We start from the raw sequence: 230,686 nt of genomic DNA on the forward strand, positions 1-230,686 counted from the left end.
TGCCTGTGGGTTCCGATGGAACTCACTGATTCGCAAACGGTATGAATCTGCAATTGCCATTGCCAAAAGGCAAAGAAAAGAAAGAAGCAAAGGCAAAAGTACGTCCGAGGAAAGCAATGACCAGATGGTAGATCAGGCTGCAAAGCAGGAAGATTATAGGGTTGCGAAAGAAAAGGTTTTGTCGTTGGATGATGTTATTGTCTTCCTGAAAAATTTCAAATCTTCCGAAGAAAGGCGTTCCGATCAAGAAATGATTAAACTCCGGAACCAGGTGGAAGAGCTAAAGTCCCAAAATGCCCAATACCAGACCCACCTTCAAAAACTGAATCATGAATACAAACTGGTATGTGAGGACTATAAGGCGCTCATTGAAATTATGGACCGGGCCAGAAAAATTGTCGGGACAGAGGAAGAATCCGGTTCTCTCATGTTTCAGATGGAAGGACTTCAGAAACTGGAAAAATAAAAAAGATGGCGAACCCGCCATCTTTTTGCTGTCATGAGATCGGTTTTAACGTGTTTGTTCTGTAACACCCTTTGGAAAATAGACATATGGATTTTCCCCACGGTCTCGTTCTTCATTATACGTTACCGCTTCGAAGCCCATCTTCTCCCAAAAACCGCTTGATTGCTGTCTGCCATTCGTTTTGACAGGAAGGTTTAATGACTGCGCAAATTGAACGAGCGCTCTTCCATAGCCTTTGCCGTGGAATTGAGGCAGTACTTCAAGCTTCCACAACTCGAAATAATCCTGCGGAGGGCTAAAATAACGGTCGTAAGCAGCCTCAATTCGATATAAACTCATTCGGGCAACCAATTTGTCGCCAAAATAAATTCCGTAAAATGGAGACTCACTGTCATTTTCAATAATGTTGTCCTGAAGGTCTTCGAGCATCGACAATTCCTGTATGCCATATTCCTTGAACTGCTTGAACTCTTCAAGTGTTTTATAGTTGACTACCAAGCGTTTTACGGCGTACTTTTCTTTGGTGTTCATTTTCAGTTCCCCCTCTAATGACTCTGTTGAAGATCTCACTTTTAGTATATACTAATTATGCTAAAAATTCTTTAAAAAAGAAATATTCGTTTTGTTGGCGTTTCCGCAAAAGGAATTTTGGTTGGTTTTGTCGAAATAGCTTATTTAGGCAGCGAAGGGAGGATATATAGTGAAAAAAATACTAATTGCAAACAGGGGAGAAATAACGGCCAGGATTGTACGCACCTGTCAAGAGATGGGGATAGAATCCATAGTGGTATATTCGGATGCTGACAAAGATTTGCCTTATGTACAGCAGGCCACACGCTCCTATCATCTTGGGGAGCCTCCGGTTGTAAAATCCTATTTGAATCAGGACAAAATCATTGAAATTGCCCAAAAGGAAAATGTGGACGCTATCCATCCGGGCTACGGCTTCCTCTCTGAAAATGGAACATTTGTTAAACAAATAGAAGAGCTCGGAATCACGTTTATCGGTCCGTCATGGCAAGTAGTAGAAGCTATGGGAGATAAGGTAGAGGCAAGACGAACGATGGAAAAAGCGGGGGTTCCGGTAGTGCCGGGAACGATCGATCCAATTAATGATGCAGAAGAAGCACTGACCATTGCCAGTCAAATAGGCTACCCAGTGATGCTGAAGGCAAGCGCAGGTGGCGGCGGAATCGGAATGGTAAAGTGTGACAATGAAGAAACATTAAAAAAACAATTTGTATCCAGCCAGCAAAGGGCCAAGATGTATTTTGGCAATGACCGCATGTTTATTGAAAAATACATCAGTCCGGCACGGCATATTGAAGTTCAGGTGTTTGGTGATCAACAGGGCAATGTCATCCATTTGTTCGAGAGAGATTGTTCCATTCAAAGGCGTCATCAAAAAGTTATTGAAGAATCGCCATCCCCGTATTTAACAGAGGAATTGCGCGTGAAGATGGGAAGAGCCGCAGTAAGGGCAGCCCAGTCGGTATCTTACACCAATGCCGGGACTGTCGAATTCATTGTCGACGAGAACGCAAATTTCTTTTTTCTGGAGATGAATACCCGGCTGCAGGTGGAGCATCCGGTTACCGAAATGACAACAGGCCTTGACCTGGTGAGGTGGCAGATCGAAGTCGCTGAAGGAAAACCACTGGCACTCCTGCAGAATGAAGTGCAGCAGCAAGGCCACAGTATCGAATTCCGTCTGTATGCTGAAGATCCGGCAAAGTTCCTGCCATCACCAGGAAAGATTAAGGATCTGCGCCTTCCGGAAGGAGAAGGAATCCGGATCGACGCTGGATATGAAAAAGGAAATACGGTTTCACCTTTCTACGATCCAATGATTGCGAAAATTATTGTAAGCGATTCCAACAGGGCCGATTGTCTCAAAAAAGCCTCTGAATTCTTTGATTCATTTTATTTGGAAGGAATCAAAACCAACGCCCCGCTGTTCAAAAAAATACTGGAAGATACCGATTTTCAACAAGGAAACTATACAACGGGTTTTTTAATGGAAAAGCCCAAGCTGATTGAACAAAACCAATAAGAGTGGAGTGTTTGAACATGAAACAGGTAACAGCATCTATGGCAGGAACAGTATGGAATATCGCGGTTTCAGAGGGGGATCAAGTCACTGCCGGGCAAAGTGTGGTTGTTCTTGAATCCATGAAAATGGAAATTCCTATTGAAGCGGAAGCAGCAGGTACGGTAGAAGAAATAAAAGTAGCCGTTGGGGATTTCGTAAATGAAGGAGATGTGCTGGTCACTCTGGCCTGATGGGTTGGATATGAACTGAACGAGCGCTCACTCTTTAATGCAAACGGAGGGATACCATGGATTCTACAAAAACAGATGTGTCGTACGAAACACTAGTCAGCAAGATTAAGGAAGGCGGGGCACAAAAGTATCACGCCAAAAATGATTCTCAAAATAAACTATTTGCCAGAGAGCGCCTTTCGCTATTATTTGATGAAGGGGAATTTTATGAGGAAGATGGATTGTTCGCCAATAATCAGGCTGGCGATCTTCCGGCAGACGGAGTCATTACGGTAACAGGAAAAATAAACGGTCAGACCGTTTGTGCCATGGCTAACGATTCGACTGTCAAAGCGGGGTCATGGGGAGCGCGGACAGTTGAAAAAATTATCCGCATTCAGGAAACGGCACAGCGCCTGAAGGTTCCAATGCTCTATTTGGTCGACTCGGCCGGTGCACGGATTACAGACCAAATTGATATGTTTCCCAACCGCCGGGGGGCAGGAAGAATATTTTACAACCAGGTGAAAATGTCCGGCATGGTTCCGCAGGTCTGCCTGTTATTTGGACCTTCAGCAGCAGGAGGGGCTTATATCCCTGCGTTTTGTGACGTGGTCATCATGGTGGATCAAAATGCTTCCATGTATCTTGGATCACCGAGAATGGCGGAAAAAGTCATTGGTGAAAAAGTGACGCTGGAAGAAATGGGCGGAGCAAGAATGCATTGTACAGTAAGCGGGTGCGGAGATATTCTCGCAGCGGATGAAAAGGAAGCCATCGCTCATGCAAGAACCTATTTATCGTATTTTCCAGCCAATTATAAGCACAAGCCGGAAATTACGGAGGAAAAACCACCTGCGCCCGGAAGGGAAATTGGCGAGATCGTACCCAAAAACCAGAACGTTCCTTTTGATATGTACGAGTTTATCAACAGGGTAGCGGATGAAGGCAGCTTTTTTGAAATCAAGAAACTTTTTGCGGCCGAACTTGTCACCGGCTTTGCAAGGATCAAAGGTCGGCCGGTAGGATTGATCGCCAACCAGCCGAAAGTAAAAGGCGGCGTGCTGTTTGTTGACTCTGCTGATAAAGCAGCTAAATTTATCACGCTATGCGACGCGTTTAACATTCCGGTCCTCTTTCTCGCGGATGTACCAGGCTTCATGATTGGTACAAAAGTGGAGCGTGCAGGAATTATCCGCCACGGAGCGAAGCTTATTGCCGCGATGAGTGATGTGACTGTGCCTAAAATTTCCGTTATTGTGCGGAAGGCCTATGGAGCAGGCCTTTATGCGATGGCCGGCCCGGCGTTTGAACCGGACTGCTGTATTGCCCTGCCTACTGCACAGATTGCTGTAATGGGACCGGAGGCAGCTGTTAATGCCGTATACTCCAACAAGATCAATGAAATTGAAGATCCAAAAGAACGCGTGATGTATGTTCAGCAAAAGCAGCAGGAGTACAAAGAACATATTGACGTTTATAAGCTCGCATCCGAGCTGATCATCGATGATATTGTTGAGCCGTCTCATTTAAGAGAAACGCTTTATCAACGACTTGTTTTCTTTGGTTCAAAAGAAATGGTATTCAGCGAAAGAAAGCATCCTGTTTACCCTGTATAACATAAAGGTTGCCCCGCTGCTGGTAAGCAGCGGGGCTTTTTATCGTTGATGGCGGGAATATCCCTTTGAAAGATTTAGCACACTAACTGAAATCTTTCTTTGTGATAAGATGAAGAATAATACAAAAAGACAGGGGACGAACAAAATGAAGGTTGCGGTCATAGGAGGGGGAGCTATTGGACTTCTTTTTGCGTCCTTTTTCAGTCAAGAGGGATTGGACGTAACAGTATGTACAAGAACAAAAGATCAAGCAGATCTTCTAAATAAAGACGGGATTAGCGTAAAAACGGGAACAGAGGAAGAGGAGAATTACAAAATTTGTGCAGTTGTTCTGCCCGAGTACGATGAACTCCCGGATTATGCGGTTGTTTGTGTGAAGCAGAATGGATTGGAAACTGTTATTTGTGATTTGCGCCAAAGGCAGGTATTTCAGAGAAGCACCCTGGTTTTTATCCAGAACGGAATGAGTCATCTTGAAAAGCTGCAAACCTTGCCACAGGATAACATCATCGCAGCTGTAGTGGAGCACGGGGTGAGCAAAATGAGTGAAAGCAAGGTAAACCATACCGGATGGGGGAAAGTGAGGGCATCTTCCTTCAGAGGAAGCATCGAGTTGCTGTTTTGGGAAAGAATGAAAAAGTATGGCTTCGAAGTGGCACTGGCAGAGCAATTGTCTGGAATCATGCAGGAAAAGCTGGTCGTAAACAGTGTGATTAACCCGATCACTGCCTTGTTCGGCGTAAAGAATGGCGAAGTGTTGACCAACCCTCATTTAACAATACTGGCAGAAAGGCTTTTTGATGAAGCCTACATCTGTCTAGGAAGAACCGATCGGCAGTCTCTCTGGTCGTATGTTCTGAAAATCTGCACAAAAACAGGAGAAAACCGGTCATCCATGCTCAGGGACATAGATAATGGACGTGAGACAGAGATAGACGCAATCAGCGGTTACCTGATGTCGCAGGGCAAAAAGCAAGGTTTTGATCTCCCGTATACGTCATTTGTTTATTACGGGATAAAAGCACTTGAGCAGAAGAACAAAGAGTAATCGGGTGATTGCTGCCCCTTCTTTTGCATACAGTGACAGTAAGAAAATAACGTGTGCTGAAAACGCGAGCATTTCATTTTGGTGGAGATACTGTAGTTTGCTATACTCTATAAGCAGTTGCATACATAGAGAAAGGACGTACTTTTATGAGGATCGATGAATTCCCTCTGCAAGATAAAAATCAAATAGCATCAACTTATTCAGCTGCTGCCCCTACAGTTGAGCACCTCTATGACTATCCTCGGTTTTCCCAGGATATCATGGAACAAAGAATGCGGGATCTCAGCAGCCGTGAGTTTGAGCGTGAAAAATTGGCGAATTATCTTTCTGATTATAATTTTCAATTTTCCTGCTCAAAACAAACTCTGCGCAATATTGATAAACTGAAAGATCCTAAAACAGTAGCGGTTATCGGCGGGCAGCAGGCCGGCTTATTGACCGGGCCTCTTCTTACTGTTCATAAGTGCATCAGTATCATCCAGTTTGCCAGATTGCAGGAACGTCAGCTCGGAGTTCCTGTTGTCCCTGTGTTCTGGATTGCGGGGGAAGATCATGATTATGATGAAATTAACCATGTGAATGTCCTGAAAAATGGGCATCCGGAAAAAATTTCATTGCCTCCTCTAAATTCGTTGAAAACGTCTGCCACATTAATGGAATGGGACAGCGGGAAAGCGGCCGAGTGGGCAGAAACGGTGTTTAGGGAATTCGGAGAGACGGCTGAAACCAAAACGCTTCTTTCAAAGGTAAAAGAAACCTTTGCCTCTTCAAAAACTGTCGTTCATTCCTTTGCTCAATTAATTTCAGAACTGTTTGGGGAGTTCGGCTTGATTGTGGTGGATTCCGGTGAACCTCATTTCAAGCGGCTTCAAACTGGCATGCTGGAAAAAATGGTGTCCCGGAACAAGGACCTTGATCAGGCATTTGTAAAAGGGATGGAAAAACTCGCAGAACAAGGGCTGCCAGCACCGGTGGAGCTTCAGGAAAATAATGCCCATCTGTTTATTTATCATAATCAGGAGAGGCAGCTGTTGTTCCGGAACGAAAACGGAGATTTTCACACGAAAAGCAATGAAGTTTCGTATAGTGCCCAGGAGCTTTTGTCCTGTACGAAAGATAAGCCAGAACTGTTCAGCAACAATGTGGTTACACGTCCCGTCATGCAGGAAAGCTTGTTTCCAACCTTGGCTTTCATAGCCGGTTCTGGTGAAATTGCCTATTGGTCGGCGCTGAAAGAAGTATTTCATCTTTTTGGCTTTAAAATGCCTCCGCTCGTTCCAAGGCTGTCCATTACACTTATAACCGAGAAAAACGAGAAACAGATGCAAGAAACGGGTTTAACGCCAAGAAAAGTTCTTCAGCAAGGAACAGATTCCAGTAAACAGGAGTGGTACGAAACCCACAAGCCGTATGAAACGGAAAAGATGTATGCGGAGACGATTGCCGAAATGGAAAGGGCGCATGAACGCATGAGATCATTGGCAACTGAGATCAGCCCTTCCCTTCAAAAGGTGTCGGAAGTCAATTTGAACCGCATTAAAAAAGAAATCGCGTATTTACACACCAAGATGGACCATGCGGTTCGAAAGCAATTTGTGGAGCCTCTCTCGGTTTTTGATCAGCTTCAAAATGACCTTGCTCCATCCGGTGTGCTTCAGGAAAGAGTTTGGAATGCCTTCCTTTATATCAACCAGTATGGGAGCGGCTGGATCGGACGGCTCGCAAACGAAAACCTGGCGTTTAACGGCATGCATAAGCTGGTGTACCTGCCATAGTTTGGCAGTTCAAAATGAAACATAATTATCCTGTAAAAAAATCCTGCTGCGACAGCAGGATTCTTTTTTTTGTCGGCGAATAATTTGGTAGTGGTGGAAAGTGGGGCGTTGTGGTAGAGTTAGGGGAGAAAGTGGGGGATGTCCTATGTTCATGGGTGAATATCAACATAACATCGATGAAAAAGGACGCATGATCATCCCTGCTAAGTTCCGTGAGAACCTGGGCTCAACCTTTATTCTTACACGAGGTATGGATCAGTGTATCTTCGGCTACCCCCTGGAAGAATGGCAGGTTATTGAAGAAAAGCTGAAAAGTCTGCCCTTTACCAAAAAAGATGCACGAGCTTTCACCCGCTTCTTCTTTTCCGGTGCAGCAGAATGCCAGTTGGACAAACAGGGGAGAGTAAATGTAGCTCCACAGCTCAGAGAATACGCCAAACTAGAAAAAGATTGCGTAGTGATAGGTGTATCGAATAGAATTGAGATTTGGAGCAAACCAATTTGGGAGAACTATTTTGCAGCTTCCGAGGAATCTTTTGGTGAAATTGCCGAGAGCCTTATGGATTTTGACCTGTAACAGTTCCCAAGCTCTCTGACTACATACAAGGAAGGATAACAACATGTTTGACCATATAACTGTACTGAAAGAAGAAGCCGTTGACGCATTGAATGTGAAACCAGACGGAGTTTATGTTGATTGCACTCTTGGAGGAGCAGGACACAGCGCATTAATACTCTCAAAACTGACATCAGGCCACTTGTTTGCTTTCGACCAGGATGACACGGCCATTGACCATGCAAAAGCTGCACTTCAAGAATATGAAGGAAACTTCACCATCATCAAAAGCAATTTCCGCTACATTAAAGAAGAACTGAAGGAACGTGGAGTTACAAAAGTGGATGGAATTTTGTTTGATCTTGGCGTCTCTTCTCCTCAATTGGATGAAGCAGACAGGGGGTTCAGCTATCAGTATGATGCGCCGCTAGATATGAGAATGGATCAAAGCGCAGCCTTATCAGCTCATGAAGTCGTAAATGAATGGCCGTATGAAAAGCTTGTTAAGATTATTTTTCAATATGGCGAAGAGAAGTTCGCAAAGCAAATCGCAAGGAAAATTGAGGCTGCCCGCAAAAGTCATGTGATAGAGTCGACCGGTGAGCTGGTTGAATTGATTAAAGATGCAATACCTGCACCGGCCAGAAGGACTGGAGGACATCCGGCAAAGCGAACCTTTCAAGCCATACGGATAGCGGTAAATGATGAATTGAAGGCATTCGAAGAAGCACTTGAAAATTCTGTTGAACTGCTGTCGGTGGGAGGCAGGCTCAGTGTCATCACCTTCCATTCACTCGAAGACAGAGCCTGCAAAACGATTATCAAAAAACACAGCACAGGCCCAGCATTACCGCCGGGGCTACCCATCATACCGGAGGAATACCAACCGGTGTTAAAGAACATCACGAGAAAGCCGATACTACCACGTGAAGAAGAAATTGATGTCAACAGACGTTCACGTTCGGCCAAACTGCGAATCGCAGAAAAACAAAAATAAAGGAGAGTTATGGGTGAGTAATTTAGCGTATCAAACACAGAGACAACAACAAGAACCGAAACAAACTTACGTGCAACAGCCTCAGGCACAGCCGAGAGTCAGAACCTCACGTGTAACAAAAGGGGAAAAAATTCTATGGAGTTTTGCCTCCCTATTATTGATTGCCGGTGCGATCCTTATGGTTTCCAACTATGCCTCCATCTACAAAGTGAACGCCAGCATTCAATCGGTTGAACGTTCAATTTCTTACGAAAACAAAGTGGTGGACGACCTAAAGCTCCAGGTTACTGAACTCAGTGCACCAAACCGCATTCTAAAAATCGCTAAAGAAAAGCTGGGGATGACTCTTAACGATAAAAACGTAAAAGTGCTGGAAAACTAAGCGGGATTCAGGTGTTGAAAATGGAGAAAAAATTCAAATTCAATTGGGGAGCAGGGGCGATATTAGCTGTTTTTATCCTGCTCTTTTTTGTATTGATGGGAAGGTTTTTCTATATTGCCTATACAAAGAATATAGAGAATGTCGATTTGGTCGCCTATGCAGAAAAAAAGTGGACACGGTATCAGACACTGGATGCAAACCGCGGGACAATCTACGACCACCGCGGACAGCCGCTAGCTGAGGACATTCCTTCTTATACGCTCTATGCCGTTTTGGATAAAAAGTTTCAGCATATTAAAGATCCCGAAAAAACGGCGGAGCAGTTAGCTCCCATTCTGGATCGGGAACCGGATGAAATTGAAGAAACACTTTCCAAACCGAAACGGTTTGAAGTACAGGTACCAGGAGGAAGACAGTTAAGCCACAGCAAAAAGGAGAAAATCGACAAACTGAAAATTGACGGCCTTGAGTTCAAAGAAGAAACCAAGAGATATTACCCGAATCAAACGTTTGCTCCCTTTGTCCTCGGTTATACCAATGAAACCGGTCAGAATGAGATCACAGGGGCATTGGGGCTCGAAAAGACGCTTGATAAATACTTAAAAGAAACCAATGGAAGCCTGTCGTTTAAAAGCGATACAAAAGGTGTGAAGCTTCCAGATCCGAAAGAAAAAGTGAAAAAGCCTAAAAATGGATCAAATGTATACCTGACGCTGGATGAAAAAATACAGCTTGTCCTGGAACAGGCCATGACGAAGGCTGATAAGAAATACAACCCAGAGAAGATCATCGGCATCGTGGCAGATCCAAAAACTGGGAAGATTCTTGCCATGAGCAACAGGCCTGCATTTAATCCGAACAAGCGGGATATTAAAGATTTTACAAACCGTGCCATTTCGGATCCATATGAACCCGGTTCCACAATGAAAATCTTTACACTGGCCGCAGCGATTGAAGAGGGCGTTTACAACGGTAACGAAACCTACAAATCCGGGCAATATAAAATTCCTCACAACCGCCCGATCAGTGACCATAATAAGGTGGGCTGGGGAACCATAACCTTCAATGAAGGGGTCCAAAACTCTTCCAATGTTCTGTTCTCCAAACTTGCAAGGGAGAAGCTGGGCTATGACCGGCTGTTGAACTATTTGAAAAAGTTCGGACTCGACAAGCCGACAGGAATTGATTTGCCGAACGAAAAATCCGGAAGAATTCTATATAATTATGAAATTGAAAAGTTGACAACCGCCTTTGGACAAGGTACCACGGTTACGCCGATCCAACAGATCCAGGCGGCCACTGCGATTGCCAACGGAGGCAAGATGATGAAGCCGTTTGTAATCGACAAGGTGGTAGATCCGGCAACCAAAAAAGTCCTGCTGCAGCATAAACCGGAAGTTGTTGGAAATCCTATTTCGGCAGAAACAGCAAAAGAAGAAAGAGATATCCTGGAAACGGTTGTAACAAAAGGGACCGGAAAGCCCTACCAAATTAAGGGATATTCCATCGCCGGAAAAACGGGAACCGCACAGGTGGTAGATAAAGAGACGGGTCAATATGCACATGGTTGGGGACAAAACATATTCTCCTTCATGGGGATGGCCCCGAAAGATGATCCTAAATTGCTTGTTTATGTGGCGGTGGATCGGCCTCATCTTAAGCCGACGGAGCTGGGTTCTTACCCTGTTGCCGATATTTTTACGACCGTTATGAAAAACAGTCTGCAATATATGAACATTGAGCCGAAAGAAGAAAAGAAAGAGAAAAAAACGGTATCTGACAGCTCTGTCAAAATAAATGATTATACGAATAAAGCGGCATCCGCTGCTGAAAGTGAACTGAAGAGCTCAGGGATGAAACCTGTGACGCTGGGAAGTGGTTCAGAAGTGGTTTCCCAACAGCCTGCCGCAGGGGAGCGCCTGCTTCCTGGAGAGAGGGTTATTTTGCGCACGGATGGTAATGTGCAAATGCCGGATCTTACGGGCTGGTCACTCTCCGACGTTTTGAAATTTTCCAAGATGATGGATCTGGATGCATCGGTTAAAGGAACAGGCTACGCCGTTAGCCAAAGCCTGAAAAAGGGTTCAATCGTCAAAGAGAAGGATTATCTCACCGTTGATTTTCAAAAACCGGAAATGCCGTCTGTCAATTTGAGTGACGAAGAGGAAAGCGGAACATCTCAATAGCAACGATGAAGGACTGATCAGGACTTGTCCTTCGTTCTAATCGCCTATGTACAAGCATATATTGGAACGAGCCATGTGGAGGAGGTAATCATGTGCGTGTTTCAAATGTGACGGTGCGTAGGCGATTAATTTTGGTGTTAACTTTCGGTCTTTGTATCTTTTTTATCATCGGTGTCCGCCTGGGATATGTGCAATTTGTGATTGGTGACTGGCTTACGGGAAAAGCCTTGGACTCATGGAGCCGGAACATCCCGTTTGAACCGCAGCGGGGTGAAATTTTGGACAGGAATGATGTACCACTGGCGACCAATGTCAGTGCCCCCACCGTTTTTGTCATCCCCAAACAGATTTCGGAGCCTGTGGAAACATCAAAAAAACTTGCTGCTGTGCTGGATATTTCCCAGCTTGATGTATATAAAAAAATAACAAAAAAGTCTTCCATCATCCGCATGGATCAGGGTGGGAGAAAAATCAGCAATGAAAAGGCAAACCAAGTGAGGGAGCTTAACCTCTCCGGCGTCTTTATTGCAGAAGACAGCAAAAGACATTATCCTTTTGGCAGCTATCTGTCCCATGTTCTCGGATTTGCCGGGATCGACAACCAGGGGCTTATGGGGCTTGAAGCCTATTATGACAAAGAACTAAAAGGCACAAAGGGGCATGTCTCGTTTTTCTCTGATGCAAGGGGACGCCGAATGCCTTCGCTTTCCGATGATTATGAACGCCCGAAAGATGGATACAACCTTAAATTGACCATTGATTCCAAGGTACAAACGATCATTGAACGGGAGCTGGACATTGCACAGGCAAAATATAATCCAGACGGCGCTGTAGCGATTGCGATGAACCCGAATACAGGGGAAATTCTGGGCATGACGAGCCGGCCGGATTTTAATCCTGAAGAATACCGGAAAGTATCGCCGGAGGTTTATAACCGGAATTTGCCGGTTTGGGCGAACTATGAGCCAGGATCTACGTTTAAAATTATAACTTTGGCAGCGGCCATTGAAGAAAATAAGGTCGACCTTGAAAAGGATCACTTTCATGATCCCGGTTCCATTGAAGTGGGAGGCAGAAAGCTGCGCTGCTGGAAAAGAGGAGGACACGGCAGCCAGTCATTTTTAGAAGGTGTACAGAATTCATGCAACCCCGGCTTCGTCATTCTCGGTCAGCGGCTGGGCAAGGAAAAACTGTTTTCCTATATCAAAAATTTTGGCTTCGGCCAGAAAACGGGCATCGATCTTCAGGGAGAAGGAACAGGAATTTTGTTTAATTTAAAAAATGTTGGACCCCTTGAACTCGCGACCACAGCTTTTGGCCAGGGGGTGTCGGTGACACCGATTCAACAGGTCACTGCGGTATCTGCAGCCATAAATGGCGGCTTTCTGTATGAACCCTATATTGCCAAAGAACTCGTCGACCCGGCAACAGGGAAAACCGTGATGAAGCAAACGCCTAAACTGAAGAGGAGGGTTATCTCGGAAAAAACATCTGAAGAAGTCCGCCATGCACTGGAGACAGTAGTTGCCCAAGGAACTGGTGGCAATGCCTTTGTCGATGGCTACAGGGTTGGAGGCAAAACAGGAACAGCACAGAAAGCCAAAGACGGGAAATATCTTCAAAACAATCATATTGTATCGTTTATCGGTATGGCGCCGGCGGATGACCCACAGCTGGTTGTGTATGTAGCGGTCGATAACCCGAAAGACACCATACAGTTCGGTGGAACAGTGGCTGCTCCAATTGTAGGGAAAATCATCGATGACAGCCTGCGCGCCATGGGGGTTGAAAAAAGAAAGAATCAGATCGAAAAGAAAAAATCCTGGCTGGATCAGGAGCTGATCAAGGTTCCAAACCTGGTTGGAAAAACAGCCAAAGAAATAAAGGGTTCATTGTATGATTTGAAAATCCAGAGTTCGGGTAGCGGAAAGTATGTTGTTAAACAGGCACCTGCTCCTGGCGTAAAATTGAAACCCGGATCGGTTATTCGCCTGTTTATGGGTGACAAACCGGGTTCGGAGGATTAAAATAGATAAGAATGCAAAATAGCCGGGCGCAAGCCATGGCTTCTTTTTCTGATGAGAACACTTTTAGAAAGGTCTTGATAACGTGGAACTTAAAACACTAGTAAATCATTTAATAAACTATAAAACAGATGATGAAATGAACGTGGAAATTACATCGATTGAAATGGATTCAAGAACAGCAGGGCCAGGAAGTCTGTTTGTATGCATTGAGGGCTACACCGTAGATGGGCATAACTATGCCAGGCAGGCGGTTGAAAACGGTGCTTCAGCGATTCTTGCTGAAAAACCGCTTGAGGAAATTGATTCTGTGCCCGTCGTTATCGTTAATGATACCAAAAGGTCTCTGGCGGTTCTGGCCAATGTCTTCTATGATCATCCCACTACGAAACTTCATTTGATCGGCGTGACGGGCACAAATGGGAAAACAACAACCTCCCATCTGATTGAGCAGATATTTGCAGATGCGGGCAAAAGAACAGGAATGATCGGTACCATCGACATGAAAATAAACGGTGTGAGCCATAAAGTCTCCAATACCACACCCGAATCTCTTTTTCTGCAAAAGGCATTCAAAGAAATGAATGACCAGAAAGTGGAAGCCGCCGTTATGGAAGTTTCATCCCATGCTCTTGATATGGGCCGTGTGCGGGGCTGTGATTACGATATTGCGGTATTTACCAATTTAACACAGGATCACCTGGACTATCACAAGGATATGGAAACCTACTTGAGGGCAAAAGGCCTTCTGTTCGCACAGCTTGGCAATACATACGCCGGGAAGAAGGAAAAAATCGCGATTCTAAACCGAGATGACAAAGCATCCAAAGAATTTGAGAAAATGACAGCCGCTCAAATTTTAACCTACGGTATTGAACAAAAAAGTGATATTATGGCGAAGGATATTAAGGTGACCGGAAAAGGCACGACCTTTACGCTGGTTACACCTTTTGAAGAAAAACAGGTCTCACTGAAGCTTGTTGGGAAATTTTCAGTATACAATGTTCTGGCTGCTGTTTCGGCCACGCTTTTATCCGGAATTCCGATTGACTCCATCATCAGAACCATGGAAAATGTTAAGGGAGTACCGGGGCGGTTTGAAACGGTGGATGAAGGCCAATGTTTCACGGTTATTGTGGATTATGCCCATACACCCGACAGCCTGGAGAATGCTCTCGTTACCGTGAAGGAGTTTGCGGTCGGAAAAGTGATTTCAGTAGTAGGCTGCGGCGGAGACCGTGACCGCACTAAACGGCCGCTGATGGCAAAGATTGCGGCGGAGTATTCCGACATCGCCATCTTTACTTCAGATAATCCACGGACAGAAGATCCAGAAGCCATATTGCAGGATATGCAAGCCGGAGTGGAAGACAGAGAATATAAAGTCATAATGGACCGCAGAGATGCGATCAACTATGCAGTTAACCTGGCAGAAGAAAATGATATTATCTTAATTGCCGGAAAAGGACATGAAACCTACCAGATCATCGGAAAAGATGTGCTGGATTTTGATGACAGGAAAGTAGCTGCAGAAGCGATTGGAGCGAAATAGTAATGAAACTCGATTTAAAAGAATTGATAGGGATAGCTGCGTCCACACGCGGAAATATTGAGAGTACAGTGATTCAGGAAGTAACCAAGGATTCAAGGGTGAACTCCCCTCAGTCGCTGTACATTCCGATTGCAGGAGAGAAATTTGATGGGCATAACTTCTTATTACAGGCGATTGAGCAGGGAGCGGTAGCCTCACTTTGGCAGGAAGGTACGCCGATTCCCCAAGAGCTGGACCCAGCGTTTCCTCTTCTCATTGTGAAGGACACCATTGAAGCGCTTCAGCAGGCGGCCAGGGTATTTTTGAAAAAGGTCAAACCAGTTGTGATTGGTGTAACAGGCTCCAATGGGAAAACAACAACAAAAGATCTGCTTGAAGCGGTAGTTTCCACCTCCTTTAAGACACACAAAACCAAAGGCAATTATAACAATCATATTGGTCTGCCACTTACGATTTTATCCATGGACAATGATACGCAAGTGATCATTCTTGAAATGGGAATGAGCAACTTCGGAGAAATATCACTGCTCAGCAAGCTGTCACAGCCCGACTTGGCGATTGTGACCAACATCGGTGAGTCGCATATTGAATATTTGGGGAGCAGGGAAGGTATCGCAAAAGCGAAACTCGAGATTAAAGATGGTTTGAAAGAAGGCGGCCTTTTAATCGTAGATGGAGATGAGCCTTTGCTTTCCCATCTTTCCTCACCGAACGTTCTCAAATGCGGATATGATGAAGACTGCACGGTGAAAATTGTGAATCAGGAAGGCGACGAAGATGGATTCACGTTTGGCCTTGAGGGAGAATCAACGATCTATTCCTTGCCGCTTTTAGGTACACATAATGTGAAGAATGCTGCCTATGCCATTGCGGTCGGTCACTATTTGAATATCGAAGACAGCGCGATTAATGAAGGACTGAAAAATATTACCCTGACGAACATGCGTCTGGAAAAATATCGCGGGCAGCACGGAGCACTTTTAATCAATGATGCTTACAATGCGAGCCCGACCAGTATGATAGCTGCGATCCAGGCTGTTAAAGACTTGCAAAATTACAAGAAAAAAGTATTGGTGCTTGGGGACATGTATGAGCTTGGCCCTTCCGAGGAAGAGATGCACCGGAAAGTCGCTGCCCATATTGACGAAACCATTTCAGAGGTCATAACGGTAGGGGAAAAAGGCAAATGGATTGGCGAAGAGATTAAGAAAAAAAATATTCCTGGCCAGAATGTTTCTGTTTTCCTTACCAAAGAAGAAGCAGCCGGGGCCATTTCCTCTCTTTTATCAGAAGACACGGTTGTTTTGTTTAAAGCATCACGCGGTATGGCGCTTGAATCCATTGTGAAACCATTTATTGATGATGTCCAGGAGGCAGGAAAATGATTGAACAAGTATTATTATTTACACTTCTTGCTTCTTTTCTCATTGCTGTATTAAGCTCGCCATTTTTTATTCCTTTCTTGCGAAAATTGAAATTCGGGCAAAGCATTCGTGAAGAGGGGCCGAAATCGCATCAAAAAAAGTCAGGTACGCCAACAATGGGCGGCATTATTATCATTGTCGCGCTCGCGCTTGCCACTTATATCATGACATGGAAGTTCTTCGGATTGAAAACAGAAACATACCTCCTTCTGCTGGTGACCATCGGGTATGGCATTGTCGGTTTTCTTGATGATTTTATTAAAGTGGCCAAGAAAAGAAATCTGGGGCTTACTTCCAAGCAAAAGCTGGTGGGCCAGCTGGTTATTGCAGCCATCTTCTACATTGGCTTGATCAAAACCGGCTTTTCAACTGAAATTAATGTACCGGGAACCGATTTTTCTTTTGATGTCGGCTGGTTTTATCCTGTTCTCGTTGTCGTTATGCTGATTGGGGCTAGCAACGCTGTCAATTTGACCGACGGACTTGACGGGCTTCTTTCCGGTACAGCTGCAATTGCCTTTGGCGCTTTTGCAGTGCTTGCATCAAACCTTCATCATTATGAAACTGCTCTGTTTTCTGTGGCAGTGGTTGGTGGCGTTTTGGGCTTCCTTGTATTTAATGCACATCCTGCAAAAGTATTTATGGGAGACACCGGGTCGCTCGCGCTTGGCGGAGCGATTAGTGCCATCGCCATTATTTTAAAGCTGGAGCTGCTCTTAGTGATTATCGGCGGGGTATTTGTCATTGAAACCTTGTCGGTTATGCTTCAGGTTGCGTCATTTAAGACGAGAGGAAAACGAATCTTTAAAATGAGTCCTCTTCACCACCATTATGAACTTAGCGGCTGGTCGGAGTGGAGAATTGTAGTAACGTTCTGGAGCGTTGGTCTGCTGTTTGCAGCCCTTGGAATCTATTTAGAGGTGTGGGTATAAAATGAATGAAATGAATGCTTTTCAAGGGAAACATGTGCTGGTTCTCGGGTTGGCTAAAAGCGGTTTTGCTGCAGCCAAACTTCTTAAGTCCTATGGAGCTCAAGTCGTTGTTAATGACCGAACTCCATTCGAAGAAAATGAGCAGGCTAAGGTTTTGTCCAATGAAGGATATGAGGTGATTTGCGGAGAACATCCTCTTTCCTTATTGGACCGTCCTACTGATTTTGTGGTTAAGAATCCTGGAATCCCTTATAGCAATCCAATTGTGAGTGAAGCCGTAAAGCGGGAGATTCCTGTGATCACTGAGGTAGAGATCGCAGGGCTGGTGTCGCGTGCGGAAATGATCGGCATTACAGGATCAAATGGCAAAACAACGACGACAACCCTTATTGGAGAAATGCTGAAAAACAGCGGTCGAGAACCGGTTGTTGCCGGGAATATTGGCACCGTTCTTAGTGAGGTGGCCGATCGTTCCAAGGCATCGGAAATTATTGTGGCAGAGCTGTCCAGTTTTCAATTGATGGGCACCCAAGCCTTTGCACCAAAAATTGCGGTGCTTCTTAATCTGTTTGAGGCCCACCTTGACTATCATGGGTCTTTTGAAGACTATGCAGCTGCCAAAGGGAAAATTTTCGGCAACCAGCAGGAAAGCGATTTTGCCGTTTATAACCAGGACGATGAAGCGGTGTTAAATCTTGTTCTTCAGTCAAAAGGAACAAAAGTACCGTTTTCTGTGAAGTCGGAATGTCCGGAAGGGGCATACATAAAAGCAGGAAGCCTTTACTTTAAAGGTGAAGAAATCATTTCATTGAAAGAGATCGTGCTGCCAGGTCAGCACAATTTGGAGAACATTCTTGCAGCGGTTGCAGCTTCCAAGCTGGCGGGTGCGAAAAATGAGCAGATCCGAAAGACATTAAAAACCTTTACCGGAGTTAAACACCGCCTACAATATGTGGATACCATACAGGGACGAAAGTTCTATAACGACTCTAAGGCCACAAACATTCTGGCTACACAAAAGGCGATTTCGGCATTTGGCCAAAAAATCATCCTGCTTGCCGGCGGGCTGGACAGAGGAAATGAATTTGACGATCTCGTTCCGCAGCTGAAGCAGGTCAAGACGATCGTTTTGTTCGGCCAGACTGCTCCAAAGCTTGAGCGTGCAGCCAAAGCTGCGGGAATAGAAGACATCAAACTGGTTGATAATGTGGAGGAAGCCGTTCCTGCCGCTTATCAGAGCTCTACTGAAGGCGACGTTATCCTTCTTTCCCCGGCTTGTGCAAGCTGGGACCAGTTTAAAACTTTTGAACAAAGAGGGGACATCTTTATCAACTCTGTGCATAAACTTAAATAGAGTTTGTACATGCTGGTTTTGGAACGAGCAAATACAGTAGAGTTGAGGTGTTTCTTTTGCCTGCGACACGAAGCACACCGGATATTATTTTAATTGGCACCACCTTGCTTTTGTTATCTATAGGTATCGTAATGGTTTACAGCGCCAGTGCGGACTGGGCTTTAGTAAAGTTCAATGATCCGTTCTTCTTTGCCAAACGGCAGTTGCTTTTTGCCGGGGTAGGGGTGGCTGCTATGTTTTTCATCATGAATGTCAATTATATGACCTGGCGCACCTGGGCCAAGATCCTTTTAATTATTTGTTTTGTCTTGCTCATTGGTGTGTTGATTCCCGGTGTGGGAATGGTGCGCGGAGGCGCAAGAAGCTGGATTGGCGTTGGCGCATTTTCCATTCAGCCTTCAGAATTTATGAAACTTGCAATGATCACTTTTTTGGCTAAATATTTGGCAGAACACCAGAAAAAGATTACATCCTTTAAGAAAGGGCTGATTCCAACACTTGGACTCGTCATGATTGCTTTCGCCATGATCATGCTGCAGCCTGACCTCGGAACAGGCTCGGTGATGGTCGGTACGAGCATTGTCATGATTTTTGTAGCAGGAGCAAGAATCTCCCATTTTGTTGGATTGGGATTTGTAGGGCTGGTTGGATTTGCCGGCCTGATTATCTCAGCTCCTTACCGTATTAAAAGGATCACGTCCTTTCTGGATCCATGGAGCGATGAACTGGGCAGCGGTTTTCAGATTATCCAGTCGCTTTATTCATTGGGACCGGGCGGTTTGATGGGGCTTGGACTCGGACAAAGCCGGCAGAAGTTTGGCTATTTGCCCGAGCCGCAGACCGATTTTATTTTTGCGATTCTATCAGAAGAATTAGGCTTCATCGGCGGGGCACTCGTCCTTCTTTTGTTCAGCATTTTGCTGTGGCGTGGTGTACGTATTGCTCTTGGGGCTCCGGATTTGTTCGGCAGTTTTTTGGCGATTGGGATCATCGGAATGGTTGCCATTCAGGTAATGATCAATATAGGGGTTGTTACAGGCTTGATACCAGTAACAGGGATTACGCTCCCGCTGATCAGCTATGGAGGATCGTCGTTGACATTGATGCTTGCCTCCATCGGTGTTTTGCTGAACATCAGTCGGTACGCCAAGCATTAAATGCAACAAGTAGTGCCGGAATTTTATGGACAAAGAAGTGAAACAGCTGCAGTTTCAGGGTCAACGGTGTTAGCGGCTATAACTTATTTGTCTTTCACATGCCCTGTCATTGTGATGACAGGGCTGTCTTGTTTTTATATACGGTAACGGAGGTGCTTTATGAGAATTGTATTGAGCGGCGGTGGTACAGGGGGACATATATATCCTGCGCTTGCACTGGCCAAGGAAATTAAAAAAATTCATCCGGATGCGGAGATCTTATATATTGGCACGGAAAAAGGCTTGGAGAGCAAGCTTGTGCCCAGGGAGAACATCCCTTTTAATAGCATTCACATTACCGGCTTCAAGAGAAGTCTTTCAATGGAAAACGCCAAAACTGTGATGCGGTTTTTAAAAGGAGTTTCAAAGTGCAAGAAAATTATGAAGGAATTTAAGCCGGATGTGGTAGTAGGAACAGGGGGATATGTGTGCGGACCGGTTGTATATGCAGCAAGCAGTCTGAACATCCCTTCCTTGATCCACGAACAAAACAGTGTGCCGGGTCTTACGAATAAATTCTTGAGCCGTTATGTGAAGAAGATTGCGATTTCGTTCGAAGAGAGTGCATCATTCTTTCCACAGGAAAAGGTGGTATTTACCGGTAATCCTCGTGCATCTGAAGTGATGGGCACGGACGGCGCAAAAGGGAAACGGTCTTTAAACCTTGATCCCGGGAAAAAGACGGTATTGATTGTCGGAGGAAGCCGCGGGGCACGGCCGATCAACGAAGCCTTTCTTGATGTGCTCTCGGAAGCAGGCCAAAAAAGCTACCAGTTCGTTTATGTGACAGGAGATGTCCATTACGAAAATGTACTTAAAGCAGTGAACGAGTCAGGCAGTCCGGCGAACGTGACCATTGTTCCTTTCGTTCACAATATGCCGGAACTTCTTGCAGGGGTGGACCTGGTGGTGGCCCGTGCCGGCGCAACCTCCATCGCGGAATTGACGGCGCTCGGAATTCCTAGTATTTTAATACCGAGTCCTTATGTAACCAACAACCATCAGGAAAAGAATGCGCGTGCTCTGGAAAAAAACGGGGCAGCGGTTGTAGTCCTTGAAAAGGATATGAACGGTTCCCGTCTGCTTGAAGAAGTAGACCGTATTTTGGATAACCAGGAAAACTGGAGCCATATGCACCAGGCATCCAAAGAGCTTGGAATGCCACAGGCGGCAGCCAACGTGGTTAAACTTATGGAAAACATAAAACGCTAAAGCGTTGATATAAAAGAATATAGGGGGGGATTTTTTTGACGACACTTGCAGAACAGCTGCGGGGCGAGAACTTGGGAAAAGTTCTGGAAAACGAACCGCTGAAACATCATACAACATTAAAAATCGGAGGACCTGCCGATCTGTTTTTTGAACCAAACAGCACAAATTCTCTGAAAAAAGCAATGAACTATATTAAGGATTCAGGTGTTCCTTTCCGGGCGATCGGGAGAGGATCTAACCTGCTCGTTTCCGATGAAGGAATCGAGGGAGTTGTCATTAAGCTCGGGGACGGGCTGGACGGACTTGAACGAAATGGGGATGAATTTACAGTTGGTGGCGGATATTCCATCGTAAAACTGGCAACTGTATTGTCCAGAGAGGGATACTCCGGTCTTGAATTTTCCGCAGGAATCCCTGGCTCAGTCGGTGGGGCGGTCTTCATGAATGCCGGTGCCCACGGCTCCGATATGTCAAAAATTCTGAAGAAAGCTCTCGTACTCTTACCTGATGGAGATTTAAAGTGGTATACGAACGAAGAAATGAAATTTTCATACCGAACCTCCATCCTTCAAAAAACAGGAGGAATCTGTGTGGAAGCGGTGCTGGTATTGGAAAAAGGCGACCGTGAAACCATTATGGCGGAGCTGAAAAAGAACAAGGATTACCGCAGAAATACACAGCCTTGGAATTACCCTTGCTGTGGAAGTGTGTTTCGAAATCCGCTCCCTAATTATGCCGGCCAGCTGATCGAATCTTCGGGATTAAAAGGAACCTCAGTGGGTGGTGCACAAATCTCGGATATGCATGCCAACTTTATTGTGAACACTGGGGATGCTAAGGCCGTAGATGTGCTGGGGCTGATTTCTCTCATTAAGAAAAAAATCAAAGAGCTCCATAATATTGATATCGAAACCGAAGTGGAGATAATCGGCAGGAAAAGCTAAAAAATGCCACATCGAGCCCTTCGAATTATGTTATAATTTAATAGACTTGACTCAAACTGGATGTTGACCTTTGAAGAAGAAGAAGAACAGCTGACAAAACGCTGTTTTTCTTCCTCTTTCCATAAGAAGGAAAGTGTTCAGTTATTTGCATTTACATGGGGGAAGGACATGGACAAGCATAAGGTTGTGCCGATTGAAGACCGTATTCCCAAATTAAAGACACAACGGAAACAAAAAACGAACAGAAGAATGGTTATTTACTTGTCCCTTTTCTTTTTGCTGATCATGATTTTTGTTTATTTTCAATCCAGTTTCAGTGATGTAAAAAAAATAACGGTAACTGGAAATGAAAATATTAGCGACGAGGCGATTATCAAGGCCGGAAAAATCGAACCCCATACCAGTTTCCTGAATCTTTCGGATAAAGATATCGAAAAAAATATTGGCAAACTGCAGGAAATTTCCTCTGTTGCAGTACATAAATCGTTTTATAATCATCTCCAAATTCAAGTGAAGGAATATCATAGAGTGGCTTACCTGGAGGAGAAAAGCAAATATTATCCTGTGTTGGAAAGCGGTAAAGCACTGGCTCCCATGGGTAAGAAATACATGCCTGTAAACGCACCGATCATTGCGGACTGGAAGGATAAAGGCCAGCTGAAATCAATGGCAAAGGAGCTGGCAAAACTATCACAAGGGGTGGCACACCGTATTTCCGAGATTCATTTGGACAGCAAGGATAAGGCTGGCAAAAAAGTCATTTTATACATGACGGATGGCTACGTGGTCCGTTCTTCCATCAGCCATTTCTCACGAAAAATGGAGGAATACCCTTCGATTGTCCAGCAGCTTGGCCCGCATCGGAAAGGGGTCATCAATATGGATATTAGTACGTACTTCCGCGAATACGGCGATGAGGAGGCACCGAAAGAGTGAGACCGACTGGCAAGTACGTTTTTTTTTCGATCATCATGCTCGTGACTGGCTTTTTTTTATCGTATTCTTACCAGACGACGAAGAAAGAAGCGGGTACACATGAGACCAGCAGCGAGTGGAAACAGGAAGACAGCTTACGCAGTGCAATCTTGAAAACCCAGAAAACGAACAGAGAGTTAAACAATGAATTAAAAAAAATCCAGCTTCAGATTCAAAACCGGGAAAACAAATTGGCCGATCAGGAGAAAAAATCGTTTAACCTTGTGGAGGATTTGAAGAAATTGAGAGAAGTAACCGGCGGAATAAAAGTTAAAGGTCCTGGAATTGAAGTGACCTTATCGGATGCTTCCTATGTTCCGGAAGGAGAAAATCCAAACAATTATATCGTTCATGAAGAACATATTCGAAGCGTCATTTATGAAATGCTCGTGTCTGGTGCCGAAGCGGTTGCGGTCAACGGGCAGAGAATATCCCATACCAGCTATATCAGCTGCATCGGACCTGTAGTCAGTGTGGACGGAAACCAGTATCCGGCACCGTTTACGATTACGGCGATTGGCGACAAAACTGTCCTTGAAAAATCCCTGAACCTTTCTGTCGTCAATGAACTGGTCAATGATGGGGTAGAGGTTCGAATCGCAAAGAAGGATGAAATTACAATGGATCCTTATTTAAGCAAAGAAGGATGAGTAAATTGAACAGAAAAAGAAGGGCAGTGTTTTCTGGTGTTGCCTGTGTGCTCGGCCTGATGCTTGCTGTTCAGTTTCAGACAACCAACAATCCGGTCACACGGGACACCAGAGACACCTGGGAGCTTCGTGCGGATTTGGAAAAGGAAAAACAGCGGCAGCAGGATTTGAATAATGAAATCAAGAAATACCAGGCCCTGCTCGACAATTATGAGCAATCACGGAAGAAAGAAAAAATAGAGGCCATGCAAAAAGCCCTCGATGATTTAAAAGAAGAAGCAGGTTTGACAGAAGTGAGCGGACAAGGAATTGTAATCACCATCGAACCCTTTAATGAGGGTGAAATGCCTAAAGTGTATCCAGAATTAATCAGAAGGTTAATCAATGAGTTGAACAGATATGATGCTAAAGATATTTCAGTCGATGGACAGCGGATCATCACGACCACGCCCATCCGGGAGGTAAATGGGGAAACGTATATTAACAACCAGCCCATTTCATCCTTCCCAATTGAGATAAAAGTGCTGTCTGATGATGCACAGAAACTTCAGAATAAGATTATTGCCTCAGAATCTGCCGAAGACTTTGTTAGGGAAAACCTCTATATTGATTCAAAGCCTGAAAACCAGCTGACACTGCCCGCTTATGACAAACCCATTCGTGTGAAATACATGAAGCAGGCAAAGGAGGAATTGTAAATGTGGCTGCCGGTCTTGGCTTTAATCATTGGTTTGGTTTTGGGGTTTTTATCAGAGATACGTATTCCCCTCGAATATTCCAATTACCTGTCCATTGCAGTACTGGCAGCGCTGGACACATTGTTCGGCGGTATCCGTGCCCATTTGCAGGGGAACTTTGAAGATAAAGTATTTATCAGCGGATTTTTCTTCAATATTTTGCTTGCTGCCGCACTGGCTTATCTTGGTGTGCATCTTGGAATTGATTTATATTTAGCTGCTATATTTGCATTTGGCGTGAGATTGTTTAATAATATAGCTGTCATTCGGCGGCTTGTTATTTCGAAATGGAGCGATTCAAGAAAAAAGAGTTAACTTTTCTTAAAAACTTAAGAAAAAAAAGAGGGAATATTCCTTGTTTGTGGAATTTATTTCTTAATTAACCCACTCGTATACCGATATAATTACATAACGGATAAACGAATATTGTATAACGGACATTTTAAACTTAGGGAGGTGCCAAAGAATGAACAGCAATGAGATTTATGTTAGTTTAGACATCGGTACATCCAATATTAAAGTTATCATTGGAGAAATGACCAGTGAATCCTTTAATGTAATTGGTGTAGGTCACTCAAAATCAGCAGGAATAAAAAAGGGATCTATTGTTGATATCGATGAAACAGTTCGTTCCATAAAAAAAGCGGTAGATCAAGCAGAGCGAATGCTTGGTATACCGATTAATGCAGTAATAGTAGGTGTAAAAGGAAACCACATCCAGCTTCAGCCATGCCATGGTGTTGTCGCCGTTTCCAGCGAGGACCGGGAGATCGGAGATGAAGACATTGCACGTGTGATTGATGCAGCGCAAGTGGTTTCAATTCCTCCTGAACGGGAAATTATTGATGTCATACCTGGCCAGTTTATTGTAGATGGTACAGATGAAATTATTGATCCACGCGGAATGCTTGGAGTCAGGCTTGAAATGGAAGGTACAATTGTAACAGGATCCAAGACCATATTACATAATTTATTAAGGTGTGTGGAAAGAGCCGGGTTGCAGGTTGCTGATATCTGCCTTGAACCGCTGGCGACTGCATCCATTGCCCTGACACGAGATGAAATGGATTTGGGTACGGCGTTAATTGATATCGGAGGCGGTTCCACTACTGTCTCGGTCTTCGATCAAGGCACCATGCAGATGACCACTGTCCTTCCTTTTGGCGGCGAATTCATTTCCAAAGATATTTCGATCGGCCTCAGGACGACGGCAGAAGATGCAGAAAAAATTAAACTGAAACATGGACATGCATTTGTGGACCATGCGTCCAAGGATGAAACGTTTTCAGTAGCTCAAATCGGATCATCATCAGAACAGGAAATCAGCCAGTATGATTTGGCTTTAATTATTGAAGCACGTATCGCTGAAATGCTTGAATTGGCGGATGAAGAGCTGATTCGGCAAGGTTATGGCGATCTTCCGGGAGGATTTGTTATCACCGGAGGCGTAGCAGCCATGCCTGGCCTGCTTGAGCTGGCACAGGAAATCTTCCAAAATAATGTCAGAGTTTCCTTGCCGGATTATATTGGGGTGAGAGAGCCGCAATATACTACAGGAATCGGTCTCATACAGTTTACGTACCGAAATATTAAGGTACAGGGTAAAGAGGTCGCTTCTGCTCTTACAGAGGGTGCAGAAATCCAGCAGCACCGCAAGAAACAGCCTCAGCCCGCCAAGCAAAGCGAAAAAGCTGGAGGCGGCATGAAATCCAAAGTGAAAAACTGGTTTGGTTTATTTTTCGAATAAGAGACAGGGTTAACTAGTCATTAGGAGGAACGCTCATGTTAGAGTTTGATATGAACATGGATTCATTAGCGACAATTAAAGTAATCGGAGTTGGGGGCGGCGGAAGCAACGCTGTTAACCGTATGATTGAGCATGGAGTACAGGGTGTAGAATTTATTTGCGTCAATACGGACGCACAGGCGCTTAATCTTTCTAAAGCTCAGATCAAAATGCAAATCGGTTCCAAATTGACAAGAGGATTGGGAGCCGGGGCAAATCCTGACATCGGGAAAAAAGCGGCGGAAGAAAGCAGGGAACAGGTTGAAGAAGCCTTGCGTGGAGCCGATATGGTCTTTGTTACAGCAGGAATGGGAGGCGGAACCGGAACAGGCGCAGCTCCGGTTATTGCTGAAATCGCCAAGGAAATGGGCGCATTGACGGTAGGCGTAGTAACACGCCCGTTTACTTTTGAAGGACGCAAGCGTTCCACTCAAGCCATTGGCGGAATCAGCGTTTTTAAAGAAAAAGTAGATACATTGATTGTGATTCCAAATGACAGATTGCTAGAGATTGTGGATAAAAACACACCGATGCTTGAAGCATTTCGTGAAGCAGATAATGTATTGCGCCAAGGTGTTCAGGGGATTTCCGACCTGATTGCCGTTCCTGGACTAATCAACCTTGACTTTGCCGATGTTAAAACCATCATGACGGAAAAAGGTTCCGCACTGATGGGTATCGGGATTGCGACAGGTGAAAATCGTGCAGCTGAAGCGGCGCGTAAAGCCATTTCTTCACCATTGCTTGAGACATCGATCGACGGTGCAAAAGGCGTGCTGATGAATATTACTGGCGGGGCGAACCTCAGCCTTTATGAAGTCAACGAAGCGGCGGATATTGTTTCTACAGCATCCGATCCTGAAGTCAACATGATCTTTGGTTCCGTGATTAACGAGGAATTAAAAGATGAGATCCTGGTTACGGTAATTGCTACCGGATTTGATGAAAGAGAAAACATGCAGGCTATGCAGGCACAGGCTCAACGCCCTAAATTTCAGCAGCAGCCTCCGAAAGCACCGGCAAGCCAGAACGGCCAGCGCGAGGAAGTAACTAACGAAAGCAGACAGGCTCCGCCTTCCCAGCATGAAGCGGACACGCTTGATATTCCTACATTCCTGCGCAACCGTAACCGAAATCGCAGAAGATAACAGGAAAGAGAACGATTAAAGAACGCCTTACTCCATGAGTAAGGTGTTTTTTTTTGCTGTTATGAATAAAAAAATTGTGACAAAATCTCTTAAAATTACAAGAAATCTTGTCTCATGAATTGACAGACTTCCTGTTATGCCTGTTTTATACTAGGTTCATCTCATAGGAAAGGAGAAAACAAATGGCACTATACCTCGATGTCATTTGGTTTCTTAATTTTTGCATCGATTTTCTGCTGATTGTTCTTACTGGGATGGTGTTAAAACGAAAAATGCAAAAATGGAGACTGATTACAGGTTCCTTGATCGGTTCTTTGTATGTATTGCTGCTTTTCGTTCCAAGTGAAATCAGCATGTACCATCCATTGATTAAATTTGGTTTTTCGCTCCTCATCATGGCCGTTTCATTCGGGTTTCAAAAGTTCTCATACTTTTTTAAAAATGTTGCCATGTTTTACTTTGTAAGCTTTGTAACCGGAGGGGGATTGTTTGCCGCACATTATTTTTTGCAGAGTGATTTATCCATTATGAATGGGATGGTGGCCACGAAGGGGACTGGAATGGGGGACGTGCTAAGCTGGGCGTTTGTCTGCATTGGATTTCCGGCAGTCTGGTTGTTTTCAAAAAAGAGGGTTGATGATATCAAGGTACAAAAACTCCATTATACCGAATTGGTCCAGGTGGAGATTCGCATGGATGACACCACCATACATGCGACAGGCCTGATCGACAGCGGAAATAAACTTCATGACCCGATCACCAAGGTCCCTGTCATGATTCTGGATATGAATCAGCATGATAAGCACTTTCCAGAGGAAATCATTTCTTTCTCAAAGGATATTCATGCATTTCCTGACGGTGAAGCCTGTGCCCATCCTTGGGAAGCCCGGTTGAGAATTGTTCCGTTTCGTGCGGTGGGGAAAGACAATGAATTTCTTCCCGCCATAAAGCCTGATGAAGTGAGGATCAACAGCAGAGCAGGAGAGTTTTCATGCACAAAAGTGCTGATTGGCCTTAGCTATACAAGCCTGTCCAGTGAGAACAATTTCAGTTGTATTGTTCATCCTGAGGTGATGTCAAACGGAATGGAACAAATTGCTGCATCATAGAGCAGTCATGGTGGACAAACGCTTATGATTTTAGGGAGAGGGGAGAAGAGCAACATGAAAAAAATCCGGCTGAGACTGACACTATTGTGGTACAAACTGTTAATGAAACTGGGGATCAAAACAGAGGAAATCCACTATATTGGCGGCCACGAGGCACTTCCGCCGCCACTTAGCAAGGAAGAAGAAGCCGTTCTGCTGGAAAAGCTGCCTACTGGGGATAAAGCAGCAAAATCCTTGCTGATTGAGCGGAATTTACGGTTGGTGGTTTATATTGCAAGAAAGTTTGAAAATACAGGAATCAACATTGAAGATTTGATCAGCATAGGGACCATCGGTTTGATCAAAGCCGTCAACACGTTTAATCCCGAGAAAAAAATAAAACTGGCTACATATGCATCCCGATGCATAGAAAATGAAATTCTGATGTATTTGCGCAGAAACAATAAAACGAGGTCTGAAGTGTCATTTGATGAACCTCTGAATGTAGACTGGGACGGAAACGAGCTGTTGCTGTCCGATGTGCTTGGGACGGAAGAGGATATTATTACGAGGAGACTAGAGGCCAATGTGGATCGCAAACTGCTGCTAAAAGCCTTGTTTACTCTGAATGACCGGGAAAAACAGATCATGGAGCTCCGGTTTGGGCTTTCCGGAGGAGAAGAAAAAACTCAAAAAGACGTCGCCGATATGCTCGGAATTTCGCAATCCTATATTTCCAGACTGGAAAAGAGGATCATCAAACGGCTTCAAAAGGAATTCAACAAAATGGTTTAAAAAGGGGCAGCCGCCTCTTTTTTTATTTTGAAATATATTTCCATATTGATCCGCCTTACAGATACATGAATTGCTGCTGTTTTTTTAACTGAAGGCGATGCAGTGCCGCTGCATAAAAATTCCTGCCGGGGAGATACTGATTTTGACTTAAAAACTCCCGGTAGGAGGGAAATCCATTGACCCGAAACAAAGTAGAGATCTGCGGAGTGGACACATCCAAACTTCCAGTATTAAAGAACCCCGAGATGCGTGAACTGTTCACCAAAATGCAGAATGGGGATCCTACTGCCCGCGAAACGCTTGTAAACGGCAACCTTCGCTTAGTGCTGAGCGTTATACAGCGATTTAACAACCGCGGGGAGTTTGTAGACGATTTGTTCCAGGTAGGATGCATCGGCCTCATGAAATCCATTGATAATTTTGACCTGGGACAGAATGTAAAGTTCTCCACTTACGCTGTTCCAATGATCATCGGAGAAATTCGCAGATATTTGCGGGATAACAATCCCATTCGGGTATCCCGTTCACTTCGTGATATTGCTTATAAAGCATTGCAGGTAAGGGATCAGTTAATGAACAAGCTTTCCAGGGAACCAACAGCACAGCAGATCGCCGAGGTGCTTGATGTGCCGAAGGAGGAAGTGGTTTTTGCCCTGGATGCCATCCAGGATCCCGTTTCCCTTTTCGAACCGATCTATAATGATGGCGGAGATCCGATTTATGTAATGGATCAGATTTCTGATGATAAAGCGAAAGACTTTCAATGGATTGAGGAAATCGCACTGAAAGAGGCCATGCGCCGGCTGAATGAACGTGAAAAAATGATTCTGACCATGAGATTCTTCCAGGGCAAGACACAAATGGAAGTAGCAGATGAGATTGGAATCTCCCAAGCTCAGGTATCAAGGCTTGAAAAAGCGGCCATCTCTCAAATGAACAAAAATATTCAAAGCAGTTAATCGCAGCCCGCTTATGCAAGCGGGCTGTTTGTTGTACATGAAAAGGACTGCGCGCTCATATAGTGGTAACAGAAGGGCGGGGATATCATGATCAAAATTTCTGATTTTCAGGTCAAAGACGTTGTGAACATGTCAAACGGCAAAAAGCTTGGACACATTGCAGACTTGGAAATAAATTTAAATACAGGCAAAATAGAAGCACTGATCATCCCGGGGCCGGGAAAGATGCTAGGCTTTTTCGCAAGGGAGAGCGACATTGTCATTCCTTGGCGAAATATCGTGAAGATTGGAACAGATGTCATACTTGTTCGCTATATGGATGCCCAGGAAGCGACAGAGTATATTAAAGAGCCTTTTGACCAGCTGAAAAAATAAATAGCATTATACGCACATGGCCGTTCTGTGATAAAATAAATAGCATAATAACCCAATATTCCTTGTAAAAGGAGAAAATTTTCAGAAGGAAGTGTGTGTGTTGAAAGCTGAACCATTTGTACAGCAAGATAGCTTGTTCAAACTGGATGACTGGATGAGTCAGCTGCCCGGTTTAACAGCAGGAATTACATCACGGCATGATGGTTTTAGCCAGACTCCGTATTCCTCCCTGAATATGGGGTTCCATGTTGGAGACGATCCATCAAATGTTCTGAAAAACCGACAAAGCGCGAGTAAGGCCATTCATGTCCCGCTAGAGTGTTGGGTGGGGACAGAACAGGTTCATGATTCGGTGATCCAAAAAGTGACCAAAATGGATATCGGAAAAGGCGCAAAAGACTTGGAAAGCGCAATAAAAGGCACCGATGGAATATATACAGCAGAACAAGACGTGCTATTAACTTCCTTATACGCCGACTGTGTGCCGCTTTTCTTTATGAGTCCCTCCCGACAGCTTGTCGGTCTTGCTCATGCAGGCTGGAAAGGTACAGTAGGGAGAATCGGGGCTAAAATGGTTGATTTATGGGTAAAGAATGAAGGGGTTCCGTCTGATGACATTTTTGCTGCAATGGGCCCATCCATTGGCAGCTGCTGTTACGAGGTAGATGATTATGTGATGGAAAGAGTGCAGCAAGTCCTGCCAAAAGACAAGGTGGCACTTGTCTATGAGTCAAAAGGCGGTGGTCATTACATGCTCAATCTCAGGGAAGTCAACAAGCAAATCCTAATTCAGTCCGGAATTCATGAAAGCAGAATCATCGAAACTTCCTATTGTACGAGCTGCAGCAACCATCACTTCTTTTCCCACCGCAGGGAAAATGGAAAAGCAGGCAGAATCATGAGCTACATCGGTCGTTTGAAAGGAGCAGAAAGTGAATATCCAGCAGAATCTGTCAGTCATTCAAAACAATATATCTGAAGCTTGCAAGAAAAAAAACAGAAATCCACAGGACGTTAAAATCATTGCAGTTACGAAATATGTGAGTACAGAAACAGCACAGGAGGCAGTCTCCTCCGGAGTGGAACACATTGGTGAAAACCGCCAGGAAGGGCTTTTGGAAAAGCATAATGCCCTCGGCAGAGATGCCACCTGGCACTTTATCGGTTCACTTCAGTCCAGAAAGGTGAAGGAAATCCTTCCGTATGTCGATTATATCCATTCCCTGGACAGGCTTTCCCTGGCCAAGGAAATTGAAAAAAGAGCAGACCGGACCATTAACTGTTTTATTCAGGTTAATGTATCCAAAGAAGAATCAAAACACGGATTGCCGGCTGAAGATCTTGTCAGTTTTGTCGATAAAATAAAAGAGTATCCTCACATCCGGATTGTCGGGCTGATGACCATGGCGCCGCATACCGGAAATGAAGAGATCCTTCGTTCTGTATTCTCAACACTTAAACAGCTGCAGCAGGACATCCAGTCAAAGCAATACGAGCATGCGCCATGCACGGAATTATCCATGGGAATGTCCAATGATTACGAAATAGCTGTCCAGGAAGGAGCAACCTTCGTCAGAATTGGGACCAGCCTGGTCGGCAAAGAATTTTAGGAGGTGCCAATCCATGAGTATAAAAAACAAATTCAAGAGGTTCTTCGATCTTGAAGAAGACGAATATGTATATGAAGAGGTTGTAGAAGAAAACGGGGCGGAAATGGAAGAAGGTGAAACCATGCCTGCCCACAGCAAAAAAAACAAGCAGAATGTTGTCAGTCTGCAAAGTGTTCACCAGCAGTCCAAGGTGGTGCTGCTTGAGCCGAGAGTATATGCCGAGGCGCAGGATATTGCAGATCAGCTGAAAAACAGGCGTGCGGTTGTTATGAACCTGCAGCGCATTCCCCATGACCAGGCAAAGCGGATCGTTGACTTTTTAAGTGGGACCGTGTACGCGATTGGAGGAGACATTCAAAAGTTAGGTCCGAATACATTTCTATGCACACCGGAAAATGTAGATATATCCGGCTCGATTTCAGAAATGCTTGAAGGCGAATAATAAGAACGAGGACGGTGGCATTTATTGGTTGTTTACCAGATTGGAAATTTAATTACTGAACTTATCGGCATCTATCGGTATGTTATTATCGCGTACATATTAATGTCCTGGTTCCCGAGCGCAAGGGAATCATCGATCGGACAATTCATAGCAAGAATTGTAGAACCCTATCTGGCTCCCTTCAGAAGGATCATTCCGCCGCTTGGCATGATCGACATTTCGCCGATTGTGGCCTTATTCGCGTTAACGTTTGCCTCTGCCGGTGTTCGAATTGTATTTAATTGGATCGCCCAGTCCGTATATTAAAGGCAGCGTGGAAAAATGAGTATATATCAGCATTTTCGCAAAGAAGAATATCCTTTTATTGATCAGGTATTGCAATGGAAAGATGAAGCTGAGGAGCGGTATTCGGTCAAGCTGACGGATTTTCTTGATCCGAGGGAGCAGGATATCGCCCAAAGCATCATCGGAAAGGATTCAGAAGCCTCTCTTTCGTTTTGGGGAGGCTCTTCTTTTTCGGAGAGAAAAAGAGCCCTCATCTATCCTTCCTATTTCCAGCCCGAGCCCAAAGATTTTGAGGTGTCGATCCTGGAAGTCCGCTATCCCTCCAAATTCGTCAGCATTGAACACCGTGATGTTCTTGGTTCTCTCATGAACCTCGGAATCAAGCGGGGGAAATTTGGTGACATCATCCAAAATGGGGACAAGCTCCAGCTCATTGCAGCGGAAGAAATCAGTGATTATGTACTGCTGAATGTGGATCGCATCGGCAAAGCGGGCGTAAAGCTTGAAAGAGTTTCAGAAGGCGATTTGATGAAATCAACAGAGTCTTATGAAATAAGGGAGGGCACCGTATCGTCCCTCAGGCTTGATGTTGTCTTGTCGGAAATCTACAATCTGTCCCGTTCCAAAGTTAACCCGCTCATTCAGAGTTCAAAAGTAAAAGTGAACTGGAGAGTGACCGAAGAGGTGTCTTTCCCGGTCGAAGCGGGTGATTATTTATCTGTGAGAGGATTCGGGCGCAGCAAGCTTATGGCCATCGAAGGAAAAACAAAAAAAGATAAATGGCGTATTCAATATGGAGTTTTACAATAATTTATTCCCAATAGAAGGAATGGCATTACGATTGTCGAAACTAGGTAGATAAGAGAAAGCATCATTAGTGGAGGTGGCTTAAATGCCTTTAACACCGTTAGATATACACAATAAAGAGTTTACAAGGGGATTTCGCGGATATAATGAAGATGAGGTAAATGATTTTCTTGATCAGGTGATTAAGGATTATGAGCTCGTGATCCGTGAGAAAAGACACCTTGAAGAGACAGTCGAAAAATTGGAAGAGAAGCTTTCCTATTTTAAAAATATCGAAGAGACACTCAACAAATCCATTCTGGTTGCTCAGGAAACAGGCGAGGAAGTTAAGCGAAGTGCAACCAAGGAAGCCAGGCTGATTGTAAAGGAAGCGGAAAAGAACGCGGACCGCATCATCAATGAATCTCTGGCAAAATCCAGAAAAGTCGCCATGGAAATTGAAGAATTGAAAAAACAGTCTTCGGTCTACCGTACACGGTTTCGCATGCTGATTGAAGCACAGCTGGAAATGCTGAAGAATGAGGACTGGGATGCCCTTCATCCGGCTGACCCGGCGGAAGAATATGAACTGGAGATGAAGTAGAACGCTTGACGTTTAAGCTTCCTGCGCATATAATTTTTAAAAGATTATCATATAGAGCAAACGATGAAGGGGAAAGTACGAACAGCACCCATTTTGAAGAAAGCGAGCCGGTGATGGTGGAAGACCGGTAAATGGCCTGTACGGAAGATCACCCCGGAGTTTCCAAGCTGAACGGATTAAAGTAAGCCTGGCGTTACTTCACGATACGACGACAAAGCGGGTTTTCAATATGGTTTGAAAACCTATTAGGGTGGTACCGCGGGTGGCCTTCTCGTCCCTTTATGTGACGAGAAGGCCTTTTTGTATGCTTGAAATGATTTTTTTATTGATACAGGAGGATGACAATGAATTACAAAGACACATTATTGATGCCAAAAACGGAATTTCCGATGCGGGGTAACCTGCCTCAAAGGGAGCCGCAGGTACAAGAGAAGTGGGAAGAACTGAACATCTACCAAAAGGTTCAGGAACATACAAAAGGGCGTCCTTCGTTTATTCTTCATGACGGACCTCCATATGCAAACGGCGATATCCACGTTGGCCATGCGGAAAATAAAATCTTAAAGGACATCATCGTCCGCTACAAATCAATGAATGGATATAATGCACCTTATGTTCCGGGCTGGGATACTCATGGACTTCCGATTGAAACGGCTTTAACCAAAAGCGGTAAAGTCAAAAGGAAAGAAATGTCGGTAGCGGAGTTCCGCAAAAAATGTGAGGAGTATGCTCTGACACAAGTTGACCGCCAGCGCGGGCAGTTTAAACGCCTTGGCGTGCGCGGTGATTGGGAAAACCCGTATATCACACTGAACAAAGCCTATGAAGCCCGCCAGATCGAGGTTTTTGGCGAGATGGTAAAGAGAGGATTTATCTACAAAGGCTTAAAACCGGTGTATTGGTCACCATCCTCAGAGTCTGCTTTGGCTGAAGCTGAGATCGAATATTACGACAAACGGTCTGCCTCCATTTATGTTGCATTTCCGGTAAAAGACGGCAAAGGCGTACTGGATCAGGATGTGAGCATCGTGATCTGGACCACAACACCGTGGACAATTCCTGCAAACCTTGGGATTTCTGTTCACCCTGATCTGGATTATGTTGTTGTAGAGGCAGCAGGAAGAAAGCTTCTTGTCGCCCAGGCACTTCTGGAACAGCTGCAAAAAGAATTGGAGTGGAACGAGGTTTCTGTTCTCCAAACGGTAAAAGGAAAAGAGCTTGAATATGTGGTGGCAAAGCATCCATTCTATGACCGTGATTCACTGGTGATGTGCGGAGAGCATGTAACCACGGATGCAGGTACCGGAGCTGTTCATACAGCACCAGGACACGGGGAGGATGACTTCCTTGTCGGAAAACGATACAACCTGGATGTACTTTGCCCTGTGGATGACCGCGGAGTCCTGACAAAAGAAGCACCTGGTTTTGAAGGCCTGTTTTATGATGAAGCGAACAAAAACATTACTCAAAAGCTTGAAGAAGCAGGGGCCCTGTTGAAATTATCGTTCATTACCCACTCCTATCCGCATGACTGGAGAACAAAGAAACCGGTTATTTTTCGGGCAACTGCTCAATGGTTTGCTTCCATCAAAGGAATGCGAGAAGATATGCTGAATGCGGTAAAAGAAGTAAACTGGATTCCGAACTGGGGAGAAACAAGACTGTTCAACATGATCAAAGACCGTGAAGACTGGTGTATCTCCAGACAGCGTGCATGGGGCGTTCCGATTCCTGTGTTTTACGGTGAAGACGGCGAACCGATTATGACCGAAGAAACGATCAATCATGTGGTGGGCTTGTTCCGTGAGCATGGTTCCAATGTGTGGTTTGAGCGAGAAGCAAAAGATCTTCTGCCGGAAGGCTTTACTTCTCCGCACAGTCCGAATGGCCGATTTACGAAAGAAACAGATATTATGGATGTATGGTTTGATTCTGGTTCCTCTCATTGGAGCGTACTTGAGGAACGCAGCGATCTTACCCGTCCTGCTGATCTTTACCTTGAAGGATCTGACCAATATCGCGGATGGTTTAACTCATCCCTTTCCACCTCAGTGGCGATTACTGGCAAGGCACCGTATAAATCGGTATTGAGCCATGGATTTGTACTCGATGGTGAAGGACGGAAAATGAGTAAGTCCATCGGTAATGTAATGGATCCGATCAAAGTGATGAACCAGCTGGGTGCGGATATTCTCCGTCTTTGGGTTTCATCCGTTGATTACCAGGCAGATGTCAGGGTATCCGACGAAATTCTGAAGCAAGTGGCGGAAGTCTACAGAAAAATCCGTAACACACTGCGCTTCCTGCTTGGCAACCTTAATGGTTTTGATCCAAAAACCAACTCGCTTCCATTTGAAGAGCTGGGACAAATTGATCAGTACATGCTTGTGAAGCTAAACAAACTGATCGACCGCGTCAAAAAATCGTATGATGAGTATCAGTTCCTGGCCGTATACAATGCGATCCATAACTTCTGTACCATCGATCTTTCATCATTCTATCTGGATATTGCAAAAGACACCTTGTACATCCAGGCTGAAGATGACATCAAACGCAGAAGCATTCAAACGGTTCTGTATGAAGCTCTTATGGCCATCACGAAGCTTACGGCTCCAATCCTTACTCACACAGCAGATGAAGTTTGGAAATATATCCCGGGTGTAACAGAGGAAAGCGTACAATTAACAAGTATGCCGGAATCAGTTTCCTATCCTGGTGAAGAAGAGCTCGTCAAGGAGTGGGATCGTTTCATGGATCTTCGGGATGAAGTGCTAAAAGCCCTTGAAGTAGCACGTAATGAGAAAGTGATCGGTAAATCGTTGACCGCTTCGATTACCCTTTATCCATCAGCAGACGTGAAATCCTGGCTTGAGAACGTGGAAGACCTCAATAAATTATTCATCGTTTCAGAAGCGCGCATTGGAGGAACAAAGGACGCAGCACCAGAAGAAGCGGTTCAGTATGATCAGCTTGCTGTCTCCGTTAAGCCCGCTGAAGGCGAAACATGTGAACGCTGCTGGGTCGTATCTCCAGAAGTCGGCACAAATGAAAAGTATCCTACACTTTGCCCGTCTTGTGCAGAGATTGTAGCGAACCATTACGATAAAGAATAGTTTGAACAGAAGCTCCTTCCTTGCGGCCGTGCTTGCGGCTTTGGAGGGAGTTTTTTCTTTTGGCTTCAGCGAAGCTTGCAGATTTTTGTCCTTTACATTGTGCGGATCCTTCTGCATGTGCTAAAATTTGAAAGAACATACTAAGGAATCGGAGGAAATCGAGTGTTCTATTATATACTGGCCCTTTTCGTACTTGGCCTGGATCAGGTTACAAAATGGATGATCGTGAAGAACATGCATTTTGGAGAAAGCATCACTGTGATTGAAAATGTTTTTTACATTACCTCCCACCGGAACAGAGGGGCAGCCTTCGGTATCCTGCAAAATCAGATGTGGTTTTTTATTATCATTACCATCGCCGTGATTTTTGCAGTGATCTACTACATGCAAAAGCATGCCAAACACCAGCCGCTCTTGCGTCTCGCTTTGGGATTGGTCCTTGGCGGAGCCACAGGGAACTTTTTGGACCGCATCATCCGCAAGGAAGTGGTGGACTTTCTGGATGTTAAAATAGGCAGCTATAACTATCCGATTTTTAATGTAGCAGATTCCGCCCTCGTCATTGGGGTGATTCTGATATTTATACAAACCCTAATGGAAAGCAAGAGTAAAAAGGAGAACATGAATGGAGCACATAGAAGTTAACATTGAAGAAGAGCATCAATCCGAGCGGATTGACAAAGTCATTGCGTCCGTTGATCCGGGCTGGTCGCGTTCACAGGTTCAGAACTGGGTAAAAGACGGAAATGTCACCGTCAACGGTAAGCAAATCAAAACCAATTACAAGGTCAGCACAGGAGATGTGGTTTCCATTACGATTCCCGATCCATCGCCACTTGATGTGGTACCGGAAGAAATGGATCTTGATATTGTATATGAAGATCACGATGTACTCGTCGTGAACAAACCAAGAGGAATGGTTGTCCATCCGGCCGCCGGGAACTATACAGGTACGCTCGTAAACGGTCTTATGGCTCACTGCAAAGACCTCTCGGGTATTAATGGCGTACTTCGTCCTGGAATCGTTCACCGTATTGATAAGGATACGACAGGACTCCTTATGGTCGCCAAAAACGATATGGCCCATGAATCACTGGTAAACCAGTTGAAAGCAAAAACAACGAAAAGGAAATATAAAGCGATTGTACATGGTGTCATGCCTCATGATCGCGGAACCATTGATGCACCGATTGGCCGCGATAAGACCGATCGTCAGAAAATGACCGTTACAGATGAAAACAGCAGAGACGCCGTCACTCATTTTAACGTCCTGGAACGGTATGACGGATTTACCCTTGTTGAATGTCAACTGGAAACGGGAAGAACCCATCAAATCCGTGTGCATATGAAATATATCGGTTTTCCTTTGGCAGGAGATCCGAAATACGGCCCCAAAAAAACACTGGACATCAACGGTCAGGCTCTTCATGCCGGAGTTCTCGGTTTCCAGCATCCAAGACGTGACACTTATATGGAATTTGAAGCACCACTTCCAAAAGACATGGAAGCCCTGCTCGACAAGCTTCGACGAAAAATGGGTTGACAGGACCCATTGGGTCTGCAATAATATAAACAACTGAATGATCCTTTAACCACAGTCCCGTGAGGCTGAGAAGGAAAACGGAATTAGGCTATAGGCCTAACTATATCCTCTCGTCTATACGGCGAGAGGACTTTTTTGTGTAAACAAAAGGACATTCGCGCAAGATAAGCCATAACCAATTACAGAGTAGGTGAGCAGAACATGCAAAAAGCCGTCATTATGGACGATCAGGCCATCCGCAGGGGATTAACGAGGATCGCCCACGAGATTATCGAAAGGAATAAAGGAATCGATGATGTCGTATTGGTCGGAATCAAAACGCGGGGAGAGTTTTTGGCCAAGCGGCTGGCCGAACGGATCGAGAACATCGAAGGCAAGGCCGTAAAGGTTGGGGACATTGATATCACATTGTATCGTGATGACCTGAAAGTAAAGACGGAAAATCTTGAACCGGAACTAAAAGGAACAGACATCCCGGATATAACCAATCAGAAAGTCATCCTGGTGGATGATGTTCTTTATACGGGCAGAACCGTGAGAGCAGCTATGGATGCCGTTATGGACCTTGGCCGGCCAGCTTCCATTCAACTGGCTGTCCTTATCGACAGAGGGCACAGGGAGCTGCCGATACGGGCAGACTTTATCGGAAAAAATGTTCCAACTTCTAATACTGAAATCATCACCGCTTCATTGGCGGAAGTGGATGGCACGGACGAAGTATCCATCCACGAAAAATAAAACATGCACATCCCTTTAAAAACGAGTCCAGAGAGACCAGCAAGGGAGGACCGAAACACAGGTGATTCTTCATGACTGTGTCTTCAACCCACCTCCTTATCTGGCATAGGAGGTATTTTTTATGCAAAAAAACATGCACAAACAACGAGAGAACCATGAAAAAAATAACCAAACAGCTGTGCTTGATGTCCGGGATGTCCCGAAGATTCATCAGTGGCTGACCTTGAGCCTGCAGCATTTGTTTGCAATGTTCGGGGCCACAGTGCTTGTGCCTTTCCTTGTAAAGCTCGATCCGGGGGTTGCTCTGGTATCGAGCGGATTGGCAACACTGGCCTACCTTCTCGTAACGAAAGGCCAAATACCGGCGTACTTGGGGTCATCCTTTGCCTTTATCTCACCGATCATCGCTGTAAAAGCACTCGGAGGCCCGGAAGCTGCAATGCTCGGCAGCTTTCTTGCGGGTCTGGTTTACGGAGCGGTTGCTTTGATTATCAAGACGAGCGGGCTGAAATGGCTTATGAGGATTATGCCGCCAGTCGTTGTTGGGCCAGTAATTATCGTCATTGGGCTGGGCCTTGCGAACACAGCGGTGGGCATGGCCATGAATGATCCGGCAACTAAAGCATACAGCCTGTCACACTTTACGGTGGCATTGTTTACTCTCGCAGTAACCATCGTATGTTCCATGTACTTTAAAGGGATTCTGGGAATTATCCCGATCCTCATCGGCATCATCTCAGGCTATCTGTTTGCTCTATCCAGAGGAATGGTGGACCTTTCCGGTGTCAAAGCGGCAAGCTGGTTTGATACGCCGGAATTCATGTTCCCATTTGTCTCCTACACACCGCATTTTACTTGGTCCATCGCACTGATCATGATGCCGGTGGCAACCGTAACGATTGCCGAGCATATCGGCCACCAGCTTGTTCTGAGCAAAGTGGTAGGGCGGAACTTTTTGGAGAAGCCGGGTCTGCATCGTTCCATCCTGGGAGACGGTATCGGGGTCATGATTGGTTCCCTGATCGGAGGGCCTCCGGTTACAACGTACGGGGAAAACATCGGAGTACTGGCCATTACAAGGGTATTCTCGGTGTTTGTTATAGGCGGTGCGGCTGTGGCTGCCATCTGCTTCGGTTTCTCCGGTAAGGTGACAGCGCTAATCAGCTCAGTGCCATCCCCGGTCATGGGCGGGGTATCCATCCTGCTGTTTGGGATTATCGCTTCCAGCGGTTTGAGAATGCTGATTGACAATCAGATTGATTTTGGAAACAAGCGAAATCTGATCATTGCATCCGTTATCCTGGTAACCGGAATCGGCGGAGCTGTCCTGCAGTTCACCGAAACTCTTCAGCTTGCCGGCATGGCGCTTGCGACGCTGATTGGAGTGTTTTTGAACCTGGTGCTGCCAGGCAGGGAAAACGACTCAGAACTGCTTAATAAAATGTTTGGCGTTTCAGATAACGATCCAGCTGCATAATGGTCACCTTTTAACTAAGTACGAGAGACTTGAAAGGGTGAATCCGGTTTGGAAGAGGCAATGTAAGCTTCTTTCTGTCCGGCTGCACCCTGACAACTCAAGTCAGGGTGTTTTTTTATAAAAAAATGAAGATTGGAGCTGATCTCATGAAACATTTGCTTACAATAAATGACCTTTCTTTAATGGAAATTGAACAAATATTGCATGATGCCCAAGGTTTTTCCAAGGGCGAAAAATGGAACCCTGCTGAAAAAACCTTTGCCGCTAACTTGTTTTTTGAACCGAGCACAAGAACGCGAATGAGCTTTGAAGTGGCACAAAAGAAATTGGGATTTGAGGTATTAAACCTCGACTGCGGCTTTTCCAGCACTCAAAAAGGTGAAACCTTGTATGACACGGTGAGGACAATGGAGGAAATAGGAGCAAAGGCTGCCGTGATCCGCCACAGCAAAGACCGGTATTTTGAGGAACTGGCTGGAAAAGTAAACATTCCGATCATTAATGCAGGAGACGGATGTGGGAACCATCCGACACAGTCGTTACTTGATTTGCTAACCATCCAACAGGAATTTATCGTTCTTCAGGGATTGAAAGTAGTCATCGTTGGCGACATCCGGCACAGCCGGGTGGCAAGGTCCAACGCAGAAATCCTGCATAGGCTTGGCGCAAAGGTCTATTTTTCAGGGCCAAGAGAGTGGTACGATACATCGCTTGCAGAAGACCAGTACCTCTCAATGGATGAAGCTTGCGAGATGGCAGATGTGCTGATGATGCTCCGCATTCAGCATGAAAGACACGAATGTAAAAGCGGAATGACATCCGGGCAGTATCATGAGGCCTATGGTTTAACTCCAGCTCGTGAAAAAAGAATGAAGGATCAGGCAATCATCATGCATCCAGCCCCTGTGAACCGGGGCGTAGAGATTGCAGACGAACTGGTGGAATGCGAGAGATCAAGAATCTTCAAACAGATGAACAATGGTGTAAACGTAAGAATGGCCGTTTTGAAATGGGCGCTTGAAGCAAATTTAAAGGAGGAAACAGCAAATGGGTATCTTGTTAAAGGGTGGTAAGGTTTTAACCGGTGCAAATGAACAGAAGCACCTTGATATTTTGATAGAAGGCACAAACATTGCAGAGTTGGGGAACGGCCTGCGGGAAGAAGGCCATACCGTCATCGATGTGGCTGGCAAACTCATTACTCCTGGACTTGTTGATCTACATATTCATTTGCGGGAGCCTGGTGGTGAACAAAAGGAAACGATTGAAACAGGAACCAAAGCAGCCGCAAGAGGCGGGTTTACAACAGTCGCAGCAATGCCCAATACGAAGCCGGTGCCGGATAACGTTGAACAGCTTCAATGGGTCAACGAGCGGATCAAGGAAACTGGAGATGTCCGGGTGCTTCCGTATGCTTCGATTACTGTAAGACAGGCTGGAAAAGAACTGACAGACTTTGAAGGATTAAAAAATGCAGGAGCTTTTGCGTTTACTGATGATGGAGTGGGCGTACAGTCAGCAGATATGATGCTGCAGGCCATGCATCTGGCAAAGCAGAATGATGCGGTCATTGTGGCTCACTGTGAGGAAAATACACTCATCCATAAAGGCGCTGTGCATGAAGGTGTCTTTTCAGAAAAGCACGGTTTAAATGGCATCCCGTCGATATGTGAGGCGGTCCAGATTGCGCGTGATGTGCTTCTGGCAGAAGCGGCAGGCGCACGATATCATGTCTGCCATGTCAGCACCAAGGAATCGGTACGTGTGATAAAAGATGCAAAAGCGGCGGGTATCAAAGTGACAGCAGAAGTTACGCCCCATCATCTGTTGCTTTGTGATGAAGACATTCCCGGGCTCGATACCAATTACAAAATGAATCCTCCGCTCAGAAGCAAAGAGGACCGGCAGGCATTGATTGAGGCCTACCGAACCGGTGTCATAGATTTCCTGGCAACGGATCATGCGCCACACACAAAGGAGGATAAAGACCAGGGGATGGAATTTGCGCCGTTTGGCATCGTGGGACTTGAAACAGCATTCCCGCTTCTGTACACCCACCTTGTTCAAAAAGGAATTTTAACCCTGCAGGAATTGGTAGACGGATTTACAAGCAAACCGTCTGAAGCCTTTGAACTTTCCTTTGGAAAAATTGAAATTGGCGGAATTGCCGATCTGACCGTCATTGATCTAGAGCATGAAGAAAAAATCAATCCTGATAACTTCCTTTCAAAAGGAAAAAATACCCCGTTTGGCGGTTGGAACTGCAAAGGCTGGCCGGTTCTTACAATAGTGGAAGGCAGCATCAAGTATGAGAAGGAGAGTGTTCACGCATGAAAAGGAATCTTGTTTTAGAAGACGGTACTGTATTTGCCGGGACAGGCTTTGGCAGTCAAGAAGAAAGAGATGGCGAGGTTGTATTCAATACCGGAATGACAGGCTATCAGGAAATTTTATCCGACCCGTCTTACTGCGGCCAAATCGTAAGTCTGACCTATCCCCTCATCGGTAACTATGGCGTAAACCGCCAGGATTTTGAATCGATTTCTCCCGCTGTCCACGGATTGATTGTGCATGAGGCGTGCTCAATGCCAAGCCACTATCAGTCGCTCGGAACGCTGGATGAACTGCTGAAAGCAAAGAACATTCCCGGACTCAAAGGGATTGATACAAGAAAACTGACACGTCTCATCCGTAAGCATGGAACACTGAAGGGCAAGCTGGTCGCAGGAGATGCTGACATTACAGCTGTAGTAGAAGAACTAAAGTCTTCACCGCTACGAACGGACCAGGTGAAAACAGTATCCACTCAAACGCCATATCATTTGCCGAATACAGGAAAACGAGTGGTGGTTGTAGATTATGGCGCAAAAAGCGGCATTTTGCGGGAATTGTCCCGCCGGAACTGCGATGTCATTGTGGTACCCCACAATACCACAGCTTCGGAAATTCTGCTTTTAAATCCGGATGGCATCTTGTTAAGCAATGGACCCGGGGACCCAAAGGATGTTCCCGAAGCACTTCCAATGATCAAAACTATTCTGGAGGAAAATATTCCGCTGTTTGGAATCTGCCTGGGGCACCAGCTGTTTGCACTGGCACACGGTGCGAATACGGAAAAACTCAAGTTCGGACACAGGGGGTCCAACCACCCGGTAAAGGATCTTGCAACCGGAAAAATAACAATGACGGCACAGAACCATGGGTATACCGTGCGGACGGAATCTCTTGCGCATACAGAGCTTGAACTGACACATGTTGCTGTAAATGACGGAACGGCTGAAGGGCTCGGGCATAAAACAAAGCCCGCGTTCTCTGTCCAATACCATCCGGAAGCATCACCTGGGCCAATGGATGCAAATCCGCTGTTTGAAAAGTTCATGAATATGATGGAAACTGCCAAGGAAAAGGGGAATCAACTATGCCTAAACGCTTAGATATTAAAAAAATACTAGTTATCGGATCCGGTCCTATCGTGATCGGACAAGCAGCAGAATTTGATTATGCCGGTACTCAGGCATGCCAGGCACTGAAGGAAGAAGGCTATGAGGTGATTCTGGTCAACTCCAACCCCGCTACTATCATGACGGATACTACGATGGCTGATAAAGTGTTTATCGAACCGCTTACTGTACCATTTGTCAGCCGAATCATCCGCCAGGAGCGCCCGGACGGTGTTCTTGCCACGCTTGGCGGGCAGACAGGACTTAACCTTGCCGTGGAACTATCCGAAAGCGGCATTCTTGAAGAATGCGGCGTGGAATTGCTGGGAACCACACTTGCCAGCATACAGCAGGCAGAGGATCGTGAACTTTTCAGAGGGCTGATGAATGAATTGAATGAGCCGGTTCCTGAAAGTGAAATCATTCGTAACCTGGATGAAGCAAAAGCCTTTACCGCAGAAATCGGATATCCAGTCATCATTCGCCCGGCGTTCACTCTTGGTGGAACGGGCGGAGGAATTGCCAGCAATGAAGAAGAGCTGAACGAAATCGTTACAAGCGGTTTGCATGCAAGCCCGGTGCACCAAGTGCTGCTGGAAAAGAGCATTGCCGGTTTTAAAGAAATTGAATATGAAGTGATGCGTGACAGCAATGACACTTCCATCGTGGTTTGTAACATGGAAAACATCGATCCAGTTGGCATCCATACCGGTGATTCGATTGTCGTGGCACCAAGCCAGACACTGAGCGACAGAGATTATCAGCTTCTGAGAAACGCTTCCCTTAAAATTATCCGCGCCCTGAAGATTGAAGGTGGCTGTAACGTTCAATTGGCGCTAGATCCGGACAGCAGCAATTATTACATCATTGAAGTAAATCCAAGGGTGAGCCGGTCATCTGCGCTTGCTTCCAAAGCAACCGGGTATCCAATCGCCAAGATTGCCGCAAAAATTGCGGTGGGCTATACCCTGGATGAAATTAAAAATCCGGTAACAGGTTCCACTTATGCTAGCTTTGAACCGGCGCTTGATTATATCGTAACCAAAATTCCGCGCTGGCCATTTGACAAATTCGAAGGAGCCAACCGCAAACTTGGCACGCAAATGAAAGCCACAGGCGAAGTAATGGCGATTGGACGAAATCTGGAAGAATCCCTTTTAAAGGCGGTCCGGTCACTTGAAACCAAATGCTATCATCTTGAACTTGACCGGCCAAAGCAATCACGAGAAGAGCTGATTCCAGCTCTCACGGATGCCGATGATGAAAGAATCTTTCATGTGGCACAGGCGTTCAGAATTGGAATGACCGTACAGGAAATCTGGGAACTAACCAAAATTGATGTATTCTTCCTTGAAAAGATCAAGGGCATCATCGATCTCGAACAAAATCTGCGCAACAATGTAGGAGACATGAAGCTTCTCAAAACTGCAAAAGAAAAAGGGTTCAGCGATATTTGGCTTGCCAAGGCGTGGAACATGTCCGAGAAAGAAATGTATACCCTTCGTACAAATGAAGGAATCCGGCCGGTTTATAAAATGGTGGACACGTGCGCTGCCGAGTTTGAATCGGAAACACCATACTACTACGGCACCTATGCCGAGGAAAATGAATCCCTTCAGACGGAAAGAGAAAGTGTGCTGGTACTCGGTTCCGGCCCGATCCGCATCGGACAGGGAATTGAGTTTGACTATGCAACGGTGCATACGGTATGGGCGATTAAAGAAGCAGGCTATGAAGCGATTATTATCAACAATAACCCGGAAACCGTTTCTACGGATTTTAGCACATCAGACAAACTGTATTTTGAACCGCTGACGGTTGAAGATGTCATGCATGTGATTGACCAGGAAAAACCTAAAGGGGTCATCGTGCAATTTGGCGGGCAAACGGCGATTAACCTGGCAGAAGCTCTTCATGACCGCGGAGTGGCCATTTTAGGAACATCCCTCGACAGCATGGACCGTGCAGAAGACCGTGACCGGTTTGAACAGGCGATGCAGTCGCTGAATATTCCTCAGCCAGACGGAGCTACGGCCTTCTCGGTGAAAGAGGCCAAGCTGATTGCAGAAAGGATCGGCTATCCGGTTCTGGTGCGTCCTTCGTATGTACTGGGTGGAAGAGCCATGGAAATCGTTTATAAAGAAAAGGAACTTCTTCAGTACATGGAAAATGCGGTCAGGGTGAATCCGGAGCATCCGGTACTGATCGACCGGTATCTAGAAGGAAAAGAAGTGGAAGTTGACGCGATTTCTGATGGTAAAGATGTGTTTATTCCTGGCATCATGGAGCACATTGAGCGAGCTGGCGTCCACTCCGGCGACTCGATTGCCGTCTATCCGCCACAGCGTCTTACACCCGGGCAAAAAGAAAAGATCATTGACCGTACCATTTCAATGGCACGCGGACTGGGCATTGTCGGATTGTTGAACATTCAGTTTGTTCTGCACAAAGATGAAGTGTACGTATTAGAAGTAAACCCGCGTTCGAGCCGAACTGTGCCATTCTTAAGCAAAATCACAGGAATTCCGATGGCTAATCTTGCGACTAAAGTGATCCTGGGAACTCCACTGAGTGAAATGGGCTATTCTACTGGATATGCACCAGAACAAGAGGAAGTATTCGTTAAGGTGCCGGTTTTCTCCTTTGCGAAGCTGCGCAGAGTGGATACCTACCTGAGCCCGGAAATGAAATCAACCGGAGAGGTAATGGGAAGAGATACAACGCTGCAAAAAGCGCTTTACAAGGGCCTTGTAGCTTCGGGAATGAAAATACCAACCTATGGAACGGTGTTGTTCACAGTTGCTGACAAGGACAAGCCGGAGGCGCTGCGTCTCATGAAGCGTTTCTATGAGATTGGCTATACGATTATGGCCACAGAAGGTACTGCCAACTACCTGAAAGAACAACAGATCCCGGTCACAGTCGTTCATAAGATTGGCAGCAAGGAACGAAACCTCCTGGATGTCATCCGCCAGGGAGAAGCACAATTTGTGGTAAACACATTAACAAAAGGAAAAGTACCGGCGCGCGACGGTTTCCGCATCCGAAGGGAATCCTCTGAAAACGGAGTTGTTTGCCTGACAAGTCTTGACACAGCTGAAGCACTGCTTGGGGTGCTGGAGTCTCTTACCTTTACAGCGAGACAAATGCCGGCTTTTGAAAAGGATCGTGTTCTTGTATGAAAAAAGAATTCGTACAGGTGATTTCTCAAAAGGAAATCGCACATCAAATTTTTGAACTGAAAGTGCAGGGGGAAGTCATTGCCGAAATGACCTCTCCCGGTCAGTTTGTCCACCTACGGGTCAGTGACAGTTTTCAGCCGCTCCTGCGAAGGCCGATTTCCATCTGTGACGTTGATGTGGAAAGCAAGACATTAACGATGCTGTATCGCAAAGAAGGGGCTGGTACAGCGCTGCTCAGCCAAAAAAGAGAGGGAGAAACGGTCGATCTTCTCGGACCGCTTGGAAACGGTTTTCCTCTGGATACATTGTCTTCTGGACAAACGGCACTGCTTGTTGGCGGAGGAATCGGCGTTCCTCCGTTGTACTATCTGGCAAAACAGCTTAAGAGACGCGGTATGAATATTGTATCGGTATTAGGATTTCAGTCGGAGCAAGACGCGTTCTACAATGAAAAGTTCGCTGAGCAGGGGGAAGTTTTTATTTCCACAGTCGATGGATCGCTTGGAACCAAAGGGTTTGTCACTGATGTACTGAAAAATGAGGATATAAATTATGACCTGCTGTACTCGTGTGGGCCGACGGTTATGCTGAAAGCCCTGGAAGCGCAGATTCCGGATGCGAACGGATTCTTTTCTCTAGAAGAACGAATGGGCTGTGGCATTGGGGCATGTTTTGCCTGCGTCTGCCATGTAAATGGCGGAGCACCTTCGGACTATGTGAAAATCTGCAGCAATGGACCGGTATTTCCGATCGGGAGGGTGGCACTATGAAAAAACTGTCTGTAAGCTTGCCGGGATTAGAGATGAAAAATCCAATCATGCCCGCATCCGGCTGTTTCGGTTTTGGAAAAGAATATGCGGAGTTTTATGATCTGTCAGTGCTCGGGGCAGCGGCTATCAAAGCGGCAACACGGGAACCCAGGTTTGGCAATCCCACACCAAGGGTGGCAGAAACACACAGCGGAATGCTCAACGCCATCGGTCTGCAAAATCCTGGTGTGGACCAGATCATGGAAAACGAACTTCCGCATCTTCAATCGTATGACCTGCCCATTGTCGCCAATATCGCAGGATCAACCGAAGAAGATTATTGTGAAGTCGCCCGCAAGATTTCTCTGCATCCCCAGGTTTCAGTTCTGGAGCTGAACATCTCTTGTCCGAACGTAAAAGAAGGCGGAATTCAGTTTGGAACAGACGCGGCGACGGCAGCTGCGCTTACAAAGAAAGTAAAAGCTGTTTCAGCCAAGCCGGTTTATGTAAAGCTGTCACCAAACGTTTCAAATATTACGGAGATGGCGCTTGCCGTAGAAGAGGCTGGTGCAGATGGCCTTTCCATGATTAATACATTGCTCGGCATGCGAATTGACTTAAAAACACGCAAACCGGTGATTGCCAATAAAACCGGCGGCCTGTCCGGCCCTGCCATCAAACCGGTAGCCATCCGCATGATCCATGAAGTCAGCCAGGCGGTGTCCATTCCCATCATTGGCATGGGGGGAGTAAGCTCGGCTGAAGATGTGATTGAATTTATGCTTGCCGGCGCTTCTGCAGTGGCCATCGGTACTGCAAACTTTGTTGACCCTTATATTTGTCCGGAAATCATTTCCCAGTTGCCTGAGCTATTGGAAAAAATGAACGTTAACCATATCACTGAACTTATTGGAGGGAGCTGGAAGGAATGCGGAACCCCGTCATTATCGCGCTAGATTTTCCCGGAAAAAAGGAAGTCGAAGCATTTATTGATCCTTTTGTAAAACAAAAGGTTGATCCTTTTGTAAAACAAAAGGTCGATCCGGAAGAACAACAACAAATATGGGTTAAAGTTGGAATGGAATTGTACTACCAGGAAGGCCCCCAGCTCATCTCCTTTTTAAAAGAAAAAGGTTTCCGTATTTTCCTTGATCTAAAGCTTCATGACATCCCGACGACTGTTCAAAAAGCGATGAACCGCATTGCAGTGCTTGGTGTGGATATGGTCAATGTGCATGCGGCAGGAGGCACCGAAATGATGAAACGGGCCATTGAGGGGCTTAATTCGGGAAGCCCTGGGGCTAGGCGGCCATTGTGCATCGCGGTCACTCAGTTGACCAGCACCTCACAGGAAATGCTGCAAAGTGAGCTTTTGATCAAGGAATCGATGGAATCCACGGTAAGCCATTATGCTAATCTGGCTAAAGAAAGCGGGCTTGACGGAGTCGTTTGTTCGCCGCTGGAAGTGCCTCACATGAAGGCTGTCTGTGGTGAAGACTTTTTAGCGGTAACACCGGGAATCCGTCTCTCAGGCGACAATAAGAATGATCAGATCAGAACAGCTGATCCTGCTGGAGCAAAAAAGCTGGGATCAGATTTTATTGTGGTCGGCAGAAGCATTACCGGATCAGTCGATCCATTAGAAACTTACATGACGATACAAAAAGAATGGGGGATTTTTCATGAAACAACAAATTGCTAAAGACTTGCTTTCCATCAAAGCGGTCACACTTTCTGTCGAAGAGCCGTATACCTGGTCGTCAGGACTTCGGTCTCCCATTTATTGCGATAACCGTTTAACCTTGTCTCACCCGGAAGTCCGCAATCATATTGCAGAAGGACTGGAAAACCTCGTACTTGAACACTTTCCACAGGCGGAAATGATTTCTGGAACGGCAACCGCTGGCATTCCGCATGCGGCATTGCTTGCAGACAGGCTGAATCTTCCGATGAGCTATGTAAGAAGCAGTGCAAAATCCCATGGTAAAGGCAAACAAATTGAAGGAAAAGCGGAGCCGGGAATGAATGTGGTAGTTGTGGAAGATTTGATTTCAACGGGTGGAAGCGTCATTACGGCGGTAAACGCGTTAAGAGAAGCAGGCTGCAACGTCCTCGGAGTGGTCGCCGTGTTCTCCTATGAACTTTCAAAAGGCGCCGCCAATCTGAAAGAGCATGAAATAAGGGTGCAAACTCTAACCGATTTTAGTACATTAATAGAAACGGCCTCACAAGAAGGCTATATTACAAAGGATAACCTATCGCACTTGCTGCAGTGGAAAGAAGATCCGGAAAACTGGCTGCAGAAGGCGTAACGGTAAAATGGAAGGAGCGCTTCTGATTGAGAAAAATGAATGGGGAAGAATTTGATGAACTGGTCTCTTTTTTTGACAGTATGGCCAGAACGGAGTGGCTTTCAGGGGTTCACGATACACTTAAAGAAAAAACAGGTTCCTGGGAGAGCAAAAACGTGCTAGATGTGGGCTGCGGGACGGGAAGACTGCTGCTCCGGGGAGCAGATGAAGCCGCAAAGCTGACGGGAATCGACCTTTCCTCCGAAATGGTAAAAGCCAGTATTCAGAATTTCTTTTTTCACAATCGAAGCGAAAAGAGCGAATTTGTGGTGGGGGATGCCTGTGATCTGCCCTTTGATGATGCATCCTTCGATTTAACGCTATCGACGTGTGTCATGTTTTTGCTTCCTGAACCTGAACTGGGAATCAAAGAAATGATTCGTGTTCTGAAGTCCGGTGGGACGATCGGGATGCTGAATCCGTCAGAAAAGATGAACCAAAAAGAAGCGTTCCAGTATTGCAAAGACCACCAGATCTGCGGGTTTGAACAAACGGCCATGCTGAAATGGGCCAATGTATCAACAAGAAGGCACCGTTACTCCTCCCGTGAGCTCACTGCTCTCCTGGAGAAGAATGGCCTTTCTGATGTGGAGCATCATGAAGTGCTGGCCGGTCTGGCTATCGTCACCATCGCAAAAAAATAGCCGGGAGCTTATGCTCCCGGCTATTTTTTTAATTTCATGAGTTGATCCTGATCCGGTGTCACATATAACGTTTGCTGCTGATCATAAATGACAAAGCCCGGCTTGGCACCTGACGGCTTTTTCACATGCCGTATGAGCGTGTAATCAACTGGGACAGAACCGGAATGTTTGGCTTTGCTGAAATAAGCAGCGAGTCCGGCAGCTTCAAGAAGAGTCGTCTCACTTACATCCTCAGCCTTTATGACCACATGGGATCCTGGAATATCCTTCGTGTGGAGCCATGTTTCATTCTGGCGGGAGGCTTTAAATGTCAAATAATCATTTTGCTTATTATTCTTGCCAACAAGAATGGTTGTTCCATCCGAGGATTGATAAGTTTCAAGGACTGGCTTGTCGTTTTTTTTGGATTTTTGAACTTTTCTTCTTCTAACATATCCCTGTTCCTCAAGTTCCTCACGAATGCCGGCCACGTCCCTTACGGAGGCTGATTCCATTTGCTGGATCAGACTTTCAAAATAGGCCAGCTCATCATACGTCTTCTCCAACTGCTCCTCAATATAAGCTACAGAGCTTTTGAGTTTGTTATATTTTTTAAAATACTGTTGAGCATTTTCCGACGGGCCTTTTTGCGGATCCAGCGGAATGGTAATCATCGGCTGATCTTCTTCGTAATAGTTTGCGACTTCAATCTCCTTTTGGCCTTTTTTTACCATATAAAGATGGGCGGTCAACAGTTCACCCAGAACCTTGAACCTGTCCGCTTTCTCGGTATCCGCAAGCGATGCGTTGAGCTTCTTCACCTTTTTGCCGAGCTTGTTATATTCGTTGTGCAGAAGCTTTTCAAGATCGGCAGCCTGTTGTTTCACTCTGTCCCGCTCTGCTTTGCCATAATAAAAACGGTCGAGCAGCTCTCCTGTGGATGAAAACTCCTTTTTCTCGCCATCCAGATGGGTAAGGGCCACCACGGAAAAATACTCTTTTCCCAGTGATACAACCATTTGCGGGTAGTAGTTGTGGTGATTCACTTCCTCCATCATCTTGATAAAGGCATCGGAAAGAGCTTCTTTTGTTGATAATCCCGCACGGTGAATGATTTCCTTGCCAAGAAGGGGGGACAGTCCGCTGTACAGCTGGACGATCTGCCGGTCAATTTTGCCTTCGTTCCACTGGATTTTCCGGGTGAAACCCTCGGATGTTTCCGTGAGAGGAGAATGTTTTTCCTGTGGGGGCGGGGCAATATATTTCTGCCCGGGCAGCAGAGTGCGGTACCGGTTCAGAGAAGGCGGTATATGCTTGATGCAGTCCGAAATCGATCCTGTTTTGTCATCTACAAGAATGATGTTGCTGTGCCTGCCCATGATTTCGATAATGAGCGTTTTATAGGCGATATCACCAATTTCGTCCCTGTTTTTTACTTTAATATGAATAATCCGTTCCAGATCCACCTGTTCGATCGATTCGATTACTGATCCTTCCATATGCTTTCTAAGCAGCATGCAGAACATAGGAGGGATGGCGGGATTGTCATAGGATTGTTCCGTCAATTGAACCCTGCTGAAGGAGGGATTGGCGGAGACCAGCAGCTTATGATTTCTTCCGCCGGCTCTTACGGTAAACAGCAAATCGGTTTTATCAGGCTGATAGATTTTTGTGATTTTACCGGATTGAAGTTTATTCTTGATTTCGTGGGAAACTGCGCGTGTTGCAATTCCGTCAAAACTCATAATCTCACCTCTGTTTCTCTCCATAATAGTATAGCATTATTGCGGACATGCCTGCATATAAATGGCTATATACGTTACAAGGCAGAGGTGGAGAAATGAATTGGTATGAACTTTCGAAGGAAGAGGTTGAACGGTTGACCGGGAGCAATCTGGAAACCGGGCTGAGCGAAAAGGATAGTCAGAGGAAGCTCAAGACGGCAGGCTATAACCAGTTGCAGGAAGGGAAAAAGCCGTCCGCACTTCTCGTTTTCTTTGCTCAGTTTAAAGATTTTATGGTTCTTGTGCTGCTGGCAGCCACGCTCCTTTCAGGATTGCTTGGGGAGTATTTGGATGCCATCGCGATTATCCTCATTGTTATCATGAACGGGATTTTGGGATTCATTCAGGAACGGAAGGCGGAAAAGTCGCTCAGTGCTCTTCGGGAATTATCGGCACCTTCCGCCATGGTTATGAGGAACGGCAGTTGGAGCCCAATTTCGGCGAAAGAACTGGTGCCTGGAGATCTCGTGAGATTGTCAGCGGGAGACAGGGTGGGTGCGGACATCCGGATGATTTCAGCCAAAGGATTATATATTGAGGAATCGGCGCTGACAGGTGAGTCTATTCCAGTTCAAAAAAAACCGGAAGCCATCCAGGGCACCGGTCTCGCGCTTGGCGACCAAAGCAATATGGCTTTTATGGGCACCATGGCTACACGCGGCAGCGGGACAGGCATTGTGATTGCAACAGGCATGAACACGGAAATGGGGAAAATTGCCCATTTGATTCAAAATGCAGATGCGCTTGCCACCCCTTTGCAATTGAAGCTCGAGCAGCTTGGAAAAGTTTTGATCGGACTTGCCCTGCTTCTGACAGTTCTGGTTGTCTTGACCGGTGTTTACAGAGGACATGATTTATACAGCATGGTGCTTGCAGGAGTATCACTGGCCGTTGCCGCTATTCCCGAAGGCTTGCCAGCCATCGTCACGATTGCGCTTGCCCTTGGCGTACAGAAAATGATCAAGCGGAGAGCCATTGTCCGCAAGCTTCCATCCGTGGAAACATTGGGCTGCGCAACGGTAATCTGCTCGGATAAGACCGGTACACTTACACAAAACAAGATGACAGTTACTCATTTGTGGAGTGAGGGTATAACATGGAACGTAACAGGAAGCGGCTATGATACAGAAGGAGATTTTTTAAGAAACGGACAAAAAACAAAAGTGGATCAGCATGATGGGCTGCTTCAGCTGCTTTCATACGGGGTCATCTGCAACAACGCGGAGCTACAGGACAGCGGGAGAATCATGGGTGACCCAACAGAAGCTGCTTTACTGATCAGTGCGGCCAAGGCCGGATTGGCCAAAGAAACGATGCTCGATGCACTTGAAATAATAGACGAAGTTCCCTTTGATTCCACAAGAAAAATGATGAGTGTAATTGTGAGGAATACTAACGGGGAAACGTTTTTAATCGCTAAAGGAGCACCTGATGTATTGCTCGAGAAAAGTGACTATGTGCTTTGGGATGGCCGGCGCCAGCTACTGAAACAAAATCATACCGAACAGGTTAAAGAAGCGATCATGGGCCTTGGCAGCCAGGCGCTCCGGACCATCGCGGTTGCTTATAAACCGATCCTGGGCAAGGACGGCCCCGTGTCCGGTTCATCCTATGAAAATCATCTGACATTTGTCGGGCTGCAAGGAATGATTGACCCGCCGAGAGAGGAAGTGAAAGAGAGCATTGAACGGTGCCATGAGGCGGGTATCAAGACGGTCATGATTACAGGAGATCACGCGGTGACGGCGAGTGCCATTGCAAGACAGCTTAACATTCTTCCCTCCGGAGGAAAAGTCGTTGACGGTGCGGCACTGTCGCTCATGACTGAGGATGATCTCGTCCGGGAAGCAGAAAACATTTATGTTTACGCCCGCGTTTCTCCGGAACACAAGCTCAAAATCGTGAAAGCACTCCAAAAAAGAGGGCACATTGTGGCAATGACCGGCGATGGAGTCAATGATGCACCTGCGATTAAATCTGCCAATATCGGCATCGCGATGGGAATCACCGGAACGGACGTCGCCAAAGAAGCATCCTCTCTTGTATTGAGCGATGACAATTTTGCAACGATCCGTGCAGCGATCGAAGAAGGCAGAAACATCTATGAAAATATCAGGAAGTTCATCCGCTACCTCCTGGCTTCCAATGTCGGAGAAATTCTTGTGATGCTGTTTGCCATGATACTTTCCATGCCAATGCCGCTCGTTCCCATTCAGATTCTTTGGGTCAATCTCGTGACAGACGGCTTGCCTGCGATGGCACTCGGCATTGATCCGGCGGAGGATAATGTCATGAAGCGGGCGCCAAGAAAACCAAACGAAGGGGTTTTTTCAAGGGGCTTGGGCTGGAAGATTATTTCCCGTGGGTTCATGATTGGCGCAGTCACCATACTGGCATTTTGGACGGCGTTGAACGAGCATCCGGATCAGCTTATGAAAGCCCAGACCGTGGCTTTTTGTACGCTCGTTATGGCCCAGCTCATTCATGTGTTTGACTGCCGAAGCGAGCGGTCGGTGCTTCACCGGAATCCGTTTGGCAACATGGCCCTTGTGCTGGCTGTGCTGTCCTCTGTCGCCCTTCTTCTTGTCGTCATGTATATCGGGCCGCTGCAGGGGATTTTTCACACGGTACCATTGTCGTTCCGTGATTGGCTTCTTGTCATGGGAATGGCGGCCATACCCACTTTTGCCCTTACAGGGTTTCAAGCTTTCAAAAAACTGTAGGCAAAGAGCTGAAAGTGATAAGAACAGTAAACCTGTTTTTATCACTTTTTTTGGTTCTGGCTTGTGTACAAAGCTAAAATTGTTTAGAATAACGAAGGAATATGCTAAAATGATATAAATGTGCTGGGTACGGACATATCCATACATGTAATTAATTTGTACATAAATGATTATGATCTTGCTCGTTCTGGCTAGAATAGAACTACCAACGTTAGGAGCGGTTATATACATGAAGTTAATAAATATTGGTTATGGAAACATTGTTGCAGCACACCGAATCATATCCGTTGTCAGTCCGGAATCAGCACCGATCAAGCGCCTTATTACGATGGCGAGGGACGGAAACATGCTTATTGACGCCACTTACGGCAGGCGGACGAGAGCAGTTATCATTACCGACAGTGATCACGTTGTCCTTTCTGCTGTCCAGCCTGAAACAGTGGCACAGCGGCTGCTCTCAATTGAAGAGGGAACGGAAGAAAATTAGGTGGAGGTAAGTATGGATACAGAACGGGGCATTTTGTTTGTGCTCTCAGGACCTTCCGGTGTCGGCAAGGGAACTGTTTGCAAAGCATTGCGTGCGCAAAAACTGGATATCCAATATTCGGTTTCAGCGACTACCCGCACTCCGCGCGCCGGAGAAGTTCACGGGGTAGATTATTTTTTCAAAACTAAAGAAGAATTTCAACACATGATTGAAAATAATGAGCTTCTTGAGTGGGCAGAATATGTTGGCAATTTTTACGGTACACCAATCGAGTATGTGAATCAGACACTTGATGAGGGCCGGGATGTTATTTTGGAAATTGAAGTCCAGGGGGCACTGCAGGTGAGAAAGACGTTCCCTGAGGGTGTATTTATCTTCCTGACACCGCCAAGCCTTGAAGAATTGCGAAGCCGCATTGTGGGCAGGGGCACAGAAACCGAGGACCTAATTAACAACCGGATGACCGTTGCAAGGGAAGAAATCGAAATGATGCAGCACTACGATTATTCGGTAGTCAATGATGAAATCAGCAGTGCCTGCAGCAGGATCCGGTCCATCATTACGTCAGAACACTGTAAAGTGGACCGGGTCACGAACCGCTATAAAAAATTACTGGGAGATGAATAACTATGCTTTATCCTTCAATTGATGCCCTCATGGACAAAATCGATTCAAAATACTCACTGGTCACTCTTTCTTCGAAACGGGCAAGAGAGATCCAAAGAAGCAATAACGGAATTGTTGAAAAGCCGGTTTCCCATAAATATGTTGGAAAAGCGCTTGAAGAAATTTACGCTGGTTATCTAACGTCCAAAAAGACTGACTCGGAATGAGAACAATAACAACCTATGAGAATAGGTTGTTATTTTTTTCAGTTTTTGCAGAATAACAAATAGATTGATTATAAATATATTATGTAAACAAAGACGGGAGGAACAAACCTTGACTCCATCTCAAAAAAATGTACTCCTTTGTGTGACAGGCGGAATTGCGGCTTATAAGGCAGCGACAATTGCGAGCCAACTGTTTCAAAAAGGGTTTCATGTCAAAGTGGTTATGTCAGATTCCGCTCAAAAATTTATTACCCCGCTGACCCTGCAGACCTTGTCCAGAAATGTAGTATACACCGACACGTTTGAAGAACGCGATCCACATGTAGTTGCCCATATTGACCTTGCTGACTGGGCAGATCTTGTTGTGGTGGCACCTGCAACGGCCAACTTCATTGGCAAGCTGGCCAATGGCATTGCGGATGATATGATCACAACGACATTATTGGCTGCACAGGCACCCATAATGATTGCCCCGGCCATGAATGTGCATATGTATCAGCATCCGGCTGTATTGCAAAACATGCAAAAGCTTGCAGACTTTGGCTATCGATTTGTGGAGCCGGGGGAGGGCTTGCTTGCCTGCGGGTATGTCGGGAAAGGAAGGCTTGCCGAACCCGAAGAAATCATCGCCTGTATAGAGGAACATTTTTCGGGGGCGGAACCCGTTGCAGATTTGCCTCTTCAGGGGAGAAATGTGCTGGTAACCGCAGGCCCGACAAGGGAACAGGTCGACCCTGTGCGTTATTTTACCAATTATTCTTCGGGAAAGATGGGGTATGCCATTGCAGAAGCGGCAGCCAGAATGGGTGCGTCCGTAACGCTGGTCAGCGGTCCGACAGCTCTGGAAAAACCGGCAGGTGTACATGTTATCGAAGTCATATCCACCGAGGATATGTATCAGGCGGTTATGAAGGAATATCCTGAGCAGGATCTTGTCATTAAGTCGGCAGCAGTCGCCGACTATACCCCGCGTATTAAATATGATGAAAAAATGAAGAAAAACAAGGAAAACTGGTCGGTGGAAATGGAAAAAACAACAGATATTCTTTCCGTGCTCGGCCAGAAAAAGGAGCGGCAAATTCTTGTAGGGTTCGCTGCGGAAACCGGCAATTTGGAGAAGTACGCACTTGATAAGCTGAAGCGTAAAAATCTCGATATGATTGTCGCCAATAACGTGGCACAGGAAGACGCAGGGTTTAGTGTGGACACCAACCGAGTCATTATTTATAAGAAGGATGGGTCATCGATTGAATATCCGCTGCAGTCGAAAGAAAAAGTTGCCGAGGAAGTGCTTCTTCAGGCGATGGAATTGATGGCTTTATGATAGCCAAAGTGATCGTGGATGTGCCGGCCAGCAATGTGAACCGCACCTTCGATTACCTTGTTCCCCAAGAGCTGGAGGATACGGTAAAACCGGGAATGAGGGTTTCTGTTCCGTTTGGCCCCCGTAAGCTTCAGGGGTTTGTCATGGGACTGGCTGACGAGCCATCCGTAAAAAAGCTGAAAAAAATCAATGAACTGCTTGATCCTGTACCCGTATTAACAGAGGAGCTTTTACAGCTCGGCCAGTGGGTTTCCCAAAAGACGTTGTGCTTTTTGATTACCGCCTATCAGGCGATGATCCCTGCTGCGTTGAAAGCGACCTATAATAAAGAATTCAAAATGGTGGATGGCATTTCTTTGGAAGATTTGCCAGTCGAGGCAGCGGAATGGTTCAGGCATCGTGACCGCATACCCATGGAGGATTTATTGAAGGTCACACCCACACCGCTCGGCTTGTTTCAGCGGTTGGTTCAAAAAAATCATCTGGAAGTCATCTATCAGATGGCAGATAAGGTTACCAAGAAAAAAATCAAGCTTGTGCATGCCTCAGGAACGAAAGAAGAGATCCTGGAACACATGGCGTCCCTTTCCAAACAGGCGGTAAAACAACGCGAAATCCTTTCGTTTTTACTGGAGTCCGGGGAACCGGTTGTGCAAAAGGATCTGCTTGAGATCCTGGAGACCACACGTTCGGCGATACAGTCGCTGGAACAAAAAGGGTATGTACAAACAATCGAAAAAGAAATTTACCGTGATCCATATGCCAACCGGGATATCAAGCCAACAGAGCCACTGCCGCTTACCATGCAGCAGGAGCAATGTATCCGGCCGGTATTGTCAGCGCTTGAGGAACAACGGCATGAAACAATTTTGATTCACGGTGTAACAGGAAGCGGCAAAACAGAAATTTATCTTCAATCCATCGACAAGGTGATAAAAAAAGGACAGGAGGCGATTGTCCTTGTTCCTGAAATATCGTTGACACCTCAGATGGTTAACCGGTTTAAAGCACGATTTGGCTCGCGCGTTGCTGTGCTGCATAGCGCCTTGTCCGCGGGAGAAAAATATGATGAATGGCGGAAAATTCAACGGAAAGAGGTATCTGTAGTTGTCGGAGCCCGTTCCGCAGTGTTTGCCCCTTTTGAAAACCTCGGTTTGATCATAATAGACGAGGAGCATGAATCCAGTTATAAGCAGGAGGAAAATCCCCGCTATCACGCCAGAGAGGTAGCCGTTCATCGGGGAGAATACCACCGGTGTCCTGTCATACTGGGAAGTGCAACTCCTTCGCTTGAATCGTATGCCAGAGCACAAAAAGGGGTTTACACCCTTTGTGAATTGAGCGACAGGGTCAATCAGCGCGAACTCCCATCCGTGTCGGTTGTTGATATGAGAGAGGAGCTGCGTGCCGGTAACCGCTCCATGTTTTCACGGGATTTGTTCACCAAGCTCAAGGAAGTGCTCAGCCGGAAGGAGCAGGCGGTACTCTTTTTAAACCGCAGAGGCTATTCATCATTTATTCTGTGCCGTGACTGCGGCTATGTTGGTGAGTGTCCGCATTGCGATATCTCGCTAACGTACCATAAGCGGCAGCATTTGCTGAAATGCCATTATTGCGGGCATCAGGAGCCGATGCCTTCGCGCTGTCCGATGTGCGAGAGCCCATACATCCGCTTTTTCGGTACCGGTACACAAAAGGTGGAGGAAGAGCTTGCCAGACTTCTCCCGGAGGCCAGGGTGATCCGGATGGATGTTGACACAACAGGTAGGAAAGGAAGCCATGAGAGGTTGCTGAATGAATTCGGACAGGGAAAGGCAGATATCTTGCTGGGCACACAAATGATCGCCAAGGGATTGGATTTTCCAAAAGTTACGCTTGTCGGTGTTCTTGCCGCGGATACGATGCTTCATCTTCCGGATTTCAGAGCGTCCGAAAAAACCTTTCAGCTTCTGACCCAGGTGAGCGGAAGAGCCGGCAGGCATGAGTTAACCGGAGAAGTGGTGGTCCAGAGCTATACGATCGGTCATTACAGCATCGATCTTGCCTCTCAGCACGATTATCATGCATTTTATGACGATGAGATGAAAATCAGAAGGGACCATAAATATCCCCCTTATTATTATTTGACGCTGCTGTCCTTCTCGCATCCGGAATTGATGAAGGTGGTGGATGCAAGTGAGAAATCAGCATCGTACCTTTCACAGAGGGTTTCACGGGGAACTATCATTCTTGGGCCGGTCGTATCGCCGATCGCCCGCATCAAAGATAGATATCGCTACCAGGTCATGATAAAATACAAAAATGAACCTGGATTGAGCGAAATGATCTCTGAATTACTTCAGCATTTTCAGCCTGAAATGGACGCCAACGGCCTTCAGATCTCGGTGGATATGAATGCTCAAAATATAATGTAAGTTGTACAGAAGGAGAGAAAGAAGATGGGAGTTAGGGAGATTGTCTGCTACCCTGATGCAATTCTTGAAAAAAATTGTGAACCAGTCACATCTTTTCATCATGAACTTCACCAGCTGATCGACGATATGTTCGACACCATGTATGAAGCAGAAGGTGTTGGGCTTGCCGCACCACAGATTGGTATCGATCTGCGGGTTGCTGTTGTAGATGTAGGTGATGAAACCGGCAAGATAGAATTGGTGAACCCAATCATCGAGCATGGCGAAGGCGAACAGGATGGACCGGAAGGCTGTCTTAGCTTTCCCGGTATCTTCGGTGATGTGAAACGATACCAAAAAGTAACCGTACGGGCACAGGACAGAAACGGAAGAACATTTACCATAGTGGCGGAAGACTTTCTTGCGCGCGCCTTGCAGCATGAAATTGACCACCTGAACGGCATATTGTTCACCTCTAAGGTCAGTTCGTACTACGAACCTGGAGAGTTTGAAAGGTAGGAGTTACAAATGAAAATTGTTTTTATGGGAACCCCGGATTTTTCGGTCGGTGTTTTAAGAAGACTTGTAGAAGATGGCTATGAGGTTGCCGCAGTGGTAACGCAGCCGGACAAGCCTCAAGGCAGAAAAAAAGAAATTAAGCCGACTCCGGTAAAAGAAGAGGCCATGAAACACGGAATCCCCGTGCTGCAGCCGAAAAAACTGAGAGCTGAATATGAAGAAGTACTAGAGTATAAGCCGGACTTGATTGTTACGGCTGCTTATGGACAAATTCTTCCTTCTGAAATTTTGCAGGCACCTCAATACGGCTGTGTTAATGTCCATGCTTCGCTTTTGCCTGAATACCGAGGTGGAGCACCGATTCACCAAAGTATCATTGATGGAAAAACAGAAACCGGTGTTACCATTATGTACATGGTCGATAAGCTTGACGCAGGAGATATCCTGACACAGGTCAAGGTTCCGATCGAAGAAGAGGACCATGTGGATAGCATGTTCCGAAAATTAAGCATTGCCGGTGCCGAGCTGCTTTCCAAAACCTTGCCTGATTTGATTGAGGGCAGACTGACACCCATCAAGCAGGACGAATCAAAAGTAACGTATGCTTATAATATTTCAAGAGAGCAGGAAGAGATTGACTGGTCCAAAAGTGGTGAAGCCATTTACAACCAGATCAGGGGCATGCATCCCTGGCCGGTCGCCTTTACGAAACTAAACGGACAACCGTTGAAAGTATGGTGGGGAAAAAAAGTAAGAACAGGTGCAGAAGCTGAACCCGGTACAGTTCTTGAAACGAACAAAGAAGGGTTCGTTGTCAACACCGGGGATTCCACAGGGATACTCATTACTGACCTACAGCCTGCCGGAAAAAAACGCATGGCTGCCACCCAGTTTTTACAGGGTGCGAAGCTTAAGCCCGGGATAAGGCTGGGTGAAGACGCTTGAAACAAAATGTGAGGAATACAGCAGTGGATGTGCTGTTAAAGATTGAACAGAACCAGGCTTACAGCAATCTTCTGCTCAACCAGTCGATCCAGAAAGCAAAACTGAGTCAGCAGGATACAGGCCTTTTAACCGAACTGGTATACGGAACCGTTCAACGGAAAAACACGCTGGATTATCTATTGGCGCCTTTTGTGGCAAAAGGCCTTCAAAAACTGGACAAATGGGTGCTTGTTCTTCTCCGCATGTCCCTGTATCAGATGGTGTATCTTGACCGGATTCCGGATCATGCCATTATCAATGAAGCCGTGGAAATCGCAAAAGCGCGGGGCCATAAAGGGATCTCTGGCATGGTTAACGGTGTATTGAGAAAAATACAGCGGGAGGGAACAAGAGATATCTCAGTCATTGAAAACGATGAGGAACGGCTGTCCCTTCAATACAGCATGCCCCAGTGGCTTGTTCACCGGTGGATTGAACAATACGGACTTCATGAAACAGAGAAAATGTGTATGGCCAATACAAAGCCATCTCCTGTTACAGGAAGAGTCAATGTGATGAAGACGAACCGTGACCAGGTGCTTAAGTCCCTTGAAAAGGAAGGCATTGCGGGAAGCAAGGGGGAACTTTCTCCTGATGCCGTCCGGATAAATAAAGGCGGCCTTTCACATTCTTCTTTATTTAAGGAAGGATATGTTACAATACAAGACGAAAGCTCAATGCTTGTGGCACGGGCCCTTGGTCCGTTGCCAGGCGAAAAAATACTGGATGCCTGTGCGGCTCCTGGAGGAAAAACAACGCATATCGCCGAACTGTTAAACAATACGGGCGCGGTGACGGCGCTTGACCTCCATCCGCACAAGGTAAAACTGATCGACGAGCAGGCGAGGCGCCTTCATTTGGGCAACATAGCAACAGAGGCGCTGGACAGCCGTAAAGCAGGAGAAAAATTTGCTTCCTGTTCGTTTGACAGAATACTCGTAGATGCACCGTGCAGCGGATTTGGTGTCATCCGGAAAAAACCGGACATTAAATGGTCCAAAAAAGAAGAAGATATACATCGAATTGCTGAGATACAGCAGCAAATTTTAGCTAAAGTAGCAAAACTGTTAAAACCAGGCGGGACCTTGCTTTACAGTACATGTACCGTCGATAAAGAGGAAAATCATGAGATTGCCGAAGCGTTCCTGGATAAGCATCCCGATTTTGAATGGGACAGCCAGTTCAGTGAGAGGCTGCCTGAAGCATTAAAACCATTTGTGATGCCTGCACAAGCCCAAGTACAGATCCTTCCTCAATATTTTAACAGTGATGGTTTTTACCTTGCTTGCTTTAAGAAAAAGACTACAACTGGTGGTGAAACCCAATGTTAAAACCGTTAAGTGAAAAACAGCAGAACCCGGCGATTATGCCTTCCATCTTTTCACTTGAGTTAAGTGATCTGGAAAACTGGCTATCTGAAATTAAAGAACCGAAATTCCGGGCAGCACAGATTTACAATTGGCTTTATGAGAAACGAGTAACAAGCTTTGAAGAAATGACAAACCTGCCAAAAGGGCTTCGTGAGAAATTGGAAGAAACCTATCATATTCATCCGATGAAAGAAGTGGCCCGCCAGGAATCCTCCGATGGCACAATCAAATTTTTGTTTGAGCTGCAGGATGGCTATTCCATCGAAACTGTTTTGATGCGCCATGATTATGGCAACAGCGTCTGTGTGACCACACAGGTAGGCTGTCGTCTGGGATGTACGTTCTGTGCGTCAACGCTCGGCGGGTTAAAACGGAACCTGCTGGCTGGAGAAATTGTCTCTCAGGTGCTTCAGGTGCAGCGTGCCCTTGATGGCACAGAGGAGCGGGTAAGCTCGATTGTCATCATGGGAATCGGCGAACCTTTTGATAACTATGACGGCCTTATTAAATTTTTGAAAGTCGTCAACCATGATAAGGGCCTCAATATCGGAGCCCGTCATATTACGGTTTCAACCAGTGGAATCGTGCCTTATATTTATAAATTTGCCGATGAAGGCATGCAGATCAATTTTGCCGTGTCACTGCATGCTCCAAATACGGAAATCAGAAGCAAACTCATGCCTGTGAACCGGATGTATCCGATGAATGAGCTCATGGATTCCATCCGTTATTACATTAAAAAAACCGGACGCAGGGTTTCATTTGAATATGGATTATTCGGCGGCGTGAATGACCAGGTAGAACATGCCGAGGAACTGGCAGACCTCATTAAAAGTGTAAAATGCCATGTAAACTTGATTCCAGTGAATTATGTACCGGAGCGTGATTATGTCCGCACGCCAAAGAACCAGATCTTTAAGTTTTTGGAAACCTTAAAAAAACGTGGTGTCAATGCGACTCTTCGAAGAGAGCAGGGGCATGATATTGACGCAGCTTGCGGGCAGTTACGGGCAAAGGAGCGTCAGGAAGAGACGAGGTGACGTATTTTGCAGTACGCATTTAAGACAGATACAGGTAAAGTTCGTCAGCATAATGAAGACAGCGGGGGAGTGTTCACAAAAGGTGAACACTTTCTTGCCCTTATTGCCGATGGGATGGGTGGCCATAAGGCCGGAGATGTGGCAAGTTCCAAAACGATTCAGCTTTTTGAAAAGGCGTGGAATTCGATCACAGAAGATGAAATTGAAACCCCGGTAAAAGCAGAAGAATGGCTTTTAAAGACGGTAACCAATACGAATTTAGAGCTTTTTCAGTATGCCAACAGCAATGCCGATTGCAATGGAATGGGTACGACTCTTGTCGGAACGCTGTGCACCCCTTCTTATTTAACGATATTACATATAGGCGACAGCCGTGTTTATTATTTTTCCGAAAACAAGCTTATTCAAAAAACGGAGGACCATACGCTTGTCAATGAACTCGTCCGTTCAGGACAATTGTCCGAAACGGAAGCAGAAAACCATCCCAGAAAAAACGTCATCCTCCGGGCATTGGGAACCGACGATGTCATTGAGGTGGATATCCAGACCATTTCATGGGGCGAAGGCGACCTCGTGCTTCTATGTTCGGACGGATTATCGAATAAAGTATCCCGGGATATGATGGAATCCATTGTAAGTGATGACAGCCTCTCGCTGGATCAAAAAGTGGACCGCCTCGTAAACCTGGCAAATGAAGCCGGAGGAGAAGACAATATTACGATTGGGCTTGTCCGTTACCCTCCCGATGAACAGCAAAAGGGAGTAAATTAGCATGATTGGCAAACGAATCAGCGGCCGCTATAAACTGCTCGAAGTCATAGGAGATGGCGGAATGGCCATTGTTTACCGGGCCAAAGATCTTATTTTGGACCGTGATGTGGCCGTGAAAATCCTTCGATCGGAATTTTCGGACGACGAGGAGTTTATCAAGCGGTTTAAAAGAGAGGCAGAAGCTGCAACCAGCCTGGATCACCCCCATATTGTGAGCATCTTTGATGTGGGTGAAGAAAACAATGTCTATTTCATTGTGATGGAGTACGTAAAGGGGAAAACGTTAAAGCAATATATACGTGAAAAAGGGCGGCTGTCTGTAGAGGAGTCCATCCAGATTATCAAGCAGATCGCTTCGGGTATGGTAGCTGCCCATGAACATGGAATCATTCACAGAGACATTAAACCACATAATATTCTCATTGATGAAAACGGAGTGGCCAAGGTTACCGATTTTGGCATCGCACTTGCCATCACATCGGCGACCATCACACACACCAATTCGGTTTTGGGCTCGGTTCACTATTTTTCACCCGAACAGGCCCGCGGAGGCGTAGCCAACGCAAAATCGGATATTTATTCACTGGGAGTCGTACTATTTGAAATGCTGACCGGCCGAGTCCCGTTTACTGGAGAGTCGCCTGTATCTGTCGCATTAAAACATTTGCAGGAAGATGTTCCGGAACCGAGGAAAATTAATCCGGAAATTCCGCAAAGCGTGGAAAACATTATCCTTAAAGCCCTGACCAAAAACCCGGTCTACCGGTATGACAGTGCCCTTGAGATGATGGATGACCTTGACACGGCGTTGTCACCTCACCGGCTGAATGAGGACCGGTGGAGTGATTTTGATGAATCTGCCGATGCGACAAGGATTATGGCTCCGGTCTCCATGACAAAAGAGGCGGAGGCAAAAGAACCTGAGCCTAAACCGGATTATCCTCCGGCCCCAAAGAAAAAGAAGAGAAAGTGGCGAATGATTCTGCTCATTCTTATACTTTTGCTTGCTGTTGCGGGGGTTGCCGCTTTTGTCATGCCAGGGATGTTTAAAGTTAAAGACGTGTCAGTCCCCAATGTAGTTCATAAAGACTACGCCGACGGCTATGACAAGCTTGTTAACCTGAAACTTAAAGTGGAGCGCAAAGACCTGTATGACGATGAAGTTGAACAAGGCAAAATCATCAAACAGGACCCTGAAGCCCAGTCCATGGTAAAAGAGGGGAGCTCGGTCACACTCTATGTCTCTAAAGGCTTTAAAAAGGTAGACATGGAAGATTTGACTGGCATGAAGGAAGAAGAAGCAAGAGATTTGCTGAATGAAAAAGGATATAATACGAAAAATATTGAAACGATACCAGTAGAGTCAGAAGAAACACCAGAAGGGGAAGTAGTATCCCAGAGTCCCGAAAAAGGCGAAAAGGTCAATCCGAGTGAAATTCAGGTCATCCTTCGGGTAAGCACAGGGCCGCCAACCGTTCAGCTTGAAAATTTGGCGAATTCATCCAAAGAAGATGTGCAAAATTACATCTCCCAGGAAGGACTAAATGTTGATTTCTCAGAAGAATATTCGGATTCGGTCGAGGAAGGAAAAGTCATTTCACAAAAGCCTTCTCCGTATACCACTGTAAAAAAGGGATCAACAGTAAATGTCGTCATTTCCAAGGGGAAGAAGCCTGAACCTAAACCGCCTGAAGAGAAGCCAGAAAAGCCGGAAGATAAACCGGAAAAGCCAGATTCGGGCGAAGAACCACAGGACCAGGAAATCACGTTTAACAACAAAATTACCGTGGAAGTGTCCAAAGAAGATGAGAACCAACAATTTCAGGTAAGAATTGTTTACAGTGATGCCAAAAAGGATAATGCTGTATTTGTGGAAGAACAAATTTCGAAAACGAAAGAATATATGGTGCCGCTCACGGTTTCACCAGAAAAGGATGCGTCCTATACGGTATATTTAAACGGAAAAGAGCAAGCAGCCAAAACGTTTAACTATAAAGATGCAAAGGAAGGAAATTTCAAAGGAGAGAATAATGAATAATAAGACTGAAGGAAGAATTATAAAATCAGTCGCTGGTTTTTATTATGTGCTTTTCAATGACGAGGTCTTTCAATGCAGAGGACGGGGGAATTTCAGAAAGAAAAAAATTACTCCTGTGGTGGGGGACTGGGTTGTGTTTGAATCTACCAACCCTACGGATGGCTATATACTCGATGTGAAAGAGAGAAAGAATGAATTGAACCGGCCGCCCATCTCGAATGTCGATCAGGCTATTTTAGTGTTTTCTGCGGTGCGGCCGGAATTTTCTACAGCGTTGCTCGACCGTTTTCTTGTCCACATCGAGGATAATGGCATACAGCCGGTTATATGCATTACAAAGATGGATTTGATCGAGAGTAACGAGTACCAGCAGGAAATTGAAAATTATATCACAGCCTACCGCAAGCTGGGATATGATGTCCTTCCAACCTCTGCCATGTCGCTCGCTGGAATGGAAGCCATCAAACCCATTTTTAAAGGCAAAACCAGTGTGTTTGCCGGACAGTCGGGAGTTGGAAAGTCGTCTCTATTGAATGCACTGATGCCCGAGCTTATGCTGGAGACCAATGATATATCCGACCATTTGGGCAGGGGAAAGCATACGACCAGGCATGTAGAACTCCTTCCATATGGTGAAGGACTGATTGCCGATACACCGGGATTCAGTTCGCTGGATTTTGTTGAAATTGAAACCGAAGAGCTCTCTTATAATTTTCCGGAGATGAAAGAAAGAGTATCGGATTGCAAGTTTCGGGGCTGCACACACAGCTCGGAGCCGAAATGTGCGGTAAAAGAAGCCGTGGAAGAAGGGGAGATTCCCCGCTTCCGCTATGACCATTACTTGGAATTTTTACAGGAAATCAAGGAACAAAAACGGAGGTACTAACATGATAAAAGTTGCGCCATCCATACTGTCCGCTGACTTTTCGAAGCTGGGCGAAGAAGTCAGGGCAGCTGATGAGAGCGGGGCCGATTACATCCATATAGATGTGATGGACGGTCATTTCGTACCAAACATTACGATGGGCCCGCTTGTGGTAAACGCGATTCGCCCGTTGACAGATCTGACATTTGATGTCCATTTGATGATTGAAAATCCGGATCAATATATTCCTAATTTTGCAGAGGCAGGAGCCGACATCATTACGGTTCATGTAGAAGCGTGCCCGCATCTGCACCGGACCATCCAGCTGATTAAAGAGCATGGAAAAAAAGCGGGGGTTGTACTGAACCCTGCCACTCCGATCGATACGATTAAGCATGTTCTTCCTGAATTGGACCTTGTTTTAATCATGTCGGTCAATCCGGGCTTTGGAGGACAGTCTTTTATCCAAGAATCTTTATCAAAAATCAAGGAACTCAGAACCCTGATCGACGAAAAGGGTCTTGATGTCGAGATCGAGGTTGACGGGGGCGTAAATGCAGAGACCGCACGCCTTTGTGAAAAAGCGGGAGCGACTGTCCTTGTTGCGGGATCGGCCATTTATGGGAAAAAGGACATAAAAGGTGCAATTCAGGCCATTCGTGGTGTATAATAGATGGGTATAAAGAACTGAGAGAAGTAACCACAGGGGGAGTCCCATAAAGGGGCTGAGAGGGGAGTAAGTTCCCGACCCTTAGAACCTGAAGCAAGATCATGCTTGCGTAGGAATGTGGAGTCGCTGTTGTTTCATTAAAAAGCAACCGTCATTCACATGCCGGTTGCTTTTTTCTTTTCTTAACTATGTTAGGGGGAGAACAATATGACAAAACGGATTGGGTTTTTAACCGAAATCGCAATGATGTCCGCACTGGCCATCATTTTAAGCTTTGTACAATTTAAAGGGATTTGGGCCTATGGGGGATCGGTTTCTCTGGAAATGCTGCCGATTTTTCTAATGGCGTTCCGCAGAGGAGTATCCGGGGGGGTCGCCACAGGCCTGATCGTAGGAATGGTCAAAATGCTGATTGACGGAACAGCGGGCATTCATCCGGCTTCCTTGATTCTTGATTATCCGCTGGCCTTTTTGCTTGCTGGTTTTGCAGGAGTTTTCAGAGTCAATGCCGTATCTTCGCCAAAAAGAAGAATGTCAGCCATTGTGGCTGGAATCTTGTTTGGAAGCGTGCTCCGTCTTGCTTCTCACGTGGTTTCAGGTGTCATTTTCTTTGCAGCATACGCTCCGAAAGGAATGAATCCTTTTGTGTATTCAGTAATCTATAATGTTTCCTACATGATTCCGGTTGCTCTTATCACCATTGTGGCGTTCCTTTTCTTAACGAAAACCGCGCCTCGCCTTCTTCATCACACGGGCCGCGGAGTAACACAGGCAGCATGAATATCATCATTGTAGCAGGAGGTCCGGAAGAGAAGCATCCGGACTTTTCTTGTTTTCCTGTAAATGACTCCGTCTGGGTAGGAGTTGATCGTGGGGTGTACCATCTGCTGAAAAAAGGCATCAAGCCTCATTATGCCTTTGGTGATTTTGACTCACTGGACAGCAGGGAAAGGGAATGGATGTCCTCTTATGAACTCCCGGTATTTGAATATGACAGCGAAAAGGACAAAACCGACCTGGAACTGGCCCTCGAATGGGCGGTTGACGAACAGCCGGAAGGAATCATATTGCTTGGTGCGACTGGCGGCAGGCTCGATCATGAACTGGCCAATATCCAGCTTCTGCTTTTGGGCCTTGAACAGAGTGTGCCGATCGAGATCCGCGACAGTCAAAATTCAATCAGCCTGAAAGCACCCGGGACATATGAGGCCGTGAATGAACCGGAGTACCCCTATCATTCCTTTCTTCCCTTTAACGGGCCGGTGAATGGCCTCTCGCTTTCCGGATTTAAATACCCATTGAAACAGCAATATTTGCCAATGGGTTCCACCCTTTGCATATCCAATGAGCTTGTAAATAAAAATGGTACTTATTCCTTCTCTGGCGGCATATTAATGTTCATAAAGAGCCATGATTAAATTAATCTTTAACGGCAGGCCGCATGGTACTATTTTTTATATGATGAATATATTTACAAGGAATGTCTTATTTTTTAAGGGCCTGGAGGAGGGGTATGATGAAATTTTACACCATTAAACTGCCTAGGTTTTTAGGAGGATTTGTACGTGCGGTTTTAGGTTCGTTTAGAAAAGGATAAAAGAGGACGACCGGCACCTTATTTTATGTACAACATCTATTAAAAAAGGAAAGGCACCCTGTTAAAGAGGGTGCCTTTCCTTTTTTTTTGCAAAATAAAAAACAACGGGGAACCCGTTGTTTTATGAGCATTTACACACGTTCGATTTTTCCGGATTTAAGGGCACGTGCAGAAACATATACACGTTTCGGCTTGCCGTCAACCAAAATGCGGACTTTTTGAACGTTAACTCCCCAGCTCTTTTTGGTTTTGTTCAAGGCGTGTGAACGCTTGTTTCCTGTTTTAGGGCCTTTTCCAGTAACGTAGCATTTGCGTGACATATTGTGTACCTCCTTTATAACAGTAAAACTGTATCATATCAGTCGTATGTTAAATACTAACCTATAGTAGCATGACCACTAAAGAAAAGCAACAAATGAATTTATGCATTTCAAGTAAAAATGCTTGACATAACTTTGATGCTGTTGTCAAATGGAGATGTCCTTTTAAAAAACATAGTTATATAGTAAAATGAGGGTTAGCCATAATTGATTCATAAAAAGGGGGATTCATCGTGTCCATTGAAATGAAGAACAAATACGGCCAGATTGACATTTCTACGGAAGTCATCGCAACCATTGCTGGAGGAGCCGCAATTGACTGTTACGGAATTATTGGCATGGCGTCAAGAAAGCAGCTGAAGGATGGCATTACCGAGCTTTTAGGGCGTGACAACTTCTCTCGGGGAATTGTGGTTCGACAGGAAGAAGAAGAAGTACATATTGATATGTACATTATCGTAAGCTACGGAACGAAGATTTCAGAAGTAGCCCATAATGTTCAAACCAAAGTGAAGTATACACTTGATCAAATGCTGGGTCTGTCTGTGGATTCGGTTAACATCTTTGTTCAAGGTGTCAGGGTTACAACCCCTTAGTTAGGAGGAAAGTTTGTGTCTTTAACAGTTTTAGACGGTAAAAAGTTTGCGGCCATGGTTGCACTCGGTGCCGCAAACTTATCAAAAAATGCAGCAATGATTGATGCACTTAATGTCTTTCCTGTTCCAGATGGAGATACAGGGACCAATATGAACCTTACCATCACTTCCGGGGCAAAAGAAGTTCAGCAAAATACCAGCGCCGATATCGGAAAGGTTGCTCAAGTCTTTTCACGCGGCCTGCTGATGGGAGCAAGAGGCAACTCTGGGGTAATACTATCCCAGCTTTTCCGTGGTTTTTCAAAATCAATCGAAGGGAAGGCAACGATTACTTCGGTTGACTTTGCAAAAGCATTTGAGAACGGAGTGGAAACAGCATACAAAGCTGTGATGAAACCGATCGAAGGAACCATTTTGACAGTGGCGAAAGACGCGGCCAGGCGAGCCGTAAAGTCAGCAATGAAAAATGATGATCTTCTTCTCGTCATGTATGAGATTGTTGAAGAAGCCAAAGTTTCTCTTGATCGCACACCTGATTTGCTTCCTGTACTGAAGGAAGTAGGGGTGGTGGACTCCGGCGGACAGGGGCTTCTGACGGTGTATGAAGGATTTCTTTCTGCCCTTGAAGGAAAGGAACTGTCTGAAATTTCCCCGCAGGCACCTTCCATGAAGGATATGGTCAATGCCGAGCATCATAAAGCTCAGCTCCATATGAAGACCGAAGATATTCATTACGGATACTGCACCGAATTTATGGTGAGATTCGAAGATGATAAAATAAAAAAAGCACCATTCAGTGAAGAGGAATTTCGAAACGAGCTGAATCGGCACGGCGACTCATTGCTTGTTGTTGCTGATGAGGAGCTCGTGAAGGTTCATATTCATACCGAACAGCCTGGAGACATGCTGTCACTGGCACAGCGCTTCGGAAGCCTGATTAACATAAAAATTGAAAACATGAGAGAACAGCATTCAGCCATCCTGGAATCCGACCGGGCCATGCACGAACCGGCCGCCAGCCCGGCAGCCAAAAGCGAGAAAAAGGAATATGGAATCGTAACGGTTGCCATGGGAAGCGGAATTAAAGAGCTCTTTACTTCGCTTGGAGCAGGTTATGTCATTGAAGGCGGACAGACCATGAACCCGAGTACGGAAGACATCGTGAAAGCCATTGAGGAAGTGAACGCAGAGAAGGTCATCGTTCTTCCGAATAACGGCAATATTGTCATGGCCGCCGAACAGGCAGCCACGGTCGCCGACCAGGATGTTGCCATTGTCCGCTCGAAAAACGTTCCTCAGGGAATGGCCGCCTTGCTTGCTTTCAACCCGGCAGTAAATCTGGAGGAAAACCAGGGCAGGATGACAGAGGCACTGAACCATGTAACATCCGGACAATTGACCCATGCTGTCAGGGACACATCCATTGACGGAATAGAGATCAAAAAAGGTGATTTTATGGGAATTATGAACGGAAAAATCGTGGCTTCCATGCCTGATCAAACAGAAGCTCTTCATCAGCTCATCAAAGAAATGGTTGATGAGGATTCAGAGATTCTTACGTTGATCACCGGAGAAGATGCAACTGAGGAAGAAACAAAATCACTGGTACAGTACATTGAAGAAACATACCCCTCTGTTGAAGTGGAAGTTCATCTCGGAAATCAGCCTATTTATCCGTATATTATCTCGGTTGAGTAAGAAAGATGTTCTCTTCATTATTGTTCAGATATGATACAGTAATGAAGGGAATATTTTTATGTGTAATATTCTTTTTCGGAGGGACAAAGATGAAGTACAAAAGTGTTTTTGATATTATTGGTCCTGTAATGATAGGACCTTCAAGCTCTCATACAGCGGGTGCCGCACGAATCGGAAGAGTAGCCCGCGACTTGTTCGGACGGAAACCGGACTATGCGCATATTTCTTTTTATGGATCATTCGCCAAAACATACCGGGGTCATGGAACCGATGTTGCGATCGTGGGAGGCATCCTGGATTTTGATACTTTTGACACTCGGATTGTGGATGCGCTTTCATTGGCGAAGGAGCAGAACATTGAGATCAAAATGACGGAAGAAGATGCGATTACCGATCACCCGAATACAGCCAGGATTGTTCTCGGAGATGAGCATGGTCAAATTGAGCTGGTTGGAATTTCGATCGGCGGTGGAAAAATAGAAATAACAGAACTGAATGGATTCGATCTGCAGCTGAGCGGTGAACACCCCGCCCTTCTTATTGTCCATAATGACCGTTATGGCGCCATTGCAGGTGTTGCAAATGTTCTGGCCAAGCATCAGATCAATATTGGACATATGCGTGTCTCGCGAAAGGAAAAGGGGCAGGAAGCGCTAATGATTATTGAAGTGGACCAGAACGTGCATCAAGTACTTGTTGAAGAGATCGAAGCTCTTCCCATTGTTCAGCAAGTAGTAAAAATAAACGAGTAACCTTGAAAGGAAGAACATCGTATGTTTCGAAATGTAGCCGAGTTAGTGGAACTTGCCGAAGCGAAAAACTGCAAAATCTCGGATATTATGATAGAACAGGAAATGGAAATTACGGGACGGACAAAAGATGAAATCATCAGTCAGATGGACCGTAATCTTAAAGTGATGGAGGAAGCAGTAGAGCGGGGTATCACCCAGGATGTTAAATCACACTCCGGTTTGACAGGGGGAGATGCTCTTCTCCTTCAAAACTATATGAAAAGCGGTAAAAGCCTGTCCGGTGAATTTATGCTCGATGCTGTAAGTAAAGCCATTGCCACCAATGAAGTGAATGCGGCGATGGGAACCATCTGCGCCACTCCAACTGCAGGCTCGGCAGGTGTCGTGCCAGGAGTACTTTTTGCCTTAAAGGAAAAATTAAATCCTACAAGAGAACAGATGGTTGCCTTTTTGTTTGCATCAGGAGCCTTTGGTTTTGTAGTAGCCAACAATGCCTCCATTTCAGGAGCAGCCGGGGGCTGTCAGGCGGAAGTAGGTTCTGCCACAGGTATGGCCGCTGCCGCGGTTGTTGAACTGGCAGGGGGCACGCCTTCCCAGTCGGCTGAAGCCATGGCCATTGCCTTAAAGAACATGCTTGGTCTTGTTTGCGATCCCGTGGCCGGACTTGTGGAAGTTCCTTGTGTGAAGCGTAACGCAATGGGTGCAAGCAATGCGATTGTTGCAGCGGATATGGCACTCGCCGGAATAAAAAGCAGAATTCCCTGCGACGAAGTGATTGATGCCATGTATAAAATTGGACAAACCATGCCCACGGCCTTAAAAGAAACGGCACAAGGAGGGCTGGCGGCTACACCAACAGCCCGGGAGCTTGAAGCTAAGATTTTTGGTATAGCCCTTAACAAAAAATGAATCTGAATCAGCTGAACGTAACAGAAGTCAGCGGAATCGGGGAGAGCAAGCGTGAGGTTTTGCAGGAGCTTGGCATCGTCTCAGTTATGGACCTGCTTGAATACTTGCCGTTCCGTTATGATAATCACCAGCTTAAGGATCTGGCGGACGTTAAACATGAAGAAAGAGCAACCATTGAAGGGAAGGTTCACAGTGAACCTTCTCTCCGTTATTTTCCAAGGAAAAAATCAAAACTGAGTATCCGTGTGCTGATCGGCCGTTATTTGATCACAGCGGTCTTTTTTAATCAGCCATATTTAAAAAAACAGCTGACACCGGGCCAGACGGTAACACTTACGGGAAAATGGGATGCTCATAAAATGACGTTGACGGTGAATGACATCAAGTTTGGTATACAGCCTCAGGACGAAAGCATTGATCCGGTGTATCCGGTAAAAGGAGAAATGAGCGTCAAACAGGTTAGAAGGCTCATTAAAATGGGATTCAGCCAATATGGCGATCAAGTGGAAGAAGTGCTGCCGGCATCCACACGGGAAGCCTACAAATTGTGGGCGCGGAGCAAAGCACTGTATAGCCTCCATTTTCCGCAAACTTTTGAACATCTAAAGCAGGCAAGAAGACGGATGGTGTATGAGGAATTTCTGCTTTTTCAGCTGAAGATGCAAATGTTCCGAAAGATTAACAGGGAACAATCTGCCGGAGAAACTTTGCATTTCAAGGAGGAAGATGTGCAGAAGTTTATCTCCTCTTTACCCTTTCCGCTGACAGGAGCTCAAGGCAGGGTAACCCAGGAAATACTGAACGACATGTCCTCTCCCTATAGAATGAACCGGCTGTTGCAAGGAGATGTGGGCTCCGGGAAAACAGTTGTGGCAGCAATCGCACTGTATGCAGCTATAGCATCGGGCACACAGGGAGCACTGATGGTGCCGACCGAGATACTGGCCGAACAACATTTTCAATCCCTCGGTGAGTTGCTTGGCCCCCATGATCTGACCGTTGAAATGCTGACCAGCTCGGTAAAAGGCAAAAGAAGAGCGGATATCCTCTCAAGACTTGCTTCAGGAGAGGTTGATGTGTTAATCGGCACTCATGCATTGATACAGGATGAAGTGGAATTTTTGAAGCTGGGATTGGTAATTACTGATGAACAGCACCGGTTTGGAGTCAAACAGCGCCGGGTGCTGCGGGAAAAGGGACAAAGCCCCGATGTCCTGTTCATGACGGCTACCCCGATTCCCAGAACATTGGCCATTTCCGTGTTCGGAGATATGGATGTATCGGTCATTGATGAAATGCCTGCCGGCAGAAAAGCTATTGAAACGTATTGGGCAAAACACCACATGCTGGACCGTGTGCTTGGGTTTGTACAAAAAGAGCTCGATGAGGGGAGACAGGCTTATGTCATTTGCCCTTTAATCGAGGAATCGGACAAACTGGATGTTCAAAATGCCATCGATGTACATGCCCAGCTGCAGCAGTATTTTCAACAATATAACGTCGGCTTAATGCACGGAAGGCTTCACTCATCGGAAAAAGAAGAAGTGATGAGGGAATTTGCGGAGAATCGCTGCCATGTGCTCGTATCCACAACAGTGGTGGAAGTAGGGGTTAATGTACCCAATGCGACCATTATGGTCATCTATGACGCGGAGCGTTTTGGCCTCTCGCAGCTTCATCAGCTCAGGGGCAGGGTAGGGCGTGGGAGCGACCAATCCTACTGCATACTGATTGCTGACCCGAAATCGGAAGAAGGAAAAGAACGAATGAGAATCATGACGGAAACATCCGATGGCTTTGTTTTATCAGAAAAGGACCTTGAACTTCGGGGACCAGGCGATTTTTTCGGAAACAAACAAAGCGGGCTTCCTGATTTCAAAATTGCCGATATCGTTCATGATTACCGGGTGCTTGAAGTGGCGAGAAACGATGCTTCCAAGCTCGTAAACTCCAATGCTTTCTATACAGAGGAAACCTATGCACCGCTAAGGGATTATCTGAAACAGACCGGAGCCTTTTCTTCCGAACGCCTGGACTGACCCGCTTTTGCGCAAGGAAGCTAGCGGTTTCCCTTTTATCCTTTCTTGAAATGGTATAGCTGCTATTATATACTACTATTAGTACCAGCTCTTAAAAAATGGATAGCCGTGCTGATGCTCAACTGGCATATCTGGATGGTGTGGATACATGAAGAGAACAAAAAAGGAAAGACAGGCATTGCTGAAAAGCACAATTGAGGCTACGCCCTTCATAACTGATGAAGAACTGGCCGAAAAATTCCTGGTCAGTGTGCAGACGATCCGGCTGGACCGGTTGGAACTTTCCATTCCCGAACTCAGGGAACGGATAAAAAATGTAGCGCAGCAGCAGCTTGATACGGTCAAAGCGCTTCCGCTGGAAGAAGTGATTGGGGAAATTATTGATCTTCAGCTGGATGAAGCGGCCATTTCCATATTGGATATTAAAAGTGAACATGTGTTTTCCCGAACAAAAATAGCGAGGGGGCACCATCTTTTTGCGCAGGCGAATTCGCTCGCTGTAGCGATCATCAATGATGAACTGGCGCTCACCTCAAAAGCCAATATCCGTTTTACCCGGCAGGTAAAAGAAGGGGAACGGGTGGTGGCAAAAGCGAAAGTAAACAGAATAGAAGGCTACCGTACTACGGTTGAGGTTACGAGCTACGTAGAAAAGGAAGCGGTCTTCTCCGGTCAATTCATTATGTTCCGTTCGACTGGAGAAGGAAAGGAAGGAAGTGCAACATGAGAATTGCGATCGATGCAATGGGCGGAGACAACGCTCCTGTAGCTCAAGTGAAGGGAGCATTAAAGGCACTCTCTGCATTTGAGGATTTGAACATTGTTTTAATTGGGGATGAAAATAAAATCTCACCCTATCTGACTTCTTCAGATAGGGTGGAGGTCATGCATACCGAGGAGAAAATTGGAAGCGATGAAGAGCCGGTTCGTGCCGTGCGAAAGAAAAAGAATGCTTCCATGGTTCTCGCCGCCAAAGAAGTGAAGGAGGGGCGGGCAGATGCCTGCATTTCAGCGGGAAATACGGGGGCGCTTATGGCATCCGGTCTGTTCAATGTCGGCAGGATCAGTGGAATTGACCGCCCGGCACTGTCTCCGACATTGCCCACCATGGATGGCAAAGGGTTTTTGCTCCTGGATGTTGGCGCCAATATGGACGCTAAGCCGGAGCATCTGCTTCAATATGCCATTATGGGCAGCACCTATGCGGAGCAGGTCCGCGGAATCAAACATCCAAAAGTGGGACTTTTGAACGTAGGCACAGAGGATGAAAAAGGAAATGCCTTAAGTAAGGCTGCTTTTTCCCTCCTGAAGGACGCGCCCGTTCATTTTATCGGAAATGTGGAAGCGCGAGATCTGCTGAACGGAGCAGCGGATGTGGTGGTGTGTGACGGCTTTTCAGGAAATGTCGTCCTCAAAACGATCGAAGGCACGGCATTGATGATGTTTTCCATGCTCAAGCAGGAACTGACGGCCACAACGGTCAGCAAACTGGCAGCGGGTCTCTTGAAGCCAAGGCTGAAAGGTCTGAAAAGCAAACTTGATTATTCGGAGTATGGCGGCGCGGGACTGTTTGGTCTTGCTGCTCCTGTCGTGAAAGCACACGGATCATCCGATGAGAACGCCATTTTTAATGCCGTCAGGCAAACACGAACCATGGTGGAGAAAAAGGTCGTTTCCATCATCGCCGAAAAAATGAAAGAAGTAGAAAACGAGAAAAAGGGGGAAGAATAATGAGTAAAATTGCTTTTTTATTCCCTGGCCAGGGATCCCAAAGTGTGGGAATGGCACAGGAACTGGCACAAAATTTCGAGGAAGCCCGAACTATTTTTGAATCAGCGGACAACAGGCTCGGCTTTTCCCTCTCTTCTGTGATCTTTGAAGGACCTGAAGAGGACTTGAAACGTACGGAAAATACGCAGCCTGCATTGCTTACAGCAAGCACAGCTGTGCTTGCTGTATTAAAAAAGCAAGGCATCCAGGCAGATTACACTGCGGGCCACAGCCTGGGTGAGTATTCGGCATTAGTTGCAGCGGGAAGTCTGTCCTTCGAGGATGCTGTGTATGCAGTAAGACAGCGGGGGCTTTTTATGGAAGAAGCCGTACCCGCCGGTGTTGGCGCCATGTCTGCAGTACTGGGAATGAAACAGGCTGATTTAGAGGATATTACGCAAAAAGTATCTCAAAATGGCCATGCGGTTCAAGTGGCGAATTTAAACTGCCCAGGTCAGATTGTGATTTCTGGAACGGCACAAGGAGTAGCAGATGCCGCCAGTCTTGCCAAGGAAAATGGAGCCAAGGTCATTCCACTGCAAGTAAGCGGTCCGTTCCATTCATCGCTGATGGAACCTGCTGCTCAAAAAATGGAGAAAGTGCTTGATACGATCGAGATTCGCAATGCTGAAGTTCCGGTCATTGCCAACGTTTCTGCCAAGCCTGTAGAAGAAGCATCGGTCATTAAAGAAAACTTGGTAAAACAAATATACTCTCCTGTCCGCTGGGAAGAAACAGTGAATGAATTGATGGCGCTCGGAGTGGATACATTCATTGAAATCGGGCCGGGAAAAGTTCTTTCAGGGCTTGTGAAAAAGGTCAACCGCAGGGCAACAACCATCGCGATCAGTGACGAAGCAAGTATGAATGCCGCAATTGAAAAGCTGAAGGGGGAGTAACTCCATGCTAAACGGAAAAACAGTTCTGGTTACAGGTGCATCAAGAGGAATCGGAAGAGCCATCGCACTTGAATTGGCGAAAAACGGAGCAAAAGTCGCTGTCAATTATGCCGGCAATGAAGCGAAGGCAAAAGAAGTCGTGGAAGAAATTATCGCCATGGGGCAGGAAGCCATTGCTGTTCAGGCGAATGTTGCTGACAGTGAATCCGTAACCGGAATGGTCAAACGGGTTATCGAAGAGTTTGGTTCACTTGATATTCTAGTTAACAATGCAGGGATTACCAAGGATAATCTGCTCATGCGCATGAAGGAGGAAGAATGGGATTCTGTGCTCAATACGAACTTAAAAGGTGTGTTTTTGTGCACAAAAGCGGTCACCCGCCAGATGATGAAGCAGAGAAAAGGAAGAATCATTAACATTTCATCCATTGTTGGTGTTTCAGGAAATCCTGGACAGGCCAACTATGTTGCAGCCAAAGCTGGTGTGATCGGACTGACAAAAACGACGGCAAAGGAACTGGCGAGCCGCAACATTACGGTCAATGCCATTGCACCAGGTTTCATTGATACGGAAATGACTGAAGTGCTTGAGGAAAATGTTAAAGGTGAAATGCTGAAAGCTATTCCGCTAGCGCGTTTTGGCAGCACAGATGATATTGCTTCGCTTGTGACGTTTTTAGCAGGCGACAGCAGTTCTTATATTACCGGACAGACCATCAACGTGGACGGCGGAATGGTAATGTAACTGAACCGCTTATTCTATCTAGTTTTTTTTTCTTAAATGGTATATAGTATTGAAAGGAGGTGAATACACATGGCAGACGTAATTGAAAGAGTTTCGAAGATTATCGTAGATCGTCTTGGTGTAGACGCTGCAGAGGTTAAGCCTGAGGCTTCTTTTAAAGAAGATCTTGGTGCGGATTCCTTGGATGTTGTTGAACTAGTAATGGAACTAGAGGACGAATTTGATTTGGAAATTTCTGACGAAGATGCTGAAAAAATTACAACGGTTGGAGACGTTGTTAATTACATAAACAGCAACAACAACTAATCATGTTTTAAAAAGTCCCGTAACGACTCGTGCGGGACTTTAACCTATTCGCAGACAATGAGCAGGTACCCTCTAAGTGTTATGCAGGAGGCAATGATGAAAGGTTCAAAGAAACAAACGCCAAACAATAAAAAAGGTTCACGACAACGGTTTAAACACCCGTCGAGAAAATTAATGGACGAAAAAGTACGAAAACAAAAGGTAGCTCCTTTGCAGGAACGAATTAATCTTTTTTTTGACAATGAAAAACTGCTGGTACAGGCATTTACACATTCATCATATGTGAATGAGCATCGGGGACGTCCGTATGAAGACAACGAACGGCTTGAGTTTCTAGGGGACGCCGTGCTGGAATTAACCATTTCTCAGTTTCTTTACTCCAAATTTTCCACCATGAGTGAAGGTGAACTGACAAAACTGAGAGCAGCAATCGTATGCGAGCCTTCTCTTGTTATTTTGGCCAATGAGCTTCATTTTGGGGATTATGTGCAGCTCGGCAAGGGTGAGGAAAATACAGGCGGGCGTACAAGGCCTGCACTGCTCGCTGATGTCTTTGAAGCCTTTATTGGTGCACTGTATCTGGATAAAGGACTCGAAGCCGTCAGGGAATTTTTGGAAATTCACGTATTTCCCCGAATCAATGAAGGTGCTTTTTCTCATGTGATGGATTTTAAGAGCCAGCTTCAGGAGTATGTACAGCGGGAAGGCCTTGGTACGATCGATTATAAGATCATTCAGGAAAAAGGGCCGGCGCATAACCGTGAATTTGTTTCAGAGGTCAAGCTGAACGAAGACCCTTTTGGCGTAGGCTATGGCCGCTCAAAAAAGGAAGCGGAGCAGCATGCTGCACAGGAAGCGCTGGAGAAAATAATGAAACATTAAAAAACACCCTGCATGAGGGTGTTTTTTCATTATGTAGTCATTATTTCTTTTTCAGTGAACCAAGCTCGGACACAATGCCTTCCATATCACGAACACTAAAACCGGGCATTTTCATGACCATTTCATAGAGATCTTTAATGTCTTCATATTGGTCAACGGTGTAATCGTCACCCTGAATCAAGCCGGAATTTACGAGCTGCAGCTTTCTTTTTACGGCTTCAATCATGAACTCTATATTTTCCTGGCTGGGAGTGGTTAAATTCATCATAGCACCCTTTCTTTCCTCTTTCTTGTTAATTGTAGCATAAATGAATCTATTTGTATGTTGATCTATGGTAAAATAAATTAGTTAAGAATACATAAGGGGGATTAAGATGTTCCTCAAACGATTAGATGTTGTAGGTTTTAAGTCTTTTGCGGATCGAATCAATATTGAATTTGTGCCGGGAGTGACGGCGGTGGTTGGCCCGAACGGCAGCGGGAAAAGCAATATTTCAGATGCTGTCCGCTGGGTGCTCGGGGAGCAGTCGGCCAAATCACTTCGCGGATCGAAAATGGAAGATATCATCTTTGCGGGAAGCGACAACCGAAAGCCGCTCAATGTGGCTGAGGTGACCCTCACGCTGGACAATGAGGATCAGCACCTTCCGCTTGAATATAATGAAATCAGTGTAACCCGAAGAGTTTACCGTTCAGGTGACAGTGAATACCTGCTGAATAAACAGCAATGCCGGCTGAAGGACATTGTGGATTTGTTTATGGATTCGGGACTCGGCCGTGAAGCATATTCCATTATCGGCCAGGGGAAAATTGAAGAAATTTTAAGCAGCAAGGCAGAGGACCGGCGGAAGATTTTTGAAGAAGCGGCCGGTGTTTTGAAATATAAAACACGAAAACAAAAAGCAGAAGCCAAGCTGTATGAAACACAAGAGAACCTGAATCGCGTTGAAGACATTATTTATGAATTGGAAGGACAGGTTGAGCCGCTCGAGATCCAGGCTTCCATTGCCAAGGATTTTCTGGAGAAGAAAGAGGAACTCGAGCAAATTGAAGTCGCATTAACGGTGTATGAGATTGAAGAACTGCACGGGAAATGGGAAAAACAGTCCCAACTTGTGGATGAGCTGAAAACAAAGGATTCTGCACTTGCGGCCAAGGTGAAAAATGAAGAGGCATCGCTTGAACGCATGCGTTCGGATATCCAGGCGCTTGACGAATCGATCGACGAGCTGCAGCAGTCTTTGCTGGTGGCGAGCGAGGAACTGGAAAAGCTCGAAGGAAAACGTGAGGTTTTAAAGGAAAGAAAGAAAAACTATCATCAGAATAAAGAATCCCTTAAACAGCAGATTCAGAACCTCAAGAAAAAAAAGGAGGAGCTGGAGCATGCTTCAGCGGAAGGGGAACGTTTATTCGGCGAGCAAAAGAAAGAACTCCGAACACTTAGGAATCAGCTTAAAGAAGAAGAAAGCCGGTTGTCTGTTATGGAGCTGGATCTTGAAGCTGAGATCGAACGGCTGAAAAGTGAATACTTTGAGGCTCTGAACAGCTCAGCATCGATCAAAAATGAGATGCGGTATTTAACAGACCAGAAGAGTCAGCAGCAGTTTAAATCCACCCGTCTGGACAAAGAACATGAAGGTTATATTGAACAGCGGGAAAACGTCCACACGGAAAAGCTTGCGCTGCTTGAACAGGTCAAAGCGGCCGAGACAAAAATATCGGGCCACCTCGAGCAGTATGCCAAACTGAAAAAACAACTCGAACAAAAAGAAAATGAAAATGAGGAAAAACAAAATAAACTGTATCAAGCGTATCAGTTTATTCAGCAGTTCAAATCGAAAAAAGAATGGCTTGAATCCATGCAGGACGAATACCAGGGCTTTATGCAGGGCGTAAAAGAGGTGCTAAAGGCCAAAAGCAACCTTACCGGCATTGAAGGAGCGGTTGCTGAATTAATCAGTGTACCGGCCGAAGTGGAAACCGCTATTGAAACGGCGCTCGGCGGGTCCATGCAGCACATCGTGACACAGAGTGAAAAGGATGCCGTCGCCGCCATTTCATTCCTGAAGAAGAAAAGGTATGGGCGGGCAACCTTTTTGCCGATGTCTGTGATCAAAGGACGGTATATTCAGCCTTCTGATCTCAGTCTTGCTGCGTCCCACCCCGCTTTTGTTGGTGTGGCGAGCCAATTGGTGGCTGCCGATTCCAGCTATGAAAAAATTATCGCCAACCTTTTGGGGAACATTGTGATTGCCAAAACAATAGAAGGCGCCAATGAAATCGCGAAAATCTTTAGGTACAAGTATCGTATTGTCACGCTCGAAGGAGATGTCGTAAGTGCCGGCGGCTCGATGACAGGAGGAAGTGTTAAACAAAAGAACTCCTCACTTCTGGGACGGCAGCGTGAACTGGACCAGGTGACCGAAAAGATGGAAAAGATGGAACACCAGACGGCTTTTGCCGAGGCCCAGGTGAAAGATTCCAAAGCGGCGATTCTCCAATTGCGTGAACAGCTGGATGCGTTCAGGCAGGAGGGGGAAAACAGCCGCCTGGAAGAACAATCGCTCAAAAGCAAATTGCGGGAAATTGAGATAGAAGAGAAAAATCTGAATGACAGGCTATCTCTTTATGACCGCGAAAAAAATAGCTATCATACGGAGCAAAATTCCATTGCTGAACGAATTACCGAGCTTGAAGCCTCCCTTGAAGACAACAAGATAGAGGCTGAAATGCTCGAGCAGAAAATCGAGGAGCTTACGATTCGCAAAAAAGATCAGCAAACATCCAAGGAAGAAATTCAGCAGTCTGCCACCGCAATAAAAATCAAAATTGCCGAAAAGGAGCAGCAGACCGCCAATCAGCAGGAAAAGCTGGTCCGACTCCGGTCGGAATTAAAGGATGTAACGGCCCAGCTTGAGGAAACCGATCAGGACTTCTGGATGCTTGAGGAAGAAATGAACAGTAATTCATCCGGTGAAGAAGTACTGGACGGGCATATTGCGTCCAAACGGCAGGATAAAAACGCGGTTCTCCATTTGATCTCACAGCGCAGGCAGGAGAGGCTTGAACTTTACCAGAAGTCGGAGGACCGTGACAGGGAGCTTAAAGAATCGAAACGAATTCTTAAACAGCTCAATGATGCACTCCGCACCGAAGAAGTAAGCATAAACCGGCTGGATGTTGAACTTGATAACCGCCTCACCCATTTGCGCGAAGAATATGAACTGTCATTTGAAGGCGCCAAGGAAAAGTTTGCGCTTTCCATAGAAGCAGACGAAGCAAGGAAAAAAGTAAAATTGATCAAATTGGCCATTGAAGAACTGGGACTGGTCAACCTGGGAGCCATTGAAGAATATGAACGTGTGTCCCAGCGGTTCAATTTCCTTACCGAACAAAAACAGGATTTGGTGGAAGCGAAGGAAACCCTACATGGGGTCATTGATGAAATGGACATCGAAATGAAAAAAAGATTTGAAGAAACGTTTACCGGCATACGCTCTCATTTTGGACAGATTTTCAAGGAGCTGTTCGGGGGAGGCAGAGCCGATCTCTCTCTAACCAATCCGGAAAACCTGCTGACAACAGGAGTGGACATTCTAGCCCAGCCTCCAGGAAAAAAACTGCAGCATCTTGCGTTGTTGTCTGGAGGAGAGCGGGCGCTGACAGCGATCGCCCTGCTGTTTGCCATCCTGAAAGTGCGCCCCGTCCCTTTTTGCATTCTTGACGAGGTAGAGGCTGCACTTGATGATGCCAACGTTGGCCGGTATGCCAGCTATTTAAGAACATTCAGCAAAGGGACGCAATTTATCGTGGTAACCCACAGAAAGGGTACGATGGAAGAAGCAGATGTTCTGTACGGTGTGACCATGCAGGAATCTGGTGTATCCAAGCTGGTTTCTGTGAAACTTGAGGAATCAAAGGAACTTGTCGGTGCAAACTGACAAATAGAGAACATAGGAGGAAAGCATGAGCTTTTTAAAACGATTAAAAGAAAAATTTACGACACAATCCGATTCGGTATCCGAAAAATTCAAAAGCGGTCTGGAAAAAACAAGAACTTCATTTTCAACACGAGTCAATGACCTGGTGAAACGCTACAGAAAAGTAGATGAGGAATTTTTTGAAGAACTGGAGGAAATTTTGATTTCTGCTGATGTTGGTGTTCATACGGTCATGGAACTCATAGATCAGCTCAAAGATGTTTCCAGAACAAGAAACATCCAAAATACGGAGGATTTAAAATCGGCGATTTCCGAGACGCTCGCCGGTATGCTGCACAAAGGTGATCAGGAGGGTAAACTGAATCTGCAAACCGAAGGGATGTCCGTCATCCTGTTTGTCGGTGTTAATGGTGTCGGAAAAACGACCACCATCGGAAAGCTCGCCCACCAGTTGAAGCAGGAGGGGAAATCGGTTCTGCTTGCAGCGGGAGATACGTTTAGGGCAGGAGCGATCGAGCAGCTAGAGGTCTGGGGGCAGCGTGCTGGTGTAGATGTAATCAAGCACCAGGAAGGTTCTGATCCTGCAGCGGTGATCTATGACAGTTTAAAGGCAGCAAAATCGAGAAATGCCGACGTTCTTCTCTGCGATACGGCAGGGAGGCTCCAAAATAAAGTAAACCTGATGAACGAACTTGAAAAAGTAAAACGCGTCATCGAACGTGAAGTGCCGGGAGCACCACATGAAGTCTTGCTTGTTGTGGATGCAACCACCGGACAAAATGCCATGAACCAGGCGAAAACGTTCAGCCAGTCGACTAATGTGACAGGGCTTGTCCTAACCAAGCTGGACGGCACGGCGAAGGGTGGAATTGTTCTGGGCATCCGGAATGAACTGGATATTCCTGTGAAATTTGTCGGCTTGGGAGAAAAAATTGATGATCTGCAGGTGTTTGATCCCGATCAATTTGTTTACGGCTTGTTTTCCGGCCTGGAGGATGAAGAAAAAGCGGAGTAATTCCGCTCTTTTTGTGTGCAAAATGTCCAAAACGAACGAAGTAAACCACTTTGTTATGGGTTAATCACAGCTTTTCGTAGTGATCCAGCTTCGGCGCCCAGGGACTCGATCATTTCGGTCTTTGTCAGAAAACAAAAAGCGTTTTATGTCAAAGCCCTCCAATGCTTTTCGTCCCTGAACAGGGCACCTCAGCTTTTCGTAGTGATCCAGCTTCGGCGCCCAGGGACTCGATCATTTCGGTCTTTGTCAGAAAACAAAAAGCGTTTTATGTCAAAGCCCTCCAATGCTTTTCGTCCCTTAACAGGGCACCTCAGCTTTTCGTAGTGATCCAGCTTCGGCGCCCAGGAACTCGATCATTTCGGTCTTTGTCAGAAAACAAAAAGCGTTTTATGCCAATGCCCTCCAATGCTTTTCGTCCCTGAACGGGCACCTCAGCTTTTCGTAGTGATCCAGCTTCGGGGACCAGAGACTCTGTCGTTTCACCTTACCACCCCAACACAAAGAGCGTGTTGCTGTGTTAAAGTTCCAACGCCTTTCGTCTCTAAACGGTCCCTTCAGCTTTTCTTTGCTATCAAGAAAAAAACTTGACATTGGGCAATGACCAGTGTACTATAATTTAACGTAAAGGCTTTTCACTTAACAAGGGGTGTTGAAATGCTGGATAAGACAACGAGAATTAATTATTTGTTTGATTTTTATCAGTCATTGCTGACCCCGAAGCAAAAGAATTACATGGCTCTTTATTATCTGGATGACTTTTCTCTTGGAGAAATCGCTGAACAATATAATGTAAGCCGCCAGGCCGTTTATGATAATATTAAACGGACAGAGGCGATGCTTGAAGAGTACGAGGAAAAGCTCGGTTTATTTGCGAAATTTCAGGAACGCGATCAGTTACTTTCCAGATTAAAAGAACTGCTCGGAAATTCGTCTGATAAAGTTCTTGAGATCATTGATCGCCTTGAAAACATGGAATAGGAGGCGACAATACTATGGCATTTGAAGGATTGGCCGACCGGCTTCAGAACACCCTGCAGAAAATCAGGGGCAAGGGCAAAGTGACGGAAGCAGATGTAAAAGAAATGATGCGCGAAGTCCGTCTAGCGCTCCTTGAAGCCGATGTTAACTTCCGGGTTGTCAAAGATTTTATTAAACGGGTGACCGAACGCTCTGTGGGGCAGGAAGTGCTGAAGAGCCTGACTCCCGGGCAGCAGGTTGTGAAAGTTGTTCATGATGAGCTTACCACCTTGTTGGGCGGCGAGCAAAGCAAGATTGCAGTGAACAACCGGCCGCCGACCGTCATTATGATGGTGGGTCTGCAAGGAGCGGGTAAAACGACCACAACCGGAAAGCTTGCGAACCATCTTCGCAAGAAGCATAACCGCAACCCGCTTTTGGTCGCTGCCGATATTTATCGTCCAGCTGCGATTAAACAGCTGGAAACCGTGGGCGGGCAGCTGAATCTTCCTGTTTTTTCACTTGGGGATCAGGTAAGCCCTGTGGAGATTGCCAAACAGGCCATCGCCAAGGCGAAGGAAGAGCATCATGATTATGTAATCATAGATACGGCAGGACGCCTGCATATCGATGAAGAACTGATGGATGAGCTTCAAAAGGTCAAAGAAATTTCAAACCCGAATGAAATTTTCCTAGTGGTGGATGCCATGACAGGGCAAGACGCAGTGAACGTAGCCGAGAGCTTTAACGAGCAGCTTGGGCTGACGGGCGTTGTGCTGACCAAACTCGATGGCGATACCCGGGGCGGTGCCGCACTTTCCATTAAAGCGGTTACTGACCTTCCGATTAAATTTGTCGGTATGGGAGAAAAAATGGACGCTCTCGAACCGTTTCATCCAGACAGAATGTCGTCGAGAATCCTCGGCATGGGTGATGTGCTGACGCTGATTGAAAAAGCACAAACGAATGTGGATGAGGAAAAGGCAAAAGAACTGCAGAAAAAAATGCGGGACATGTCCTTTACCTTTGATGATTTTCTTGATCAGATGGGGCAGGTCAAAAGCCTGGGTCCACTTGATGAACTGCTCAGCATGATGCCGGGCGCCAACAAGATGAAGGGCTTAAAGAATGTTTCGATCGATGATAAACAAATCGGCCATGTCGAAGCGATTATCAAATCGATGACCAAGCTTGAAAGAGAGCAGCCAGAAATCATTAACGCTTCAAGAAGAAGAAGGATTGCCAAGGGCAGCGGTCGCACTGTACAGGAGGTCAACCGGCTGATCAAGCAGTTCGATGAAATGAAAAAGATGATGAAGCAGATGTCCGGCATGATGAAAGGCAAGAAGAAAGGCGGAATGAAATTTCCGTTTATGTAAGATTGGATGAATTTTCTGGTTTACAAAGCTGGAAATTTATTATATTATATTGATTTGTGTGAACAATTTTCGGAGGTGTATTTTTACAATGGCAGTAAAAATTCGTTTAAAACGCATGGGGCAAAAGAAAGCTCCATTTTATCGTGTAGTAGTAGCAGATTCCCGCGCACCGCGTGATGGCCGCTTTATTGAAGAGATTGGTACCTACAATCCGGTTGCAAACCCTGCAGAAGTTAAAATCAACGAAGAGCAGGCTCTTAAATGGATGCTTGATGGCGCGAAGCCTTCAGACACTGTACGCAACCTTTTCTCTAACGCTGGACTAATGGAAAAGTATCACAACGCTAAACTACAAAAATAATGGGTGATGATATGATGACAGAGTTGATCGAAACGATTGTTAAGGCTCTTGTTGATCATCCAGAAGAAGTCAGCGTAAAAGAAGTAGAAGACGGGGAAAAGCTCGTTTACCAATTGACCGTCCACAGCTCAGACATGGGCAAGGTCATCGGTAAACAGGGCAGGGTGGCAAAAGCCATCCGAACTGTTGTCAACGCTGCAGGAACGAGTCAGAACAAGCGCATTTCACTTGAAATCGTATAGATTTGGGAATGCAGTATAAACTTCTTAAGCTAAAAAGGGATGGGGGCAGCCTCACCCTTTTTTTCACTTTCAAAAAAAATGATTATAGATTGCGATCATTCAGCCCACACTGTTAAAAAAGAGAAGGGCGGCAAGGGTGGATAGAGATGACGAAATGGTTAAATGTCGGAAAAATCGTCAATACGCATGGAATACGCGGTGAAGTCCGGGTCATTTCCAGGACGGACTTCCCGGAAGAACGGTACAAATTAGGCAACACACTTTATGTGGAACAAGGGGACGGCGACATGGTACCTGTGACCATTGCGGCTCACCGTGTTCACAAGCAGTTTGATCTCCTGCAATTTGAAGGTCACTCGAATATCAATGATGTGGAAAAATATAAAGGACACCTTTTAAAGGCATCTGCGGACGATTCCGTAGAAATGGAAGAAGGCGAGTTTTTCTATCGTGATATCATCGGTTGTACCGTGATTACGGATGATGGAAAAGAACTCGGCAAGGTGAAAGAAATTCTTTCTCCGGGAGCAAATGATGTCTGGGTCATCAAACAGAAGGATTTTGGTCCGGACCTCTTGATTCCGTATATCCCTCCGGTGGTTAAATCGGTGGACGTTGAAAACAAGCAGGTCATCATTCATCTGATGGAAGGCTTGATTTAGATGAGAATTGATGTGTTGTCGCTTTTTCCTGAAATGTTTGCCGGTGTGTTTGGTTCGTCCATTTTAAAAAAGACACAGGAAAAAGGGCTTGTGGAATACCATGTTACCGATTTCAGGGAGTACACGGAAAATAAGCACCGCCGGGTCGATGATTATCCGTATGGCGGCGGAGCAGGCATGGTGCTGACTCCCCAGCCGCTTTTTGACGCGGTGGAAGATCTGACCCACAAAAGCGAGGCCAAGCCAAGGGTTGTCCTTCTCTGTCCTCAGGGAGAACGCTTTACGCAAAAAAAAGCCGAAGAACTTTCCGAAGAACAGCACTTGATTTTCGTTTGCGGCCATTATGAAGGCTATGATGAACGCATTCGGGAGAACCTGGTCACCGACGAGATCTCCATCGGCGATTTTGTACTCACCGGTGGTGAACTGGGGGCGATGGTCATCATTGACAGCGTGACCCGCCTTTTACCCGGCGCGCTCGGAAATGAAGAGTCGTCCGTACGAGACTCGTACAGTTCGGGATTGCTTGAACACCCGCATTATACCCGGCCTGCCGACTTCAGAGGCATGAAGGTTCCGGATGTCCTTCTTTCAGGCAACCATAAGCATATTGAAGAGTGGCGGACAAAGGAATCGCTGCGCCGTACATGGAAACGAAGACCTGATCTCCTGGAGTCTGCAGACCTGACAGAACAGGAAAAAAAGTGGCTGGAAGAGGTTAAAAAAGAGAAGTGAATTTTAGCATAACCACTTGCTTTTCATTTCTTTCATGTGATAAGATATATTTCGTGGCTTAGGCCAGTATTAAGGTGTTCCGCTGCTGATGAAAGCGCGGCAAGAACATCTGTCGGAAGGAGGCAATAACTATGCAACAGATTATTGCAGATCTAGCTAAAGAACAACTAAAATCGGATCTTCCTAAGTTCCGTTCTGGTGATACTGTTCGTGTACACGTAAAAGTTGTCGAGGGAACTCGTGAACGTATCCAGCTTTTTGAAGGTGTTGTAATCAAGAAGCGCGGAACTGGAATCAGCGAAACTTTCACTGTTCGTAAAATTTCTTACGGTGTGGGTGTAGAGCGTGTATTCCCTTTACATTCTCCTAAGATTGCGAACCTTGAAGTCGTTCGACGCGGTAAAGTTCGTCGTGCTAAGCTTTACTACTTGCGTGCACTTCGCGGTAAAGCAGCGCGTATCAAAGAGATTCGCTAATTGCACTAAAAAGGAGCTTGACTCATCTCAAGCTCCTTTTTATATATCTAAATAAAACCTGAATGTGAGGATGAAGTATGGCAAGTAACAAAAAAGAATCTTGGGAATGGGTAAAAGCGCTGGTCGTGGCTTTGCTTCTTGCCGGCGTCGTCCGTTATTTTCTGTTTGCTCCCATTGTTGTCGATGGCGAGTCCATGATGCCTACGCTACATAACCGGGACAGGCTGGTAGTAAACAAGCTTGATAAACCGGAACGCTTTGACATTGTGGTGTTTAAGGCGACAGAAACAAAAGATTACATTAAGCGTGTGATTGGGTTGCCGGGAGATACGATTGAGTATAAGCATGACACGCTGTATGTCAACGGTAAGCCGATGAACGAAAAGTACCTCAAACCGTATAAAGAGCAAACAAAAGACGGAGACTTAACCTATGATTTCACTTTGTTTGAAGTAACAGGCAAGCAAACCGTTCCTAAAGGCCAGGTTTTCGTATTGGGCGACAATCGCCGGCACAGCAGTGACAGCCGGAATATCGGCACTGTAGATATGGATAATATCATCGGAAAAGCCACGGTGCGATTTTGGCCGCTTAACGATATCGGTGTTGTAAAGTAGTAAAGTAGGTGTAGCAATGACCATTCAATGGTTTCCGGGCCATATGGCAAAAGCCAGGCGCGAAATAACAGAAAAACTAAAACTGATTGATGTTGTATTTGAATTGGTGGATGCACGGGTGCCTCTGGCCTCGCGTAATCCAATGATCGATGAAATTACTGCCGGGAAACCACGTCTTTTGCTGCTCAATAAAGCAGACATGGCGGATCCTGAAGTAACCAGGCTTTGGGTTGAATATTTTCAAGGGAAAGGCCTTCCTGTCCTTGTGCTCAACTCCAAAACCGGACAGGGCATTAACAAGATTGAAGCCGCGGCAAAAGAGCTGGTGAAAGAAAAGTTTGATAAAATGAAGGCAAAAGGTATTATTAAGCCGAGAGCTGTGCGGGCATTAATTCTGGGGATTCCGAACGTAGGGAAATCCACCCTGATCAACCGCATGGCAGGAAAGAATATTGCCGTAACAGGGGATAAACCCGGTGTGACAAAAAAACAGCAGTGGATCAAGGTAGGTTCTTCCCTGGAGCTGCTGGATACGCCAGGTATTCTTTGGCCAAAATTTGAAGATCAGTCGATCGGACTTAAATTGGCGGTTACCGGAGCGATAAAAGAAACGCTGCTCGACTTTTCGGAGATTGTCTTATTCGCTTTGAATTATTATAAGGATCACTATCCGGAAAGACTTCAGGAACGATATAACCTCGAGGATATTCCGGACGAAGCTATCCAGCTTTTTGATGCAATCGGCAAGAAGCGTGGTTGTTTGATGAGCGGCGGATTCATTGATTATGAAAAAACGGCGGAAATCGTCCTGCGCGATATCCGGGCCGAGAAATTGGGAAGGCTCTCCTACGAGCGGCCTGATCAAGTTTAATGGTAAAGGTGCGCATCCGCGTGCCTTTTTTTGTAATGAGAACCAGCGCGGCGTTCAACTACATAGAAAGTGAAGGTTGATGATGAAGCTTACAATAAAACAGATCGAAAATAAGCTGCTCGAACTTAAGGACAGCGGGGAACGATTGCAGGAATTTTTGGAGGAACTCGGAAAAGACGGCAGGGCAGGTGTGCAGAGGATCATTAGCAGGCACGAAAAAGAGTTGAAGTCTGCGCGTTTACTTAAAGAGAAATATGAGGAGATGCTCATCTTTGAACGCGAATGGACCAATCAGGGTAAATCCTTAATCGCCGGTATAGATGAAGTCGGCAGGGGGCCGCTTGCCGGCCCTGTCGTTGCCGCTGCCGTTATTCTCGCTCCCGGAACCTACATACCAGGAATCAATGATTCCAAAATGCTTAGTGAACAGCGACGTGAAGAGTTGTACGAAAAGATATTGAATCAGGCGGTTGCAGTTGGATTGGGGCTGGTATCGGCGCCTGAAATCGATCGAATCAACATTTATCAGGCTTCAAAAAAAGCAATGGTGAAAGCAGTAAGGGCATTAAAGAAGGAGCCTGACCACCTGCTCATCGATGCCATGGAGCTTCCCCTTCCTATCACTCAATCGAAAATAATAAAGGGAGATGCCAAAAGTGTATCCATTGCTGCAGCGTCGATTGTGGCTAAAGTAACCAGAGATCGGTACATGAAAGAGTTGCATGGCAAGTATCCGCAGTATCTGTTTCATAAGAATATGGGCTACGGCACGAAGGACCATTTGCAAGCACTTGACGAACATGGCCCGGTGGAAGAACACCGGCGCTCCTTTTCGCCTGTTCAGCAGGGTACGTTGCTGTAGAGGCGCAATTGCCTATTTTTTGAAGGAATGGATATCCTACAAGAAAAGGAGGCGATTGTGATGCCAAGAAGAAAATTGCTTGTTTCCGGGGTAGAATCGATGCTTGATCAATACCGCGAGGAAATCGGAGAAGAATTTGGAATCTACCGTCCCGTTTCTGAGCGTGATGCAATGGTGAAAGAGTCGGGGAAAAAAAGCAAAACGGATGATAATGATACAAAGGAAAAAAGCAGGCGTAAATAGCCTGCTTTTTGCGTGCCGTAAAATTTTCTTAAATGTCGGAAATAGTACATATTGTGTAGGAAATTGTGCGGTTTTCTGTCGGAATTAGGTGAATACGTTTGCATTTCTTTCGAAGAAGAGTGGACAGTTCGGCTTCTATTATATAAAATGGTAAACGGTAGTTTAGTTTTAAAGATGATAGGAGGATGGAGAATGAATATCCACGAGTATCAAGGTAAAGAGGTACTAAGAAAGTACGGTGTGGCTGTTCCAAACGGTAAAGTAGCGTATTCCGTAGAAGAAGCAGTAGAAGCTGCGAAAGAATTAGGAAGCGCTGTAACTGTTGTTAAAGCACAAATCCATGCTGGCGGACGAGGAAAAGCTGGCGGTGTTAAAGTAGCTAAAAACCTTGATGAAGTTCGTACATATGCGGATGAAATTTTGGGGAAAGTGCTTGTTACACACCAAACTGGTCCTGAAGGCAAAGAAGTTAAGCGCTTGCTTATCGAAGAAGGCTGCGATATTAAAAAAGAATATTACATCGGCCTTGTTCTTGACCGCGCAACTTCAAGCGTTGTTATGATGGGTTCTGAAGAGGGCGGTACTGAAATTGAAGAGGTAGCTGAAAAGACACCTGAGAAAATTTTCAAGGAAGTCATTGACCCGGCAATCGGTCTTCAAGCTTTCCAGGCACGCCGCTTGGCATTCAACATCAATATTCCGAAAGAGCTTGTAAACAAGGCTGCAAAGTTCATGCTTGGCCTTTATAAGGCTTTTGTTGAAAAAGACTGCTCTATTGCAGAAATCAACCCGCTTGTCGTAACTGGCGACGGTAATGTAATGGCGCTTGATGCGAAATTAAACTTTGATTCCAATGCGCTTTACCGCCAAAAAGACATTCTGGCATACCGCGACCTGGAAGAAGAAGATCAAAAAGAAATCGAAGCTTCCAAATATGACTTGAGCTACATTTCCCTTGATGGAAATATTGGCTGCATGGTTAACGGTGCAGGACTTGCGATGGCAACCATGGACATCATCAAGCACTACAATGGTGATCCTGCCAACTTCCTTGACGTTGGGGGCGGCGCAACAACTGAAAAAGTAACAGAAGCGTTCAAGATTATCCTTTCCGACAAAAATGTAAAAGGTATTTTCGTTAACATTTTTGGCGGCATCATGAAGTGTGATGTTATTGCCAACGGTGTTGTAGAAGCAACCAAGCAAGTAGGATTGAACCTTCCGCTTGTTGTTCGTCTTGAAGGAACAAACGTAGATCTAGGAAAGAAAATCCTTAACGAATCAGGATTGAATATTACATCTGCAGATTCCATGGCAGACGGTGCAGAAAAAATCGTTTCACTAGTAAAATAATTCCCGGAAATAAAGAAGAAGGGTGGAGAATTAGATGAGTATTTTTATCAATAAAGACACAAAGGTCATCGTGCAGGGGATTACAGGATCTGTAGGCCTATTCCATACCCAGCAAATGCTTGAGTATGGAACCAAAATTGTCGGCGGTGTAACACCAGGAAAAGGCGGTACTGAGGTAGAAGGACTCCCAGTATTCAACACAGTGGCAGAAGCTGTTGAAGCTACTGGAGCAACCGCTTCTGTAATTTACGTTCCACCGGCATTTGCTGCTGATTCTATTATCGAAGCGGTAGATGCAGAACTTGACCTTGCTATCTGTATCACAGAAGGTATTCCTGTTCTTGACATGGTAAATGTAAAGCGCTATATGCAAGGCAAGAAAACACGTCTTGTTGGCCCGAACTGCCCGGGTGTTATTACACCGGAAGAATGCAAAATCGGTATTATGCCAGGATACATTCATAAAAAAGGACATGTTGGTGTAGTATCCCGTTCCGGAACATTGACATACGAAGCTGTGCATCAGTTAACTCAGCGCGGAATCGGCCAGTCAACAGCTGTTGGTATCGGCGGAGACCCGGTTAACGGTACTGATTTCATCGATGTTCTTAAGGCATTTAACGAAGATGAAGATACGTATGCAGTTATCATGATTGGTGAAATTGGCGGAACAGCTGAAGAAGAAGCAGCTGAATGGGTAAAAGCCAACATGACAAAACCAGTTGTCGGATTCATTGGCGGACAAACAGCGCCTCCAGGAAAGCGTATGGGCCATGCTGGAGCAATTATTTCCGGCGGGAAAGGCACAGCTGCCGAAAAGATCAAAACAATGCAGGAGTGCGGTATTAAAGTCGCTGAAACACCATCTGTTATGGGTGAGACACTTGTTTCCGTTCTTGAAGAAAAAGGTCTCCTCGAATCCTGCACAACACACAAAGCGAATGTTTAATCAAAAAAGCTCCCTGATTTCAGGGAGCTTTTTTTAAAAAATACTTTATTAAAAAGGCTCACCGCACGCCCTGCGGAAAGCGAGCACCCTGAAACGGAAATCAACCACTCCCAAGAGCAACGATATAAAAAAACAGTTATTGGAGGAGACGTATGGACAGAGAACGGTTAATTCTTCTTCATCATTGCCGCGGCGCCGGATGGAAGACCATCCAGTCAATTTTAGCAGTCGATCCCGACTTAAAAAGCATTTTTCAGCTGACAAAGGCTGAACTCCGGGAGCAGTTACGGATGAACCAGCGGAACAGCAATGATTTTTGGGAGGATATCCGAAATCTGTCGTATCGTTCAATCAAACAAACATACGAGAAGCATAATATAAAAATACTTACATATTTTGATAGTCATTATCCCGGTGCTCTCCGGTATATTTTTGATCCGCCCTGGGTGTTATACAGCAAAGGGAACATGGAAGCATTATCGATGCCTCTTTCCATAAGTATAGTAGGAACCCGGCACCCCACAGGCGGCGGATTAAAAAGTCTTGAAAAGATCTTGAATCCGCTGCTTCAAAAGGGATGGATGACCGTCAGCGGGCTGGCGGCCGGGATTGACACACATGCCCATGAATTGACATTAACGCACTCAGGAAGTACCATTGCAGTACTTGGCTCAGGAATCGGCCAGGTCTATCCTAAGTCCAATATGGCTCTCGCCCGCCGGATTACCAAAAGCGGACTGCTTTTGTCAGAATATCCATATGAGACTCCACCGAGAAGGTGGCAGTTTCCAGAACGAAACCGGATTATAAGCGGGCTTACAAGGGGAACACTTGTGGTGGAAGCCCGAGAGAGAAGCGGTTCGCTCATTACTGCTGATCAGGCCATGGAACAGGGCAGAGAGGTATTTGCCGTACCCGGGTCCATTCTGGATGAGTGTGCGGCAGGCACAAACCGCCTGATTCAGCAAGGCGCCAAACTTGTGATGGAGGCTGAAGACATCCTTCATGAATTAAGTTTGGTTTATTAGGTCAGAATGAAATATTAATCCCTGTTTATTGAATGAGTTTCAATGGCAATAACTGAAAACCGTTTGACAAATGATGAAAGTCTATTTAATAATAGGGAAGATTTGAATATACCCTTAAAGGGGGATGCACTGTAAATGGAAGAGTATTTAGTAATCGTTGAATCTCCCGCCAAAGCAAAGACGATAAAAAAATATTTGGGAAGCAAATATATCGTAAAGGCTTCGATGGGACATGTGAGGGATTTACCCCGCAGCCAAATGGGAGTAGAGATAAATGATAATTTTAATCCAAAATATATAACCATCCGGGGCAAAGGACCGGTTTTAAAAGAATTGAAGACTGCGGCCAAAAAGGTAAAAAAAATCTTTCTCGCGTCTGACCCCGACAGAGAAGGAGAAGCAATTGCCTGGCATCTGGCCCACAGCCTCGACATTGATCTGAATTCAGAGTGCCGTGTGGTATTTAACGAAATTACGAAGAATGCGATAAAAGACTCTTTTAAACGGCCTAGAAAGATTAATATGGATCTGGTGGATGCTCAGCAGGCCCGCCGCGTTTTGGACCGTCTTGTCGGTTACAAAATCAGCCCTTTATTATGGAAGAAAGTCAAAAAAGGCTTAAGCGCCGGCCGTGTCCAAACGGTAGCACTGCGGCTCATTGTGGAACGCGAAAAAGAAATCAAAGCGTTTGTTCCTGAGGAATACTGGAAAATCAAGGCATCATTTTCTTATGGTAAAGAAGAATTCGAAGCCGGTTTTTATGGAGTTGACGGCAAGAAAAGGGAACTGGCGAATGAAGAGGAAGTAAAGGAAGTTCTCAGCAAGTTGAAAGGAAATACGTTTTCCATTGCTTCTGTTCAAAAGAAGGAACGAAAACGGAACCCTGCTCCTCCTTTCATCACGTCATCCCTGCAGCAGGAAGCTGCCCGAAAACTGAATTTCAGGGCGAAGAAAACGATGATGCTCGCACAGCAGCTCTATGAGGGAATCGACCTTGGCAAGGAAGGCACTGTAGGTTTGATCACTTACATGAGAACGGATTCCACCCGTATTTCCGATCTGGCAAAAGAAGAAGCACAAGCCTTCATTACCGAAGAATATGGCAAGGAATTTGTTAACCAGGTGAACCGCGGGGAAAAGAAGCCGGGGAAAAATACCCAGGATGCCCATGAAGCCATCCGGCCATCTTCTGCCTCGAAACATCCGAAAGAGCTTAAGGAATACTTGAGCCGTGACCAGCTTCGCTTGTACCGTTTAATATGGGAGCGTTTTATCGCAAGTCAAATGTCCTCCGCTGTTCTTGATACGATGACAGTGGACCTTGAAAATGAAGGTGTAATCTTCCGTGCAAACGGATCTAAAGTAAAGTTTCCGGGATTCATGAAAGTGTACATCGAAGGAAACGATGACGGAAAGAAAGATGAAGATCGTCTGCTGCCAGACCTGGAGGAAGGCAAAACCGCTAAAAAGAAAGAAATAGAGCCTACCCAGCATTTTACGCAGCCGCCTCCAAGATACAGTGAGGCGAGGCTTGTCCGGACGATGGAGGAACTCGGAATCGGGCGTCCGTCCACTTATGCACCGACACTCGATACCATTCAAAAACGTGGATATGTCATGCTCGACGACAAGAAGTTCCAGCCGACAGAACTTGGTGAAGTAGTTCTTGAGCTGACGCTTGAGTTCTTTTCGCAAGTCTTTAACGTCGAATTTACTGCGCAAATGGAAAACGATCTGGATGAAATCGAAGACGGGGAAAAGCATTGGAACGAAGTCATCGATGAATTTTATAAAAGCTTTGAAAAACAGCTTGTTGTTGCAGAAGAGGAAATGAAGGAAGTAGAAATAAAAGATGAGCCAGCCGGTGAGGACTGTGAAGTGTGCGGACATGAAATGGTCTATAAAATGGGCCGGTATGGTAAATTTATGGCTTGTTCCAACTTTCCGGAATGCCGAAATACCAAGCCGATTGTAAAAGATACGGGTGTCGAATGCCCGGAATGCCACAAGGGAACAATCGTGGAGAGAAAAAGCAAGAAACGCCGTATTTTTTACGGATGCAGCCGCTATCCGGATTGCGAATTTGTATCATGGGATAAACCGGTGGGAAGAACGTGTCCGAAATGCGGCAAGATGCTTGTGGAAAAGAAAACGAAAAAAGGAAAAGTGGTACAGTGTATTTCTTGTGATTACGCTGAGGAGCAAGGTTAAAGGGGAGTATTAAGCAGTATGAAAGATTATGTGAACGTAATCGGCGCCGGGCTTGCAGGAAGTGAAGCAGCCTGGCAGATCGCCAAGCGGGGAATAAAGGTCCATCTGTATGAGATGAGACCCAAAAAACAAACCCCGGCACATCATACGGATAAATTTGCGGAACTGGTGTGCAGCAATTCACTCCGTTCCAACACATTGACCAATGCGGTAGGTGTGCTGAAGGAAGAGATGAGAAAACTGGACTCGGTCATCATTGCGTCAGCTGATGACTGTTCGGTACCGGCAGGCGGTGCTCTTGCTGTTGACCGCCATGAATTCGCGGCTCTTGTTACAGAACGGGTAAAAAATCATCCGAACGTAACGGTCTTTGAAGAGGAAGTAACAAACATTCCGGATGGTCCGACCATCATTGCCACAGGCCCTCTGACTTCGAAAGGACTTTCGGATTCCCTGAAAGCACTGACCTCGGAAGATTACCTGTATTTTTATGATGCAGCTGCTCCTATCCTTGATGTGGAGAGCATAGACATGGACAAGGTTTATTTAAAGTCCCGCTATGACAAAGGGGAGGCGGCTTACCTGAACTGTCCGATGACAGAAGAAGAGTTTGACCGTTTTTATGAAGCGCTCATTGCTGCTGAAACGGTGCCTCTCAAGGAATTTGAGAAGGAAATTTTCTTTGAGGGCTGCATGCCGATTGAGGTCATGGCATCGAGAGGGAAAAAAACCATGTTGTTTGGCCCGCTCAAACCGGTAGGTCTTGAAGACCCGAAAAACGGGAAACAGCCATATGCAGTTGTCCAGCTGAGACAGGATAACAGTGCGGGTACGTTATATAATATAGTAGGTTTTCAAACGCATTTGAAATGGGGACCGCAAAAAGAAGTGATTCAGCTTATTCCGGGGCTGGAAAAAGCAGAAATCGTCCGGTATGGAGTGATGCACAGAAATACGTTCATCAACTCTCCGAATCTCCTGAAAAAGACGTATCAGTTTAAAGACAGAGAAGACTTGTTCTTTGCCGGTCAAATGACTGGTGTGGAAGGGTATGTGGAAAGTGCGGCCTCCGGTCTGATTGCAGGGATTAATGCTTCCCGGCTGATGGAAGACAAGGAACTGCTGGAGTTTCCTCAGGAAACGGCGATTGGAAGCATGGCACACTACATTACGACCGCCAATTCAAAGAACTTCCAGCCGATGAATGCCAACTTTGGCCTGCTGCCTGCGCTTGAAACGCGAATTAGGAATAAAAAGGAACGTTATGAAGCATTAGCTGGCAGAGCGCTGGAAACAATTCAGAATTTTATAACAAAATTGTGAACTTGCTTGTTATTGCCCCTGATCTGTGATAAGATTTAGGGGCTTTGTGAGGTGTGATAAGTGGATTTAAATGACCGCTATTTGAAGATGTTTATCGAGTATTTGCAAATAGAAAAAAATAGTTCACATCATACAACGGAAAACTACGAAAAAGCTATTTTGCATTTTAAGTCGTTTATGAAACAGCAAGCAATCGAAGGATTCGCTGCTGTTTCTTATCTTTTGGTGAGACATTATTTGACCTGGCTTCATGAACAGTCGTACTCCAGGAGGACTGTTGCCAAGAAAATTTCGTCTCTCCGAAGCTTTTATCGTTTTCTAAACCGGGAAAAGATTGTTGAACATAACCCGTTTGCTTTGGCTTCCCTCCCAAAAAAGGGCCAGAGCATTCCGCATTTTATCTACGAGGAAGAGTTGGCGGAGCTTTTTCATGTGAGCGATCTGTCCACTCCGCTTGGCCAGCGAAACCAGGCGATACTGGAACTCTTGTATGGCACAGGAATCCGGGTCAGCGAATGCTGCCAGATCCAGCTTGAGGACATTGATTTTTATATTGAAACGGTTCTTATTAAAGGAAAAGGCAGAAAAGAACGGTATGTACCGCTGGGCAGTTATGCGATTGAAGCACTCAGCCGATATATAGAAGAAGGCAGAAAGGAATTGTCAGAGAAAGCGGGCCATCCCGAAAAAACGCTTTTTCTTAACTATAAAGGCGGCCCCTTAACCCCCCGTGGTGTAAGAACGATTTTAAACCGCCTGATTGAGCAGACCACACTGACCGTACATATCAGCCCCCATGTACTCCGCCATACGTTTGCCACCCACCTGCTGAACGAAGGCGCCGATATGAGGGCCGTCCAGGAGCTGCTTGGGCATTCGCATCTGTCATCCACACAGATTTATACTCATGTCACAAAAGATCATTTAAAAAAAATTTATAATAACACGCATCCTCGTGCATAAATGAGAATAAGGAGGGATTTTTCTTATGACACAAACATTCCATGCAACGACGATTTTTGCCGTCCATCACAATGGGAAATTTGCCATGTCGGGAGACGGGCAGGTAACAATGGGAAATGCAGTAGTGATGAAGCATACTGCTAAAAAGGTCCGCAGGCTTTTTGGTGGAAAAGTGCTCGCCGGATTTGCCGGATCGGTGGCGGATGCTTTTACATTATACGAAAAATTCGAAGCTAAGCTGGAGGAATTCAGCGGAAACCTGGCACGGGCCAGTGTTGAGCTTGCCAAAGAATGGCGCACGGATCAGGTATTAAGAAAACTTGAAGCCATGCTGATTGTGATGAACAACGAAAGCCTCCTGCTCATTTCAGGAACAGGCGAAGTGATTGAGCCGGATGATGGCATTCTGGCTATCGGTTCGGGCGGAAATTATGCGCTTGCTGCAGGAAGAGCGCTAAAAAGGAATGCTCCCCATCTTTCCGCTGCTGAAATTGCCAGAGCCGCTCTGGAAATTGCCGGAGAGATCTGTGTTTATACCAATAACCAAATTATTCTTGAAGAGCTGTAGAAGGGGCGTGGGAAGAGATGAATACTCAGTTAACTCCAAGGCAAATCGTCGAAAAGCTGGATCAATACATTGTGGGTCAGAAGGATGCCAAAAAGGCGGTCGCCGTTGCGCTTAGAAACCGGTACCGCAGAGCGCTGCTTGACGAAAAACTGAGAGATGAAATTTCACCTAAAAATATTCTCATGATCGGGCCAACCGGTGTTGGGAAAACCGAAATTGCCCGCAGACTCGCAAAGCTTGTGAATGCACCGTTCATCAAGGTGGAGGCCACCAAGTTCACCGAAGTAGGATATGTGGGCAGGGATGTTGAATCCATGGTCAGGGATCTGGTTGAAACATCCATCCGCCTCGTTAAAGAACAAAGAATGCATGAAGTGAAAGACAAAGCCGAGGAAAACGCCAATAAAAGGCTAGTTGAACTGCTCGTTCCCGGCAAGCAAAAAGAAAGCAGCTACAAAAATCCGCTTGAAATGTTTTTTGGTTCAGGAAATGGCCCATCACAAACATCCAATGATAGCGAAGACGACCAATCCATTACCCAGCAGCGGCGGCAAATGGCCCATAAGCTGGCGATGGGCGAACTCGAAAATCATCTGGTAACCGTAGAGGTTGAGGAACAAAATCATTCCATGATGGATATGTTCCAGGGGGCAGGACTTGACCAGCTCGGTTTGAACATGCAGGATATGCTGGGCGGCCTTGTGCCAAAGAAAAAGAAAAAGCGCAAGCTGCCAGTTTCAGAGGCCAGAAAGGTTCTTACCCAGGATGAAGCGGCAAAATTGATTGATATGGATGAAGTAACAAGTGATGCTGTTTACAAAACGGAGCAAACAGGTATTATATTCATAGATGAGATTGATAAAATCGCAGGGAAAAATCAAAATACTGCCGATGTATCCAGGGAAGGTGTGCAGCGTGACATCCTTCCCATTGTGGAAGGGTCAACTGTGATGACCAAATATGGTTCCATCAAAACGGATCATATTCTTTTCATCTCAGCAGGTGCGTTTCATATGGCGAAACCATCTGATCTGATCCCCGAGCTGCAGGGCCGTTTTCCCATTCGGGTAGAACTCGAGAAACTTTCGGTAGAAGATTTTACGAGAATCCTTATTGAACCGGATAACGCCCTTTTAAAACAATATAAGGCGTTGCTTGCGACAGAAGGTATAAATCTTGAATTTTCTGACGAAGCTATTTCTAAGATTGCAAGTATAGCCTTTCAGGTCAACCAGGAAACGGATAACATTGGAGCACGGAGACTTCACACCATCTTAGAGCGCTTGCTTGAAGACTTGTCCTTTGAGGCACCGGATGTTACGATGAATGCGATAAAAATCACACCAGAGTATGTAGAAGAAAAACTTGCGTCTATCGCAAAGAATAAGGATTTAAGCCAGTACATTCTGTAGGAGGAAAATGAAATGAACTTATTAGAAAAAACAAGAAAGCTGAACGCGATGCTGCAACAATCTGGCGGAAAGCCCGTGAACTTTAAAGAAATGGCAGAAACGCTAAGAGATGTGATTGAAGCAAATATTTTTGTTGTCAGCAGAAGAGGTAAGCTTCTTGGTATTTCCTTGAAACAGGAAATAGAAAACGAGCGTATGAAAAAAATGCTGGAGGAACGACAATTTCCTTCCGAGTATACCAAAGGACTATTTAATGTGACTGAAACGTCGTCCAATCTGGATATTGCCAGTGAATATACAGCATTTCCAGTTGAAAACAAAGAATTGTTTTCTTCTGGCCTGACAACTATCGTACCGATCATAGGAGGGGGAGAACGTCTAGGGACTTTAATTCTTTCCCGCCTTACGGACTCGTTCAACGATGATGATCTTCTGTTGGCCGAATACGGTGCAACGGTTGTAGGAATGGAAATTCTGCGTGAAAAAGCGGAAGAGATTGAAGAAGAAGCGAGAAATAAAGCCGTCGTGCAAATGGCGATCAGCTCCCTTTCTTACAGTGAGCTTGAAGCGATCGAGCATATTTTTGAAGAACTCGAGGGGAATGAAGGCCTGCTGGTAGCAAGTAAAATCGCGGACAGAGTAGGGATTACCCGTTCAGTAATCGTCAATGCTCTCCGTAAGCTTGAAAGTGCCGGTGTCATCGAATCCCGCTCACTTGGTATGAAGGGTACGTATATTAAAGTGCTTAACGATAAATTCCTGCTTGAACTATCCAAATTAAAAACGAGCTAATAAGCTCAAACGAATAGGTCATTCTGCCTGATAGGCAGGATGGCCTTTTTTGTGGATAATAAAGGATTTTGTCGAATTTTGAAGAAGGATAACAGGTAAAAAGGTATAGTCCATTCACTCTACGTAACGGTTTTAGTAAAAAAACATCAGGAATAAAGACCTATTATTTAATTAGGCCTTTTTATCGAAAAAAGTCGATTTAGGAAAAAATACATAGACACTTTTTGGTTTTATCCCTTAGAATATGTAAGAACGGTAAGATTTGGCACTCTTTTAAAATAATAGTAGTAAAAAAGAGGGGATTTAAATGTTTTCAAGTCCTGTTTTTCAAATGCTGGAACGAAGCCTGGATGGCACAGCATTAAAGCAAAAAGCGATTTCAGATAATATAGCCAATATCAACACACCCAACTATAAAGCGAAAAATGTCGAATTTCATTCCAAGCTCCAGGAGAGCTTGCTGGCCTATCGTACCGAAAGCAGACATCTCGACTTCGGTTCAGGACCGATGTCCGGTTATTCTGTGACAACAAGCAATAGTACCGAGATCAATAACAATGGCAATAATGTGGATTTAGATGAACAAATGTCCGAACTTGCAAAAAATCAAATCATGAATCAGGCGCTTGTACAGCAGCTGAACGGGAAATTCAATTCAATTCAAATGGTGATTAAAGGAGGAAGAGCGTAAGATGGGGATGTTTACGGCATTAAATAGTTCAGCCTCAGCCTTGACCGCACAGCGCTTGAAAATGGATGTGACGTCTTCGAATATCGCGAATGCGGATTCTACACACGGGACCCTGGTAAACGGCAAGTGGGAGCCGTACCGAAGAAAAATGGTGGTTACCAGCCCGAATGAAAACTCATTCAACTCCCTGTTTCAATCGGCAAAAGGGGTTGGGGGGGTGAAGGTTATTGGCATCGTCGAAGATAAAACTCCGTTTAAAACGGTCTACCAGCCGGATCATCCAGATGCCGATGCCGATGGGTATGTTCGGCTGCCAAACGTGGACCCTTTAAAAGAAATGGTCGACTTGGTCAGCACCACGCGCTCTTATGAAGCGAATGTGACCGCTCTTAATGCGGCAAAAGGAATCTATTTAAAATCACTGGAAATTGGAAGATAGGAGATACATATGAGCTCATTTACTATTTCTTCAGCTGCCCATTTGGCAAAAGCCGCCTATCCGGCACAAAAACAGAGCCCCTCAGCAGCAGAGCAGTCGTTTTCATCGATGCTCGGGAAAATGATTAAGAATGTTAATGATTCACAGCATGCCTCAAACCAGGCAACAGAGCAGCTGGTAACAGGAAAAACCACCGACCTGCATCAAGTAATGATTGCTGCAGAAAAAGCCAGTCTTACCTTGCAAACGACATTGGAAATCAGAAACAAAGTAGTTGAAGCTTATCAGGAAGTGATGAGAACGCAACTATAGCATTCATTACTAAACTATTTCGAAAAGCTATCCTTGTTTGTAGGGGTAGGTTGATCGTTTTATTTGAAAAGCATAGAGGGTCCTTCATAGAAGTTAATCGGGGGAAAGTATGATTGATAAATTGAAACACGCCATGATGAGCATATATACAACGTTTAAAGAGAAACAGAAAAAACAAAAAGTGATTCTTATTGGTTCGATAGTGTTTGTTATTCTAGTAGCTTCATTTTTAGCCACCTTTCTGTTAAAGCCACGGCTGGTTCCTTTGTATTCGAATCTTTCCCCAGAAGAAGCGGGGCAGATAAAAGAAAGTCTGGATTCGAAAGGAATCACTTCTGAGCTTTCCAACGGGGGCCAGGTCATTTCTGTGCCAGAGGGTGTGGTGGATCAGTTGAAAGTGGACCTTGCCGCTGAGGGTATTCCGAAAAGCGGAAGCATCGATTACTCCTATTTCGGTGAAAATAAAGGCTTTGGCATGACAGACAATGAGTTTAATGTGATCGAAAAAGAAGCTACACAAACCGAAATTGAGAAGCTGATCAAAAGCATCAACGGCATCCAAGAGGCAAGCGTAATGATTACCACTCCTGACAAAAGCATATGGGTAGCAGATGAAAAAGCCTCCTCTTCTGCATCAGTCGTTCTTTCCCTTAAGCCGGGCTATAAACTGGACCAAAGCCAAGTGCAGTCCCTTTATCATTTGGTTTCCAAAAGTGTGCCTGATCTGCCGGTTGAAAATATTGTGATTTCCGACCAGTACTCGAATACTTTTTCTTTAGACCAGGCGGGGACAAATTCAAACATGACCGCCTATGAAGAGCAGCGACAAATCAAGCAGGATATAGAAAAAGACCTGCAGCAGAGGGTCCAGCAAATGCTGGGCGCAATCGTGGGACCTGACAAAGTGGTATCCACGGTGACCGCTGATATTAATTTTACAAAAGTAAAATCAGAAGAAAAACTTGTCGAGCCGGTGGACAAAGAAAAAATGGAAGGCATCAAGATAAGTGCTGAAAAGGTAAAAGAGACGTATAGCGGAAATGGTGCCCAGGCCGGCGGTGTGGATAATACTGGAGAAAGTGATATCCCAACGTATCAGGGCAGCGATGGGAATGGCCATGGTGACTATGAAAAAACGGAAGACCGGATTAATTACGAGGTCAACAGAATCAAAAATGAAATTGTAAAAAGTCCGTATGAAGTAAAAGACCTCGGCATTCAAGTGATGGTTGAACCTCCAAAACCGGATGATCCATCTTCTCTTCCGCAGGGAACGCTGGACGATATAGAAAAGATGCTTGGAAATATCGTGCGCACAAGTATTTCGAAAGAGACTCCGAATCTTACTCAGCAGCAGATTGACAACAAAATTTTTGTTTCCGCCAAGCCGTTCAATGGAAAGCAGCAAACCACAGCACCGGCAAAGGATGGCCTTCCAATGTGGATCTATATAGCCGGCGGATTATTGGTCGCGGTGATTCTTGTTCTGGCCATCCAACTCATGCGGAGAAGAAATACGAATGAACAGTTGGATGCGGGGGATTACCTCACCGATGAAACATTCTATAACGTGCCGGAAGTGAAAATGGCTCTCGAAGCTGAAGAGAATACAAGAAAAGAGCAAATCGAAAAAATGGCAAAAGACAAGCCGGAGGAATTTGCAAAACTGCTCCGCACATGGCTTTCAGAAGAATAGGAGGATGGCTGTGGCTAAAAGTGTTAAAGAATTAAGTGGAAAAGAAAAAGCGGCCATGCTGATGATTTCTATGGGGCCAGATGCAGCAGCGCAAATTTATAAACACCTGCATGAAGATGAAATTGAGCGTCTCACTCTTCAAATCTCTCAGATCAGAAAAGTGGATGCAGAGGTGAAGGAAGTCATTCTGGAACAGTTTCATCACCTGGCTCTTGCTCAGAATTATATTTCACAGGGCGGGATCGGCTATGCCAAAACAGTATTGGAAAAAGCGGTGGGAAAATCAGAAGCGATGGATATTATTAACAGGCTCACCTCCACTCTTCAAGTCAGGCCCTTTGACTTTGCACGAAGAGCCGATCCGGGCCAGATTTTAAATTTTATTCAAAATGAACATCCGCAAACGATCGCTCTGATCCTTTCTTACCTTGACGCAGGTCAGGCAGGACAAATTCTTTCCGAATTGCCTCAGGCCATGCAGGGCGATGTCGCAAGAAGGATTGCGGTGATGGACCGCACATCTCCGGAGATTATCAGCGAGGTGGAGCAAATCCTCGAACAAAAGCTGTCGGCAACCGTAAGCAATGATTTCACACAGGCTGGCGGGGTGGAATCGGTGGTTGATGTGCTTAACGGCGTGGACAGGGCAACAGAGAAAACCATCCTCGATGCCCTCGAAATACAGGATCCAGAACTGGCTGAGGAAATCAAGAAACGAATGTTTGTGTTTGAAGATGTCGTCAGTCTCGACAATCGGGCCATTCAGCGAATCATCAGAGAAGTGCCTAATGAAGACATGCTGCTCGCCTTGAAAGCGGCCAGTGAAGAAGTGAAAGAAGTCCTATTTAACAATATGTCGCAGAGAATGGCTGAAAATTATAAAGAAGAAATGGAATTTATGGGGCCAGTGAGGCTTCGTGATGTGGAAGACGCCCAGTCGAGAATTGTCGGTCTGATCCGCAAACTTGAAGATGCGGGTGAGATTGTGATCGCAAGAGGTGGGGGAGATGATATCGTTGTCTAGGATCATAAAGTCTTCCCTTGCTTTACAAGAGGATATCAACCGCAAAATAGAAATTCAACGTGTGATGCCAAATACAGGCAAGCTTGATGGCCGTTCTTGCCAGCCTGATGCCCGCAGCGAAGCCGATGCTCTTTTACAAGAAATTGAAAGAGAGTATCAGGAAGCCAAGCAAAAAATGGAGCAGGAACGGCTTCAGCATGAAGAATTTCTTTTAAGAAGTAAAGAGGAATGGCAGCAGCAGGTAATTGCAGAGAGGGAAAACGCCCGTCAAACAGGGTATCAGGAAGGATTTTCGGCCGGTGAAATTGAAGGCCGGACAACTTATGAAAATTTGTTGACCATGGCAAAAACAACGGTCGACCGATCCAAAGAGGACTATCTCCGCTATTTGGAAAGTGCGGAACCGATGATTATTGAATTAGCCAGCAAAATGGCTAGGAAACTCGTGGGAGATGTGCTGACAGAAAATCCTGAAGCCTGGAAAGAACTCGTCAGGAGATTGCTGAATGAAGTAAGGGAACATCCAGACGTTAAACTTTATGTCCACCCTAAATGGTATGAAACCACGCAAAATGCCAAACAAGAAATTCAGCAGGTTTTGATGCATTCAGCCACTTTGTTCATTTATCCTGACTTTAAGCTAAACGAAAATAATTGTGTTGTGGAATTTCCGTTCGGCAAAATAGAAGCCGGACTGGACAGCCAATTGAATGAACTAAAGAAAAAACTGATCGAAACGTTGGGTGAGCATCATGCTGAACATGAATAAACTGCACCAGGCGATCGACCGGCTGGATACCTATAAACGATATGGAAAAGTAACACAGGTGGTTGGACTGATGATTGAATCCAGGGGACCGCAGGCATCGATTGGAGACATGTGCTATATCCATGCAGGAAACGGCCAGAAGATCAAAGCCGAAGTCGTGGGATTCAAGGAAGAAAACGTACTGTTAATGCCCTTCACGGCAATACAATCGATTTGTGCAGGGAGCCTGGTGGAAGCCACCCACCGGCCAATGCAGATTAAAGCCGGACACGCTCTTATTGGCCAGGTGCTTGATGGATTGGGCAATCCGCTTGACGGCAGTCCCGCTCCAAAGGGGCTGAGCCATTTTCCGATAGAAAATGAACCGCCCAATCCCATGAAACGGCCGAGAATCAAAGAAAGCATCGACCTTGGCATCCGCTCGATTGACAGTCTGATGACTGTAGGAAAAGGACAGAGAGTAGGGATTTTTGCCGGAAGCGGTGTGGGCAAATCCACCCTGATGGGCATGGTCGCGCGAAACTCAACAGCAGATTTAAACGTTATTGCTTTGATTGGTGAGCGGGGCCGTGAGGTGATGGACTTTATTGAAAAGGACCTGGGAGAAGAGGGATTGAGAAAATCGGTTGTTGTGGTCGCGACCTCGGACCAGCCAGCCCTGATGCGGATCAAAGGGGCGCTCACCGCCACTGCGATCGCCGAATATTTCAGAAACCAGGGGAAAGATGTCATGCTGATGATGGATTCTGTTACCCGTTTTGCGATGGCCCAGCGTGAAATCGGCCTGGCTGTCGGTGAACCGCCGACCACAAAAGGCTATACGCCTTCCGTTTTTGCATTATTGCCCAAATTGCTTGAACGGTCGGGCACCGATGCGCAAGGTTCGATTACGGCTTTCTACACTGTCTTAGTGGATGGTGATGATATGAATGAACCTATATCCGACACTGTACGGGGGATTTTGGATGGTCATTTTGTTCTTGACCGGAATCTTGCAAACAAAGGCCAATTTCCCGCTATTAATGTGCTGAAAAGTGTTAGCCGGGTCATGAATGACATCGTGGATGACAGCCATAAAAAGGCAGCCCAAAAGTTTCGGGATCTGCTCGCTGTTTATACCGATGCAGAAGATCTTATAGCCATCGGTGCCTATAAGCGGGGTTCTTCAAGGAAAATTGATGAGGGGATTGATTTCCATCCTGGCATCCTGTCCTTTTTAAAACAGGATGTAGATGAAAAGGTTTCTTTTTATGATTCGATCTACAGACTGATGAGCGAGTTTGGAGGAGAACAGTAACTATGGCATTTCAATTTAAAATGGAAAAATTATTATCCATTAAAACAAAGGAAAAAGAAGTTGTCCAATCCGAGTACGGAGAAAGTGTAAAAAAGTTTGAACAGCTGGCTCAGTCGCTTTACGAATTGCTGAAAAAAAAGGAAGAAATCGAGCAGCATTCCGGCAATCAGTTTAAAACAAAAGTGGTTATTAATGAGATTCAGCAAACTCAGCGGTTCCTGCTTTCTCTTACACAGCAGATCGGCAGTATCCAAACACAAGTGCAAAGAGCGAGAGAGAAGATGAATCATGTGCATATTCAGCTGCTCGAAAAAACAATGGAAGTCAAAAAATTTGAAAAGATGAAGGAACGGCAGTTTTCCGTCTATCAGCAAACGCTGACAGCCATCGAAAACAAGCAGAATGATGAATACTCTGTTTTGCGCTATATAAACCATTGAAATTAGGTGGAGAGGTTGGAAGGAAAAGAAAAAACGAAAAAGTTTTCCTGGTTTTTGTTTGTGATCGTCATGCCGGCCCTTTTCGTTGTCGTCATCATGGGAATGATCCTTATGTTTCTTGGCGTTGACATTGCTGGAAAGGCAAAGGAAATTGGCAGCTATCTTCCTGGCCTGTCGTCATTGGCGCAACAGGATCGAAATTCTGCATCCGTTAACGAAAATACCGTTCAATCAGAAAAGACATACTGGGAAAAGAAAGTTAAGGAACGCGATCAAATGATCAAGCTTCTTCAAAGCGATGTGGACAAAAAAGAGAAAGAAGTGCAGAGCCTGAAAGCGGATTTGACCGCAGCACAAAACCAGCCGGAAGAAAATACAACCGGAACCGACGGCTCTGTCACCAAAGACGATGGACATGAGAAGCAAAAGAAAATTACCGCCTGGTATAATGCGATGTCTCCTAAAAATGCCGCGGACATCTTGTCTAAAATGGATATAAAAGATGCGGCCGACATCATGAAAGAGCTGGATGAAGAAGTGACGAGCAGCATCCTGGCCAAGATGGATCCCGGCAAGGCGGCAGATCTGACGTTAAAAATGCAATCAAACTAACGGAGGGAAAGCAGAGTGAAAATGGCTGAAATGGCAGGGATGGATCGCTTACCGGTTATGGTACAAAGGTCTGCTTTACCTGGCTGCGCGTCTCCCGGTTCTTCCCTTTTTTCCGAAGAGCTTGAACAGTCCCAAAAAAATATACAATCGCCTAAACATGCCGAATTACCTTCCGGGACAATCAGTGAGGAGCTCAAAGGGCTGATTAAAGGATGGGTCGCATTACTGGGAGAACAAGGTCAAACTCAAAAAGAAGAAGTGCTGGATATGACGGAGGTCAAAAGTCTGTTGCAGCATTTGCCTGCTGCATGGATCTCCGAAATTACCAATCTCGTACAAAATGTTCAATTCCCTGTTTCCTTCGAAAAGGAACGGTCATCGCCACCTGCACAAATGATCACGGCATTCATTCTTCTGGAGTCGGCAGTAGAAGGAAAGCATTCAACGCTCACTGCTACAAAAGCAACGGATGACGTCATATCCGGCATTCATAAAGGAATCAAACAATTGTTTCCCTTTTTAAAAGAGCAGCAACATGTCTCTATGAAGATGCTGGCCGAACAGCTGGAGCAGCGATTGGCAGGTTATGAAACAAAACCTGGTGCAACTTTGAACGCTAAACCTTTTCTTGAACCAGTGGTCATAGCAAATAACCAGAAAAACATAGTACCAGCAATATCTCAAAAGACAAGTGAGACGGATGTTCATCAGCATACCAACCGGCCGGTATCTTTTATGGGGCAGGGCGGCTTTATTCCAGTGCTGAAGCAATTTGAACTTCATGTTCAACCCGAAAAAGAAGGAAACAGTACAAAAACATTTGTCCAAGAGATTGAAAAAATTATTCTTGGCGGCAAATTTTCAGCAAGTACAAATGGAATGGCAAAACTAAACATCCGGCTGACGCCTGAACATCTTGGAACTTTGAATATTGAACTGATCTCCAAAAATGGTGAACTGTCAGCAAAAATCATGACAAGCTCACTGGGTGCAAAGGAAATGATGGAGTCCCATATTCATTTGCTGAAGAATAACTTGAGCACCAGCCATATTCAGCTTGACCGTGTGGTTGTTGTAGACCAGTCACCTGAACAGGGGTTCACGCAGCAGGGATCAAATTCCGGAAACCAGCAGGACCGTGGCCGGCCGCCACTGCAGGAGAGGCGGACAGAAGAGGAATTTTACGACTTGCTTCAAGACATGGTGAAGGAGGGATAAAGATGTCTTCAACGATAAACAATGATTTGTATTTATCTTCGCTTCAAAAAAGAGACACACAGTCTGGTGGATCATCTATTTTGGGCAAAGACGATTTTTTGAAAATATTGATGACCCAGCTGCAAAACCAGGAACCTGCAAGCCCCATGGAAGATAAAGAATTTATCTCCCAGATGGCAACTTTCTCTTCCTTGGAGCAATTGACCAATATGAACAGCAGCATCGATCAAATGATTTCAAAACAATCGGCACAGACGTTCATGCTGCAGAGCGGAATGATCGGCAAAAGCGTGTCCTATACAGTGGAAACGACAGATGCTGATGGAACACAACAAGAGAGAAAAACAGGCACAGTTAAAGCGGTTTTATTTGAAAATGGTGCCTCCAAATTCCAATTGGAGGATGGAAATGTGGTTGATTTGTCATCCATTACGAAGCTCGAAAACAAGAACAGTTAATATTCACTTAACAAAATAGGGGGATTTCAAATGCTACGTTCAATGTATTCCGGAATCAGCGGGATGAAGAACTTTCAAACCAAGCTGGATGTGATTGGAAACAATATTGCCAATGTGAACACCTATGGCTTTAAAAAAGGGAGAGCGACGTTTAAGGATCTTGTCAGCCAGCAAGTTGCCGGTGCATCCAACGGAACGAATCCTAAACAGATTGGACTTGGCTCCCAGCTGGCAACCATCGATACAATCGATACTCAGGGAAGCACTCAGACCACAGGAAGAGCCCTCGACCTAGCGATTTCAGGTGACGGGTATTTCAAGGTGAGAACTTCAAATGGAAATCTGCTCACACGTGCAGGGAATTTTTATTTAAACAATGACGGTACGATCGTAAATGGAGACGGATACGAGCTGCTCGATACAGGAAACAACCCGATTAACATACCGCAAAACGCCAGCAGCTTCAGCGTTGGACCGGACGGAAAGATTACGGTCGTGGATGCTGCCAGTCCGGGTGCACCTATAGGGATTACGAAGGTAACGAATCCCGAGGGACTTGAAAAGGCAGGAAGCAATCTTTACCGTCCAACCGCCAATTCACAGATTGTCTCCAATACTTCTCCTGGTACAGGTGGGGCTGGAGATTTGGTATCCGGCGCTCTGGAAATGTCCAATGTCGACCTCTCTGAAGAATTTACCGACATGATTGTGGCGCAAAGAGGGTTTCAAGCCAACACGAAAATCATTACAACCTCGGATGAAATATTGCAGGAGCTTGTGAATCTTAAACGATAGGCAAGAATGGAGGAAAAATAAGGGGAGCCTTATTAATAAACCATAATATGATTATGTTAACTAAATTAAACGGTGACACCTTTACCCTGAATGCGATTTATATTGAACAGGTTCAATCCTTTCCGGATACAACGGTTACGCTGACTTCGGGAACGAAATTTGTTGTTAAAGAAGCAGAATGTGAAGTTGTCCAAAAAGCAGCAGCCTATTATCAGAGTATTTCCCTTTTTTCTCTATCACCAACAGAAAGTGAGGAGGATTGAATGGAAAACGAAGTTAAAAAATCTCCGAAGAACTGGGCGATCCTTATTATTTTCTCTGTCCTGGTCGTTTGCGGAATTGCAGCCTACTTTGTTATTAAAGAGCCGGCTCCTAAAACGGAGGCTGCTGAACCTTCGGCGGAAGAGCTGGAAAAAATAACAGTAGAAACCGAGGAAATTACAACTAATCTGGCAGATCGATCGTTTATCAAGATCAAATTTAAAATCCAGGCCGACGGAGATGACGGCAAGGCCGAACTCGAAAAGAGGCTGTTTCAAGTCAATAATATTATTATCTATGAATTGTCCGGCATGAAAACCGGGGATTTGCAAGGCCAAAAAGGCATCCGCCATCTGGAAGACCTTTTAAAAGGAAGGATCAATAAACTGATGCAGGAAGGAAGCATCAAAAAAGTTTATACGACCGAGAAAATTATTCAATAAGGAATTCATCATATATAAAGGGTGAGGCGATTGTCGGAAGTACTTTCCCAGAATGAAATAGACGCGCTCCTCTCTGCCATTTCCACGGGGGAAATGGATGCTGAAGAATTGAGAAGAGAAGAAAAAGAACAAAGAATAAAAACCTATGATTTTAAACGGGCTCTGCGGTTTTCGAAAGATCAGATCAGAAGTCTTACAAGGGTACATGAGAATTTCGCACGCTTGTTAACTACTTTTTTTGCGGCACAGTTGAGAACATATGTGGAAATTTCCGTCGTATCGGTTGACCAGCTGCCATATGAGGAATTCATACGCTCCATACCGCGAATGACCATTTTGAACATTGTAGATGCAAAGCCGCTTGATGGGAGCCTTCTCGTTGAAGTCAATCCAAATATCGCCTATTCCATGATGGACCGGCTGATGGGAGGATGGGGAGCAAGTGTAAACAAGGTGACTCATTTAACCGAAATCGAAACGAGAATCCTTTCCCGTCTGTTTAAAAATGCATTATCCACCTACAAGGAAGCCTGGAGCAATGTGGTTGAACTCGATTTTGCGGTAATAGATTTTGAGGTGAATCCCCAATTTCTGCAAATGGTGTCGCCAAATGAAACAGTGGTTGTTATCTCACTTTCCACAACGGTCGGTGAAACGAGCGGCATGATGAACGTTTGTCTTCCGCAGGTTCTGTTGGATCCGATCATTTCCAAGCTTTCGGTGCATAATTGGATGCAAAACAGCCAAAAGGAATTGTTGCCCGAAGAAGCGGCACTGATCGAACAAAAGATCCGGAAAACCCCGCTTCCCGTGTCCGTTCAGCTGGGTTCGGCCAGTATGAATGTAGAAGAGTTTCTGCAGTTGAATGCGGGCGATATCATTCAGTTGAACAAAAAGATCAATCAGCCGTTGGCTGTGTATGTGGAGAACAATAAAAAATTTATGGCCCAGCCTGGAAAAGCAAAAAACAGAATGGCAGTCCAGATTTTAGAACAAATAGAGGGGGACGAGTAAATGAATAGCGGAAATATGCTCTCTCAGGATGAGATTGATGCGTTGCTGAGTGGAGGCAGCGTGACATCTGATGATGATCCAATCATCGAAGATTTTCTGAATTCAATGGAACAAGACGCACTTGGAGAAGTCGGCAACATTTCATTCGGCAGTGCCTCAACCGCTTTATCAACCTTGCTGAATCAAAAAGTCCAGATTACAACGCCGACGGTCTCGGTAATCAAAAAAGAAGAATTGCAGGGTGAGTTTCCCATTCCGCATGTAGCAGTAAAAGTGGAATATGTAGAAGGGATACAAGGCACAAACCTGCTTGTGATTAAAACAACCGATGCCCAGATTATTGCTGATTTGATGCTCGGCGGTGACGGAACGAGCCCTTCTGCAGATTTTGGAGAAATGCAGCTCAGTGCCGTTGGAGAAGCGATGAATCAGATGATGGGCTCTGCCTCAACCTCTCTTTCTTCCATATTTAATAAACGAGTGGATATTTCGCCACCTGTTATTGATGTGCTGGATTTTAATGACTCTTCAGACATGATTACCGATCAGGATATTCTTATCAAAGTGTCCTTCCGGCTCAAGGTCGGGGAACTGATTGACTCCAGCATCATGCAGCTGATGCAAACAGATTTTTCTCAAAATCTGGTTTCCGAGCTTATGGCTCCTCCCATGGTGCAGGCTGCTGCAACTTATGAAGATCAATTACAGAGCGAAATCACTGCACTCAAAGAACCATTGGTGTTGGATGACATTCCTTCAAACGCAGCTCGCCCGCAAAGTTTGGAACCTGATACCGCTGTATCTGTTCAGCCTGCTGTATTTTCCGATTTTGAAGAAAGCTCTGGTGTGTATCAGGAAACAAAGAACCTTGATATGCTTCTGGATATTCCGCTTCAGGTAACGGTTGAACTTGGACGGACGAAAAAGAGCATTAAAGAGATTTTGGAATTGTCGCCGGGGTCGATTTTGGAACTGGACAAGCTGGCAGGAGAACCGGTGGATATTCTGGTGAATGAAAGACTGATTGCCAAAGGGGAAGTTGTTGTTATCGATGAAAATTTTGGTGTCAGAGTAACAGAGATTGTAAGCAGAAAAGACAGACTGAAAAATTTATAAATGAAAGAGTGAGAACAAATGGCTAAACGTATTTTAGTAGTAGATGATGCAGCATTTATGAGAATGATGGTAAAAGATATTCTGACCAAAAACGGATTTGAGGTCTGCGGAGAAGCGGGAGACGGAGAACAGGCGGTTGAAATGTATAAGGAACTTTCACCGGACCTTGTTACCCTCGACATCACAATGCCGGAGATGGACGGAATCACTGCTTTAAAAGAAATTAAAAAGGTGGATTCCGGTGCAAAGGTCATCATGTGTTCTGCAATGGGACAACAAGGAATGGTTATTGATGCGATCCAGGCTGGAGCTAAAGATTTTATTGTAAAACCATTTCAGGCTGACCGCGTCATTGATGCGATCAATAAAGCGTTGAATTAATAACAGGTGGTGCAGCAATTGAGGAAGTTTACTAGATGCATCGCTGTTCTTATTGTCGCTTTCCTCCTCAATTGTTTTGTACAAACTGAGGCAGCGGCAGCAGAGAACAAGGAGACCCAAGCGCCTGCAGCATGCAAAACGGTATTTGAGTGTCTGGATACAAAAGCAGGGAAAGAAGACCAGGCGAAGCAGCAGCAGGAAACCAAAGCGGAGAGTTCTGCCACAGGGGGAAGCGGTGTGGTCACATTTATTAAAGTGCTGTTCTCATTGGGATTGGTTTTGTTCCTGCTCTTCTTTCTTCTGAAAATGATACAAAAGCGGACAAAAAACTATCAAGAAGGCAAAGTATTGCAATCTATCGGGGGATTGAGTGTGGGGTCGAACCGTTCTGTGCAGATAATCAAGGCCGGTTCAAGTGTCCTTGTTATCGGTGTGGGGGAAACGGTGACCTTGCTAAAAGAAATTAATGAAGAAGAGGAAGTGAAGCAGCTGCTTTCTTCGTCTCCACAGGAAACGGGCAGCCGTTTGAAAAAAACATCTGGTTTTTCCGATGTTTTTAAGGCTCAGCTTGGTGAACTTTCAGGTGAACGGGGAGATTTGCTGAAGCGTTTCGTGCGGAAAGGAAAAGCTGATGACTGATTTACTTCCAAATCTTACTAACCAAACAGGCGGAATCGAAACAACGATACAGCTGCTGCTCCTTCTTACCGTTCTCTCACTGGCGCCAAGCATTCTCATTTTGATGACCTGTTTTACGAGAATTGTAATCGTTCTGTCGTTTGTACGAACGTCACTGGCCACGCAGCAAATGCCCCCGAACCAGGTGTTGATTGGTCTTGCGCTGTTTCTTACCTTTTTTGTAATGGCTCCTACTTTTCAGGAAATCAACAAGGAGGCAATTGGTCCACTTATCAGAGGGAAAATCACCCAGGAAGAGGCTTTTGACAAAGGGACGCTTCCTTTAAAGGAGTTTATGACAAAGCATACGCGTGAGAAGGATCTGGAGCTTTTTCTAAATTATTCCGGAGCCAAACGCCCTGAGAAGATAGAGGATATTTCCCTTATTGCGCTTGTACCGGCCTATTCGATCAGTGAATTGAAATCCGCGTTTCAAATGGGTTTTATGATCTTTGTTCCTTTTCTTGTAATTGATATGGTGGTCGCTTCTGTGCTGATGGCGATGGGAATGATGATGCTGCCGCCCGTAATGATCTCTCTTCCGTTTAAGATATTGCTCTTTATTCTTGTGGACGGGTGGTATTTGATTGTCAAGTCACTGTTATCAAGCTATTAAACAAGTAGGTGTTTTCGTTGAATCCTGAAGTCGTTATATCCATTGCAGAAAAAGGTGTTTATATGACTCTCCTCCTTTGCGGACCTTTGCTTGCAATCGCTTTGGCTGTTGGCCTGATTGTCAGTATTTTTCAGGCGACCACACAAATTCAGGAACAGACGCTTGCGTTTATTCCAAAAATTGCGGCTGTGTTACTGGCATTAATCTTTTTTGGACCCTGGATGCTTTCACAGCTCGTTTCATTTACGTATGACATTTTTAACAATTTGAATCATTTCGTAGGACTGTAATTCATGGATGCTATAAATTCTTTTCCAGCCTTTTTATTGATCTTCATGAGAGTGGGTGCTTTTTTCGCAACGGTTCCGATTTTTTCTTACCGGAATATTCCTAATGTCCATAAGATCGGGCTGGCAGCCTTTTTGTCATGGATTATGCTGTATGCCTTGGGAGCTCCAGAGGTGGCCGTGAATGGTGAGTTTATCCTGCTGGTCTTTAAAGAAGCGCTCGTTGGTTTATCGCTGGGCCTTATTGCCTCCATCCTGTTCTATTCCATTCAGGTGGCAGGGGGCTTTATCGATCTTCAGATGGGATTTGCGATCGCCGGTGTTTTCGATCCTCAGACGGGTGTGCAGACACCGCTGCTCGCGAAATTTCTGTATCAGCTTGCACTCTTATTCCTTTTGGCACTGAACGGCCATTATCTGCTTCTTGATGGTCTGTTTTACAGTTATTCCTTTGTTCCTCTTACTGACGTTCATTTTGGTTTGGGGAATGGAGAAACGGCAAGGCATGCGGTATCTGTCGTGACAGCCATGTTTGTTATTGCCTTCCAGATGGCACTTCCCGTTGTCGGGACCCTTTTTTTGGTGGACCTGGCACTGGGCATTGTTGCCAGAACCGTTCCTCAAATCAATATCTTTGCCGTAGGCCTTCCTTTAAAGATCTTAGTGGCATTCGGTATTCTGCTGATTATCCTGCCTGTGTTTTTTATGAGTGTCCAGCATTTGAGTGATGAGACTGCACAGGCTATGAGAAAGCTTTTAATGCTGCTTGGAGAGTGATCACATGCCTCAAAGGCTGGATTTGCAATATTTTTCGGGGGAAAAAACAGAAAAGGCCACACCAAAGAAACGCGAGGAAAGCAAAAAAAAGGGACAGGTGGCCAAGAGTGCAGACGTAAATACCGCGGTTACCCTGTTTGCTGCATTTTTGATGCTCTGGTTTACCGGAAGTGCCGTTGCGCAAAAGTTGTTTCATTTGATGGAATTCACATTTCAGCACAATCTGACCGTTGAACTGACCGAGCAGAACAGTCAGCTGCTGTTTGTCGTGCTGGTGAAGGAAACTGCAGGAATTCTTCTTCCAGTGCTGCTGACGGTGCTTGCAGCGGGTGTCTTTTCCAATTTTATTCAAGTCGGCTTTTTGTTTTCAGGTGAAGCTGTACGGATGAAGTTTGAACGGATCAATCCATTACAGGGATTTAAACGGATCTATTCCCTCCGCGCGCTCGTTGAGCTGACAAAATCGGTTTTGAAAATTGCCGTTGTTGGCTGTGTCACCTTCTTTGTCATATGGAGCAAGAAGGACCAGCTCTTAAAAGTTTCTCAGGTCAGCGTTGAGTCTGCTCTTGGTATGTATGGAAAGATGTCGTTTCAGATGGGGTTCTATGCAGCCCTGGTACTCCTTCTATTTTCCCTGCTGGATTATCTGTATCAGAAATACGATTTTGAAAAAAGCATCCGTATGTCGAAACAGGACATTAAAGATGAGTACAAAAAGTCCGAAGGGGATCCGAAAATCAAAGGGAAAATTAAAGAAAAGCAGCGCCAGATGGCCAACCGGAGAATGATGCAGAGCGTTCCGAACGCAGATGTGATCATTACGAATCCCACCCACTTTGCCATAGCTTTGCAATACGATGATCAAAAAATGGAAGCACCGGTGGTGGTGGCCAAGGGGGCTGACCTAATGGCCCTGAAGATTAAAAAAATTGCCCGTGAAAATAAAGTGACGATGGTAGAAAACCGTCCGCTTGCAAGAACTTTGTACAGCAGAGCCGAAATTGGGGATGCCATTCCTGAAGATCTGTTTAAGGCAGTGGCAGAGATTTTGGCCTATGTTTACCACTTAAAGAATAAGGTGCATCGGTAAGGAGAGAAGGAATTGATGAAAGCAAGAGATATAAGCGTTCTAGTTGGGGTTATTATGATCATCGCCATGCTGATCATCCCTTTGCCGCCCTGGCTGCTCGACTTTTTCATCATTATTAATATTACACTGGCACTCGTAATTATTTTAATTTCAATGAATATGCAGGAACCATTGCAATTTTCTATTTTTCCGTCTCTCTTACTGCTTGTCACTCTCTTCAGGCTGGGGTTGAATGTATCAACGACCCGATCCATCCTGGGTTCCGGAAAAGCAGGGAACGTGGTTCATACATTCGGAGAATTTGTAGTTGGCGGTAACATTCTGGTCGGAATCGTCGTCTTTTTTATCCTTGTTGTCATTCAGTTTATTGTCATCACCAAAGGATCAGAAAGGGTTTCTGAGGTAGCAGCCCGTTTTACACTGGATGCCATGCCTGGAAAACAAATGAGCATCGATGCTGATTTGAATGCCGGAATGATTTCTGACAGGGAAGCGAAGGAACGCCGTGAAAAAGTGGAAAGAGAATCTGATTTTTACGGAGCGATGGATGGGGCCAGCAAATTTGTAAAGGGAGATGCCATTGCTGGAATCATCATCGTTCTTATCAACATGCTGTTTGGCATAATTATCGGCATGACACAGATGGGGCTGGGCTTTGCCGAAAGCGCACATACATTTACACTGCTTACAGTCGGTGACGGCCTGGTAAGCCAGATCCCCGCTCTGATTATATCGACGGCAACAGGGATTATTGTAACAAGAGCAGCATCGGAAGGTAATCTGGGCTATGACATCTCACGCCAGATTCTGGCTTATCCGCAAATGCTTATTGTTGCAGGTGGAACCATCATCGTTCTGGGTCTTTTTACGCCGATCAATGATTTGGTTACCCTGTCTGTTGGCGGACTTATTTCGCTCGGGGGATATCTTCTGTTAAAAGCAGAGAAAGAGAAAAAAGAGCAGGACGAAATCATGGAAGAAGATAACCAGACCGAACAGTTGAAAACACCTGAAAGCGTCATGAACCTGCTGCAGGTGGATCCTGTTGAATTCGAGTTTGGGTACAGTCTGATTCCACTGGCTGACACCAACCAGGGAGGAGACCTTCTCGACCGGGTAGTGATGATCCGCAGGCAGCTGGCGCTGGAGCTCGGCATCATTTTGCCGGTGGTCCGCATCCGGGATAATATCCAGCTGCCGCCGAGTGAATACCGCATTAAAATCAAAGGAAACGAAGTAGCAAAAGGAGAGCTGCTGCTCGATCATTACCTGGCAATGAGCCCAGGTATTGACGATGAAGCAGTGCAGGGCAAGGAAACGGTGGAGCCGGCATTTGGTCTGCCTGCCCTCTGGATTGGGGAAGACATGAAGGACCGTGCGGAAATGTCAGGCTATACGGTTGTAGATCCTCCATCGGTCGTTTCCACTCATTTGACAGAAATATTAAAGAAATATGCACATGAGCTGATCGGCCGACAGGAAACGAAACAACTGGTGGACCATATGAGAGAAAACTATCCGAGCCTCGTCGAAGAGGTAACTCCTGATCCATTATCTGTCGGAGAAATCCAGAAAGTGCTGTCCAAATTGTTAAAAGAAAAAATATCCATACGCAACTTGCTGGTGATTTTTGAAACGCTGGCGGACTTCGGAAAGATGTCACGTGATGTGGATCTATTGACAGAGTATGTCCGGCAGGCATTATCACGGCAAATTTCAAAGCAATATGGAACAGAAAATGAGCCATTGAATGTAATCACGCTTGGAGCCGGAGTTGAAAAAAGAATTGCGGACCATGTGCAACAAACGGAACACGGAAATTATTTGTCCCTTGATCCGGCAGATGCTCAGGAAATATACAGCCAGGTGATGAAAGAAATGGATCAAAGCAGGAATTTTGGACAGCTGCCTGTCCTTTTATGCTCGCCTGCCGTGCGCATGTACGTGAGGCAGCTGCTTGAGCGCCACCTGCCTGACCTGGTGATATTATCTTATAACGAACTGGAGCCTGATCTCGAAGTACAAAGTGTAGGAGTCGTCAATCTATGAAGGTGAAGAAGTACATAGCACCCACTATGCAAGAAGCAATGGGAAAGATACGCAATGATCTGGGAAGCGAAGCTTTTATCCTTCAGTCAAGACAGGTGCGGACGGGTGGCTTTTTTGGCTTTTTCATCAAGCAGAGCGTTGAGGTTATCGCGTTGCTGGATGTTGAAGAGGGAGCAGAGTCCGCTCGCAAAGCAGAAAAAGCCCAGAGCTCTTCACTTGTAGAAAAAAGCATGATCAAGGAAGATATTCCGTCGTGGCAATCCTACTTTAACGACCAGGGTGTATCGCATCTATTAATAGAAGAAATTATCGCCGATATGCAGGGAACCGCTAAAAACGGGGACACAAAACGCTGGCTGGAACAATGGCTGCTTGGTCGTGCATCTACTCCCTCATCTCCAGGCTCATTGTATGACACACAATTTTTAACGGTGGTAGGCCCGACGGGTGTAGGGAAAACGACTACGCTCGCGAAACTGGCAGCAAAGGCGAAGCTCGAAGATGGCAAAAGTGTCGCTTTCATCACGTTGGACACCTACCGGATCGGTGCGGTGGAACAACTAAAAACCTATGCTGAAATTCTGAAAATGCCGCTAAAAGTGGTGTACAATACCGAAGACTACGAGAAGGCAAAGCAAGAACTCTCTTCTTATGACTTGGTGTTGACCGACACGGCCGGCAGAAACTTTCTGAATCCGGAATCCATGGATGAACTGGGCGGCCTGTTGCAAGATCAGATGGATCACACAAAGTATTTGGTTTTATCTTTAACTTCAAAATACGAGGATCTCAAACACGTAATCCAGCATTTCAGCCGGACTGGAGTCAACCGGCTGATTCTGACTAAAAAGGATGAGACAGCTTCTTTGGGAGCGTTAATCAATATATTGCTGATAGAAAACACCATCCCGCTTTATATCACAAACGGACAAAATGTTCCAGATGACATTTCAACCGTTACACCGAAAGCGATCGTCAGCATGTTCCTGCAGCAGAAAAGAGATGCGTGATCAGGCAGAACAACTTCGTATACGAGTACTAGAGACGTCATTACAAGCGAAAAAAGCGAAGGTCGTTTCGGTGCTCAGCGGAAAAGGCGGGGTTGGGAAAACAAATGTAGCAGTGAACTTATCCCTTGCCCTTTCAGGACTTGGGAAAAAAATGGTGCTGGTTGATCTGGATATCGGCATGGGCAACGTTCATCTGCTGCTTGGACTGACCCCGCGCCACACGATCGCCGATCTGTTTGAACATCACCTTTCCGTCAGGGAGATCATTGAAAAAGGCCCAGGCAGCCTTGATTATCTTGGTGGTGATAACGGTCTTCTCTCTTTGTTAGAGCTTGACCGCAACAGTCAGGTTCATTTTGTGAGAGAGCTTGAGAAATTATCGGCAGCCTATGATTATATCGTATTCGATATTGGTGCCGGTTTGTCAGAAGCGAGCTTGAAGTTTGTATTGGCCGGTCATGAAGCCATCCTGGTTGCTACTCCGGAAATTACATCGCTTACTGATGCGTATTCCATGATTAAGCTGCTTCATGCTGAACGGCCTGAACTCCCTGTCTGGACCATGATTAATCAATGTGAAAACGAACGGGAAGGCAGGGCAGTACATGACCGCTTGAACGAGGTGAGCTCCCGGTTTCTTGGAAAGAAACTGGCCAACTTGGGGCAAGTTTCTTTCGACCCGGCCGTGCGGCGGGCTGTTATGGAGCAATCGCCGTTTGTGCTGGAAAGTCCGCGCTGTGAAGCGAGCGGACAAATTCAAAAGGCAGCTCATTGTCTATTGGGGAACGCCAAGGTCCAAAAGGGAGCAGTTGACCAATCTTTTATTAGTAAACTTTTAAGTTTTTTGAGTAAAAGCTAGCGTTGTGCACGAGGGGGAAGAAGATGGACACGAGTGAATATTTGGATATTTTTATTGAAGAAAGTAAAGAACATCTCCAGTCGATAAATGAACATGTGCTTCTTTTGGAGAAACAACCGGAAGAGCTGGCAACCATTCAGGAAATTTTTCGTTCTGCTCATACATTAAAAGGCATGTCAGCTTCCATGGGTTACGGCGATCTTGCAAATCTTACGCATGCGATGGAAAACGTTCTGGATGGAATCAGAAATGGTAAACTGCATGTGACACAGAAACTGCTGGATTCGCTGTTTGTTTCGCTTGACCATTTGGAAGAAATGGTCATGTCGATCGCAGCTGGCGGCGATGGAAAAAAAGATACGAAAGAACTGATACGCCTTTTGAACGGGATACTGGGGGAGGATACCCAGGATAAGGCCCAGACAGATACAAGTAATGAAGATTTACGCAGTTATGATGAATTTGAGCGTTCGGCGATCCATCAATCACTTGAGCAAGGTTTTCTGGTGTACAGGATTGAAGTTGAGCTCCATAAAGAGTGCCTGCTGAAAGCGGTGCGGGCCTTTATGGTTTTCAATGCGCTGGAAAACCTCGGCGACATCATAAAGTCAGAACCTTCAGCCGACTTGATTGAACAGGAACAATTCAATCAAAGCTTTTTCGTTACGCTCATAACACAACAAGAAGCGGCGACAATTGAGTCGGAATTGTTATCAATCTCAGAAATCGAAAAAGTGGCACTAACGCCGCTTCAGCCGGTGGGCAGCGAACAGAAGGAAGCTGTGGCAGAGCAGGTGGATGATCAAAAAGGCACCACAACAGGACCTAAAAAGAATTCCCCGCCAAAATCTGCAAAGACGATCAGGGTAAGCATTGAGAGACTGGATCTTCTGATGAGTCTTTTTGAAGAGCTGGTGATTGACAGAGGCCGTCTTGAAAGGATTTCAAGCGAGATGAAGGATGCTGCACTTCAGGAAACGGTAGAACGGGTTTCACGGGTTTCATCGGATTTGCAGGAATTAATTCTTAATATGCGGATGGTTCCCATTGACCAGGTATTCAACCGGTTTCCGAGAATGGTACGCGGATTGGCCAAAGATCTGCATAAAAAGGTGGAATTGCAGGTAGAGGGAGCAGAAACCGAACTGGATCGTCTGGTTGCCGATGAAATCGGAGATCCGCTTGTTCATTTGCTGCGTAATTCATTGGATCATGGTATTGAAGATCCGGAGCAGAGAATCCGTTCAAGGAAAAGCGAAAAAGGCACAATAACCTTGAAGGCGTACCACAGCGGCAACCGTGTATTTATCGAGATTCAGGATGACGGGGCAGGAATTGATGCCGACAAGGTGCTTAATCGGGCGGTTCAAAAGGGGATTATCAGTGAGAATTCAGCCCGTACATTGACTGGCAGGCACGTTTATGAGCTGCTGTTCGCCCCTGGTTTTTCTACAGCTGAAGTGATTTCCGATATTTCCGGCCGCGGCGTCGGCCTGGATGCAGTTAAAAATAAAATAGAATCGCTCGGAGGGTCGGTTTCTGTGGATTCCACCGCCGGACAAGGTTCAACCTTTACCATCCAGCTTCCTCTGAACCTTTCCATCATACCGTCTCTGCTGGTCGAAGCGGGAACAGAAACATATGCTGTTCCGCTTCCATCGATCATTGAAACTGCATTGGTCGATCCTCAGGATATCATCATGGTCCATAAGCAGCCCATGATGGATTTCCGCGGAAAGGTTATACCGCTGGTTTCATTAAAGGATTGGCTCGAAGTGCCGCAGGAGGCCAAAAAAGGAGAGACCAATCGAGCGGTTGTTATTGTTAAAAAAGAAAACAAATTGGCCGGTTTGATCGTAGACGGGCTGATCGGGCAGCAGGAGATTGTCCTGAAGCCGCTTGGAAGCTATCTCGATGTTCCTTTTGTTTCAGGAGCGGCAATATTGGGAGACGGCCAGGTTGCCCTCATTATCGATTGCAATTCGCTATTTATATAACGGTGACAGAGAGGAGAATGAGTATGAGTGAGCAGGAATTAAAAATAGTCGTGTTCCGGTTAAAGGATGAAGAATATGGCGTGAATGTCCTTAATGTCCTATCCATCGAACGTGTTTCACCAATCACGCGGGTTCCGAAAACACCTTCATTTGTTAAAGGGGTGATGAACCTGCGCGGGGTGGTAACACCGGTTATTGATTTGCGGAGCCGGTTTGGCATGGAAGAGAAGGATGCGGATGACGACACCCGGATTATCATCGTGAATACGGAAGGAATGGATGTGGGACTGATTGTGGATGCAGCGAACGACGTGCTGGATCTGTCTCTTTCTGACATCGAGCCTACACCGGAAGTGGCGGGTGGCATAAACGCCCGGTATCTCGATGGAGTGGCCAAAATGGATGGAAGGCTATTCATTCTGCTCCGTTTGGACAAGGTGCTCGACAAGGATGAAATAATGGAGCTTCAGGGAGCGGCTGATGAATCATAGAGGTGCGGTTTCGGTTGGACTTTAAAATGGTAAAAATCGGCTTGTCCGAGTTGGGATTCGGAGCGGGTTCCACTGTCCTTCGCACAGCTGGCCTCGGCTCCTGTGTCGGTCTTGTGCTGTATGATGCAGATAAGAAGCTGTCCGGAATGGCGCATATTATGCTTCCACATTCTTCTTTGGCACGATCAAGGGAAATAAACGAAGCAAAATATGCTGACACCGCCATCAAAAGACTGGTCCTTGGCTTGGAGGAGAGAGGAGCCAGGAGAAGAGCGCTGAAGGCAAAAATAGCCGGAGGAGCCGAGATGTTTCAAATGGTTGACCAGGCGTATGCCATGCGCATTGGCCCGAGAAACGTGGAAGCGATAAAAAGCGGATTGAAAGAGTGGGAAATCCCCCTGATCGCGGAACATACAGGCGGCAGCAAAGGGAGGACCATTGAATTTGTTACAGACACATGTGAACTTCAAATAAAAATAGTACGTCAGGGAGAGTTAGTGATTTAATAATGATTTCAGGGGGAGTAGCATGATATCTTCATCTACAGCAGCAGCGGATGAACTGGAAATATGGAAAAGGTGGCATGAATGCCGTGACCGTGATGCAGGTGATTCTCTGCTCAAACAATACATGCCGCTTGTTCAGTATCATGTTCAGCGGATTGCGGCAGGTTTGCCGAAAAACGTTAATCGTGATGAATTAAAAAGCTTGGGAATGCTGGGCCTGTTTGATGCGCTTGAAAAATTCCAGCCCGAACGGGACCTTAAATTTGATACGTATGCCACATTCCGGATCCGGGGAGCGATTCTCGATGGACTGCGTAAAGTGGACTGGCTGCCACGGTCTCTGCGTGAAAAAACAAAAAAGATTGAAAGTACGATTGAAAAGCTCGAACAGGAAAAACTCCGCCGGGTAACAACCTATGAAATAGGAGCAGAACTGGGTATGCCTGAAACGGAAGTGGTTTCTGCCCTGTCCGAAAGCTTTTTTGCCAATGTTCTTTCAATCGATGAAGACCAAAGAGAAAGTGAAAGCAAAGAAAAGCTCGGGTATACAATAGAAGATAAAAATGGATTGTCTCCTGAGGCGGAAGTGGTTAAGGCCGAGCTGCATAAGGAACTTGCACAGGTGATCAGGGAGCTGAATGAAAAAGAACAGCTGGTGATTTCTCTGTTTTATTATGAGGAACTGACCTTTACTGAAATTGGTCATGTTCTGGAGCTTTCCACCTCAAGAATTTCGCAGATCCATTCCAAAGCGTTATCTCGCCTGAGACTGGTTCTTGCGCGATACATGTAACCGGGAACGGAAGAAAGAGTGGGGATCACTTGCTTTACTTTATAGCGGTTTTAAGTTTATTGCTGAACACCCTTTGCCTGTTTCTTGTTGCTGTTCTGTGGATGAAGCTCAAAACAACGGCTGCCGGTGCTTTCGATGACGTGGAGACCCAGGAGCTGGAGGAGATGCTTTTGGCGGTTGTCAGTGAAATGAAGGGACAAAACGAAGAAATCAAACAAATGCTATACGAAACGAAACGGGACGGACAGGAGCAAGGTGTGAAATCATCTGGCAAAATAGGGATTGCACAAGATCATAAAGAAGTGGAAGAAAATATTTTGCATCAGAACGTATTAACCTATGCCAAAAAAGGTTATACTGCTGAAGAAATTGCCAAAAAACTCGACAGAGGCAAGGGTGAAGTCTGCCTGATTTTAAAAATGAATAGCCTTTCATGAGAAATGCTTAAAACGGCAATATTTTTCTTGCTACATTCTGACGAAGTATGGTATAGTTACTTTCGGTGTTAATCACACACGCTTGTGGATTTAATCATTGGTGCTGCATTTGCAGTTTTGGTTAAAGTCGAAGCAGGCGGAGGAAAACAAAACCAGGAGGTGCCATCATGGCAGTAATTTCAATGAAACAACTATTGGAAGCCGGCGTACACTTTGGACATCAAACACGTCGCTGGAATCCGAAAATGTCCCGTTACATCTTCACTGAGCGTAACGGCATTTACATCATCGATCTTCAAAAGACAGTAAAGAAAGTTGAAGAGTGCTACAACGTAATGAAAGATATCGCAGGAAACGGCGGTAAAATCCTTTTCGTTGGTACAAAAAAACAAGCTCAGGACTCTGTAAAGGAAGAAGCAGAACGTTCCGGCATGTACTTCATCAACCAACGCTGGTTGGGCGGTACGCTAACAAACTTCGGAACCATCCGCAAGCGTATCAACCGTTTGAAAGAGCTTGAAAGAATGCAAGAAGACGGAACTTTTGATGTTCTTCCTAAGAAAGAAGTTATCCTTCTTAAAAAGGAAATGGAGCGTCTTGAAAAGTTCTTGGGCGGAATTAAAGAAATGAACGGCCTTCCAGATGCGCTATTCATCGTAGACCCACGCAAAGAACGCATCGCGGTTGCTGAAGCACGCAAGCTGAACATTCCGATTATCGCAATCGTGGATACTAACTGTGATCCTGATGAAGTTGACCACGTTATCCCAGGTAACGATGATGCGATCCGTGCGGTTAAACTTCTTACTGGAAAAATGGCTGATGCGATCATCGAAGCCAACCAGGGTGGAGAAGAGCAAGAAGCTCAAAACGAAGAAGAAACATCTGCATAAGTAATATAAACTAAAAGGGTGATGGAGGGGATATGCCCTTTCACACCCTTTTTTAATGCCAACCTTAGCTTTACATAAACCAAAGGAGGAATTTCATTATGGCAGTAACAGCTCAAATGGTAAAAGAATTGCGCGAAAAAACAGGCGCAGGGATGATGGACTGTAAAAAAGCATTGACAGAAACCAACGGGGACATGGAAAAAGCGATCGATTTCCTTCGTGAAAAAGGTATTGCAAAAGCAGCTAAAAAAGCGGACCGTATTGCAGCAGAAGGTCTTACTTCTGTTGTTGTAGAAGGCAACAAAGCTGTTATCCTTGAAGTGAACTCTGAAACTGACTTCGTGGCAAAGAACGAAAGCTTCACAGCGCTAATTTCTGTAATTGGTAAGCATCTTCTTGAAGCCGATGTTGCTACTGTTGATGAGGCGCTTGCTTCTACGATTAAAGGTGAAAACACAACAGTTGCCGAGTACTTGAACAACGCAATTGCCAAGATTGGTGAAAAAATCTCACTTCGTCGTTTCCAAATCGTTGAAAAAGGCGAAAATGCAGCGTTTGGCGCATACCTTCACATGGGTGGACGCATCGGAGTGCTTTCTGTAGTGGAAGGTACAACAGACGAAGCAATTGCTAAAGATGTGGCAATGCACGTTGCTGCTGTTAACCCTCGTTACATCTCTCGTGACGCTGTAAGCGAAGAAGAAGTGGCTCATGAACGTGAAGTGCTTACTCAACAAGCGCTTAACGAAGGAAAGCCTGAAAACATCGTTGCTAAAATGGTGGAAGGCCGCCTTGGCAAATTCTTTGAAGAAATCTGCTTGAACGATCAGTCTTTCGTTAAAGATCCAGACCAAAAAGTTGGTAAGTACGTAGCTTCTAAAGGCGGTAAGGTTATCGCATTCGTACGTTACGAAGTTGGCGAAGGTATGGAAAAGCGCGAAGACAACTTTGCAGAAGAAGTAATGTCTCAAGTTAAAAAGTAATGGTGTAAAAAGTAAAAAAAGGGAGCACAGTGTGTTCCCTTTTTTTAAAAGAGCTTAGGATAAAAAAAGCAATTACAGGTGATGGATACGGAGGGAATTATGAGCACTTCAAAATATAAACGAGTAGTACTTAAACTAAGCGGGGAAGCTCTTGCGGCCGGTAAAGGAAGCGGAATAGATCCTGGTGTCATTCAATCGATTGCCCATCAGGTGAAAGACATTGTCGAGCTCGGAGTGGAAGTGGCCGTTGTTGTCGGCGGCGGTAATCTCTGGAGAGGCAAAGCGGGAAGCGAGATGGGAATGGATCGCGCATCCGCCGATTACATGGGGATGCTGGCGACTGTTATGAATTCCCTGGCTTTACAGGACAGCCTTGAAAATATCGGTGTGCAGACAAGGGTACAAACGTCAATCGAGATGCGCCAGGTTGCTGAACCGTACATTCGCAGAAAAGCTATTCGTCACCTTGAAAAGAAACGTGTTGTTATTTTTGCTGCAGGAACAGGAAATCCTTACTTTTCAACGGATACAACAGCTGCTCTTCGCGCGGCGGAAATCGAAGCCGAAGTGATCCTGATGGCTAAAAATAATGTGGACGGCGTATACTCAGCCGATCCGACGATCGATCAGAATGCTGTGAAATACAATACCTTATCCTACCTTGACTTGCTTAAAGAAGGCCTGGCTGTCATGGATACGACGGCATCTTCATTATGTATGGACAATGATATTCCGCTTATCGTGTTTTCCATTATGGAAGAAGGAAACATTAAGCGTGCAGTTCTTGGTGAGGAAATTGGAACTACGATTAGGGGGAATAATTAATGGCAAAGGAAATTTTAACAAACGCAGAAGACCGAATGAAAAAAGGCATTTCATCTTTTCAGCGTGAGCTTTCGACCATCCGCGCCGGCCGTGCAAACCCTGCACTTTTAGATCGTGTTCAAGTGGATTATTACGGAGCTCAGACACCAATCAACCAGCTTGCCGGGATTTCAGTGCCTGAAGCACGCCTGCTTGTCATCCAGCCATATGATAAATCGGCCCTGAACGATGTAGAAAAGGCGATCCAAAAGTCCGATCTTGGCTTAACAACTTCCAATGATGGGCAAGTGATCCGCATTGCGATTCCTCCTCTAACTGAAGAAAGACGTAAAGAGCTTGTCAAACTTGTTAAGAAATATGGAGAGGAAGCCAAGGTTGCTCTTCGCAATGTTCGCCGTGATGCCAACGATGAGCTGAAGAAGGCTGAGAAGGATGGGGAGATCACTGAAGATGAACTCCGCCGCTACAATGATGATGTTCAGAAGCTTACAGACAAATATATTAGCGAAGTAGATACAATCGCTTCAAGTAAAGAAAAAGAAATCATGGAAGTATAATTGATTTCCATGTAAAATAAAATAAGAAAAGCCCTCTTTATACAGGGGGTTTTTTTGTTAAGTCTGGACGATAATGGGGGCTTTGCCATGCTTGACAGAATTTCATTCTGGAAAAAAGAAGAAAAAACAGAGCTGAACATAAGACAGGATACAATACCGGCTCATGTGGCAATCATCATGGACGGGAACGGACGCTGGGCAAAAAGACGCGGGCTTCCCAGGGTGGCAGGACACCATGAAGGCATGAAAGTAGTAAAAAAAGTGGTGAAGTATGCCAACAATCTCGGCGTTAAGGTGCTGACACTCTATGCCTTTTCAACGGAAAACTGGAAGCGGCCCCGTGAAGAAGTGGACTTTCTCATGAGACTTCCTGGGGAATTTTTAAACAGCTTTCTGCCTGAATTGATTGAACAGAATGTGCGTGTGACCATCATGGGCCATAAGGATGTATTGCCGGTACATACCATTCAGGCTGTTGACGAGGCAATAGAAAAAACCAAAAACAATACTGGCCTTATTTTGAATTTTGCCCTGAATTATGGCAGCCGGAACGAGATAACAACCGCGTTAACCGAAATTATCCGCGATGTTGAAGCCGGAACCATCGGGCGTGATGCGATTAATGAAGATTTGGTAAGCCGGTATTTAATGACATCCAGCCTTCCGGATCCTGATCTGTTGATCCGGACGAGCGGTGAAGTGCGCCTCAGCAACTTTATGCTTTGGCAGCTCGCCTACAGTGAATTTTGGTTTACCGAGGTGAACTGGCCTGATTTTAAAGAAGAACACTTAAAAAAAGCCATTTACGACTATCAGAATCGCGGTCGCCGTTATGGCGGTGTATAATAAGAAGGAGGATTTATGAAAGAACGCATCATTACGGGAGTAATAGCCGCTCTTCTTTTTATAGGAGTTACGGTTTACGGCCATTTGCCTTTTACCCTCGTTATCATCGCTTTGGCAGTGATCGGGATCCACGAATTGCTGAAAATGAAGCATATTCCGCTTTTGTCGGCTGAGGGCATCATTGCTCTATTGCTGACACTGGCAACAGTCATCCCGCAGGATTGGAAAGAACAGTACCTTGGAAGTTTCACAGGCTCGCAACCCATTGTACTTGCGATGCTCCTGATCCTGGTGATTACCGTCATCACAAAGAACCGCTTTACATTTGATGATGCGGGATTTGTTATCCTCTCCTCTCTGTATGTGGGTTACGGATTCCACTATATATACGAAACGAGAGTGCTTGAACATGGCCTTCCGATTTTATTCTTTGTCCTTTTCATGATTTGGGGAGCTGATTCGGGTGCGTATTTTACCGGGAAATCCATCGGAAAAACAAAACTGTGGCCGGTGATCAGTCCGAACAAAACCATCGAAGGAGCAATCGGGGGCATCGTTACGAGCATTGTGGTTGGCGTAATCTGCTACTTTACAGATTTTGTGCCTTTTACTCTGAACCAGGTGCTGTTCATGGCTTTGATTGTGGGGATCTTCGGACAGATTGGCGATCTTGCACAATCCGCCTTTAAGCGGCATTACGGAGTGAAGGATTCTGGCAATCTGCTGCCGGGACATGGCGGAATATTGGACCGTACGGACAGCTGGCTTTTCGTGCTTCCGCTCCTCCATATCCTGAGCTTGCTGTAGTAGCGAAAAAACAAGGAGTGCTCTATGAAAAATATCAGTTTGTTGGGTGCGACAGGTTCCATCGGTATACAAACGCTTGATGTAATCGCACAACACCCTGAGCTATTTCGATTAACGGCCATTTCTTTTGGAAAGAATGTAGAAAAAGGGATGGAGATAATAGAGAAATTTAAACCGCGGATCATTGCGGTTCAAGATAAAAAAGATGCTGATGACCTGCGTTTGCGTCTGGGGGACCAATCACTTGTTTATTATGGACAAGAAGGCCTGATTGAAGCAGCTGTCGCTCGGGAAGCTCATATTCTGGTGAATGCGGTCATGGGAAGTGTAGGCTTGGTGCCCACCATCAACGCCATTCAGGCCGGCAAGGATATAGCCATCGCCAATAAAGAAACACTGGTCACTGCCGGACATATCATTATGGAGCTGGCTGAAAAACATAACGTCAGCCTCCTGCCGGTGGACAGCGAGCATTCAGCCATCTTCCAATGTCTTAACGGAGAAAATGCCCAACAGGTTGACAGGCTCATTCTTACCGCGTCTGGAGGAAGTTTCCGGGATTATACGCGGGAACAGCTGGCTGATGTTACTGTTGATGAGGCATTGAATCATCCGAACTGGTCCATGGGAGCCAAAATCACCATCGACTCGGCAACGATGATGAACAAAGGCCTGGAAGTGATAGAAGCGCATTGGCTCTTTAATATGCCCTATTCAAAAATAGACGTCATTCTTCATAAAGAAAGCATCATACACTCTATGGTAGAGTATAAGGACGGCAGCACGCTGGCACACTTGGGAAACCCCGACATGCGGGTTCCCATTCAGTACGCGCTGACCTATCCTGACAGACTTGAACATACGCCTTCCAAAAGGTTAAATTTATGGGAGATTGGAAAGCTTCATTTTAAAAAAATGGACATGGAACGGTTCCGCTGCCTGAAACTGGCTTATCTCGCAGGAGAGAAAGGCGGAACAATGACAACCGCGCTGAACGCAGCAAACGAAGCTGCGGTCGGATTGTTCCTTGAACGTAAAATATCTTTCCTGGCGATCGAAGAATACATTGAAAAAGCACTGGAGCACCATGAATTTATTGAACAGCCGACACTGGAAGAAATACAGGCCATTGATACACACACACGGCAATATGTTCAGTCATTATTAAATTAAAGGTGGGTAAAAGGTTATGAATACAGTCATTTCCATCGTAATTATTTTGGGTGCTCTTGTTTTCTTTCATGAACTTGGCCATTTGATGCTCGCCAAACGAGCCGGCATTTTGTGCCGGGAATTTGCCATTGGCTTCGGTCCAAAGCTCTTCGCGTTTAAAAAGAGTGAGACAACATACACCGTACGGCTATTGCCGCTGGGCGGGTTTGTAAGGATGGCCGGTGAGGATCCGGAAGGGATCGAGCTGAAACCAGGTTACAGGGTAGGACTGATTTTTAACCCGGAAGGCAGCGTCCAAAAGATTATTGTCAACCATAAAGAAAAATATGACATCCAAAAAGTCATTACTGTGGAAAACGCTGACTTGGAGCACCGTTTGGTGATTACCGGATATGAAAATGAAGAGGGAGAACGCCAAAGCTACAGCGTCGACCCGCAGGCAATGTATGTGGCCGATTATCAGGAAATGCAAATTGCTCCGTATAACAGGCAGTTTGGCTCAAAAACTCTCATGCAGCGGACGCTTGCCATTTTTGCAGGCCCGTTCATGAATGTGCTGCTCGCGTTCATCGTATTAATGAGTTTTTCTTTGTTCCAGGGCATTCCTACAAAGGAAGCACGACTTGGCAATCTGGCACCTGGTGAAGCTGCGGTGAAATCCGGGCTGCAAAAAGGGGACAGGATCGTTTCCGTAAATGGCGATAAAGTCAGCAATTGGGAAGAGCTTGTTTCCTTTATCCAGCAAAACCCCGGAGAAAAACTTGTGTTTGAAGTTGACCGGAACGGCAAAATTCTTAATAAAGAAGTAACGCCGGGTGAACGGGAGATTAACAAAGGCACCAAAGAAGGATTTATTGGAGCCTATCCTTCCACAGAGTTTTCTTTGCCGGGCTCCGTGTCCTATGGAGCAAAGCAAACATGGTTCATGACAAAAATGATTTTCGTGGGACTTGGTGAGCTCATTACCGGGAAGCACGGATTCGATCAGCTTTCAGGACCAGTTGGAATTTACGAATACACAAACAAAGCGACAGAAGGCGGTATTCCAATGCTGATGCAATGGGCCGCTGTCCTGAGCATTAACCTGGCGATCTTTAACTTGCTGCCGCTACCGGCACTGGATGGCGGGCGGCTGTTGTTTTTACTGATTGAAGCGCTGCGGGGCAAACCGATTGATCCGCAAAAAGAAGGGCTTGTACATTTTATCGGTTTTGCATTTCTGATGCTCCTGATGCTCGTCGTAACATGGAATGACATTCATAAATTCTTTTTAGACAAAATTGACCAATAAGTGATTAACTGAGGTGGAGAAATGAAGCAAAGCAGGTTGTTTGCACCAACATTAAGAGAAGTTCCGGCTGACGCGGATGTCGTCAGCCACCAGCTTCTGCTCAGAGCAGGATTTATCCGGCAGAATGCAGCTGGTATTTATTCTTTTTTGCCGCTGGGGAAAAAGGTTCTTCACAAAGTAGAAGCGATTATTCGTGAAGAGATGGAAAACGCAGGATCCAACGAGATGACCATGCCTTCCCTGCAGCTTGCGGAACTCTGGCAAGAATCGGGAAGATGGTATTCCTACGGACCGGAACTTATGCGTTTAAAAGACCGCCATGGCCGTGAATTTGCGCTCGGGCCAACTCATGAGGAAGTCATTACCAGTCTCATTCGCGATGAAGTAAAATCATATAAAAAACTGCCTCTTAATCTATTCCAAATTCAAACGAAGTTCAGGGATGAAAAAAGACCTCGATTTGGTCTTCTTAGAGGCCGGGAATTTATTATGAAAGATGCGTACTCGTTCCATTCCTCCCAGGAGAGCCTTGATGTTACCTATGAAGATATGAAAGCAGCATACAATAATATCTTTTCACGCTGTGGTCTGAACTTCAGAGCGGTCCTGGCGGATTCCGGGGCAATCGGAGGAAAGGATAATCATGAGTTCATGGTACTTTCCGAGATCGGTGAAGATTTGATTGCTTATTCTTCAGAATCTGATTTTGCTGCCAACATTGAGATGGCACCAGTGAACGTAACCTATGAAGCTTCCACCGAATCCAAAAAGGAGATGGAGAAAATCCATACGGGAGAAGCAAAAACCATTGCAGAGGTTTCTTCACTCCTTACCATTGATGCCGCCAAAGTCATCAAGTCGGTTCTGTTTATTGCTGATGAAGAGCCGGTTCTGGTGCTTGTCCGCGGTGATCATGATGTAAATGACATTAAAGTGAAGAACATTCTCGGAGCAGCTTCTGCCGAACTGGCCACACCTGAGGAAACGGAAAAAGTGCTTTCCTGCAAACCTGGAAACATTGGGCCTGTGTCTGTTCCAGAAAACGTGAAGATCATTGCTGACCATGCGGTGGAATACATGGTGAATGCCGTAGCCGGAGCAAATGAAGCAAATCATCATTATCAGCATGTGAATCCTGGCATCGATTTTGAGGTCTCTGATTTTGCTGATCTTCGTTTTATCCAGGAGGGAGATGCTTCTCCTGATGGCAAAGGGGTTATCCGCTTCGCCAAAGGAATTGAAGTCGGGCATGTGTTTAAACTTGGACAAGTTTACAGCGAGCCATTGAATGCAACCTTTCTCGATGAGAATGGAAAAAGCCAGACAATGACGATGGGCTGTTACGGAATCGGTGTTTCCCGTACGCTTGCCGCAGTTGCAGAAGAAAACAATGATGAAAGAGGCTTGATCTGGCCGTTATCCCTGGCACCTTTTGATGTGCACATTATTGCAGCCAACAGCAAAGACGCAATACAGGCAGATTTAAGTGAAAAGCTGTATGATGAACTTAAGGGTGCAGGTTATGATTGCTTATACGATGACCGTAAAGAACGCGCAGGTGTAAAGTTCGCCGATGCAGACCTTTTTGGGGTTCCTGTCCGCGTAACGGTTGGGAAAAAGGCTGCTGAGGGCATGGTGGAATTGAAAGTCAGAAAAACCGGTGAAATGAATGAAATCCATGTTTCAGAATTAATTGAGGCGATTAAACGCCAACGAGAATTATTAGCGCGCTAGCATCCAGGGGATGACTTATGAGCCTGACCGTCAGGCTCACTAACCCAAGTCATCCCTTTAATTGTGGAAGGAGGGCATCATGAACAGTGACGACCAGGTAAGAAAAGAGCGGTTTCTCTTGTTGCTCGACCAGATCGGCATACCCGGTGAGCTGCGCCCGCATCTGGGTGATGGCCGTGTTCAGAAACTGGCGATCGATAAAAATAACAGAAGCTGGCATTTTTATTTTTCCCTGCCGAAACCAATGCCTGCCAATGTGTATACCTTTTTTCAGGCGAGAATTACACAGGCATTTGAACATATAGCGAAAGTAACATTTACTATTCAATGTGAGAGCTGGGAATGCGAGGAAGCATTACTCGGCGAGTATTGGAGCATATGCTGTGAACAGCTGAAAGGAACGGCAAGCTCACTTGTGTCCGGATTGATGGGACAGGTTCCTGAGGTAACCGGGAATAAAATTAAAGTAACCGTCCGGAATGAAGCGGAAGGGCTCTTGATCAAACGTAAATTATCTTCGGCAATGACGGAGGTCTACCGTTCGTTTGGCATGGACTCCGTCTCACTTGAAATTGAAGTCAAACACAGTGAGGAAGAGTTCCAGAAATTTGTGGAGCAGAAAAAGCAAGAAGATGCGGATAAAGTACTCGCTGCATTGATCGAAAAAGAAAAAGCGGACAAGCGGGAAGCAGCTGCTGTGCCTTCTGAAGTTACAATAGGTTACAAGATTCCGGATGAACCCGTTCCGATTGAAACCATTCAGGACGAGGAACGCAGAGTTACGCTTCAGGGATATGTATTTGATGCGGAAACTAGAGAACTCAGAAGCGGAAGAACGCTGCTGACCTTTAAGATTACCGATTATACCGATTCCATCATGGTTAAAATCTTCTCCCGCGACAAAGAAGATGTACCGATTCTGAACGCCGTGAAAAAGGGCATCTGGGTCAAAGTACGGGGTGGTATACAAAACGATACCTTCGTTCGTGACCTGGTCATGATTGCGAATGATATCAATCAAGTTACGCCTGAAACCAGAAATGATCTTGCCGAAGAAGGAAAGAAAAGAGTGGAACTTCATCTACATACTCCGATGAGCCAGATGGACGCCGTAACTTCTGCTTCCAGCCTGATCAGCCAGGCCAGCAAATGGGGCCATCCTGCTGTAGCGGTCACCGACCATGCTGCCGTTCAGTCCTTCCCGGAAGCATATTCAGCAGGGAAAAAGAATGGTATCAAAGTTTTGTATGGCGTGGAGGCCAATCTGGTGGATGACGGAGTTCCTATCGCTTATAACGAACAGCACAGGAAGCTCTCGGATGATACCTATATTGTATTTGACGTGGAAACAACGGGATTGTCCGCCGTGTACAACAAAATCATCGAACTTGCGGCGGTCAAAGTGCATAACGGTGAAATCATCGATAAATTTGAACGGTTTGCCAATCCTCATGAGCCTCTTTCGGATACAACGATCAATTTGACGGGCATCACCGACGATATGGTACAGGATGCTCCTGAAATAGAGGACGTGTTGCGGGATTTTGAAAAATTTATGGGAGACGACATTCTTGTTGCCCATAATGCCAGTTTTGATATGGGATTCTTGAACGAAGGATTCCGCAAGATAGGGAGAGGGGCTGCCCAAAATCCGGTGGTTGACACCCTTGAACTTGCCCGTTTTCTCCTTCCGGAACTGAAAAACCACAGATTGAACACGCTCTGTAAAAAGTTTGATATCGAGCTGACCCAGCACCACCGGGCAATCTATGATGCAGAAGCGACAGGCTACCTGCTTTGGAAGCTATTAAAACAAGCGTTCGAGAAAGAAATAGAATTCCATGACCAGCTGAACGAAAACATGGGCCAGGGTGGATATATGAGAAGCCGTCCATCCCATTGCATACTATTTGCCCAAACACAACAAGGCTTGAAGAATCTGTACAAATTGGTTTCAGAATCGCAATTGAACTATTTTTACCGAACACCGAGAATTCCGCGTTCGAGGCTTTCCAAACATCGTGAAGGTTTACTGATCGGGTCCGGGTGTGATAAAGGCGAAGTATTTGAAGGAATGATGCAAAAAGCGCCTTCGGAAGTGGAAGAAATCGCGAAATTTTATGATTATCTTGAAATCCAGCCGCCATCAAACTACTATCATCTGATTGAAAAAGAACTAATACAGGATGAAATGGCGCTGCGTGAAATCATTGCCAACATCGTGAAGCTCGGTGAAAAGCTAGGTAAACCGGTTGTTGCCACGGGAAATGTACATTACCTGGATCCCAATGACGGCATCTACCGCAAGATTTTGGTTTCAAGCCAGGGCGGAGCCAATCCGTTGAACCGACAGACACTTCCGGATGTTTATTTCCGTACCACAGATGAAATGCTGGAATGCTTTTCATTCCTGGGTGACGAAAAGGCCAGGGAAGTGGTTGTCGATAATACCCAAAAGGTCGCAGACATGATTGAGGAGATCAAACCGATTCCTGACGATCTGTTTACCCCGAAGATTCCGGGGGCGGAAGATGATATACGGAATATGAGTTATTCCATGGCTCGCAGTATTTATGGGGAAAACCTCCCCGATATTGTAGAAAAGCGGCTGGAAAAGGAATTGAACAGCATTATCGGTCATGGATTTGCCGTTATCTACCTCATCTCGCATAAACTTGTTAAAAAGTCCCTGGTGGATGGCTATCTGGTAGGTTCACGTGGATCCGTTGGATCTTCCTTTGTTGCCACCATGACAGAGATTACTGAGGTTAATCCGCTTCCTCCGCACTATGTGTGTCCTGAGTGCAAGGAATCCATCTTTTTTGATGATGGATCTGTCGGTTCCGGGTTTGACCTTCCGGATAAAGAGTGCCCGAATTGTCATGTGCTCTATAAAAAGGATGGCCAGGATATCCCATTTGAAACATTCCTTGGCTTTAAAGGGGACAAGGTACCCGATATTGACCTTAACTTCTCGGGTGAATACCAGCCGCGTGCCCATAATTACACAAAGGAACTGTTCGGTGAAGATTATGTCTACCGTGCAGGAACGATAGGAACTGTGGCTGAGAAAACGGCGTATGGCTATGTAAAAGGGTATGCCTCCGACCATAACCTGACCTTCCGCTCTGCCGAGGTCGACCGGCTTGTATCGGGCTGTACCGGTGTGAAACGGACCACAGGACAGCATCCGGGCGGGATTATTGTTGTTCCGGATTACATGGATATTTATGATTTTTGTCCTATCCAGTTTCCTGCCGATGATAAAAATTCTGAATGGAAAACAACACATTTTGATTTCCATTCCATCCATGATAACCTGCTGAAACTCGATATTCTCGGGCACGATGATCCAACCGTGATTCGTATGCTGCAGGATTTGAGCGGCATTGATCCAAAAACGATTCCGGCTTCCGACCAGGAAGTTATGAAAATCTTTTCCGGTCCCGAAGTGCTCGGGGTGACCGAAGACCAAGTGATGTGCAAAACGGGTACGCTTGGCATTCCGGAATTTGGAACGAAGTTTGTTCGGCAGATGCTTGAGGAAACCAAACCAAGTACTTTCTCCGAGTTAGTGCAGATTTCCGGTCTTTCCCATGGGACAGACGTGTGGCTGAACAATGCCAATGAGCTGATCGCCGATGGAACATGCGAGCTGAAAGACGTGATCGGCTGCCGTGACGATATCATGGTGTATCTGATCTATAAAGGCCTTGAACCGTCCCTTGCCTTCAAAATAATGGAAAGCGTGCGTAAAGGTAAAGGTCTGATCCCCGAATGGGTAGAAGAAATGAAAAAGAACGACGTACCAGACTGGTATATCGGGTCGTGCTTGAAGATCAAGTACATGTTCCCGAAGGCCCATGCTGCCGCCTATGTATTGATGGCAGTCCGCATCGCCTACTTTAAGGTACATTATCCTATTCTTTTTTACGCAGCCTACTTTACTGTCCGCGCTGATGATTTTGATATTACCGCCATGGTAAAGGGATCTGCCGCTATCCGCGCAAAGATTGAAGAAATCTCGGGCAAAGGGCTGGATGCTTCCACCAAGGAGAAGAACCTGCAAACAGTGCTGGAACTTGCTCTTGAAATGTGCGAACGCGGTTTTTCATTTGGCAAGGTAGACCTCTACCGATCGAGCGCCACTGAATTTTTGGTGGAAGGCGACCAACTGATTCCGCCTTTCAATTCTATTGCGGGACTTGGCACAAATGCTGCCATCAATATTGTGAAGGCGCGTGAAGATGGAGAGTTCCTTTCAAAAGAGGACCTTCAGCAGCGTGCTCGCCTGTCTAAAACCATCATCGATTATCTGGATGAGCAAGGCTGTCTTGCCGGTATGCCGGAAGCCAACCAGCTCTCTCTTTTCTAAAGACTGAAGAGGGCGGACAGACGGCTGGCAAGTTGCACAAAGCCGAAGATTATGATATAGTAATTTTGGAAATACTTATGAATACCTTTCGGGAAAAGAGTGGGGAAACCCACTCTTTCGTTTCGTTTTGGCAAAGGATTTTTCGGTTGAAGGGAGGATGTTTATGAGCAAGAAAATCACGGAAACTACCGAAGAGATCGTAACCCCGATTTTGGAAGAGTTAAACCTAGAGCTGGTAGATATCGAGTTTGTAAAAGAAGGGAAAAACTGGTTCCTTCGCGTATTTATTGATAATGAAACTGGTGTAGACATTGAAGACTGCGGAACGGTAAGTGAACGCCTCAGTGAAAAGTTGGATGCTATCGATCCCATTGAACAGGCATACTTTCTTGAAGTTTCTTCACCCGGTGTTGAACGCCCATTGAAAAAACCGGAGGACATGGCTAAGGCCGTAGGGAAAAATGTCCACATTAAAATGTATGAACAGATTGATGGCTCAAAAGAATTTGAAGGCAAACTGCTGGAATTCGATGGTGAAACGGTCAAACTGCAAATGAAAGTGAAAACACGCAGTACGGAAGTGGAACTGCCATACAACAAGATAGCAAGTGCCAGACTTGCAGTTGTGTTCAATTAACAAAGGGGAGAAGATGGATGAGTAGCGAGCTATTAGATGCACTTACTTTTTTGGAGAAAGAAAAAGGAATCAGCAAAGATATTTTAATTGAAGCGATTGAAGCCGCTTTGATTTCTGCGTACAAACGGAACTTCCACCAGGCACAAAATGTGAGAGTGGATTTTAATACAACAACAGGAAGCATCAAAGTATTTGCCCGAAAAAACGTTGTTGAAGAAGTAACCGATTCAAGGCAGGAGCTTTCACTTGAAGAGGCGCACAAGATTAACCCGCAATATGAATTAGAAGATGTTGTGGAACTGGAGGTAACTCCACGTGATTTCGGCCGGATTGCGGCCCAAACCGCAAAACAGGTTGTGACTCAAAGGGTAAGAGAAGCGGAACGCGGCATTATTTTTTCCGAATTTATCGACCGAGAGGAAGATATCATTACAGGTGTGGTCCAGCGTCAGGACCATCGTTACATCTATGTTAACCTTGGACGTGTTGAAGCATTGCTTCCAGCCGCCGAACAAATGCCGGGTGAGAAATATACAACAAACGACCGTATTAAAGTATTCATCACTAAGGTTGAAAAAACAACGAAGGGCCCGCAAATTCTTGTATCAAGAACACACCCTGGTTTATTAAAGCGCCTTTTCGAACTTGAAGTGCCGGAAATCTATGATGGTACGGTTGAAGTAAAATCAATTGCCAGAGAAGCGGGAGACCGTTCCAAGATTGCTGTTCATGCAGCAGACCCGGAAGTGGATCCAGTAGGATCTTGTGTCGGTCAAAAAGGCGGACGCGTTCAAACGATAGTCAACGAGCTCAATGGCGAGAAAATTGATATTGTCCGATGGTCTGAAGACCCGGTCGTGTATGTAGCGAACGCGCTCAGCCCTGCCAAGGTGCTTGAAGTGCTAGTGAATGAAGATGAAAAAATGACGACCGTTATCGTTCCCGATTACCAGCTTTCACTTGCCATCGGGAAACGAGGACAGAATGCAAGACTTGCAGCTAAACTGACAGGCTGGAAAATTGATATTAAAAGTCAGTCCGATGCAGAAGAATCGGGACTTTATGTTGGTGAAGCTGCACAAGAAGAGTTTGAATCTACTGAAGAAGAACTGTAAGATACATGGGGGTGAGCCGGATGAAAACACGGAAAATTCCGATGAGAAAATGTGTAGCCTGCCAGGAAATGAAAGAAAAAAAGCAATTGATCCGGATTGTCCGCTCTCCTGAAGGCGAAGTTTTCGTTGACCCAACGGGAAAGAAATCAGGAAGAGGCGCGTATCTGTGCAATCAGGCGTCCTGTTTTGCTCTGGCGAAGAAAAAAGGCAGCCTCAACAATCAACTGAAAGCTCGAGTTCCGGATGAAGTGTTTGCTGAACTGGAAAAGGGAGTATAACTCATTGAATATATCACCATGGGCTTCATTGCTTGGATTGGCCAACAGGGCAGGAAAATGTATTTCTGGGGAAGAGCTTGTTGTTAAAGCGGTACAGAAGCAACAGGCGAAATGCGTTCTTCTTTCCATGGATGCGTCGGACAATACGAAGAAAAAAATAACGGATAAATGCTCGTTTTACCGGGTAGAGGTAAAATGGATAGAGAACCGCTATTCTCTCGGAAATGCGATTGGCAAAGACCAGCGCGTGGTTGTTGCCGTAACCGATCAAGGATTTGCCAAAAAGTTAACAGCTTTACTTGATTAAATCATTCGGGGGTGAACATATGAGTAAGATGCGTGTATATGAATATGCGAAAAAACAAAATGTTCAAAGCAAGGATATCATTGATAAACTGAAAAACATGAATGTGGATGTATCCAATCATATGTCGATGATCGATGAAGAAGCGATCCGTAAATTAAATGATGCCTATCAACCCAAAAATAAGAATACAGAGGAGAAACATAAAATAGAACATAAAAAGAACCCAACCAATGTAAACAAAGTCGAAAATAGAAATGAGAGTAAAAAAGAGAACACTATGAAAATTAAAAAAGACGAAGCACCCAAGAAGAATAATGGCAGCAATAACTCAAAACCGGGTCAAAAAAATAACAGTGGTCAACAAAACGCTAAACCCGGGCAAAACGCTAAACCCGGCCAAAAGGGCGGAAACCGACCGGGGAACAGAAACAACAACAGCAATCATAATAATAAAAACCGAAACAACAAAAACAATAACAGAGGAAAATCAGCACCGGCTCCTCAGCCGAAGCCGACCCCGGTAACACCGGATAAGATTACTTTCTCCGAATCACTTACTGTAAGTGAACTGGCGAAGAAACTGGCAAAAGAACCATCTGAAATCATTAAAAAATTGATGACTCTTGGTGTTATGGCAACAATCAACCAAGAGCTTGATAAAGAAACCATTGAGCTTATTGCATCAGATTACAATGTGGAAGTCGAAGAGGAAATTATCATCGACGTAACCGAATTCGAAAATTATGAAAATAACGATAAAGAAGAGGATCTTTCCATTCGTCCACCGGTGGTTACTATCATGGGTCACGTTGACCACGGGAAAACGACCTTGCTGGACTCCATACGAAACACAAAAGTAACCGCAAGTGAAGCAGGCGGAATCACTCAGCATATTGGTGCGTACCAGATCGAAGACAAAGGCAAGAAAATTACGTTCCTTGATACACCGGGGCATGCTGCGTTTACAACGATGCGTGCAAGAGGAGCTCAAGTAACGGATATCACGATTCTTGTGGTTGCCGCCGATGACGGTGTTATGCCGCAAACCGTTGAAGCCATCAACCATGCAAAAGCTGCAGAAGTGCCTATTATTGTTGCAGTGAACAAAATGGATAAGGAAGCAGCCAATCCTGACCGGGTTATGCAGGAATTGACCGAGCATGCTCTGATTCCGGAAGACTGGGGCGGCGATACGATTTTTGTTAATGTTTCTGCGATCAATGGGGAAGGAATCGACGACTTGATCGAAATGATTCAGTTGGTGGCGGAAGTCGAAGAACTGAAAGCCAATCCAAACCGTGCAGCTCAGGGTACAGTTATCGAGGCACAGCTTGATAAAGGCCGTGGATCAGTAGCTACGCTTCTCGTTCAAAACGGAACACTGAATGTGGGGGATCCAATTGTTGTCGGAAATACCTTCGGACGTGTCCGTGCCATGGTCAATGATATTGGCCGGCGTGTAAAAGTAGCCGGTCCATCTACCCCAGTTGAGATTACTGGATTAAATGATGTTCCTCAGGCCGGCGATCAATTCATGGTATTTACCGATGAAAAGAAAGCACGCCAGATTGGTGAAGCACGCTCCAAAAAGCAGTTGGAAGCCCAACGTAAGGAATCTTCCAAGTTGAACCTTGAAGATCTGTTCAATCAGATCAAAGAAGGCGATATTAAAGAAATCAATGTGATTATTAAAGCCGACGTTCAAGGCTCCGCCGAGGCGCTGGCCGGTTCCCTTCAAAAAATTGATGTGGAAGGCGTCAAGGTAAAGATCATTCATACGGGAGTAGGAGCGATCACTGAATCGGATATCATTCTTGCGTCTGCCTCCAATGCGATTATTATCGGATTTAACGTACGCCCTGACAACAATGCGAAACGTACAGCAGATGCTGAAAAAGTGGATGTGCGTCTGCACAGAATTATTTATAACGTGATCGAAGAAATTGAGTCAGCAATGAAAGGTATGCTAGACCCAGAGTTCGAAGAGAAGGTTATTGGACAGGTGGAGATCCGTACGACGTTTAAAGTATCAAAAGTGGGGACAATTGCCGGCTGTTATGTAACTGATGGTAAAGTTACCCGTGATTCCACCGTTCGCCTGATCCGTGATGGCGTTGTTATCTATGAAGGGAAAATAGATGCCCTCAAACGCTTTAAAGATGATGCAAAAGAAGTTAGTGCAGGCTACGAATGTGGTATTACATTAGAAAAGTTCAATGACATCAAAGAAGGAGATGTCATCGAAGCGTACATCATGGAAGAAATTAAACGGGCATGATTGGTTTCCTGACTGTGGAATGCTTCATTTATGAGTCCCATTCCCTGAAGGATAAACGCTCCGTTGTGAAAAAGGTCGTTACCCGGTTGAGACAGCAATTTAATCTTGCTGTCTCCGAGACCGACTTTCATGATTTATGGCAGAGAGCAGAACTTGGAATTGTAACCATTTCAAAGGACAAACTAATCGTGGAACAGGAACTTCAAAAGGCTATAAAGCTGATCAGCAGTATACCTGAGCTTGAAGTTACGTCCTCGGTTATCGAATGGTTATAATGGCTAGATAGAAACGGGGTGTAAGAATGAGTGAAATCCGATCCAACCGCATTGGTGAACAAATGAAAAAAGAAATGGGAGATATCATTGGCCGAAAGCTGAAAGATCCCCGCATCGGGTTTGTGACCGTTACCGGTGTCGAGGTAACGGGCGATCTGCAGCAGGCGACTGTATTTATTTCTGTTTTTGGCGATGATGAGCAAAAGGAACAGACGCTGCGGGGTCTGGCCAAGGCTTCCGGTTTTATCCGGACTGAAATCGGCAAGCGAATCCGGTTGCGCAAAACACCGGAAATTTCTTTCAAATTTGATGAATCCATCGAATATGGAAGCCGAATTGAAACATTGCTGACTGATATCAAAAGTTCTGATGAAGATAGTGATTACAATAAGAGATAGGCAGGCCTTGGTTTGTCTGTCTCTTCTTTTTTGATGTGAAAAAGGTGGGTATCAACAAATGGCAGGTATAAAGCCAGAAGGCATTTTGCCTTTATTGAAGCCGGCGGGAATGACATCCCATGACTGCGTGGCAAAGTTAAGAAAAATGCTGAAAACGAAAAAAGTGGGGCATACGGGCACGCTCGATCCCGAAGTGACGGGCGTGCTTCCCGTCTGTGTCGGAAGAGCAACAAAAATTGCACAGTATATGTCCGACTATCCAAAATCCTATCAGGCGGAAGCCATGATCGGAAAAGCGACAACCACAGAGGATGCCCATGGCGATGTGGTGGAAGACCAGCCTGTACCTGAGGGGTTGTCGGCTGAAGCGGTAAAAGATGCACTGGTTTCGCTGACAGGAAGAATCATGCAGGTTCCACCCATGTTTTCTGCTGTCAAAGTGAATGGGAAAAAGCTGTACCAATATGCAAGAGAGGGAATTGAAGTAGAACGGCCGGCAAGGGAAACGACGATCTACGAGTTGAACCTGCTTTCAGAGGAAACATACTTTTTTGGCCCTTACCCCGTTTTCCCCTTCTTTGTCAGATGCAGCAAAGGAACCTATGTAAGAACACTGGCTGTAGACATCGGGAAAAAACTGGGGTATCCCGCTCACATGTCTCACCTGGTCCGCACCAGCTCCGGTCCTTTTGAGATAGGGGACTGCTTTACCTTTGAACAGATTGAGCAGGCCATACAGGATGGCAATACGGACGACCTTTTTCTTCCCATCGAAAAGGCCATTGCTCATTTTGACGCGATCACCTGTGATGAAGAGATGGAAGCGCGCATAAAGAATGGTGCTGTCCTCTCCATGGCGTCTGAGGTGCAAAGCAGCCCGTTTGCCGTTTATAATAAAAATGGAAAGTGTATCGCTCTTTATAAACAACATCCGGAGAAACCAGGTATGATGAAACCGGAAAAAATTTTAGCCGTTGAGTAACGCATAGAGTTAGAAGGTGGAATTTTGAAAACAATAACGCTTACACATCCGCATCAATTCAATAAGAATGACCTTCCCCCAACCGTCATGGCCCTGGGGTATTTTGACGGCCTGCATCTGGGGCATCAGAAGGTAATCGGGACGGCAGCGGCCATTGCCCGGCACGGAAACATGGCATCGGCAGTGATGTCCTTTCATCCGCATCCGTCCGTTGTGCTTGGGAAAAAGGAAGCCCACGTCTCATATTTGACGCCAATTGAAAAGAAAGAGGAACTTTTGAGTGAACTCGGGATTGATATCTTCTATCTTGTAGAGTTCAATGAAGAGTTTGCCTCTCTCTCACCGATGAGGTTTATTGAGGAATATCTTATTGGCCTCCATGTACAGCATGTTGTTGCAGGATTTGACTATACGTACGGTAAATATGGCAAAGGAAACATGGCGATGATGGAGGAAAGTGCCAGGGGTATATTTTCTCAAACGGTAATTGAAAAATTGGATAAAAATGGACAGAAAATCAGTTCCACTCTTATTCGTAACCTGCTAAAGGAGGGAAATGTTGACGACATTCCTGAATATCTGGGAAGGCCGTACAGCATTTCCGGCAAGGTGGTTCACGGGGAGAGCAGAGGAACCTCCATTGGCTTTCCAACGGCCAATATTGATCCTGTTCCTGATTATTTGGTTCCCGCCAACGGGGTGTACATTGTACAGGCCGAAGTGGATGGTCGTCCGTTGAATGGAGTAGCCAACATCGGCACCAAACCGACCTTTCATGAAGAACGGGAGGCATCGATCGAGGTGCATCTTTTTGATTTTTCCTCTAATATCTATGGTAAAGATGTGGAAGTTTACTGGCTCTCCAGAATCCGGGACGAGAAGAAGTTTGAATCAGTGGATGCCCTTATTGAACAAATTGGCGCAGACAAACAGGCAGGCATAAATTATTTTTATGAAAAGTAGGCTTGCTCTTGCATTATTCTTAAAAAAGAGGTAATCTATTACCTGTACGTCAAGTACAAACAACCGCTGCTTGGCAGGGCGATTCACCGACGCTTGCTCGGTAGACGGGGTTTATATTTTAAAGGAGGTGAACAGGATGGCAATTTCTCAAGAACGTAAAAATGAACTGATCAGCGAGTACAAAACGCATGATCTTGATACTGGATCTCCAGAAGTTCAGATCGCTATCCTTACAGAGCAGATTAACACTCTTAATGACCATTTGCGTACTCATAAAAAGGATCACCACTCACGTCGTGGCCTTTTGAAAATGGTAGGTAAACGCCGTAACTTGCTAACGTATCTTCGTAACAAAGATGTTACACGTTATCGTGAGCTTATCAAAAAGCTTGGATTGCGTCGTTAATCGGAAAAGCGGGAATAAATTCCCGCTTTTTTTCTGTAGAAAAAACTTTATGCTTGAACCATTGTTGCCCTTGAAAGCTGTTGATTTCCGTTCCAGGATGCTAGCTTTCCGCAGGGCGGGCACTAAGCCCATCAGGCGCAAGCGCCTTCTCGGTCTTACCTGTCCCGCATTTCCTGCTGGAGTCTCGCATCTTGCACTACAATCAACCTGTCAATGAGTTAAATTGCAGGATTGTTTCCAAAGCAACAATTTTTTAGATAAAGTTCTTTCGATTAAAAAAAGCGTACATAGCAGATTAACTGTATACTTAAAAGAGCTGGCCTAGTTTTTCTTTTTAGGAACGTTCAGTTTAGGATATAATAGAGACATAAATATTTTCGTTTATTGTCGAGAGGAGTACCAATAGAAATGGAACAAGAGAAACGTATTTTTTCTATGGACTGGGCAGGCAGAGAACTGTCTTTTGAAATTGGAAATCTTGCAAAGCAAGCGAACGGAGCTGTATTTGTCAGATATGGTGATACTGCCGTTCTTTCTACAGCTGTGGCTTCAAAGGAGCCAAAGAACTTAAGCTTTTTCCCGCTTACAGTAAACTATGAAGAGCGTCTGTACGCGGTCGGTAAAATTCCTGGCGGATTTATCAAGAGGGAAGGCCGCCCGAGCGAGAAGGCTATTCTCGCCAGCCGTCTGATTGACCGTCCAATCCGTCCGCTTTTTGCTGATGGCTTCCGAAATGAAGTTCAGGTTGTCAGCACAGTGATGAGTGTAGACCAAGATTGTTCTTCAGAAATGGCTGCGATGATTGGATCATCTCTTTCATTGTCCATTTCAAACATCCCGTTTGAAGGACCGATTGCCGGGGTCACCATTGGCCGTATCGATGGCGAATTTATCGTGAATCCAACGGTCGAACAGAACGAGAAAAGCGACATTAATCTTATTGTAGCAGGCACAAAGGATGCCATTAATATGGTAGAGGCGGGAGCAAAGGAAGTTCCTGAAGAGGTCATGCTAGAAGCGATCATGTTCGCCCACGAGGAAATCAAGAAATTGATTGCCTTCCAGGATAAGATTGTGGAAGAGCTCGGAAAAGAAAAAATGGAAGTCGTGCTGCACGAAGTTGATCAGGAGCTTGTGGAGGAAGTGCGCAGCTTTATCGGTTCGGATTTGGCAGCAGCTGTTTCCGTTTTTGATAAGCAGGAAAGACAAAGTGCGCTTGATGAGTTAAAAGAACGAGTGGTTGCTCATTATGAAGAAACCGATGAAGAAAAGGTGGATGAAGCCAAAGAAGTGCTTCAGCTTCTGATCAAAGGCGAAGTTAGACGACTTATTCTCAAGGAAAAAGTTCGTCCGGATGGAAGAAAGATCAATGAGATCCGTCCACTCTCCTCTGATGTCAGCCTGCTGGCCCGTACGCACGGATCCGGGCTGTTTACGCGCGGTCAAACTCAGGCATTGAGCGTTTGTACGCTGGGAGCTTTGGGAGATGTACAGGTTCTTGACGGTTTGGGTGTGGAAGAATCCAAGCGTTTCATGCATCAATATAACTTCCCTCCATTCAGCGTCGGCGAAACCGGCTTTATGAGAGGACCGGGACGCCGTGAAATCGGACATGGTGCACTCGGAGAACGTGCTCTTGAAGCGGTTATCCCGTCAGAAGAAAGCTTCCCTTACACCATCCGACTTGTATCTGAAGTACTTGAATCCAACGGTTCAACTTCTCAGGCGAGTATTTGCGCAAGCACACTTGCCATGATGGATGCAGGTGTTCCAATCAAAGCTCCTGTAGCCGGTATTGCGATGGGCTTAGTAAGCGACGGCGAAGATGTAACGGTTCTTACTGATATCCAGGGTATGGAAGACCATCTGGGAGATATGGACTTTAAAGTTGCCGGTACTGAAAAAGGTGTTACAGCATTGCAGATGGATATTAAAATCTCTGGGATCAACCGTGAGATCTTGGAACAGGCGCTTACACAGGCAAAAGAAGGAAGAATGCACATTCTTTCCTCAATGCTTGATACACTGTCAGAACCTAGAAAACAACTGTCTACTTATGCTCCGAAAATTATTACGATGAAAATCAATCCGGATAAAATCAGAGACGTCATCGGGCCAAGCGGAAAAATCATCAATAAAATTATTGAAGAAACCGGCGTGAAAATCGACATCGAGCAGGACGGCACTGTATTTATCGCATCTGCCGACCAAGCGATGAACGAAAAAGCGCAAAAAATTATTGCTGATCTTGTTCGTGAAGTGCAAGTGGGCGAGTACTATGATGGAAAAGTGAAACGCATTGAAAAGTTCGGTGCTTTCGTTGAACTCTTCGCTGGAAAAGACGGGCTTGTTCACATCTCTGAAATAGCCGAAGAGCGAATCGGCAAAGTAGAGGATGTACTCAAACTCGGAGATATCATTCGTGTCAAGGTTACTGAGATTGACAACCAGGGACGTGTAAACCTTTCAAGAAAAGTTGTTTTGAAAGAGGAAAAGAAAGAACAGGAACAAAAGAATAGCGAACAATAATCAAAACCGGTTTTGGACTGTAACCCCTATTCCAATAATAGGGGTGCTGTTCATTACACGGTTTTTTTTGTTTGTTTTGAAGCTTGAAAATACCATTTATAGAGCGGGGCTCCATGTTCTAACCCTTCCAGATTGGACATACCTTTTTAATGGGGGGGAAGTGAGATGAAGAGAAATCTGCTGCATATGAGCATGGCTGCCCTGATTCTTGTGTTTGCTGTCGGTATGGTGCAAAACCCGTTTACCTCCACGTATATCGAAAAGATGAAGGATCAGACAGCGACGGTGTCCAAAATGCAGGAAAACAGCCTGTACGAAGAGCTTCAGCAAAAAGCGCCATCCTACCATAAAGCACCCATCGATGCGAAAATTGACAGGGTGTGGAAGGCGATTCCCGGTTATAACGGCATGGAACTGGATATTGATGCTTCGTACAAAAAATTAAAAGGAAGCAAAACGATCGACAAGAAAAAACTGGTGTTTAAACAAATTCCGCCAAAAGTGAAGCTGCAGGATCTGCCGCCATCACCAATCTATAAAGGAAACCCGGAAAAACCCATGGTAACGCTGCTTGTGAATGTGGCATGGGGGAATGAATATTTGCCTAAACTTTTAAAGATCATGAAAAATGCCCATGTTCATACTACTTTTTTTCTTGACGGGTCGTGGGTCAAGAAGAATCCAAGTCTCGCAAAGATGATTCTGGATGAAGGGCATGAAATCGGAAATCATGCATATACCCATCCTGATATGAAGCAATTGACGAACAAGCGGATCAGGGAAGAGCTTTCGAGTACCAATCAAGTGATCCAGGCGACGCTTGGAGACAGGAAGAAAGTTCCTGTAAAATGGTTTGCACCGCCAAGCGGGTCCTATCGCGATGACGTCGTGAAAATTGCTGCCGAAGAAAAAATGAGAACCATCATGTGGTCGGTGGATACGGTAGACTGGAGGAAGCCGAACCCGGCGGTAATGGCCCAGTCCGTGATAAGAAAACTGCATCCGGGGGCGATGATTCTCATGCATCCCACGTCATCAACCGCTGATGGCTTACAGCAAATCATCGACGGCATAAAAGCAAAAGGATACGCTATTGGAACGGTGAGCGACCTGATGGATGAAAAACGCCTGCACCTCAAGTCATCCGCTGAATAACATTGTTGTATGATAGGTATGTTAATGATATATTGTTCCTAGAGATGGAATTACAGCTAGGGGGAAACAGGTTTGATTACTAGACATACGTGTCCAAACGGCGTGAGGGTCGTTTTGGAAAAGATTCCAACCGTCCGTTCCGTTGCGATCGGGGTATGGATCGGCACAGGTTCACGGTTTGAAGTTCCCGAAAATAATGGGGTTTCTCACTTTTTGGAGCACATGTTCTTTAAAGGGACAGAAACCCGCAGTGCAAGGGAAATCGCTGAATCATTTGACAGCATTGGCGGCCAGGTCAATGCGTTTACTTCCAAAGAATATACATGCTACTATGCCAAGGTGCTGGATACTCATGCACCGAGAGCGCTAAATGTACTGTCCGATATGTTTTTTAACTCCGCGTTTGATGAGCAGGAGCTGTTAAAAGAAAAGAATGTCGTGCTTGAAGAGATCAAAATGTATGAAGATACACCAGATGATATTGTTCATGATCTTCTCAGCAGGGCCAGCTTTCATCAGCATTCTCTCGGCTATCCGATTCTTGGTACGGAAAATACTCTGAATACATTTACAGGGCAAACCCTTCGCAATTATATGAAAGACTACTATACACCCGAAAATGTGGTTGTTTCAGTGGCCGGAAATGTAGAAGAGAGCTTTATTAAGGAAATAGAGGATCTGTTTGGAAGCTATTCAGGCAGCAGGATGGCTTCAAGCCTGCAGGCGCCAGTCTTTCACAGTCAAAAGATTGCCCGCAAGAAGGAAACAGAACAAGCTCACCTTTGTCTCGGTTTCCCTGGGCTGTCCCTGAAAGATCCGGACACCTACTCTCTGATTGTGCTGAATAATATTTTTGGATCAAGCATGAGCAGCCGGTTGTTCCAGGAAGTCCGTGAGCAGCGCGGTCTGGCCTACTCCGTGTTCTCCTACCATTCGGCATATAAGGACAATGGTTTGTTTACGATTTATGGAGGAACGGCTCCCAATCAACTTGATGAGCTGTATGATACCGTGACGATGATCGTCAACGATCTTCAAGATAACGGAATCACTGATAAAGAGCTGGTCAACTCCAAGGAACAAATCAAAGGCAGCTTGATGCTCAGTCTCGAAAGCACCAACAGCAGAATGAGCAGAAACGGAAAGAATGAGCTCATTTTGAATTACCATCGTTCACTTGATGAAATGGTTCAATTGATCGACGGGGTAACAAAAGAAACGGTCGATTCTCTGATTGAAAAGATATTCAGCAAGGAATGCTCCGCTTCCCTTGTCAGCCCGGCCGGTGAACTTCCAAAAGGATTGCAATAAAGCCTGCAGCATGTTGCTGCACCCTCAATGTCAGGGTGCAGCTGACATTAGCTGGAGGTTTTTTATTATGGTGGGAGACAATAAAATTCAGGCTTGGACCTAGGTTGTCTACTCAATCCCCAATCTTTTTCCTGAATATAATGATAGAGCAAATGAGAACGAATAACCGATTTTATTCCTGTTGACTCCGGATTGGCACTGTAACCATCTAGGCAAAGTGTTCATATGATGGTGTTGCGAACATGAACAAGGATTTCCCCTGTTTATAACGGAGCGACAGAGAAAGGGGAGGAAGCATGTTAACTGACTTGCAAGTTGCCATATTTGGCGGTGATGCCAGACAGCTGGAAGTAATTCGTAAGTTGGCTGAACAAGGGGCAAATCTTGTGCTTGTGGGATTTGATCAGCTCGACCACGGATTTACAGGAGCTTCGAAAATGGATATTGGTGAAGTCGACTTTTCCAAATTGGATGTCATCATTCTTCCGGTGAATGGATCAGGTCCGAATGGAGAAATTGATACCATTTTTTCAAATAAACGCATCATACTTACTGCTGAACATTTAAAAAGAACCCCGAAACATTGCCATTTGTATTCAGGTATCACGAATGCCTATTTGGATAAAATTGTCTCACAAAGCGGCAAAGGGCATACCCAGCTTTTTGACCGGGATGACGTTGCCATTTATAACAGCATTCCGACAGTCGAAGGTACGTTGATGATGGTGATTCAGAACACGGATACGACCATTCATAATTCGAACACCGTTGTCCTTGGTTTTGGCCGGGTCGGCATGAGTGTGGCAAGAGCGTTTGATGCGCTTGGTGCCAATGTAAAAGTTGGAGCAAGAAAACCTGAACATTTGGCAAGAATCAGCGAAATGGGCTTTATACCTTTTCATCTTGATCATCTGCAGAAAGAAGTGACCAACACGGATGTATGCATCAATACAATTCCGTTTCAAATTGTAACCTCCGGTGTGATTTCTAAAATGCCAACTCAGACATTGATTATAGATCTGGCTTCCAAGCCAGGCGGTACTGATTTTAAGTATGCTGAAAAAAGAGGCATTAAGGCATTGCTGGCCCCAGGATTGCCGGGTATCGTCGCACCGAAGACAGCAGGGCAGATTCTTGGCAATGTTCTTTCCCAATTAATAGGTGAACAAATGAGTACTCGAAAGGGGAAAGTGTAATGAAGGTCCATGGTAAACATATAGGATTTGGTTTAACAGGTTCACACTGCACGTATGATGCTGTATACCCCGAAATCAAACGGCTGGTAGAAGAGGGTGCGAAGGTCACTCCGTTCGTTACACATACCGTGCAAAACACAAATACCCGGTTCGGCGATGGAGAAGAGTGGCTTGAAAAGATAACACAAATTACAGGAACTGAACCTGTTAATTCGATTGTCAAGGCGGAGCCGTTCGGACCGAGGACTCCTCTGGACTGCATGATCATCGCACCGCTGACGGGTAACTCTATCAGCAAGTTTGCCAATGCTATGACAGATTCACCCGTTTTAATGGCGGCAAAAGCCACCATGAGGAACCAGTCACCGGTCGTTCTCGGAATATCGACCAATGACGGGCTAGGATTGAACGGAGTTAATATTATGAAGTTAATGGCTGCCAAAAACATTTATTTTGTGCCCTACGGCCAGGATGATCCGGTAAACAAGCAAAATTCACTGGTCGCCCATATGGAATATCTCCTTGAAACGGTTGAGGCTGCACTTGAAGGAAAACAGCTGCAGCCGGTTCTCAGGATGTCTCAATCGCAATAAATGTGAAAAATAGCTTACCAATGGCGCGAATTATGATAAAATGTGAAATAAAATGTTTATTGGAAGCCAGTAATCTCTCATTTGAAGCAGTGAAGGGAACAATGTTGTTTCACAAGGGGAGAAACACTCGTTGTTTCTCCCTTTCTGTTTTAAAGTCAAGTATGGAGAACAAAAAGGAGATAGTGTTAAAATGACTCAAAAAGGATTTAATGTAGCTGTAGTCGGAGCAACAGGCGCAGTCGGACAACAAATGCTTAAAACACTTGAAGAAAGAAACTTTCCAATCGCAAAGTTGTCTCTTCTTGCGAGCAGCAGGTCTGCCGGAAGAAGTGTTGAGTATAAAGGGGAGGAAGTTGTCATTCAGGAAGCAACTCCGGACGCATTTGAAGGGGTTGATATTGCCTTGTTCTCTGCGGGTGGATCCATTTCAAAGGAACTTGCCCCGGAAGCGGTAAAACGCGGAGCTGTGGTAATCGACAACACCAGTGCGTACCGTATGGACGAAAATGTTCCTTTGGTGGTACCTGAAGTAAACGAGGGAGATATTGCCAAACACCAGGGTATTATCGCCAATCCGAACTGCTCAACCATTCAAATGGTCGTTGCACTAAAGCCTCTGCAAGAGAAGTATGGATTGAATAAAGTGATTGTATCCACCTATCAGGCAGTTTCAGGAGCAGGCGCGAAAGCCATCCAGGAGCTTAGAACTCAATCTCAAGCGATTTTGGACGGTGAAGAATTTACACCAGAAATCCTGCCATGTGCCGGTGACAAGAAGCATTATCAGATTGCGTTCAATGCCGTACCGCAAATCGATAAATTCCAGGATAATGGCTATACATTTGAAGAAATGAAAATGATTAATGAGACGAAAAAAATCATGCATATGCCATCACTCGCAGTGGCGGCTACCTGTGTCCGGCTTCCGGTAGAGACGGGCCATTCCGAATCTGTTTATGTGGAGCTTGGAGAAGATGTTTCTTCTGTCCATGAAATTAAGGAGCTTCTTTCTGCATCTGCCGGCATTACTCTCCAGGATGATCCGGATCATCAAGTCTACCCGATGCCTGCTTACTGTGTTGGCAAAAATGATGTCTTCGTGGGACGCGTCAGAAAAGACTTGGACCGCGAAAATGGTTTTCATATGTGGATTGTATCCGACAATCTGTTAAAAGGTGCTGCCTGGAATTCGGTTCAGATTGCAGAAAGCCTCATTAAACTCGGATTGCTGAACTAATTAAAGAAGGTGCTAACTTCATGAAAATAATCATACAAAAATTTGGCGGCACATCTTTAAAAGATGAAAATGGAAGAGAACTGGCTGCACAGCATGTGAGACGGGCGATAAGTGAAGGATACAAGGTAGTCTGTGTGGTATCGGCCATGGGACGTTCGGGCGATCCGTATGCCACCGATACATTGCTTCGGCTACTAGGGGAAAATAATCAGCATGTGGAGAGCAGAGAATATGATCTGCTTCTTTCCTGTGGAGAGATTATCTCTTCTGTCGTGTTTTCCAACCTTCTGAAATCAAAAGAGATTTCGGCTTCTGCGCTTACAGGTTCACAAGCGGGATTCCGGACCAATGATGAGCACAAAAATGCCAGAATTACCGATATGCAGTGTGAACGTCTGCAATCCATGCTTGAAACTTATGATGCGGTGGTTGTTGCAGGATTTCAGGGAGAAGCTGCAAACGGTGACGTCACTACGCTCGGCCGTGGCGGCAGCGACACCTCTGCTTCTGCTTTAGGTGCTGCCCTTGACGCTGAATATATTGACATATTTACAGATGTAGAAGGGGTCATGACGGCGGATCCGCGGATTGTAGAGGATGCGCAGCCGCTTTCTGTTGTCACGTATAATGAAATCTGCAACATGGCCTATCAGGGAGCAAAAGTGATACACCCGAGAGCAGTTGAGATTGCCATGCAGGCGAAGGTTCCGCTCAGAATCCGGTCCACTTATTCAGAACTTCCGGGAACACTCGTGACTTCAGCCACGTCCAAGGGCGCAGGAAGAGATGTCCAGGATCATGTCATAACCGGCATTGCCCATGTTCCAAAGGTGACTCAGATTAAGGTGTTCGCCAAGGATGCCCAATATGATTTGCACACGAACGTCTTTAAGGCAATGGCGAAAGAGCAGATATCTGTGGACTTTTTTAACATTAGTCCAAAAGGCGTCGTGTATACGGTAATGGAAAATATGGCCGAGCATGCTGAAAAGGTGCTGCGCGAACACGGCTACTCACCAGAAATCACCAGAAACTGTGCCAAAGTGTCGGCAGTGGGTGCCGGTATGTCAGGCGTTCCTGGTGTAACCGCAAGGATCGTTGAAGCGCTGGTCAATGAAAACATACAGATACTGCAATCCGCAGATTCGCATACTACCATTTGGGTGCTTGTCAGACAGGATGATATGGTCAAAGCGGTGAATGCTCTGCACAGAGCTTTTGAGCTGCACAACATCCATTCAAAAGGCCGGCAGCTGTCAGAATAAGTACGAAAAACGGATGTTGATTGCAAGATTTAAGGAGCTGATATTCATGCATTTTGGAAACGTAAGTACTGCCATGGTTACACCCTTTGACAGTAAAGGAAACATTGATTTGACCAAAACAACAAAGCTGGTCAATTATTTGATTGAAAACGGCAGTGACAGCCTTGTGGTCGCAGGGACAACCGGTGAATCTCCAACATTGTCCACAGAAGAAAAACTTGCCCTGTTCCGCCATGTTGTAAAAGTGGTAGACAAGAGAGTGCCGGTAATTGCCGGTACAGGCAGCAACAACACAAGGGCTTCCATCGATTTAACAAAAAAGGCGGAAGAAACAGGCGTCGACGCGATCATGATCGTTGCTCCGTACTATAATAAACCGAGCCAGGAAGGAATCCTTGCCCATTTCAAGGCGATTGCAGAAACAACCTCCCTGCCGATCATGGCGTATAATGTTCCCGGCCGTACGGTTGTTCATTTTACGGCAGATACAGTGATCGAGCTGTCCAAAATCCCGAATGTCATCGCGATTAAGGATGCAGGAAGTAATCTGGGAGATATGAGCCGGATCATTGAAGAGACAGAGGATTTTCAACTCTACAGCGGTGATGACGGCATGACACTGCCCGTATTATCCATCGGCGGTACTGGTATAGTATCGGTGGCCTCCCATGTGATCGGAAACGAAATGCAACAAATGGTTACAGCCTATAAACAAGGAAGAGTAACAGAAGCAGCAAGACTTCACCGGAAGCTTCTTCCCGTAATGGATGAGCTGTTCAAGGCACCGAGTCCTGCTCCGGTAAAAACGGCCCTCCAGTTTAAAGGGCTTGATGTTGGCAGTGTGAGACTTCCTTTATTGCCTCTAAACCATCAGCAGCGGGAATCACTATCTCAAGTTATGAATATTTCATTGTAAAAAAGCGGCCATCGAGCCGCTTTTTTTTATAACTCTGCTCGCAAACCTCTAAGTCATCGAGACAGGAAATGCAAAAAAGAAAAAAACAGTTCTCCTTGTATTCGCTTTCGAACATAAGCTATAATAAATGCAAGTGACGTGAACGGAGAAATACATAACCAACAACTAGGAGGATTATTACATTGACAACAAAACAACAAAATAGCGATAAAGTAAGAGTTTTTGCCCTGGGTGGTATAGGGGAAATCGGCAAAAACATGTATGTGGTCGAAGCGGGGGAAGATATCTTTGTCCTGGATGCGGGGCTCATGTTTCCGCAGGAAGAGATGCTGGGCATCGATATTGTGATTCCTGACATTACTTACCTTGTGCAGAACAAGGACAGAGTAAAGGGGATCTTTCTAACTCACGCACACGAGGACCATATCGGCGGCCTTCCTTTTATTTTAAAGCAGCTTCCTGTTCCGGTTTATGGAACGAAGCTCACCCTTGGGCTTGTAGACGCAAAGCTTAAAGAAGCTGGGCTTCAACGGAGCACCAAGACCTTTTTGGTGAATTCTGATTCCGTCCTTGACTTTGGCGAACATAAAGTCTCTTTTTTTGGAACCAATCACAGTATTCCTGATTCCGTCGGCATTGCCGTTCACACGCCGCAGGGAGTCATTGTGAATACAGGGGACTTCAAGATTGACCAGTCTCCGATTGATGGTAAGCATACTGAATTTGCCAAAATTTCAGAGCTGAGCCAAAAAGGGGTGCTTTGTCTTCTCTCCGACAGCACGAATGCTGAAAGACCAGGGATGACAGGGTCGGAAAAATCTGTGGGCTACGAAATTGACAATGTGTTCGAGGAAGCAAAGGGTCGTGTAATTATTGCTTCATTTGCTTCCAATGTCCATCGAATCCAACAGATTTTCACTGCGGCTGCGAAAACCAACCGAAAGATCGTTATTACCGGCCGAAGCATGGTGAAGGTCGTGGATATCGCATCAGAGTTAGGTTACCTGAACATTGAGAAAGACAGTATTATCTCCATGGATCAGATAAACAATTACGCCGAAGACCGGATTGTTATACTTACAACCGGCAGCCAGGGAGAGCAAATGGCAGCTCTTTCACGCATGGCCCATAAAGCCCACAAACAAATTGCGATCAGACATACTGATACTGTAGTCATTGCCGCCACTCCGATCCCGGGGAACGAGCGGTCTGTGGCACGCATTGTGGATCTTCTTATGCGGACGGGAGCAGATGTTGTTTTCGGACAACGCAAAGTTCACGTTTCCGGTCACGGAAGCCAGGAAGAATTAAAATTGATGCTAAGCTTGATGAAGCCTAAATATTTCATCCCCGTTCACGGTGAATATAAAATGCAGAAAGCCCACCAAAACCTGGCACTTCAGGTAGGTGTGGTCCCAGAAAATATATTTATTCTCGAAAAAGGCGAAGTGGTTGAATTCACGGATGGATTGGCCAAACGAACAGGAAAAGTACCATCCGGTAATGTTCTGGTTGATGGCCTTGGAGTAGGGGATATTGGCAACATCGTTCTCCGCGACCGGAAACTGCTATCCCAGGATGGCATACTCGTCGTTGTCGTTACGATCAGCAAAGCTTCCAACCAGATCATCTCCGGACCGGAAATTATCTCTCGCGGCTTTGTGTATGTACGCGAAAGCGAAGAGCTTCTTCAGGAAGCCAATTCACTTGTAACGGAGGTCCTCGACCGATGCATGCAGGAAAAAGTAAAAGATTGGTCTTCCTTAAAATCCAATATGCGTGATTCATTAAGTCAATATTTGTTTGATAAAACACGGCGCCGTCCAATGATTATGCCCATTATTATGGAAATTTAAGCCTGCGATACCGCAGGCTTTTTTTCGTCCGAATGAAAATAACCCATGCGTTCATACTAAAAGAAAATGGATATCATCCGAGGGGGTTGTTGTATGAACCGCATGACGAATGACATAAATGAAGAACAAGAACCAAAGCGAGAAGAAAATAACGAACAAAGCAGTCTGGTTAACAAGCTCCAGGCTCTTGGCCAAACCAACGTTCCACAAATGGAAGGCTCAAGCATACATTGCCTGACCATTGTTGGCCAAATTGAAGGACATGTCCAACTGCCTCCCAACAACAAGACAACCAAATATGAACACCTAATCCCACAGCTGGTGGCAATCGAACAAAACCCGAAAATTGAAGGGCTTCTCATTATTTTGAATACCGTTGGTGGTGATGTGGAAGCAGGACTTGCGATTTCAGAAATGATTGCCTCCCTCTCAAAGCCTTCCGTCTCTCTTGTACTTGGTGGCGGCCACTCCATTGGTGTGCCGATAGCCGTGAGCGCCGATTATTCTTTCATAGCGGAAACCGCAACAATGACCATTCATCCCGTAAGGCTGACCGGACTTGTGATTGGTGTTCCACAGACGTTTGAATATATGGATAAAATGCAGGACAGGGTCATCAATTTTGTGACCTCACATTCGGATATCACAGAGGAAAAGTTTAAGGAATTGATGTTTTCCAAAGGCAATTTAACGCGTGACATCGGGACAAACGTGATAGGAAAGGATGCCGTCAACGACGGACTGATCAACGAAGTTGGTGGCGTGGGTCAGGCCATCTCGAAGCTGAATGAACTAATGGAACAAAACCGGAAATCCAAACCCGAGGATGGGTTAGAGGTGATCCAATGATATGGTATACACTCATGCCCTTTGAATTGATGTTTCCACAGGACGCAGCAGCAGAAGAACAAACCCAGCCGATGACCGTTCTTTATAACAACATTCCGATTCTTGTGGAGCAAGTTTCACCGATGGAATATAAAGTAGTCCGCGTCATCAGCACAGATCCGGCGCATTTTATGGACGAATCGTGCGGACCCGGGCAGATTCTGTCGATGAACACATTTGTAAACCCATAGAAAACAAGTGTGCCCCTGTGATATAATAATGGACAAAGAAGCAGCCCTTTAGCGGCTGCTTTAGTTGGTTTAAGGAAAAAGAGGTGAAAGAATGGCAAAACGCAATAAAAAAACATCGAAAAAGACATCAGCCTGGAAAGAACAGCTGAGCTTTGAGCTCGCTGGCCTTCTTTTGCTTGCTTTAACATTGCTTGCCCTTGCCAAAATGGGGAAAGTCGGGCAGGCGTTTGTACAGTTTTTAAAATTTTTCAGCGGAGAATGGTACGGTGTACTGCTGATCGGAACCCTTGTTATTGCCATCTATCTGATTTGGAAGCGAAAATCACCGCCCGTTTGGGGAAAACGCTTGGCAGGCTTTTATTTATTTTACATATCCATGCTGATTCTCAGTCATCTGAAATTGTTTTCTCTTCTTTCCAAGCAGGGAAAATGGTCGGATCCTTCCGTCATCCGAAACACCTGGGAGATATATTGGTCTCAGCTGTCGGGAAGTATACCGCAGGGAGATCTTGGCGGAGGCATGATTGGAGCAGTGGGTTTTGCAATGTTCCATTTTCTGTTTGGTGTGCAAGGTTCTGCAGTCATCCTGGTTTTTGTTATGATCATTGCCATTATATTAATTACCGGAAAGTCATTGTCAGGTGTCATCGCCAAATTGGCCGAAGCAGTCGGCAGCCTTTCTTCAACGGCCTATGAATCGTTTCAAAACAAACGGCAGGAACTGAAAGAAAACCGAAAAAAGGTACATAGACAAGCGCCCACAAGATCACAAGAGCCGGCTGAAGCCCATCAAGAAACCCGGACAATGGATGAAGAATACGAACCCATTATCGAAGACTTCACAAGGAACGTTCATGATGATGAAAGTCCAGCGGTACAACTGAAATTTGGTTCCAAAGGCTTTCACGAAGAACCGGAGACTCAAACGGAAACCAGCCATGCCCCAACGGAAGATAAGCAGGACGGACTTCCTGCAAGCTTTGAACAGACAGAAGAAGAACATAACGAAAACTATTTGCTCCCTTCCATGGATTTGCTAGTCAGACCGACTTCCACTGGCCAGCATAAGGAACGGCAATATTCGGCGAGCAAAAGCAACGCAAAAAAACTCGAGAAAACCTTTGAAAGCTTTGGGGTAAAAGCAAGAGTGCTGAAGGTTCATCTTGGCCCGGCAGTAACGAAATATGAAGTGTATCCCGATGTAGGAGTAAAGGTAAGCAAAATCGTCAACCTCGCCGATGATATCGCCCTGGCACTTGCCGCCAAAGATATCCGGATTGAAGCTCCTATTCCCGGCAAATCAGCGGTCGGTATTGAGGTTCCTAACCAGGAGGTAGCTACGGTTACGCTACGTGAAGTCCTTGAATCCAGTCAATATCAGAAACAAACCTCCAAACTTGCGATTGGGCTCGGAAGGGATATCTCGGGGGAACCTATTTTTGCCGAACTGTCCAGAATGCCTCACCTTCTGGTAGCCGGGGCAACAGGAAGCGGGAAAAGTGTTTGTATCAATGGCATCATTACAAGCATATTGATGAGAGCCAAACCACATGAAGTGAAGATGATGATGATTGACCCGAAAATGGTTGAACTTAACGTGTATAACGGAGTTCCTCATCTCCTGGCTCCCGTCGTAACAGAGCCGAAAAAGGCAGCTCAGGCCCTGAAACGGGTGGTCAGTGAAATGGAACGCCGTTATGAATTGTTTTCCCACACAGGGACCCGGAATATTGAGGGGTACAATGAAGGCATACGCAGAGCTAACAATGAACGTGATGCGAAACAGCCGACCCTGCCTTATATTGTCGTGATTGTGGATGAGCTGGCAGATTTGATGATGGTGGCTTCAGGAGATGTAGAAGATGCCATTATCCGTCTTGCCCAGATGGCACGAGCGGCAGGAATTCATCTGATTATCGCAACCCAGCGGCCTTCAGTGGATGTAATTACAGGGATTATTAAAGCCAATATCCCATCCCGGATTGCGTTTAGTGTTTCCTCTCAGACCGACTCGCGTACCATTCTTGATATGGGCGGCGCAGAAAAACTGCTGGGCCGCGGCGATATGCTCTTTTTCCCTTCAGGAACATCTAAACCTACAAGGGTGCAGGGAGCATTTCTATCGGATCAGGAAGTGGAAAAAATTGTGGAATTCGTGATCGGGCAGCAGAAAGCGCAATACCAGAAAGACATGATTCCAACGGAAGAAGCGCAGGTGACGATGGAAGTGGAGGATGACTTGTTCCCTGAAGCGGTAAAACTTGTGGTGGACATGCAGACGGCCTCGGTTTCCATGCTCCAGCGGCGATTTCGAATCGGCTATTCACGGGCAGCCAGGCTGGTGGATGCCATGGAAGCAAAGGGAGTTATCGGTCCTTATGAGGGCAGCAAGCCAAGAGAAGTGCTGCTTACGTCTCTACCGGAACAAAACCAGGCATCAAGCTAAAAAACGGAACCCCAGAACGCGGGGTTCTTTTTTTTAACCTGCCTTTTCTGAATAATGTGTATATTCCCGTTTTAAAAAAATCTCAAAAAATAGTATTTATTTCTCATGCTAAAAATGATATATTAATGTCGATTATTTTATTTATTTGTCAAAAAAATTTTACACTTGAAAAACACTATATTATTAATGGTTTTGATTGTCTATCGAGGTGAGTAAAAACGTGTCCATTAAGACGGATCATCGTCTGCTGTATTTAAAAGTCATTGAGAAATTGAAAGCCGACATCGAAAATGGCACTTATGAGGAAGGAGAAAAGCTTCCATCCGAATTTGAGCTGTCAAAGCAGTTGGGCATTAGCAGGGCAACATTACGAGAAGCGCTGCGCATCCTTGAAGACGAAAATATTCTGATCAGAAAACATGGTGTAGGAACCTTTGTTAGGACCAGAGCCCTATTTTCTTCCGGAATAGAAGAACTCTTCAGTGTAACTGAAATGATTGAACGGGCAGGCAAAAAGGCTGACACCGTCTTTATTTCGTCGGTGGTGGTCCCTGCTGTGGATGACCTGAAACATCAGTTTAAACTACCGCCGGACGGCGAAATCAATGTAGTGGAACGAGTGAGAACCGCTGACGGCGAGCCTGTTGTTTACTGCATTGACCAAATGCCGGCAGCGTTTATGCCTGCCGAATCACAGCATAAGTACCTTTCCATGCTCGAAATGCTTGAAAGAGAAGCCGGCAAGCGTGTTATGTATGCTGTTACAACGATTGAACCTCTCGGGTTTCATGAACGAATTTCAGAAATCCTGGAATGTCCCGAAGAAGCCTCGCTTCTTGTATTAAAGCAGATGCATTACGACCAGAATGATGAGCCGGTTTTATATTCCTGCAATTATTTTAGAGCCGATAAATTTAATTTCACAGTAGTCAGAAAACGATTATAGTAAGTTTATCCTATATTGGGGGTGATGTGCTACACCGTTTGCTCAATGTGTTAAGAGTGTTATCCGTATAAAAAATTAGGGGGAAAAACAATTGAAAAAGAGAACCGGGGTTTTATTAAGTCTTGCATTAGCAGCTGGTACACTGCTTTCTGCCTGTGGGAAAGATGACGGCGGGGGATCAAATGCCGATGGTAAGAAGGATGCATTTAAGGTGGCCATGGTCACCGACACTGGCGGTGTAGACGATAAGTCCTTTAACCAATCCGCTTGGGAAGGGCTCCAAAAGTTCGGCAAAGACAACAACATGAAAAAAGGGACAGACTTTAAATATCTTCAATCCACGGCTGCTAGTGATTACGCTCCCAACATTAACTCATTAGTTCGCGATAACTACAAGCTTGTATACGGAATCGGATTCCTGATGCAGCAGGATATTCAAAAAGTGGCCAAACAACAGCCAAAAGCACAGCTTGCTCTTGTTGACTCTGTTGTACCGGAAAAGAACGTGGCCAGCATCACATTCAAAGAGCATGAAGGCTCTTTCCTTGTCGGTCTGATTGCGGGTATGCAGACAAAAACCAACAAAGTCGGATTCGTGGGCGGCGTGGACAGTGAATTGATCAAAAAGTTTGAAAATGGATTTAAAGCAGGTGTAAAAACAGCGAATCCAAAGGCTGAGATTTTTGTTCAATACGCCGGTGACTTCAACAAAGCAGAAAAAGGGCAAGCCATTGCCAACACCTTCTACGGAAAAGGCGCTGATATCATCTATCATGCAGCTGGCGGAACCGGAAAAGGCGTATTTACAGAAGCAAAGAACCGTTCCAAAAATGGCAAAAAGGTTTGGGTTATCGGAGTTGACCGTGACCAGCACGAAGAAGGAATGCCAGAAGATGTAACACTGACTTCCATGGTTAAGCGTGTGGACAAGGCGGTTGAAGAAGTTTCCAAGCAAACGATGGACGGAAAGTTTCCTGGCGGAAAAACAGTTGAATTCGGACTCGATCAAGACGGTGTGGGAATCGCCCCTCATAAAGAGAATGTTTCAAAAGACGCTCTTGCCAAAGTCGATGAGTATAAAAAGAAAATACAGGACGGTGACATCACGGTCCCTAAGACAGACAAAGAGTATAAGACATTTGAAGCTAACATGAAAAAGTAAATGCTAAAAAGTAAAGGCTGGTATTCGTTTACTGGCCTTTATTTACGCCATAAAAGGTTAGACTTCTGACTCCTAGAGAGACCAAGAATAAAAGTCATTGAGGGGTGAACTCGGTGGAATATGTTATTGAAATGAGAAACATACGCAAAGAATTTCCTGGAATTGTTGCCAACGACAATGTCACATTGCAGGTGAAAAAAGGTGAGATTCATGCGCTTTTGGGCGAAAACGGAGCTGGAAAATCAACCTTGATGAACGTGCTCTTCGGTTTGTATCAGCCAGAGCAGGGTGAAATTTATGTAAAAGGAAAACCCATTTCCATTACCGATCCGAATATCGCCAACCGGCTTGGAATCGGCATGGTGCATCAGCACTTTATGCTCGTTGAAAACTTTACTGTAACAGAAAATATTATACTAGGCAAAGAAATCACTACGGGAGGCCGTGTGGATTTGAAAAAGGCTGCCAAGGAAGTCAAGGCGCTTTCTGACCGTTATGGTTTATCGGTAGATCCAAACGCAAAGATTGAAAATATTTCGGTGGGTATGCAGCAGCGGGTGGAAATTTTGAAAACGTTGTATCGCGGAGCTGAAATTCTAATCTTTGACGAGCCAACAGCTGTACTCACGCCGCAGGAAATTCATGAATTGATGGAAATCATGAAAAAACTCGTGGCCGAAGGGAAATCCATCATCCTTATCACGCATAAGCTTAAAGAAATTATGGAGGCATGCGACAGATGCACCGTCATCAGAAGGGGACGCGGCATCGGCACCGTCGATGTGGCAGAGACGAATCCAGATAAGCTTGCGGCTATGATGGTAGGACGCGAAGTCAATTTTAAAGTGGACAAAACGGACGCTTCACCGAAGCAAACCGTTCTTAAGATCGAGAACCTCGTTGTAGAGGATGCGAGAAAAGTACCGGTTGTCGATGGCCTTAACCTGGAGATTAAAGCGGGTGAAATCCTCGGTATTGCAGGGGTTGACGGGAATGGTCAGACGGAGCTGTTAGAAGCCATTACAGGCCTAAGAAAAGTTGTCAGGGGAACCGTTGAGCTCAATGGTAAGAACATTACCAACCATAAGCCAAGAAAGGTTACAGAAGCAGGAGTTGGCCACATCCCGCAGGACCGGCATAAACACGGTCTCGTTCTGGATTTTTCCATTGGAACAAATATGGTTCTGCAAACGTACTATCAGCAGCCTTTTTCCAAACATAAAATTCTTAAATTTCCGGCGATTTTTGAGAAGGCCAATCAACTCATCAAAGAGTTTGACGTGCGAACGCCAAGTGAGCACACATTGGCCAGAGCGTTATCGGGAGGCAATCAGCAAAAAGCGATCATTGCCAGGGAAGTGGACAGAAGCCCCGACTTTTTGATTGCTGCCCAGCCGACCCGGGGCCTTGACGTCGGGGCGATCGAATTTATCCACTCAAAACTCATAGAGGAACGAGATAAAGGAAAAGCGGTGCTTCTGCTCTCCTTTGAACTTGATGAAGTCATGAATGTCAGTGACCGGATCGCTGTTATTTATGAAGGAAAAATTGTAGCCATCGTTGATCCGGAGGAAACGACGGAACAAGAGCTCGGACTGCTTATGGCAGGCGGGAAGAAACAAAAAGCAGGTGATCGTAGTGAATCTCATTAAAGGCCGTTTATTTCATATTCTTGTACCCGTTGTTTCAGTTTTATTGGGGCTTTTGATCGGCGGCATAATCATGCTTGTCAGCAATTACAACCCGATTTCCGCCTATGCGGCGCTGATCGACGGAATATTTGGAAATGGCTACAACCTGGGTGAAACCATTCGTGCGGCATCTCCGCTCATTTTATCGGGTCTCGCCGTTGCGTTTGCGTTCAGAACCGGCCTTTTTAACATCGGGGTTGAAGGGCAACTGCTTGTCGGCTGGCTCGCTTCGGTTTATGTAGGCATTCATTTTGATCTTCCCAAGGTGATTCATCTTCCTTTTGCCATTTTGGCAGGTGCAGCGGCGGGTGCACTATGGGGAGTCATTCCTGGTTTTTTGAAAGCGAAGTTTAAAGTACATGAAGTTATCACAACGATCATGATGAATTATATTGCGCTCTATACAACCAACGGTATCATACGCGCCTACATGCTGGCGCCCGGCGAGCGGACAAAGGACATTAAAGAATCCGCATCCCTGGCTTCACCGTGGCTGCAGCAGCTTACCGAGTTTTCACGTCTTCACTATGGTATTGTGGTAGCCATTCTGGCTGCTGTTATCATGTGGTTCATTTTATGGAAGACCACGACCGGATATGAATTAAGGGCCGTGGGCTTCAACCAGCATGCTTCACAATATGCAGGAATCAATGTGTCCAAGAACATCGTGCTCGCCATGGCGATTTCCGGTGCATTTGCAGGTGCGGCAGGAACGATGGAAGGACTTGGAACCTATCAATACATGACCATTAATAATGCGTTTACAGGGGTTGGTTTTGACGGTATTGCGGTCTCCCTGCTTGGTGCCAATGGCTCTGTCGGAATTATTATTGCTGCCTTGTTGTTTGGAGGGCTAAAGATTGGATCGCTTACCATGCAATCCGCTGCAGGCGTGCCAACCGAACTCGTAGGAATTGTCATCGCACTTATCATTTTCTTTGTGGCGTCAAGCTACCTGATTCGATGGCTGACCAACCGATTTACAAAAGGGGGTAAAATCTGATGGATTTCTTTCAAATTCTTGCCCTTATCGTTCCGGCCGCGATCGTATCGGCAGCACCACTTATTCTAACAGCGCTTGGCGGAGTGCTCAGTGAACGTTCAGGCGTGGTAAACATTGGACTTGAAGGGCTGATGATGTTCGGTGCCTTTATCGGAGCTGTTTTTACCCATTATGGGGAACAGTGGGGACTTGGCGGTGGTTCTCCATGGATGAGTTTTGTGGTAGCTATTGTCGCCGGAGCGCTTTTTGCTGTTCCGCACGCGGTGGCCAGCATCTCGCTGAAAGCCGACCAGGTGGTCAGCGGTGTGGCGCTTAACTTTTTGGCCGCTGGACTCTCCATCTTTTTGACAAAGAAGCTGTTTGGAGCTGGCCAGACGCCGGATATCCAGGAACGGATCGGAAAAGGTGATGTTCCGGTGCTGTCCAAGATCCCGGTGATCGGAGACCTGTTTTTCTCCAACGCATACTCAACATCATTTGTTGCCGTGTTTCTTGCTTTTGTTGTGTGGTATATCATATATAAAACACCGTTCGGGCTTCGCCTCCGGTCTGTCGGGGAGCACCCTATGGCTGCAGACACCATGGGGATCAACGTGATCAAAACGCGTTACATTTCAGTAATCATGGGGGGAGCCTTTGCAGGACTCGGCGGAGCCATTTATGTGGCTTCCATCGCCGGGAACTTCACAGGTTCAACCATTTCCGGCCAAGGTTTCATGGCTCTTGCCGCCATGATCTTTGGGAAATGGCATCCGCTGGGTGCTATGGGTGCGGCTCTCTTTTTCGGTCTTGCCCAAAGCTTGAGTATTACAGGGGAACAAATCCCGCTCCTGAAAGATATCCCTGATGTGTATCTTCTGATTTTGCCTTATGTACTGACCATTCTTGCCCTTGCCGGGTTTGTCGGCAGAGCGGATGCACCAAAAGCATCCGGACAGCCTTACGAAAAAGGCAAACGATAAGAACCAGAGCCTGTTTCCCCTCGGGGATCAGGCTCTTTATTTCTTCTACAGGCAGGAAAAGTCATGTTTGCTATGGAAAGTGGGTACACTAGAAAGTATGATTCATATTCATAAAAGGGAGGAACCGAAATGACACTTGTAGACCATCACGTGGCGGATATGCCCGGAATGACCTTACATACGATCGAAACTACCAAATATAAAACCACTTCTTTAATCCTGCAAATTAAAAGCCCGATTACAGAAGAAGAAGTAACCAAAAGGGCCTTGCTTCCCTATGTGCTGCAAAGCGGCACAGAACGCTATCCGAGCAGCAAAGAGCTTCGTGGGGCACTCGATGGTCTTTACGGGGCTACACTCGGGGTGGATCTTTCTAAAAAAGGTGAATACCAGATCATCACCCTGAGAATGGATGTGGCGAATGAAAAGTTTTTGAGTGACAACACGCCTTTGCTTGACCGGGCGTTTGAATTGCTTTCCCAGGTTCTTCTGAAGCCGGCCAAACAAGGTGAAGGGTTCCTGCCCAGGATTGTTCAAAAGGAAAAGCGGTCGTTAAAACAGCAGATTGAATCGATTTATGACGATAAAATGAGGTATGCCAACAAGCGCCTGATTGAAGAAATGTTTGATGAGGAACCGTACCGCTTTAATGTGTACGGCAATGAGCAGGAAGTGGATTCGATTACGCCCGAAACACTGTATGACTATTATATAAAAGTCATGAAAGAAGATGAAATTCATCTTTATGCGGTCGGTGATGTTTCTAGGAATGCACTGCAGGAATTGGCCAAAAAACATTTTGTGTTTCCGCAAGACAGAATGGAACCGAAACGAACATCTCCAACAGGCAAGCAAAGGGTGGACGAAGTAAAGGAAGTTTTCGAAGAACAGGAAGTGCAGCAAGGAAAGCTGCATATGGGTTATCGAACTTATATTACTTACAGCGATCCGGAATACCTTGCCCTTCAGGTATTCAACGGGGTGTTCGGCGGATTTTCACATTCCAAGCTGTTTATGAACGTGCGTGAAAAAGAGAGCCTCGCGTATTATGCTGCTTCGCGGTTTGAAAGCCATAAAGGCATCATTTTTGTGATGTCCGGCATTGAGACCAAAAATTATGAAAAAACCGTGAAGATCATCAATGAACAGCTTGAGGAAATCCGAAACGGCAACATTACCGATGGGGAACTCGAACAGACGAAAGCCATGATCAGAAACCAAATCCTTGAAACCGTTGATGATTCAACAGGCCTGGTGGAGGTTCTTTATCATGAAGTGGTTTCCCGCCACAAACGAACCATTGAGGAATGGCTCGAAGGCATCCAGAATGTCACAAAGGAACAAGTCAGGGATGTATCCCAAAAGATTCAGCTCGATACCATTTATTTCTTAAAAGGGAGGGGAGAATGATGGAACAAATCCATTTTAACCAGCTTAAAGAAACATTGAACCACAAAACACTTCCGAACGGCCTGAAAGTATATATCCTTGAGAAAAAGGATTTTAACAAAACTTATGCCACTTTTACGACCCACTATGGTTCAGTGGACAACCACTTTGTCCCGCTTGGGAAAGAGGAAAAAGTGAAAGTTCCGGATGGTATTGCCCATTTTCTTGAGCATAAGCTTTTTGAGAAGGAACATGGAGACGTTTTTCAGGACTTTAGTAAGCAGGGAGCATCCGCGAACGCGTTTACCACGTTTAACCGTACCGCCTACTTATTTTCAACGACCGGCGACGTGGAGAAAAACCTGACCACCCTTATTGATTTTGTTCAGGCTCCGTATTTTACAGAAAAAACGGTGGAAAAGGAAAAAGGCATAATTGGCCAGGAAATCAGGATGTATGATGATAATCCGGACTGGCGCGTGTACTTTGGCCTGATCGCGAATATGTACAAAAATCATCCTGTGGCTATTGATATCGCAGGAACGGTGGAATCCATTGCGAAAATCACGAAGGATGATCTGTACGAATGCTACAATACCTTTTATCATCCGAGCAACATGCTCCTCTTTATTGTCGGCCCGATTGATGCAGAAAAAATTATGGGTCTTGTGGAAAAGAACCAGGCGGGCAAGGATTATAATGATCAGCCGCCGATCGAGCGATTTTTTGATGAGGAACCGGCTGAACCCGCCAACAGAAAAGAAGTGCTCCACATGCCAGTGCAAACGCCAAAGTGCTATATGGGCTATAAGGAGAAGCGCCCGCAGCGAAGCGGGAAGGACCTTCTTGTCCGTGAATTGTCCATTAACCTTTTATTGGAGATAATGTTTGGCAAAAGCACCAAGAATTACGAGAAGCTGTATGAAGAAGGCCTGATTGATCCTTCCTTTTCGTTTGATTATACCGAAGAGATGGGATTTGGTTTTTCCATGATCGGCGGGGATACAACCGATCCGGATACGTTTGCGCAGCGTATTTCCGAAATGGTGAATGAATTCAAACAGAAGACGCTGAATGAAGAAGATCTTGAACGGGCGAGGAAAAAGAAAATTGGTTCGTTTCTGAGAGCGCTGAATTCTCCTGAATTTATTGCCAACCAGTTTACCCGGTATGAATTTAATGAGATGAACCTTTTTGATGTGATTCCTACTTTTGAGGAACTGACCGTCAAACAGCTTCAGGACGCGTTAAACGACCATTTCGAGGAAAGTCAGCTGACCGTTTGCCAGGTAAAGAAGAAACAGTCATAATGAAAGTAAAACAAACATCCCTGCGCCGAGCAGGGATGTTTTTTAAGCAGGTGAACTATAAATGTCAAAATGGGTTCTTGTGACCGGGGCGAGCGGCGGAATTGGCTCCAGCATTTCCCGCGTACTGGCAGGGGCCGGCTACTCCCTCATTCTTCATTACAATCAGGGGGCAGAGCAGGCAAAACTGCTTGAAAAAGAGCTTGTTGATCGATACCAAATCGAAATTTTACTACTGCAAGCAGATTTATCCCTGAAGGAAGGCACAGAAAAACTGCTTTCCTCCCTGTTTGTTCCAGTGGATGCCGTGATCCATAATAGTGCCTCCTCTTATTACGGGCTGTTGACAGATATGAAGCAGGAAACGATGGAAAGGATGATCCAGCTTAATTTGACCAGCCCCATTATGATTACGAAGCATGTGCTGCCGCAAATGGTCAAAAGAGGAAGAGGGAATATCATCGCTGTTTCATCGGTTTGGGGAGCTGCTGGTGCTTCTTGCGAAGTGCTTTATTCCACCTTGAAAGGCGGATTGAATACCTTTGTGAAAGCGATGGCGAAAGAAGCCGCCCCAAGCGGTATCCGGGTGAACGGTATTGCGCCAGGAGCTGTGGAAACGAAAATGATGAGCGGGTTTTCTGAAGAGGAGCTTCAGGACCTGAACGATGAGATCCCCGCAGGACGGCTCGGAAAACCGGAAGAGATCGCCGAAATTGCGCTGTTTTTGCTTTCCGATAAATCCTCCTATATCAATGGCCATGTGATTACGGCGAGCGGAGGATGGCATAGTTAAAATTTGTCCTAGGGCATGCATAATTCACCTTTCTTCTTGAAATATTAAGGGATGTACCATATTTTAAGGAGGAACAAACATGTCTGTATTAGATAACTTTGGACAATGGAAGAGTTTTCTTTCTGACCGCCTTGAACATGCTGAAGGGCAAGGCATGGATCAATCAACCGTTTCCAACCTCGCTACAGAGATCGGTGGATACCTTGCATCCCATGTTGACCCTAAAAATGCTGAGGAAAAAGTTCTTGCTGATCTTTGGAATGTGGCAAGCGACGAGGAAAAACACGCCATCGCCAACATGATGGTGAAAATGGTTCAGAAGGATAGCTGACTTTAAAGGATGTTAAGAATTTTTCTTAACATCCTTTTATTTTTTCTTTCATAATAATTTGAAATCAGATATTATTAAGTAATGAAGTGGTAATCAATACGGAAAAATGAAAGGGAGCTGAAGAATGGGCGAACAGGAATGGTACCTTGAATATGAAATCAATAAGAATCGTCCTGGGCTCCTTGGTGATATATCATCTCTTATGGGAATGCTTGGAATCAATATCGTGACGATCAATGGCGTGGACAATGGAAGACGGGGGCTTCTTCTCTTGGTAGACAAGCAGGAGAAGGTGGAACGACTTCGCTCAATCCTTCAATCCATGGATAATATTACGGTTACAAAATTCCGGAAGCCAAAGCTGCGCGATATTTTGGCTGTGCGGCATGGACGATACATACAACGTGATGCGGACGATAAAAAAACATTCCGGTTTGTCAGGGATGAATTGGGCCTGCTTGTCGATTTTCTGGCCGAGCTTTATAAAGTGGAAGGCCATAAGCTGATTGGAATCCGGGGTATGCCGCGCGTAGGCAAAACTGAGTCCATTGTTGCTTCGAGTGTTTGTGCGAGCAAGAAATGGGTATTTATATCTTCTACGCTTCTTAAACAAACCATGCGTGTTCAGCTGGCTGATGATGAATACAGTACAAACAATGTTTATATTATTGATGGCATTGTATCATCCCGCCGTTCCAATGAGCGGCACTGGCAGCTTATCCGGGAAATTATGCGCATGCCTACAGCAAAAGTAATTGAGCATCCTGATGTTTTTGTTCAACAGACGGAATACAGCATGGGTGATTTTGATTACATCATTGAATTGCGAAACGATCCCAATGAAGCAATCACATACGAAGCAATCGAAACAGATGTAGGATTTTCCGCATTTGAATGACTTCAATTAGTGGAAGGTGGTAAACTTGACTGAACTAGGAAATTTTTTGCGAGAGAACAGGGAGGAAAAAGGATTTTCCCTTGAACAGCTCCAAACGGAAACTAAAATTCAAAAACGTTACCTGCAGGCGATTGAGGAAGGGCGGTATGAAGTCCTGCCAGGTTCCTTCTATGCCAGAGCGTTTATAAAAAATTACAGCGAAACCGTTGGGTTGAATTATGAAGAAGTATTCGAGCGGTTTGAATCTGAAATCCCAAAAGCCGAAAAGGAGCCAACGGAGTTTATTCCACGTTCGGAACGAAACAAGCAGTCGCTTGATGGCGGAGAATCTGTTTTTAAAACCTGGCTTCCCATAATGCTGGTTTCTGTCGTAATTCTTGCTGTCCTTGTCGGCGTTTGGGCATATCTTGCCAATCGTGACTCAGGAGCCAACGGCAATTCTAATGGCTCGAATCCCGCGTCTGTAGAGATCAATAATAGCAAAAACGCAGAAAAAGACAGTGCGGAAAAGGCAAAGGAAGAAAAGAAAGAACCGGAAAAGAAAACACCGGAAAAACCGAAAGAGCAAAAGCAACCTGAAAAGAAAGAAGCGGTTCTGGTAAAAAAAGGCACTCGGGGAATTACCACTACATACGAACTCAAGGAAGCGGATGCATTCGAGATTGCCTTTAAAATGAACGGACCTGTATATATGGATGTAAAAGCAGATTCAAAACAACTGGCAAGCAAGATGTTTAAAAAAGGAGATACCGCCAAGTATGATTTAACCGGTAAAAAAGAGGTTGAACTGAATATCGGAGCCGCCAATTTTGCGAAGTTAACGATTAATGGTAAACCGTTCTCCTACCCGATTCCTACCGAAAAACGTGGGATCCACCAGAGAATTGTCATTAAAAACACGGCTTTCAGCAAACAATAATCTACAGGTAACGCCGTGTACGCGCTGTCAAAATTGGAGGAAAGAAAATGAATTTGCCAAATAAAATTACTATTTCACGTATTTTTTTAATCCCAGTCTTCATGATTGTGCTACTAACCGGTTTCGAATGGGGGACTGTCACATGGATGGGCGTGGGTCTACCGGTCACTCATTTGGTGGCTGCTCTGATCTTTATTGTTGCCTCCTGTACCGATTGGGTGGACGGCTACTACGCCCGCAAGCTCGGCCTGGTGACCAATTTCGGAAAATTTTTGGATCCTCTGGCGGATAAATTGCTCGTAACTGCTGCGTTTGTGGCGCTTGTCCAGCTTGGTTACGCACCGGCCTGGATGGTCATCATTATCCTCAGCCGTGAATTCGCCGTCACCGGCATCCGTCTTGTGGCAGCGGCAGAAGGGGCAGTCATCGCAGCAAGCCAGATGGGGAAACTGAAGACATGGATCCAGATTATTGCCATATCTGCCTTGCTATTGCACAATATTCCGTTTGCATGGATCGGGATACCTTTTGCCCAAATCAGCATGTGGGCTGCTACACTGATTACCCTTTATTCAGGGTGGGAATATTTTATTCAAAACAAAGAAGTTATGCTAAAATCAAAATAACAGCATGAACAGGAGAACCATATCATTCTCCTGTTTTTTTATTAGACCGAAAGTTTATACCACATTAATACGGGGGAATACGCGAATGAATGCAGAAATTATTGCTGTCGGAAGCGAGCTTCTTTTAGGACAGATCGCAAACACCAATGCCCAATTTATTTCATCGGAACTGGCTGAGGCCGGAATCAATGTTTTTTACCATTCCGTAGTGGGTGATAATCCGGGACGTTTGGAAACGGTCATCCAGAACGCTCAGACGAGGTCCAATCTGATCATTTTCACCGGAGGTCTCGGACCGACAAAAGATGATTTAACCAAAGAAACCATTGCCGCGGTTTTGGGAAAACAACTGGTGTATGATGTGGAAGCAATGGAAGGAATCGAGCTCTATTACAAGAGAACAGGAAGAACGATGACCGAAAATAACAGAAAACAGGCGCTTGTGCTTGAAGGGGCAGATGTGCTGCCCAACAAAAACGGAATGGCGCCGGGCATGGCCCTTGAAGCGGGTGGAATAACGTATATGCTTCTTCCGGGACCGCCAAAGGAAATGCGCCCGATGTTCAGGAATTTCGGTATCACCTATCTCACCGCCAAGCTTCCCGGCGTGGAACCGATCGTATCGAGAGTCCTCCGTTTTTTTGGCATTGGTGAGTCGCTCCTAGAAGCCACACTGCAGGACATTATCGATGAGCAGACCAACCCGACCGTAGCGCCGCTCGCCGGCAGTCATGAAGTCACCCTGAGACTGTCTGCCAAATTCAAAGATATACATATGGCAAATATTCAGCTGGACCTGCTTGAAGAACGCATTAACGAGCGGGTTGGTGAATTTTTGTACGGATATGGTGAAACAAGTCTGACAGAAACAACAGCAGAATATTTAAAAAGCAGCAACCTGACCGTTTCTTCTGCCGAGAGCCTTACTGGCGGTTGGTTCGGGCAGCAGTTGACCGAGCTGCCCGGCAGTTCAGCATTCTACAAAGGTTCTGTGGTTTGCTACAGCAATGAGATGAAAGAAAAGCTGCTTGATGTCAGCCCGGACGTTCTCGCATCCCATGGAGCTGTAAGTCCTGACACGGCTAAACAAATGGCGGACAACGTCCGAAAGCTGACTGGTTCGGATATCGGCATCAGTTTTACCGGGGTGGCAGGACCGGATAAAAGTGAAGGCAAGGAGCCGGGAACCGTTTTTATCGGTTTGTCGGACAAGAACGGAACAGAGGTATTTTCGCTCAGCCTCTCCGGGTCACGGGCAAGCATAAGAGAGCGGTCGGTAAAGCACGGATTGTTCTTTTTGTTGACAAAGGTCAAGAAAGGTCAATGAAAAATCGAATAAATGTTCGCAAAAAGATTGGCAAATGAGCAAAAAAGAAGTAAAATAGAACTATAGGAAATGACATCATTTTGTACTTACATGTGCAATGATATAAATTTGAGGAGTGATTACATGAGCGACCGCAAAGCGGCACTTGACATGGCCTTGCGCCAGATCGAAAAGCAATTCGGAAAAGGTTCCATCATGAAACTTGGCGAGCAGGCTGAACAGAGAGTCTCCACCATCTCGAGCGGATCTTTGGCGCTTGATATCGCGCTTGGTGTAGGCGGATATCCACGGGGAAGAATCATTGAAGTTTACGGACCTGAATCTTCCGGTAAAACAACCGTTGCGCTTCATGCGATAGCTGAAGTCCAGAAAAACGGCGGACAAGCTGCTTTTATTGATGCGGAGCATGCCCTTGACCCGGTGTATGCCCAAAAACTTGGCGTAAACATCGATGAGCTTCTGCTGTCACAGCCGGATACAGGCGAACAGGCGCTTGAAATTGCTGAAGCCCTAGTCCGAAGCGGCGCAGTGGATATTCTGATCATTGACTCTGTTGCGGCTCTTGTGCCAAAAGCAGAGATTGAAGGCGAAATGGGAGATTCCCATGTGGGTCTTCAGGCAAGATTGATGTCCCAGGCTTTGCGTAAGCTTTCCGGAGCAATCAGCAAATCCAAAACCATCGCGGTGTTTATCAACCAGATTCGTGAAAAAGTGGGCGTTATGTTCGGAAACCCTGAAACCACTCCGGGTGGACGCGCGCTTAAGTTTTATTCTTCTGTCCGTCTTGAAGTCCGCCGTGCGGAAACCCTCAAGCAGGGAACCGATATGGTAGGGAATAAAACAAGAATCAAAGTGGTTAAAAACAAGGTTGCACCTCCGTTTAAACAGGCAGAGGTGGACATTATGTACGGCGAAGGGATTTCAAGAGAAGGGGAAATCCTTGATATTGGTTCCGATATTGACGTGGTTCAAAAGAGCGGCGCCTGGTACTCCTTTGATGGAGACCGTCTCGGCCAGGGCAGAGAGAACTCCAAGCAATTCTTAAAGGAAAATGAAGAAGTGGCGGAAGAAATCATCACCCAAATCAGAAGCTATTATCAATTGGGTGGGGAAGTCAACACCGTTGATGCTGCTGCCCGGCCGGAAGAAGAAGAGGAATTTGAGCTAACCGAATAGCACCCGAAGGCCGTACATCCCGAATGTACGGCCTTTTTTGCAGTATGTTAAAAACCGTCGTGTGCAGATTTGAAGATTGGAAGGAATTAAAACTTGCCAATTTCATAAGGAAGATTTATTATAGGTGATTTGACATCTCTTGACATAACGGGCTGTAGTTTATAAAATGGAGATATACTTTGATTTCACTCGAAATTAAATGATATGAGCTTAAAATTGAGAATGGCATGACTAGTGCACAACACTTTGTTACACGAATGATGCTTATGACCCAGTACAAAAAGTAGATAGCAAGAGGAGGTGGAAACATGGAAACAACATTTATTGTCTTCATCTCCAGTTTGCTTGTCTCAGCAGGTGTCGGTGCAGTTGTCGGATATCTTGTTAGGAAAAAGATCGCCGAAGCGAAAATTTCGAGCGCTGAAAATGCTGCAGCCCAAATCGTCGAAGATGCAAAACGAGACGGTGAAGCCAGCAAGAAGGAAGCGCTGCTTGAAGCAAAAGATGAAATCCATAAGCTCAGAACAGAAGCAGAGCGCGAAATTCGAGATCGCAGAAATGAGCTTCAAAGACAAGAACAACGATTGGTTCAAAAAGAAGAGATTCTGGACAGAAAAAGTGAGACTCTTGATAAAAAAGAGGAATCATTGGAAAAACGCGAGGAGTCTCTCACCAAAAAACAACGACAAATTGAAGAGATTGAAAGCAAAGTGGAGGAGCTGCTCAGAGAGCAGCAAAAAGAATTGGAACGCATATCCGGCTTTACACGTGAAGAAGCAAAGCTGATCATCATGGGAGAAGTGGAAAACGAAGTTTCACACGAAATGGCTATGATGGTGAAAGATATGGAAAACCGTGCCAAGGAAGAAGGAGACAAGAAAGCGAAAGAAATTCTTTCTCTGGCGATCCAACGCTGTGCGGCTGACCACGTTGCTGAAACGACGGTTTCCGTCGTTAACCTGCCAAATGATGAGATGAAGGGACGGATCATCGGGCGTGAAGGGCGAAACATCCGAACACTGGAAACGCTCACAGGTATTGATTTGATCATCGATGATACACCTGAAGCGGTCATTCTTTCAGGATTCGACCCGATCCGTCGGGAAATTGCCCGTCTGGCGCTTGATAAGCTTGTCCAGGATGGAAGGATTCACCCGGCGCGCATTGAAGAAATGGTGGAGAAATCCCGCCGTGAAGTGGATGAATACATCCGTGAAGTCGGTGAACAGACTACATTTGAAATAGGTGTTCATGGCCTTCACCCTGACTTGATAAAGATTTTAGGCCGATTGAAATATCGTACAAGCTATGGTCAGAACGTGTTGAAGCATTCAACGGAAGTGGCCTATCTTACCGGGCTGATGGCTGCAGAAATTGGAGAAGATGTTCATTTGGCACGCCGTGCAGGCTTGCTTCATGACATCGGAAAAGCCATTGACCATGAAGTGGAAGGCAGCCACGTGGATATCGGCGTGGAATTGGCGACAAAGTACAAAGAACATCCAGTGGTGATCAATTCAATTGCATCCCACCATGGTGATACAGAACCAACGTCCATCATTGCGACGCTTGTAGCCGCAGCTGATGCATTATCGGCAGCAAGGCCGGGCGCACGCCGTGAAACGCTTGAAACGTACATTCGCCGTTTGGAAAAACTCGAAGAGATCTCCGAATCCTTCGACGGCGTGGAAAAATCTTTCGCCATTCAGGCAGGAAGAGAAATCCGAATCATGGTTAAACCTGATTTAATCGATGATGTGGCTTCTTACCGTCTGGCACGCGATATTACGAAAAAAATTGAAAATGAACTGGATTATCCGGGACATATTAAAGTTACAGTCATTCGGGAAACAAGAGCAGTTGAGTACGCAAAATAAAGTGGTGAAAACCACTTTATTTTGTTTTTATGCAGAGGTTGAATGAAAAAGGAGAGCCTGATGAAGATTTTATTCATAGGGGATGTTGTAGGGGCCCCGGGAAGAAAGATGATCGATATGTACCTGCCGAAGCTGAAACGTAAGTACCAGCCGCTTGTCACCATTGTAAATGGTGAAAACGCGGCCCATGGCAGAGGAATTACCGGCAAAATCGTAAAAGGAATATTTGAAGCGGGAGCCCAGGCGATTACCCTTGGCAACCATGCGTGGGACAATAAAGAGATCTTTGAAATTATTGATACGACTCCCCAGCTTGTCCGTCCGGCCAACTTTCCGGAGGGGACACCGGGCAGTGGTTCCGCAATTTTAAAGATGAACCAGCTTGAGGTTGGTATTATCAATCTGCAGGGAAGAACCTTCCTGCCACCCCTCGATTGCCCGTTTGAAAAAGCCGAAGAGCTGATCCGCGATATGCGCAAACGGACGCCTATTATCTTTGTGGACTTCCATGCAGAGGCAACCAGTGAAAAACAAGCAATGGGATGGTTTTTGGATGGCAAGGTGACGGCGGTTGTCGGAACCCACACACACGTTCAAACTGCCGATCAGCGGATCTTGCCGGAAGGAACGGCTTATTTGACCGATGTCGGCATGACCGGCCCCTATGACGGAATCCTTGGTATGGACCGGGAAGCGGTGATAAAAAAGTTTGTTACCAGTTTACCGGTAAGGTTTGAAGTATCTTCCGGACGGGAACAGTTAAGTGGCGTAATAATAGAGTGTGATCCTGCAACTGGAAAAGCCAAAAGTATCAAGACGATTCTTATTAACGATGACCACCCGTTTTTTGAATAAGAGGCGAATCGTCATGCCGTATATACACGCTCAGGCTTATTGATCTGAATGAAACTTTTCCGTCTGCAGGAATACGGGCTCTTACCAATGAATATAGTAGAATTGGTATCAGATCTCTAAGGAGGTACAAATTAATGGAAATATTAAAAGTTTCAGCAAAATCCAACCCTAATTCTGTAGCTGGTGCGCTTGCCGGAGTCCTTCGTGAACGTGGAGGGGCTGAAATACAGGCAATTGGGGCAGGTGCATTAAACCAAGCCGTTAAGGCAGTAGCCATTGCACGAGGATTTGTAGCACCCAGCGGAGTCGACCTCATTTGTATTCCTGCTTTTACGGAAATTCTGATCGATGGAGAGGAACGGACTGCGATCAAGTTGATCGTGGAACCTCGATAATTGAAAAAACCATGGACTGGCCTGTTTTCATGAATTCATGTGAACAGGCCTTTTTCACGGAAGGGTCCTGGATTTATTTCCAAGAATACTTGCTTTTTTGCGAATATAGAGCTAGAATTGTAAGCGTTTAGTACATATTTAAACACACAAACTGATACCCATCTCAAGAATCAGCGCGCTTATTTTCGACAGGAAAAGAGCGTATTTTTATACATTGAGATTTATTTTTATTTCTCCAATGAAGCTGTGGATGAGTATACGGATGAAAAGAATAGAAGGGGTGGAGTACATGATTGATCAACTTTCCTGGAAAGTTGGCGGACAGCAAGGGGAAGGAATCGACAGTACCGGTGAAATTTTTGCCATGGCCTTAAACCGGCTTGGATACTATCTCTACAGCTACCGGCACTTTTCTTCTCGAATTAAAGGCGGCCATACGAATAATAAAATCCGCGTCAGCACAAAGCAAACCAGATCGATTTCCGATGATCTGGATATTCTTGTCGCATTTGACCAGGAAACGATCGATGTTAATATACATGAAATGCGGGACGGCGGTGTCGTCATCGGTGATGCTAAATTCAATCCGGTCGTACCAGAAGGATCAAAGGTCAGGCTTTTTTCCGTGCCGTTTACGGAGATTGCCAATGAGCTCGGAACATCGCTCATGAAAAACATGGTAGCCATCGGGGCAACCAGTGCGGTTCTTGATCTTCCCGCTGAAGCTTATACCGAAGTAGTGGAAGAAATCTTTTTACGAAAAGGCGCTAAAGTCGTTGAAAAGAACATGGAAGCCATCCGAAGGGGTGCGGTTTACTTTATGGAGGCAGCCGGCGGACCTCTTGCAGGCTTCCAGTTGAACAAGGCGGATGGTCAAAAACGGATGTTTATGATTGGCAATGATGCGATCGCTCTTGGTTTTGTGGCAGGTGGCGTGCGTTTCATGTCTGCTTATCCGATTACACCGGCGTCTGAAATTATGGAATACCTGATTAAAAAGCTTCCCCAGTTTGGCGGAACTGTTATTCAGACAGAGGATGAGATTGCGGCAGCCACAATGGCAATCGGCGCGAACTATGCCGGTGTTCGTACAGTTACTTCTTCTGCAGGGCCGGGCTTGTCCCTCATGATGGAATCTATCGGTCTTGCCGGCATGACCGAAACGCCGCTCGTAATCGTCGATACGCAGCGCGGAGGCCCGAGTACAGGACTACCTACCAAACAGGAACAGTCCGACTTGATGGCTATGATTTACGGTACTCATGGTGAAATTCCAAAGGTCGTTATGGCGCCAAGCACCGCAGAGGAAGCCTTTTATGATGCAGTGGAAGCACTAAATATTGCCGAAGAATATCAATGTCCTGTTATTCTTTTGACCGATCTTCAGCTTTCACTCGGCAAGCAGTCCGTTGAACCGCTTGACTTTGGAAAAGTGGAAATTCGCCGCGGCGCACTGGACCTGAACGCTGAGCTTCCGGAAGTGGAAGGCGGTTATTTCAAACGATATGAAGTAACAGAATCAGGCGTCTCGCCGCGTGTCATCCCTGGGATGAAAAACGGTATTCATCACGTAACCGGGGTAGAGCACGATGAGACGGGCAAGCCTTCCGAGGTGGCAGCCAACCGCCTGAAGCAAATGGATAAACGCTTGAGAAAGCTTAAGAATTTAACATTCAATACACCAGTCGTTAAATACACGCCGAACGAGGAAGCCGACCTGCTGCTCGTTGGTTTTAATTCCACCCGGGGTGTGATTGAAGAAATCATTCCTCGTCTGGAAGCAGAAGGACTTAAGGTGAACCATGCACACCTTCGTCTGATTCATCCGTTCCCGCTTAAAGAAATGAAAGAATTGGTGGATTCAGCGAAAAAAGTAGCTGTTATCGAAAATAACGCAACAGGTCAGCTTGCCAACATTCTCAAGATGAACCTTGGATCACACGAAAAGATTGAAAGCATCTTGAAATATGATGGTAATCCTTTCCTTCCATCGGAAGTTTTCAATAAATGCAAGGAGCTGGTTTAAGTGGCGACGTTTAAAGAATTCAGAAACTCAGTAAAACCGAATTGGTGTCCCGGCTGCGGAGATTTCTCCGTTCAGGCATCCATACAGCGGGCAGCAGCCAACGTCGGTCTTGAGCCGGATGATCTCGCTGTCATTTCCGGCATCGGCTGTTCCGGACGTATTTCCGGTTATATCAAATCCTATGGCTTCCATGGCATCCATGGACGCGTGCTGCCGATTGCTCAGGGCGTTAAAATGGCAAACCGTGACCTGACCGTTATTGCTTCCGGTGGTGACGGCGATGGATTTGCCATCGGTATGGGCCATACCGTTCATGCCATCCGCCGAAACATTGATGTCACGTACATCGTTATGGACAATCAAATTTACGGATTAACCAAAGGGCAAACGTCTCCGCGATCTGCTGAAGGCTTTAAGACGAAAAGTACACCAGAGGGTTCTGTGGAATCAGCCATCGGAATCATGGAGCTTGCCCTTACCGCAGGCGCCACTTTTGTTGCACAGAGCTTTTCCAGTGATTTAAAAGAATTGACTGCGATTATTCAAAAAGGTATCGAGCACAAAGGGTTCTCCCTGATTAATGTATTCTCGCCTTGTGTGACATACAATAAAGTGAACACGTATGACTGGTTTAAAGAGCACTTAATCAGTCTTGATACGATCGAAGGATATGATTCTTCCAACCGTATGCAGGCCATGCAAACCTTAATGGAGCATGACGGACTGGTCAAGGGAATCATCTATCAAAACACACAGAAGCCATCCTACCAGGAATTGGCTCACGGCTACAGCCAAGACGCACTCGCTCATGCTGACCTCAAAATGGATGAGCAGAAATTCAATGAGTTGCTCGCGGAATTTATGTAAAAAAAGAAAAGGCATCCTGAACCATGTTCAGGATGCCTTTTTTTGCTGTGAAAGCGCCAGACGGAGCTTTTTGTTTCTTGCGATGGAAACCATGTTGATCAAGAGAAAGATCATCGTAATGTAAAAGATGTCTTTAATATTATAGGTGGCTGCAATAAAGGTGCCGAGCAGCGGGCCCAGCAGATTTCCGAGAAAGCGTGCCGATGAACTGAGACCGAATGCTGTCGCCTGAAGATGAGCGGGAGCGAGTTTTTTTACAAGTACATTTAACGAAGGAATCATCCCACCGATAAAGAGGCCGAGCAGAAACCTTCCCGCAAGAAGCACCTTGACGTTGGTGGCCAGGACTTGCGGCAGAAAAGCGAGGGCGGCCATGATCAGGGAGAAAATGAGCACCTTTCGCTGGCCGATTTTATCACCGATCCTTCCCAGTATGGGTGAACCAATGAGGTTGGCGATCCCGGTTACCGCACTGATCAAACCAACAATCAGGGTTAGATGCTGGCCGTGATAAATCGTTCTCGTGTAAAGTGTGATGATCGGCTGAATGCTCATCATGGCGAGCTGAGTAATGGCAGCCGCAATAAAAACAGGAAAAAGCGGTCGCAATGCTTTGTATTCCTTTTTCTTTTTCTGCTTTTGACCCTTTTTCGTTTTCACCGTTACATCTTCATGAATGAGAAACAGGACGACCAGGCCGGCGATCAAAGTGAGCCCGCCCGTTACGAAAAAGACGCCTTCAAAGCCGAACGCTTCCGATAAAAAGCCACCGATTAAAGGACCGACAAGGGTTCCGACGATCTGGCCCGTTTGCAGGGTGCCCAGTGATTTGCCGGCGTGCTCATCAGGCGTAACGGAGGCTTGAAGGGAGATGCTCATGGAAATAAAGCCCGAAAACAAACCGTTGATCAGGCGCAGAATCAAAAGCTGGCCCGGCCCGGTGGCAAAGCCCATCAATGCAGTAATAGCTCCCATTCCGATCGCAGAGCGGATGAGCATGGCTTTACGTCCGTAGCGGTCGGCAAGCGAGCCCCAGAGCGGCTGAAACAAGAAAGAGGTAATAAATTGGGCTGAAAAAATCCAGCCGGTCCAATGCTCCACCTGCTGGAGGTTATGAACGCCAAGCTTTTCGATATAAAGGGGTAAGAAGGGGATGATCAGACTCATGCCGGCCGCAATGAGAAAATTGGCCGGCCAGAGGATCCATAGGGAGCGTTTCCAGTACATAAAACCATCATCTCTTTCGTTTGCAAAGTATCTGATTCTATTTTACTCTTATTTATTAATAAAGTGAAATATAAGTATGGTTAAATACAAGTGCATTACCATGGCAAACATTCCTTTTGAGCGGGAAGTCTGTTATAATATTAAAGTTATGAAAGAAACGGCCCCAGAACGTTTAGGGAGGAATTGCAGTGAATCAACCAGGATCAACACCTGCGAAAGATAAAGAAAAAACGACGAAGGATTATGCCAGCTATTTTCAGACAACCTATCAGCCTCCGTCATTGAAGGACGCGAAGAAACGCGGAAAAGAACAAATTAACATCGTAAAAGATTTTGCCGTCGATGAAGACTTGAAAAAAATCGGTGCCGGCAAAAAATTCTATATCAGAACATACGGCTGCCAGATGAATGAACATGACACCGAGGTCATGGCCGGCATCCTGTCAGATATGAGTTATGAAGCAACAACAGACATGAAGGAAGCTGACTTGATTTTGCTGAACACCTGTGCCATCCGGGAAAATGCGGAAAACAAAGTGTTTGGTGAACTGGGCCACTTAAAACCGATGAAGGTTGAAAATCCCGATCTTTTAATCGGAGTGTGCGGCTGCATGTCCCAGGAAGAATCAGTCGTGAACAAGCTTCTTAAAACGTATGATCAGGTGGACATGATATTCGGTACCCATAACATCCACAGACTGCCTCAAATTGTAAAAGAAGCCTACTTTTCCAAAGAGCGTGTCGTGGAAGTGTGGTCCAAAGAGGGAGATATCGTAGAGAACCTCCCGCGTGTGCGCAAAGGCAACATTCAGGGATGGGTCAACATCATGTACGGCTGTGACAAGTTCTGTACGTACTGCATCGTTCCGTATACCCGAGGAAAGGAACGAAGCCGCCGTCCGGAGGATATTATCGAGGAAGTAAGGCACCTGGCCCGGAACGGCTATCAGGAAGTCACACTGCTCGGGCAGAACGTCAATGCGTATGGTAAAGACTTTGAGGACATAGAATACGGCCTCGGCGATCTTATGGATGAAATCCGTAAAATCGATATCCCGAGAGTCCGGTTTACTACCAGTCATCCCCGTGACTTTGATGACCATCTGATCGAAGTGCTCGCCAAGGGAGGAAACCTTGTAGAACATATTCACCTGCCAGTCCAGCACGGGAACAGTGATATATTAAAGCTCATGGCCAGAAAATACACCCGTGAACATTTCCTTGAGCTGGCGGGCAAAATCAAGAATGCGATCCCGAATGCTTCATTTACGACAGACATTATTGTCGGGTTTCCAAACGAAACTGAAGAACAGTTTCAGGACACCTTATCTCTTGTAAAAGAAGTGGAATTTGACGCAGCCTATTCGTTCATCTACTCACCAAGGGAGGGGACACCTGCAGCGAAGATGAAGGATAATGTGCCGCATGAAGTGAAAAAGGACAGACTGCAGCGTTTGAATGCCGTCCTGAATGAAATTTCCCTCCGCAAAAACCAGGCTTATCTTGACACGGTGGTCGAGGTACTCGTTGAAGGGGAAAGCAAGAAGAATCCGGAAGTCCTGTCCGGTCATACGGCCTCCAATAAAGTAGTAAACTTCAGAGGGCCGAAGCATTTGATTGGAAAGATTGTTAAAGTCCATATTACGGATGCAAAAACATGGACATTAAGCGGTGATCTAGCAGACGAAAAGGCGGGAGTGGTTTAAGGATGAGCTATACAAAAAGTGATATTTTAGACAAAGCAAAAGAATTGGCGGAAATGATTGCTCAAACCGAAGAAGTGGATTTTTTCAAAAGGGCGGAACAGCAAATTAATGAAAACAGCAATGTATCTACATTGGTTGCCCGGATAAAACAATTACAAAAAGAAGCCGTCAATCTTCAGCATTATGGCAAGCATGAAGCACATAAAGAAATGGAAGCCAAGATTGACTCCCTTATGGCAGAAATGGACAGCATTCCGGTTGTTCAGGAATTCAAGCAGTCACAAGCGGATGTGAATGACATATTACAGATGGTGTCTCATACGATTTCCAATACAGTTACCGACGAGATCATCGAATCGACCGGCGGAGACCAGTTAAAAGGAACCACCGGATCAGCTGAAAGCTGCGCAAGCGGCAGCTGCGGATGCCATTAAAGCGCAAGACCAGGAGAATCTGACATTCTCTTGGTCTTTTTTTTATGCTTTTTTAAATTTCACGTACCGTATTATTAATATAAAAATTTTAAAAAACAGGTCACCATCTGGGCATCTTACATAAACTGTATTAACGGATTCATAAAAAAATAGTTAGCACACTAGTCATTCGCCCTGCATAGGATGAAATGAAGATTGGAAGAGGAGGGGTTAAGTCTATGGCGAACATAGATCAAGATCTGAATTACAGAGAGATAATCTGCAAAGCTGTATGCGGCAAGGGACGGAAATTCTCTCAGTCAACACATACGATCACTCCGAGTCATAAACCGACGAGCATTCTGGGAAGCTGGATCATCAATCATACCTTTAAAGCTACCAGGTCGGCGGATGACAGCGTGACAGTGGAAGGCAGATATGATGTAAACATTTGGTATTCATACAACAATAACACGAAAACGGAAGTATGCACGGAAACCGTGGGCTATAAGGATGAAATTATTCTGAGTACAAAAGATGAACATGCCACGGGCAAGGACCTTGATGTTTCTGCACGCTGCATTCAGGCCCCGAACACGCTCGAATGCACCATTTCACCGAACGGCAGCCGTATGGTCATTCAGTGTGAACGGGAATTTGTGTGTGATGTGATTGGCGAAACGAAGGTATGTGTTTATGTAAACTCCGATGCCAAGCCAGATGAGTGGGAAGATAAGGATTGGGATTACGGGCTCGACGATGAGGATGTTGAAGATATCGACCAGTTCTTCATGGGCGAACTGGAGGAATAAAAGCACAAGGAAGAAGGGGCCTTCTTCCTTGCTTTTTTATTGTGGGAAAGGATTTGTTTTCTTGAGTCTTCGCAATCGTACTATGCTATAATGAACTATTGTAAAAAGTACTTAGAAGTTAGGTGAAAGCATGGCCCAATATACTCCCATGATGCAGCAGTATTTAAAAATCAAATCGTCGCACCGGGACGCTTTTTTATTTTTCAGGCTCGGTGATTTTTATGAAATGTTCTTTGAGGATGCGGTGAAGGCATCTCAGTTCCTTGAAATTACACTGACAAGCAGAGACGGCGGAACGTCCGACCGCATTCCAATGTGCGGCGTGCCCCACCATTCTGCCGCCAACTATATTAAACAGCTCGTGGAAGCAGGCCATAAAGTGGCCATCTGCGAGCAGGTGGAAGACCCGAAAGAAGCAAAAGGAGTCGTGAAACGGGAAGTGATCCAAATCATTACACCGGGAACGGTCATGGATCACAACCTTCTCAAAGAAACGGAAAATAATTTTATCGCCGCGGTTGCCTGCGGCGAGGAAGAATACAGCATTGTGTTGAATGACTTGTCCACCGGTGAACTGAAAGGCTATCAGTTCAGGGGAGACTCCACTATGCTGCTTCAGGAGGTACAAGCCCTTCATGCACGGGAAGTTATATCGTCGGCTCCGGTTTATGAAGAGATTGCCGAACCACTCCGGCTTCGTTATCAGATCACAAGCTCCATTCAGGATGAGGGGGAAGTACCCGATCCCTTTGCGCATTTACTCGGGGAAAATGAAAGTCCGCTTCTGAAGGAAGCATGCGGACGTTTGTTTCACTATTTGCTGCACACCCAAAAACGGGCATTGGATCATATTCAGCCGGTCAGTGTTCAGCATCTTAATGAATACATGAAGCTAGACAGCTTCTCGAAACGAAACCTGGAGCTGGTGGAAACGAACAGGGCAAAAGGCAAGAAAGGTTCTTTGTTATGGCTTCTTGACCGTACAGTAACAGGGATGGGAAGCCGAAGACTGAAACAATGGATTGAACAGCCTCTGCTTATACCAGAACGGATCAAACAGCGGCTTGGGGTAGTGGAAGAACTGATGCAGGAATTTTTCGTCCGGCAGGAGCTTCGCGACCAGCTAAAAAAAGTGTATGACCTGGAGCGGCTGGCAGGAAAAGTGTCGTTCGGGAACATTACAGCACGCGACCTGATTCAATTAAAGCATACGCTTGGAAGCGTGCCGGGAATCAAACAGAGTCTTTCACAGCTGAAAAATCCATACAGCCTCGAGATTTCATATAAGATGGATTTGCACGAAGATTTATTTGACTATCTTGAGCGTTCGCTGCATGACGATCCCCCTCTCTCTATCAAAGAAGGAGGAATCATTAAAGATGGTTACCATGAAGAACTGGATACATATCGGGATGCCAGTGTGAACGGAAAAGCATGGATTGCTTCCCTTGAACAAAGAGAACGAAATGAAACGGGAATCAAATCTCTAAAGATCGGCTACAACCGGATCTTTGGATATTTTATAGAAATTACCCGGTCCAACCTTTCGCTGATCCCGGAAGGCCGCTATGAGCGAAAGCAGACGCTTGCCAATGCTGAGCGGTTTGTTACACCGGATCTTAAAGAAAAAGAGCGTCTTATTCTTGAAGCTGAGGAAAAGATGGTTGCGCTCGAATATGATTTGTTTTTACAGGTAAGAGAACACGTAAAAGGCTATATCCAGTCCCTTCAGGAGCTGGCCAAACAGCTTAGTGAAATTGACGTCCTTCAGGCGTTTGCCACAGTCAGTGAGGAGCAGCGCTATGTGAAGCCGGTTATTTCAGATTCCAACCACGTGGAAATCATCAACGGCCGCCATCCGGTGGTGGAAAAGGTGATGGACGCCCAAGAGTACGTGCCCAATGATATCAGTTTAAACTCCGATCGGTCCATGCTGCTGATAACAGGACCGAACATGGCCGGGAAAAGCACGTACATGAGACAGCTGGCATTGACCGCCATCATGATGCAGATCGGCTGCTTCGTACCAGCCGATCAGGCAGAGCTCCCGCTTTTCGACCAAATTTTCACCCGGATTGGAGCGGCGGATGACCTGGTAGGCGGACAAAGTACATTTATGGTGGAAATGCTTGAAACGCGGTACGCCTTGAAAAAAGCAACGAGAGAAAGCCTCATTCTGCTGGATGAAATCGGAAGAGGAACATCTACCTATGACGGAATGGCCCTGGCACAGTCCATCGTTGAATACATTCATCACCATATCGGAGCCAAGACGCTGTTTTCCACCCATTATCATGAATTGACCGTACTGGAATCCGAACTTGATTCATTGAAAAACGTGTATGTGTCAGCGATTGAGGAGCAAGGGAAATTGGTGTTCCTTCATAAAGTTATCGATGGCCAAGCCGACAAAAGCTTTGGTATTCATGTCGCGCAGCTGGCAGAATTGCCAACAGGCGTCATCGAACGGGCGAAAGAAATTTTGCTGGATTTCGAATCCTTCGACCATTCTCCTAAAAAAGCAGTAAAAGAGATTGATAAGGTAGCGGAAGAGGACACCCAGCTAAGCCTGTTTGCTGAAGAACCCCATTCCGGCAAAAAGAGGGAAACTTCAGTGGTGGAGCAAGAGTTGAAATCTCTTAATCTCTTGGAGATGACACCTCTCGATGCAATGAATGCGTTGTTTAACCTGCAAAAGAAAGTAAAATAAAGGAGACGATCAAGTGGGAAAAATTATCCAACTGGACGATCACCTATCCAATAAAATTGCGGCGGGTGAGGTCGTTGAGCGTCCTGCATCAGTCGTGAAGGAACTTGTGGAAAATTCAATCGATGCACACTCTACCCGCATTGAAATCGAACTGGAAGAGGGAGGACTCTCTCTCATTCGGATCATTGACAATGGGGACGGCATTGAACCCGAGGACTGCAAGCTTGCCTTCAGCCGGCACGCCACGAGTAAAATAAAAGAAGAGCAGGACCTGTTTCAGATCCGCACAATGGGCTTTCGTGGAGAAGCGTTGCCCTCCATCGCTTCTGTTTCCCATATGGAAATGAGTACAGGAACAGGAAATGGACCGGGGACAACACTGGTGCTGGTAAATGGAGAGGTTCAGTCTCTTTCTTCCACTAACGCGAGAAAAGGAACTGACATTACCGTCCGCCATTTATTTTATAATACACCGGCCAGACTGAAGCACATGAAGACGATCAATACAGAGCTTGGAAACATTTCAGATGTGATCAACCGGCTGGCGATGGGCCATCCGGAAGTCTCATTCCGACTGCGCCATAATGGACGCGATATATTAAACACGAATGGCAACGGGAATGTGTTAAATGTCATCGCAGCCGTTTACGGAATGAACGTTGCCAGAAACATGGTCCCGGTGTCCGCCAAATCCCTGGACTATGAAATCAATGGTTATATTGCAAAACCGGAAATAACAAGAGCTTCAAGAAATTATGTTTCCTTGTTCATGAACGGCCGATATATTAAAAATTACCATGTCCAGCGTGCCATCCAGCAGGCGTATCATACACTCTTGCCGATTGGCAGGCATCCGGTTGTTTCTCTGTCCATCACAATGGACCCGTCCATTATTGATGTAAACGTTCATCCTTCCAAGCTGGAAGCCAGGTTGAGCAAAGAACCGGAGCTCACCGGTCTCATTGAAGAAGAAGTGAGAAACGTACTCCGGTCCCTCAGGCTGATTCCCGAACCGGTGAGGATTGAACAGAAACCGCAAAAGGATTACTCAGAACAAGGATCCTTTTCGTTCGAACACCGGTTATCTTCTCCGGAGAACACGAACACCATCACTGAAGAAGCAGATGCTCCAAAAAAGGCTCAAGTATGGAACGGAACTGCAAAGCTGCAGGAAGAACCAGCAGGTTTCAGCCCGGTCCAGCCGGCCACAATCCCGGCATTCGACTCCATTTCTAAGGTGGAAAAGGCTTCAGAAGCAGACATCCTTGAAGAACCATTTATACAGGAAGAAGCACCCTCATTTGAACCGGAACCAGTGGTAAAGCCAAAGGAACAACCGGAGGAAAAGATTGAAAAAATCCCTGTCATGTATCCGATCGGGCAAATGCATGGAACCTATATCATTGCTCAGAATGAAGAAGGCATGTATCTTATCGACCAGCATGCGGCACAGGAACGGATCAAATATGAATTTTTCAGAGAAAAAGTAGGACAGGTCGCATCAGAGCTGCAGGAGCTGATGATCCCGCTAACCTTTCAGTTTACAAGCAAAGAAGCGCTGACGATTAATGACAACCTTGAAGCTCTTGAGCAGGTGGGTGTTTTTCTTGAACCCTTCGGATCGGGTACATTCATTGTTAAAGCTCACCCTCAATGGTTTCCTTCAGGCTATGAACAGGAAAGCATTGAAGACCTTATCGGTCAGGTATTAAAAGATAAAAAGGCGGATATTAAAAAATTACGTGAAAAAGCAGCGATTATGATGTCGTGCAAAGGCTCCATTAAAGCCAATCATCATCTGCGCAATGATGAAATATTCTCGCTGCTTGAGACACTCCGAAAGAGTGAAGATCCTTATACATGTCCACATGGCCGGCCAATCATCGTGCACTTTTCAACCTATGAAATGGAAAAGATGTTTAAGCGCGTCATGTAATCCCAAAAACCGGTGCTTCATTTATAAAGGCACCGGTTTTTTACCCTTTTGGTTTTTTGTGAGTTTTCGTATATGATAGGAAGAAACAGAGTTAAAATCAATTGATGATTGATAGGAGTTTTTATGAAAGAACGATTGATTGTAATTGTCGGTCCCACGGCGGTCGGTAAAACAAAAACCGGAATAGAACTGGCTAAAGCGTTGAACGGTGAGGTGATCAGCGGGGATTCCATGCAGATCTACAGGGGCATGGACATCGGGACGGCGAAAATTTCAAAAGATGAGATGGAAGGTATTCCGCATCACCTGATTGATATAAAAGATCCATGTGATTCTTTTTCTGCGGCAGAATTCCAGGATCGGGCTAAAACCTGTATTACGGATATCAACAAGCGCGGTAAATTGCCCATTATTGTCGGGGGCACCGGGTTGTATATCCGTTCGGTCACCCATAAATATATGTTTTCAACCGCATCCGGCGATGAACATTACCGCGAAAAGCTTGAGGATCTGCATTCAGAAAAAGGCGCGGACTGGCTATACGCCATTTTGCAGGAAAAAGATCCGGAGAGTGCAACTCGCATCCATCCAAACAATGTGAGAAGGGTAATCCGTGCGCTTGAAATCTATCATGTAACAGGAAAAACGATGACAGAGACCCTCAAGGAGCAGGAACAATCTCAAGAGAGTCCTTACGATTTACGCTTAATCGGACTTTCGATGGAACGCAGCCTGTTGTATAAACGAATCAATGAACGTGTGGATCAAATGATGTCCCAGGGACTCTTGGCAGAAGCGGAGCGTTTATATCGAGAAGGGGTCCGGGACTGCCAATCGGTTCAGGCAATCGGCTATAAAGAGATCTATGAATATCTTGATGGGCGTATGACGTTAGAAGAAGCTGTCGAACTTCTGAAGCGGAATTCTAGACGATATGCCAAGCGCCAGTACACCTGGTTCAGAAATCAAATGGATGTTCAATGGTTTGATATGTCCGCTTTAAACTTTTACGAGAAATTTAATGAAATCAGATTATTTGTAGAAGGAAAAGAAAAGAACTTGTCGAATGACTATTCTAATGGCAAATGAGGAGGACGTATACATGAAGCAAGCGATCAATATCCAGGATCAGTATTTGAACCAATTACGACGAGAAAATATCTATGTGACTGTATATTTACTAAATGGTTTTCAACTTAAAGGGCTGGTGAAAGGGTTCGATAACTTTACGGTCATCCTGGAATCAGAAGGAAAACAACACTTAATATACAAACATGCCATCTCAACTTTCACACCTCATCGTCCGGTGGAGCTGCCGGCTGAAAATTGATACATAGGTACGTTGGGAACTGAAAAAAAAACCTTGCTGAACGTTCAGCAAGGTTTTTTTATGTTGGTATGGCCTGAAGATAATCATAGTATCTGCGGAGGCTTAGGGGAGATTTGAATCCGTATTTGGTTTTCATGATTTCAAAATCAAGTCCTGCCTTTACATCATTCAGAATGCACGTTCTCCTCAGATGCTGCGCCGATATCCCCTTGCGCAAACCGGATCTTTGGATTTCAAGCCGGATCATTTTTTGTACCGCAATCTGGGTGAGCGGTTTTGGGGAACGTGTTTTGTATACCCAGCGGTAGGTTCCCCGCTGATAGTCAAAAGCGGCCAGGAAGTGGTCGTTGGAATACCATGCCGGACGAACGGCCTGTGGAATGGTCTCATAATAAGAATAAAGCAACATCTGGTCATTTTTCTCTAATGGTATGTCTCGGGTAAGGCTCGTTTCTGACGGAACATGAACATACCCTTTTGTGAAGTTGATATGTTTCATTCTGAGTGATGTGAGCTCATGCAGGGTTAATCCATAGTAGGCAAGCAACGTAATAATCGACTGGTTGCGGTCGATCAGCATGTGACGGTATTTTTGCTGATTTTCCGTTAAGCCCTCATACGAACGCACGGTTTCAAACAGCCGCTGGAGCTCTTCCTTTGTGATAAAGTCCTCTTCCGTAAAAAAAGGATCATCCTTAGGACCGATTTGAACGCCGTTTACCGGATTGAAAGAAAGGTTCCCTAAAGCGATCTGAAACTGGACGAGCTGCTTGAGCACTGTCAATACACGCTGAAGAGTGCGAAGCGAATAGTGGCGCTCGTTCATTAAAAAATCAAAATACAATTGAAAGTCTCTGGTTTGCAGTGACTGAAAGGCTGAAAAGCTGTCCTCTTTTTTGACGACACGCATCCATGCCAAAAAGTCATTCATATCATAAAAATATCGCCTGATGGTACTTTCCTGTCTGCCTTTCTTCTCCAATGCTTCTAAATAAACAGCCGAATAGTTCGGCAAGGAATCGATAAGCGGGAACATAGCAACCTCCGTATGGCGTTTTTTTCATTATACCAATACTTACCTCCAAGGGCACATATTAACAAAATGAATATTTGCGTGTGGAAGATTGAACACTAACCCTAACAATGAAAAAGAGAGGGTTATTCCATGCGAAACTATTTGCTAGTCATTGGAGCGGTGATCATGATTTCGGGCTGTTCAGAACAAGAACTGGATCTGGACCAAGATAAAAACTACAAGGCACCAACGAAGGTCAACATGAAGAAATTGCCGAACTCCCAAAATGATGCTCCCAATGTGAATGAAAAAAACTATGAGGCGAAAAATGCGAAGGAAATTCATGATCTGGCAGTAACCGTGCCAGGGGTAAAACAGGCAGATGTCATTGTGAGCGGCATTTATACACTCGTGGGAATTACGCCCGAGAAACAACTTTCTCAGGAACAAAAGGATCGGCTGCGGCTGAAGGTCTACCAGAGCATCAAGGGAAATGAGCACGGAAAGAATGCTGCGATTACAGCTGATCCCGCACTTATTAAGGAAATGAGGGGGATTCAGCGCAAAATTGATGATGGCGATACGCTGAATACGGATGATGTATACAATAGGCTGGGGATTTTAATCGGCAAAATTATCCCGCCGTCCAATCAGGCAAAGAAAAACGAACAAAAAGATATGGACCGGATGAAGCGCAACAATCAGGGGAGGCAAGTGTACGAATAAAACTATTTCCCGGAGAAGCGCAGAAAATGACAAAAACCCCTAAACTTTTTCATAAAAGTTTGAGGGGTTTTTGTCAATTATTGAAAAAGTTTAGGGATTTTTCGATTAAAGAGAAGCTTCGACCGGAATATTATTTTCGTCCGATTTAGCCCCCTGCTGCGGTTTGAACTTACCGGCAAGGAAACTTGCAATCGTTATAGTGATCACGGAATAGAGTGCGTTCACCATTCCGACCATCAATGAGGCGGACAAAACAATAAGAAAATCGGTAATGAACAGTGTCTTTCCGCGATTGATGGAAAGATGCTGATCCATATAAACGGCCAAAATGTGGATGCCTCCAAGAGAAGCTCCGTTATTGAGGACGAGCACCACTCCGCTTCCAATGATCAATCCAGCTGCAACAGCAATAAATATCGGATGGACACCATTTGTCGGAGCAATCTTCAAAAAGCCGCTGAGGATGGAAATCAGAGAGATGCAAAGCAATGTGTAAACAGAAAACAATATTCCCAATCTTTTTACCGATAAAATAAAGAAGGGAAGGTTAATCATAAAAAACCAAACGCCCCAGGAAATCCCCGTTGAAAAGGTTAATAAAGTAGAGATGCCAGCTGTGCCCCCAAACGTGAGATGGGAAATGGTCAGCAGCTTTGTCCCGAAAGCGGTTAAAAACAATCCGGTAATCACTAGTAAAGCCTTTTTGATAAAATACATTTTCATCGTTCCTTTATTCGCAACTAACTTCAACAATAAGATAGCTAGAAATATTAGTCAATACATTATTTCGTTTAAATATACATTGAAATTTCAGAAAATACTGTTTATCTGAACATTTATAGCGTGCTTGTTGTATAAAAATACGAAATTATTTATAAAGATTAAGGGATTCCGAGTTGTTCTCCAAGCCCGTATAATTGCCACTCTCAAGAATACATTAGAATGAGGGCAGGAAAAGATAGGCATTTGTCACCCATAAACAATGTCATGCGTATATTAATTCTAGACAGCTAAAGAGAGGTGAATCTCTTGCATGATTCCATGACATTTAAAAAGAAGACCCAGATCAACATTATCCTGAATCAGAATACAGAAAGAGAGAAAGTGGAAGACGCGCCTGTTTCTGCACCAAAGGAAGGGCGGCAGCTTGAAAAGCATCTTCCGTTAAAAAAAATGGAACAGGAAATGTCGTCGTTGGTTGGCATGGAGGAACTGAAGAATTTCATTAAGGAAATCTATGCGTGGCTTTATGTGAATAAATGCAGAGAAAATCAAGGGCTGAAGGTTGAAAAACAAGTGCTTCACATGATGTTTAAGGGAAATCCGGGAACAGGAAAGACGACGGTAGCCCGTTTGCTTGGAAACCTGTTTCTGGAAATGAATGTTCTTTCAAAGGGGCATCTGATTGAAGTGGAGCGTGCCGATCTAGTCGGAGAATATATCGGTCATACCGCCCAGAAAACAAGAGATCTGCTAAAAAAGGCGATGGGCGGGATTTTGTTTATTGATGAAGCCTATTCGCTCGCCCGCGGCGGCGAAAAGGATTTTGGGAAAGAAGCGATTGATACCCTTGTAAAGGCGATGGAAGACCAGCAGCATGATTTTATTCTGATTCTTGCCGGTTATTCGGGAGAGATGGACCGATTCCTGAAACTAAATCCAGGTTTGCCGTCACGATTTCCAATCATGGTCACGTTTCCCGATTACTCGGTTGATGAACTCATGGAAATCTCCCGGAAAATGGTTGCCGAACGGCAGTATATCATGGCCAAAGATTCGGAGTGGAAGCTGCGGCAGCACCTGCAGCGCGTGTGTGCGGCCGGTGAAAAGTCCTTTTCAAATGGAAGGTACATCCGCAACATTATTGAAAAAGCGGTGAGAAAACAATCGGTCCGGTTGTTAAAAGAGGAACGGACGGACAAAAAATCATTGATGACACTCATGGCAGATGACCTGCATCTGGAAGAGAAACAAGGAATTTGATATGATGAACGTATCATAAAAAACGAAAGCAGGTCGATTTTTTGGAAGATACTACGCATTCTCAACAAGAGAAAGCCATCCTCGTTGGCTGCCAGCTGCCAGGGCAAACCGACGAGCGATTTTTTTATTCCATGGAAGAGCTGGAGTCCTTGACCAAAACAGCTCAGGGACAAGCTGTGGCCACGGTTACCCAAAAAAGGGATAGATACGACGCGTCCACCTTCATCGGGAAAGGGAAGATTGAAGAGATTGTAGCTCTTGAAGAAGAGCTGGAGGCCGATCTTATTATTTTCAATGATGAGCTTACACCAGCGCAAAACCGGAATTTGTCCCGTTACTTTGAAGCACGGATCATTGACCGCACACAGCTGATCCTCGACATTTTCGCCACCCGTGCACGCTCCAGGGAAGGTAAGCTGCAGGTCGAACTGGCCCAGCTGCAATACATCCTGCCAAGGCTGGCCGGTATTGGTGCGTCTTTGTCGCGCCTTGGGGGCGGTATCGGCACCAGAGGTCCCGGGGAAACCAAGCTTGAACAGGACAGGAGGCATATCCGCACGAAGATTACCGATATTAAACGACAGCTGGAAGATATCGTTCACCACCGGGAACGGTACAGAGAAAGGCGGAAGGAAAACCAGGCCATACAAGCAGCTCTGGTCGGCTATACTAACGCGGGTAAATCCACGCTGTTCAACGGATTGACGCGGGCAGACAGCTATGAAGAAAACCTACTGTTTGCCACTCTTGATCCATTAACGAGAAAAATGCATCTTCCTTCGGGATTGCAGGTGCTTGTCACCGACACCGTAGGATTCATTCAGGACTTGCCCACTTCGCTGATTGCTGCGTTTCGTTCGACACTTGAAGAAGTAAGAGAAGCGGATGTGCTCATCCATGTTATCGACGGTTCGAGCGAAGACCGCGGACAGCATGAAGAAACGGTGCTCTCAATCTTAAAGGAATTGGGAGCCGCATCCATTCCCATGGTGACTGTATTTAATAAGAAGGATCAATTTAATGAGGGCTTTATTCCGGCTGCTGCAACATCCATATCCATCTCTGCCTTTGAGACGGAGGATGTGCAGCGCTTAAAAGAAGTCATCGAAACAGAAATGAAAAAGCAAATGGATTACTATCATATTTTTGTTCCGGCTTCAGAAGGCAAAACGCTGTCCATGCTGAAAACAACGACCATATTAATGGAGCAAAAGTTTGAAGAAGAAAATCAAGCGTATGAATGTAAAGGCTATGCCTTGCCATCCACGAAATTACAATAAAAGGAGCACCACATGTTTTCACAGTTCCAAAACGGAGAAAGATTACAAAGCTTAACAAGAGCCACAGAAGAAAAAATTTGCGATCAGCACGAGAAGATTCAGCAGACCGCCGAATTCAATCAGTTAAAAGTGTTAAAAAGCTTCAGAGAACAAAAGGTGAGTGATTTTCATTTCACTCCCTCCACCGGGTATGGATATGACGATGCCGGCCGGGATACGCTCGAAAAGGTGTATGCCCAGGTATTCGGAGGCGAAGCAGCGCTCGTACGGCCGCAGATCATCTCGGGCACTCACGCCATTTCCCTGTCCTTATTCGGTGTTTTGCTGCCGGGGGACGAGCTTCTCTATATCACCGGAAAGCCGTATGACACACTTGAAGAAATTGTGGGGATCCGCGGAAAAGGGACAGGTTCATTAAAAGAGTATGGTATTACCTACCAGCATACCGAGCTGACTCCATCGGGACGTCCGGATTTTGAAGTGATTCGAAATGCTATTCATGGCAAAACGCGCATGATAGGTATCCAGCGATCAAAAGGATATGCGGATCGGCCATCTTTTACAATTGAAGAAATCCGAGAGATGATTTCATTCGTAAAAAAAATCAAGCCCGATGTAGTGGTGTTCGTGGATAATTGCTATGGAGAGTTTGTGGAAGAAAAGGAGCCGTGCGAAGTTGGAGCGGATCTCATTGCGGGTTCACTGATCAAGAACCCGGGCGGCGGGCTTGCCAAGACGGGCGGATACATAGCAGGAAAGAAAGAACTGGTGGAACGGTGTTCATACCGGCTCACGTCACCAGGAATAGGAGCGGAAGCAGGCGCTTCTTTATACAGCCTGCTTGAAATGTACCAAGGGTTCTTTTTGGCACCACACGTTACCGCACAGGCGTTAAAAGGAGCAGTCTTTACAGCAGCTCTTCTTGAAAGTCTCGGAATGGAGACCAATCCGGCATGGAATTCAAAGCGTACCGACTTGATTCAGTCTGTTAAATTTAATGATGAAAAACGAATGGTGGCGTTTTGCCAGGCGATTCAGCTTGTCTCACCGGTCAATGCCCATGCCGTTCCTTATCCCGGATATATGCCCGGCTATGAACATGATGTAATCATGGCCGCAGGAACCTTTATCCAAGGAGCGAGCATTGAACTCACGGCTGATGGACCGATCCGTCCGCCATACATCGCCTATGTTCAGGGTGGCCTTACTTATGAGCATGTCAAAATCGCCATTTTGACGGCTATCGACCAATTAATGGAACAAAATCTGCTCCATTAAACGAATATAAAATATTTTTTGATAATTTTATGTTATTTCTTCTCACATAGTATTGACATGTTAGGTTATGTAACATAAGATAAAAGTAGTTGGAAGGAGGGCTTACGATGATGAATGATGATACACGACGGAATCAACCTTTATTTCCGATCAGTATTGTTATGAAGCTAACTGAATTATCTGCCCGGCAAATTCGATATTATGAAGAACATGAACTGATTAACCCGGCTCGAACAGACGGCAACCGGAGAATGTTCTCTTTCAACGATGTGGATAAATTGCTGGAAATCAAGTCTCTGATTGAACAAGGCGTCAATCTTGCAGGGATCAAGCGTGTGTTTGAGCTGAACCAGCAAGCGGTTAGCCTTTTGAAAAATGAGGTTAAGAACGAGCAAGTGTCTGACGCTGCCATACACCGCCGATTAAAGCGTGATTTGTTGCATGCGGGCAGACTAGGGAAGACGTCCTTGATCCAGGGGGAACTATCCCGCTTTTTCCACTAATCTTACCAACGAATGCTGTATTCAATTTCTAAGGAGGAGTAACAATTGGCTAAATTTACAAGAGAAGACATCATGCAAATTGCAAAAGATGAAAATGTACGTTTCATTCGCCTTCAGTTTACCGATCTTTTGGGCGTAATCAAAAACGTAGAAATTCCTATCGGACAATTGGAAAAGGCATTGGATAATAAGATGATGTTTGACGGTTCTTCTATCGAAGGATTTGTGCGCATCGAGGAATCCGATATGCTACTTTACCCTGATTTAGACACATGGGTTGTATTCCCTTGGACTTCTGAAAAAGGAAAAGTAGCCCGTCTGATCTGTGATATCTACAATCCGGATGGCACACCATTTGCCGGCGACCCTCGCGGAATTTTGAAACGCGTACTGAATGAAATGGAAGATTTGGGCTTCACGGACTTCAACATTGGACCTGAACCGGAATTTTTCCTCTTTAAAAATGATGAAAAAGGCGAGCCAACTCTTGAGCTTAACGACAAGGGCGGATATTTTGACCTTGCGCCGACGGATCTTGGCGAAAACTGCCGCCGTGACATCGTTCTCGAGCTGGAAGATATGGGCTTTGAAATCGAAGCATCTCACCATGAAGTAGCTCCTGGACAGCATGAAATTGACTTTAAATATGCGGATGCTATAACAACTTGTGATAACATCCAAACATTTAAGCTTGTAGTTAAAACCATCGCCCGTAAGCATGGACTTCACGCTACCTTTATGGCGAAGCCGCTGTTTGGTGTGAACGGTTCAGGAATGCACGCCAACATGTCATTATTTAAAGACGGCGAGAACTCATTCTACAACGCGTCCACTGAAACTGGACTTAGCGAAACAGCGATGCAGTTCCTTGCTGGAATCCTGAAGCATGCTCAAGACTTTACTGCTGTAACCAACCCGACTGTAAACTCCTACAAGCGTTTGGTTCCGGGCTATGAAGCTCCTTGTTATGTTGCATGGTCCATGCAAAACCGCAGCCCGCTGATCCGTATCCCGGCTTCCCGCGGACTGAGCACTCGTGTTGAAGTTCGTAGTGTTGACCCTACAGCAAACCCATATCTTGCTATGGCGGTATTGCTGGCATCCGGTCTTGACGGAATCAAGAACCAATTGCAAACTCCAGAACCAATTGACCGCAACATTTATGTTATGGATAAAGATGAGCGTGAAGCAGAAGGAATCAAAGATCTTCCTGCAACGCTTAAAGAAGCGCTCGACCGCTTGAAGAAGAGCGAAGTGCTGATTAAAGCGCTTGGCGAGCATGCGGCTGAACACTTTGTGGAAGCAAAAGAAATTGAGTGGGATATGTTCCGTACACAAGTTCACCCTTGGGAACGCGAACAATACATGAGCATGTATTAAGATATAAACCCCTTGACACCATTGGTGTTAAGGGGTTTTTGCTTTTTGGTCATATAGGTTGATTTCATTTTTAAATAATGCAGGACCAAAAATGGACCGAAAAATTATTACTTTAAGACATTTTTCATTTATTCTTCATATTTAACCATAGTATCAGTTTCTATCTTCTTGGAGATATGGGCATAAACATCCGATGTAACTTCAATGCTGCCATGACCTAAACGCTCCTGAACATACTTCATATCAGCTCCTGCTTCCAAAAGCAAAACAGCATGTGTATGACGTAATGAATGGATTGGCACTTTGGGAAGATGGGCGCGCTTCAAAATTCGTTCAAAGGCGTTGAATAATGTTAATTTTGGAATAATATTTCCATCATTCCTAACTGTTTTATCATGTTGTTTTCGATACGCTATATGTTTCAAAAGGTACAACCTTATGAGACTGTATTTAAGTACTGAATAAACCTGTGTTTGTATAGTATCAAAAGGTATAATGATTATGAAACGTATCAAAATAAGGATTAACCTTTTGGAACACCCTGTTATATACTTGACTCACAAGCTAATAGTAAGGAGTTAATGAAAATGACAAGAGAATTTGCATATGTACGTGTGTCAAGTAAGGAACAAATGAACAACGACAATTAGACGCAATAAGAGAGTTAGGAATTGACGAAGGCTACATATTTACAGACAAGCAAAGCGGTAAGGGCTTTGGTAGACCTGACTATCAATTAATGAAGCGTATGCTTAAAATAGGTAATGTCCTATACATTATGTCAATTGACCGTTTAGGACGTGACTACACTGGCATATTCAACGAATGGAACGATATAACTAAGAATATCAAAGCAGATATAGTTGTATTGGATATGCCATTATTAGACACTCGTAAGTATGCTGACAAAATGGGAACGTTTGTAAGTGACTTAGTACTACAAGTCCTATCGTTTGTTGCTGATAAAGAACGTGAAAATATTAAGAAGCGACAAGCACAAGGAATTGCTTCCGCTAAAGCACAAGGTAAACATCTAGGAAGACCTAAAGCGTCTATTACAGTTGAATTTGAGAATGCCTACAAACAATGGAAAGCAGGAGAAATAACAGGTGTTCAAGCAATGGAACAAGCAGGAATGACTAAAGCTACCTTCTACCGCAAGGTTAAAGAATATGAGGCAAGTTAAAGAGACTCCCAAACCAAGGAGTCTCTTTTCTTTTAGTGAGTATATGGGGAAGGTATTTCCTACATTCTCATGGGGTTCATAAGTGGGAGAAGAGCTTCATCTACACATCACAGAATTCTACAGTTTCCGAGTCAAAGCTTACACTTCACCAACCTCCTATAATAAAGTTCATATAATTGTCTTGGTAAGAGGTTTTCAGGTGGTAAGTTAATATTCACCTAACCCCCTCAACTTTGCCACCATTCTAGTATTTTCGGTATTAAAGGAAATTCAAAAGCTTGCTCCTTAGTCATTTCTAATGCAACTTTTTCTCCAGTATTTACTTTGTTGCGGTCTGGTATTTGAGATATTTCACCGAAATTATCGTGTGATAGTTCGTTTACATCTATTTTTTAAGAACTTTTGCAAGAACATCTTTTGGATAAAGATTTTCAATAGTTCTAAATTCTCTTAGTAAGATACAATTTACATCAGCTTTTTGACATGCTTCTTCGTACTGTACTTTTGATTTTTTAACACTTCCACCTGCTTGTTCGCTTTTTACTAAATCACTGTCAATGACAACAATGCTCTTTTCATGAATTTTTTTTATATCTCTTGGATCGATGACAAATAAATTTTCACCTCCAAGAGGAATGATAAGAACTCCTTCTCTTTCAATATCTATTCCAACCTTATTTAGAAGAATAGATAATACCTTGACCTCAGTTTGCCCTTCTACAAAGATTATTCCGTTGGCTGTTAAAGATAAAGGAAGGTATGCTCCAAGTGCATGAAATGCTTCTTCCTTCCTTTCAAATTCTATAGGGCGACCCTTGACCATTATGTTCTAAGAGGTATAATTTATCGTTACCTTTTACTTTTTGCATTATAAAAGGCGAGTGGGTAGACAGTATTACTTTTACATTAAACTCCTTTGTTAACTTCTTAAGTAAGGATACGATTTTCATTTGTAATTTTGGATGTAGACCATTTTCAGGCTCGTCTATAAAAACGATAAATGAATCGGAAAAATTCCCAATGAGTCTAGATATGATGTATAAAACATTAGTTATTCCAGCACCACTTCTGCTTAATGGATGATAGTGTGTGTTTTGGCTTTTTGACCATGTAATAAATAAGTCCTCATTAATAACTTTATCTACAGGCGTTCCTATTTCTATCTGCTCAAGATCAGGAAATAAGACTTTACAATATTCAATGAATTTTTGGTAATCTCCCTTTCTTCTTCGTTCTTCCTTATTTATTTCTTTATAAAACTCCACTAACTCCGATGTCACTTGCTCAGATGTCTCTATTCCATCCAAGCTTATATTGAATATCCTGTCTCTTGTACTGCTAAAGATAAAAAGAGAGTCTAATCTTCTTTCAATTTTCGATAATATATTTGTTAACTCCTTATACAATAATTCAACAAAGAAAGAAGTATCACCAGACCTCTCTAATTTGAAAAAATTGATGCAAAAAGAAGTGAATTCATCTTTGTCTGTCCAATCATGAAGATAATGACCATTGGGAGGGGATAAAGGGACATCAACAAAAATACTTACGGTCTTCAAGAACTCTCTTAAGGATTCTTCATTAATAATAACACCGGTTATTTCAATCTGTGCTTTTAAAGAACCTCTGTTATAAATTCGATAGATATTGTCACATTGTTCCTCTGTTAAGCCAAATTCCCATCTGACAATCTGATCTTCATGTGATTCACCCTGTACATCATTAAAATGGACACTTCCTTTCAGCGAGCCAAGTTTATAGTGAAAATCGGATTTAACCAGTTTCCTATTGTGAAGAACAACTGAACTCAAATAGCTAGAAATTAGAAAAGAAGTTTTGCCTGAATCATTTGTACCTGAAAGCACAGTTAAATCCCCTAATTCTATGTGTAATGGTGGACGATCTCCGATAGATCTATAATTTTTGACAGTCATGCTTTTGATATCCATTGTTTCCTTCTACTAACACTCTCTTTTCCATAATCATACAAAAAAACACTTGATTCAACAAATCTTGTTTACTGTATTGTTCAAATTCACTTCATTTACATAACATAGTGCAATAAATACCTGATGAATAGTGAGGAAATAACAATGAAATATGGATATGCAAGAGTATCAACAATCGTACAAGATTTAGAGGTTCAAATTCAAGCATTACAAGCAGAAGGTTACGAGGTTATATACAAAGAGAGGTTCACAGGTACTAAAACAGATAGACCAGAGTTTAACAAGGGGCTTGAGACATTGCAAGAAGGGGACACGTTAGTTGTAACAAAACTAGATAGAATTGCTAGGTCAGCAGTCGAAGGTATTCAAACAGTTAAGGCGCTATTTGCAAGAGGAGTAAAGGTTCACATCCTCAATATGGGACTAGTAGAAAACACCCCAACAGGCAGACTGATTTTCAATATACTCAGTTCATTCGCAGAGTTTGAACGAGACATGATTGTTGAACGAACTCAAGAAGGCAAAGCATTGGCAAAGCAACGTGATGATTTCAGAGAAGGTAGACCAAGAAAACACTCTAAGCAATATAGAATTGCTTAAGACTCATACATACAAAGAAGTTGAAGCAATGACTGGCATAAAGAAGCGAACACTGATTAACAGAAAGAATGAAATAGTAGCAAAGCAGATATAAGTGACTCCCGAACCAAGGAGTCTCTTTTCTTTATGTTGAGTATATGGGGGGATTTTCCACACTTTAATACCCCATTTTATTATAATATAGGTATAGTTGGTTATCTCACACACCATGGATTTGCAGCATTCCCGATAAACTTCATTATAGAATTGAGGAGACTAAATGAATCATGATAGAGATTTATTAATGAAAGCCTATGAAATGTGGTCAGGCTTTAAAGAAGAAGTATTATACAAAAACAGGTTCATTATCAACCACGAGGTTCTCGATTACATAAAAAAAATGGCGCAAATTTGCAGAAAGACGATTGAAAAGGATACCATTCTTTATAGAGCCAGACAGTTTTCTGGTGATGAATATTTTCTTTATTACCTACATAACCCAGATAAAACTACTGAAAAAGGTCTTGTTACATCTGCTTATAAGGCGAGGCTTAATAAAAACCAACAAACGGGATTCTGGGGGTTTAACGGAGAGGAATCTTTTGTACCGCCAAGTAACAACTTAATTGGTGATGGCAGAGCAAACCCAAGCTTTATTAAGTACCTTTATACTGCAGAAGAACCATATACAGCACTCGTTGAAGTGAGACCATATCTAGGTAGTAAAGTGAGTGTTGCTGAAATTAGAGTAAATGAACCGTTGGTTGTTGCGGATTTCTCGTATGACTCGCATGATTCATATAAGAAACTAGACAGTTTTGAAAAGAATCTTATGTTTATGATAATGGAAGACTTTTCAAAACCCTCTGATTCTGATAAAAGAAGCTACATTCCTACTCAATACGTTTCTGAGTTTATAAAGTCATTAGGGGTTGAGGGGATAAAATTTAACAGTTCCCTTTATCGTAGGGGAAGAAACATTACAATTTTTAATTATGAAAAGTGCCAACCAATAGGGTCAAAACTTTATGAAATTGAAGATATTTGCTTTGAAGCTAAAGGGTTTGCTCCTTCCAATCAAAAAGCTTTATTACATCATAAACTTGAACCTTATAAAATGAAACAGTTTGAACACTTTATTAAACAACTTGAATCAATGAAGCAAAATGATGAAAATTGAATGTTACTCTGAACTGTAGAATTTTCATTTAACTATATCCTAGACTACTTTACAGTTTTTAATCACTGAAATGAAGCTTTATCACGAGAAGTGGTTAGTGCTAGTTGAATATAAGTAATACATGATTACATCATGGTTTTCAGCCTCCGTATCAGCTATGTTCCTAACAACAGAAGCTGTTATCGCTGACAAGCCAGAAGAAAACGCTGGCGGCGCTGGCATGCCTGACATGGGTGGCATGATGTAATAAAGTGATCATAAACCTTGACCTTTTCTGGACAAAGTATCGATTAAAACATTCGTAAATGAATTTATGAGCATCGGGGTGCTGCATTAAAATCTACGTTTTGCATTACTTTTCTCTTGCAGGTTTGGTAAATAAAGTGTTCTCTTAATGCAAGTTAACATTGGGAGCAGCATTAGAAATTAAAACAAACAACATAAAGGCATAAGCGATTGGATACCGTTAACTATAATTGTACTTACCCAGTTTAACATTTGATTCCATTATACACCGTTATAAAGATAAATATTGGTGTTTAAATGGCTAAAATTGAAAACTATAAATATACTATTGAAGAAGCTTTTAGGGAATGTTTTTTCATAATTCCAGATTATCAACGTGAATATGTTTGGACGGATAAAGAAGTTCATCAACTTCTTGAAGATATAAATATCGATATGGATTCTTCTTCTGCTAGGGAATATTTTATTGGTACTGTTCTGGTTTCTCCAATAAAAACTAAGAACCACTATGAAATAATAGATGGACAACAGCGTCTTACAACATTTTTCCTGCTGCTTTGTGCATTGAAAAATCTTTTTGAAAATGAACCACAAGAACAAGCAGTAAGCGGGTTGGTTTCCACAAGCTACACCAATAGTGAGGGTGATACTATATCAAGCTTGAAGTTAGAACCCGGTTACGAAAATGCAAGTGAAGTTATGAAGAAGCTTGTAGAGCTTAACGCTGACCCCGAAGCAACCAGAGTGGCCATTCAAACAGCTGGAATAAAATCATTTGGATCTCTGGAAAAATTATTAAATGCATATGACACCATATATCGATATCTAAAAGATAACTATGTTAATAAGGCAAAGTTAAAGAAATATTGGGGTTACCTTGCTAACAATGTTATATTTATACAAATTTCAACTGATGTAAGTAGTGCTCTTAAAATTTTCAAAACCATTAATGAACGCGGTGTCGGACTAAATCCTATGGATCTCCTTAAAAATCTTTTATTTACTCATATACAATCAGATGAATTTACCAAATTAAAAGATGAATGGAAAAAAATCAGCAATCCTTTGGAGCAACATAAAGAAAAACCGCTCCGTTTTCTTCGTTATTTTCTTATGGCTAATTATAAAATCCAGAACGATAGACGTGATTCTATTGTAAGGGAGATTTATGATTGGTTCATGAGCAAGAAAAATGCTGAACTTTGTGATTATGACAAAAAACCATTTGAGTTTGTACGAAAAATAAACCGAAATGTCGAGCGGTTTATAGATTATTCAATTGGAAAGGGCAACGATGGTTTACCTAACATACACATGGATATTTAAGAAGGCTTTGTGGTGGAGCCTTCAGTTTGCATTATGTTTTACTTCTAGCAGCAAGCAATCTACCAAAAACACTATTTGATCACTTTGTCATACAGCTTGAAAGCTTTTTGTTTTACTACATTTTTACGAAGTCACCAACTAAGGAACTTGAAAGAAACTTCTCACTTTGGGCCGATGAACTTCGTCAAATAGCTAAAGAAGTTAATGAAGATGAACAGGTCAAAAAGTTTAATATCTTTTTGCAAGAACGATTTGTAAAAAGTATGACAATAAAAGAAGATGAATTAACCGACTACCTCAAAAGATATACGTTCAATTCTATGCAACAATATCGAACGCGCTGCATGCTAGCTAAATTAACTCAATATGTGGACAGCTTTCTCCTAAGATGACAATGATTAAGGAAATAAACATTAAAGAAATGAAAGAAGAATCGGTTAAAAGTATTTATAAAGAGAAAACAACGACTCATATTACTATAATTCTTTGTATCCACGTTTGAACCCTCCCATAAAATTTAAGCGAGTTGTAATACTTTCGCGGCCGGAAAAGGACAAGCGACCTTTTTTATATTTTCTTCAATAAATCCCTCAATTGATATTGTTTCCGAAAGTTTTCATAATCTCCGTCTTCTCTTCCGTATTTTTTACATTCAGAACCCATCCGTACATTTTTATCACAGAAAGGACATGTTCCAAAAAATTGATGAAGAATGTATCTGGGATCTTTACGGGAAAACAAAATGAATGGATAGATTTTACCATTTCTTTCTTTTTGAATGTAATTTTCTGAATCCATACAGTTTCCTCCTAATAATCGAATGCTTAATATATTTTCCAGTAATATAAAATATTCCTGCTATTTTATCTTATGAATTTATTTTCACCTACTACCTTATAATTCTTCTACGATTGATCAGAGAGGAACGGACAGGATACTACGATAATATCAAATCCATTAAAAGAGGCGGTGAAAAGTTTAGGGAAGCTGCTGAATCTGCCGGGAAAACATATGAAGAAGTCACACTTAAACAGAAAGGGGTTAGTTAAATGAATGTAGAAGAGTATATGTAGAAGAGTATAATAGAAACGCGATTGCTTCACGGGTTGGTAGATTCTACAGACCCTATGTACTGCACCAAATGTGGGAGTTAGCGAGGAATTAGACAACACCGATCTATGTCCTGGCTGTGGTGGAGTTGACGAAAACTAGAGATGGCAAAGAGGGTAAAGCAACACTGGGAGATATTCATAATATTTACGAGTTTGTCATGACAGCGAATTCCAGTGACGAACAGAAGGACATCAGGTTGGGGGAGCTGCGTGAGCTCATGGAGCATGAGTACCGAATCCCAGCGCCGAGGGAAAAAAGATTTGAGCAATGGGCAGAAAAGAATCGTTCTGCCCATGCTCTTTATCGAAAGATTATCATTTCAAAAAAATGTGTCTAAACAATAGGGGAGGATTTAAAATGCAAGAGGTAAATAATGAAACAAACAAGGTCAAATGTATATTGTCTATGCCACCAAGAAAAATTGCTGGAGAAATGATAGATATAGGAGAATCCTTAGTTTCTGTAGTTCCTCGTCAAGGAGAATTGATCGGGTTGAAAAATCGGGTAAATGGTGTTAGAGATTGGAGAGTACAACAGGTCGTGCATTATTTACAAGAAGAATTTGATTATCACATTGTCGGTCTTGTTGTGACTCCTGCGAAAGAGGACGAGTTTTGGTCTGTCAATGGTACCGGAGCGCAGCGAGGATAAGAAATTGACAGATGAACTTGTCCTTAGCCTTTATTGCACTTCAAAACCACGTTTTGAAGCCGAGCCCAGTGGCGGCGAACGTAATCTTTTGGATTTGATTTTAATCTCACTAGGTAGGCTTTCGAATTAGACGGGACTGAAGGTTTTACAGAAGAAGCTAAAAACGAATAAACTTGGGCAAGATTAATCATGAACAAGCGTCTGGTGGGGAATATTCAGGAGCAATATGAAGAAGTAGAAGGACCGGTCATAGGCTTAAATTTTTCTCCCTTTATCAATAATGCCCTTCCCCAATATCTGAGCTCGGAAGAATGGGAACATATAAAAGCTCAAATGAAAGAGGAAAATCAAAAAGGAACAGGGGAATAATAAATGACATTAAGAGCAGAACATCCAGACTTATATCAAGCGGTAGATTCTCTACATGAAGCATACGTGGAATATAGTAGGACAATAGATAAATTAGACGATATAGGCGTTCAAATCACATCTTTTGAGGGAGTAGTTGAACATATTGAAAAGGGAATAACTTCCCTTTTACCAAATGGAGCACCGTGGTTTGAGGAATATATTGAGAATTTTTCGACTGATGATCTATTTACAATCGAAAAACTTGCCATGGAAGATAAAATAGAAAGTGTTGGTGCATCCAGTGATGGAGTTAAGGTAATATTACAAAACAAAGAAGTTGCGATTCACAGACCATTGGAGATAATTAACGAGGCATAAAAAAAGAGCAGTCGGTCTAAGCGCCGGCTGCTTTTTATTGTAGCGTAGTTTGAATGAGATAAACAATAACATGGTAAAGAACGTAGAAGCCGAGGATAGTTTTAAGCCAGCTTCTCTTTTTGGGTTTCAGTTTCCTTTTCTCGGCCTGTCGTTTCGCGCTTTTGTCCATAACATCCATTAACATCATGTCTGTAATTAGTCCCATCATTCCCACTCCTTTTTATAAGATTCGTTTCCAATTCCTCCAGGGAACCGGAGAATGAAACAGCATTGATTTTCCAACCTTCACCCGGAATATCTCTCCATTCAATCCAATCCTTCGACCCGTATGTATGTGGTGATCGTGTTGTTCTTTTGGTCGGCTTGCGGGATCTGCTCAACGTTTTGGTCGAAGAATTTTCCAAAAGAATGGAAGCCTAGAATCTTCTCCCGTTTGAATGAATCAGAGTACACGTTTTCCATGAATCCTTTTGGCAAGTATTTTTAGAATACACTGTTTAATTCGTCAGTCTTAGTCACATTTCCTTGGCAGATGACTTTTTGGCGGGATTTCCTCGTTTTCTGTATCTGAAAACATGGGCAATACGTCCCTGGCTCTTCGGAATCTGTTGGAACCGGTGAAGGAGCAGTATGATTATATTCTAATCGACATGCCTCCATAACTCGGGGAGCACATGGTCAATTCGATTTCCATGGCAGATTATGTCGTTATCCTGGCAGAAGGATCTAAATGGGCCTATGAAGCAATTGACAGATTCTTAGACACGTTGGTCTATGCAAAGCAAAATGTGAATCCAAAGCTCGAAGTATCCGGGAATCTACGCACTCTGAACGATGCTTGGCGCTCCGATTCCGGCGAGCTTACTTTATGCGTCAACGATTTCTTTAATCCAAGGGTATAAATCATAGGGTTGGTTGAAGGAGATGTTTGTTAAGCCAAATATATCTAATACCGTTCTCATATGTTTTTGCATTTGATTACGTTGGAATCGGAAAGCATCTTTTTCGGATGGAAGGGAAAGGTAGGCTTCTATATTGTCATCCAAGGAAGAAAGTTCTTCTTCATCCTGGAAACGATTGTTCTCGTTTTGCCATGCATGACGCAACTCATGGTATATATTAGCGATTAAAGGGATTATGTCCCTAGGGTCTGAGATGATATTGTCATAGTGAAACAAGAAAATTTTAATTTCCTTTTTATCTGGTAAAGTAATTCCGGCAGTAACTGTTTCTCCATTTAATATTTGTTGCAATTCCTCTGAATTGAGATCCGGGTTCCTTTTTTGTTCAGATTGCAGTTTTTTTGGAGTGTCATAGAAAAAAAGCGCATAATCAAGATTTTTGTACTCATCCTCCAGTAAGGAAATACATCGTTTTATTTTCGCTGCTAGTTCCTTATTTAAATTACGTAATTTGATACTCAATTTGTCTCCCCCATTAATTAACATAATCGTAGTTTTCTTCGTTATCTATAAATTTCTTCTGTATTTGGAGGACGTTTTTAGTTCCTCCACCTCTTGATCTGTAAGCTTCTTCTTACCAGTAAGATGATTTTTCTTTATCCGTAAATTCCTTAGCCATATTTGCTTTTTCCTCAGTCATGTCCGAATCAAAAACTGAGCCGAAGGTGATCCCTTTAACAAAGGATTTCGCAGCCTCCTTAGCAACACTTGGTTTCTTTGCTTTGTCGTTAGCCATTTTGCTCCCTCCCTTATATGATTTACGAAATAAACGATCCTCAGTTTCCATATTTCGATATATATTGGTGTTTTCCCTTTAATTTTACCTACTAGTTAACATAAAGGCAGTGCTCGGAAGCAAGCCAGCAAATAAAACCCTGAATTTTGCCAAATGAGCCGGAATTCAAGGTTTTTGCTTGTTGGGAATGGAGGGAAAACATGTTTTTTTGGAAGAATTCCGATTTTCTATTTTCGTGGTTCCTCTCCATTTCTCTATCTGAGTGGCGATTTGACAAACAGGTGTCCTGTTTCAAGATATATCCGGATTAAGATACCGGCAAATGATAAATACAATTGTAATATATAAGTGTCGGAAGCATAAGTGTAACTGCAACCAAAAGTTTTAATAAGAAGAGAAATGAGTACTGTTTAGTGAAATATGCGGGCACCCAAGACATGTTCGATTTATCCCTTGACGAAGTCGGGGGATAAATCAGGACATGTCGGATAAATCCATCCGGATTTATCCGAGCCGGCACGTTTAACGGAGGGTAACCTAAAGCTACCCTCCGTTAAGACGTATCTTTTACTTTAAGGCCTGGCCAGGGGTCTTGAGTACTTCTTCTTCTTGTCCTGGCTCTCCTGAATCTTCTTCTGGGTCTTCTTGCTGACCGTGATCTTCATCTTGCTACCGACGTCGTTCGGCTTCGGCTTGCCGTCCTTCTTACCCATGTGAACCTCCGGTTGGTGTCTTCGGGGGCTTTCCCTGCTGACATGAACTACTCTATCATGCTCGTAGGGTCTGTCAAAGCTAAATTGGTGTGGCTGAATCACACCTGAAACCGGTGGTGTTGGTTCGGTTCCCGGGGTAGTATTTAGAGAGTAAGACAACAAAACAGGGAGAAGACATGGTTCTGGCAATGTCCATCGTTCTCGGGCTCCTCGGAGCCGTAGGGTATTTCCTGGTCGTTGGGGAGTCGAATACTCCCGCTGACCGGAAGAAGAAACTCGGTCTGTGGCTCAATCTGGTTGCACAGATTCCGTGGGTGGTCTTCAACCTGACCACGGTAGCGTGGGGACTGTTCCCGGTCAACGTCATCACCGTCATTAGCAGTATCCGGGGACTGCGTCTGCTGCGTATATTGAGTAATACGACAAAGGAAAGCCTTCCGCCAACAAGGGTGGAGGGCTTTCCTTTGTCGTATGTTAGGCGAGCGAAAATAATGCAGTCGCATCCTTTTTTTTCTTATAGTAATCTCTTGTATGTAAGTGTGCAGAAGAGTGGAGGGACGGTTGCACCTCGACGGCCGACATGTTCGATTTATCCCTTGATGAAGTCGGGGGATAAATCAGGACATGTCATAATTTATCCGGATAAGTCTTTATCGGGATTTATCGTGAAGCAGGGCACCTAGTAATAATTCTTGGTGGTATGTTTCTTATTTTTACTAACTACCAGGTTAAGCTAATTTATATTGGAGAATTGGACTGGTCAGTTAGACTACTAGAACATCGCGAGAACAGGGACTTTTGTTTCTTTTTTCTCCTACTTTTATCTGATATCGTTAATAAAAAGGTATAATCCAAAGGAGGATTAAAATGGAAACAGAGAGAGCGCGAAAGAAAGGGAAGAAGATTAGCCTCATCCTTTTAAGCCTGTTCTTAGTTGGGCTAATTGCTGTAATCATTTTTAATTTTTCACGTCCCACTGGGGATGAATTGGTGAATAAGTTTGAGGCTGCAGTAAATCAAGGAGATATTGGTTCGTTAAAAGACATTGTAGAGAGCAAGGATGGTGTTACGATTACAAAGGACAACCTAAAGCAGTTAACGGTTTATGCAAAAGATGAACCTGATTATTTAAAAGTACAGGTGTTTTTAATGAAAGCGCAAACAGCAATTGAGGAAAAAGACGAAGAGGCTAAATCGCGAAATCCACTCTTTGAAAGGGCCACTAAAGGAGAACCTTTGGATTAATCGACCTGAAATTTAACAATAAGTGATTATACTGTTTGTTATTTGTCTATTCAGCGTATATTTTCATAAAAAGTTTCTTTGATAATAATAACATTTTCTTCTTAGAGGACAGTTGAGGCATTTTGGAACTGGGGAACAAACTTCCCTACCGAAATCTAACAAAGCAAAGTTATACCGTCTGAAATTTTTTTTTGGCGTTATTTGTTCAGCGAAATTAAAAAATCCTTTGTCTGTATATAATCTTGAGCTTTTTTCAAATCCAAAAAATCTGGTATACACCCTAATTACATTACCATCTATGATTGTGTCTCTCATATTAAGGTGCATAGATCTAATGGCAGCTGCAGTGTAATTTCCCACGCCTTTAATTTCTAAAAAGTGAGCCTTTTCATTAAGGATTTTCTTTTTTTGTAATGTCCAGGCGATTTGTTCAATTATTTTTTCTCTTTCAGGTAGACCAAGATTTTTAAAGGTATTTGGATTTTCAACATTTAAATAGCTTTCTGGAGTGGGATATAATTTAGTGAATTTAATAAATTCTTTTTCAACGACATTGGCTCTTGTTCTTTGCAACATAATTTCAGCTACCATAACATGCCATAAATTTTTAGTAGTCCTCCAAGTAAACTCATAAATGTTTTCTTTACTCCATTCTAAAATCTTTCTCCTAAAGTATTCAATATTTTGGTTCACATTCTCCCCTCCTTGTAATTATTTCCTCCTCAATATTCTGGTTTAGAAAAAACTTTATTAAAACATTTTTATCGAAAAATATTTATATAGCACTAAGTTTATATTACAATATTCCTACAAGAAATATATGTAAAAATAATTTCACCTTTAAATGCAGTAATAAAGACGGAATTTTTTTATTAATAAAGGAGTTATACCATGCAAGTAGTTGATTTTTTCTGTGGAGCAGGCGGCTTTTCTGAAGGATTTGAACAAGCTGGCTTCAAAGTTGTTAAAGCGTTTGATATTTGGGAACCAGCTATTAGAACACACAATATGAACCATTCCTCCTCTGGTAAAGTTGTAGCCGAAAATAGAAATGTCCTTGAAATAGCAGCACTGCCAGATGAAGAGTTTCATAAAGTTGTACCGGATAGCGAAGTTATCATAGGGTCTCCTCCTTGTGTAGCATTTTCAAGCTCCAATAAATCGGGTAAAGCAGATAAGACTCTTGGAATCCAATTGTTAAAAGCGTTTTTTAAAATAGTTGCGCGAAAAAAATTCAAGAAAAATAGTTTATTGAAGTATTGGGTAATGGAGAATGTATCAAACGTCCAATATTATGTTGAAAAAGAGTATACAATGGAAGACTTAGGAATCACTACACTAGGAGATAAAAAGTTAAAAGTAATTCACGAAAACTCTAAAGTTTACGAGTTGCAATATTATGGAGTTCCTTCTAATAGAAAAAGGTTTATATGTGGTGAATTTCCTGATTTTAATAAGACTTTAAGTAAAGGTATACCCCTTAAGAAGGTTCTAGAGTCGTTAGGAACACCTTATGAATATTTAAATTCAAATATCGTTGATCCAAATTATTTACTAGAACTGAAGGGATTAGAAGTTACTGATCATCATTACAAAAAGCTTCTTGCTGATTTTGAATGGAAGAAGGCAGAAATTCGAAAAAGAGATAAAGGCTACATGGGAAAAATGTCTTTTCCTGAAGATATTTCTAAACCAGCAAGAACAATAATGGCTACTATGTCCCATTCATCAAGAGAAGCTATGATTTTTTCAGATAAGCAAGGGGAATATAGATCCCCTACCATTAGAGAAGTTGCGACAATTATGTCGTTTCCCATAGATTATCGATTTTATGGAGAATCAGATTCTATAAAATATAAGTTAGTTGGTAATGCAGTACCCCCTAAATTTGCAAACACAATTGCTCAAGCAATAATGCGTGATGTTAAACAAAATTATGTACCTCCAGCTTATAGGAAAAAAGTATTTTCAAGTGATTCAAATTTTACAAATTTAAACTTCAGAAAATTTTCGGTTAAAGAAGAAAAACAAAAACCTTACTCAACGAAATTTAAATATCATGTTCCATATTTGATAATTAACAGTTTTAGAGTGGAGTTATCGAATAAATTTAATCAAAATAAGGACAAAGTCAGCTGGAATGTAGTCATCCATAGGGGTCAGGGTAAAAACGCAGAAAAATATGAAAATATACCATTAACAAAAAATCATTTTATGAATGTTGAAATCAATAAAATGGAGACATTTATCAGTACTCATGTAAAGACAATTAGCTCTATAGATAACCTGCAACAAAATTATTGTCTACCTTCTAATCAACGAGCAAATTTGATTGGGCCGGAAGAATTATTACAAGCAGTAAGAGAATTTATTGATGAACATTTTAATAACGAGAGCAAAATAGTTGTAGAAAATATGACTAGAGAAATCCCTCTAAAAATTGCTGCATCTTTTTACATTTTATTCAACATCATAGGGAGGTTAAAAAATGATTGAAACAATACTAAAGGAAAAGTTAAGGATAGAAAAACTAAAGGAAATAAAAAAAACTGAAACACCAATAATGACTGGCGTCCGTATTCCTTACAAAGGTGAAGATAAAGAGTTTGATGTATATAGAATTCCTTTAAGATACCTTGTTTATAATCCTTACAATGGTAGAATTGGTACAAAAGTTAGAACGTTCGAAGTAAACTCTCACAAATTAAATCCGGAAGATGAAGAAGATGTTAAAATAATTGAAAAATATTTGTGGGATTCAAAAATCGATAGAAATAAAAAGACTATGGAAAGTCTAATTAAATATAAACAAAAAGAATATGGAATTGTTTCAAGAAACGGATATATTATTGATGGTAATAGAAGAGCATCTCTTCTAAATGAAATTTTCAGAAAAAGAAATACTAAATATAAAAATCACGACGTGAGTCATTGTGAATTTTTTAATGCCATAATATTGGATGACGATGCTGACAAGAAGGAAATCTTACGTCTTGAAACAACTTATCAAATGGGAATGGATGAAAAATTAGACTATAATGCTACAGAGAAATATTTAAAGTGTAAGCAATTATTAGATGAGGGATATACTACTAAAGATATCGCTGAAATGATGGATGAAAAAGAAAGTACAATAAAAAAGAACTTAGAAATATTAAAGTTAATGGATGAATACCTCGAATACTATGATTATAAAGATATGTACTCTATGTTAGAAAAAAGAGAAGGGCAATTTGTAGATTTAAGTAGATTTGTTAAAAGCTATGAAGAAAAATCGGGTAATGCCCATACAAACTGGGACCCAGATTTAACAGATATAACGGAAATGGTAAGTATTTGCTTTGATTACATTAGAGCACAGTACGAAGGAAAAGAATTTAGAAACATTGCTCAAAATTCTAGAAGCTCGATTCCGAAAGGTTTTTTTGCAAATAAAACTATCTGGGAAGATTTTAAGAAAAAGCATGAAAACTTTATTGATGAAATTGAGGAAGAACCAGTTACAGCATATACAGACACTAAGGACGGCAGTAAGGATATTAGTACTATATTAGCGGAAAGAGATGATGTATGGACTAATCGTGTCATTAATAAACTTACAGAAAATATGAATAAATCGAAAAGAAGACTTGAAGATACCCAGGCTGCTGACAAACCGGCAGTCTTGTTAAAAAATGCCATTGATGCTATCGAACTAATCGATACCAACCAAGAGACTTTTTATACTAGTGAAGTAATAAACCTTGTAAATCAAATAAATAGTATCTGTTGGGATTATAAAAAAATTATCCAAAAGGAATTGAGGAAAAATGGATAAGCTAATTATTTCCTCGGAAAAAAATAAAGTGTATTTACAAGGGAACATTTATAAAATTTTAAATAAAAGACATCTTCATCATATAAGCCGAGTTTTTAATGGGGAGATTGAGTCCAATAAAATAACGATTGGAAATTTACAGGATGACGAATTAATCATCTCAAAACTTTCCGATTTTCTAAAAAGAAAAAATATATCCTACGATTTAGATCAGGAATCAGACGATAGGTTGAAGGACTTATATCAAGAAGAAAAAAATTTCAGAGAATTTTCTATGAAGGCTAAAAGTATTTGGAACAATGTAATAAACTTAAATGAATTCTCCGATTTCCAAAATGTTTTACATAAAAACATGGAGAGAAAATTATACCCACTACAGCTATTAAGCGCTTTTCATTTAGCATATTCTCAAAACGCTTGTAATTTCTCGGTACCAGGTGCCGGAAAAACTAGTATTGTATACGGAGCTTTTTCCTATTTAAATTCTTTAGAGAAAGACCATCCAAAATTCGTAGACAAAATTTTAGTTATCGGTCCCTTAAGCGCCTTTGGTCCTTGGGAGTCTGAATTTGAGGAATGTTTCGGAACTGAAATTGACGCAAAAAGAATTTCTGGAGTAAATCTAAACAATCAAAGAAAAAAAACATATTTTTTTTCTAGAAATCCTTCTGATCTTACACTTATTTCATATCAAGGTGTAATTAACCAAAAAGAAAACATTGAATACTTTTTAAAAAATAATAATGTTATGGTTGTTCTTGATGAAGCCCATAAAATTAAAAATACAAGTGGCGGTCAAATTGCAGAAAGTATTTTATCAATTGCTCCATATTGTAAAGGCAGAGTTGTATTAACTGGTACACCGGCTCCAAATGGTTACCGTGATTTATATAATTTATTTAAATTTATTTGGCCCAAAAAAGATGTTATTAGGTTTAGCCCTATTCAATTGGATGATATGACTAAATCTATAACCGATGCAAGGATAAATGTATTAATCGATAATCTCTCTCCTTATTTTGTAAGAATTAAAAAAAGTGATCTTGGATTACCTGAAAAAATTGAACATCCCCCAATCATAGTTGAAATGGATGAAAGACAAAAATGGATTTATGAAACAATTGAAAAGAAATATATTGAGTCATTTAAAAACGAAGAAAGCGATTACAACGATACCTTTCTCTCTAAGGTGAAAAAAGCTAAATTAATTAGATTACTTCAGGCTGCAACAAATCCCAAGTTATTGAATAAACCTATAATTGATGAATTCGGAAACGATTTTTCATTTAGAGATATAGACATAATTGATCAGAAATTTATTCAAGAAGTTCTCTCTTATGTTGAGGACAAAATTGTCCCAGCAAAGTTTTTAAAAGCATATGAGATTATCAAAAATATTATAGATAATAAAGAAAAAGTTATTGTTTGGGCTGTTTTTATTAATACCATCCTGGAATTTCAAGAATTTTTAATTTCTAAAGGCGTGAATTGTAAAATTTTATATGGAAAAACTCCGATTGAATCCGAGGATATGGCAGAGGATATTGAAACCAGGGAAAGTATTATTAGAGATTTTCATGATGAAAACTCAGACTTTAGCGTTATAATCGCAAATCCATTTGCAGTAGCAGAATCAATCTCTCTCCATAAAGCATGTCATAATGCCTTATACTTAGAAAGGAATTTTGATGCAGCAAGGTTTATTCAGTCTAAAGACCGTATACATCGATATGGATTAGATCCTAATATTGAAACTAACTATTTCTACTTAATGGCAAATAATAGCATCGATGAAACCATTAATACTAAATTAATTGAAAAAGAAAATTTAATAATTCGAGTGACTGAAAGTCAAGATATTCCACTTTTTTTAAACTTAGAAGATGATACTGAAAATGATATCAAGGCGTTGATAAAAGATTATGAACGTAGATCTAAGAAACCATCGTAATTACGGAAATAAGTTGCAAATAACGAACCTTTACAAGTTATTATATGAAGGTAACTTTACATTAGAGCAGTTAAAGACCTTCTCCAACGATACGATTGAATCGAAAATCATTACTGAAAATTCAATAGAGTTACTATATTTTTGTGGTCTCGTTTCTAAAAATAAAAATAATATAATCTTTCCTACACTTGAACTGGAAAATTTCAAAAAGAACTTTTTAAAGAAATTACTAATAACATTATTTGAAAGTAACTACAAGATTTTTGACGTAAATAATATTGAATTACAATTGGGTAAACTTATAATTAATCGAAATTCTATACCTCATAGTTATTATGCAATAAGAAATTTCCTTATAAAAGAACATGTTTTGATAAATCATAATCAGAATTATTTTGAAATAAATAAAAAATACAAATCTATTTTTGAAACTATAACAATAGAAGTCAATCGTACAAAAACACTTGAAGAACTTAAAAAGGAATTAATACAAAAAGAAATATTGGGAGAAAAAGCAGAAAAATATGTGTTAACTCTTGAAGAAGAAAGATACCCAGATAGAGAAATTATGTATGTTTCACCGTTTGATGTCACAGCTGGTTTTGATATTATTTCTTATAGAAGCGATTCTAGCATTCTACCAGATAAGTATATTGAGGTAAAGTGTATTTCAGCACTAGCACATTTTTATTGGAGCATCAATGAAGTTAAAATAGCAAAGGAAAAGGCCGATAACTATTTCTTGTATTTGGTTGATTCCTCTCTTACAAAAGAACCCTTAATCATTCAAAATCCATATAAAAAAATATATTGCAACGAAAATATTTCAGGAGAAGTCCAATCGATTAAATATAGGTTGGATGAAATTATTAAATACTTTCATTAATATAATTAGGCTCCCAAAAAAATATTGGAAGCCTAATTATTTATTTAGCTGATTGTAGTATGTAAACATTAACATATGTAAAACCTTAGCAAAAACCACGTATAAATCTAATGGGTATATTTCATGGATTTTTCTCTTTTCAAAATGATCGAAGAATCTTGCCAACAGCAGCGTAGGCAAAAGATCACGCATTAATTACACGAGTTGTACCTAACGACCAATTGGAGGTTGTTTGTGATGAAGGCTGGACCATTTCCGTAAGAATTCACAGTGTTAGCACAAGAGTTGAGAGTTCCCTAAAATTGGATATTACATTAGTTGGATTGCCGCCATCACTTTATCGCCATATTGAATCGTGGGAATAAAATAGTAAAATTGAGCGAGCCAATGTGATTTTATTAACAGAAAAAGGAGATTCCAAATTTAAATGGTTTTGGCTATTCCCCTTGTACCTTGTACTTGTAATGAATGGTGGCCCTTACAAAGAGATATCTTGGAGGAGAAAATAGAAACTACTATTAAATATAGAGACTTAATGACGGCGGATCTCCTGGTTGAAGCAATTTATGAAGGGGGACCTAATGATAATGCATCTCATGACCCTATAAGTAAATTGTTGAAATGTGAGAATATGGGTGGTTTTCGCATATCTGGTTCTAAAAAAACAAGTAGCTATAAATTGTGTGCATTATACACCGATTTAATAAATCCTGATTGGCCAGATATGATTGAAAAGGAAACAGGAAAATTCTTTTATTATGGGGACAACAGGAAACCAGTGAAAGAGCTCCATGAAACGCCAAAAGGGGGCAATCGCTTATTGAGATTTGTTTTCGACCAGTTGCATTTAGGTAACAGGAAAGCCATTCCTCCATTTTTTGTGTTTACCAAGTCCGGAAGAAGGCGGGATATGATTTTCCAAGGTATTGCGGTACCTGGCCATCAAGATGTAAATGAAAATGATGACCTAGTGGCTATTTGGAAATTAAAGGAAGGTAGAAGATTTCAAAACTATAAATCCGTATTTACCATTTTAGATGTAGCTACCATATCTCAAACCTGGATTAATGATCTTCACCAGGGAAACGCTTTTACTCCTAATGCATCAAAAGAGTGGATAAATTGGGTATTGGAGGGCAAATATACACCATTAACTGCGGAGAGGACACTTGAACATAGAACAAGAACGGAACAGATACCGGCAAACCAACTAAGATTTGCAATGGTTGAGGCTGTAACTGATTACTTTAAAAACCATCCAAAAGGTGAATATGCTTTTGAAGAATGCGCAGCAAAATTGGCACAAATGATGGATAGTAATATAGTGCATACCGACCTTACCAGGCCATGGAGGGACGGTGGAAGAGATGCCATAGGAAAATACAGGATTGGTTTAAATCAAAATGCAGTGTATGTTGATTTTGCATTAGAAGCTAAGTGTAAGTTATATTCTAGCGGCTCGGGGATTAAAGAGACTTCCAGATTAATTAGTCGGTTAAGATATCGTGAATTTGGGATTTTCATAACCACTTCATACGTAAGCCAGCAAGCTTATGAAGAAATAAAGGCAGATGGTCATCCTGTAATTATTGTATGTGCAGATGACATAGCTTCTATTTTAGAGGCCCATGGTTATAGAACTGTTGCTAATGTGAAAAATTGGTTACAGCGGGATTTTTCTTATGCCTAACCGAACTTTATCTAGAAGTGACCTAAATGCGGTAGCCTTCTCCCAGTCTACACTTTGTTAATACCTCAAGATTAGCATAAAATACTAAATCCAATTGGATGGGGTGCAAGAGATGAATTACGAAGAATTAAAGGAACACTTGTTAAAAGATCAATACATAGACATTTCATTTAGAAGATACATAGCTTTTAAAGAAACCGACCTATATGATGAGTCTTATAAAATAGAAATTTTATTTCGCCTAAATAGGTTCCTGAAAGGTCAGGACATTAACAAGTTGACAGTACTTGATATTGTAAAGAAGATACAAAAAGAGAATCCTTCCACTGGGAGTTTTGTGCATTGGAGCAATACAGCAGACTTAGTTAAGTACGCAGAGGCACGTCCGGATCAAGTTGCAGAGTTACTGAATCAGTTATTTCAATCATCTTCAACAATTGCAGATCGAGTTGAATTGTTTCGAGAAAATGGTAAAGCTTATAATCCGAGTATTTCCTTAGGAGCGCCTTTGTTCGGGTATTTGTTTGCAGCCGTTGATTTCACAAAATATCCGATCTATAAACAAGAGGTGTTTACGGATTTGAAAAAGGCCTATGGGATTGAGCTGAAACTGGGAACCGTGGGCAACAATTATGAAACTTATTTGAACATGTGTGAGATTTCACTCCAACACTTAAAGACCTCTTATCCAGATTTAACAATTCTTGATATACAGGATTTCTTTTTCTGTAGCACGCAGTACAAACAAATTGTAGTTGAAAGTGCAGTTGAGTATTTGCATGCATTGGCAGCAGAGTTAAGTGAATTTATTAAGCAACCTGCACTCCTGTTAGAGGCTATTACCAACCTAGAACCTGATACACTGCGTTCACTTCGCGAGCAGTACCGAAACGATGAAAAAATAAATCTGATTAAATTTAAGGTGCTAGACAAAATTATTGAATCTGATTCAGTAAGTCTTGCTGAAATGGAAGATATTAAAAACCAGGTTAAAGTGAAATACGAGAGGAACATTTTGAAATCGTGGAATAATTTTACGATTTTATTTCAGTTGTATTATGCGAATAAAAAGCAAAAAGTGCAAGAAGAGCAACGCAAAATTCATGAAACTATCCGAGAGATGGAAGAATTCAAAGGATTGAACTTTGTAGATGGAAAAGTGCTGAAAGGCTTTAACTGGAATCAAAATTTTGGCTGTTCCGAGTGTTGGCTGGCTGTTTATGAAAAAGGACATACAAGTCATCGAACAGCTCCTCAGTTCTTTGTATCAATTGATGAAAATGGAGTCCGATACGGTTTGCTGTATGGTGATCAGCATCCTAATAGAGGACAAGATTTAACTTTTGAATCCGAAATGGAATCTTTTACTTATGAAGGCTTTCATCAAAAATTGGTAGAAGTCTTAGAAGAATTTAAAGAAGACAATCCAACTAACATTCAGTATTGGACTATTGGGGCAGGGGAGAATGCAAAGTATTGGGATGATTTTTTTTCCTCTAATGTTATTAGTATTGGGTGGAGAGATTTGGGTAATCTGAAGCAGTATAAAGATACCGATGAGATCATGAATGTATTTAATGGGCTGTATTCGGATGAAACGAGACGAAGTAATGATGCCAATGCTTGTAATGATTTTGCAAATTCGATGAATATTGGCGATTTGGTTTTTGTTAAAAAAGGAACTAAACAAATTTTAGCCATAGCCGAAATTACGTCGGATTATCACTATGAAGCTTCAAGACAACCACATCCAAATTTCAGAGAAGTCAAATGGAAAGCTGTACATGAATATCCACTTCAAAAAGGCACACTTCCCACGAAAACATTAACAAACATCACGCCATACCCTGACTTAGTTCAAGAAATCCTAGGATTGTATGAGGCGGATCGGGAAATCAGTGTTGAAACTTGGATAGAGCTTCTTCAGAATGATGCTGTGTTTGTAGAGATGGATTTGGTGTATCTTCATAAAATGTATGAACTTGGTGGAGAAGCAACAGCAACCCAGTTAGCAGCGGCTCTTGGTAAGCATTCATCTTCATTTAACACCCCAATTGTACAACTTGCAAAAAGAGTACTTCAAGCAACGGGCATTGCTCCGATTAAAAGAGAAGACGGGACCAATTGCTACTGGTGTGTTCTGTTTGAAGGTGATTACGTAGAGAATCAACATTTTATATGGCGGTTAAAACCTAACCTTAAGGAAGCCATCGCAGCTTCTCATGTGGATTCAAGTATAGTCGAATTAGAAAGTTATACAACAGAAGATTTCTTAAAAGAAGTATTTATTGATAAAAAACAATACGATACGATTGCTTCCTTATTGAGTTACAAGAAAAATATTATCTTGCAGGGTCCTCCTGGCGTTGGTAAAACATTTGTGTCAAAACGTATTGCTTATTCACTGATGGGTGTGAAAGATGAAAATCGAGTAGAAATGGTTCAGTTCCATCAAAACTATGCGTACGAAGATTTTGTTATGGGATTCAGACCTGATGAGCATGGGTTTTCTCTACAGTTTGGTATATTCTATGATTTTTGTCAACGTGCATTAGAGAATCCAGAGAAGGATTATTACTTTATTATCGATGAGATTAATCGTGGAAATTTATCCAAGATATTTGGTGAGCTGTTTATGCTGATTGAGCGTGATAAGCGAGATGAATTTGTCACGATTGGCTATTCAAAAGACAAGTTTACTGTTCCAAGTAACGTGTATTTGATCGGAACAATGAATACAGCTGACCGATCATTAGCTCAGTTAGAAGTGGCTCTTCGTCGTCGCTTTGCTTTCGTAACGCTTGAACCTACTTTTAATGAGAAATGGAAACTTACCCTTAAAGAGTCAGGTGTTTCAGACCTAATGATCGCTCGGATTTTATTTACAGTTGATAAGATTAACAAAGAAATTGTGGAAGACTTTCAGTTAGGAAACGGCTATGCAATTGGGCACTCATTTTTCACTTTGAAACCCGATAATATGGATGAAAACATATGGTATGAAGGTATACTGACTTTTGAAATAAACCCACTGTTAGAAGAATATTTCTTTGATCGTCCAGAAATCGTTAAGTCTCTGATTGAAGGAATCAAGTATGGACAATTTGTTTAAAGTACCCATTCGTAACCTGTTTTGTTTACTCAGTTATATGAATGAAATGCCTGAGTTAGTTGAGAGTATGAACGATGTGGATGAAGACTTGATTACGTATGACTTTATAGCCAAACAATTTTTAAATGAAGTCCACGACTTAAATCGTCGTGGACTTGTGAAGAATTATGTAGTCATGAAGGAATCTACCAGTTGTTTGGGTGGGCGATTGATGATGAATGATTCCATGCCTTATATTGTGGCAAGAAAGCCTATTGTGGTCTGCGAGAAAGATGATTACTCGGCGAATATTTTGCTGAACCAAGTGATGAAGTCGACATTAAAAACGATCTGTCTAAATCGGCACGTAAAAGAAGAAACAAGAAAATGCAGTTTCATGTATTTAGAATTATTGCCGGAAGTAGATACCCCATCACTAATGAAGGAAGTGTTCTCCAGAATCTTCTTTGGAAGACACAATGTGCATTATAAACGCATGGTGCATATCGCTAGATTGTTGCACGAGTTAATGATGTTATCCCATAAACATGGAAACTGGAGTTTGTTCTCTGCTGAAATAGATGAGAAATCTTTAAATCAGATTTTCGAGAAATTTTTGTTTCACTTTTATCGAATGGAGCAGCAAGATTATCTGGTTTCGTCAGAAGTCTTGCAGTGGCAGCTAGAGGGAAATCGATCGTTTTTGCCATCCATGAGGACAGATGTTTCATTAACACGAAAAGACGGAATCGAGAAACTTGTTATCGATGCGAAGTTTTACAAAAATGTGTTTCAAGAGAATTTTGGAAAGTCGTCATTCCATAGCCACAATATGTATCAACTATATACATACTTGATGCATCAGCCAAAAGAAATGAACTTGAGAGGGATTTTGATTTATCCGTTTAATGGGATCGACGTAAATGATTGGTATCGATGGGATGATAGGATGACCATGGGAATGATGACCGTGAACTTGGATGATTCTTGGAAGGATATATACGGGAAGTTGATGAGTGTATTGAATAAAGATCTGTGTAGAAAGCACGGGTCTAAATAGGCTCGCGAGAACCTGCTTAGGATTTAAATGTAACAAATAGGTTAGTTGATGATGGTAAATATTTAACGTTCACTCATAATGGGTCGGGCGTTTTTTTTATCTGAAATGCGTTACTTAACCTTTTGTAGTCATCTTACTGCTGTAGCTACCATATCAAAAATTTGCCGATCAGTTAGATATTCCTTTTTCTTGGTTTTTAGAAGAAGACAATCAGCAACATTTGGTTTTGTTACCCTCATAAAGCTGTTAAAGCTGATGTTAAAATCCCCAATATACCCGGAATAAAATTCCCCATCTAAAATAAAACCATAGGTTTGAGAGGAGCCATGGTTGATGATAAGTAGATGGGATTTATTTATGATCAAAGATATATACAACAAAGGAATGAGCATATCAGACATCTCAAGGGAGCTACAGATGGATCGGAAAACAATTCGAAAACACATCCACTCTGCAACTGCTCCTTCGAAGCAGAGCCGAAAGAAAAAAAGCAAGCTTGATTCTTATAAAAAATACTTACATAGGCGTATGATGGAAGACCATGTTTTTAATGGAAAGCGTTTGCTGGATGAAATTAGCCAACTGGGCTATCAAGGAGGAAAAACCATCCTGAAAGATTACTTGAAGCCTTTTTGGGACATGCGAGAAAAAAATACACCATCAGATTTGAAACTCTGCCAGGAGAACAGATGCAGGTGGACTGGAAAGAGATTGGAACCGTAATATTAAACGGAGAAAAAGTGAAGATATCCATGTTTGTGGCCATACTAGGCCACTCAAGGATGAAGTATGTAGAGTTCACCCTA

223 protein-coding genes, 5 pseudogenes, 1 riboswitch and 1 other annotated feature (2 of these 230 cut by a window edge) are annotated in these 230,686 nt (G+C 44.4%); of the genes and pseudogenes, 213 read left to right on the plus strand and 15 right to left on the minus strand.

The window, feature by feature from the left end; genetic code table 11:
* Positions 1-466, plus strand: partial view of an RsfA family transcriptional regulator gene (locus AS030_RS05435; protein ID WP_061969232.1) — the 3' portion only. 140 nt of this gene lie to the left of the window's left edge; only the last 466 of its 606 coding nucleotides appear in the window; its start codon lies beyond the left edge, outside the window; its stop codon occupies positions 464-466.
* A gap of 45 nt (positions 467-511) precedes the next feature.
* On the opposite strand, the gene AS030_RS05440 is transcribed toward AS030_RS05435, so the two are convergent.
* Entirely contained in the window at positions 512-997 is a 486-nt protein-coding gene (locus tag AS030_RS05440; protein WP_061969234.1) for an N-acetyltransferase, read from the minus strand.
* 169 nt (positions 998-1,166) lie between these two features.
* On the opposite strand from AS030_RS05440, the gene AS030_RS05445 reads away from it, so the two are divergent.
* The 47 genes from AS030_RS05445 to AS030_RS05675 all read left to right on the plus strand — a co-directional run bounded on the left by AS030_RS05445 (position 1,167) and on the right by AS030_RS05675 (position 51,406).
* Positions 1,167-2,519 carry an acetyl-CoA carboxylase biotin carboxylase subunit gene (locus AS030_RS05445; RefSeq protein WP_061969237.1) on the plus strand — a complete coding sequence of 451 codons (1,353 nt, stop codon included), beginning with the start codon at positions 1,167-1,169 and terminating at the stop codon, positions 2,517-2,519.
* A gap of 17 nt (positions 2,520-2,536) precedes the next feature.
* Complete coding sequence (locus tag AS030_RS05450; protein ID WP_061969239.1) at positions 2,537-2,749, plus strand: acetyl-CoA carboxylase biotin carboxyl carrier protein subunit; 213 nt, start codon at positions 2,537-2,539, stop codon at positions 2,747-2,749.
* Between the two features lie 56 nt (positions 2,750-2,805).
* Positions 2,806-4,347, plus strand: coding sequence for an acyl-CoA carboxylase subunit beta (locus tag AS030_RS05455; RefSeq protein ID WP_061969241.1), 1,542 nt, complete (start codon positions 2,806-2,808; stop codon positions 4,345-4,347).
* A gap of 145 nt (positions 4,348-4,492) precedes the next feature.
* A complete protein-coding gene (locus AS030_RS05460) occupies positions 4,493-5,395 on the plus strand; it encodes a ketopantoate reductase family protein (protein WP_061969243.1) in 903 nt (300 codons plus the stop codon).
* 146 nt (positions 5,396-5,541) lie between these two features.
* The gene (gene bshC, locus AS030_RS05465) at positions 5,542-7,170 is read left to right on the plus strand and encodes a bacillithiol biosynthesis cysteine-adding enzyme BshC (RefSeq protein ID WP_061969245.1); all 1,629 of its coding nucleotides are present in this window, start codon (positions 5,542-5,544) and stop codon (positions 7,168-7,170) included.
* 145 nt (positions 7,171-7,315) lie between these two features.
* Positions 7,316-7,747: a division/cell wall cluster transcriptional repressor MraZ gene (mraZ, locus tag AS030_RS05470; protein WP_061969247.1), complete on the plus strand. Its 432-nt coding sequence runs from the start codon at positions 7,316-7,318 to the stop codon at positions 7,745-7,747.
* A gap of 43 nt (positions 7,748-7,790) precedes the next feature.
* On the plus strand, positions 7,791-8,723 hold the full coding sequence (gene rsmH / locus AS030_RS05475) for a 16S rRNA (cytosine(1402)-N(4))-methyltransferase RsmH (protein ID WP_061969249.1): 933 nt from the start codon (positions 7,791-7,793) through the stop codon (positions 8,721-8,723).
* A gap of 13 nt (positions 8,724-8,736) precedes the next feature.
* Positions 8,737-9,105: a cell division protein FtsL gene (gene ftsL, locus AS030_RS05480; RefSeq protein WP_061969251.1), complete on the plus strand. Its 369-nt coding sequence runs from the start codon at positions 8,737-8,739 to the stop codon at positions 9,103-9,105.
* Between the two features lie 20 nt (positions 9,106-9,125).
* On the plus strand, positions 9,126-11,291 hold the full coding sequence (locus AS030_RS05485) for a penicillin-binding protein (RefSeq protein ID WP_061969253.1): 2,166 nt from the start codon (positions 9,126-9,128) through the stop codon (positions 11,289-11,291).
* Positions 11,292-11,383: 92 nt separating this feature from the next.
* A complete protein-coding gene (locus AS030_RS05490; RefSeq protein ID WP_061969254.1) occupies positions 11,384-13,318 on the plus strand; it encodes a stage V sporulation protein D in 1,935 nt (644 codons plus the stop codon).
* Positions 13,319-13,400: 82 nt separating this feature from the next.
* Positions 13,401-14,867, plus strand: a complete 1,467-nt coding sequence (locus AS030_RS05495; RefSeq protein WP_061969256.1) for a UDP-N-acetylmuramoyl-L-alanyl-D-glutamate--2,6-diaminopimelate ligase — start codon at positions 13,401-13,403, stop codon at positions 14,865-14,867.
* A 2-nt stretch (positions 14,868-14,869) separates the two neighbouring features.
* Entirely contained in the window at positions 14,870-16,252 is a 1,383-nt protein-coding gene (locus AS030_RS05500; RefSeq protein ID WP_061969258.1) for a UDP-N-acetylmuramoyl-tripeptide--D-alanyl-D-alanine ligase, read from the plus strand.
* Positions 16,249-17,223, plus strand: coding sequence for a phospho-N-acetylmuramoyl-pentapeptide-transferase (mraY, locus tag AS030_RS05505; protein ID WP_061969260.1), 975 nt, complete (start codon positions 16,249-16,251; stop codon positions 17,221-17,223). Before AS030_RS05500 ends, mraY begins: the two co-directional genes overlap by 4 nt.
* 1 nt (position 17,224) lies before the next feature.
* Positions 17,225-18,577, plus strand: coding sequence for a UDP-N-acetylmuramoyl-L-alanine--D-glutamate ligase (murD, locus tag AS030_RS05510; RefSeq protein ID WP_061969262.1), 1,353 nt, complete (start codon positions 17,225-17,227; stop codon positions 18,575-18,577).
* Positions 18,578-18,633: 56 nt separating this feature from the next.
* Positions 18,634-19,734 carry a stage V sporulation protein E gene (gene spoVE, locus AS030_RS05515; RefSeq protein ID WP_061969264.1) on the plus strand — a complete coding sequence of 367 codons (1,101 nt, stop codon included), beginning with the start codon at positions 18,634-18,636 and terminating at the stop codon, positions 19,732-19,734.
* A gap of 159 nt (positions 19,735-19,893) precedes the next feature.
* Positions 19,894-20,985, plus strand: coding sequence for an undecaprenyldiphospho-muramoylpentapeptide beta-N-acetylglucosaminyltransferase (gene murG, locus AS030_RS05520; protein ID WP_061969266.1), 1,092 nt, complete (start codon positions 19,894-19,896; stop codon positions 20,983-20,985).
* A 35-nt stretch (positions 20,986-21,020) separates the two neighbouring features.
* Positions 21,021-21,929, plus strand: a complete 909-nt coding sequence (murB, locus tag AS030_RS05525) for a UDP-N-acetylmuramate dehydrogenase (protein WP_061969268.1) — start codon at positions 21,021-21,023, stop codon at positions 21,927-21,929.
* A gap of 168 nt (positions 21,930-22,097) precedes the next feature.
* Positions 22,098-22,865 (plus strand): cell division protein FtsQ/DivIB, encoded by a 768-nt coding sequence (locus AS030_RS05530; protein WP_061971567.1) that lies wholly within the window; start codon positions 22,098-22,100, stop codon positions 22,863-22,865.
* Positions 22,862-23,554 carry a DUF881 domain-containing protein gene (locus tag AS030_RS05535; RefSeq protein ID WP_240482210.1) on the plus strand — a complete coding sequence of 231 codons (693 nt, stop codon included), beginning with the start codon at positions 22,862-22,864 and terminating at the stop codon, positions 23,552-23,554. The genes AS030_RS05530 and AS030_RS05535 overlap by 4 nt, the downstream gene beginning before the upstream one ends.
* A gap of 5 nt (positions 23,555-23,559) precedes the next feature.
* Positions 23,560-24,252: a DUF881 domain-containing protein gene (locus AS030_RS05540; protein ID WP_061969269.1), complete on the plus strand. Its 693-nt coding sequence runs from the start codon at positions 23,560-23,562 to the stop codon at positions 24,250-24,252.
* The gene (locus AS030_RS05545; RefSeq protein ID WP_061969271.1) at positions 24,253-24,606 is read left to right on the plus strand and encodes a small basic family protein; all 354 of its coding nucleotides are present in this window, start codon (positions 24,253-24,255) and stop codon (positions 24,604-24,606) included.
* A gap of 151 nt (positions 24,607-24,757) precedes the next feature.
* A complete protein-coding gene (gene ftsA, locus AS030_RS05550; protein WP_061969273.1) occupies positions 24,758-26,038 on the plus strand; it encodes a cell division protein FtsA in 1,281 nt (426 codons plus the stop codon).
* Positions 26,039-26,073: 35 nt separating this feature from the next.
* Entirely contained in the window at positions 26,074-27,225 is a 1,152-nt protein-coding gene (ftsZ, locus tag AS030_RS05555) for a cell division protein FtsZ (protein WP_061969275.1), read from the plus strand.
* A 182-nt stretch (positions 27,226-27,407) separates the two neighbouring features.
* Entirely contained in the window at positions 27,408-28,334 is a 927-nt protein-coding gene (spoIIGA, locus tag AS030_RS05560) for a sigma-E processing peptidase SpoIIGA (RefSeq protein ID WP_061969277.1), read from the plus strand.
* Between the two features lie 54 nt (positions 28,335-28,388).
* On the plus strand, positions 28,389-29,108 hold the full coding sequence (gene sigE, locus AS030_RS05565) for an RNA polymerase sporulation sigma factor SigE (RefSeq protein WP_061969279.1): 720 nt from the start codon (positions 28,389-28,391) through the stop codon (positions 29,106-29,108).
* 176 nt (positions 29,109-29,284) lie between these two features.
* A complete protein-coding gene (gene sigG, locus AS030_RS05570) occupies positions 29,285-30,067 on the plus strand; it encodes an RNA polymerase sporulation sigma factor SigG (RefSeq protein WP_061969281.1) in 783 nt (260 codons plus the stop codon).
* Positions 30,068-30,154: 87 nt separating this feature from the next.
* Positions 30,155-30,442, plus strand: a complete 288-nt coding sequence (locus tag AS030_RS05575) for a YlmC/YmxH family sporulation protein (RefSeq protein WP_061969283.1) — start codon at positions 30,155-30,157, stop codon at positions 30,440-30,442.
* Between the two features lie 97 nt (positions 30,443-30,539).
* Entirely contained in the window at positions 30,540-31,421 is an 882-nt protein-coding gene (gene pgeF / locus AS030_RS05580; RefSeq protein WP_240482211.1) for a peptidoglycan editing factor PgeF, read from the plus strand.
* Positions 31,375-32,052 carry a YggS family pyridoxal phosphate-dependent enzyme gene (locus AS030_RS05585; RefSeq protein ID WP_061969284.1) on the plus strand — a complete coding sequence of 226 codons (678 nt, stop codon included), beginning with the start codon at positions 31,375-31,377 and terminating at the stop codon, positions 32,050-32,052. The genes pgeF and AS030_RS05585 overlap by 47 nt, the downstream gene beginning before the upstream one ends.
* A 13-nt stretch (positions 32,053-32,065) precedes the next feature.
* A complete protein-coding gene (locus AS030_RS05590; RefSeq protein ID WP_061969286.1) occupies positions 32,066-32,494 on the plus strand; it encodes a cell division protein SepF in 429 nt (142 codons plus the stop codon).
* Between the two features lie 24 nt (positions 32,495-32,518).
* Positions 32,519-32,800, plus strand: coding sequence for a YggT family protein (locus AS030_RS05595; protein ID WP_061969288.1), 282 nt, complete (start codon positions 32,519-32,521; stop codon positions 32,798-32,800).
* A gap of 15 nt (positions 32,801-32,815) precedes the next feature.
* On the plus strand, positions 32,816-33,589 hold the full coding sequence (locus AS030_RS05600) for a YlmH family RNA-binding protein (RefSeq protein ID WP_061969289.1): 774 nt from the start codon (positions 32,816-32,818) through the stop codon (positions 33,587-33,589).
* 82 nt (positions 33,590-33,671) lie between these two features.
* Positions 33,672-34,169 carry a DivIVA domain-containing protein gene (locus AS030_RS05605; protein WP_061969291.1) on the plus strand — a complete coding sequence of 166 codons (498 nt, stop codon included), beginning with the start codon at positions 33,672-33,674 and terminating at the stop codon, positions 34,167-34,169.
* Between the two features lie 54 nt (positions 34,170-34,223).
* Positions 34,224-34,451, plus strand: a binding site (T-box leader).
* Positions 34,452-34,513: 62 nt separating this feature from the next.
* The gene (gene ileS / locus AS030_RS05610; RefSeq protein WP_061969293.1) at positions 34,514-37,282 is read left to right on the plus strand and encodes an isoleucine--tRNA ligase; all 2,769 of its coding nucleotides are present in this window, start codon (positions 34,514-34,516) and stop codon (positions 37,280-37,282) included.
* Positions 37,283-37,444: 162 nt separating this feature from the next.
* Positions 37,445-37,927, plus strand: a complete 483-nt coding sequence (gene lspA, locus AS030_RS05615; RefSeq protein WP_061969295.1) for a signal peptidase II — start codon at positions 37,445-37,447, stop codon at positions 37,925-37,927.
* Complete coding sequence (locus AS030_RS05620; RefSeq protein ID WP_061969297.1) at positions 37,908-38,825, plus strand: RluA family pseudouridine synthase; 918 nt, start codon at positions 37,908-37,910, stop codon at positions 38,823-38,825. Before lspA ends, AS030_RS05620 begins: the two co-directional genes overlap by 20 nt.
* 201 nt (positions 38,826-39,026) lie before the next feature.
* A complete protein-coding gene (gene pyrR, locus AS030_RS05625) occupies positions 39,027-39,563 on the plus strand; it encodes a bifunctional pyr operon transcriptional regulator/uracil phosphoribosyltransferase PyrR (RefSeq protein ID WP_061969299.1) in 537 nt (178 codons plus the stop codon).
* A 133-nt stretch (positions 39,564-39,696) separates the two neighbouring features.
* The gene (locus AS030_RS05630; protein WP_061971568.1) at positions 39,697-41,040 is read left to right on the plus strand and encodes a solute carrier family 23 protein; all 1,344 of its coding nucleotides are present in this window, start codon (positions 39,697-39,699) and stop codon (positions 41,038-41,040) included.
* 146 nt (positions 41,041-41,186) lie between these two features.
* Positions 41,187-42,113: an aspartate carbamoyltransferase catalytic subunit gene (locus AS030_RS05635; RefSeq protein WP_061969302.1), complete on the plus strand. Its 927-nt coding sequence runs from the start codon at positions 41,187-41,189 to the stop codon at positions 42,111-42,113.
* Positions 42,088-43,374: a dihydroorotase gene (locus tag AS030_RS05640; RefSeq protein WP_061969304.1), complete on the plus strand. Its 1,287-nt coding sequence runs from the start codon at positions 42,088-42,090 to the stop codon at positions 43,372-43,374. Before AS030_RS05635 ends, AS030_RS05640 begins: the two co-directional genes overlap by 26 nt.
* On the plus strand, positions 43,371-44,474 hold the full coding sequence (locus AS030_RS05645) for a carbamoyl phosphate synthase small subunit (protein ID WP_061969306.1): 1,104 nt from the start codon (positions 43,371-43,373) through the stop codon (positions 44,472-44,474). Before AS030_RS05640 ends, AS030_RS05645 begins: the two co-directional genes overlap by 4 nt.
* Entirely contained in the window at positions 44,459-47,662 is a 3,204-nt protein-coding gene (gene carB / locus AS030_RS05650) for a carbamoyl-phosphate synthase large subunit (protein ID WP_061969308.1), read from the plus strand. Before AS030_RS05645 ends, carB begins: the two co-directional genes overlap by 16 nt.
* Positions 47,659-48,432: a dihydroorotate dehydrogenase electron transfer subunit gene (locus AS030_RS05655; RefSeq protein WP_061969310.1), complete on the plus strand. Its 774-nt coding sequence runs from the start codon at positions 47,659-47,661 to the stop codon at positions 48,430-48,432. Before carB ends, AS030_RS05655 begins: the two co-directional genes overlap by 4 nt.
* Positions 48,429-49,367, plus strand: a complete 939-nt coding sequence (locus tag AS030_RS05660; RefSeq protein WP_061969312.1) for a dihydroorotate dehydrogenase — start codon at positions 48,429-48,431, stop codon at positions 49,365-49,367. The genes AS030_RS05655 and AS030_RS05660 overlap by 4 nt, the downstream gene beginning before the upstream one ends.
* A complete protein-coding gene (pyrF, locus tag AS030_RS05665; protein ID WP_061969314.1) occupies positions 49,340-50,113 on the plus strand; it encodes an orotidine-5'-phosphate decarboxylase in 774 nt (257 codons plus the stop codon). Before AS030_RS05660 ends, pyrF begins: the two co-directional genes overlap by 28 nt.
* Positions 50,094-50,723 (plus strand): orotate phosphoribosyltransferase, encoded by a 630-nt coding sequence (gene pyrE / locus AS030_RS05670; protein ID WP_061969316.1) that lies wholly within the window; start codon positions 50,094-50,096, stop codon positions 50,721-50,723. Before pyrF ends, pyrE begins: the two co-directional genes overlap by 20 nt.
* Positions 50,724-50,758: 35 nt before the next feature.
* On the plus strand, positions 50,759-51,406 hold the full coding sequence (locus tag AS030_RS05675) for a class I SAM-dependent methyltransferase (RefSeq protein WP_240482283.1): 648 nt from the start codon (positions 50,759-50,761) through the stop codon (positions 51,404-51,406).
* 20 nt (positions 51,407-51,426) lie between these two features.
* Here AS030_RS05675 and AS030_RS05680 read toward each other — a convergent pair whose 3' ends face one another.
* Positions 51,427-53,130, minus strand: coding sequence for an Rqc2 family fibronectin-binding protein (locus tag AS030_RS05680; protein WP_061969320.1), 1,704 nt, complete (start codon positions 53,128-53,130; stop codon positions 51,427-51,429).
* Between the two features lie 95 nt (positions 53,131-53,225).
* Here AS030_RS05680 and AS030_RS05685 point away from each other — a divergent pair, with 95 nt between their 5' ends.
* The 17 genes from AS030_RS05685 to spoVM all read left to right on the plus strand — a co-directional run bounded on the left by AS030_RS05685 (position 53,226) and on the right by spoVM (position 70,783).
* A complete protein-coding gene (locus AS030_RS05685) occupies positions 53,226-55,892 on the plus strand; it encodes a calcium-translocating P-type ATPase, SERCA-type (protein ID WP_061969322.1) in 2,667 nt (888 codons plus the stop codon).
* Positions 55,893-56,115: 223 nt separating this feature from the next.
* Positions 56,116-56,379, plus strand: a complete 264-nt coding sequence (gene remA / locus AS030_RS05690; protein WP_061971570.1) for an extracellular matrix/biofilm regulator RemA — start codon at positions 56,116-56,118, stop codon at positions 56,377-56,379.
* A gap of 12 nt (positions 56,380-56,391) precedes the next feature.
* Positions 56,392-57,006: a guanylate kinase gene (gene gmk, locus AS030_RS05695; RefSeq protein ID WP_061969324.1), complete on the plus strand. Its 615-nt coding sequence runs from the start codon at positions 56,392-56,394 to the stop codon at positions 57,004-57,006.
* A 2-nt stretch (positions 57,007-57,008) separates the two neighbouring features.
* Positions 57,009-57,212: a DNA-directed RNA polymerase subunit omega gene (rpoZ, locus tag AS030_RS05700; protein ID WP_061969326.1), complete on the plus strand. Its 204-nt coding sequence runs from the start codon at positions 57,009-57,011 to the stop codon at positions 57,210-57,212.
* Between the two features lie 109 nt (positions 57,213-57,321).
* A complete protein-coding gene (coaBC, locus tag AS030_RS05705) occupies positions 57,322-58,536 on the plus strand; it encodes a bifunctional phosphopantothenoylcysteine decarboxylase/phosphopantothenate--cysteine ligase CoaBC (RefSeq protein ID WP_061969328.1) in 1,215 nt (404 codons plus the stop codon).
* On the plus strand, positions 58,533-60,950 hold the full coding sequence (priA, locus tag AS030_RS05710) for a primosomal protein N' (protein ID WP_061969330.1): 2,418 nt from the start codon (positions 58,533-58,535) through the stop codon (positions 60,948-60,950). Before coaBC ends, priA begins: the two co-directional genes overlap by 4 nt.
* A gap of 24 nt (positions 60,951-60,974) precedes the next feature.
* On the plus strand, positions 60,975-61,448 hold the full coding sequence (def, locus tag AS030_RS05715; RefSeq protein WP_061969332.1) for a peptide deformylase: 474 nt from the start codon (positions 60,975-60,977) through the stop codon (positions 61,446-61,448).
* A 9-nt stretch (positions 61,449-61,457) separates the two neighbouring features.
* Positions 61,458-62,393 (plus strand): methionyl-tRNA formyltransferase, encoded by a 936-nt coding sequence (fmt, locus tag AS030_RS05720; RefSeq protein ID WP_061969334.1) that lies wholly within the window; start codon positions 61,458-61,460, stop codon positions 62,391-62,393.
* Positions 62,390-63,763 carry a 16S rRNA (cytosine(967)-C(5))-methyltransferase RsmB gene (gene rsmB, locus AS030_RS05725; RefSeq protein WP_061969336.1) on the plus strand — a complete coding sequence of 458 codons (1,374 nt, stop codon included), beginning with the start codon at positions 62,390-62,392 and terminating at the stop codon, positions 63,761-63,763. Before fmt ends, rsmB begins: the two co-directional genes overlap by 4 nt.
* Entirely contained in the window at positions 63,757-64,842 is a 1,086-nt protein-coding gene (rlmN, locus tag AS030_RS05730; RefSeq protein WP_061969338.1) for a dual-specificity RNA methyltransferase RlmN, read from the plus strand. The genes rsmB and rlmN overlap by 7 nt, the downstream gene beginning before the upstream one ends.
* A 6-nt stretch (positions 64,843-64,848) precedes the next feature.
* Positions 64,849-65,613, plus strand: coding sequence for a Stp1/IreP family PP2C-type Ser/Thr phosphatase (locus AS030_RS05735; protein WP_061969340.1), 765 nt, complete (start codon positions 64,849-64,851; stop codon positions 65,611-65,613).
* Between the two features lies 1 nt (position 65,614).
* Positions 65,615-67,651, plus strand: a complete 2,037-nt coding sequence (pknB, locus tag AS030_RS05740) for a Stk1 family PASTA domain-containing Ser/Thr kinase (protein WP_061969342.1) — start codon at positions 65,615-65,617, stop codon at positions 67,649-67,651.
* Complete coding sequence (gene rsgA, locus AS030_RS05745; RefSeq protein ID WP_061969344.1) at positions 67,644-68,537, plus strand: ribosome small subunit-dependent GTPase A; 894 nt, start codon at positions 67,644-67,646, stop codon at positions 68,535-68,537. The genes pknB and rsgA overlap by 8 nt, the downstream gene beginning before the upstream one ends.
* Before the next feature lies 1 nt (position 68,538).
* Complete coding sequence (rpe, locus tag AS030_RS05750) at positions 68,539-69,186, plus strand: ribulose-phosphate 3-epimerase (RefSeq protein ID WP_061969346.1); 648 nt, start codon at positions 68,539-68,541, stop codon at positions 69,184-69,186.
* 25 nt (positions 69,187-69,211) lie between these two features.
* Positions 69,212-69,319, plus strand: a riboswitch (TPP riboswitch).
* Between the two features lie 74 nt (positions 69,320-69,393).
* Complete coding sequence (gene thiT / locus AS030_RS05755) at positions 69,394-69,966, plus strand: energy-coupled thiamine transporter ThiT (RefSeq protein ID WP_061969349.1); 573 nt, start codon at positions 69,394-69,396, stop codon at positions 69,964-69,966.
* Positions 69,963-70,604 (plus strand): thiamine diphosphokinase, encoded by a 642-nt coding sequence (locus tag AS030_RS05760; protein ID WP_061969351.1) that lies wholly within the window; start codon positions 69,963-69,965, stop codon positions 70,602-70,604. The genes thiT and AS030_RS05760 overlap by 4 nt, the downstream gene beginning before the upstream one ends.
* Positions 70,605-70,702: 98 nt before the next feature.
* The gene (spoVM, locus tag AS030_RS05765; RefSeq protein WP_061969353.1) at positions 70,703-70,783 is read left to right on the plus strand and encodes a stage V sporulation protein SpoVM; all 81 of its coding nucleotides are present in this window, start codon (positions 70,703-70,705) and stop codon (positions 70,781-70,783) included.
* A gap of 131 nt (positions 70,784-70,914) precedes the next feature.
* Here spoVM and rpmB read toward each other — a convergent pair whose 3' ends face one another.
* Positions 70,915-71,103, minus strand: coding sequence for a 50S ribosomal protein L28 (gene rpmB / locus AS030_RS05770; RefSeq protein ID WP_061969354.1), 189 nt, complete (start codon positions 71,101-71,103; stop codon positions 70,915-70,917).
* 233 nt (positions 71,104-71,336) lie between these two features.
* On the opposite strand from rpmB, the gene AS030_RS05775 reads away from it, so the two are divergent.
* The 11 genes from AS030_RS05775 to rnc all read left to right on the plus strand — a co-directional run bounded on the left by AS030_RS05775 (position 71,337) and on the right by rnc (position 81,699).
* On the plus strand, positions 71,337-71,699 hold the full coding sequence (locus AS030_RS05775) for an Asp23/Gls24 family envelope stress response protein (protein WP_061969356.1): 363 nt from the start codon (positions 71,337-71,339) through the stop codon (positions 71,697-71,699).
* A gap of 15 nt (positions 71,700-71,714) precedes the next feature.
* Positions 71,715-73,397: a DAK2 domain-containing protein gene (locus tag AS030_RS05780; protein ID WP_061969359.1), complete on the plus strand. Its 1,683-nt coding sequence runs from the start codon at positions 71,715-71,717 to the stop codon at positions 73,395-73,397.
* Between the two features lie 89 nt (positions 73,398-73,486).
* Positions 73,487-74,149 carry an L-serine ammonia-lyase, iron-sulfur-dependent subunit beta gene (sdaAB, locus tag AS030_RS05785; RefSeq protein WP_061969361.1) on the plus strand — a complete coding sequence of 221 codons (663 nt, stop codon included), beginning with the start codon at positions 73,487-73,489 and terminating at the stop codon, positions 74,147-74,149.
* 21 nt (positions 74,150-74,170) lie between these two features.
* The gene (gene sdaAA, locus AS030_RS05790) at positions 74,171-75,058 is read left to right on the plus strand and encodes an L-serine ammonia-lyase, iron-sulfur-dependent, subunit alpha (RefSeq protein WP_061969363.1); all 888 of its coding nucleotides are present in this window, start codon (positions 74,171-74,173) and stop codon (positions 75,056-75,058) included.
* Positions 75,055-77,097 carry an ATP-dependent DNA helicase RecG gene (gene recG, locus AS030_RS05795; RefSeq protein ID WP_061969365.1) on the plus strand — a complete coding sequence of 681 codons (2,043 nt, stop codon included), beginning with the start codon at positions 75,055-75,057 and terminating at the stop codon, positions 77,095-77,097. The genes sdaAA and recG overlap by 4 nt, the downstream gene beginning before the upstream one ends.
* A gap of 148 nt (positions 77,098-77,245) precedes the next feature.
* Positions 77,246-77,824, plus strand: a complete 579-nt coding sequence (fapR, locus tag AS030_RS05800) for a transcription factor FapR (protein ID WP_061969367.1) — start codon at positions 77,246-77,248, stop codon at positions 77,822-77,824.
* Complete coding sequence (gene plsX / locus AS030_RS05805; protein ID WP_061969369.1) at positions 77,821-78,828, plus strand: phosphate acyltransferase PlsX; 1,008 nt, start codon at positions 77,821-77,823, stop codon at positions 78,826-78,828. The genes fapR and plsX overlap by 4 nt, the downstream gene beginning before the upstream one ends.
* Positions 78,828-79,766 (plus strand): ACP S-malonyltransferase, encoded by a 939-nt coding sequence (gene fabD / locus AS030_RS05810; protein WP_061969371.1) that lies wholly within the window; start codon positions 78,828-78,830, stop codon positions 79,764-79,766. Before plsX ends, fabD begins: the two co-directional genes overlap by 1 nt.
* A gap of 4 nt (positions 79,767-79,770) precedes the next feature.
* Positions 79,771-80,511, plus strand: coding sequence for a 3-oxoacyl-[acyl-carrier-protein] reductase (fabG, locus tag AS030_RS05815; RefSeq protein ID WP_061969373.1), 741 nt, complete (start codon positions 79,771-79,773; stop codon positions 80,509-80,511).
* Positions 80,512-80,580: 69 nt separating this feature from the next.
* The gene (gene acpP, locus AS030_RS05820) at positions 80,581-80,817 is read left to right on the plus strand and encodes an acyl carrier protein (RefSeq protein ID WP_061969375.1); all 237 of its coding nucleotides are present in this window, start codon (positions 80,581-80,583) and stop codon (positions 80,815-80,817) included.
* A 174-nt stretch (positions 80,818-80,991) separates the two neighbouring features.
* Positions 80,992-81,699, plus strand: a complete 708-nt coding sequence (rnc, locus tag AS030_RS05825) for a ribonuclease III (protein WP_061971572.1) — start codon at positions 80,992-80,994, stop codon at positions 81,697-81,699.
* A gap of 40 nt (positions 81,700-81,739) precedes the next feature.
* Here the strand turns inward: rnc and AS030_RS05830 are convergent, their stop codons facing one another.
* Positions 81,740-81,967 carry a DUF1128 domain-containing protein gene (locus tag AS030_RS05830; RefSeq protein WP_240482212.1) on the minus strand — a complete coding sequence of 76 codons (228 nt, stop codon included), beginning with the start codon at positions 81,965-81,967 and terminating at the stop codon, positions 81,740-81,742.
* Positions 81,968-82,073: 106 nt separating this feature from the next.
* Between AS030_RS05830 and smc the strand changes: the two genes are divergently transcribed.
* From smc to AS030_RS06345, 103 genes are all read left to right on the plus strand, one after another.
* Positions 82,074-85,640 carry a chromosome segregation protein SMC gene (smc, locus tag AS030_RS05835; RefSeq protein WP_061969377.1) on the plus strand — a complete coding sequence of 1,189 codons (3,567 nt, stop codon included), beginning with the start codon at positions 82,074-82,076 and terminating at the stop codon, positions 85,638-85,640.
* Between the two features lie 25 nt (positions 85,641-85,665).
* The gene (gene ftsY, locus AS030_RS05840) at positions 85,666-86,655 is read left to right on the plus strand and encodes a signal recognition particle-docking protein FtsY (RefSeq protein ID WP_061969379.1); all 990 of its coding nucleotides are present in this window, start codon (positions 85,666-85,668) and stop codon (positions 86,653-86,655) included.
* Between the two features lie 654 nt (positions 86,656-87,309).
* Positions 87,310-87,633: a putative DNA-binding protein gene (locus AS030_RS05845; protein WP_061969381.1), complete on the plus strand. Its 324-nt coding sequence runs from the start codon at positions 87,310-87,312 to the stop codon at positions 87,631-87,633.
* 14 nt (positions 87,634-87,647) lie between these two features.
* Positions 87,648-88,991: a signal recognition particle protein gene (gene ffh / locus AS030_RS05850; RefSeq protein WP_061969383.1), complete on the plus strand. Its 1,344-nt coding sequence runs from the start codon at positions 87,648-87,650 to the stop codon at positions 88,989-88,991.
* 88 nt (positions 88,992-89,079) lie between these two features.
* Positions 89,080-89,352: a 30S ribosomal protein S16 gene (gene rpsP, locus AS030_RS05855; RefSeq protein ID WP_061969385.1), complete on the plus strand. Its 273-nt coding sequence runs from the start codon at positions 89,080-89,082 to the stop codon at positions 89,350-89,352.
* Between the two features lie 14 nt (positions 89,353-89,366).
* Complete coding sequence (locus AS030_RS05860) at positions 89,367-89,594, plus strand: KH domain-containing protein (RefSeq protein ID WP_061969387.1); 228 nt, start codon at positions 89,367-89,369, stop codon at positions 89,592-89,594.
* A 146-nt stretch (positions 89,595-89,740) separates the two neighbouring features.
* Positions 89,741-90,256 carry a ribosome maturation factor RimM gene (gene rimM / locus AS030_RS05865; protein WP_129476018.1) on the plus strand — a complete coding sequence of 172 codons (516 nt, stop codon included), beginning with the start codon at positions 89,741-89,743 and terminating at the stop codon, positions 90,254-90,256.
* Positions 90,257-90,991 (plus strand): tRNA (guanosine(37)-N1)-methyltransferase TrmD, encoded by a 735-nt coding sequence (gene trmD / locus AS030_RS05870; protein ID WP_061969391.1) that lies wholly within the window; start codon positions 90,257-90,259, stop codon positions 90,989-90,991.
* 131 nt (positions 90,992-91,122) lie between these two features.
* A complete protein-coding gene (gene rplS, locus AS030_RS05875) occupies positions 91,123-91,467 on the plus strand; it encodes a 50S ribosomal protein L19 (RefSeq protein WP_061969393.1) in 345 nt (114 codons plus the stop codon).
* Between the two features lie 77 nt (positions 91,468-91,544).
* Positions 91,545-92,084 (plus strand): signal peptidase I, encoded by a 540-nt coding sequence (gene lepB, locus AS030_RS05880; protein WP_061969396.1) that lies wholly within the window; start codon positions 91,545-91,547, stop codon positions 92,082-92,084.
* 16 nt (positions 92,085-92,100) lie between these two features.
* Positions 92,101-92,955, plus strand: coding sequence for a ribosome biogenesis GTPase YlqF (gene ylqF / locus AS030_RS05885; RefSeq protein ID WP_061969398.1), 855 nt, complete (start codon positions 92,101-92,103; stop codon positions 92,953-92,955).
* Positions 92,956-93,034: 79 nt separating this feature from the next.
* On the plus strand, positions 93,035-93,817 hold the full coding sequence (locus AS030_RS05890; protein WP_061969400.1) for a ribonuclease HII: 783 nt from the start codon (positions 93,035-93,037) through the stop codon (positions 93,815-93,817).
* Positions 93,818-93,877: 60 nt separating this feature from the next.
* Positions 93,878-94,060 (plus strand): alpha/beta-type small acid-soluble spore protein, encoded by a 183-nt coding sequence (locus AS030_RS05895; RefSeq protein ID WP_061969402.1) that lies wholly within the window; start codon positions 93,878-93,880, stop codon positions 94,058-94,060.
* Between the two features lie 192 nt (positions 94,061-94,252).
* Entirely contained in the window at positions 94,253-95,413 is a 1,161-nt protein-coding gene (gene sucC, locus AS030_RS05900; RefSeq protein WP_061969404.1) for an ADP-forming succinate--CoA ligase subunit beta, read from the plus strand.
* Positions 95,414-95,447: 34 nt separating this feature from the next.
* Positions 95,448-96,362: a succinate--CoA ligase subunit alpha gene (gene sucD, locus AS030_RS05905; protein ID WP_061969406.1), complete on the plus strand. Its 915-nt coding sequence runs from the start codon at positions 95,448-95,450 to the stop codon at positions 96,360-96,362.
* A 152-nt stretch (positions 96,363-96,514) separates the two neighbouring features.
* Complete coding sequence (gene dprA / locus AS030_RS05910) at positions 96,515-97,390, plus strand: DNA-processing protein DprA (protein ID WP_061969408.1); 876 nt, start codon at positions 96,515-96,517, stop codon at positions 97,388-97,390.
* 135 nt (positions 97,391-97,525) lie between these two features.
* Positions 97,526-99,601, plus strand: coding sequence for a type I DNA topoisomerase (topA, locus tag AS030_RS05915; protein ID WP_061969410.1), 2,076 nt, complete (start codon positions 97,526-97,528; stop codon positions 99,599-99,601).
* Positions 99,602-99,619: 18 nt separating this feature from the next.
* Positions 99,620-100,924 carry an FADH(2)-oxidizing methylenetetrahydrofolate--tRNA-(uracil(54)-C(5))-methyltransferase TrmFO gene (gene trmFO / locus AS030_RS05920; RefSeq protein ID WP_061969412.1) on the plus strand — a complete coding sequence of 435 codons (1,305 nt, stop codon included), beginning with the start codon at positions 99,620-99,622 and terminating at the stop codon, positions 100,922-100,924.
* A 60-nt stretch (positions 100,925-100,984) separates the two neighbouring features.
* Positions 100,985-101,887 (plus strand): tyrosine recombinase XerC, encoded by a 903-nt coding sequence (xerC, locus tag AS030_RS05925; protein ID WP_082635707.1) that lies wholly within the window; start codon positions 100,985-100,987, stop codon positions 101,885-101,887.
* A 25-nt stretch (positions 101,888-101,912) separates the two neighbouring features.
* Complete coding sequence (gene hslV, locus AS030_RS05930) at positions 101,913-102,455, plus strand: ATP-dependent protease subunit HslV (RefSeq protein WP_061969414.1); 543 nt, start codon at positions 101,913-101,915, stop codon at positions 102,453-102,455.
* 17 nt (positions 102,456-102,472) lie between these two features.
* A complete protein-coding gene (gene hslU, locus AS030_RS05935; protein ID WP_061969415.1) occupies positions 102,473-103,867 on the plus strand; it encodes an HslU--HslV peptidase ATPase subunit in 1,395 nt (464 codons plus the stop codon).
* A 12-nt stretch (positions 103,868-103,879) separates the two neighbouring features.
* Positions 103,880-104,659, plus strand: a complete 780-nt coding sequence (gene codY / locus AS030_RS05940; protein ID WP_061969417.1) for a GTP-sensing pleiotropic transcriptional regulator CodY — start codon at positions 103,880-103,882, stop codon at positions 104,657-104,659.
* Positions 104,660-104,966: 307 nt separating this feature from the next.
* Complete coding sequence (gene flgB / locus AS030_RS05945; RefSeq protein WP_061969419.1) at positions 104,967-105,350, plus strand: flagellar basal body rod protein FlgB; 384 nt, start codon at positions 104,967-104,969, stop codon at positions 105,348-105,350.
* A gap of 1 nt (position 105,351) precedes the next feature.
* Positions 105,352-105,789 (plus strand): flagellar basal body rod protein FlgC, encoded by a 438-nt coding sequence (gene flgC / locus AS030_RS05950; protein WP_061969421.1) that lies wholly within the window; start codon positions 105,352-105,354, stop codon positions 105,787-105,789.
* A 9-nt stretch (positions 105,790-105,798) separates the two neighbouring features.
* Positions 105,799-106,101, plus strand: a complete 303-nt coding sequence (fliE, locus tag AS030_RS05955) for a flagellar hook-basal body complex protein FliE (RefSeq protein WP_061969423.1) — start codon at positions 105,799-105,801, stop codon at positions 106,099-106,101.
* 109 nt (positions 106,102-106,210) lie between these two features.
* Complete coding sequence (gene fliF, locus AS030_RS05960; protein WP_061969425.1) at positions 106,211-107,797, plus strand: flagellar basal-body MS-ring/collar protein FliF; 1,587 nt, start codon at positions 106,211-106,213, stop codon at positions 107,795-107,797.
* 4 nt (positions 107,798-107,801) lie between these two features.
* On the plus strand, positions 107,802-108,821 hold the full coding sequence (gene fliG, locus AS030_RS05965; RefSeq protein ID WP_061969427.1) for a flagellar motor switch protein FliG: 1,020 nt from the start codon (positions 107,802-107,804) through the stop codon (positions 108,819-108,821).
* Positions 108,814-109,590, plus strand: coding sequence for a flagellar assembly protein FliH (gene fliH / locus AS030_RS05970; protein WP_061969429.1), 777 nt, complete (start codon positions 108,814-108,816; stop codon positions 109,588-109,590). Before fliG ends, fliH begins: the two co-directional genes overlap by 8 nt.
* Complete coding sequence (fliI, locus tag AS030_RS05975) at positions 109,574-110,887, plus strand: flagellar protein export ATPase FliI (RefSeq protein ID WP_141687028.1); 1,314 nt, start codon at positions 109,574-109,576, stop codon at positions 110,885-110,887. Before fliH ends, fliI begins: the two co-directional genes overlap by 17 nt.
* A 2-nt stretch (positions 110,888-110,889) precedes the next feature.
* Entirely contained in the window at positions 110,890-111,327 is a 438-nt protein-coding gene (fliJ, locus tag AS030_RS05980; protein ID WP_061969431.1) for a flagellar export protein FliJ, read from the plus strand.
* A 15-nt stretch (positions 111,328-111,342) separates the two neighbouring features.
* Entirely contained in the window at positions 111,343-111,939 is a 597-nt protein-coding gene (locus AS030_RS05985) for a MotE family protein (protein ID WP_061969433.1), read from the plus strand.
* A gap of 21 nt (positions 111,940-111,960) precedes the next feature.
* Positions 111,961-113,157, plus strand: a complete 1,197-nt coding sequence (locus AS030_RS05990) for a flagellar hook-length control protein FliK (RefSeq protein ID WP_240482284.1) — start codon at positions 111,961-111,963, stop codon at positions 113,155-113,157.
* Between the two features lie 2 nt (positions 113,158-113,159).
* Positions 113,160-113,615 carry a flagellar hook assembly protein FlgD gene (gene flgD, locus AS030_RS05995; protein WP_061969437.1) on the plus strand — a complete coding sequence of 152 codons (456 nt, stop codon included), beginning with the start codon at positions 113,160-113,162 and terminating at the stop codon, positions 113,613-113,615.
* Positions 113,616-113,645: 30 nt separating this feature from the next.
* A complete protein-coding gene (gene flgG / locus AS030_RS06000; protein WP_061969439.1) occupies positions 113,646-114,410 on the plus strand; it encodes a flagellar basal body rod protein FlgG in 765 nt (254 codons plus the stop codon).
* 47 nt (positions 114,411-114,457) lie between these two features.
* Positions 114,458-114,673 carry a flagellar FlbD family protein gene (locus AS030_RS06005; protein WP_061969440.1) on the plus strand — a complete coding sequence of 72 codons (216 nt, stop codon included), beginning with the start codon at positions 114,458-114,460 and terminating at the stop codon, positions 114,671-114,673.
* The gene (fliL, locus tag AS030_RS06010; RefSeq protein ID WP_061969442.1) at positions 114,674-115,114 is read left to right on the plus strand and encodes a flagellar basal body-associated protein FliL; all 441 of its coding nucleotides are present in this window, start codon (positions 114,674-114,676) and stop codon (positions 115,112-115,114) included.
* Positions 115,115-115,144: 30 nt separating this feature from the next.
* The gene (gene fliM, locus AS030_RS06015; RefSeq protein ID WP_061969444.1) at positions 115,145-116,128 is read left to right on the plus strand and encodes a flagellar motor switch protein FliM; all 984 of its coding nucleotides are present in this window, start codon (positions 115,145-115,147) and stop codon (positions 116,126-116,128) included.
* Positions 116,129-117,244 (plus strand): flagellar motor switch phosphatase FliY, encoded by a 1,116-nt coding sequence (fliY, locus tag AS030_RS06020; RefSeq protein ID WP_061969447.1) that lies wholly within the window; start codon positions 116,129-116,131, stop codon positions 117,242-117,244. It abuts the gene before it with no gap.
* A gap of 18 nt (positions 117,245-117,262) precedes the next feature.
* Positions 117,263-117,625: a response regulator gene (locus AS030_RS06025; RefSeq protein ID WP_061969449.1), complete on the plus strand. Its 363-nt coding sequence runs from the start codon at positions 117,263-117,265 to the stop codon at positions 117,623-117,625.
* Positions 117,626-117,643: 18 nt separating this feature from the next.
* Entirely contained in the window at positions 117,644-118,264 is a 621-nt protein-coding gene (locus AS030_RS06030) for a flagellar biosynthetic protein FliO (protein ID WP_061969450.1), read from the plus strand.
* Positions 118,257-118,919, plus strand: coding sequence for a flagellar type III secretion system pore protein FliP (fliP, locus tag AS030_RS06035; RefSeq protein ID WP_061969452.1), 663 nt, complete (start codon positions 118,257-118,259; stop codon positions 118,917-118,919). The genes AS030_RS06030 and fliP overlap by 8 nt, the downstream gene beginning before the upstream one ends.
* Positions 118,920-118,936: 17 nt before the next feature.
* Positions 118,937-119,209: a flagellar biosynthesis protein FliQ gene (fliQ, locus tag AS030_RS06040; RefSeq protein ID WP_061969454.1), complete on the plus strand. Its 273-nt coding sequence runs from the start codon at positions 118,937-118,939 to the stop codon at positions 119,207-119,209.
* Positions 119,210-119,212: 3 nt separating this feature from the next.
* Positions 119,213-119,983, plus strand: coding sequence for a flagellar biosynthetic protein FliR (fliR, locus tag AS030_RS06045; RefSeq protein WP_061969455.1), 771 nt, complete (start codon positions 119,213-119,215; stop codon positions 119,981-119,983).
* Positions 119,984-119,987: 4 nt separating this feature from the next.
* Positions 119,988-121,073: a flagellar biosynthesis protein FlhB gene (gene flhB / locus AS030_RS06050; RefSeq protein WP_061969457.1), complete on the plus strand. Its 1,086-nt coding sequence runs from the start codon at positions 119,988-119,990 to the stop codon at positions 121,071-121,073.
* A gap of 15 nt (positions 121,074-121,088) precedes the next feature.
* A complete protein-coding gene (gene flhA / locus AS030_RS06055; protein WP_061969459.1) occupies positions 121,089-123,122 on the plus strand; it encodes a flagellar biosynthesis protein FlhA in 2,034 nt (677 codons plus the stop codon).
* Positions 123,119-124,132, plus strand: a complete 1,014-nt coding sequence (locus AS030_RS06060; protein WP_061969461.1) for a flagellar biosynthesis protein FlhF — start codon at positions 123,119-123,121, stop codon at positions 124,130-124,132. Before flhA ends, AS030_RS06060 begins: the two co-directional genes overlap by 4 nt.
* Positions 124,125-124,991, plus strand: coding sequence for a MinD/ParA family protein (locus AS030_RS06065; RefSeq protein ID WP_061969463.1), 867 nt, complete (start codon positions 124,125-124,127; stop codon positions 124,989-124,991). The genes AS030_RS06060 and AS030_RS06065 overlap by 8 nt, the downstream gene beginning before the upstream one ends.
* A 23-nt stretch (positions 124,992-125,014) precedes the next feature.
* Positions 125,015-126,988, plus strand: a complete 1,974-nt coding sequence (locus tag AS030_RS06070; protein WP_061969465.1) for a chemotaxis protein CheA — start codon at positions 125,015-125,017, stop codon at positions 126,986-126,988.
* A 23-nt stretch (positions 126,989-127,011) separates the two neighbouring features.
* Positions 127,012-127,479 carry a chemotaxis protein CheW gene (locus AS030_RS06075; protein WP_061969467.1) on the plus strand — a complete coding sequence of 156 codons (468 nt, stop codon included), beginning with the start codon at positions 127,012-127,014 and terminating at the stop codon, positions 127,477-127,479.
* A gap of 26 nt (positions 127,480-127,505) precedes the next feature.
* The gene (locus AS030_RS06080; RefSeq protein ID WP_061971581.1) at positions 127,506-127,985 is read left to right on the plus strand and encodes a chemotaxis protein CheD; all 480 of its coding nucleotides are present in this window, start codon (positions 127,506-127,508) and stop codon (positions 127,983-127,985) included.
* A 22-nt stretch (positions 127,986-128,007) separates the two neighbouring features.
* On the plus strand, positions 128,008-128,778 hold the full coding sequence (locus AS030_RS06085) for a FliA/WhiG family RNA polymerase sigma factor (RefSeq protein ID WP_061969469.1): 771 nt from the start codon (positions 128,008-128,010) through the stop codon (positions 128,776-128,778).
* A gap of 29 nt (positions 128,779-128,807) precedes the next feature.
* Positions 128,808-129,215, plus strand: coding sequence for a DUF6115 domain-containing protein (locus tag AS030_RS06090; protein ID WP_061969471.1), 408 nt, complete (start codon positions 128,808-128,810; stop codon positions 129,213-129,215).
* Between the two features lie 167 nt (positions 129,216-129,382).
* A complete protein-coding gene (gene rpsB / locus AS030_RS06095; protein ID WP_061969473.1) occupies positions 129,383-130,108 on the plus strand; it encodes a 30S ribosomal protein S2 in 726 nt (241 codons plus the stop codon).
* Between the two features lie 98 nt (positions 130,109-130,206).
* Positions 130,207-131,091 carry a translation elongation factor Ts gene (gene tsf / locus AS030_RS06100; protein WP_061969475.1) on the plus strand — a complete coding sequence of 295 codons (885 nt, stop codon included), beginning with the start codon at positions 130,207-130,209 and terminating at the stop codon, positions 131,089-131,091.
* 99 nt (positions 131,092-131,190) lie between these two features.
* A complete protein-coding gene (gene pyrH / locus AS030_RS06105) occupies positions 131,191-131,916 on the plus strand; it encodes a UMP kinase (RefSeq protein WP_061969477.1) in 726 nt (241 codons plus the stop codon).
* Complete coding sequence (frr, locus tag AS030_RS06110; RefSeq protein WP_061969479.1) at positions 131,916-132,473, plus strand: ribosome recycling factor; 558 nt, start codon at positions 131,916-131,918, stop codon at positions 132,471-132,473. The genes pyrH and frr overlap by 1 nt, the downstream gene beginning before the upstream one ends.
* A gap of 87 nt (positions 132,474-132,560) precedes the next feature.
* Positions 132,561-133,319 carry an isoprenyl transferase gene (locus AS030_RS06115; RefSeq protein ID WP_061971583.1) on the plus strand — a complete coding sequence of 253 codons (759 nt, stop codon included), beginning with the start codon at positions 132,561-132,563 and terminating at the stop codon, positions 133,317-133,319.
* Between the two features lie 15 nt (positions 133,320-133,334).
* Positions 133,335-134,126, plus strand: coding sequence for a phosphatidate cytidylyltransferase (locus AS030_RS06120; protein ID WP_061969481.1), 792 nt, complete (start codon positions 133,335-133,337; stop codon positions 134,124-134,126).
* A gap of 24 nt (positions 134,127-134,150) precedes the next feature.
* On the plus strand, positions 134,151-135,299 hold the full coding sequence (locus AS030_RS06125; RefSeq protein WP_061969483.1) for a 1-deoxy-D-xylulose-5-phosphate reductoisomerase: 1,149 nt from the start codon (positions 134,151-134,153) through the stop codon (positions 135,297-135,299).
* Between the two features lie 16 nt (positions 135,300-135,315).
* Positions 135,316-136,590: an RIP metalloprotease RseP gene (gene rseP / locus AS030_RS06130; protein WP_061969486.1), complete on the plus strand. Its 1,275-nt coding sequence runs from the start codon at positions 135,316-135,318 to the stop codon at positions 136,588-136,590.
* Between the two features lie 21 nt (positions 136,591-136,611).
* Positions 136,612-138,324: a proline--tRNA ligase gene (locus AS030_RS06135; RefSeq protein ID WP_061969488.1), complete on the plus strand. Its 1,713-nt coding sequence runs from the start codon at positions 136,612-136,614 to the stop codon at positions 138,322-138,324.
* Positions 138,325-138,403: 79 nt separating this feature from the next.
* A complete protein-coding gene (locus AS030_RS06140) occupies positions 138,404-142,699 on the plus strand; it encodes a PolC-type DNA polymerase III (protein WP_061969491.1) in 4,296 nt (1,431 codons plus the stop codon).
* 163 nt (positions 142,700-142,862) lie between these two features.
* On the plus strand, positions 142,863-143,336 hold the full coding sequence (rimP, locus tag AS030_RS06145; RefSeq protein ID WP_061969492.1) for a ribosome maturation factor RimP: 474 nt from the start codon (positions 142,863-142,865) through the stop codon (positions 143,334-143,336).
* 17 nt (positions 143,337-143,353) lie between these two features.
* Positions 143,354-144,451: a transcription termination factor NusA gene (nusA, locus tag AS030_RS06150; protein WP_061969494.1), complete on the plus strand. Its 1,098-nt coding sequence runs from the start codon at positions 143,354-143,356 to the stop codon at positions 144,449-144,451.
* Positions 144,452-144,471: 20 nt separating this feature from the next.
* Positions 144,472-144,729: an RNase P modulator RnpM gene (gene rnpM / locus AS030_RS06155; protein ID WP_061969496.1), complete on the plus strand. Its 258-nt coding sequence runs from the start codon at positions 144,472-144,474 to the stop codon at positions 144,727-144,729.
* Positions 144,730-144,733: 4 nt separating this feature from the next.
* Positions 144,734-145,036, plus strand: a complete 303-nt coding sequence (locus AS030_RS06160; protein ID WP_061969499.1) for a YlxQ family RNA-binding protein — start codon at positions 144,734-144,736, stop codon at positions 145,034-145,036.
* 19 nt (positions 145,037-145,055) lie between these two features.
* A complete protein-coding gene (gene infB, locus AS030_RS06165) occupies positions 145,056-147,314 on the plus strand; it encodes a translation initiation factor IF-2 (RefSeq protein ID WP_061969502.1) in 2,259 nt (752 codons plus the stop codon).
* Positions 147,311-147,589: a DUF503 domain-containing protein gene (locus AS030_RS06170; protein WP_061969504.1), complete on the plus strand. Its 279-nt coding sequence runs from the start codon at positions 147,311-147,313 to the stop codon at positions 147,587-147,589. Before infB ends, AS030_RS06170 begins: the two co-directional genes overlap by 4 nt.
* A gap of 26 nt (positions 147,590-147,615) precedes the next feature.
* Complete coding sequence (rbfA, locus tag AS030_RS06175; RefSeq protein WP_061969507.1) at positions 147,616-147,987, plus strand: 30S ribosome-binding factor RbfA; 372 nt, start codon at positions 147,616-147,618, stop codon at positions 147,985-147,987.
* 58 nt (positions 147,988-148,045) lie between these two features.
* A complete protein-coding gene (truB, locus tag AS030_RS06180; RefSeq protein WP_061969510.1) occupies positions 148,046-148,969 on the plus strand; it encodes a tRNA pseudouridine(55) synthase TruB in 924 nt (307 codons plus the stop codon).
* Between the two features lie 24 nt (positions 148,970-148,993).
* A complete protein-coding gene (gene ribF / locus AS030_RS06185; RefSeq protein WP_061969513.1) occupies positions 148,994-149,932 on the plus strand; it encodes a bifunctional riboflavin kinase/FAD synthetase in 939 nt (312 codons plus the stop codon).
* A gap of 136 nt (positions 149,933-150,068) precedes the next feature.
* On the plus strand, positions 150,069-150,338 hold the full coding sequence (gene rpsO, locus AS030_RS06190; protein ID WP_061969515.1) for a 30S ribosomal protein S15: 270 nt from the start codon (positions 150,069-150,071) through the stop codon (positions 150,336-150,338).
* Positions 150,339-150,746: 408 nt separating this feature from the next.
* The gene (gene pnp / locus AS030_RS06195; protein ID WP_061969517.1) at positions 150,747-152,867 is read left to right on the plus strand and encodes a polyribonucleotide nucleotidyltransferase; all 2,121 of its coding nucleotides are present in this window, start codon (positions 150,747-150,749) and stop codon (positions 152,865-152,867) included.
* Between the two features lie 165 nt (positions 152,868-153,032).
* A complete protein-coding gene (locus AS030_RS06200) occupies positions 153,033-154,022 on the plus strand; it encodes a polysaccharide deacetylase family protein (protein WP_061969520.1) in 990 nt (329 codons plus the stop codon).
* Positions 154,023-154,094: 72 nt separating this feature from the next.
* Entirely contained in the window at positions 154,095-155,333 is a 1,239-nt protein-coding gene (locus AS030_RS06205) for a M16 family metallopeptidase (protein WP_061969523.1), read from the plus strand.
* 296 nt (positions 155,334-155,629) lie between these two features.
* Positions 155,630-156,529: a dipicolinic acid synthetase subunit A gene (dpaA, locus tag AS030_RS06210; RefSeq protein WP_061969525.1), complete on the plus strand. Its 900-nt coding sequence runs from the start codon at positions 155,630-155,632 to the stop codon at positions 156,527-156,529.
* Positions 156,529-157,122 (plus strand): dipicolinate synthase subunit B, encoded by a 594-nt coding sequence (dpaB, locus tag AS030_RS06215; protein ID WP_061969528.1) that lies wholly within the window; start codon positions 156,529-156,531, stop codon positions 157,120-157,122. Before dpaA ends, dpaB begins: the two co-directional genes overlap by 1 nt.
* 190 nt (positions 157,123-157,312) lie before the next feature.
* The gene (gene asd, locus AS030_RS06220; RefSeq protein WP_061969531.1) at positions 157,313-158,359 is read left to right on the plus strand and encodes an aspartate-semialdehyde dehydrogenase; all 1,047 of its coding nucleotides are present in this window, start codon (positions 157,313-157,315) and stop codon (positions 158,357-158,359) included.
* Positions 158,360-158,379: 20 nt separating this feature from the next.
* Complete coding sequence (gene dapG / locus AS030_RS06225) at positions 158,380-159,624, plus strand: aspartate kinase (RefSeq protein ID WP_061969533.1); 1,245 nt, start codon at positions 158,380-158,382, stop codon at positions 159,622-159,624.
* Positions 159,625-159,670: 46 nt separating this feature from the next.
* Complete coding sequence (dapA, locus tag AS030_RS06230; RefSeq protein ID WP_061969536.1) at positions 159,671-160,540, plus strand: 4-hydroxy-tetrahydrodipicolinate synthase; 870 nt, start codon at positions 159,671-159,673, stop codon at positions 160,538-160,540.
* 182 nt (positions 160,541-160,722) lie between these two features.
* On the plus strand, positions 160,723-162,396 hold the full coding sequence (locus AS030_RS06235) for a ribonuclease J (protein ID WP_061969539.1): 1,674 nt from the start codon (positions 160,723-160,725) through the stop codon (positions 162,394-162,396).
* A 102-nt stretch (positions 162,397-162,498) separates the two neighbouring features.
* A complete protein-coding gene (locus AS030_RS06240) occupies positions 162,499-163,245 on the plus strand; it encodes a ClpP family protease (RefSeq protein ID WP_082635772.1) in 747 nt (248 codons plus the stop codon).
* Positions 163,242-163,475: a YlzJ-like family protein gene (locus AS030_RS06245; protein ID WP_061969544.1), complete on the plus strand. Its 234-nt coding sequence runs from the start codon at positions 163,242-163,244 to the stop codon at positions 163,473-163,475. The genes AS030_RS06240 and AS030_RS06245 overlap by 4 nt, the downstream gene beginning before the upstream one ends.
* Before the next feature lie 91 nt (positions 163,476-163,566).
* Positions 163,567-165,921, plus strand: coding sequence for an FtsK/SpoIIIE family DNA translocase (locus AS030_RS06250; protein ID WP_061969547.1), 2,355 nt, complete (start codon positions 163,567-163,569; stop codon positions 165,919-165,921).
* Between the two features lie 220 nt (positions 165,922-166,141).
* Positions 166,142-166,867 (plus strand): GntR family transcriptional regulator, encoded by a 726-nt coding sequence (locus AS030_RS06255; protein ID WP_061969549.1) that lies wholly within the window; start codon positions 166,142-166,144, stop codon positions 166,865-166,867.
* Between the two features lie 91 nt (positions 166,868-166,958).
* A complete protein-coding gene (locus AS030_RS06260; RefSeq protein WP_061969552.1) occupies positions 166,959-168,029 on the plus strand; it encodes a BMP family lipoprotein in 1,071 nt (356 codons plus the stop codon).
* 113 nt (positions 168,030-168,142) lie between these two features.
* Positions 168,143-169,681, plus strand: coding sequence for an ABC transporter ATP-binding protein (locus tag AS030_RS06265; protein ID WP_061969555.1), 1,539 nt, complete (start codon positions 168,143-168,145; stop codon positions 169,679-169,681).
* Positions 169,677-170,723, plus strand: coding sequence for an ABC transporter permease (locus AS030_RS06270; protein WP_420889645.1), 1,047 nt, complete (start codon positions 169,677-169,679; stop codon positions 170,721-170,723). The genes AS030_RS06265 and AS030_RS06270 overlap by 5 nt, the downstream gene beginning before the upstream one ends.
* Positions 170,723-171,685, plus strand: coding sequence for an ABC transporter permease (locus AS030_RS06275; protein ID WP_061969560.1), 963 nt, complete (start codon positions 170,723-170,725; stop codon positions 171,683-171,685). The genes AS030_RS06270 and AS030_RS06275 overlap by 1 nt, the downstream gene beginning before the upstream one ends.
* 129 nt (positions 171,686-171,814) lie before the next feature.
* On the plus strand, positions 171,815-173,095 hold the full coding sequence (gene yfmF / locus AS030_RS06280; RefSeq protein ID WP_061969562.1) for an EF-P 5-aminopentanol modification-associated protein YfmF: 1,281 nt from the start codon (positions 171,815-171,817) through the stop codon (positions 173,093-173,095).
* On the plus strand, positions 173,095-174,384 hold the full coding sequence (yfmH, locus tag AS030_RS06285; RefSeq protein ID WP_061969565.1) for an EF-P 5-aminopentanol modification-associated protein YfmH: 1,290 nt from the start codon (positions 173,095-173,097) through the stop codon (positions 174,382-174,384). Before yfmF ends, yfmH begins: the two co-directional genes overlap by 1 nt.
* A 61-nt stretch (positions 174,385-174,445) precedes the next feature.
* A complete protein-coding gene (gene ymfI / locus AS030_RS06290; protein ID WP_061969567.1) occupies positions 174,446-175,174 on the plus strand; it encodes an elongation factor P 5-aminopentanone reductase in 729 nt (242 codons plus the stop codon).
* A 79-nt stretch (positions 175,175-175,253) separates the two neighbouring features.
* Positions 175,254-175,505, plus strand: a complete 252-nt coding sequence (locus AS030_RS06295) for a DUF3243 domain-containing protein (RefSeq protein WP_061969569.1) — start codon at positions 175,254-175,256, stop codon at positions 175,503-175,505.
* A 124-nt stretch (positions 175,506-175,629) separates the two neighbouring features.
* A complete protein-coding gene (locus AS030_RS06300; protein WP_061969572.1) occupies positions 175,630-176,403 on the plus strand; it encodes a DUF3388 domain-containing protein in 774 nt (257 codons plus the stop codon).
* Between the two features lie 25 nt (positions 176,404-176,428).
* Positions 176,429-177,322, plus strand: a complete 894-nt coding sequence (locus tag AS030_RS06305; protein WP_061969574.1) for a helix-turn-helix domain-containing protein — start codon at positions 176,429-176,431, stop codon at positions 177,320-177,322.
* Positions 177,323-177,369: 47 nt separating this feature from the next.
* On the plus strand, positions 177,370-177,948 hold the full coding sequence (gene pgsA, locus AS030_RS06310) for a CDP-diacylglycerol--glycerol-3-phosphate 3-phosphatidyltransferase (RefSeq protein WP_061969576.1): 579 nt from the start codon (positions 177,370-177,372) through the stop codon (positions 177,946-177,948).
* A gap of 85 nt (positions 177,949-178,033) precedes the next feature.
* Positions 178,034-179,275: a competence/damage-inducible protein A gene (locus AS030_RS06315; RefSeq protein ID WP_061969579.1), complete on the plus strand. Its 1,242-nt coding sequence runs from the start codon at positions 178,034-178,036 to the stop codon at positions 179,273-179,275.
* A gap of 123 nt (positions 179,276-179,398) precedes the next feature.
* The gene (gene recA / locus AS030_RS06320; protein ID WP_061969581.1) at positions 179,399-180,451 is read left to right on the plus strand and encodes a recombinase RecA; all 1,053 of its coding nucleotides are present in this window, start codon (positions 179,399-179,401) and stop codon (positions 180,449-180,451) included.
* Positions 180,452-180,759: 308 nt separating this feature from the next.
* Positions 180,760-182,328, plus strand: a complete 1,569-nt coding sequence (rny, locus tag AS030_RS06325; RefSeq protein WP_061969584.1) for a ribonuclease Y — start codon at positions 180,760-180,762, stop codon at positions 182,326-182,328.
* A gap of 60 nt (positions 182,329-182,388) precedes the next feature.
* Positions 182,389-183,183, plus strand: coding sequence for a TIGR00282 family metallophosphoesterase (locus AS030_RS06330; protein WP_061969586.1), 795 nt, complete (start codon positions 182,389-182,391; stop codon positions 183,181-183,183).
* 134 nt (positions 183,184-183,317) lie between these two features.
* Positions 183,318-183,578, plus strand: a complete 261-nt coding sequence (gene spoVS / locus AS030_RS06335; RefSeq protein WP_061969589.1) for a stage V sporulation protein SpoVS — start codon at positions 183,318-183,320, stop codon at positions 183,576-183,578.
* Between the two features lie 289 nt (positions 183,579-183,867).
* Positions 183,868-185,604 (plus strand): 2-oxoacid:acceptor oxidoreductase subunit alpha, encoded by a 1,737-nt coding sequence (locus AS030_RS06340; protein ID WP_061969591.1) that lies wholly within the window; start codon positions 183,868-183,870, stop codon positions 185,602-185,604.
* Positions 185,605-186,471, plus strand: coding sequence for a 2-oxoacid:ferredoxin oxidoreductase subunit beta (locus tag AS030_RS06345; protein WP_061969594.1), 867 nt, complete (start codon positions 185,605-185,607; stop codon positions 186,469-186,471).
* Positions 186,472-186,498: 27 nt separating this feature from the next.
* Here AS030_RS06345 and AS030_RS06350 read toward each other — a convergent pair whose 3' ends face one another.
* Positions 186,499-187,698: an MFS transporter gene (locus AS030_RS06350; RefSeq protein WP_061969597.1), complete on the minus strand. Its 1,200-nt coding sequence runs from the start codon at positions 187,696-187,698 to the stop codon at positions 186,499-186,501.
* Between the two features lie 188 nt (positions 187,699-187,886).
* Between AS030_RS06350 and miaB the strand changes: the two genes are divergently transcribed.
* The 7 genes from miaB (at position 187,887) to hfq (ending at position 196,605) form a co-directional block, all read left to right on the plus strand.
* Positions 187,887-189,404: a tRNA (N6-isopentenyl adenosine(37)-C2)-methylthiotransferase MiaB gene (miaB, locus tag AS030_RS06355; protein ID WP_061969599.1), complete on the plus strand. Its 1,518-nt coding sequence runs from the start codon at positions 187,887-187,889 to the stop codon at positions 189,402-189,404.
* A gap of 2 nt (positions 189,405-189,406) precedes the next feature.
* Positions 189,407-189,838 carry a YlbF/YmcA family competence regulator gene (locus AS030_RS06360; RefSeq protein ID WP_061969602.1) on the plus strand — a complete coding sequence of 144 codons (432 nt, stop codon included), beginning with the start codon at positions 189,407-189,409 and terminating at the stop codon, positions 189,836-189,838.
* A 218-nt stretch (positions 189,839-190,056) separates the two neighbouring features.
* Positions 190,057-190,629 carry an outer spore coat protein CotE gene (gene cotE / locus AS030_RS06365; RefSeq protein ID WP_061969604.1) on the plus strand — a complete coding sequence of 191 codons (573 nt, stop codon included), beginning with the start codon at positions 190,057-190,059 and terminating at the stop codon, positions 190,627-190,629.
* 130 nt (positions 190,630-190,759) lie between these two features.
* Positions 190,760-193,339: a DNA mismatch repair protein MutS gene (mutS, locus tag AS030_RS06370; protein ID WP_061969607.1), complete on the plus strand. Its 2,580-nt coding sequence runs from the start codon at positions 190,760-190,762 to the stop codon at positions 193,337-193,339.
* Positions 193,340-193,352: 13 nt separating this feature from the next.
* Positions 193,353-195,275, plus strand: a complete 1,923-nt coding sequence (mutL, locus tag AS030_RS06375; protein ID WP_061969610.1) for a DNA mismatch repair endonuclease MutL — start codon at positions 193,353-193,355, stop codon at positions 195,273-195,275.
* Between the two features lie 111 nt (positions 195,276-195,386).
* On the plus strand, positions 195,387-196,364 hold the full coding sequence (miaA, locus tag AS030_RS06380) for a tRNA (adenosine(37)-N6)-dimethylallyltransferase MiaA (RefSeq protein ID WP_240482285.1): 978 nt from the start codon (positions 195,387-195,389) through the stop codon (positions 196,362-196,364).
* 13 nt (positions 196,365-196,377) lie between these two features.
* Positions 196,378-196,605, plus strand: a complete 228-nt coding sequence (gene hfq, locus AS030_RS06385; protein ID WP_061969616.1) for an RNA chaperone Hfq — start codon at positions 196,378-196,380, stop codon at positions 196,603-196,605.
* A 58-nt stretch (positions 196,606-196,663) separates the two neighbouring features.
* On the opposite strand, the gene AS030_RS06390 is transcribed toward hfq, so the two are convergent.
* Positions 196,664-197,641, minus strand: a complete 978-nt coding sequence (locus tag AS030_RS06390) for a tyrosine-type recombinase/integrase (protein WP_061969618.1) — start codon at positions 197,639-197,641, stop codon at positions 196,664-196,666.
* A 129-nt stretch (positions 197,642-197,770) separates the two neighbouring features.
* Between AS030_RS06390 and AS030_RS06395 the strand changes: the two genes are divergently transcribed.
* The gene (locus AS030_RS06395; RefSeq protein ID WP_061969620.1) at positions 197,771-198,346 is read left to right on the plus strand and encodes a YhcN/YlaJ family sporulation lipoprotein; all 576 of its coding nucleotides are present in this window, start codon (positions 197,771-197,773) and stop codon (positions 198,344-198,346) included.
* 105 nt (positions 198,347-198,451) lie between these two features.
* Here the strand turns inward: AS030_RS06395 and AS030_RS06400 are convergent, their stop codons facing one another.
* Complete coding sequence (locus AS030_RS06400) at positions 198,452-199,063, minus strand: YitT family protein (protein WP_061969621.1); 612 nt, start codon at positions 199,061-199,063, stop codon at positions 198,452-198,454.
* Positions 199,064-199,375: 312 nt separating this feature from the next.
* Here AS030_RS06400 and spoVK point away from each other — a divergent pair, with 312 nt between their 5' ends.
* From spoVK to glnA, 5 genes are all read left to right on the plus strand, one after another.
* Positions 199,376-200,329: a stage V sporulation protein K gene (gene spoVK / locus AS030_RS06405; RefSeq protein WP_129475906.1), complete on the plus strand. Its 954-nt coding sequence runs from the start codon at positions 199,376-199,378 to the stop codon at positions 200,327-200,329.
* A 41-nt stretch (positions 200,330-200,370) separates the two neighbouring features.
* On the plus strand, positions 200,371-201,609 hold the full coding sequence (gene hflX / locus AS030_RS06410) for a GTPase HflX (protein WP_061969623.1): 1,239 nt from the start codon (positions 200,371-200,373) through the stop codon (positions 201,607-201,609).
* 12 nt (positions 201,610-201,621) lie between these two features.
* A complete protein-coding gene (locus AS030_RS06415) occupies positions 201,622-202,887 on the plus strand; it encodes a methionine gamma-lyase family protein (protein WP_061969625.1) in 1,266 nt (421 codons plus the stop codon).
* 110 nt (positions 202,888-202,997) lie between these two features.
* Positions 202,998-203,390 carry a MerR family transcriptional regulator gene (locus AS030_RS06420; protein ID WP_061971588.1) on the plus strand — a complete coding sequence of 131 codons (393 nt, stop codon included), beginning with the start codon at positions 202,998-203,000 and terminating at the stop codon, positions 203,388-203,390.
* Between the two features lie 45 nt (positions 203,391-203,435).
* Positions 203,436-204,770 carry a type I glutamate--ammonia ligase gene (glnA, locus tag AS030_RS06425; protein ID WP_061969628.1) on the plus strand — a complete coding sequence of 445 codons (1,335 nt, stop codon included), beginning with the start codon at positions 203,436-203,438 and terminating at the stop codon, positions 204,768-204,770.
* 128 nt (positions 204,771-204,898) lie between these two features.
* Here glnA and AS030_RS22900 read toward each other — a convergent pair.
* Positions 204,899-205,153 (minus strand): annotated as a pseudogene (locus AS030_RS22900) (tyrosine-type recombinase/integrase); the annotation flags it as partial.
* Between the two features lie 204 nt (positions 205,154-205,357).
* On the opposite strand from AS030_RS22900, the pseudogene AS030_RS06435 reads away from it, so the two are divergent.
* Positions 205,358-205,956: pseudogene (locus tag AS030_RS06435) on the plus strand (recombinase family protein).
* Between the two features lie 385 nt (positions 205,957-206,341).
* On the opposite strand, the gene AS030_RS06440 reads toward AS030_RS06435, so the two are convergent.
* Complete coding sequence (locus AS030_RS06440) at positions 206,342-206,779, minus strand: TOPRIM nucleotidyl transferase/hydrolase domain-containing protein (protein ID WP_061969630.1); 438 nt, start codon at positions 206,777-206,779, stop codon at positions 206,342-206,344.
* Positions 206,751-207,905, minus strand: coding sequence for an AAA family ATPase (locus tag AS030_RS06445; protein ID WP_061969632.1), 1,155 nt, complete (start codon positions 207,903-207,905; stop codon positions 206,751-206,753). The genes AS030_RS06440 and AS030_RS06445 overlap by 29 nt, the downstream gene beginning before the upstream one ends.
* 144 nt (positions 207,906-208,049) lie before the next feature.
* Between AS030_RS06445 and AS030_RS06450 the strand changes: the two are divergent.
* From AS030_RS06450 to AS030_RS24135, 5 genes and pseudogenes are all read left to right on the plus strand, one after another.
* Positions 208,050-208,599, plus strand: a pseudogene (locus AS030_RS06450) (recombinase family protein).
* Positions 208,600-208,764: 165 nt separating this feature from the next.
* A complete protein-coding gene (locus AS030_RS06455; protein WP_061969635.1) occupies positions 208,765-209,664 on the plus strand; it encodes an RES family NAD+ phosphorylase in 900 nt (299 codons plus the stop codon).
* A 139-nt stretch (positions 209,665-209,803) separates the two neighbouring features.
* Positions 209,804-209,911: pseudogene (locus tag AS030_RS24220) on the plus strand (hypothetical protein); the annotation flags it as partial.
* Between the two features lie 296 nt (positions 209,912-210,207).
* Positions 210,208-211,236: a DUF262 domain-containing protein gene (locus AS030_RS06460; RefSeq protein WP_205728268.1), complete on the plus strand. Its 1,029-nt coding sequence runs from the start codon at positions 210,208-210,210 to the stop codon at positions 211,234-211,236.
* A 26-nt stretch (positions 211,237-211,262) separates the two neighbouring features.
* On the plus strand, positions 211,263-211,628 hold the full coding sequence (locus AS030_RS24135) for a hypothetical protein (protein WP_205728269.1): 366 nt from the start codon (positions 211,263-211,265) through the stop codon (positions 211,626-211,628).
* A 175-nt stretch (positions 211,629-211,803) separates the two neighbouring features.
* Here the strand turns inward: AS030_RS24135 and AS030_RS06465 are convergent, their stop codons facing one another.
* Positions 211,804-212,034 (minus strand): hypothetical protein, encoded by a 231-nt coding sequence (locus tag AS030_RS06465; RefSeq protein ID WP_061969638.1) that lies wholly within the window; start codon positions 212,032-212,034, stop codon positions 211,804-211,806.
* Positions 212,035-212,434: 400 nt separating this feature from the next.
* On the opposite strand from AS030_RS06465, the gene AS030_RS06470 reads away from it, so the two are divergent.
* The 4 genes from AS030_RS06470 (at position 212,435) to AS030_RS06485 (ending at position 213,729) form a co-directional block, all read left to right on the plus strand.
* Positions 212,435-212,686, plus strand: coding sequence for a hypothetical protein (locus tag AS030_RS06470; RefSeq protein ID WP_061969640.1), 252 nt, complete (start codon positions 212,435-212,437; stop codon positions 212,684-212,686).
* A gap of 20 nt (positions 212,687-212,706) precedes the next feature.
* Positions 212,707-213,000, plus strand: a complete 294-nt coding sequence (locus AS030_RS06475) for a hypothetical protein (protein ID WP_061969642.1) — start codon at positions 212,707-212,709, stop codon at positions 212,998-213,000.
* Between the two features lie 189 nt (positions 213,001-213,189).
* A complete protein-coding gene (locus AS030_RS06480) occupies positions 213,190-213,369 on the plus strand; it encodes a hypothetical protein (RefSeq protein ID WP_061969644.1) in 180 nt (59 codons plus the stop codon).
* A 3-nt stretch (positions 213,370-213,372) separates the two neighbouring features.
* Positions 213,373-213,729, plus strand: coding sequence for a hypothetical protein (locus tag AS030_RS06485; RefSeq protein WP_061969646.1), 357 nt, complete (start codon positions 213,373-213,375; stop codon positions 213,727-213,729).
* Between the two features lie 866 nt (positions 213,730-214,595).
* Here the strand turns inward: AS030_RS06485 and AS030_RS06490 are convergent.
* From AS030_RS06490 to AS030_RS23490, 3 genes are all read right to left on the minus strand, one after another.
* A complete protein-coding gene (locus tag AS030_RS06490; protein ID WP_061969648.1) occupies positions 214,596-215,153 on the minus strand; it encodes a hypothetical protein in 558 nt (185 codons plus the stop codon).
* A gap of 112 nt (positions 215,154-215,265) precedes the next feature.
* A complete protein-coding gene (locus tag AS030_RS23485) occupies positions 215,266-215,427 on the minus strand; it encodes a hypothetical protein (protein WP_156412557.1) in 162 nt (53 codons plus the stop codon).
* A gap of 572 nt (positions 215,428-215,999) precedes the next feature.
* A complete protein-coding gene (locus tag AS030_RS23490; RefSeq protein WP_156412558.1) occupies positions 216,000-216,140 on the minus strand; it encodes a hypothetical protein in 141 nt (46 codons plus the stop codon).
* Positions 216,141-216,316: 176 nt separating this feature from the next.
* On the opposite strand from AS030_RS23490, the gene AS030_RS06495 reads away from it, so the two are divergent.
* Both AS030_RS06495 and AS030_RS06500 read left to right on the plus strand, forming a co-directional pair.
* Positions 216,317-216,823: a hypothetical protein gene (locus AS030_RS06495; protein ID WP_061969651.1), complete on the plus strand. Its 507-nt coding sequence runs from the start codon at positions 216,317-216,319 to the stop codon at positions 216,821-216,823.
* Between the two features lie 184 nt (positions 216,824-217,007).
* Positions 217,008-217,385, plus strand: a complete 378-nt coding sequence (locus tag AS030_RS06500; RefSeq protein WP_061969652.1) for a TcaA second domain-containing protein — start codon at positions 217,008-217,010, stop codon at positions 217,383-217,385.
* Positions 217,386-217,448: 63 nt separating this feature from the next.
* Here AS030_RS06500 and AS030_RS06505 read toward each other — a convergent pair whose 3' ends face one another.
* On the minus strand, positions 217,449-218,078 hold the full coding sequence (locus AS030_RS06505; RefSeq protein WP_061969654.1) for an HhH-GPD family protein: 630 nt from the start codon (positions 218,076-218,078) through the stop codon (positions 217,449-217,451).
* A 198-nt stretch (positions 218,079-218,276) separates the two neighbouring features.
* Here AS030_RS06505 and AS030_RS06510 point away from each other — a divergent pair, with 198 nt between their 5' ends.
* The 9 genes and pseudogenes from AS030_RS06510 to AS030_RS06550 all read left to right on the plus strand — a co-directional run.
* Positions 218,277-219,881: a DNA cytosine methyltransferase gene (locus AS030_RS06510; protein ID WP_061969656.1), complete on the plus strand. Its 1,605-nt coding sequence runs from the start codon at positions 218,277-218,279 to the stop codon at positions 219,879-219,881.
* A complete protein-coding gene (locus AS030_RS06515; protein WP_061969659.1) occupies positions 219,874-221,202 on the plus strand; it encodes a hypothetical protein in 1,329 nt (442 codons plus the stop codon). Before AS030_RS06510 ends, AS030_RS06515 begins: the two co-directional genes overlap by 8 nt.
* Positions 221,195-223,153 carry a DEAD/DEAH box helicase gene (locus AS030_RS06520; RefSeq protein ID WP_061969662.1) on the plus strand — a complete coding sequence of 653 codons (1,959 nt, stop codon included), beginning with the start codon at positions 221,195-221,197 and terminating at the stop codon, positions 223,151-223,153. Before AS030_RS06515 ends, AS030_RS06520 begins: the two co-directional genes overlap by 8 nt.
* Positions 223,125-224,039, plus strand: coding sequence for a protein NO VEIN domain-containing protein (locus AS030_RS06525; protein ID WP_061969664.1), 915 nt, complete (start codon positions 223,125-223,127; stop codon positions 224,037-224,039). Before AS030_RS06520 ends, AS030_RS06525 begins: the two co-directional genes overlap by 29 nt.
* 221 nt (positions 224,040-224,260) lie before the next feature.
* Complete coding sequence (locus tag AS030_RS22905) at positions 224,261-224,404, plus strand: HaeIII family restriction endonuclease (RefSeq protein WP_240482214.1); 144 nt, start codon at positions 224,261-224,263, stop codon at positions 224,402-224,404.
* Positions 224,405-224,466: 62 nt separating this feature from the next.
* Positions 224,467-225,729 carry a restriction endonuclease gene (locus tag AS030_RS06530; protein ID WP_082635714.1) on the plus strand — a complete coding sequence of 421 codons (1,263 nt, stop codon included), beginning with the start codon at positions 224,467-224,469 and terminating at the stop codon, positions 225,727-225,729.
* Between the two features lie 112 nt (positions 225,730-225,841).
* Positions 225,842-228,841, plus strand: a complete 3,000-nt coding sequence (locus AS030_RS06535; protein ID WP_061969667.1) for an AAA family ATPase — start codon at positions 225,842-225,844, stop codon at positions 228,839-228,841.
* Entirely contained in the window at positions 228,825-229,880 is a 1,056-nt protein-coding gene (locus AS030_RS06540; RefSeq protein WP_061969670.1) for an McrC family protein, read from the plus strand. Before AS030_RS06535 ends, AS030_RS06540 begins: the two co-directional genes overlap by 17 nt.
* Before the next feature lie 333 nt (positions 229,881-230,213).
* Positions 230,214-230,686, plus strand: a pseudogene (locus AS030_RS06550) (transposase); its annotated part runs 45 nt beyond the window's last position; the annotation flags it as partial.

The sequence above is a fragment of the Fictibacillus enclensis genome, from assembly GCF_001457035.1.
Classification (GTDB): domain Bacteria; phylum Bacillota; class Bacilli; order Bacillales; family Fictibacillaceae; genus Fictibacillus_C; species Fictibacillus_C enclensis.

Bases quoted from the DNA above. Each gene is read 5' to 3' on its own strand.
- AS030_RS05440 (WP_061969234.1), bottom strand. From the start codon at position 997: ATGAACACCAAAGAAAAGTACGCCGTAAAACGCTTGGTAGTCAACTAT.
- AS030_RS06070 (WP_061969465.1), top strand. From the start codon at position 125,015: ATGGACACGAGTGAATATTTGGATATTTTTATTGAAGAAAGTAAAGAA.
- murD (WP_061969262.1), top strand. From the start codon at position 17,225: ATGAATGAAATGAATGCTTTTCAAGGGAAACATGTGCTGGTTCTCGGG.
- dapA (WP_061969536.1), top strand. From the start codon at position 159,671: ATGCATTTTGGAAACGTAAGTACTGCCATGGTTACACCCTTTGACAGT.
- fliE (WP_061969423.1), top strand. From the start codon at position 105,799: ATGAGCTCATTTACTATTTCTTCAGCTGCCCATTTGGCAAAAGCCGCC.
- priA (WP_061969330.1), top strand. From the start codon at position 58,533: ATGATAGCCAAAGTGATCGTGGATGTGCCGGCCAGCAATGTGAACCGC.
- AS030_RS05675 (WP_240482283.1), top strand. From the start codon at position 50,759: ATGAATGGGGAAGAATTTGATGAACTGGTCTCTTTTTTTGACAGTATG.
- pyrF (WP_061969314.1), top strand. From the start codon at position 49,340: ATGCGGAACCCCGTCATTATCGCGCTAGATTTTCCCGGAAAAAAGGAA.
- AS030_RS06400 (WP_061969621.1), bottom strand. From the start codon at position 199,063: ATGTATTTTATCAAAAAGGCTTTACTAGTGATTACCGGATTGTTTTTA.
- AS030_RS05890 (WP_061969400.1), top strand. From the start codon at position 93,035: ATGATGAAGCTTACAATAAAACAGATCGAAAATAAGCTGCTCGAACTT.
- AS030_RS06440 (WP_061969630.1), bottom strand. From the start codon at position 206,779: ATGGTCAAGGGTCGCCCTATAGAATTTGAAAGGAAGGAAGAAGCATTT.
- fapR (WP_061969367.1), top strand. From the start codon at position 77,246: ATGAAGAGAACAAAAAAGGAAAGACAGGCATTGCTGAAAAGCACAATT.
- topA (WP_061969410.1), top strand. From the start codon at position 97,526: ATGGAAGAGTATTTAGTAATCGTTGAATCTCCCGCCAAAGCAAAGACG.
- AS030_RS06085 (WP_061969469.1), top strand. From the start codon at position 128,008: ATGATATCTTCATCTACAGCAGCAGCGGATGAACTGGAAATATGGAAA.
- fliL (WP_061969442.1), top strand. From the start codon at position 114,674: ATGGAAAACGAAGTTAAAAAATCTCCGAAGAACTGGGCGATCCTTATT.
- AS030_RS05450 (WP_061969239.1), top strand. From the start codon at position 2,537: ATGAAACAGGTAACAGCATCTATGGCAGGAACAGTATGGAATATCGCG.
- hfq (WP_061969616.1), top strand. From the start codon at position 196,378: ATGAAGCAAGCGATCAATATCCAGGATCAGTATTTGAACCAATTACGA.
- spoVS (WP_061969589.1), top strand. From the start codon at position 183,318: ATGGAAATATTAAAAGTTTCAGCAAAATCCAACCCTAATTCTGTAGCT.
- flgC (WP_061969421.1), top strand. From the start codon at position 105,352: ATGGGGATGTTTACGGCATTAAATAGTTCAGCCTCAGCCTTGACCGCA.
- ftsZ (WP_061969275.1), top strand. From the start codon at position 26,074: ATGTTAGAGTTTGATATGAACATGGATTCATTAGCGACAATTAAAGTA.
- AS030_RS06300 (WP_061969572.1), top strand. From the start codon at position 175,630: ATGGGCGAACAGGAATGGTACCTTGAATATGAAATCAATAAGAATCGT.
- recG (WP_061969365.1), top strand. From the start codon at position 75,055: ATGAATCTGAATCAGCTGAACGTAACAGAAGTCAGCGGAATCGGGGAG.
- AS030_RS06360 (WP_061969602.1), top strand. From the start codon at position 189,407: ATGAGCTATACAAAAAGTGATATTTTAGACAAAGCAAAAGAATTGGCG.
- rpoZ (WP_061969326.1), top strand. From the start codon at position 57,009: ATGCTTTATCCTTCAATTGATGCCCTCATGGACAAAATCGATTCAAAA.
- rpsB (WP_061969473.1), top strand. From the start codon at position 129,383: ATGGCAGTAATTTCAATGAAACAACTATTGGAAGCCGGCGTACACTTT.
- AS030_RS05655 (WP_061969310.1), top strand. From the start codon at position 47,659: ATGAAAAAAGAATTCGTACAGGTGATTTCTCAAAAGGAAATCGCACAT.
- AS030_RS06060 (WP_061969461.1), top strand. From the start codon at position 123,119: ATGAAGGTGAAGAAGTACATAGCACCCACTATGCAAGAAGCAATGGGA.
- AS030_RS06065 (WP_061969463.1), top strand. From the start codon at position 124,125: ATGCGTGATCAGGCAGAACAACTTCGTATACGAGTACTAGAGACGTCA.
- lepB (WP_061969396.1), top strand. From the start codon at position 91,545: ATGGCAAGTAACAAAAAAGAATCTTGGGAATGGGTAAAAGCGCTGGTC.
- sdaAA (WP_061969363.1), top strand. From the start codon at position 74,171: ATGTTTCGAAATGTAGCCGAGTTAGTGGAACTTGCCGAAGCGAAAAAC.
- rbfA (WP_061969507.1), top strand. From the start codon at position 147,616: ATGAGTGAAATCCGATCCAACCGCATTGGTGAACAAATGAAAAAAGAA.
- cotE (WP_061969604.1), top strand. From the start codon at position 190,057: ATGGCGAACATAGATCAAGATCTGAATTACAGAGAGATAATCTGCAAA.
- dpaA (WP_061969525.1), top strand. From the start codon at position 155,630: ATGTTAACTGACTTGCAAGTTGCCATATTTGGCGGTGATGCCAGACAG.
- AS030_RS05460 (WP_061969243.1), top strand. From the start codon at position 4,493: ATGAAGGTTGCGGTCATAGGAGGGGGAGCTATTGGACTTCTTTTTGCG.
- AS030_RS06315 (WP_061969579.1), top strand. From the start codon at position 178,034: ATGAATGCAGAAATTATTGCTGTCGGAAGCGAGCTTCTTTTAGGACAG.
- frr (WP_061969479.1), top strand. From the start codon at position 131,916: ATGGCAAAGGAAATTTTAACAAACGCAGAAGACCGAATGAAAAAAGGC.
- ymfI (WP_061969567.1), top strand. From the start codon at position 174,446: ATGTCAAAATGGGTTCTTGTGACCGGGGCGAGCGGCGGAATTGGCTCC.
- AS030_RS06125 (WP_061969483.1), top strand. From the start codon at position 134,151: ATGAAAAATATCAGTTTGTTGGGTGCGACAGGTTCCATCGGTATACAA.
- rsgA (WP_061969344.1), top strand. From the start codon at position 67,644: ATGAATAATAAGACTGAAGGAAGAATTATAAAATCAGTCGCTGGTTTT.
- AS030_RS06240 (WP_082635772.1), top strand. From the start codon at position 162,499: ATGACGAATGACATAAATGAAGAACAAGAACCAAAGCGAGAAGAAAAT.
- bshC (WP_061969245.1), top strand. From the start codon at position 5,542: ATGAGGATCGATGAATTCCCTCTGCAAGATAAAAATCAAATAGCATCA.
- AS030_RS06140 (WP_061969491.1), top strand. From the start codon at position 138,404: ATGAACAGTGACGACCAGGTAAGAAAAGAGCGGTTTCTCTTGTTGCTC.
- ftsY (WP_061969379.1), top strand. From the start codon at position 85,666: ATGAGCTTTTTAAAACGATTAAAAGAAAAATTTACGACACAATCCGAT.
- asd (WP_061969531.1), top strand. From the start codon at position 157,313: ATGACTCAAAAAGGATTTAATGTAGCTGTAGTCGGAGCAACAGGCGCA.
- AS030_RS05500 (WP_061969258.1), top strand. From the start codon at position 14,870: ATGAAACTCGATTTAAAAGAATTGATAGGGATAGCTGCGTCCACACGC.
- AS030_RS05685 (WP_061969322.1), top strand. From the start codon at position 53,226: ATGAATTGGTATGAACTTTCGAAGGAAGAGGTTGAACGGTTGACCGGG.
- carB (WP_061969308.1), top strand. From the start codon at position 44,459: ATGCCTAAACGCTTAGATATTAAAAAAATACTAGTTATCGGATCCGGT.
- AS030_RS06460 (WP_205728268.1), top strand. From the start codon at position 210,208: ATGGCTAAAATTGAAAACTATAAATATACTATTGAAGAAGCTTTTAGG.
- flgB (WP_061969419.1), top strand. From the start codon at position 104,967: ATGTTTTCAAGTCCTGTTTTTCAAATGCTGGAACGAAGCCTGGATGGC.
- rimM (WP_129476018.1), top strand. From the start codon at position 89,741: ATGACGAAATGGTTAAATGTCGGAAAAATCGTCAATACGCATGGAATA.
- rpe (WP_061969346.1), top strand. From the start codon at position 68,539: ATGATAAAAGTTGCGCCATCCATACTGTCCGCTGACTTTTCGAAGCTG.
- AS030_RS06120 (WP_061969481.1), top strand. From the start codon at position 133,335: ATGAAAGAACGCATCATTACGGGAGTAATAGCCGCTCTTCTTTTTATA.
- AS030_RS06075 (WP_061969467.1), top strand. From the start codon at position 127,012: ATGAGTGAGCAGGAATTAAAAATAGTCGTGTTCCGGTTAAAGGATGAA.
- recA (WP_061969581.1), top strand. From the start codon at position 179,399: ATGAGCGACCGCAAAGCGGCACTTGACATGGCCTTGCGCCAGATCGAA.
- AS030_RS05530 (WP_061971567.1), top strand. From the start codon at position 22,098: ATGGACAAGCATAAGGTTGTGCCGATTGAAGACCGTATTCCCAAATTA.
- pyrE (WP_061969316.1), top strand. From the start codon at position 50,094: ATGAAACAACAAATTGCTAAAGACTTGCTTTCCATCAAAGCGGTCACA.
- AS030_RS05680 (WP_061969320.1), bottom strand. From the start codon at position 53,130: ATGAGTTTTGACGGAATTGCAACACGCGCAGTTTCCCACGAAATCAAG.
- AS030_RS06480 (WP_061969644.1), top strand. From the start codon at position 213,190: ATGAACAAGCGTCTGGTGGGGAATATTCAGGAGCAATATGAAGAAGTA.
- def (WP_061969332.1), top strand. From the start codon at position 60,975: ATGGGAGTTAGGGAGATTGTCTGCTACCCTGATGCAATTCTTGAAAAA.
- AS030_RS06500 (WP_061969652.1), top strand. From the start codon at position 217,008: ATGGAAACAGAGAGAGCGCGAAAGAAAGGGAAGAAGATTAGCCTCATC.
- spoIIGA (WP_061969277.1), top strand. From the start codon at position 27,408: ATGGCACTATACCTCGATGTCATTTGGTTTCTTAATTTTTGCATCGAT.
- AS030_RS06535 (WP_061969667.1), top strand. From the start codon at position 225,842: ATGAATTACGAAGAATTAAAGGAACACTTGTTAAAAGATCAATACATA.
- sucC (WP_061969404.1), top strand. From the start codon at position 94,253: ATGAATATCCACGAGTATCAAGGTAAAGAGGTACTAAGAAAGTACGGT.
- pnp (WP_061969517.1), top strand. From the start codon at position 150,747: ATGGAACAAGAGAAACGTATTTTTTCTATGGACTGGGCAGGCAGAGAA.
- AS030_RS05640 (WP_061969304.1), top strand. From the start codon at position 42,088: ATGGGTATCTTGTTAAAGGGTGGTAAGGTTTTAACCGGTGCAAATGAA.
- fmt (WP_061969334.1), top strand. From the start codon at position 61,458: ATGAAAATTGTTTTTATGGGAACCCCGGATTTTTCGGTCGGTGTTTTA.
- AS030_RS23490 (WP_156412558.1), bottom strand. From the start codon at position 216,140: ATGGGTAAGAAGGACGGCAAGCCGAAGCCGAACGACGTCGGTAGCAAG.
- rpsO (WP_061969515.1), top strand. From the start codon at position 150,069: ATGGCAATTTCTCAAGAACGTAAAAATGAACTGATCAGCGAGTACAAA.
- AS030_RS06530 (WP_082635714.1), top strand. From the start codon at position 224,467: ATGGTTTTGGCTATTCCCCTTGTACCTTGTACTTGTAATGAATGGTGG.
- rseP (WP_061969486.1), top strand. From the start codon at position 135,316: ATGAATACAGTCATTTCCATCGTAATTATTTTGGGTGCTCTTGTTTTC.
- smc (WP_061969377.1), top strand. From the start codon at position 82,074: ATGTTCCTCAAACGATTAGATGTTGTAGGTTTTAAGTCTTTTGCGGAT.
- fabD (WP_061969371.1), top strand. From the start codon at position 78,828: ATGAGTAAAATTGCTTTTTTATTCCCTGGCCAGGGATCCCAAAGTGTG.
- dprA (WP_061969408.1), top strand. From the start codon at position 96,515: ATGGACAGAGAACGGTTAATTCTTCTTCATCATTGCCGCGGCGCCGGA.
- AS030_RS06245 (WP_061969544.1), top strand. From the start codon at position 163,242: ATGATATGGTATACACTCATGCCCTTTGAATTGATGTTTCCACAGGAC.
- rpsP (WP_061969385.1), top strand. From the start codon at position 89,080: ATGGCAGTAAAAATTCGTTTAAAACGCATGGGGCAAAAGAAAGCTCCA.
- tsf (WP_061969475.1), top strand. From the start codon at position 130,207: ATGGCAGTAACAGCTCAAATGGTAAAAGAATTGCGCGAAAAAACAGGC.
- flgG (WP_061969439.1), top strand. From the start codon at position 113,646: ATGCTACGTTCAATGTATTCCGGAATCAGCGGGATGAAGAACTTTCAA.
- truB (WP_061969510.1), top strand. From the start codon at position 148,046: ATGGCAGGTATAAAGCCAGAAGGCATTTTGCCTTTATTGAAGCCGGCG.
- fliP (WP_061969452.1), top strand. From the start codon at position 118,257: ATGACTGATTTACTTCCAAATCTTACTAACCAAACAGGCGGAATCGAA.
- yfmH (WP_061969565.1), top strand. From the start codon at position 173,095: ATGGAACAAATCCATTTTAACCAGCTTAAAGAAACATTGAACCACAAA.
- fliR (WP_061969455.1), top strand. From the start codon at position 119,213: ATGGATGCTATAAATTCTTTTCCAGCCTTTTTATTGATCTTCATGAGA.
- fliI (WP_141687028.1), top strand. From the start codon at position 109,574: ATGCTGAACATGAATAAACTGCACCAGGCGATCGACCGGCTGGATACC.
- AS030_RS05895 (WP_061969402.1), top strand. From the start codon at position 93,878: ATGCCAAGAAGAAAATTGCTTGTTTCCGGGGTAGAATCGATGCTTGAT.
- rnpM (WP_061969496.1), top strand. From the start codon at position 144,472: ATGAAAACACGGAAAATTCCGATGAGAAAATGTGTAGCCTGCCAGGAA.
- yfmF (WP_061969562.1), top strand. From the start codon at position 171,815: ATGACACTTGTAGACCATCACGTGGCGGATATGCCCGGAATGACCTTA.
- trmFO (WP_061969412.1), top strand. From the start codon at position 99,620: ATGAAAGATTATGTGAACGTAATCGGCGCCGGGCTTGCAGGAAGTGAA.
- AS030_RS05630 (WP_061971568.1), top strand. From the start codon at position 39,697: ATGCACAAACAACGAGAGAACCATGAAAAAAATAACCAAACAGCTGTG.
- AS030_RS05760 (WP_061969351.1), top strand. From the start codon at position 69,963: ATGAATATCATCATTGTAGCAGGAGGTCCGGAAGAGAAGCATCCGGAC.
- AS030_RS06115 (WP_061971583.1), top strand. From the start codon at position 132,561: ATGCTTGACAGAATTTCATTCTGGAAAAAAGAAGAAAAAACAGAGCTG.
- AS030_RS06485 (WP_061969646.1), top strand. From the start codon at position 213,373: ATGACATTAAGAGCAGAACATCCAGACTTATATCAAGCGGTAGATTCT.
- mraZ (WP_061969247.1), top strand. From the start codon at position 7,316: ATGTTCATGGGTGAATATCAACATAACATCGATGAAAAAGGACGCATG.
- AS030_RS05660 (WP_061969312.1), top strand. From the start codon at position 48,429: ATGAAAAAACTGTCTGTAAGCTTGCCGGGATTAGAGATGAAAAATCCA.
- AS030_RS05620 (WP_061969297.1), top strand. From the start codon at position 37,908: ATGGAGCACATAGAAGTTAACATTGAAGAAGAGCATCAATCCGAGCGG.
- pgsA (WP_061969576.1), top strand. From the start codon at position 177,370: ATGAATTTGCCAAATAAAATTACTATTTCACGTATTTTTTTAATCCCA.
- ylqF (WP_061969398.1), top strand. From the start codon at position 92,101: ATGACCATTCAATGGTTTCCGGGCCATATGGCAAAAGCCAGGCGCGAA.
- AS030_RS06520 (WP_061969662.1), top strand. From the start codon at position 221,195: ATGGATAAGCTAATTATTTCCTCGGAAAAAAATAAAGTGTATTTACAA.
- AS030_RS06350 (WP_061969597.1), bottom strand. From the start codon at position 187,698: ATGTACTGGAAACGCTCCCTATGGATCCTCTGGCCGGCCAATTTTCTC.
- AS030_RS05590 (WP_061969286.1), top strand. From the start codon at position 32,066: ATGAGTATAAAAAACAAATTCAAGAGGTTCTTCGATCTTGAAGAAGAC.
- AS030_RS06025 (WP_061969449.1), top strand. From the start codon at position 117,263: ATGGCTAAACGTATTTTAGTAGTAGATGATGCAGCATTTATGAGAATG.
- codY (WP_061969417.1), top strand. From the start codon at position 103,880: ATGAACTTATTAGAAAAAACAAGAAAGCTGAACGCGATGCTGCAACAA.
- nusA (WP_061969494.1), top strand. From the start codon at position 143,354: ATGAGTAGCGAGCTATTAGATGCACTTACTTTTTTGGAGAAAGAAAAA.
- flhB (WP_061969457.1), top strand. From the start codon at position 119,988: ATGCCTCAAAGGCTGGATTTGCAATATTTTTCGGGGGAAAAAACAGAA.
- gmk (WP_061969324.1), top strand. From the start codon at position 56,392: ATGGATACAGAACGGGGCATTTTGTTTGTGCTCTCAGGACCTTCCGGT.
- rnc (WP_061971572.1), top strand. From the start codon at position 80,992: ATGGACGAAAAAGTACGAAAACAAAAGGTAGCTCCTTTGCAGGAACGA.
- AS030_RS06340 (WP_061969591.1), top strand. From the start codon at position 183,868: ATGATTGATCAACTTTCCTGGAAAGTTGGCGGACAGCAAGGGGAAGGA.
- AS030_RS06135 (WP_061969488.1), top strand. From the start codon at position 136,612: ATGAAGCAAAGCAGGTTGTTTGCACCAACATTAAGAGAAGTTCCGGCT.
- AS030_RS06080 (WP_061971581.1), top strand. From the start codon at position 127,506: ATGGTAAAAATCGGCTTGTCCGAGTTGGGATTCGGAGCGGGTTCCACT.
- rlmN (WP_061969338.1), top strand. From the start codon at position 63,757: ATGTTAAAACCGTTAAGTGAAAAACAGCAGAACCCGGCGATTATGCCT.
- fabG (WP_061969373.1), top strand. From the start codon at position 79,771: ATGCTAAACGGAAAAACAGTTCTGGTTACAGGTGCATCAAGAGGAATC.
- sucD (WP_061969406.1), top strand. From the start codon at position 95,448: ATGAGTATTTTTATCAATAAAGACACAAAGGTCATCGTGCAGGGGATT.
- AS030_RS06415 (WP_061969625.1), top strand. From the start codon at position 201,622: ATGTTTTCACAGTTCCAAAACGGAGAAAGATTACAAAGCTTAACAAGA.
- sigE (WP_061969279.1), top strand. From the start codon at position 28,389: ATGAAAAAAATCCGGCTGAGACTGACACTATTGTGGTACAAACTGTTA.
- AS030_RS06390 (WP_061969618.1), bottom strand. From the start codon at position 197,641: ATGTTCCCGCTTATCGATTCCTTGCCGAACTATTCGGCTGTTTATTTA.
- AS030_RS05645 (WP_061969306.1), top strand. From the start codon at position 43,371: ATGAAAAGGAATCTTGTTTTAGAAGACGGTACTGTATTTGCCGGGACA.
- AS030_RS06515 (WP_061969659.1), top strand. From the start codon at position 219,874: ATGATTGAAACAATACTAAAGGAAAAGTTAAGGATAGAAAAACTAAAG.
- ileS (WP_061969293.1), top strand. From the start codon at position 34,514: ATGAATTACAAAGACACATTATTGATGCCAAAAACGGAATTTCCGATG.
- sdaAB (WP_061969361.1), top strand. From the start codon at position 73,487: ATGAAGTACAAAAGTGTTTTTGATATTATTGGTCCTGTAATGATAGGA.
- AS030_RS23485 (WP_156412557.1), bottom strand. From the start codon at position 215,427: ATGGCTAACGACAAAGCAAAGAAACCAAGTGTTGCTAAGGAGGCTGCG.
- AS030_RS05600 (WP_061969289.1), top strand. From the start codon at position 32,816: ATGAGTATATATCAGCATTTTCGCAAAGAAGAATATCCTTTTATTGAT.
- pknB (WP_061969342.1), top strand. From the start codon at position 65,615: ATGATTGGCAAACGAATCAGCGGCCGCTATAAACTGCTCGAAGTCATA.
- pyrH (WP_061969477.1), top strand. From the start codon at position 131,191: ATGAGCACTTCAAAATATAAACGAGTAGTACTTAAACTAAGCGGGGAA.
- dapG (WP_061969533.1), top strand. From the start codon at position 158,380: ATGAAAATAATCATACAAAAATTTGGCGGCACATCTTTAAAAGATGAA.
- flhA (WP_061969459.1), top strand. From the start codon at position 121,089: ATGAAAGCAAGAGATATAAGCGTTCTAGTTGGGGTTATTATGATCATC.
- AS030_RS06455 (WP_061969635.1), top strand. From the start codon at position 208,765: ATGAATCATGATAGAGATTTATTAATGAAAGCCTATGAAATGTGGTCA.
- AS030_RS06200 (WP_061969520.1), top strand. From the start codon at position 153,033: ATGAAGAGAAATCTGCTGCATATGAGCATGGCTGCCCTGATTCTTGTG.
- trmD (WP_061969391.1), top strand. From the start codon at position 90,257: ATGAGAATTGATGTGTTGTCGCTTTTTCCTGAAATGTTTGCCGGTGTG.
- ftsA (WP_061969273.1), top strand. From the start codon at position 24,758: ATGAACAGCAATGAGATTTATGTTAGTTTAGACATCGGTACATCCAAT.
- AS030_RS06250 (WP_061969547.1), top strand. From the start codon at position 163,567: ATGGCAAAACGCAATAAAAAAACATCGAAAAAGACATCAGCCTGGAAA.
- AS030_RS06495 (WP_061969651.1), top strand. From the start codon at position 216,317: ATGGTTCTGGCAATGTCCATCGTTCTCGGGCTCCTCGGAGCCGTAGGG.
- AS030_RS06510 (WP_061969656.1), top strand. From the start codon at position 218,277: ATGCAAGTAGTTGATTTTTTCTGTGGAGCAGGCGGCTTTTCTGAAGGA.
- AS030_RS06295 (WP_061969569.1), top strand. From the start codon at position 175,254: ATGTCTGTATTAGATAACTTTGGACAATGGAAGAGTTTTCTTTCTGAC.
- AS030_RS06445 (WP_061969632.1), bottom strand. From the start codon at position 207,905: ATGGATATCAAAAGCATGACTGTCAAAAATTATAGATCTATCGGAGAT.
- AS030_RS06540 (WP_061969670.1), top strand. From the start codon at position 228,825: ATGGACAATTTGTTTAAAGTACCCATTCGTAACCTGTTTTGTTTACTC.
- fliJ (WP_061969431.1), top strand. From the start codon at position 110,890: ATGGCATTTCAATTTAAAATGGAAAAATTATTATCCATTAAAACAAAG.
- spoVM (WP_061969353.1), top strand. From the start codon at position 70,703: ATGAAATTTTACACCATTAAACTGCCTAGGTTTTTAGGAGGATTTGTA.
- rny (WP_061969584.1), top strand. From the start codon at position 180,760: ATGGAAACAACATTTATTGTCTTCATCTCCAGTTTGCTTGTCTCAGCA.
- pyrR (WP_061969299.1), top strand. From the start codon at position 39,027: ATGCAAAAAGCCGTCATTATGGACGATCAGGCCATCCGCAGGGGATTA.
- AS030_RS05485 (WP_061969253.1), top strand. From the start codon at position 9,126: ATGGAGAAAAAATTCAAATTCAATTGGGGAGCAGGGGCGATATTAGCT.
- AS030_RS05830 (WP_240482212.1), bottom strand. From the start codon at position 81,967: ATGATGAATTTAACCACTCCCAGCCAGGAAAATATAGAGTTCATGATT.
- rsmH (WP_061969249.1), top strand. From the start codon at position 7,791: ATGTTTGACCATATAACTGTACTGAAAGAAGAAGCCGTTGACGCATTG.
- hslU (WP_061969415.1), top strand. From the start codon at position 102,473: ATGAATACTCAGTTAACTCCAAGGCAAATCGTCGAAAAGCTGGATCAA.
- dpaB (WP_061969528.1), top strand. From the start codon at position 156,529: ATGAAGGTCCATGGTAAACATATAGGATTTGGTTTAACAGGTTCACAC.
- murG (WP_061969266.1), top strand. From the start codon at position 19,894: ATGAGAATTGTATTGAGCGGCGGTGGTACAGGGGGACATATATATCCT.
- AS030_RS05455 (WP_061969241.1), top strand. From the start codon at position 2,806: ATGGATTCTACAAAAACAGATGTGTCGTACGAAACACTAGTCAGCAAG.
- AS030_RS06005 (WP_061969440.1), top strand. From the start codon at position 114,458: ATGATTATGTTAACTAAATTAAACGGTGACACCTTTACCCTGAATGCG.
- fliG (WP_061969427.1), top strand. From the start codon at position 107,802: ATGGCTGTGGCTAAAAGTGTTAAAGAATTAAGTGGAAAAGAAAAAGCG.
- fliY (WP_061969447.1), top strand. From the start codon at position 116,129: ATGAATAGCGGAAATATGCTCTCTCAGGATGAGATTGATGCGTTGCTG.
- AS030_RS05575 (WP_061969283.1), top strand. From the start codon at position 30,155: ATGATCAAAATTTCTGATTTTCAGGTCAAAGACGTTGTGAACATGTCA.
- rimP (WP_061969492.1), top strand. From the start codon at position 142,863: ATGAGCAAGAAAATCACGGAAACTACCGAAGAGATCGTAACCCCGATT.
- AS030_RS05635 (WP_061969302.1), top strand. From the start codon at position 41,187: ATGAAACATTTGCTTACAATAAATGACCTTTCTTTAATGGAAATTGAA.
- plsX (WP_061969369.1), top strand. From the start codon at position 77,821: ATGAGAATTGCGATCGATGCAATGGGCGGAGACAACGCTCCTGTAGCT.
- AS030_RS06475 (WP_061969642.1), top strand. From the start codon at position 212,707: ATGCAAGAGGTAAATAATGAAACAAACAAGGTCAAATGTATATTGTCT.
- mutS (WP_061969607.1), top strand. From the start codon at position 190,760: ATGGCCCAATATACTCCCATGATGCAGCAGTATTTAAAAATCAAATCG.
- AS030_RS05860 (WP_061969387.1), top strand. From the start codon at position 89,367: ATGACAGAGTTGATCGAAACGATTGTTAAGGCTCTTGTTGATCATCCA.
- AS030_RS06465 (WP_061969638.1), bottom strand. From the start codon at position 212,034: ATGGATTCAGAAAATTACATTCAAAAAGAAAGAAATGGTAAAATCTAT.
- AS030_RS06525 (WP_061969664.1), top strand. From the start codon at position 223,125: ATGAACGTAGATCTAAGAAACCATCGTAATTACGGAAATAAGTTGCAA.
- infB (WP_061969502.1), top strand. From the start codon at position 145,056: ATGAGTAAGATGCGTGTATATGAATATGCGAAAAAACAAAATGTTCAA.
- AS030_RS05990 (WP_240482284.1), top strand. From the start codon at position 111,961: ATGGCTGAAATGGCAGGGATGGATCGCTTACCGGTTATGGTACAAAGG.
- fliF (WP_061969425.1), top strand. From the start codon at position 106,211: ATGATTGATAAATTGAAACACGCCATGATGAGCATATATACAACGTTT.
- AS030_RS06420 (WP_061971588.1), top strand. From the start codon at position 202,998: ATGAATGATGATACACGACGGAATCAACCTTTATTTCCGATCAGTATT.
- thiT (WP_061969349.1), top strand. From the start codon at position 69,394: ATGACAAAACGGATTGGGTTTTTAACCGAAATCGCAATGATGTCCGCA.
- AS030_RS06170 (WP_061969504.1), top strand. From the start codon at position 147,311: ATGATTGGTTTCCTGACTGTGGAATGCTTCATTTATGAGTCCCATTCC.
- rpmB (WP_061969354.1), bottom strand. From the start codon at position 71,103: ATGTCACGCAAATGCTACGTTACTGGAAAAGGCCCTAAAACAGGAAAC.
- AS030_RS06275 (WP_061969560.1), top strand. From the start codon at position 170,723: ATGGATTTCTTTCAAATTCTTGCCCTTATCGTTCCGGCCGCGATCGTA.
- mraY (WP_061969260.1), top strand. From the start codon at position 16,249: ATGATTGAACAAGTATTATTATTTACACTTCTTGCTTCTTTTCTCATT.
- hslV (WP_061969414.1), top strand. From the start codon at position 101,913: ATGACACAAACATTCCATGCAACGACGATTTTTGCCGTCCATCACAAT.
- AS030_RS06330 (WP_061969586.1), top strand. From the start codon at position 182,389: ATGAAGATTTTATTCATAGGGGATGTTGTAGGGGCCCCGGGAAGAAAG.
- flgD (WP_061969437.1), top strand. From the start codon at position 113,160: ATGTCTTCAACGATAAACAATGATTTGTATTTATCTTCGCTTCAAAAA.
- AS030_RS05545 (WP_061969271.1), top strand. From the start codon at position 24,253: ATGTGGCTGCCGGTCTTGGCTTTAATCATTGGTTTGGTTTTGGGGTTT.
- ffh (WP_061969383.1), top strand. From the start codon at position 87,648: ATGGCATTTGAAGGATTGGCCGACCGGCTTCAGAACACCCTGCAGAAA.
- AS030_RS06395 (WP_061969620.1), top strand. From the start codon at position 197,771: ATGCGAAACTATTTGCTAGTCATTGGAGCGGTGATCATGATTTCGGGC.
- AS030_RS05605 (WP_061969291.1), top strand. From the start codon at position 33,672: ATGCCTTTAACACCGTTAGATATACACAATAAAGAGTTTACAAGGGGA.
- AS030_RS05845 (WP_061969381.1), top strand. From the start codon at position 87,310: ATGCTGGATAAGACAACGAGAATTAATTATTTGTTTGATTTTTATCAG.
- rplS (WP_061969393.1), top strand. From the start codon at position 91,123: ATGCAACAGATTATTGCAGATCTAGCTAAAGAACAACTAAAATCGGAT.
- acpP (WP_061969375.1), top strand. From the start codon at position 80,581: ATGGCAGACGTAATTGAAAGAGTTTCGAAGATTATCGTAGATCGTCTT.